This is a genomic window from Pseudomonas helmanticensis (genome assembly GCF_900182985.1).
GTDB classification, from domain to species: domain Bacteria; phylum Pseudomonadota; class Gammaproteobacteria; order Pseudomonadales; family Pseudomonadaceae; genus Aquipseudomonas; species Aquipseudomonas helmanticensis.
Map to the genome: position 1 here is coordinate 1,375,473 of NZ_FXUY01000001.1, position 230,686 is coordinate 1,606,158.

Sequence of the window (230,686 nt, forward strand, 5' to 3'; positions counted from 1 at the left end):
TCCAGCGCCGCGCGCTCTGCGAGGGATTTGTCGGCCAGATTGAAACTCATGGGGAATTATCCTGCTGCGTAAAATGGCGACATCTTACACGCTCGACGGAAATCTCCTGCGCAGGTTTTTATTCCTGACCTAAATTCAGTGCAACTTTTTACGCAGCGCCACACTCCATTGATCACTGTCCATTCACCTGCAAGGAGTCACCCAATGGCCCGGAAATCCGCCGTTCAAGCCGCCGAAGACCAAATCAAGGATCAGGCCTTCAGCGAACTTCAGGCTCTGATCGAAGAGTCGGACAAACTGCTCAAGAGCAGCGCATCGCTGGTCGGTGAAGAAGCGGAAACCCTGCGCGGGCAAATCGCCCTGAAACTGCAGCAAGCGCTGGATTCGGTCTCCAGCGTACGCGATCGCACCAAGCCGGCCGTCGACGCAACCGAGAGCTACATTGGCGGTCATCCATGGCAAACCGTGGCAATTTCCGCAGGCTTCGGCCTCGTGGTCGGGTTGTTGCTCGGTCGTCGTTGAAACATCGCGAGCATGTAACAGACAAGAAAAAGGCGAGCCCTGTGGCTCGCCTTTTTCATGCCTGCAATGCGTTCAATCCCCCGCCAGTTCGCGCAGCTGCGCCAAGGTTTGCTCATCCAGCGCAATGCCTTCGGCCAGCGAGCGCGCGCGCTGCCAATGGCGACGGTCGCCCGGCAAACGCTTCAAACCGACGCCGTGCATCTGTCGCACCAGTTCCTGACTGCGCGCGGCGAAGTCCTGCCCGGCGGCTTTGCTCGGATCGATGACAATCAGCAACTGACCAGTCCATGGCGTCCGTGCGCCCGGATGGTTCGACCAGTCGAACTCGAAGGAAAAATTGCCCCCGGTCAACGCCGCGGCGAGCAATTCCACCATCATCGACAGCGCCGAGCCCTTGTGGCCGCCGAACGGCAGCAACGCCCCGCCCTCAAGAATGGCTTTCGGATCGCAGCTTGGCTGGCCGAGGCCGTCCACGCCCATACCCGGAGGCAAGCGCTCGCCCTTGCGCGCGGCGATCTGCACATCACCATGCGCAATGGCGCTGGTTGCCAGGTCGAAGACGATCGGTGCGCCGCCGGCTCGTGGGGCAGCGAATGCGATCGGATTGGTGCCGAACAGCGGCCGGTCGGCGCCGTGCGGCACCACGCAGGTCATGCTGTTGACCACGCTGAGCGCCACCAGGCCTTCTTCGGCAAAAGGTTCGACGTCCGGCCACAGCGCGGCAAAGTGATGGGAATTACGAATCGCCAACACCGCGATCCCGGCGTTGCGTGCCTTTTCCACTAATAGCGGGCGGGCCGCCGCAAGCGCCGGTTGCGCAAAGCCGTTGCCGGCATCGACCCGCACGAAACCGGACGCCACATCCTCGACCAGTGGCACGGCCTGACCGTTGACCCAACCGCTCTTGAGTGTCGAGACATAACCGGGGATGCGAAATACGCCATGACTGTGGGCGCCGTCACGTTCAGCCCCGGCGCAGTTGGCCGCCAGCGAACGTGCGACAGGCGCGGACGTTCCGTGGCGCAGGAAAACCTTTTCGAGCAACTGCGTCAGCGCTTCGAGCGACAACGCGGGCGAGACAGCAGAAGACACAGCATCGTGTGGCGCAGACATCTGAAGCTCCAGACTAATTATTGGAGGGAACAACAGCGTACTAATGGCTTGCCCTGCGATTAACCACGTCAGGCCCGGGTGCTGTCAACCGTTCAGAAGCGCCCATGCACATCTGCACCCCTTGTGTGCGGTAACTATGTACCACCTTCTCTGACCGCAGGGCTTTTAGGCTGGCAGTTCAATTTACCGGCGCACTGAAAGCCGCCTGACCGAGACCCGACAATGTCCGCTTCCGTTCCACCGCTGCTGTTTGCCTTTTTTCTTGACTCTCCTGGCCTATGGGCCGAACTCGGTGTTGCACACAATCTGTCCACCCAGGACTTCAAATGGCTGCAGCATGTACAACTGGCTACCCAGGCCCTGCGCAGTCAGCAAACGCCGCCCATGCTTGCTCATCGTTTGCTGCTCAATACCGAGGATCCACCCGCCCTGCCGCTGGCCGGCTGTTTCATCCTCAGTAGCACTCCCGAAGACGGCGCTTACCTGCTTTACACGCCGTTTGCAGGATTGAAGAAGTTCGACAGCCTCAAGGCCTTGACCGGACACCTCGAACAACGCCTCAACGAAGCTGACGAAAAGGACCGGTTGCTGGCGTTCCTCGCCCTGTCGCAACGCAAATACCTGCTGGAAAAGCGCGGTATGACCGTGACCTGCCAACTCATCGACGGCGACATATTCGATGATCAGCGCGCCGCGCTCGAACACTGCCAGAGCCTCAACGCCCAGGCTTTGCTCAACGAGACGTTGCACCTGCCCGCGCTCGGCGCCCTGCTTGAGACCATCCTTGCCCAATTGCTGGCTTTGACGATGCCGGGTGTGAACCAGGCCCAGACTCGTCTGAGTTTTCACGCGGGCACTGATACTGCCGATGATACGGGGCCGAGACGCTGGCTCGATACAATGACACTGACTGATGCCGTGCTGCTTTATTACCGCCATGGCGGATGGCCTGCCGATCAGACCCATGTATTTTCCCATCCGCACAGGCCGGCTCAGACTGACGACCAAAAGCACTGGGAAAGCGCGGTCAAAAACGCCTCCGCCAACCTCCTGACCCGGCTTTACAAACAGATGGAAGTTTACTGGAACGGAGCAAGCGCCGACGGCAGCACACGGCGCGCGTTCTTCACCCAGGCCATCCGCCAACAGGCGCTCACCGACTTCGTACTCAAGCGCGAGGCGGGCATCATCGATGCAAAAAAATGCACAGACCTGCTGGCATGGATAGAACTCGATAGCGTTTCCCGGCGCATTGCCACACTGGAAACCGTACGTTTGTGGGAATACCAGGCCAACTTCGTCGAGCTGGCAGGTTCGCTGATGTTCAGCCACACCGACGCCTGCCTGTACACCCCCTCTCAAGGGTTGCAGGTGCTCAAGGATTATCAGGATCTGAAAAATACACTGCTGAGCAAGTTCAGCAGTGCTGGCCACGAAGAGGAACTCTATGGCTTGCTGAGCCTGGAGGAACGCCAGCAGTTTCTTGGCTTCGACAAACCCCACGTCTCGGGTGAAATGATCGCTGGCGACATCTTTGCCGTGCTGCTGTCCGGCATTATCACCAAGCAACGCCAGAACATCGAATATGCCTTGCAGGTATTTCGTCACAGCGAAGGTGCGATAGACATCCGCGCCCTGTTCGATAAAGCGCTGGATGTCCGCTCGATGCTCCACGATCGCCTGCTGACGCTCGACACCGCAGGGCGCTGGAGTACCCGCCCGGCACTCAGCGGCGGCGTTCTGCCGTCTTTGTTGAGCGCAGATGCGGCGGCGGCTGAAACGAAGAAATTTGCCAGTGTGCTGGACGCCATCAGCGGCGACTTTTTCGCGCAACCGATCACAACGCCAGCGTTGCAAAGCCTGTACCTGGACAACATGAAAAACAAACTCGCGCATGCGCTGTTTGTCGGCATGACCGGTGAAGCCAGAATTCGCGTGCTCAACGGTACATTGCGCCGTGATGAACAAGCGATTGTCGATACGGTATTCAACCCCGAAAAGCCTGAGCGCGCTCGGCGCAAGGGCCTCAACGGCTTCCGTCCCGACGCCTTTTCGCTCAGCTTGCAGGCTACCGGCCAGAGCGAAATTTCACCGCTGGCGAACTGCGTCATGCTGACCGAACGTGGAGGCCTCGATAATCAGCATTCAGGGCGCGCGCTGTTGTGGACACCTGCCTTGGGCCTTGAAGTATTCGATGGCGTCGACGCGGTGCGGTCAGTTCTGAACCAGCGATTGCTCGACTCGGAAAAAAGACCCTTGCTGCTGGAGAACCTTTCACCGCTCAGCAATGGCTTTCACCAGAAATACACGATGGCAGAGTTCCACCTGATCGGCGAAAGCGTGCCAGAGAACCGCGTGCAATCGGCCATCGAGCAGTTTCTCCAGCGCTGCAAACGCGTGCGGGATCTGAATGTGCCGAAACTCGCCAAGAATAACGCGCTCAAAAACCTGAGCCAGCAGGTAATCGACAGCAACCTGCATCAGGCCAGCGCACTGGCCAAAGCCCTCGGCAAGCAACAGTCACTACCGGCATGGCTGGGCATGGCCGCGCTCGGTGATCAGCAACTGCACCTCGAAATACTCGAGCAATGGCGCAACAGCGTCACGGATGACAAAGACTATCTGCACGGGCTGCCGACCCTGCATGACTATGTTCAGCAGACCCTGAAGTCATTGTTGTCCAGCCGTTTCTAGGCACCGGACCTTGATCCCCGGCAAATCGCGATCACCCCGGCGCTGGCCTTGGCCGGTCCTGCCATGAGCCTCACCGATTTCGCCCTGAATCATAGCCACACCGCCCAGCAAACCAGCTTCAAGGTGACGTCAGGTACGAACGCCGTGCTGCCGAAGAATATCGACCAGCAAGCAATCCGAAGCCTGCTGCTATCGCTGGATATAGGCTCGACGTTCGCCAACAAGCTCACCAGCGCACTCTCAGCCAAAAATAGCGATGCACAAGCATGCCAACAGCGCTATGTCCGTCAGTTGCCCTGGCAACTCCTGCAACACGCTCATCAATTGAAACTGCAACAGCGGTTGAGCGCTATGGCCTTCGACCTGATCACTCAGGTACTCGACATGCCGGATGCCACCGCGCGCGCAAGGGTGCCGGGGGCCGATGCGCTGTTGCGTCCACTGGCGCTGATCAAAACCGCCGGAGCAAAAGCCGTCACCGCTCTTGGTATGTACCTGATCGGCCCCGCATCCGGCAAACCCGGGCCACAAGTGCTGTATACGCCGTACCACGGTGAACAAGCGTTCAGCGAATTTGCCGATGAAGCTGCTGTCATCTCCGCCCTCAACATTCCGGGGGCACTACAGAACCTGCTGCTGCGACGGTTGCCCGCCAGCGAACAATCGATCTTCGGCGCGCTGTTCAAGAGCAGTACCGGACAAACCAGCGAAATAACCCTCGCGTCAAAATCTGTCGACGGCAATGCGCTGATGCAACTGTTCAGTGACAACCTTGCGTTGTTGCCACGCTTGCTGAGCAGTCATTCGTTGCCGTCGGCACAAGAGGACTGGGAAGTGGCGAAAAACCTCTTCAGTTCCGGCATCAAACTGGTTCGCGGACTGCTGCCGGGCAAACTCGCCTATGTGCAGTTTCTCTGGCAAGCCTTCAAGGACGCCATGAACTCCGCCGAGGCGCTACAGGATCATCACTGGAAGCGTGCGCTGGAAACGTTTATTGCCGGCGCCGCAGAAATGATCACCCTCGGTCGGCTTTCACTGGAGTCGAAATTGACTACAAAAGAAGCATCGATTCAGCAGGTGCCCGTCGCAACAACGCCCAGCGCGCCTCAATGGCAGGAGATTCGCCCCACTGCGGCGTCTCGCACTAATCTGCAAACGTTCGAAACACCCACGATTGCGTTAAAAGACCTGACGCATAAAGTGGCGGATGGCACCTATGAGGATCTGCCGACGAAAACCCTCTATGCGCCGATCGCCGGCAAGGTCTATCCAGTGGAGAAGCCTGGAGCGGTCTGGCAGATCAAGGGAGCCGAACAGGCAGGCCCGGTATTGCAACACACGGCATCCCGACAGCTGATTATCGATACCGACCGGCACACCGTGCATTTCGGCAAAGCCTTGTCAAAAATGTACAACCGCCACGCCAACGAGCGAGAAGCCAGAGTGTGGTTGAACATCGAAGCCCAGGGCATGGCAGAAATTCGCGCCAGGCACCCGGAAAAGGCACGGTTGCTGACGCAGGCCGTCGACATGGCCCGGTACTATGCGCTCAACAGCCTGCACAACATGGCGCAACTGAAAAACCATGCCCCTGGGACGCGACTGGACACGTTCCTCAAATCGTTCTTCGGCGTGCAACGCATCGATGCCGACATTCTCGCCAAGATCAAAAAGACCATCGTGCCGATCTGCAATGCCCTGGTCGACCCTACCGAAGACCTGATGAACACCGACCGCTTCGTCGTCGGCTCGAACAAATACCGCAACAGCGGGCTGATCGCCTTCGTGCTTGATGACGACGCACGGAAAATGGTGCATTTCACTGAAAAATTCTTCAATCAGGAACTCGACTGGTACAAGGTTGGCCTCACCCAGCCGTTCAACGTCGAGGGGCATGCCCAGGCATCCACGCTGATCCATGAATTCGCCCATCAGGCCAACAAGGCGGTGGACATCGCGTCCCTCGAAGCCCGGCGGCCGTTCAGTGACCTGATTGCCACCATTACCGGTTACGGCGCGGCGATGAAAGAGACCCAGACGCGATTCCAGCGCGAAGCACTGTCACTCGAAACACCGCGCGAGGAGCTGTTTGCACGCTGGAGCAATGAACTGCAGGAGTGGATCAGCTTCGATGAGATTCCAGGTATCGAGCATGTCGCCAAGGAAATTCTCAAAGTCACGCAGAGCCCAACCGTCGAGGACGCGCGAACGGCATTTCTGAGCACATCCAATCCACACCCGCGCATCGACACGATTTTGCGCAATGCCGATTCGATCGCTTTTCTGATCTGTGAAATGGGTCGGCAACTGGACCCGGTTACCAGCCCCAACGAAGCGCTGAGCTGACCGGCAAAAAAAATGCGCAGGCCATGGTGCCTGCGCATCGCTTGATTACGCGGCGAGGTCAGTCTTTCTGGTCGCGCAACACGTTGCCCGAGGCACCGTCGATGCGGAACTCATAGACCACGCCATCGGCTTTGCGCCCCTCGCCTTTCCAGTAGCCGTCGTTGTCGGCTTCGATCTCATACACTTCGACGTAACCGGCCTTGGTCTTGATAATCTCGATAGCCTTCTCGATGGTGATCCATCCCGCACCCGGGCGGTCGGCCATGGCCGCGCCGGCACTCAACAAGGCGGCGGTTGCCACGAAAGCTGCGAAGGTTCTTTTGATCATTTTTTCACTCCATTTATGGATGATGTTCGTCAGACGTCCTGTTTTTGGGTGTTGCCGAGGAAAATAAGTTCCAATTTGATGGGTAAATGCCATGACGGTTGTTCTCGACCAACGGCCCGGAAGGTTAGAATGCAGCAAACCAGGATGAGTCAATGACCGAAGACACCCTCTCGGAAGCCGAATACGATGCGATCACCGATGCCGCCGCGCATTGGTGCATGCGTCTGCACGCAGTCGACTGTTCCGCCGAGGAGCGTGTGGCATTCGAGCAATGGCGCGAGGCGCATCCGCTCCATGCCTTCGAATACGAAGCGATGCTGGAGATCTGGGACGTCGCCGAACATCTGCCGCGTCCGGATCCTGTCGTCGCGCTGCCGGCCAGCAATCCGGCCCCGGCCTGGCGTCAATATGCAATATCCGCCAGCATCTTCGCGCTGGGCCTGCCACTGGTCGCCTACACCGGGTGGAACATGGGCTGGCTACCCAACAGCTACCAGCATTTCGAAGCCAGCGACAATGTCCGCCAAGTCACTTTGAACGATGGCAGCCAGGTCGAGCTGAACCTGAACACCGAGCTGACCTACAGCAACTACAAGGACGAACGCCGGGTCACCCTGAAAAAGGGTGAAGCGTTTTTCAGCGTCAGTCACGACATCACTCACCCATTCATCGTCAAGGCTGCCGAAGGTCGCGTCCGCGTCACCGGCACTCGCTTCAACGTGTGGATGTATGAAGATCAGGTACGCGTCAATCTGGTCGAAGGCTCGGTGCTGGTCACCAGCAACACGGCATTGCCTGGCGACGGTTTGCGCCTCGGCCCGTCGATGCAGGCGCAGTACAGGCATGGCGACTACACGCCACAGATCAGCCAGACCTACGACAATGACAGTTCACTGGCGTGGCGCAACGGCAAACTGATCCTCGACAACCTTGCACTGAACGACGCGTTGCCGCTGATCAACCGTTACCTGAACAACCCGCTGATGCTCGCCGACACCAGCACCGGCGCGATCCGCGTGGGCGGCGTCTACAACATCAAAGAGATCAACGGCCTCGTCAACTCTCTGCCCAAAGTGCTGCCGGTCTACCTGACCCGCAATGCCGAAGGCAATCCGGTGATCAACTCGATCCCCAAGCACGCACCGAAGTCCTGACAACCCAGTGGCAAGGGGATTTATCCCCGTTGGGTTGCGCAGTAGCCCCTTCTCCATCTGACTTGCCCCCCATATCCTCCGCCAACTCGACACAATGTGCCGCACGCCAAAAAGTCCCGGCGCCTTAGACGATTGCAGGTGAAAAAAAACCGCCGCCCTCAATCAGAGGACAGCGGCTTTCTCATTGCGACGCAGACGTCTATTGCGCAGCCACCTTATCCGCCGCTTCGCTGATGCTCTGCACCTGATACTGCGGATCAGCCTTGATCTGCTGCTCGGTGAAGGGCAAGACGCTCCACTGCTTCTTCGAAAACGCTTCGGTCTGGTCGCGCGAGTATTTCGACGCCGGATCGCTGGACAGCGAGAACGCCAGCAGCCCCTGAGCGTGCGGTCCTTTATCGTCAAAGCTCACCACTTGCAGATAGCTGGTGCCGCTGACCACTTCGAGTTTGCCGTCTTCACGCGGAACGCTCTGAATGGCGTTGTAGATGCCGAGAGTACCTGGCCCGCCGTGAATCGCGGTTTGCTGACCACCACTGCTGACCACTTGGATATCGCCCCAGCGGGTATCAGGCTTGATGCCCATTTGGCTGCTCAGTTCGAGCGAGGCGAGCATCGCTTCGCGCACGGCTTTGCTGACGTCAGGCTGTTCGATGGCAAGCCCGCGCGGCGTGCTTTGCGCGGCCTTCGGGTCGAACGCGACACGCCAGACCTGCGGTGATTCCTGCAGGGTTTGCATGATGTTCTGGAAATGCACCAGGCCGCTGCCGGAATCCAGATTCGCGCGGCCATCCCAGGCTTTGAGGCTGGCGCAGACCGGCTTCAGTTTGCTCGCGTCCGCGCCAAGGTCCTTCGCGCAGAATTTCAGCAGGTCCGGTAACACCTGGCTCGCCAGATAGACGTTGTCGTCCATCACCATCCGTTGCAGATCCTGCACCGCCAACGGGCCTTGCTTGTCCAGCGACGCGAGACGATCCAGGGCGAAGCGCGAGCGCATACCCAGCGGTTGGCTGTCCTGACTGATCAGCGGTGAGAAACCGGTCAGCGGTTGCGCCGGGTTGGCCAGCCACGCGGAATCGTTGGAGTGCTGGACGAAGTCTTTACGCAGCAGTTGCGGTAACTGGCTGGAGGCATAAATACCCGGCTGCGCGGCTTGCGGATCGATATCCCAGGCACAGCCACTGCGGGCACCGTCGAGCACGATCATCTGCAAACCGGCGCGCGGATCACTGCACTTGGCGAGCTTGTCAGCGCTGACGTTCGGCACCACTGACAGATTCATGTACAGCGTCTGGCCCTTGTCATCGACCGCCAGGGTATTGACCCACGGAATGCCCTGAATCTTGTGCACCGAATCCTGCAGATCCTTGAGACTGTTGGCCTGGTTCATCGCGTACCACTGTTTGAGCACGCGATCATTTTCGAGGTTGGCATCGCGCAGGCTGAACGCATATTGGTGATCCCAGTCGAGCTTGCCCGGCCACTGCACGATCGGCCCGAACTGCGAGCTGTAGATCTCACGCGACACCGGCACGACCTGACCATCCGCCTGTTTGACCTGCACGGTCACCGTCTGCTTGTTCAGCGGCAGGGATTTGCCGTCGAGCAAATAGCGCGTCGAATCCCTTGGATCGAGTTGCAGGCGATACAGGGTGAAGTGCTTCGAAGAGTCGACCGTGTGGGTCCAGGCCAGATGCTGGTTGAAACCGATATTGATCATCGGCAACCCCGGCAGAGCGGCACCCATGACGTCGAGTTTGCCAGGTATGGTCAGGTGCATCTGATAGAAACGCATGCCGCCGACCCAAGGAAAATGCGGGTTGGCCAGCAACATCCCACGACCATTGAACGACCGCTCGCTGCCCACCGCCACGGCGTTGCTGCCGCGATCCAGGGCAAAGCGTTGCTGACGCGTGTCGGCCAGTTGCCAAGCGTGTGATGGCTGCTCGATTTGCGCGCTGGCTTGCGGCGGAGTGGCCCCGGCCAAGGCTTCGGCGAACTGCCCGACACCGCCTTCAACCAATAGCCGACGGGTCAGTTTGACCAGGTCTTCGGCGGCGATATCGCGTACCCACTCGCCTTGGCATTGCTGCGGCAGCCCTTGCTGACGGCGCTCGCCAAGATAGCGGTTATAGCCGGCGACATAACCCTGCATCAGGTCGCGCACCTCGGTCGGCTGCGCCTGCCAGAACGCCTGCACTGCCTCGGGCGTGTTCAACCAGGTGAAGAACACATCGCTGACACGATTTTCACGCTCCTCGACGGTGAACTGATCCGGGCCGAAATAACGCGAACGTTGGCCGTTGACCGTAACGATCTCGTTGGCCAGCAAACACAGATTGTCCTGCGCATAGGCGTAGCCAATGCCGAAACCCAGGCCACGCTCGTTTTCGGCGCGAATGTGCGGCACACCAAAAGCGGTGCGACGAATATCGGCACTGGCCTGGGTGGCGGGACTGAGCGCATGGGCTGACAGACTCAGCCCGAGAAACATGCCGGCAAGGGCCAACCCGGTTAACTGCCTGGAAATAATCACGCTCGCTCCTGATCGATAAGGCAAGGATCGGCCCGCGCAAGACGTAGAAAAACACCAATTGCGCCGGGTCCGATCTGAAAGTCATGCTCGCGCCTGGGCGCAATGCTGCTGTTCAGGAAACGAATCGGCGAAAAAAAATTTAGCCGGGTAGGCAGCTATCTGGAGCCGTGATTACGGGGAAACGACAAATCAGCGACAAATTTTCTACATATTGCCCTTCATGATTTGTCGTGCTGAAACGTCTTGTTTAGAGAGAGCACAAAAAACCCTTTCCTGATCAGGTCCTGAAAAGGAGTCACCGCATGTACAACTCGCAACTACCAACGGAAGGTAGCCAGGCGCCACAAGGAGCTTCCATGGGGCCGAGCGCCAGCGATTTCGGACAAAGGATCGAGCGCCACGGCAATGAACGAATCCGCCTGCTGCTAAAGAGTTTCGGCCTGCGCACCAGCCTGATTCGTCTGAAGGTCATCGACGCGCTGTTGAGCGCTGCGCATGGCAATCGTCGCCTTGGCGTGCGTGGCGTGCACAGCCAATTGCTCGATCTGGACATTCCGCTGTCGTTTCTCAGCGTGCGCGAAGTATTGAAGCGTTTGTGCGCCGAAGGCGTGATCACCATCAACGCCGACAAGAGCTACAGCCTGCACCCGCAGGCTGCTGCGATTCTCGACAACGAGTGATGCATCAAGCAGTCGCCGTCAGGGTTTGACCTTGCGGCGCATCACGGCGTTGATCACTACCACGACCACCGCCACACCGATGGCGATGTACTGGAACATTTTCTCACTGATCGCCCCGGTGTTTTGCAGCCAGGACAGGCCGAGCATGATTGCCAGCACCATGAGGGCGATCAGAATCGAGTATTTCAAGCGTTGCGACTGAGTCATTGCAGGTTCCTGAAGCGTTGGAATGTATCCGGTTTGTATCCGTTAACATGCCAGGCACATACCTTGTTTCGGGGATGCGCGGCAATTGCCGGAGTCTCATGTTACAGCCGCTGAAGAGTTTTGGCTTCATGGCGGCGTAACCATGAGGATTGTAGAAATGTTCCGTCGAATCGCCTGGCTGATTCCCCTGCTTGCCGTGCTGACCTTGAGTGGTTGCATCATATTTCCCCACGGCGGGTGGCACGATGACCACCATCGCTACTATGGCGGTGGCCCCGGCTACTACCATCGATAGAACAGGATTGTTCGCCCCGCTGGATGATGGCTGATCCCGTAGATTCAACAGCAAAAAATGCCCGCCTTCTGGTGGGCATTTTTTTTGCCTCAAGTTATCTCAAAGCCCCGCCAGCCAGCGCTCAGAGCGCATCGAAACAACCCGCTACTTTTTGAAATTTCCTGTCTACGCAGACCGTTAGCACGCCCAGCCAAGCCCCAATAGGCTATGCAGCAGGTTTTTGACAAAAGAGACAGGATGTCATGCAGAGAACACTCATCGCCCTTGGACCGGTAAAAATCATTGGATTTTGCTTGGCCATAACCCTCTTCGAACTTCTGACCTACATGGCCAGCGACATGATCATGCCGGCCATGCTCAGCGTGGTTAAGGAGTTCGAAGCAGACGCACGTCATGTGCCAAATGCATTCAATCTTTATCTGATCGGCGGGGTCTGTCTGCAATGGCTGATCGGGCCTTTATCCGATCGTTATGGACGACGACGTTTGTTGTTGATCGGCTGCGCACTGTTTGCTCTAGCCAGTTCGGCAGCCATAGCGACACGCTCGATCGAAGCATTCAATGTATTGCGCCTGATACAAGGCATGGGCCTGGGCTTTGTCGTCGCCGTCAGCTATCCGGCATTGCAGGAAGTTTTCCGCGAGGCCGATGCCGTACGCCTCATGGCGCTGCTCGGCAACGTTGCATTGCTGTCTCCGTTGCTTGCGCCACTGTTGGGCAGCCTGTTGCTGGAATGGCTGAGTTGGCGACAGCTGTTTCTCGGCCTCGGGTTTGCCGCAGCGCTGGCCTGGCTGCTATTGCTGATGTGCATGCCGGAAACCATCGGTGTACTGCGCAATGACGGCAAACATCTGCCGCCGACGCCGCTGTCTTTCAGGCAGATCTTGCGACGCTACGCAGCGCTACTGGGTAACCGCACCTTCCTTTGCGCAAGCCTTGCGCTGGGGTTCATGAGTTTGCCGCTGATCGCCTGGATCGGCCTTGCCCCCTTGTTGTTGATGCAATGGCAAGGCTTGTCTGCCGTGGAATATGGCCTGTGGCAGATACCGGTATTTGCCGCCGTGATTGTCGGCAACCTTCTCCTTGATCGACTGCTGCCCACCCACGCACTGCCGCGTTTGATTGGTCTGGCGCTGTGGCCTTACTGCCTTGGATTGCTGGCCCTGCTCTGTTCGATGCTGACCGATGAATCGGTGCCGATGCTGGTCGCAGCGCTGGCGATGTATGCGGTCGGCCTGGGTATGAGCAATGCGGTGCTGTATCGAATCGCCCTGTTTGCCAGCGAGGACAGCAAAGGTCTGGTGTCCGCCATGATCGGCATGCTTTCGATTGCTGTCATGGGCGCTGGCGGCTGGCTGATTGCGACGCTTGGAGGTGGCACCAGCCTCAAACTTTTTAGCTTGTGGGCCGCTTTCGGCGGCCTGTTGTGCCTGCCCCCCTTGCAGCGTGTTCTGCGCACCTGACCGGGTGCGTTCCCCCCTGTCCCCTCTCGATGATGGATATTGATGATTAATCACTTCCCCCTGGGCGATGCGCTTTGTGCGTTGCCGCAGCCCTATTGCGCCGATTCCGTGCCGGCCGGTCTGTTCGACCGGGCGATGGCCGAAATCAGTCACTTTCATTGTCAGCAGACACCGGGCTATCGGCATTGGCTGAATGCCAACGGTTTAAAGGAAAGCGACCTCGACAGTCTTGAAGACTGGTCGCGCTTGCCAGCGATCTTCGCCAACTTCTTCAAGCAACAATTGCTGCTCAGCTCAACGGGCGAAAACGCGCTGGAGCTGACGTCCTCCGGCACCAGCGGCCAGAAAAGCCGCATGCGCTATGACGAACGCAGCATTGCCGGTGCGCAATACATGGTTGAGCGAATTTTTCAGCATTACGGCTGGAACACACCGGACACGCCGTGCAACTACCTGCTGTTGAGCTATGAACCGCAGGGGCAAATCAGCCTGGGAACCTCATACACCGACCAGTTCCTGTGTCGCTTTGCCAAGGCCAACCGTGTCGCCTATGCCTTGCGCAACACTGGCGATGGTCATCAGTTCGACGTGTTCGGGGTGATCGCCGCTTTGCAGTCGTTCGCCGAAGAGGGTATGCCGGTGCGCATTTTCGGTTTCCCCGCATTCCTCTGGCAGTCCCTCGAGCACATGCAGGCAACCACCGTGAAAGACCTGCAATTGCCATCAGGCTCGCTGGCATTTTTTGGTGGCGGCTGGAAAACCCGCGCCCGCGAGGAAATCCCCAAGGCGCAGTTGTATGCACGCATCCACCAGCAATTGGGCATCGATACCACGGATTGCCGTGATGGCTATGGCGCTGTCGAGCATGCGGTGCCGTATGTCGAATGCAGTCACCACCACTTCCATGTGCCGGTATATGCCAAGGCCTATGTGCGCGATCCGGCGGACTTGCGCGTGCTGCCCTTTGGCCAACGTGGCCTGCTCGGATTCGTCTCGCCCTATATCTCGTCAAGCCCCGCCCATGCGGTGGTCATGAGCGATCTCGCCACCCTGCATACCGGTACAACCTGCGGATGCGGATTGAGCGCCGACTGGTTCGAACTGCATGGCCGTGCCGGCACCACTGCCAGCAGAAGTTGCGCAATGGCTGCGGCCGAATTGCTCGGAGAGCATTGATATGTATTTGATCAACGGACAACTGCACGCCGATTACCCTGTCGACACGGCCCTGGAACAATTGCACCAGGCGCTGCCACAACATCTGGCGAGCCCGCTGCACAGCCGCACAGTGATTCACGCGGCGGCGCGTTTTGCCGAACAATTGCGCAGCGGCGATAGCAACGTAGTGCTGGATGAAGATCAGCGCCAGGCTTTGATCGGGTTTTGCCAGCCGCAGGCGCTGCAAAGCAAACTTGAACGCGAGCTCGGCGATCAACCCGGTTCTCTGCGACGCCTCGATTACACGCAAGCGCGCTTCGAGAACTGGAGTCCGCTCGGACTGGTTGTGCACATCACCCCGGCGAATGCACCCATGCTGGCGTTCTGTGCAGTTGTGGAGAGCCTGCTGGCCGGCAACATCAACTGGCTACGCCCCAGCAGCAGCGATCAAGGCCTGACTGCCCGCTTGCTCAGCGCACTGCTGCAATGCGATCCAAGCGGTCAGTTGGGTCACTACCTCGCCGTGTTGCCGGTAGCAACCACGCAAATCGCTCAATTGTGCAAACGGGCCAATGGTGTTGCCGCGTGGGGTGGCGCTGCGGCGCTGCAGGCGATTCGTCAACACCTGCCTTCCGGGTGCCGCTGGATCGACTGGGGACATCGCATAAGTTTCGTCTACATGACCCCCGATTCGGTTTCCGCAGAAGCGCTGGATGCCATCGTCGACGAAGTCTGCCGCCTCGATCAGCAGGCGTGTTCGAGCCCCCAATGGTTATTGGTCGACAGTGACGAGCCGGGCGTTCTCAAGCAAATCGGTGCGGCGCTGGCAGATGCGTTCGGTCGTCGAGCCGAACGCTGGCCAGCGTTGCTGCCGACGCTGCAGGAAGCCTCGGAAATCACCAGCCGGGTGGCGATGACTCGACTCGGCCAGAGTTTTTCCGGATTGACCGCCGAGGTCTGGAGTGCTCCCGGCTGGCGCGTGATCTGGACTCACGATCAGGTGCTGACACCCTCCCCGCTGTTTCGCACGCTGCTGCTCAAACCGCTGCCGCGCGCTCGCCTCGCACACATTCTGCTCGATTGGCGCAACGTGCTGCAGAGTTGCGCGCTGGTGTGTCCTGCGGCACAGACCGGCGAACTGTCGCGCACCTTGATTGCGGCTGGCGTTACGCGCATCGCACCGATCGATGCGATTCATGACGGTTACGACGGTGAGCCCCATGACGGTGTATATGCGCTGCAACGCTTGAGCCGCCGCGTCTCGGTCAGCTTGCCGGCAACGCTGCTGCCGACTCACGCGACGCTCGATCCGCAGTCCCAGGCGATAGACGTCAGTGACCTGCCGATCATGGATAAACAAGCCTTTGTCGAACGGCCTGCCAACGCGGCTGCGCAGTTGTATTTCCGCTCGGGAGGCAGCAGCGGCACGCCGACCTTGTCCGGCTTCAGCCATCGCGACTTCCAGCGCCAAATGCGCGCGACTGCCGACGGCATGTTTGCCGCAGGGCTTGATCCGCGCCGCGACCGGGTGATGAACCTGTTTTTCAGCGGTGGGCTGTACGGCGGTTTTTTCAGTTTCGCCAAAGTGCTGGAATTGCTCGGCGCCACGCACCTGCCAATGGGCGCGCCGGCCGATGACGATTACAGCGAGATTGCACAACTGATCGTCGAACAACGCGTGAGCGTGTTGATTGGCATGCCGAGCACCCTGCACCGCTTGTTCCTCAACGAGCAGCAAACGTTACGCGATTACAACGGGATCGAAAAAGTCTTCCTTGGCGGTGAACACCTCAGTCAGCCCTGCCGTGAGCTGCTGCAAAGTTGCGGCGTCAAAAGCATTCGTTCGGCGGTGTATGGCAGCGTCGATGCCGGCCCGCTTGGGCATGCCTGCGCTGCGACAGGCGATAGCGTTTTCCATCTGCTGAGCGATATCCAATCGCTGGAAATTGTCGCGTTCGATGACGATGTGCCGGTTGCCGGCGACGAAGTTGGCCGACTGTTATTCACCTCGAAGGCGCGTGAAGGCCAGCCGATCCAGCGTTATGACGTGGGTGACAGCGGCCGCTGGCTATCCGGCCCATGTGATTGCGGCCTGACATCGCCGCGTTTCGAACTGTTGCAGCGACACGGTCGGCTGATGCGTATCGGCACCGATTTCATTTGCCTGAGCACGCTGGCCGAGCATCTGCAGACCGAATTTCAATTGCTGATGGCGCACGCGCCTGACGGCGTTGAAAGCCTGCTGTTTCGCAGTCCCCGCGAACCGGCAGATGTGCTCGAACGCCTGCAAGGCTATTCCCTCCTGGCAACCCTGGTGCGCAGCGGACTGCTGAAACTGGAGGTCGAGGTCTGCCCACCGGCGTCATTCCACCGCAACAAGCACAGCGGCAAAACCCCTTTATTGATCGATGCGCGCCGTTGAAGTGCAGCAACCGCACCCGGCCTGGCGCCATTACTTCGAGAGAACACCATGACAGCTGCAATTGAACTGAACCAGTTGGTCGGCTTTGCCCGAGCGCATTCGAATTACTATCGCGAACATTTGCACAACGTCGCGCCCTGTATAGCGAGCCTCGGTGAATTACCGCTGATTGATCCGCACACCTACTGGCAATCGAGCCATGACCTCGATCATTGGTCAGTACTCACAGGCAGCCTCGCCAATGCGCTGGTATTCAAGACCGGTGGCACCAGCAGCAACGGCAAACTGTCGGTATTCACCCGTGACGAATGGCAGACACTGGTCAGCGACTTTGGCGTCCAGCTCACCGCGCAACTGAATGACGGCGACCGCATTGCCAATCTGTTTTTCGTCGGCGACCTGTATGCCAGTTTCGTGTTCGTCCACGATGCCCTCGCGCATACGGGCAGTGCCGTCACCGAATTCCCGTTTACCGGTAACGTCGATTCTGCAGTGTTGGCCGATTCGATTGCTCAATATCGGATCAACGTTTTAGCCGGTGTACCGGCGCACCTGCTGACGTTTGCTGCATGGCTTGCGCGTCAGTCGCGCACGCTTGAAGGTATCGACACCCAGCTCTACGGCGGCGAAAGCCTGTTCGGCGGGCAATTGCTGCTGTTGCGCCGGGTCTTTCCCAACGCCCGGATCGCCTCGATCGGTTACGCCAGTGTCGACGCCGGGTTTATCGGTTTCAGTAGCCGTGACTGCGCCCTGAACGAACACCGCATGCTCGACCGCCACAGTGTGGTGGAAATCCTCGATGAACAGACCGGTGAGGTTATCGAGGATTGCGGGCGGACGGGACGTCTGGTCCTCACCAATTTCACCCGTCGCCTGATGCCGCTGATTCGCTATCCGGTGGGCGACCTCGCCTGCTGGAAAGAACCTTGTGGCGCACCGATGCGTAAATTCGCCTTGATGGGGCGCAGCATGGACAGCCAGCGTGTGCGGGTCGGCAGTTTGACCCTGCTGACCGCCGAAATCGGCGAGATCGTGCAACGCATTGCTGCCGGAGGTGAATGGCAACTGGTGCTCGATCATTCAAACAATCGCGATGACTTGCACCTTAAGTGGCGGCACGCCGCGCAGCGCCTCGACACGACGCAAGTCAGTGCAGAACTGCGCGCGGCGTTGATCGATCAGTACCCTTTGATCGAACAACTGACTGCCGATGGATTACTCAATCTGCAAGTGGCGAGCTGCGTCGGTGAGGATTTCGCCTGTCATCCCCGCTCGGGCAAACACCAGAAAGTTGTCGACCTGCGCCTCTATGGCAATGCTTCTGCGGAGCCGCACACATGGACATCGTGACCCTGAGAAACTACCGCAGCACCGATGCTGTGGCGGTCAGCCGCCTGTTCCGCGAAGTCTATGGCGACCACTACGTTCATCCCCACGTTTATCTGCCCTACATGATCAGTCAGAACCACGACGATGGCCGTTGGCATTCGCTGGTGGCCGTGAGCGGCAAAAAAATCCTCGGCCACGCGACACTGTTCAGAAATGCCGGCTCGCCGGTCGCCGAACTGGCGCTGACTGTGGTTCATCCAGCGACACGTGAGCAAAACATTGCCACGCGGCTGGGGCAACAGTTGCTGATCCATGCGCAAGCGCTGGGCTGCCGTGGCGTGACGATCAAACAAGTGACCCATCACGCCTACTCGCAAAAAATGGCCGACAGGCTCGGATTTCACAGCACGGGACTGTTACCCGACTACGCGCCTTCGCCATTTGGCGAGATATTGCCGGAGTCGATCGTCATGGGTTTCAGAGGCATCGACGACTACGAGCGGCCGCTGCCATCGCTTGACTGGCCAGCCAGCTGCGCCGATTTCATGCAGCAGATGTGCAACGAGTTTGGCACGCGCAAAAAACCCTCACCCTGGGTCGGGCAAGCAATGCATTTCGACCAGCATTCAGGGCGTTATGACATGGTGCTCAAACAACTGAGCAGTGCCGTGCTCCAGCAACTGCGGCAATTGCCGGCACACTGGATGGTTTCGATCAGGCTCAGGCTGGCAGAAGGTTTTGCCGGCGCAATGCACAATCTGTCGATGGCAGGGTTCACGTTCACCGGGATTGTCCCGGATGATCGCGGCGAAGGCTGGCTGGCACTGTTTCACCGCAACTACTTGCCGCGCCAGTTGCAATTGCACTGCGCGCGCATGCAACAGCTGCAGGATCAAATACAGCAACGCTTCGGCGATTACTGCAATACCGCACTGCAAGCTCGTTGAACCAAAGACTGGCAGGCCCGCCGAGAGATTGTGCGGGCCTTGTTCCGTGGTCTTTACGCTTTGGCTTTGACGCCGCTGTCGACAGGTTTCGGCATGTTGCCTTCACCGTAGGTTTTCAGGTTCTGCAGGACGTAAATCGCTTTTTTAAACTCGGGGATCAGGCTCTTGCCGTAAGCGTTGCCATTGAGGCCGTTGCTCTGGATGGCATCGAGTTGGGTCGCGAAGTACTCCAGCGCGTTGAATTTCGCATCAATATCTTTCGTCACGCCAAAACGATCGAACTTGTCGCCGGCGTTCTTCAGCGTAAAGGAAGTAATCTCGGAGATCAGCCCGCGGCTACGCAACGTTTCGCTCAGGTTGCCCAATTGTTTTACCGACACATTCGCCGGATCGAAACCCTTGATTGCCCGTCGCAAACCCTGCTTATCCATTTCGGCAGTATTCAACGCCATAGGATTGCTGCCGACCATGGTGAGCATCTGCTGCACCTTGACGCTCTGGGATACTTGTTTTTTGGCGCCGGTGTCGCGTACCAGAACCCCTGCCTTGGCCTGCCAGCCGCCGACAATACCGATCGTCATGAGAAGACTCCCTGAAAAATGACCATAAAAATGTCCGTGTTGAACGCAGTAATGGACGCGAGTATCAGCGGGGCGAACTGATGGCACCAACCTGTTTCTGCACTTTTTTACAATTCTTGTACATTCTCGATACAAATAACCCATAGCCCCACAAACCTTGGGTTAAAGCGCCTGCGACTGTCGGTAAACAACCAGCGCTTCACGCTGACAAGCAGGTAAGTCCGCTTGAATGTATCCAACCCGATACTGACCAGTCATCGGCGGCAATCTTTTTAGTACGCCAGTACCTCAAGCTTCTTGCCAGCGCGACGATACGCTGAGATACCCGCACTGTTTCACTCCCACCCCTCTAACAAGAATCGCAGTTCAAGGACCGGATCCCCATGCCCGCATTCCGTACCATTCAGGCTCGCTACACGCTGTTTCTGGTTCTGTTTATCCTGCTGTTGTCGGTGCTCACGGTGGTTGGCATCAGCCAACTGGTCGCGCCCAAGTTGCGCCACACCGAAGAACAGGTGGTGCTCAACCGCATCGCTGAAGTCGCCGAGCAGATTCAGGGCGAACTTTACAAAGTCCAGGCGCAGCAACGCAGCATCACCCAGACCATCCCGCTGCTCGACAGTGCCGCGATCGACACTGTGTTGCCGGGGTTGGTGGATCAATACGGCGAGCTGAAGGTTTTTGGCGGCGGCATCTGGCCGTTGCCGGGGCAGCGTGAAGCCGGGCGCAACAAGTTCAGCACCTTCTGGCACCGCGATGCTTCGGGCAAATTGGCGGTGAACACCTTCTGGAACAGCGACGCGGCACCCAACTATTACGACCAGAGCTGGTACAAGGGCGGCATGGCGACGCCGCGCGGCCAGTGCGCCTGGGCCGCAGCCTATAAAGACGACGCCAGCGCCGAGCCACGTACCAACTGCGCGATGGCCATTCAGAAGAATGGAGCCGCTTACGGCGTGTCGACCATCGACGTCACCCTCGGCTTCTTCAATGACCTGGTCGCAAGCAAGGAGAAAGACCTCAACGCGCAAATGCTGATCGTCGAAGCGGACGGCAAGATCATCAGCAACAGCTCGCGCATCAGCGGCCCGATCGTGCTGAAGAACATCAGCGAACTGGCCGGCGCCTCGACTTTCGCCAGCCAGGTCAAGGCCGGCCTGCAAAACCGCGATCAGGCGCAGCGCGTCGAGTTCGACAACAACGGCGAAGCCAGCACCTTCTTCATGCGTCCGATCGAGGGCACGCCGTGGTTCCTCGCCACGGCCCTGCCGACCAAAATGCTCACCGCGCAGCGTGACGATGTACTCAGCACCCTGAGCCTGCTGCAGATTCCGCTGGTGATCCTGCTCGTGCTGTTGCAGGTCTATGCGATCCGCCAGTTGGTTTCGCGCCTGAAAGCCTTGAAAGCCAACATCGATTCGCTGTCCAGCGGCGACGCCGACCTGACGCGACGGATCACCATTCGCGCCGAGGATGAACTGGGCGCGATCGGCCATTCGGTCAACACGTTTATCGCTTACCTGCAAAGCATGATTGGCGAAGTCACCCAGGCCACCGGCGCCATGGCGTCGGGCCTCGACAACCTGCAACGCACCTCGGCGCACACCAGCCAGATCCTGTTGCGTCACGCCTCGGAAACCGATCAGACCGTCACCGCTATCACCGAAATGAGTTCGACGGCGGAAAGCGTTGCACAAAACGCCGCCGAGACCGCTGCCTTCACCCAGCGCGCCAACGAAAACGCCGACCGTTCACGCGTGGTGGTCGGTGAAGCGACCAGCAGCGTGGTCGCGCTGATCGATGAGGTCGCCAGCGCTACACACAAGGTTGAAAACATGCAGCAAGACGCCCAGCGCATCACCGAGATTCTCGGGGTGATCGGCGCGATTGCCGGCCAGACCAACCTGCTGGCACTCAACGCGGCGATTGAAGCGGCGCGTGCCGGTGAGCAGGGTCGTGGCTTTGCGGTGGTGGCCGACGAGGTGCGCGCCCTCGCCGCCCGCACCCAGGCCAGCACGTCGGAAATCAACGAGATGTTGACCCGTCTGACCCAAGGCGTCAGTTCTTCGGTCAGCGCCATGGAAAACACCCAGGCCAGTTGCCAGTCGGCAGCGGATGCCACCGCGCGGGTCAACTCGGGTCTGGATGAAATGGCCGGTTCGGTCAGCCACATCAACAGCCTCAGCACGCAGATCGCCACCGCCGCCGAACAGCAAAGCGCGGTGACCGAAGAGATCAACCGCAGCATGGTGCAGATCCGCCACATGGTCGACGAACTGGTGCAGAGCGGCCAGGCCAGCGAACTTAACACCCGGCAACTGCTGGAAGCCAACAGCCGCGTGAGCGCGATCATGGGCCGCTTCAAGGTCCGCTAATCACCACAATGACACCTCTGCAGGAGCTGCCGCGGGCTGCGGTCTTTTGATCTTGATCTGGATAGACAAAGTCAAAAGATCGCAGCCTGCGGCAGCTCCTACAGGGGGTCGCAGGTTTTTGATCTACGATGATCGTGCCGGTTTGTCTTGTAGCAACTGGAAACACTCCGTTGATGCCAGGCAGGAAAAACCGGTCAAAATGCGTTCTTTTTTGACCGCCATCCGAGTCGAGATCTCATCATGCGAAACCACCTGCGTCTGGTCGCCCTGAGCGCCCTGTTTCTCTCTTCCCTGGCCCAGGCGGCCGACCTGATCCCGATCGAAGTGCATCGCGACGCCAATTGCGGTTGCTGCAAAAAATGGATCAGCCATCTCGAAGCCAACGGTTTCAAAGTCGAAGACCACGTCGAAAGCGACATGAGCAGCTTCAAGCAACAACACGGCGTGCCACCGCGCCTGGCGTCGTGTCACACCGCACTCATCAACGGCAAATTCGTCGAAGGCCACGTGCCGGCTGATCAAGTGCTGGCCCTGAGCAAGCGCGACGACCTGCTCGGTGTCGCCGCACCAGGCATGCCGATGGGCTCGCCTGGGATGGAAATGGACGGCATAAGCGATGCCTATCAAGTGATCGGCTTAAAGAAGAACGGCGCTGACGTGGTGGTGGCGGACTATCCGGCGCACTGATGGCAGCTGCCTATACCGGGCTGTTCTTTGCCGCATTCGGCGCGGCGACGTTGTTGCCGTTGCAGTCCGAGGCGGTGCTGGTCGGCTTGCTTGCCAGTGAGCGATATTGGCTGTGGGGGCTGCTTGCCGTGGCGACGCTGGGCAACGTGCTCGGCTCGCTGGTCAACTGGTGGCTGGGGCGGGGCATCGAACGGTTTCAGCAGCGGCGCTGGTTTCCGGTCAGCCCCAGGCACATGGCGCGGGCGCGCAAACACTATGAACGCTACGGCCATTGGTCATTGCTGCTCAGTTGGCTGCCGGTGATCGGCGACCCGCTGACATTGATCGCCGGGGTGATGCGCGAGCCGCTCGGGCGGTTCCTGTTGATCGTCAGCCTCGCCAAAGGCGCGCGTTATGCCGTGGTCGCAATGCTGACCCTCGGCTGGCTCGGTTGAACGATCAGACGTGCTGATTGCCTGTGTTTAACGTCGCCCTAATCCCACCGTTCCAGGATCGGCCGATTTCAATGGAGTTTGCCCTTATGTCCGTCACGCGTTTCCGCTGGCTGCCCGGTCTGTTGCTCAGTGCCGCGCTGCCGCTGTTTGCCCATGCTGCCACTGAGGCAACGTCTGCCGAAGGCCCGGCTTACGGGCCAGAGCTGCAAGGCTTTGAATACCCCTACACGCTGAAACACTTCGCCTTCCAGTCCCAGGGCAAATCGTTGCAGATGGGTTACATGGATGTCGCTGCCCACGGTAAGGCCAACGGTCGCACCGTGGTGCTGCTGCACGGCAAGAATTTTTGCGCGGCGACCTGGGACAGTTCGATCAAGGCTTTGAGTGAAGCCGGTTTTCGGGTGATTGCCCCGGACCAAATCGGTTTCTGCACCTCCAGCAAACCAGACAATTATCAATACAGCTTTCAGCAACTGGCGACCAACACCCAGCAATTGCTCAAGGCGCTGGGTATTCAGAAGGCTACCCTGCTCGGCCATTCCACCGGCGGCATGCTCGCCACCCGTTATGCGTTGCTGTTTCCCGAGCAGGTCGAGCAACTGGCGCTGGTCAACCCGATTGGCCTGGAAGACTGGAAAGCCCTCGGCGTGCCTTATCGCACCGTCGATCAGTGGTATCAGCGCGAGTTGAAAGTCAGCGCTCAAGGCATCCGTGATTACGAGCGCAGCACCTATTACGATGGTCGCTGGAAGCCCGAATTCGATCGCTGGGTCGACATGCTCGCCGGCCTCAGCAAGGGGCCGGGCAAGATCCAGGTCGCGTGGAACTCGGCGCTGATCTACGACATGATTTTCACCCAGCCGGTGTACTACGAGTTCAAGGACCTGAAGATGCCGACGCTGTTGCTGATCGGCACCTCCGACACCACGGCCATCGGCAAGGACCTCGCGCCACCTGAGGTGAAAGCCAGAATCGGTCACTACGAGGTGCTCGGCAAACAAGTGGCCAAGCTGATCCCGCAGTCGACGCTGGTAGAGTTTCCCGGCATGGGCCACGCGCCACAAATGGAAGAACCGGCGCAGTTCCACAAGGCGCTGCTCGGCTGGCTGAACACAACCAATCCCGTTCGTTGATGAGGTAAGGCTGATGGCGGTGCAGATTGCAGTAATCGATGACTGGCAGGACGTGGCCCGCGACGTTGTCGACTGGTCGCTACTCGACAGCATCGGTGAAGTGACGTTCGAGCATGACTACCCGGCGGACAACGCCACCCTGGCCGCGCGCCTGGGCAAATATCAGGTCATCTGTGTGATGCGCGAACGCACGCGCTTCGATGCCGATCTGTTGGCGCGTTTGCCTAATCTGAAACTGCTGGTGACCGGTGGCATGCGCAATGCTGCACTGGATCTGCCGGCGGCAGCAAAACTCGGCATCCAGGTCTGCGGCACCGACAGTTACAAGCATGCGGCGCCGGAACTGACCTGGGCGCTGATCATGGCGGCCACGCGCAATCTGCTTGCTGAAGCCAACGCTCTGCGCGCCGGGCAATGGCAACAAGGGCTGGGCGGCGACCTGCATGGCAAGACTCTGGCCATTCTCGGTTTGGGCAGTATTGGCCAGCGTGTCGCGCAGTTCGGCCAAGTGTTTGGCATGCGCGTGATTGCCTGGAGCGAAAACCTCACCGCCGAACGCGCGCAGCAGGTTGGCGTGACCTATGTCAGCAAGCAGCAACTGTTCGAGCAGGCTGATGTGCTTTCGGTGCATCTGGTGCTCAGCGAGCGCAGTCGCGGGCTGGTCGATGCACAGGCACTGGCCTCGATGAAAGCCACAGCATTGCTGGTGAACACGGCGCGCGGGCCGATTGTCGATGAACCGGCGCTGATCAAGGCGTTGCAGAAGCGGCAGATCGCCGGCGCGGCGCTGGATGTTTTCGCTGAAGAGCCGCTACCAGCGCTGCACCCTTTTCGCACACTGGATAACGTACTGGCGACACCGCACGTGGGGTATGTCAGCCGACAGAACTATCAACAGTTCTTTTCGCAAATGATCGAGGATATTCAAGCCTGGGCGACGGACAAGCCAATTCGCCTGTTGAATTAATTTGCCTGACACCGCACCTGTGTAGGAGCTGCCGAAGGCTGCGATCTTTTGATGTTGTTTTTAAGATCAAGATCAAAAGATCGCAGCCTTCGGCAGCTCCTACAGGGGTCACCTGATCAACAAACTGTTCGCACCACAACAGTGCACCCGCACTTCTCGCTAGCACAAAATCGTGACCGCCCAGTCACCGTTTTGGCCCCTCCCGCTAAAAAAACCTGCACTTCGTCGGTGCGTTTGCCCCTCCCGAGCACGGTTGTCGTTAACGGCAAACCGATTGTCGAACAATTTACCCATTTGCTCTGGCCCGCTCTAGGATCTGGCCTAGACTGGTTTTTTCGGGGTTCGACCTGCCGGTCATATTGCGGAAAAAAACTCGAAACTTTTGCACGAAGCGGCAGGTCATCTGAAAGGCAGGGCCAAAGCGACTGGTGCAATCCTTGCAACGGCCCGATCACCCATTCTGCTTGCGCGTGTTGGGTAGCGTTTGCTCACCGATGCCGGGCGTGATTGCGCTCGCGGTATGTAGGAGCTGCCGCAGGCTGCGATCTTTTGATCCTTGCAAAAGCCAAAGATCGCAGCCTTCGGTAGCTCCTACAGGGAATGAGAAGAATCAGATCAATAACACGGGAGATTCATATGATCAGTGCGGCATTGGATATTCAGGGAGAGCGTGCTCAACAGTCAGTTGGCGAAGCGAGCACCGTCAGCGTTCCCGGCAGCCGACAGATCAACGTCCCCGGCACCAAGACGCTGACTCCGGTTGCGAGTCAGAATCCCAACAAGAAGAAAGTGTTGTTCGTGACCTCGGAAATCGCCGATCTGGTCAAGACCGGCGGTCTGGGTGACGTGTCCGCCGCCCTGCCCCGCGCCATGGCGCACCTGCATGACGTGCGCGTGCTGATTCCCGGTTACCCGCAAGTGATGCACAGCGAGAACCCGATCCACATCATCGGCGAACTCGGCGGCCATGCTGCGCTGCCACCGTGCCAGATCGGTCGCATGGACATGCCGGACGGCCTGGTGATTTACGTGCTGATCTGCCCTGAACTCTACGAGCGTGAAGGTTCGCCCTACGGCGCCAACAACGGTCGCGACTGGCCGGACAACCACATTCGTTTCGCCCGCCTCGGTCTGGCCGCTGCCGACATTGCCGCCAACCTTGCGCAAATCCACTGGTGCCCGGATCTGGTGCACGCCCATGACTGGCCGGCCGGCCTGGCCCCGGCATATATGCACTGGCGAGGGCAGCGCACGCCAACACTGTTCACTATTCACAACCTTGCCTATCAAGGCGTGACCAGCCTCGGCTCTTGCCCTGAGCTGGGTATTCCCGCGCATGCCCTGCAACAGGAAGGGATGGAGTTCTACGGCAAGATGTCGTTCCTCAAGGCCGGCATGGCCTATTCGAGCCACATCACCACCGTCAGCGCGACTTATGCTCAGGAAATCACCACCCCGGATTTCGGCTGTGGCCTCGACGGTTTTCTGGCCGCCAAGACCCAGCAAGGCTTGCTCAGCGGTATTCCCAACGGCATCGATGAGAGCTGGGACGCGGCCACCGATCCACACCTGTTCGCACCGTTCGCCATTGGTGACTGGGAAGGCAAAGCCGTCAACGCCGCCCACGTCCGCGACCTGTTTGAACTGAATGACTCCGAAGGCCCGTTGTTCGCTGTGGTGTCACGCTTGGTCTATCAGAAAGGCCTCGACCTGACCCAGGCCGTTTCCGAGTACATCGTACAAAACGGCGGCCAGATCGCGATCATCGGTCGCGGCGAGCCGGAGGAAGAACAGGCCATGCGTGAACTGGCACTGCGCTTTCCCGGGCAGATCGGTGTGCGCATCGGCTTCAATGAAACCGACGCCCGACGCATGTTCGCCGGCAGCGATTTCCTGCTGATGCCATCGCGTTATGAACCTTGCGGCCTGAGCCAGATGTACGCCCAGCGCTTCGGCTCGTTGCCGGTGGCGCGCAATACCGGCGGGCTGGCCGACACCATTGAAAACGGTGTCACCGGGTTCCTTTTCGACGAATCCACCGCTGAAAGTTACCAAGAAGCCCTGAGCCGTGCGTTCAAGGTTTTCGCCTTTCCAGAGCTGCTCAATGCCATGCGTTGCCGCGCGATGGCGGCGCCGTTCAACTGGTGCAAAGCGGTTGAACCGTACGCCGAACTCTACGAACAACTGGTGGCCAAGGCCTTGGGCAAAGCGATTCACAAGTAACAGGGAGGTCAACGATGCCGTTACGGTCTACTGAAAACTGGCCCCACGGCGCGATCATGCTGGACGCCGAACACACGCAATTTGCGCTGTGGGCGCCGGATGCGTTTTACGTCAGTGTCGAGCTGGACAATGGCCAGTCGCTGCCGATGCTGCCGCAGGCAGACGGCTGGTTCGTGATCAAGACCCGCTGTCCGGCGGGTACGCGTTATCGCTACAACATCGACGGCGAACTGGAGGTGCCCGACCCGGCCTCCAGAGCGCAGGACGGCGACCTCGACCGCCATAGCGTGGTGGTCGATCCGCTGGCCTACGCATGGCGACACAGTGCCTGGCACGGTCGGCCGTGGAGCGAAGCGGTGATCTACGAATTGCACGTTGGTGCGCTCGGCGGTTTTGCCGAAGTCGAACAACATCTGGCGCGCCTCGCGGGGCTTGGCATCACCGCCATCGAACTGATGCCGCTGGCGCAGTTCCCCGGCGAACGCAACTGGGGTTACGACGGTGTCTTGCCCTACGCACCGCAAGCCTCCTACGGCACCCCGGAACAACTCAAACACCTGATCGACAGCGCTCACGGCCACGGCTTGGCGGTCATTCTCGATGTGGTTTACAACCACTTCGGCCCTGACGGCAATTACCTGCACCGATACGCCAAAGGCTTTTTTCGCGAGGATAAACATACGCCGTGGGGCGCAGCGATCGATTTTCGCCGCACCGAAGTGCGCGAATTCTTTATCGAAAACGCCCTGATGTGGTTGCTCGAATACCGCTTCGACGGACTGCGCCTGGATGCCGTGCATGCCATCGAAGACCCGGATTTCCTCACGGAGATGGCCCAGCGCATCCGCGCGCAGATCGACCCGAGCCGGCATGTGTGGCTGACCGTGGAAAACGAACTCAACCAGTCGAGCCTGCTCGAATACGATTACGACGCGCAGTGGAACGACGACGGCCATAACGCCCTGCACGTCTTGCTCACCGGCGAAACCGACGCCTATTACGCCGACTACGCCGCGCAACCGACCGAACAACTGGTGCGCTGCCTGAGCCAGGGTTTTGTATTCCAGGGTCATATCACCCGCCACGGCGAACCGCGCGGCGAGCCGAGCGAGCACCTGCCGTCGACGGCGTTCGTGCTGTTCCTGCAAAACCACGATCAGATCGGCAACCGCGCGTTCGGCGAGCGCCTGCATCAATTGGCCGACCCACGCGCAGTGCAGGCCGCGACAGTGCTGTTGCTGCTGTCGCCGATGATTCCGCTGATGTTCATGGGCGATGAATTTGCCGCCGAGCAACCGTTCCTGTTTTTCACCAGTCACCACGGTGAACTGGCCGAACGGGTGCGCGAGGGGCGACGCAGTGAATTCGCCGCGTTCAGCGCCTTCACCGATCCGCACAAGCGCGAGCAGATTCCCGACCCGAATGCCGAACAAACCTTCCACGCCTCGCAGCCAAGGTTGATCGGCACTGGCAGCGCAAAACAGCAGGAAACCTTCGCGCTGTACCAAAAGCTCCTGCAATTTCGCCATCAATACATCATTGCGCATCTGTCCGGTACGCAAGCGCTCGGCGCGCATATGCTCGGTTATGGCGCGGTCAGTGCGCGCTGGCGCCTGGGCGACGGCAGCGAGCTGCGAATTGACCTGAACCTCAGCGACACGCCAGTGGTCAACCCTCCACAGACCGACGCCGTGTGGCTGTTTCAACAGCCGCCCGTTGCGGCGCTGTCGGAGCCGGGCCAACTGCCGGCGTATTGCGCGCTTGTCAGCCTCACGGCCGCAACCCCTTTGCAACCTCTGGATGGAGAGCGCCTATGAGCGATGCGCAACTGGAAATTCTCGCCAGCCGAGCCGGCCTTGCCGTCGACTGGATCGACGCCAATGGTCGCCCGCAAAAAGTCGCCCCGGCGGTACTGCGCAACGTCCTCATCGGATTGGGCCACCCCGCCAGCACGGCGCAGGAAATCGACGCCAGCCTGCTCGAACTGCAAGCCGTGCAGCAAGACCGCCATCTACCGCCGCTGCTCACCAGCGATGTCGGCGTCGGCCTTGATCTGGCGCGTTACTTCGCACCGCAAACACCTTGTGAAATCCACCTCGAAGACGGTTCACGGCTGAACCTCAAACTTGACAGCGAAGCGGTCTTGCCCGGCCTGATCCCGGTCGGATATCAGCAAGTGCACATTGCCGATCAATATTTCACGCTGGCCGTGGCCCCGGAACGCTGCTTCAGCGTCGGTGATGCGGTCGACAATCCGATCCCGCGCGCCTGGGGCCTGAGCGTGCAACTGTATTCGTTGCGCCGCCCCGGCGACGGCGGCTTCGGTGACACTCAGGCGCTGGAAGAACTCGTCCGCGTTGCCGGTGAGCGCGGCGCCGAAGCGTTGGCGATCAGCCCGCTGCATGCGATGTTCAGCGCCGACACCGGCCGTTACAGCCCTTACTCGCCGTCCAGCCGCCTGTTCCTCAACTCACTTTACGCCGCCCCGGGGGCCATTCTCGGCGAGCGAGCCCTGCGCGATGCCATCGACGCCAGCGGTCTGGCCGAAACATTCGCGCAACTGGAAGATTTGAAACTGATCGACTGGCCCACCGCTGCCGAGGCCAAACAGCAACTTCTGCACGCCTTGTATGAAGGCTTTATTGCCGGCGATCACCCATTGCACCCGGACTTTGCCAGTTTCCGTCATAGCGGTGGCGAAGCCCTGGAAAACCACTGCCGCTTCGAAGCGATCCAGGAAATGCGCGCCGCCCGGGGTGAGAGCCTCGACTGGCGCCAATGGCCGGCGCACTGGCATGACCCGCGCGGCGCCGCGCTGGAAGCCTTCGCCGAAGAATACGCCGAACGCATCGGCTACTTTGCCTTTTGCCAATGGCTGATCCATCGCTGCCTGGAGCGTGCGCAAACCGCCGCCCGCAGCGCTGGCATGGGCATTGGCCTGATCGCGGATCTGGCGGTCGGGGCCGATGGCGCCGGCAGTCAGGCCTGGAGTTTTCAGGATGAGTTGCTCGCCTCGCTCACCGTCGGTGCTCCGCCGGATATCCTCAACCGTTCCGGTCAGGGCTGGGGGATTTCCGCGTTTTCCCCTGAGGGTCTGATCCGCAATGGTTTCCGCGCTTTCATCGACATGCTCCGGGCCAATTTCGCCCACGCGGGCGGTCTGCGCATCGACCACGTGATGGGCCTGCAACGCCTGTGGGTGATTCCCAACGGCGCGCTGCCCGCCGACGGCGCCTATCTGTATTACCCGGTCGATGACCTGCTGCGGCTGCTGACCCTCGAATCCCATCGCCATCAAGCGATCGTCCTCGGTGAAGACCTCGGCACCGTGCCCGATGGCCTGCGCGAGAAACTCATCGCCCGCTCGATGCTCGGCATGCGCGTGCTGTTGTTCGAACAGGACAACTGCCACTTCAAACCCATCCTCGACTGGCCGGACAACGCCCTCGCAACCACCAGCACCCACGACCTGCCGACAATCAATGGCTGGTGGCATGGCCGCGACATCGACTGGAACGCCCGACTGGGTTTTGTCGATGCCAACGGCGAAATCGAATGGCGTCATCATCGCCAGCGTGAGCGCGAAGGCCTGCGCAGTGCCTTGAGCCAGGACCCGCAAAACTTTCGCGAGGAATCCCACGAAGCCGATCAAGTGGTCGACGCTGCGGTGCGTTTCCTCGGCCATACCCGCGCGCCACTGGTGCTGCTGCCGCTGGAAGATGCGCTGGGTATCAACGAACAGGCGAACCTGCCCGGCACCGTCGACACGCACCCGAACTGGTCGCGGCGCCTGCCCGGCACCAGTGAAGCCTTGCTCGACGGTGCCGATGCAGCGCGGCGGCTTGAGTTGCTGGCGTGCGCACGCCTCCAGGCTGCCGAGCGTGACCAATGAATCAAACGCTCATACAGCCCCTGCGCGCGACGTTGCGCCTGCAATTTCATCAAGGTTTCACCCTCGAACAAGCGGTGCCACTGGTGCCGTATTTCGCCAGTCTTGGTATCAGCCATATCTACGCCTCGCCGCTACTCGCGGCGCGGTCCGGTTCGATGCATGGCTACGACGTGGTCGACCCGACCCAGGTCAACCCGGAACTCGGCGGCGAGCTGGCACTGCGGCGATTGGTCAGCACCCTGCGCGAACACAACATGGGGCTGATCCTCGACATCGTCTCTAACCACATGGCCGTCGGTGGTAGCGATAACCCGTGGTGGCTGGACCTGCTGGAATGGGGAAGACTAAGCCCCTACGGTGAATTCTTCGATATTCAATGGCACTCGCCCGACCCGTTGATGGAGGGCCAGTTGTTGCTGCCATTCCTTGGCAGCGATTACGGCGTGGCGTTGCAAGAAGGCACGCTGAAGCTGCATTTCGATGCAGACAAAGGCCGCTTTCATGTCGAGCATTACGACCATCATTTCCCGATTTGCCCGAACGATTACGGCGAATTGCTGAAATCCATAGAAGCGCTAAAACCTCTCGCGGATCGCTTCAGCACGCTGAGTTACCAGACCGATGCGCATGCGCTGGCGATCCCGCTGAAGGACGAGTTGCGGCAACTGGCGCGCGACCCACAGATCCTCGCCGCCATTCAGCGCAACCTTGAGCGTTACGACTCGACCACGGCCGAAGGCTTCCAGCAGTTGCATCAATTGCTCGAACGGCAAAGCTATCGCCTCGCCAGTTGGCGCACGGCGGCGGATGACATCAACTGGCGGCGTTTTTTCGACATCAACGAACTCGGCGGCCTGCGCGTCGAACGCCCCGCCGTGTTCGAAGCCACCCACGGCAAGATCTTCCAGCTGATCGCCGAAGGCCTGGTTGACGGTTTGCGCATCGACCACATCGACGGCCTCGCCGACCCGCGTGGTTACTGCCGCAAATTGCGTCGTCGTGTCGATCTGTTGGCACCGGGCCGGCACTTGCCGATCTACGTGGAAAAGATCCTCGGAGCCGGCGAAACCCTGCACCGCGACTGGGCGGTGGACGGCACCACCGGTTACGAGTTCATGAATCAGCTGTCGCTGTTGCAACACGATCCCGATGGTGAATACGTTCTCGGTGATCTGTGGCAGCGGCGCACCGAACGCCCGGCAGCGTTTATCGAAGAAGCGCAACTGGCGCGTCAGCAGATTCTCAACGGTTCGCTCGCCAGCGATTGCGAAAGCGTCGCCCAGGCCTTGCTGCAAGTGGCGCGCGACGACCTGATGACCCGCGACCTGACGCTTGGCGCGATCCGCCGAGTGCTACAGGCGTTGATCGTGCACTTCCCGGTTTATCGCACCTACATCAGTGCCATGGGTCGTTCCGCCGAGGACGAGGTGTTTTTCCAGCAGGCCATGGACGGTGCCCGGCAAACCCTCAGCGAAGCCGACTGGCCAGTGCTCGACTGCGTGGCGACCTGGCTCGGTGGCACGCCGTGGCGGCGCAAACCGCGCGGGCGCTCACGCAAGATCCTCAAGCATGCCTGCGTGCGCTTTCAGCAACTCACCTCACCGGCAGCGGCCAAAGCCGTCGAAGACACCGCGTTGTATCGCTCGGCAGTGCTGCTGTCGCGCAACGATGTCGGCTACAACACGGAACAATTCAGCGCGCCGGTCAGCGATTTCCATGCGGTCAATCAGCGTCGCCTGAGCGAGTTTGCCGACAACCTGCTGGCCACCGCGACGCACGATCACAAACGCGGCGAAGACACCCGCGCGCGTCTGGCCGTGCTCAGTGAGCGCAGCCATTGGTACGCCGAGCAGGTCGAACTGTGGCGCGCCCTCGCCCGCCCGGTTCGCGTCGATGATCAAGTACCGTCGGCCGGCGATGAGCTGATTCTCTATCAAGCCTTGCTCGGCAGTTGGCCGCTGGATTTGCGGGATGACGATCAACAGGGTTTCGCCGACTACGCCAAGCGTATCTGGCAGTGGCAACAGAAAGCCCTGCGTGAGGCGAAGCTGCAAAGCAGTTGGAGCGCGCCGAACGAAGCCTATGAAAATGCGACCCAGGCGTTTACCGAGCAACTGCTCACCGGTGATGACGGCGAACTGCTGCGCGCCGCACTGGCCAAGACCGCCAACAGCATCGCCGCTGCCGGCGCCCTCAACGGTTTGGCGCAAACCTTGCTGCGCATGACGGTGCCGGGCGTTCCGGATCTGTATCAGGGCAACGAGTTCTGGGATTTCAGCCTGGTCGATCCGGACAATCGCCGGCCGGTAGATTACGCCGCTCGCGCGCAGTCCCTGCAGGAGCCACTGGCGACTGTGGAGTTACTGACGAACTGGCGTGACGGGCGCATCAAGCAAGCCTTGATCGCCGAGGTGCTGAACCTGCGCGCCGAACATGCCGGGTTGTTTCGGCGTGGCACGTACCAGGCCCTGGAGGTGCTGGGCCGCCAGGCGCACAACGTGCTCGCGTTTGCCCGTGAACACGAGGGGAAATACGCCATCGTGATCGTACCGATCCGTTGCGCAACGTTGCTGGAAAACGGTGCTGTACCTCAGGTCGATGCGCTGCGCTGGGGCGATACACGGGTGGTTTTACCGTTCGCCGCCTCTGACACAAACCTGAAGGGACTTTTTTCAAGCAGCGCAGTCACAAAAAACAGGGAGCTGAATATCAGCGACGCGCTGGGGGATGTCCCGGTCAATCTCTTTATCCAACACTTAACGTAAGCACGAGTTCAGTTCAGGAGCATTGCGATGAGCACCGACGATAAACGCATCCGCGAATTCGCCTATCAGATCTGGGAATCCGAAGGGAAACCTGAAGGCCACGAAGAGCGCCACTGGGAGATGGCGCGCAAACTGGCCGAAGCTGAAGCGCTGGCACCGAAGAAGCCGCCAAAAGCCGCTGGCAGCAAAACTGCGGGCAAGACCGCTGCTGACGGCAAGAGCGCTGCTGACAAGCCCAAAGCGGCTGCCAAGGCCAAACCGGCGACCGCCGCCAAAGTTCTTCCCCCGGGCGAAAAACCTGCCGAGAAAAAGCCTAAAGCGCCGCGAAAGCCTTCGGCGATCTGACGCTTCCCGGATATTTGAACTAAACGACTGTGTGGCGGGTTTGCTCGCCACTGAGGGCCAACTCGCCCTGAAGAAACCCACAATTCCCCTATGGACCTGGGCATTTTGTGGCGAGGGGATTTATCCCCGTTGGGTTGCGAAGCAGCCCCAAATGCTGCACATGCGGTACATCAGATGCGCCGAGTGCAATGATTTTGCGACTGCTACGCAGCCGAACGGGGATAAATCCCCTCGCCACAAAAGCCCGCTGCCACAGGGGATCAGCGTCAACTGAACCATCCCCGTTTTTTTGCAGGAGCAATCATGACCCGTCCAAAGAAAGCCGAGCCCACCGCGCACGTCGAGCCGTCGAGAATTCGTGAAGGCCTGCCCTTCCCGCTCGGTGCGACCTGGGATGGGCTGGGGGTGAATTTTGCCCTGTTCTCCGCCAATGCCACCAAGGTCGAACTGTGCATCTTCGACGACGCCGGCGAGGTCGAACTCGAACGTATCGAGCTGCCGGAATACACCGACGAGATCTACCACGGCTACCTGCCCGATGCGCATCCGGGGCTGATCTACGGCTACCGCGTCTACGGCGCGTACGACCCGGCCAACGGTCATCGTTTCAACCACAACAAATTGCTCATCGACCCGTATGCCAAGCAACTGGTCGGCGAACTGAAATGGTCGGAAGCTTTGTTTGGCTACACCATCGGCCATCCCGACGCCGACCTCAGTTTCGATGAACGCGACAGCGCGCCTTTCGTGCCCAAGTGCAAGGTCATCGACCCGGCGCACACCTGGGGCAACGACCATCGGGTCAGCGTGCCGTGGGACAAGACCATCATTTATGAAACCCACGTACGCGGCATCAGCATGCGTCACCCGTCCGTGCCGGAGAATGTGCGCGGCACCTTTGCCGGGTTGATGGTCGATGACGTGCTCGAACACATCCGCAAACTCGGCGTGTCGACCGTCGAATTACTGCCGATTCATGCTTTCGTCAATGACCAGCATCTGCTGCACAAAGGCATGACCAATTACTGGGGCTACAACAGCATTGCGTTCTTCGCCCCCGACCCGCGTTACCTCGCCAGCGGCAAGATCGCCGAGTTCAAGGAGATGGTCGCGCACCTGCACGAAGCCAACCTCGAAGTGATTCTCGACGTGGTCTACAACCACACCGCCGAGGGCAACGAGCAAGGCCCGACCCTGTCGATGCGCGGCATCGACAACGCCTCGTACTACCGCTTGATGCCTGACGACAAGCGCTTCTACATCAACGATTCCGGCACCGGCAACACGCTGGACCTGAGCCACCCGTGCGTGCTGCAAATGGTCACTGACTCGCTGCGTTACTGGGCGAGCGAGATGCACGTCGACGGTTTCCGCTTCGACCTCGCGACCATTCTTGGCCGCTATCACGATGGTTTCGACGAGCGTCACAGCTTCCTCGTGGCCTGCCGTCAGGACCCGGTGCTGCGTCAGGTGAAGATGATCGCCGAGCCGTGGGACTGCGGCCCCGGCGGTTATCAGGTGGGCAACTTTCCGCCGGGCTGGGTCGAGTGGAACGACAAATTCCGCGACACCGTACGTGCCTTCTGGAAAGGCGACGACGGCCAGGTCGCTGATTTCGCCAGCCGCATGACCGCTTCCGGTGAGATGTTCAATCAGCGCGGACGGCGGCCGTACTCATCCGTGAACTTCATCACCGCCCACGACGGTTTTACCCTCAACGACCTGGTCTCGTACAACGACAAGCACAACGAAGCCAACGACGAGAACAATCAGGACGGCAGCAACAACAATCTGTCATGGAACCACGGTGTCGAAGGCCCGACCGACGACCCGGAAATCAATGCCCTGCGCCACCGGCAGATGCGCAATTTCTTCGCCACCCTGCTGCTCGCCCAAGGCACGCCGATGATCGTTGCCGGCGATGAATTCGCCCGCACCCAGGACGGCAACAACAACGCCTACTGTCAGGACAGCGAGATCGGCTGGGTCAGCTGGGACCTGAGCGAGGACGGCAAGGCGCTGCTGAAATTCGTCAAACGCCTGATCAAGTTGCGTCTGGCCTATCCGATCCTGCGGCGCGGGCGCTTCCTCGTCGGCGAATACAACGAGGACATCGGCGTCAAGGACGTCACCTGGCTGGCGCCGGACGCCACCGAGATGACCACCGAGCATTGGCATGACGCGCACAATCGTTGCCTTGGCATGTTGCTCGATGGTCGCGCGCAGGAAACCGGGATTCGCCGCAAAGGTGGCGACGCGACGCTGCTGCTGGTGGTCAACGCCCACCACGACATCGTCAATTTCACCTTGCCGGAAGTGCCTGACGGCGGTTTCTGGACGTGCATGATCGACACCAATCAACCAGCTATTCGCGGTCAGGAACGCTTCGATTTCGGTCACGAATATTCCGTCACCGGACGCTCATTGCTGCTGTTCGAACTGCAACACGAAGAAGAAGATTGATATGGACTTGCACAGCTACCTCGCCCGTCGTCCGCCGGACTACGCCAATACCGCCGCCCTCGGCAGTTGCCTGCGGGCGATGGTCGAGGCCGGGCATGACCGCTTGCCATTGCCGGGCAGCGGTCGCACTTTGGAACGCTTTCAGCACTTGGCCGATGTCGGCGGGCATGATCTGGGCTTGTGCAAACTCTTCGAGGGTCACACCGACGCACTGGCGATCATCGAACAACTGGGTGGTTCGCCGACGCCCGGCAGCACTTGGGGCATGTGGGCGGCGGAACCGCCGCAGGCCCGGGTCAAGGTCTCGCCAGCCGGGCACATGGTCGCGTTGCACGGTCGCAAGGCTTGGTGTTCCGGCGCGGCGGTGCTCAGCCATGCCCTGCTGACTGCATGGGATGCTGATGATCAGCAACAACTGGTCGCCGTCGCCCTCGATCAGCCGGGCGTGACCATCACCGATCAGGGCTGGCAAGCGGTGGGCATGGCCGCGACCGGCAGCGTCGAGGTGCTGTTCGAAGGTGCCGAAGCACAAGCCATCGGCAACCCCGGCGACTACCTGCAACGCCCGGGTTTCTGGCAAGGCGGCATCGGCATCGCCGCTTGCTGGTACGGCGCCGCGCGGCAGCTTGGCGAGAGTCTGCGCCAACACTGCGCACAACGCGAAGAAGCCCACGCTCTGGCCCATCTCGGCGCGGTCGACACGGCTTTGCAGGCTGGCGCAGACGTCCTGCGCTTCAGCGCTCTGCACATCGACGCACATCCCGAAGACGACGCGCAATTACTCGCGCGTCGGGCGCGCGCGGCGGTCGAGCAATCAGCCGAACAGGTGATGCGCGAAGTGGGCCGAGCCCTCGGTGCCGGACCGTTTTGCAAAGACCGGCATTTCGCCCGGTTGATCGCCGATCTGCCGGTGTTTCTGCGGCAAAGCCATGCCGAACGCGATCTCGCCGCCCTCGGTCAACTGATCGCCGCGCAACCGGATGAGGTATGGACGCTATGAGAACCAATCCAATCGTCGGCCAGGGAACCTCGCTGCATCAGTGGCAAGGCTCGCAACATCTGGCCGAGCTCGGCAGCATCGACATCCTCAGCCTGGTACCGCCCGGCTCACGCGCGGTGATTGTCGCGCCGCACCCGGACGACGAAGTGCTCGGTTGCGGCGGCCTGCTGCAACTGCTGGCTGCTGCCGGGCGACCGTTGCAACTGATCTCGGTCACCGACGGCAGTGCCAGCCATCCCGGCTCCGCGCGCTGGCCGGTGGCACGCCTGAGCGTGGTGCGTCCGCAGGAGTCCGCCGAAGCCTTGCGCCGTCTTGGCCTGCCGATGCATCGTTTGAAATGGCTGCGCGCAGGCTTTACCGACACCCAGGTCGCCGCCGAAGAACCAGCGTTGCGCGACTTCATCCAGCGCCACCTGCGCCCCACCGATGTGCTCTTCACCACCTGGAGCGAAGACGGCCATTGCGACCATGAAGCCGTCGGCCGCGCCAGTGCCGAAGCGGCGCGGCGTGTCGGCGCCACCTGTCACGAACTGCCAGTGTGGACCTGGCACTGGGCAACCCCGGAAGACGCTTTGGTGCCGTGGCAGCGGGCACGCAAGATTCTCCTGTCGCCCGAGCAGATCGCGCGCAAGCGTCACGCCGTGCACGCGTTCGCCAGCCAGTTGGAGGGCGACGCTGAAGCGGGGCTTGCGCCGGTGCTCGCGCCGTATGTGCTGGATCGGCTGCTGCAACCGTTCGAAGTGGTGTTTTTATGAGCGTCGAAGATCGCTACTTCGAAGGATTGTTCGCCGGCAACGACGACCCGTGGGCGTTTCGCCAGCGCTGGTACGAACAGCGCAAACGCGCGATCACCCTCGCCGCCCTGCCGCGTGCGCACTATCGGGCGATTTTCGAACCGGGCTGCGCCAATGGCGAATTGAGCGCCGAACTGGCCGGCCGCTGCGACCGTCTGCTGTGTTGCGACACGGCGAACGCGGCAGTGAGTCTGGCGCGCACTCGATTAAGCCTGTTCGATCACGCCGAAGTCCGGCAAAAGCGCTTGCCGGACGACTGGCCGGAGGAAAAATTCGACCTGATCGTATTTAGCGAAATCGGCTACTACCTCGACAGCAAGGATCTGACAGAAGTGATCCGTCGGATCAGTCAGAGCCTGACCGCAGACGGACAATTACTCGCTTGCCACTGGCGTCCGCCGATCGATAACTGCCCGCTCAACGCGCGTCAGGTCCATGACCTGATCCACGAGCAGTTAAAGCTGCCGCGACTGGCGCTGCATCAGGAAGCCGATTTCATTCTTGAGGTATGGAGCCGCGAACCGCGCTCGGTGGCGGCACTGGAGGGTTTGCGATGATCGGCATCCTGATTCCGGCGCACAACGAGGAGGACCTGCTCGACGATTGCCTGAGCGCAGCGATGCGCGCCAGCCGGCACGGGCTGCTCGCCGGTGAGCGCGTCGAAGTGCTGGTGGTGCTCGACAGTTGCACCGATCGCTCGGCGCAGATTGTCAGCCGCTACCCGGTGCAGAGCCTGCACATCGAGGCGCGCAACGTTGGCCAGGCGCGTGCCGCCGGGGCGCAGGTTCTGCTGGAGCGCGGCGCTCGCTGGATCTCCTGCTCGGATGCCGACAGCCGCGTCGCCGACGATTGGCTGGTGGCACAGCTGGGCTTGGGCGCGGACGCAGTATGTGGCACGGTGACGGTCGAACGCTGGCACGAGTCATTCAACGAAGCCGCGCAAATCCGTTATCACAGCCACTATCAGGCCCGCGATGGCCATCGACACATTCACGGCGCCAACCTCGGGATCAGCGCCGATGCCTATCGTTGGGCCGGAGGCTTTCCGCCGCTGGTGTGCGATGAGGATGTGCAGTTGGTCCGGCAACTGGAATTGTCCGGCGCCGACATCGCCTGGAGCCATCGGCCGAGAGTGCATACCAGCGCGCGACTGGACAGTCGCGCCCGTGGCGGATTTGGCGACTACTTGCGAAATCTGGCACAGCTTTGAGAAATAAATCCGGATCAGATTGATCTGTGACGCGACGAACTGTACTTCATGAGCAATACTCTGCTGCGCGGCAATCCAGGGTTCGGAGCGTCGCATGGCAATTACCCCGCCTTCACGGGTCGTTCGCGACAGCCTTCTAGGTTGTGAGCACGACTGAGGGCCTGACTCAACAAGGACGTCATCCCCCATGAAACCGTTATTCCTCAGTGAAAGCCCGAACGGGCAAATCTGGAACAGCGCTGCACAACTCGACAACATTCCGGTCATCGCCACGCAAAGCCTGGTGCCTCTCGGCGCGCGCGCCGTGGTCATCGCGCCGCATCCCGGCGATGAAGTGGTGACTTGCGGCGGCCTTCTGCAACTGCTCGCCAGCCTCGGCCACCCGTTGCAACTGCTGTCGATCACCGACGGCAGCGCCAGCCATCCCGGTTCACGCCAATGGTCGGAGAAGCGCCTGAGCGTGTTCCGCCCGCAGGAAAGCGTCGAAGCCCTGCGGCGCCTGGGCTTGCCGATGCACAGTTTGAAGTGGGTACGCGGCGGTTTCACCGATAACGCGCTGCAGGATCAGGAACGGCAACTGACCGACTTCATCGGCCGCTACCTGCGCCCCGGTGACGTGGTATTCAGCACCTGGCGCGAGGACAGTAACGACGACCATGAAGTGGTCGGCCGCGCCAGTGCCAAAGCCGCCGAACTCGCCGGCGCCAGTTTTCACGACGTACCGGTCTGGGCCTGGCACTGGCCGGAACGCGATCACACGCTGATCCCCTGGCAGCGTGCACGCAAACTGCGCCTCGACACCTGGACCGTCGCCCGCAAGAGCCACGCCACCCACGCCTACGCCAGCCAGCTCAAGGGCGAACCGGCCATCGGCATTGCGCCAATGTTGCCGCCGGTGATCCTCGAGCGCATGCGCCTGCCGTACGAAATTGTCTTCCTCTGAAACACCGCCCGCCGCACCACCATGGACGCTTTTGTAGGAGCTGCCGAAGGCTGCGATCTTTTGATCTTGTTTTTTAGAGGATGAAAGTCAAAAGATCGCAGCCTGCGGCAGCTCCTACACGGTGATCTGGAAGGAACTGTCGCCGCGTCGTGTCAGTCGCATGCATAGGCAGTCAGGATTCAGAGGAGTGAACGTGTCCAGCGATCCCAAGCGTCACGCGGTCGACGCGCCAGTGATTCATCGTCTGCGGGTGCTGACGGTCAACACCCACAAGGGTTTTACCGCGCTGAATCGGCGCTTCATTCTTCCAGAGTTGCGTGAAGCGGTGCGCAGCACCTCGGCCGATCTAGTGTTCTTGCAAGAAGTAGTGGGTGAACACGAGCGTCATTCCAGCCGCTACAACGAATGGCCGCAAACCTCGCAATACGAATTTCTCGCCGACAGCATGTGGAGCGACTTCGCCTACGGACGCAACGCCGTCTACCCCGACGGTCACCACGGCAACGCCCTGCTGTCGAAATACCCGATCCGCGAATACCGCAACCTCGATGTGTCGATCACCGGCCCCGAACGGCGTGGCCTGCTGCACTGCGTGCTCGACGTCCCGGGACATGCCGAAGTGCATGCGATCTGCGTGCATTTGAGTCTGCTCGAAAGTCATCGGCAATTGCAGTTGCAACTGCTCTGCCAGTTGCTCGAATCGCTGCCCGACGACGCCCCGGTGATCATCGCCGGCGACTTCAACGACTGGCAGCTTCAGGGCAACGCCGCCCTCGCCCGGCGCGATTACTTGCACGAAGCGTTCGAGCGCCATCACGGGCGACCGGCGAAGACGTACCCGGCGCGGTTTCCGTTGCTGCGGCTGGACCGCATCTACCTGCGCAATGCCAGCAGCCATGACCCGCAAATCCTCGGCAACAAGCCGTGGACGCATCTGTCCGATCACTTGCCGCTGGCGGTGGAAGTGCATTTGTAATGGCGATTATGACAAGACCGTTGGTCAGCCGTTGTTGATCCAGCGGTAAAACCAACTACACCTAAATCAGCTCAAGGAGTAGCGCATTCAGTTTGTTAGCGCAGCAACCTGACGTAGTGCCTCAGTTGCACGACCGGGTTTGATGCAGCGCTGACACAAGGACGGATTCCCGGAATCAGCCGTAGGGAATTACCATGACGCGCTACCGTCATCTGTGGGCTTTGCCGCACCTGCTGCTGCCCGCCTCGCTTCTGCTGCTCGGCAGCTCACCCGCCACGGCGGCCTGTACGCTAGTCGCTGGCCCCGGCAATGACAACTTTACCTGCGACAGCGGCAGCAGCGGCCCGCTGACCGACCTCGCGGGCAATAACAGCCTCACCTTGCCGGCCAATGGCACCGGGCAAATCAACGGCAATGTGACGTTCGGCGCCGGCACTGACCGGGTCGAGGTCAACTCAGGGGTGATCACGGGCGCCGTCAGCCAGGGCAACGGCATCGACGACTTTGTCATGAGCGGCGGTTCGATCGGCTCTCTGGCGCAGGGCGACAGCCGCGACACCTTCCTGATGACCGGCGGCACCATCGTTGGCGCTTTCGAGGATGGCGATGTTGCACGCATGACCGGTGGCACCATCGGCCGCGTCGACATGAAGCTCGATAACAATATTTTCGACATGTCCGGCGGGCAGATTCTCGGCAATCTGGTCACCGGATTCGGCACCGACACCATCATCGTTTCCGGCGGGCGCATCGGTGGCAACATCAGCGTCAGCGGCGGCAACGACAGCATCACCGTGACCGGCGGCGAAATCGTCGGCGAGATCCGCGCCAGCGTCGGCGATGACCGGTTTGTCTGGGACGGCGGCGGGGTCATTCGTTCGGCGGTTCTGCTCGATGTTGGCAATGACACCGCAACGCTGCGTAATCTCGACGACAGTCTTCTCACGCTGACGCCGAGCGTCGATGGCGGTGTCGGCAACGACGTACTGACCTTCGACAACACGCGCACGGCGCTTCCCGCGCGCTTCACCAACTGGGAAACGGTCAACCTGAGCAATGCCGCGCAACTCGACCTCGGTTCCGCCAGCCTGGTGCTGGGCGACGCCGGCACGGGCACGGGCGTGCTGAACATCGATGCAAGCAGTTCGCTGTATTCGACCCAGGGCGCAGTGTCCCCCGCCGTGGCCGGGCAGGCAGTGACCTTGAACAACGCAGGCGTCATCGATCTCACCCGTGGCAACAGCCGCGCCGATGACACGCTGACCGTGCAAGGCAACTATGTCGGCAACAATGGCCAGTTGTTGCTGCAGAGCGTCGTCGCTGGCGATGACTCACCGAGTGACAAACTGGTGGTCAACAATGGCAGCCTCAGCGGTGCGACGGTGATCAGCGTGAGCAATCTCGGCGGCGCGGGTGGGCTGACCCAGGCCAATGGCATTCAACTGGTGCAGGCCCAAGGCAGCACGGTCAGCAGCAATAACGCCTTTACCCTCAATGGCCCGATTTCCGCCGGCGCCTACGATTACTACCTGTTCAAGGGCGGCGTCACTGCCGGCACCGAGAACAGCTGGTACCTGCGCTCTGCCGTGGTCGCGCCGCAAGTGGTTGCCGTGCCAAACCCCGACCCGAGGCTGCCACCGATTCTGGTACCGGTGGTTGCCGTGCCGGTTGCGGCCATCGCCCCGGCTGGCAGCCCGCCGTTACCGGTGTTGCCTGCCGCCGTGGCTGGGGCCGAGCCGATTCCGTTGTACCGTCCGGAAGTGCCGACCTGGTCGGTGTTGCCCCCCGCCGCCGCGCAACTCACGCTGAATGCACTGGGCACGTTCCACGACCGTCAGGGCGACCAACGCCTGCTCAATGAGACCGGGGCGTTCGGCGCCGGATGGGGCCGGGTCTATGGGAAGAACTTCGATCAGCGTTGGGCCGGCACCGTCACGCCGCGCCTGGACGGCTCGCTCAATGGCTTTCAGGTCGGCAATGATCTGTACAGCTCGCTGACCGCCGGTGGGCAGACGCAACGCCTCGGTTTCTTCGTCGGCCACAGTCGTTTGCAAGGCGACGTCGATGGATTCAATGAAGGCTTCGAGAACAACAGCGCCGGCGAAATCAAACTCGAAGGCGACAGCTACGGCGTGTACTGGACCTTGGTCGATCCGTATGGCTGGTACATCGACACCGTAGTGATGGGCACCCGATTCGATGGCGACAACCGCTCCGACCGTGGCGTCAAACTGGACAACCGCGGGCATGCACTGACGCTGTCGGCAGAGGCCGGCTATCCGTTCCCCATCAACGACACGTGGGTAGTCGAACCGCAGACTCAGGTCATCCACCAGAAAATCTCCCTCGACAGCCAGGACGACGGCATCTCGCGGGTCTCGTTCGACTCCGACGGCGCCTGGACCGGACGCCTCGGCGCACGGCTCAAGGGTCGCTATCAGGTCAGTGGTCTACCAGTGGAACCGTATCTGCGGGCTAACCTGTGGCACACCTTTTCCGGTACCGACTCGGTGACATTCGGCGACACAGATGTCATCAGCAGCGAACAGAAATCTTCCACGGCCGATATCGGCCTCGGCGTCATAGTGACACTCGACCGTGCCGTGAGCGTGTACGCGAGTACCGATTACAGCCGCAATATTGACAGTAATGACCTGCGTGGCGTGGCCGGCACTCTCGGCGTGCGCATCAGTTGGTAGACCTTCCGTCGGACATAAAACCGCTCTAACACGAGGCCTGCAAAACGATTTTCCATACAAACAACCACTTAGTTATGTGCAGAAAAACAAACACTTGCCAATCCTCTTTGGCCACTACCGTTCATCGTCCAATTTCTTGACGCGCGCCTCGCACTCTTCTTATCTCTACCTTACTACCCCCGGAATCACTACCCGGAACGAGCCTTCGGACACTCGCGAAATCGAGCGGCCACGGTTTGTCCCGCTCCATTCGGTCGCCCCTCGTTCGGGGTAGGAGAGACGCCACATCGAGATGTCGCATGCGCTTGCAAGGTAGACCTCCATGAAAATTTCATTCACCCCACACGAGATCAAAATCACTTTCTGCACAGTGTCGAGTTCCATCTTGCTGTGCTCATCCATGGAGGCGCAGGCCGGCCCTGCGGCGGATGAAACCACGCCGTGGTATCGCGCGGACGTACCGGTGATGACCTTGCCCGCCACGGTCATCACCCCCGATCAGCAGCGCTTCAGCCCGCGGCCCGACCTGCGCGGCGCCAACCTGATCACTGAAGATCTCGCCCCCGGCGCCTGGGACCAGCTCTACGGCCGCAGCGCCCGGCAAGCGCAAACCGACGTGTTGTCTTCGGGTTTTGCCACACCCGGCAGCGGCGAGTTCAAAGGCCCCGCCGTCCTGACTCTGCAAAGCGGCAGCGGCCATACCCAGACCATCGGCCTGATCGGCGGCCTCAATCAGATTCAAGCCAACGGCAACGGCTTGCTCACCAGTCGCGCCCTCGACGACCCGACCACCGACACCCTCAACCTGCAAGGCCAGAGCCTCGGCGCCTATTACAGCCTGACCGGCGCCCAAGGCTGGCACGTCGATCTGTCGGCCAGCGGCGGCCGCGTCAGCGGTTTCAGTCGCAACGAACAAGGCGCGCGGCAAGCCACCGAAGGCAGCGCGATGACCTTCTCGGTCGAAGGCGGCTTCCCGATTGGCTTGAGTGAAAACTGGGTGGTCGAACCGCAGGCACAATTGATCAACCAGCGCATCACGCTCGACACGCCCTATGCCGGTTCCGGCAATGCCTCATCGACGGATCTCAGCGCCTGGAGCGGTCGCGTCGGCGCCCGTTTGAAAGGCAGTTACGATTTGAATGGCCTGCCGGTCGAACCCTATGTGCGCACCAACCTCTGGCACACGGTGTACACCGGCAACACGGTGACACTGGATCAGGTCGACAAGATCAGCAGCAGCCGCAAATCCTCGACAGTGGAGTTGGGCTTGGGCCTGGTGGCGCGGATGACGCCTTCAGTGAGTTTGTATGTCAGCGCCGATTACAGCAGCGATGTCGATGACAATGATTTGAATGGTCTGATCGGCAGCCTTGGCGTGCGGATGCGTTGGTAGCGTTTGGCTTGGCGGCGATAGTGTTTGTGCTGACGCCATCGCGAGCAGGCTCACTCCTACAAGGGGAACGCATTCCAAGTGTAGGAGTGAGCCTGCTCGCGATGGCAGCAACTCGGTACTGGATCAACCCTCTGGTTTGAGGATCAACACCGCCAGCGGTGGCAGATTCAGCTCCAGCGACAACGCCTGCCCATGGCTCGGCACTTCTTCGGTCTGCGCCCCGCCGCCGTTGCCATAATTCGACCCGGCATAAATCCCTGCATCGCTGTTGAGCAACTCGGTCCAGCGCCCGGCAAACGGCACACCGACGCGATACGACTGACGCGGCACCGGGGTAAAGTTGGCCACGACCACCACCGGTTTACCGTCCTTGCTCCAGCGCAGCCAGGCGTAAACGCTGTTGATCGCATCATCGCCAATCAACCACTGGAACCCCTGCGGCGCGTCATCCTGATCGTGCAGCGCTGGCTCCTCGCGGTACAGCCGGTTAAGGTCGCCAACCAGTTTCTGTACGCCCTTGTGCTCGGAATACTGCAGCAGATACCAATCCAGCTGCTGATCGTGATTCCACTCGCGCCACTGGCCAAACTCGCAGCCCATGAACAACAACTTCTTGCCCGGATGCGTCCACATGAAGCTCAGGTAAGCGCGCAGGTTGGCAAATTTCTGCCAGCGATCGCCGGGCATCTTGTCGATCAGCGAATGCTTGCCGTGCACCACTTCGTCGTGGGAGATCGGCAGGATAAAACGCTCGGACCAGGCGTAGACCAGGCCAAAACTCAGTTCATTGTGATGATGCGCGCGGTACACCGGATCCTGCTGAATGTAGTGCAGCGAATCGTGCATCCAGCCCATGTTCCACTTGTAGGCGAACCCCAGACCGCCCTGCTGAGTGCTTTGGCTGACACCCGGCCACGCGGTGGATTCTTCAGCGATGACCAGCGCACCCGGCGCTTCCAGCTCGACGACGTCGTTCAAGTGCCGCAAGAAATCGATGGCTTCGAGATTCTCGCGCCCACCATGACGGTTCGGCACCCACTCGCCAGCCTTGCGCGAATAGTCGCGATAGAGCATCGAAGCCACGGCATCGACGCGCAGGCCGTCGACGTGGAAATGCTTCAACCAGTGCAGCCCGGAAGCGAGCATGTAACCGTGCACTTCGGTGCGCCCGAGGTTATAGATCAGCGTGTCCCAGTCCTGATGAAAGCCTTCCAGCGGGTTGCCGTATTCGTACAACGCCGTGCCGTCGAATTGCGCCAGCCCGTGGGTGTCGGTGGGGAAATGCGCGGGTACCCAGTCGAGGATCACGCCGATTTCGGCCCGGTGGCAGGCGTCGACGAATTCGGCGAACTGCGCCGGCGAGCCATACCGCGCGCTCGGCGCGAATTGCGAAAGCAACTGATAACCCCAGGAACCACCGAACGGGTGTTCCATGATCGGCATCAGTTCGATGTGGGTGAAACCGAGTTCCTTCACATAGGGAATCAGCCGTTCCGCCAGTTCTGGCCAGCTGTACTGGCGCGCCACTTCGCCGAGATCATCCAGCTCGCATTGCCACGAACCGGCGTGCAATTCGTAGATCGACAGCGGTGCTGAATGCTTCTGGCGCTCGCGGCGACTGTTCATCCAGTCGTGATCCTGCCAGTCGATCTGCAGCGGCTCGGCGACTTTCGACGCGGTATCCGGCGGCAGGCTGGTGGCCAGCGCCATCGGGTCGGCCTTCAGCGGCAGAATCCCGTGGGCGCCGAGGATTTCGTATTTGTACAACTCGCCCGCTTGCAGCCGTGGAATGAACAACTCCCAGACCCCGGACGGATGCCGCAGGCGCATCGGATGGCGACGGCCGTCCCAGACGTTGAAATCCCCGACCACCGACACGCGCCGGGCATTCGGCGCCCACACGGCGAACCGCACGCCGTCGACGCCATCGACGGTTTTCAACTGCGCGCCGAGGCAAGCGCTGAGGTCGCGGTGATTGCCCTCGGCGAATAGATACAAATCCATTTCACCGAGCAACTGGCCGAAGCTATACGGGTCTTCTGCCACCTGCTCGCCACCGGCCCAGCGCGTGCGCAACTGATACGGTCGCGCCTGCTCGAAATGACCGACAAACAACCCCGGCGTTTCCGCCTGTTGCAGCGGACCGCGTTCTTCGCCGCTGTCTTTGTCCAGCACGACAACGCTCAACGCACCCGGAAGATAGGCGCGAATGAATTGCCCGCCAGCGCCATCGCCGTGCGGGCCAAGAATGGAAAAAGGGTCCTGGTGTTCAGCACGCACCAAGGCATCGATATCTTTCGCCGAGGGCAGCAATGCTTCTTTGACCTGTCCCTGTTCCTTGTTCGAGAAACTCATGACTACTCTCCACCAAGATCGGAAAAGGGTTTAAGCCCCGTCAATAACCCATACAAACCGTGCAACGGCACGGGCAGCCACGTGGGGCGATTTTCGGCTTCATAGGCCACTTCATAGGCCGCCTTCTCCAGACCGAACAATGCCAGCGCAGCGTCGGCCCCTTCAGGATCTTGCCAGGCATGCTCAAGACTAGCTGCCGCGCGGCGATATGCCTCGACAAATGCTTCTCGCGCTTCACGCAAATAGCGTTGCGCCACCCGACGACGCGCGTCTTCGGACTCGGCACCGTGATCGACGTTGTGCACGTTGATGGTCATCGCCGCCGCGTAATCGAACGAGCGCAGCACGCCACTGACATCCTTGTACGGACTGTGTTTGCCACGGCGCTCGCTCAATGGCCGCGCCGGCTCGCCCTCGAAGTCGATCAGGTAGGCATCGCCCTTGATCACCAGCACCTGCCCCAGATGCAGGTCGCCGTGAACGCGAATGCGCAAACCGCCGACGGCTTTTTTCGCCAGATCCTGCACGTGATCGAGGATGGTTTTTTTCTCGTCGAGCAGGCGTTTGACCAGTTTCTGATCCGCCGCACCGAGTTCGCTCTGATGCTGCTTGAGCAGCTTCAGCGCATGCTCGACTTGCGCGGCAACGTCCTTGCCGGAAGCCTGCATATCCTTAGCGGTCGACACTTGCGGGGCGAAGTCGGCGTTGTCCGTCGCTGTCGCCAGTACCTGATGCATTTCGCCCAGACGCTGGCCGAGCATGCCGGCAAAATCCTTCAATTCGCCCAAGGCGTTGTAATGCTGTTCCTGCTCGGACATGGCATCGGCGAGTTCATCGCGCAGCGCTCGTTCGAGGTTGTTCTGCGTCCATTCCCAGGCATCGCCCTGATTGCTCAGGTAACCCTGGGCGATCATCAGCAGATTGTCTTGGCCCTGAGCGTCACGGCGAATCACCGAACCGAGCAAGGGTGAAATATTGCCGAAGCCCGCCTCGGTCAGATACGCACTCATCTCCAGTTCCGGGTGAACGCCAGAGGCGACTTTGCGGATCAGTTTCAGCACCAGACTGTTGCCGATCACCACTGAACTGTTGGATTGCTCGGCGGACAGGTAACGCACTTGCGACTCGTCGCCGAGGCCGAGTTTTTCCAGCTGCGGCGTCGGTGCGAAACGGATTTCACCTTCGCTGGATTCCAGCACCGTGTGGTTCTGCATGCCTTGCAGCACCGCGCGAATAAACGCTTCGAGGCTGAACGCATCAGTGATCAAACCGACCTGACGCACGCGACGCACACGTGACAACGCCAGTTGCTGCGGCAACGCCGGGCCGACCTGATCTTCCGCAATGAAGCCGAACGGCAGTTGATAACGGCTGGTCTGGCCGCCACTGCTGACTTCGATTTCGCTGAGCAGCACTGGATGCTGGGCATCGCCGAAGCGCACGCCATAAGCCAGATGGACTTTATCGATGGCCGCGTCCTTGCCGGCAAACCAGCGGCGGTTTTGCAGCCAGCTCGGCAGGATGTGTTGCTCCAGCGTCGTGCAGGACGGCGCTTCGAGCAGCTCTTCCATGCGTTTTTTCAGTACCAGCGTGGTGAAGTCCGGCAGGCTCTGCGCCGGTTCGACGTGCCAGCTCGGCATCTGGTTTTCGCTGGCCAGCGCAAACCAATAGAAACCGTACGGCGCCAGGGTCAGGAGGAAATTCAACTGGCCAATCGGCGGGAAGGCATTACCGCCCAGCATCTCCACCGGCACCATGCCGACGTACGCCGACAGGTCCAGTTCCGCCGCTTGCGCGCTGCGCGAGACGTTAGCCACGCAGAGGATGATTTCGTGCTTGCCATCGGCGTCGGTGAATTCGCGGGTGTAGGCGAGAATCCGGCGATTGCTCGGCGAGAGCATTTTCAGCGTGCCGCGACCGAACGCCTTCGACTGCTTGCGCACGGCGAGCATGCGCCGCGTCCAGTTGAGCAGCGAATGCGGGTCACCGGCCTGGGTTTCGACGTTGACCGAGAGATAGCCGTATTGCGGGTCCATGATCGGCGGCAACACCAGGCTGGCCGGGTCGGCACGGGAGAAGCCGCCATTGCGGTCGATCGACCATTGCATCGGCGTGCGCACGCCATCGCGGTCGCCGAGGTAGATGTTGTCGCCCATGCCGATTTCATCGCCGTAATACAACGTCGGCGTGCCCGGCATCGACAGCAGCAGGCTGTTGAGCAACTCGACACGGCGACGGTCGCGTTCCATCAGCGGCGCCAGACGCCGGCGGATGCCGAGATTGATCCGCGCGCGACGGTCAGCGGCGTAGTAATTCCACAGGTAGTCACGCTCTTTGTCGGTGACCATTTCCAGGGTCAATTCATCGTGGTTACGGAGGAAAATCGCCCATTGGCAGTTGGCAGGAATTTCCGGGGTCTGGCGCAAGATATCGGTGATCGGAAAGCGGTCTTCCTGCGCCAGCGCCATGTACATGCGCGGCATCAGCGGAAAGTGGAACGCCATGTGGCATTCATCGCCATTCAGGCCTTTGGCATCGGTGTCGCCGAAATACAGCTGAGTGTCTTCAGGCCATTGGTTGGCCTCGGCGAGCAGCATGCGGTCGGGGTAATTGGCGTCGATCTCGGCGCGAATCTGCTTGAGGACGTCGTGGGTCTCGGGAAGGTTTTCGTTGTTGGTGCCGTCACGCTCGATCAGGTACGGAATGGCGTCGAGACGCAGGCCGTCGATGCCCATGTCGAGCCAGTAACGCATCACCGACAGCACCGCTTTCATCACTTGCGGATTGTCGAAATTCAGGTCGGGCTGGTGCGAATAAAAACGGTGCCAGAAGTACTGGCCCGCGACCGGGTCCCAGGTCCAGTTGGATTTCTCCGTGTCGAGAAAAATGATCCGCGTGCCGTCGTATTTCTGGTCGTCATCCGACCACACATAGAAGTCCCGCGCAGCCGAGCCGGGTTTGGCCTTGCGCGCACGCTGGAACCACGGATGCTGGTCAGAGGTGTGGTTGATCACCAGCTCAGTGATCACCCGCAAGCCGCGCTTGTGCGCCTCGGCGATGAAGCGCTTGGCATCGGCCATGGTTCCGTAATCGCTGTGCACGCCACGGTATTCGGCAATGTCGTAGCCGTCATCGCGGCGCGGCGATGGGTAGAACGGCAAGAGCCAGATGGTGTTGACGCCGAGTTCGGCGATGTAATCGAGTTTGGCGATCAGACCGGGAAAGTCGCCGATCCCGTCGTTGTTGGAGTCGAAAAACGATTTGACGTGAACTTGATAGATCACCGCGTCCTTGTACCAGAGCGGGTCTTTGATGAAGGTGGCTGCCTTGGGTTTCTTCGCCATGTGAAACTCCTGCTGAATTCTTTAGAAGCGTCCCACGATGATCGTTCCCACGCTCTGCGTGGGAATGCCGCCATGGACGCTCTGCGTCCGATTTTGGGACGCAGAGCGTCCCGGGATGCATTCCCACGCAGAGCGTGGGAACGATCATTACGTAGTGGTGATTCGCCAGATGCCGAACGGCTGGTACGCCGGGTCAATGCGCATGAATTGGTACTTGCCATGCCAGTCCCAGCGATGGCCGTTCATCAAGTCCTCGCCATGGGTCGTCGCATCGTCCGGCAAACCCATCTCCCACAACGGCAGTTCAAAATTCGCCTCCTGCACGTTATGCGGATCAAGGCTCACCGCGACCAGAATGAAATTGCTGCCGTCGGCACTGCGTTTGCCGAAGTAGAGAATGTTGTCGTTCCAGGCGTTGTAGACCTTCAGGCCCAAATGCGTGTGCAACGCCGGGTTCTGCCGACGAATACGATTGAGCTGGGCGATCTCGGCAATGATGTTGCCCGGTGCGGTGAAGTCGCGAATGCGAATCTCGTACTTCTCCGAATCGAGGTATTCCTCCTTGCCCGGCACCGGCGCCGCTTCACACAGCTCGAACCCGGAATACATGCCCCACAACCCTGATCCCATGGTCGCCAGCGCCGCACGGATGAGAAAACCCGGACGTCCCGACTCATGCAGGAACGCCGGGTTGATGTCGGGCGTGTTGACGAAGAAGTTCGGCCGGTAGCACTCGCGCCACGGCGATTCATTCAGTTCGGTCAGATACGTCGCCAGTTCGGCCTTGGTGTTGCGCCAGGTGAAATAGGTGTAGCTCTGCGTGTAACCGACCTTGCCGAGGCGCGCCATCATCGCCGGGGTGGTGAAGGCTTCTGCGAGGAAGATCACTTCCGGGTATAGCGCGCGCACATCGGCGATCAGCCATTGCCAGAACGGCAGTGGCTTGGTGTGCGGGTTGTCGACGCGAAAGATCTTCACGCCCTCTTCAACCCAGCCAATGACGATGTCACGCAGCTCGACCCAGAGACTCGGAATGGCGTCCGGCGCGTAGAAGTCGACATTGACGATGTCCTGATATTTCTTCGGCGGGTTTTCCGCGTATTTGATCGTGCCGTCCGGGCGCCAGTTGAACCAGCCCGGATGCTGCTTGAGCCACGGGTGATCCTGGGAACACTGAATGGCGAAATCGAGGGCGATCTCCAGTCCATGATCGGCAGCCGCCGCCACCAGCCGGCGAAAGTCTTCGCGAGTGCCGAGTTGCGAGTGAATCGCCTCGTGGCCGCCCTCCTCGCTACCAATCGCGTAGGGGCTGCCGGGATCGTCCGGGCCGGCGGTCAGGGAGTTGTTGCGGCCCTTGCGGTGTGCGCGGCCAATCGGGTGAATCGGCGTGAAATACAGCACGTCGAAACCCATGTCCTGAATCATCGGCAAGCGTGAATGCACGTCATTGAAGGTGCCGTGACGGCGCGGATCATCGGTGATCGAGCGGGGAAACAGCTCGTACCAACTGGCGAACTCGGCCAGTTCGCGCTCGACATCCATAGGGAATTCGGCGCTGACACTCAGATAGGCGCGGTGATCGGCCTCAGCCATCAATTGCGCACTGCGCGAGTGCAGAAACAGCGCCACCTGCTCGGTTTCGAGCAGGCCGGAGAGCTCATGGTGCAAAGCGGCCAAGTGCTCGCTGAGTTGACCTTCACTGCGCTCGGCGGCCTGTTGCACCATGCTGCGGCCTTCCTGCAGCTCCAGTGAAACCGGTACGGCAGCGTTGTGTTTCTTCTCCAGTTCATACTGGAAACTGGCGAAATGGTCGATCCACGCCTCGATGCAATAGAGGAAACGCCCCTGATGTTCAGGGCGGAATTGGCCTTGCCAGCCATTGTTGCCCTGATCGGACATGACCTCGCTCTGCCAGGTCTCTTCGCCTTCTTCGCGCCAACGAATGCGTACAGCCAGCTTGTCGTGACCGTCGGCGAACACCTTGCTGGTGACGATCACCGCACGCCCGGCAATCGACTTCACGGCAAACTGCCCGCCATCAAGGGTCGGCATGGTGTTTTCGATGGCGATACGCGGCAGCAGCAACGCCTGCGACAGCGGCATGTGTGGGTTGTAGCTCAGCTCTGAGGGTTTTTCAGCAGTCATTGAGCATCTCTCCTTAACGCCCCAAGGACGCTCTTGTGCCGGATCGGTATTCGCAACGAAGCGCCTGCCCCGCAATGAACTCACTTAGGTTCCGAGCGACCGCCGCCGGGAAAAGTTCAGATGAAATTGCCGTGACACAAAAGCGGATCGAATTACGCGCTGGGTGGTCAATCCACTTAAGCACTTCTCACGCCATGTGCCACACGGAGGTCATCAGATGAATATCCCGATCCCGGCGGAAACGCCCGATCCGAACATCGACAAACCCACCCTGCCGGAGACGGAACCGCAGCCGGTTCCCGAGCAGGAACCACCGGGCACCACGCCACCGCCCAAGGAAGAACCACCAACGACGATGCCACCAGTCATCGTCTAACTGATCGTTCCCACGCTCCGCGTGGGAATGCAGCCCGGGACGCTCCGCGTCCCAAAGCGGACGCGGAGCGTCCATTGAGGCATTCCCACGCAGAGCGTGGGAACGATCAACGTGGCAACGATCAGTCAGTGATCATCAGTCTTCTCCTCCTCTTTTTCGAAGAGTTTTACGATGCGCGGCATCACGCTGAAAATCCCCAGCGCCAGCAAGGTACTGAGCAACGCCGTGGCTTCCTTGCCCAATCCCGCCGCGACACCAATAGCCGCCGTCATCCACAGCCCGGCCGCCGTGGTCAGGCCTTTGACGTGACCTTCATCACCCTCATGATTTTTCAGAATCGTCCCGGCGCCAAGAAAACCGATCCCGGCGATCACCCCCTGCAGCACCCGACTCATCGCATCGGACTCCGCCCCTGACGTTTGCGGCACCAGCACAAACAACGCCGCGCCGAGCGCCACCAACATATGCGTGCGCACCCCGGCTGCCTTGCCCTTGTGCTCGCGTTCGAACCCGAGAATTCCGCCAAGCACCGCTGCCATCAACAGCCGCACGGTAATCCGCGTCAGTTGCGAAGCATCGCCAATGTCGGCGAATTCCACTTGCAGGGTTTCCCACACTTCATGCCACCACGCGTTCATCGTGCAGTCCTTGTTATTGGCTCGATAGATGATGGACAGCGGCGACCATTAATCAGTTGCGCAGAACGATCGGCGCAGCGTGTGCCCTAACCTTGCAGACCTCCCTGAAAAAAGGACTGCCCCATGCCCCTTCGAGTCGATGAAAGCAATCCCGAACAGAAAGTGTGTTTTTTCACTGTCGAAAATGGCGAGGAAATTCGCATCTGCGACACCCTGGAAGTCCGCACCGATAGCGAAAAATCCATGTCGTTCGTGGAAATAGAAGGTCGGCGCGTTTACGTCACCGAATCCGAAGCCGACGCCTTGACCGTTGCTGGCGCGAAGGACGGTCGCAAACACCTGAAGGCTGACGAGAGTGATTCGGTGATTTGACTGACCTTGGTCAACACCCCGCGCAAACGTCTGCGATAGGCGTTTGCGCCCGTGCCTGCGGGCTGCTTCAAGTTGTCGCAGGCGCTGTGAAAAAGCGCATCTGATACGCTTTTTATTGAAATACCTGAGTCTGTTATGCAAACAGATCGACGCTCATAGTGCTCTGGCCTGATGGAGGCTGATGAGCGAATAACCATGAGCGAACAAATCCCCGTCCGAACCGTAGAAGCATCTCCCACGATAAAAAGTGTGCCCGCACGCCCAATGAAGGCGACGGCCAAATCCAGCGACAATCAAATTCACACCCGCAGCTTCACCGGCCTGTTTCGCACGCTGCGCATGAGCGGTGCGGGATTTCTGTTTGTGCTGTTTTTCGGCACCGTGTGGCTGAACTGGGGTGGACGCCAGGCGGTGCTCTGGGACCTTTCCGAAAGCAAATTCCACATCTTCGGCGCGACCTTCTGGCCACAGGATTTCATTCTGCTCTCGGCCCTGCTGATCATTGCCGCGTTCGGCCTGTTCGCCATCACCGTGTTCGCCGGACGGGTCTGGTGCGGCTACACCTGCCCGCAGAGCTCGTGGACGTGGATTTTCATGTGGTGCGAGAAGATCACCGAGGGCGAGCGCAACCAGCGGATCAAACTGCAAGCGGCGCCGTGGGGCCTCAACAAACTGGCGCGGCGTGCGGCCAAGCACACGCTGTGGCTGGCGATCAGCGTACTGACCGGCCTGACCTTCGTCGGCTACTTCACACCGATCCGGCCACTGGCCGAAGAGCTGCTGACCTTGCAGATCGGCGGCGTCAGCCTGTTCTGGGTGCTGTTTTTCACCGCCGCCACTTACATCAACGCCGGCTGGCTACGCGAAGCGGTGTGCATGCACATGTGCCCGTATGCGCGCTTCCAGAGCGTGATGTTCGACAAGGACACCCTGGCGATTTCCTACGACGTCGCCCGGGGCGAAAATCGTGGCCCGCGCAAACGTGATGTAAAACCGCTCGAAGCCGGCCTCGGCGATTGCATCGATTGCCATTTGTGCGTGCAGGTCTGCCCGACCGGCATCGACATCCGCGACGGCTTGCAGATGGAATGCATCGGTTGCGCCGCGTGCATCGACGCCTGCGATTCGATCATGGACAAGATGAACTACCCGCGCGGCTTGATCCGCTACAGCTCCGAGCGCGAATTGCAGGGTGGCAAGACGCACCTGCTGCGGCCACGATTGATCGGCTACACCGTGGTGCTGCTGGCGATGATCGGTGCACTCGCGTTGGCGCTGGTTGAACGGCCAATGGTCTCGCTGGACGTGACCAAGGATCGCGGATTATTCCGTGAGAACGGTCAGGGCCAGATCGAGAACATCTATAGCCTGAAAGTCATCAACAAGACCCAACAACGCCAGGATTACAACTTGAGTCTGGTTGACGGTGAAGGCTTCCAGTTGCAAGGCAAGACCGAACTGAGCCTAGCGCCAGGCGAAATTGTCGACGTGCCGGTGTCGGTGGCAATGACCACCGAGCGCCCGAGCAGCAGTTCGCAGACCTTGAGCTTCAAGATCGCTGACAGCGATGAACCAGACATCTACAGCGTGGCGAAGAGCAGGTTTGTGGCGCCGATGAATCGTTGAGCCGTTAGAATCCTTTCCCCTCACCCCAGCCCTCTCCCAGGGGTAGAGGGGGCCGACCGAGGTGTCTGTCGCTATACATCGACCTGACAGACCGAGTTGATTATGGATTCGCCAAAGCACTTTCCGGCCGAATCGATTATGGATTCAGCAAAGTACTGTCAGGTCGGTGTAGTTCACAAGCATCCCGCAATCAGTCCCCTCTCCCTCCGGGAGAGGGCTAGGGTGAGGGGCTTTTTACCTGACACTCACAATCAACCAGCACCAAGGCTCCTCGATGAAACGCTACGAAAAATTCGCCGACGACATCGCTGAACTGATCCGCTCCGGCGTGCTGGGCCCCGGCCAGCGCGTGCCTTCGGTGCGCTACGCCAGCCAGACCTACGGCGTCAGCCCGTCCACGGTGTTCCAGGCCTATTACCTGCTCGAACGTCGCGGCCTGATCCGTGCGCGGCCGCGCTCCGGCTACTTCGTCAACACCCACGCGCCAAGCCCGTTCTCGGAGCCGGTGATCAGCAGCCACGTCAACGACTCCACTGAAGTCGACGTCAGCGAATTGGTGTTCTCTGTTCTTGAGTCGATCAAGGACCCAAACACCGTACCGTTCGGCTCGGCGTTCCCCAGCCCGACGCTGTTCCCGCTGCAACGCCTGTCGCGCTCGCTGGCCAGTGCCGCGCGGGAAATGGACCCACGCATGGTCGTCACCGACATGTCGCCGGGCAACCCGCAACTGCGCCGACAGATCGCCCTGCGCTACATGGTCGGCGGGCTGATGTTGCCGATGGAAGAACTGCTGATCACCAACGGCGCCCTCGAAGCACTGAACCTGTGCCTGCAAGCCGTGACCGAACCCGGCGACCTGGTGGCCATCGAAGCCCCAGCGTTCTACGCCAGCCTGCAAGTGCTCGAACGGCTGAAACTCAAAGCCGTGGAAATCCCCGTGCACCCGCGCGACGGCATCGACCTTGGCGTCCTCGCGCAAACCCTGGAACGCCACCCGATCAAGGCCTGCTGGTGCATGACCAGTTTCCAGAACCCGATGGGCGCAACCATGCCCGAGGCGAAGAAACAGGAACTGGTCGAACTGCTACGCCGCCATCAGGTGCCGCTGATCGAAGACGACGTCTACGCCGAACTCTATTACGGCCAACAGGCACCGAAACCGGCCAAGGCCTTCGACACTGAAGGCCTGGTGATGCATTGCGGCTCGTTCGCCAAAAGCCTCGCCCCCGGCTACCGCATCGGCTGGGTCGCCGCCGGGCGTTATGCGCAGAAAATCGAGCGCCTGAAACTGATGACCTCGCTGTGCGCCTCGATGCCGGCGCAAGCGGCGATTGCCGACTATCTGCAACATGGCGGCTATGACCGTCACCTGCGCAAACTGCGCTATGCGCTGGAAGAACAGCAAAGCGCGATGCTCGCCGCGATCGCGCGTTATTTCCCGGCACAGACGCGGGTCAGCCAACCGGCCGGCGGTTACTTCTTGTGGCTGGAATTACCGCCGCAGATGGATTCATTGAAGTTGTTTCAGATGGCACTGGCGCAAGGCATCAGCATTGCGCCGGGACCGATATTCTCGCCGACGCAGCGGTTCAGAAATTGTATTCGCCTGAATTACGGCAGCCCCTGGACCGAGGATTCGGAAAAGGCCATGGAGACGTTGGGGCGGATTGTGCGGTCGTTCTGACAGATTATTGCTGCCCCGTCAGAAGCTATCGCGAGCAGGCTCCCTCCTACAGGGGAACGCATTCCAATTGTAGGAGTGAGCCTGCTCGCGATGAGGTCCGAGCGGTCACCGCTGAATTAACGCCCGCCCCCCAAATCGACAAACGTCCCGGTCGCATACGAAGCCTTGTCCGACAGCAACCAGACAATCGCCTCCGCCACCTCATCCGGCCGCCCCCCACGGGCCATCGGAATCGCCGACTCAAGTTTGCTGACCCGATCCGGATCGCCGCTCAACGCGTGGAAATCGGTGTAGATGAACCCCGGGCGCACCGCGTTGACGCGAATGCCCTCGCCCGCGACTTCCTTGGACAGACCGATGGTGAAGGTGTCGAGCGCGCCTTTCGAAGCGGCGTAGTCGACGTACTCATTCGGTGAACCCAGACGTGAAGCCACCGACGACACATTGACGATACTGCCGCCCTGCCCGCCATGTTTGGGCGACATGCGCAGGATCGCGTGCTTGGCACAGAGAATCGGCGCGAGGACATTGGTCTTCATGATTTTGAGAATACGGAATTCGGACATTTCATCGACCCGCGATTTATGTCCGACGGTGCCGGCGTTGTTCACCAGTGCGGTGACGCGGCCCAGTTCGCTGTCGACCCGCTGGAACAGCGCAATCACTTCGTCTTCGATGCTGACATCGGCGCGTACGGCGATGGCTTGTGCCCCCAGCGCGCGGACTTGTTCGAGCACGCTTTGCGCGGCCTGTTCGTCTTGCTGGTAGTTGATGCAGATCCGATAGCCCTGCTCGGCAGCCAACAACGCCGTAGCGGCACCAATCCCGCGCCCGCCACCGGTGATCACAATGACTCTATCCATGCTGGCCTTTCCCCCGAATGCACACGTAACAGTCGGGGGGAAGAATAACCGCCATTGGCGGGTTTTGCATGGGCTCTGTCAAAGGCTCAACCGGCACCCTGAATTTTCAAGTTGTAGTGCATTTGTGACGAGGGAGCTTGCTCCCGATGGCCTGCACAGCAGGCCCAACCTTCAAAGGAGGGGCCGCTTCGCGTCCTGGCGGGGGCAAGCTCCCTCGCCACAATGTTTTTCCTGAACTTCGCTCAGCGGGAAGTCAGACCGCCGCCAGCTGCTCACCGCGCGCAATATCCTGCATGAATTTGTCCGCCGGCATCGGATGCCCGAGCAGATAACCCTGCAACGAATCACAGCCCAACTGCGTCAGGAATTGCTGCTGCACGCCGGTCTCTACGCCCTCGGCCACGATGCGCAAACCCAGCGCCTGACCCAACGCAACAATCGCCGAAACAATTGCGGCATCATCACTGTCATGCTCCAGATCGCGGACAAAACCCCGATCGATCTTCAGCTCGTTGGCCGGCAAGCGCTTGAGGTACATCAGGCTCGAATAACCGGTACCGAAGTCATCGATGGACAGGTCGACGCCCATGTCCGACAACTCCTGCAACACCGTCATGCTCGCATCGGCGTCGCTCATGGCGGTGGTTTCAGTGATTTCCAGGGTCAGGCTGTTGGCCGGCAGGTGATGCGTTGCCAGTGCCTTGGCGACGCTGCGCACCAGCCCGGTGTGGCAGAACTGCAACGCCGATAGATTCACCGCGATACGCCAGTCGGTATAGCCGAGCACGTACCACTCGCGCATCTGCCGGCAGGCTTCGTTGAGCACCCATTCGCCGATGGGAATGATCAGCCCGGTTTTCTCGGCCAGATCGATGAATTTGTCCGGCATCAACATGCCGTGCAGCGGATGCTCCCAACGCAGCAGCGCTTCGGCACCGACCGGTTGCCCATTGGCGGCGTCGAACTTGGGCTGGTAATGCAGGCTGAACTGGCTGTGTTCCAGCGCCGCACGCAAATCCTGCAGCAGTTGCAGTTGCTTGCGCGCGTTGTTGTTCATCGATGCGTCGAAGAAGCTGTAACCGTTTTTGCCGCCGCCCTTGGCGTGGTACATCGCCGCGTCAGCGTTCATCAGCAGCTCCTGAGCGTTGTGGCCATTGCCCGGGTACAGGGCAATGCCGACGCTGGCGGAAATCTGCAAGTCATGTTCCGCGACATGGAACGACTGCGCGATCAAGCCGACCTGGCGTGCCGCCAGCCCGAGGGCATCGTTCGGTTCGGTCAGGCGCACCAACAGCACGAACTCATCGCCACCGATGCGCGCCAACGTGTCCTGGCTGCGCAAATCTTCGCGCAGACGCAAGCCGACCTCACGCAACAACTGGTCGCCCATGTGATGGCCGAACGCATCGTTGACCGGTTTGAAGCCGTCGAGATCGATGAACATCAAGGCAAAGCAACCGCCCTGCTCATGGACCTTTTTGATCGCCTGATTGATCCGGTCGTCGAGCAGCATGCGGTTCGGCAGGCCGGTCAGCGGGTCATGCAGGGCCAGTTGGGTGAGTTCACGGTTGGCCACGGTCAGGGAATGCGCGAGGTCGGCGGTACGCGCTTCCAGCCGCGCGTCGAGGATCGACGTCAGCAAGGCAATCGACAACACCGCCAGCGTAGTGATCAGCACCAGGCTGTCGAGGCCGTTGCCTTTGAGGCCATTGAGCGTTGCGCCGCAGAAGCTGCCATCGGGAAATTGCGCAGCCGCCATGCCGGTGTAGTGCATGCCGACAATGGCGATGCCCATGATGATCGCGGCGCCACCACGGATCAGACGCACATACGGCGAATGCTGACGCAGGCGAAAGGCAATCCACAGCGCCGCTGCCGAGGCACCGACCGCGATCAGCAACGAGGCGCCGAACAGCGTCGGATCGTAGTCGATGCCGGGGGTCATGCGCAGTGCCGCCATGCCGGTGTAATGCATGGCACTGATGCCGGCGCCCATGATCAAGGCGCCGAATGCCAGTTGCAGGATCGGCAGTTTCGGCTGGCTGACCAGCCACAAGGCAAACCCGCAGGACAGCACCGCAATCAGCAATGACAGCGCCGTGATGGTGATGTCATAGCCCAGATCGATCGGCAGCTTGAAAGCGAGCATGCCGATGAAATGCATCGACCAGACGCCGACACCCATGGCCAGTGCGCCGCCCGCTGTCCAGAAATGCACGGCGCGGCCCTTGGCAGTGGCGATGCGCCCGGTCAGGTCGAGCGCGGTGTATGACGCGAGGATCGCCACACACAAAGAAATGAACACCAGGGTGAAGGAATAGCTACCGATGAGCATGGAAATTCTCGTGATTCCCAAACCGTACTGCGTCCGTTCTCGGTCGGGCAAATGCGGCGATTGTACTGATTGCACAGCAGAACGCACTGACAAAGTAAGCAAATTGCCATCAACCCGATGAAACGCTTGTCAAATCGTCCTACAAGGCTCTGGCCCGCCCCTCACAGCCCACACCAAAATTCAGATCAACCCCTGTAGGAGCTGCCGCAGGCTGCGATCTTATGATCTTGTTTTTAAACATCAAGATCAAAAGATCGTCCGATCGCGGCCCGAGCCTTCGGCAGCTCCTACCGGGGAATAGCGCAGTCCCGAGGCGTCACGGTATCCGGGGGTATGGGTCTAGTTGGAATCCGAGACGTCGAGCTGTCCATCCCAACCGCCGCCCAGCGCCGCAATCAACTGCACGCTGGCAATCAAACGGCTCTGCAATATGTTCAGCACCGTGCGCTCGTTGCTCAGTGCAGTGGCTTGCACCACCACCACATCGATGTAGGCAATCAAACCAGCCTTGTACTGGTTTTCGGTCAGGCGCAAGGAATCACGCGCGGCATCCAGCGCTTCCTGGCGCACCGCGGCTTCGTCCTCGTACACCTTGAGTTGCACCAGATAGTTTTCCACCTCGCGGAAGCCATCAAGCACGGTCTGACGATACTTGGCCACGGTCTGGTCATAGACCGCTTCGGTGCGATCGACCTCGGCCGAACGGATGCCGCCGTCGAACAGCGGCAAGTCCAGCTTCGGCCCGACCGACCAGAAACGGTTGGGCAAGCTGATCAGGTTTTGTGAAGTACTGCTGCTGTAGCCACCGCTGAGGCTCAGGGACAGATCCGGGTAGTAGGCGGCTTTCGCCACACCGATATTGGCGTTGGCGGCAATCACCGAACGCTCGGCCGAGGCGATGTCGGGGCGACGTTCGAGCAACTGCGACGGCAGGTTCAGCGGAATCTGCGGCAGGTTCGGAATGTTCTGGGTTTCGGCGATGCTGAACTCGGCGGGCGCCTGCCCGGTGAGTACGGCAATGGCGTTCTCGAACTGCGCCCGCTGCCAGATCAGATCGACCAGGTCGGCCTGGGTGCTTTTCAGCTGCGTCTGCGCCTGGGCCACCGCATCACGCCCGGAAACACCGGCGCGGTACTGGTTTTGCGTCATTTTCAGCGAACGCTCATAGGCGACGACGGTGGCTTCGAGCAGACGTTTCTGCTGATCGATCACGCGCAATTGCAGGTAGTTCTGCACCAGCTCCGACTGCTGGCTCAGGCGCATGGCTGCCAGATCGGCAAAACTCGCCTGCGCACTGGCTTTATCCGCTTCAAGTCCACGGCGCAATTTGCCCCAGATATCGGCTTCCCAACTGACGCCCAACTGCGCGTTGTACGTGTCACGAATACCGCTGGAAGAACTGCTCAGGCTCGAACTGCTGCTGCCGGTGCCCTGGCTGGAGCGGGTCTTGCCAACGCTGAGGTCGACATTCGGGTAAAACGCCCCGCGCGCACTGCGCACCAGAGCCTGGGCCTGGCGGAACTGGGCTTCCGATTGCGCAACGGTCTGGTTGGAACTGTTGAGTTTCTCGATCAACCCGTTGAGCTGCTGATCGCCATACAACTCCCACCAGGCGCCGCGGGCCAGCGAATCGCTGGGGTTGGCCTGGCGCCAGCCCTGAGCTTCCTTGTACTGAGCGATTTCGGCAGTCTGCGGGCGCTGGTAATCGGGGCCGACGGCGCAGGCACTGAGCATCGCTACGCACAGCGACAGACTCAACAGGCGCGAGCCACGCACAGTGGCCAGATGGATAAGCGAACGGTCAGTCATAGCGGAGTTTCCAGAGCGGCGTCAGTACGCACGCCACGCCATTTATTGAAACGATGGCGCAGCTTGTCGAGATAGAGGTAAACCACCGGCGTGGTGTAAAGGGTCAGCACCTGGCTGAAGATCAACCCGCCGATGATGGTCAGGCCCAGCGGCTGGCGCATTTCCGCGCCTTCGGCCCGGCTCAGCAGCAACGGCAAGGCACCGAGAATCGCCGCCAATGTGGTCATCAGGATCGGCCGCAGACGCTGCAGGCAAGCGCTGCGAATCGATTCCAGTGGCGTCATGCCCTGATGGCGCTCCAGTTGCAACGCGAGGTCGATCATCAGAATGGCGTTTTTCTTCACCACGCCGATCAGCAGGAACAGGCCGAGCAGGGAAATCAGGCTGAACTCGCCACCCAGCGCATAGATCGACAACAGCGCACCGACCCCGGCCGAAGGCAGGGTCGAGAGAATCGTCAGCGGGTGAATGTAGCTTTCATACAGCACACCCAGCACCAGGTACACCGCCAGCAACGCGCCGAGAATCATGAACGGCTGACTCTTCTGCGTGGCGGCAAACGCGTCGGCGGTGCCGGCCATTTTCGCAATGACATCTTCCGGCAAACCGAGCTTGGCAATCGCCCGTTCGATGGCGGCACTGCCCTGCTCCACGGTCACGCCTTCGGCCATGTCGAAGGAAATGTCTTCCGAGGCGAATTGCCCCTCGTGGCTGACGCGGTCGTCTTCCAGGCTGTTTTCGTAGTGAGCGAAGGTCGACAACGGCACGCGCGCGCCGTCCGCCGTGATCACTTGTACCTGCTTCAGCGTCACCGGGTCCTGGGCATATTTCGGGTCGACCTCCATCACCACCTGATACTGGTTGAGGCTGTCGTAGATCGTCGAAATCTGCCGCTGGCTGTAGGCGTTATTGAGCACGGCGGTGACCATGTCCATGTCGACGCCCAGGCGTTTCGCCTGATCGCGGTCGACAATCAGCGTCACCTGCTGCGCACCCTTGCCTTCGCGGGCGTCGATGGCGGTCAGCTCGGGCAGCGCACGCAACGCGGCGACCACTTTCGGATACCACTCGCGCAGCGAACCGAGGTCCGCGCTTTGCAGGATGTAGCTGTATTGCGACGTGGTCTGCTCGCGACCGCCGCCGAACTGCAGATCCTGATCCGCCATCAACATCAGTTGCGCACCGGCGACTTTGGGCATTTCCTTGCGCAGGCGTTCGATGACTTTCTGCGCCGACAACTGGCGATCCTTGATCGGTTTCAAACGTACGAGCATGAAGGCGTTGTTGGTGCCGTTGGTGCCGCCGATGAAGCCGGCGACGCTTTCCACCGCATCATCCTTGAGCACGGCGCGACGAAAGATCTCCATTTTCGGCTGCATCACGCTGAACGACAGACCGTCATCGCCGCGCACGAAACCGATCAACTGGCCGGTGTCCTGCTGCGGCATGAAGGTTTTCGGTACCACCACGTACAACGCGACGTTCACGCCCACGGTGATCAGCAGACTGAGCAATGTCAGGCGCCGGTGACGCAGAACCCAATCGAGGCTGGTCGCGTACTTGCCGACCATCCAGTCGTTGGTCCGCCGGCTCCAGCGTTGCAGACGGTTTTCCTGCCCCGGCGTGTGCGGCTTGAGCCAGCGCGCGCACAGCATCGGTGTCAGCGTCAGCGAGACCACCAGCGACACCACAATCGCCGCCGCCAACGTAATCGAGAATTCACGGAACAGGCTTTCGACGATCCCGCCCATGAACAGGATCGACAGGAACACGGCCACCAGCGATACGTTCATCGACAGCAAGGTAAACCCGACTTCCTTGGCCCCGAGGTACGCGGCCTGCATCGGTTTGACGCCTTCGTCGATGTGCCGGGAAATGTTCTCCAGCACCACGATGGCGTCGTCGACCACCAGTCCGGTGGCCAGAATCAGTGCCATCAACGACAGATTGTTCAGCGAGAACCCGTAGAGGTACATCACCGCAAAGGTGCCGACCAGCGATACCGGCACCGCCAGCGTCGGAATCAGCGAGGCGCGGAAGTTACCGAGGAACAGGAACACCACGAGGATCACCAGCGCCACGGCAATCAGCAGGGTCATCTCGGCTTCATGCAACGTGGCTTTGATCACCGGCGAGCGGTCCATCGCCAGGTTGAGTTTGACGCTGGCTGGCAACACGGCCTGCAGTGCCGGCAGTTGCGCCTTGATATCGTTGACCGTCTCGATGATGTTGGCCCCGGCCTGGCGGTTGATCACCAGCAGCACCGCCGCGTCATCGTTGAAGAACCCACTGTTGTAGCGGTCTTCGACGCCATCGCTGACCTTGGCCACGTCCTTCAGGCGCAGCGCGGCACCGTCGGCGTAGTGGATGATCAACGATTCGTAATCCTTGGCTTTTTCCAGTTGATCGTTGGCCTGAATCTGCCACAGACGCTGACCGTCCTCGACCGAGCCTTTGGGCCGGCGTACGTTGGCATCGGCGATGGTCTTGCGCACGTCATCGAGTGCCACGCCGTACTGGTTGAGTGCCTGCGGTTCGAGTTCGATGCGCACCGCCGGCAGCGAACTGCCGCCGATCTGCACTTCACCGACACCCTGCACCTGCGACAGGCTCTGCGACAGAATGGTCGAGGCCAAATCGTAGAGCTGGCCTTTTTCCAGCACGTCCGATGTCAGCGACAACACCATGATCGGTGCCTGCGACGGGTTGACCTTCTTGTAGGTCGGCATGCTGCGCATGCCGCTCGGCAACAAGTTGCGCGAGGCGTTGATCGCCGCCTGTACTTCGCGCGCCGCGCCATTGATGTCGCGATCGAGGTCGAATTGCAGAATGACCCGGGTCGAGCCCTGGCTGGAACGGCTGCTCATGGTGTTGACGCCGGCAATCGCGCCGAACGAGCGCTCCAGCGGCGTCGCCACGGTAGACGCCATGACCTCGGGGCTGGCACCGGGCAGGCTCGCCTGCACGACGATCACCGGGAAGTCCATTTGCGGCAGTGGCGCCACTGGCAACAAGCCGAAGCTGACACCGCCCAGCAGCATGATCGCCAGGCTCAGCAGCATCGTTGCGACCGGACGCTTGATGAAAGGACCGGACAGGTTCATCGAACGCAATCCCCAACGTCACACCACACTCCTGTGGGAGCGGGCTTGCTCGCGATAGCGGTGTGTCTGTCTATTTTGATGTTGCAGGTGCGGGCCTCATCGCGAGCAGGCTCACTCCTGCAGGGGTTATTTCTACGGACCGTCATACCGAGACCTCTTTGGCGTCGGCATTGGTTTTGCCGAAGCGTCGGCCGAGACGGTCGAAATACAGGTAGATCACCGGCGTGGTGAACAGCGTCAGCACCTGGCTCACCAGCAAGCCGCCGACCATCACCAGACCCAACGGTTGACGCAATTCGGCGCCGGAACCGGTGGCCAGCATCAACGGCACCGCGCCGAACAACGCGGCCAGCGTGGTCATCAGGATCGGCCGGAAACGCAGCAGCGCCGCCTGATAGATCGCCTGCTCCGGCGCCATGCCTTGCGTGCGCTCGGCGTCGAGGGCGAAGTCGATCATCATGATCGCGTTCTTCTTGACGATACCGATCAGCAGAATGATGCCGATGATCGCGATCATCCCCAGATCGTTGCCACTGAGCAGCAACGCCAGCAAGGCACCGACCGCCGCCGACGGCAACGTCGAGAGAATGGTGATCGGATGGATGTAGCTCTCGTACAGCACGCCCAGCACGATGTACATGGTCACCACTGCCGCGAGAATCAGCAGCAAGGTGCTCGACAGCGAGGCCTGGAACGCTTCGGCTGCACCCTGGAACTGGGTTTGCACGCCCACCGGCATGCCGATGTCCTTCTGCACCTGCTCGATGATGTCCACCGCGTGCCCCAGCGCGACGCCGGGCGCAAGGTTGAACGACATCATCACTGCCGGGAACTGGTCGATGTGAGTGATGGCCAGTTGCGCCTGACGCTCCTCGACATGGGCCAGGCTCGACAGGCGCACCTGTGCGCCGTCAGTGGTCTTCACATGAATCTGATCCAGCGCCTGCGGACCGATCTTCTCCCCGGCCTGCGCTTGCAACACCACGCGGTACTGGCTGGCCTGGGTGTAAATGGTCGAAATCTGCCGCTGACCGAAGGCGTCGTACAGCGCATCGGTGATGTTCGCCACCGACACGCCGAGGCGTGAGGCGGCATCGCGATCGATCACCAGATAAACCTGCAAGCCCTTGTCCTGCAAATCGCTGGCAACGTCGGTCAGTTCCGGACGCTGCGCCAGTGCCTCGACCAGACGCCCGCTCCACTGGCTGAGCAGCTCGGAATCCGGTGACGACATGCTGAACTGGTACTGGGTGCGGCTGACCCGATCCTCGATGGTCAGGTCCTGTACCGGCTGCATGAACAGGCGGATGCCGACCAGTTTGTCCACTTGCGGTTGCAAGCGCGCGATTACCTCGGTAGCGGTCAGGTCACGCTGGCCATGCGGCTTGAGATTGATCAGCAAACGGCCGCTGTTGAGCGTGGCGTTGTCGCCGTCGACACCGATGTAGGACGACAGGCTTTGCACGGCCGGGTCTTCGAGAATGATCTTCGCCAGTTCCTGCTGTCGGTCGCCCATCGCCGCGAAGGAAATCGACTGCGGCGCTTCGGAAATGCCCTGGATCACCCCGGTGTCCTGCACCGGAAAGAAACCCTTCGGCACCACCATATAAAGGACAACCGTCAGTGCGAGTGTGCCGATGGCCACCAGCAATGTCAGCGGCTGATGCTTGAGCACCCACTGCAACTTGCGCCCGTAAGCAGCGATCATCCAGTCGATGACCGCACCGCTGGCGCGGTAGAAACGGCCCTGTTCATGAACCTCCGGCTCACGCTTGAGCAGACGCGCGCACATCATCGGCGTCAGGGTCAGCGAGACCACCAGCGAAATCAGGATTGCCACGGCCAGGGTGATGGCGAATTCGCGAAACAACCGCCCGACCACATCCGCCATGAACAGCAGCGGAATCAGCACCGCGATCAGCGACAGGGTCAGGGAAATCAGGGTGAAGCCAATCTGTTTCGCGCCCTTGAGCGCGGCCTGCATCGGGCTGTCGCCTTCTTCGATGAAGCGCGCGATGTTTTCCAGCATCACGATCGCATCGTCGACGACAAAACCGGTGGCGATGGTCAGCGCCATCAAGGTCAGGTTGTTGACCGAGAACCCCGCCAGGTACATCACCCCGAAGGTACCGATCAACGACAGCGGCACAGCCACCGACGGAATGATCGTCGCACTGGCGCGGCGCAGAAACAGGAACGTCACCATCACCACCAGTGCGATGGCGATCAGCAATTCATGCTGCACATCGGTGACCGAGGCGCGGATGGTCTGGGTGCGGTCAGTCAGCACCGTGACATCGAGGCCGGCCGGCAAGTTATCGGTGATGCTCGGCAGCAGCGCCTTGATGCGGTCGACCACTTCGATGACGTTGGCGCCCGGCTGACGCTGGATATTCAGCAACACCGCCTGATTCTGGTTGGCCCACGCGGCGAGGCGTTCGTTTTCAGCGCCGTCGACGATTTCCGCAACGTCCTTGAGCCGCAACGGCGCGCCGTTCTTGTAGGCAAGGATCAGGTTGGCGTAATCCTTGGGCGAGGTCAGCTGGTCGTTGGCATCGAGCATCGACACCCGGGTCGGGCCGTCAAAGTTGCCTTTTGGCTGGTTGACGTTGGAGGCACTGATCAGCGTGCGCACATCCGACAGGTTGAGGCTGTTGGCCGCCAGTGCCTCTGGGTTGACCTTGATCCGCACCGCCTGGCGTTGGCCGCCGGCAATGCTGACCATGCCGACGCCGCTGATCTGGGCGATCTTCTGCGCCATGCGCGTATCGACCAGGTCGTTGAGCTTGGGCAGCAACATGGTTTTCGAAGTGATGGCCAATGTCAGCACCGGGGTGTCCGCCGGGTTGACCTTGTTGTACACCGGTGGCGCCGGCAGGTCGGTGGGCAGCAGATTGGTCGCCGCGTTGATCGCCGCTTGCACCTGTTGCTCGGCGACATCCATGTTGATGTCGAGGCTGAAACGCAGGGTCAGCACCGAAGCGCCGCCGGAGCTGGTCGAGGCCATTTGCGTCAGGCCGGGCATCTGGCCGAACTGGCGCTCAAGCGGCGCCGTGACCGCGCTGGTCATCACATCCGGGCTGGCGCCGGGGTACAGCGTCATGACGCGGATGGTCGGGTAATCGACCTGAGGCAAGGCCGACACCGGCAACAGGCGATAAGCGATCAGACCGGCCAGCACAATGGCCAGCATGCTCAGGGTAGTGGCTACCGGACGGAGAATGAACAGCCGCGAAATGTTCATGCGCCCTTCTTGGCCTTGTCAGTGACAGCAGCGTCCGGGGCGTTGGCGGCGGATTTGCCTTGCAGATGTTCGGTCGGCGTGGTCGGCACCTGATTGCTGTCGTTGACCACTTCCACTTCGCTGCCTTCCTTCAGGCGGTCGGTACCTTCGAGGACTACGCGGTCGCCTGCGGACAGGCCTTCGGTGACCACAGTATTTGAACCGTCGCTCGCGCCAATCTTCAACTGGCGGATAGTGACCTTCTTGTCGCCGTCCATCGCATAGACAAAGGTGCCATTGGTGCCGAACTGGATGGCTGCCGACGGTGCCAGCACCACGCCCTTGAGGGTGTCGGCGAGCAAGTGCACGTTGACGAACTGGTTGGGGAACAGCGACTGGTCACGATTTTCGTAACGCGCCTTGAATTTCAGGGTGCCGGTGGCGACGTCGATCTGGTTGTCGAGGCTTTGCAGCACGCCAGTGGCTTGCAGTTTGCTATCGCCGCGATCCCACGCTTCGGCCGGCAGTTTGGCGCCGCTGCGATAGCGGGCGAGCACGGTTTCGAGGCTGTTTTCCGGCAGGGTGAACGCGACGCTGATCGGTTGCGTCTGGGTGATCACCGCGAGGAACGTGGTGTCGTTGGCCGCCACCAGGTTGCCGACATCAAGCTGACGCAGGCCGACGCGACCGGCAATCGGCGCGCGGATTTTGGTGAATTCGAGATTGAGCTTGGCGTCGTTGACCGCCGCCTGATTGGTCTTGACCGTGCCCAGATACTGGCCGACCAGCGCTTCGGCGGTGTCCAGCGTCTGCTTGGCGATGCTGTCTTCCTTGAACAGGCCGCGATACCGCTCGACATCGACCTGAGCGTTTTTCAGTTGCGCCTGATTCTGCAACAGCGTGCCTTCAGCCTGCAGCAAGGCATTCTGGTAAGGACGCGGGTCGATCTCTGCCAGCAGGTCGCCGGCCTTGACCATCTGCCCTTCTTCGAAATTGATTTTCATCAATTCGCCGCCAACCCGGCTGCGCACGTTGATGGTATTGAGCGCCGTAACCGTGCCCAACGCCTTGTAATACAGCGGGAAGTCACCGGTGACTGCCGGCGCCACGCGCACCGGAATCGGCCCGGTGCCGCCGCCGAAGCCCGGCCGCATCATCCCCGAACGCCCGGCGTGCCCAGCGGCCGCTTTCTCGGCGCCCTCCTTGTGGGCCGAGCCGGCAGGCCAGAATTTCCAGCACAGCACGGCGATAACCAACAAGACAAGCAGGCTGATCAGCCAGCGACGGGAGTTGCGGGGGGACGATTGCATGGAGTGATTAACCATTGGGCGCGTGGGCTTCTTTTACGGGAGGCTGAACGATAAGCACTGGTGACGATTAAGCAAAGCAGCTTTACCGGCAATTTACCTTCAACTTACGTTTCAAGGTGTGAGGCAAAACACTGATACACAAATGAAAACGGCCTGGACAGGGCCAGGCCGTTAACAATTGTAAAGCGTTTGTTTCAGAACACTTATTTCAACACAGCGAGGGCTGCATCGTAGTTTGGTTCTTCAGCGATTTCCTTGACCAGTTCGCTGTGCAGGACGTTGTCATTTTCGTCCAGAACCACTACCGCGCGGGCGGTCAGGCCTTTCAGGGGGCCGTCAGCAATGGCCACGCCGTAGTTTTCGATGAACTCGGCGCCGCGCAGGGTCGACAGGTTCTGCACGTTTTCAAGGCCTTCTGCGCCGCAGAAGCGTGCCTGGGCGAATGGCAGGTCAGCCGAAATGCACAGCACTACCGTGTTGGCCACTTCGTTGGCCTGGGCGTTGAACTTGCGCACGGAAGTGGCGCAGGTCGGGGTGTCGACGCTTGGGAAGATGTTCAGCACTTTGCGCTTGCCGGCAAAGTCTTTCAGGGTGACGTCGGACAGATTGCCGGCAACCAGAGAAAAGGCTGGCGCCTTGGAACCGGCTTGTGGCAGTTGGCCGTTGACTTGAACCGGATTGCCTTTAAGGGTGACTTGAGCCATGACTTGAGTCCTTCTGATGTTTTGATTGGAAAGCATGCAAGAGGCCGAAGTTAACCACGAAATTGTCCGACGACCTATGCCCCGCTTGAAAATTGTCGGGGTACGCAACAAAAAATTGTATACAACCCGACACCCCTGTAGGAGCTGCCGCAGGCTGCGATCTTTTGATCTTGCCCTTTAAAAACCAACATCAAAAGATCGTCCGATCGCGGCCCGAGCCTTCGGCAGCTCCTACAGTAGTCGTTGCAGCGTGTCCGTTGCGTTGCGTTGCGTTGCGTTGCGTTGCGTTGCGTTGCGTTCGGGACAATGGTTGTTAAAGCGCAGGTTTGCATCTTTATTCAGGCACCTTGTCGATTCAAGTCCGGCCCGTTCGACTAACCATTGAATCCACCACATTCCACGGAGTCACCGCCATGCGATTCATGATCCTTGTCAAAGCCAGCGTCGATTCGGAAGCCGGCATCATGCCCAGCGAAGAACTGATCACCGCGATGGGCAACTTCAACGAAGAACTGGTCAAGGCCGGCATTCTCATCGACGCCGACGGCCTGCACCCGAGCAGTAAAGGTGCGCGCGTGCATTTCTCCGGTGACAAACGCACGGTCATCGACGGGCCGTTCATCGAGACCAAAGAACTGGTGGCGGGATACTGGATCTGGGAAGTGAAATCCAAAGAAGAAGCCATCGAATGGGTCAAACGCTGCCCCAATCCGATGCCGGGCGAGTCTGATATTGAAATCCGCCAGATATTCTCCGCCGAAGACTTCGGCGCCGAATTCACCCCCGAAGCCCGCGCCCAAGAAGAACGCGTCCGCGACCAGGCCAAGAAAAACACCTGAACAATGGCCCTGTAGGAGCTGCCGCAGGCTGCGATCTTTTGATCTTCAAAACACAGGAAAACGATCGCAGCCTCATTTCACTCGACAGCTGTGGAACCGGTCAGTCGGGCATAGATCGGATGATGTCGGCCAGATCATCCTTGGTTATTCCATTAGCCTTTATAGCAGCGGCGACATCTGTTTTGGAAAGCGGAAAACGTTTGAAAATTTCTTTCAAAGTTTCCTCATCAACATTGGCCAACCAGAGCGGATCGATAAATGAACCGCCATACTCAGGCTTCATCGGTACTTCTTCGTGTGCAATTGAACCTTTATGGTTGAGATACACCACATAACGGTCATGCCCTTCGGGGAAACTTTTATCGTGATATAGCGTAGTACCTAAAGGCAGAACATAGTAGTTCTCGTCGCCACTTGGCCCTTCAATCAGCAACGGTTCTTTAGTTTTGATCATTTTCATATTGTGCCCCTTCGCAATATCGCCAAAAATCAGAAAAGCCAAAAAAATTGCATTGACAGATAAGACTGCCACCAGCCATAGGCCGAGTCGCCTATTTGTAAACATTTTTCTTATCATAGGGGGCCTCGGTATTCGCTTCGAGCATGGCTTGTAAATCCGCTGGAATGAAAACTCCATCCTTCGGACTACTTTGCGTACGCGCAGCCTGTCTCTCGATGAAAGAGAGACCTCGCATCTCATTAAATTTCGCCGGGTTCTGCACAATTGACTTACCCGAAACCTTTGCTCCTGCAATTGTCACGGTTGTGCAGTTATTCGTAGTCGGATGATAGTTGGATGGCAAAACATACCGTGCGGATGACAACGTCTTTTTTCGCTGTTCTTTTTGCTGGGCAACAATACCGTCGAAATGAGCGATCACAGCCTCAGCTTTTGCATTTTCCAGAAAATAAACAAAACCTGTTGTTGTACGCCCCAAACTGTTTTCACCAGAGATATACGCTTTAAAGGACGTCCAGACGTTCAGCACGCCTTCGCCCTCGCTATCGAACGTGCCCCAAGTCTTCCCATAGCGGCCAAAGTCATAGGTAATGTCTTTGCTACCGACTACCACATGTAAAGCCGCGCGCCCGAAAGGGTGCTCTTCCTTATCGCGGGTATAGGGGCCACCCACCAGCACTTCCACATAGGCACCAGATACTACTACCTGGTTGGTTTTTGTGGTTTTTCCTGATGCGCCAGTATTTTTAGCTACCTGGGTTGTGCTGGTAGTTTTAGTAGACTGAACCCCGCTAGCTTCTTCTCGCAGTTTTTGAAAGAAAAGACTTTTGTCGAGTTTCAGTTGCTTAACGAGAGTTAACAAAAATAGGGCTTGATCCAGTGGTGATATTTCCACCATGACTCCCTGGATCTCCGAGCCTTGCGACTGGCTTTCCTGCCATCGTTGCTCTCCATTGAATATCACGACCTGCGGATGTTACCTGATCTTGTTGTGGAAAACAGGGTATCCATGGCGCCCCCGGACTGGATAAAAAAATGCGAACGGCTTGAGTCTTTTTAGTTGTTCGTTAACCGTTCCAACGCATGGCAAAGAAATGTCACAAGAGACGCTCCGCGATCCAACTCGCGAATTTGACGCAGAGCTTCAAGGGCTGCATTCCTTTGCTGCGCGTGAAAGGATCAAGGCGACCCGGACGACCAGAAGCCCCCCCCCGCGCACAGCCGTCATAACGGAGTGCACACATTCGAAGTGCGCAAGGATACGTTATGAAAGGCGTGTACGCGCCACTAATACCCGTCGGGGTTTCCAGTCCCGGTCGTTGATTTGGCAGCGACGAACACAGGCTAGAGACCTGACGTCCCACGGACAACCTGAAAATCTTGTGGGAACGTTCCGCAAAATCGAACCAACGTTTAAACATTCCGAACTGAAAAAAACGGATAGGAGCTGCCGAAGGCCCGGAGCGCGATCAGCTGATCTTTTATGTTGATCTACAAAAACAAGATCAAAAGATCGCAGCCTGCGGCAGCTCCTACATGGGTATTTTTGTGAACACAACTTGGTTGTGATCCCGTACACAAAACCAAAGAATTAATCCATTCGACTGGCTAACCCCCGATTAGCTGCTAGCTTCAAACAGACGTGTCCTACAGGCTTGATAAGAAAGGGATTAGCCGTAACGGCCGACAAGTGCCGAGTTGTCCATAAGCCACCAGGGAATCGGGGATGATGTTCAATCGAGTGGGGAAAACTCTGTTTCTGGCGAGTTCGCTGGCGGCTGCGTGCAGCGCTCAAGCGGATAACGCCGAGGATTCGAACAAAAGCAACAATCCGTTGAACGTCGCTCCGGGTGCCAACCTGCAGGATTACTACACGCCCAGGCTTTACGACAGCAACGCGCATACCAATGACGTGTTGCTGCGCGGCACCTTGCCGATCGCGCCGAATGACTTCATCGGCGTACCGCAACTGGTTCGCGCCACCCTGCCGATCAGCACCCGACCCGATCCGCACAACGGTTACAGCACCGGCATCGGCGATCTGAACCTGTTCGACATCTTCATTCTGAAAACCGAGGGCGTGCAGTTGGGCATAGGCCCGCTGATTACTGCGCCGACGGCTGAACAGGACGAACTCGGCACTGGCAAATGGCAGGGTGGCCTCGCCGCAGTGGCTATCGACGCTTCGCCGCGCGGCTTGCTCGGCGCACTGGTGCAATACCAAAGTTCGTTTGCCGGCGACAGCGATCGCGCGCACGTCGAGAGCGCAACGATGCAGCCATTCATCATCCATAACCTGGAAAAAGGCTGGTACTTGCGCTCCACCGGCACCTGGACTTTCGACCTGAAAAACGACACCCACTACATCCCCATCGGCCTCGGTGTGGGCAAAGCCTGGAAGTCCGGCAGCAACATCCTCAACGCCTTCGTCGAGCCGCAGTGGACAGTCGACCGCAAAGGCGACGGACTGCCGCAGTTCGTCGTGTACACAGGCATTAACGTGACATTCGGCAAGTAAGGAAAACGCCATGCAAGGAGCCATCAAAGCCGCCGGATATAGCCTGATGACGATGTTCGTCAGTTGCGGCGTCGGTGCCCAGGGTTTCACCGCCAGCCCCGAAGAGGCACGCGCAATTGCCAAGGAAGCTTACCTCTATGGCTTCCCGGTCGTGGAGATGTACAAGACCCTCTACACCCAGGCCATCGACAGCAAAAGCCCGAACTACAAGGCACCGTTCAACCGGATCGGCAACACGGCGGAGGCTTTTACCGCCAAGGACACCGCATTCGTCACACCCAACGCCGACACGCCTTACTCGTTCGTCTGGATGGACCTGCGCAGTGAGCCGCTGATCCTGTCCTTGCCGCCCATCGAGGAGCACCGCTATTACTCGGTGCAGCTGATCGACGCCTATACACAAAACTTCGCCTACCTGGGCACCCGCAGTACCGGCAACAACGGCGGTCACTTCATGATTGCCGGCCCCGAATGGCAAGGTCAGCAACCGGTGAATATCGACCGTCTGCTGCGCAGCGAAAGCAATATCACCTACGCGCTGTATCGCACCCAACTGTTCGACGAAAAGGACCTGACCAAGGTCAAGCAGATCCAGCAAGGCTACAAGGTCGAAACCCTCAGCCATTACCTCAAGCAGAAAGCCCCGGCGCCTGCACCAAAAGTCAGTTGGCCGAAACCGACGCCGACCATGAGTGAAACGCCGGATCTGTTCCGTTACCTGAACTTCATGCTGGCCTTCGCCCCGCCGCAGGACGTCGAGAAAGACCTGATGGCGCGTTTCGCCAAAATCGGTATCGGCTCCGGCGCGCCGTTCGACGTGAAGAAGCTCAGCACCGAACAGCGCCAGGCGCTGGAGGACGGCATCAGCGACGCCAAAGCCGAATTCGCCGGGTTCAAGAAGGACAAGGTCGATAGCCATCAGGTCAGCAGCGGCGATTTCTTCGGCACCCGCGACCACCTCAAGGGCAATTACCTGTATCGCTATGCCGGGGCCAACATGGGCATCTTCGGCAACTCCGCGGAGGAAGCCAATTACATCGGTTACTTCGTCGACAAGGACGGTCAACCCGCCGATGCGTCGAAACACGATTACACCCTGCATTTCGACAAGGGCGCCCTGCCCCCGGCCGATGCGTTTTGGTCGCTGACAATGTACGACGGCAAAAACAAATTGCTCGTGGCCAACCCGCTCAATCGGTACCTGATCAACTCGCGAATGCTGCCGGATCTTGCGCTCGACGCCGACGGCGGGCTGACCCTGTACGTGCAGCACGCCAACCCTGGCAAGGACAAGCAGACCAATTGGCTGCCGGCACCCAACGGACCGTTCTACGGGATTTTGCGTCTTTACCTGCCGAAACCGGAGGTGGCCAGTGGCGAATGGAAAATGCCCCTGCTCGATCCGGTCAATTCAAAACAATAAGCGGAGCTTTTGATGGTCAAGCCTTACGTTGTGCGTCCGCTGTTGGCGCTGTGCATGATCGGCAGTCCTCTGCTTTACGCGGCAGAGGGCGGCGTGGGCCGGCCGATTACCGGCCAGCAAGTGTTCTCCAACGCCGGGGTCGTGCCGCCTGAGCCCGGCTGGATCATGTCGCTGACCAGCATCTGGTACGACGGCTCGCTCAAGGGCAGTTCCGGAGCGCCGATCTCCGGCGCTGTCAGTGGCGGGATCGACATGAAAGTCTCCTACACCATGGGCAATTTCACCCACGTCTGGGATACCGGCAAAGGTCGCTGGAATTACGCCTCGGCGATCGGCGTGCCGGTGCAGTACACCGACATCAAAGCCAGCATCACCGGCCCGCGCGGACGGACGCTGGGCGACAGCGATTCCGGCACGCAATTCGCCGACGCGCTGATCACCCCGATTGCCGCCGGTTACCACTTCGATGAGTTCAACCACATCTCGTTTTCGCTGCCGATCTACGTGCCTACGGGTGCCTATAACAAAGATCGTCTGGCCAACCCGGGTCAGAACAATTACACGTTCATGCCGACCGTGGCGTTTACTCATCTGGACGGCAAGGGTGGTGAGTTCAGCCTGATGAGCGCGTTCGAGCGCTACACCGAAAACGACGCGACCGATTACCGCAACGGCAACATCTTCCGCCTCGATGCGCTGTGGACCCACGGCTTCGGCGAAGGCTGGAACGCCGGTGTCGCCGCCGGTTATATCCAGCAACTGACTGACGACAAAGGCCAGACTGCCAATACCTTCAACGGCTATCGCGGACGTTCGGTCGGTGCCGGGCCGGTGATCGGCTGGGCCGGTAAATTCGCCGACGCCCAGGCCAACATCAGCGCCCGCTGGGTGCCGGAGTTCGACACCAAGAATCGTCCCGAAGGCAACGGCTTCAGCGTCAACCTGACCCTCGCGTTTTTCTAGACCGGACACAAAGGACTGCTGCCATGACTGCTCTTACCGACCTCAACGCCCTGCAAGCCAGCATCGCCGAAGCGGTGCTCGGCCAGGATCAAGTCATTCGGCAGATCCTCCTCGGTCTGTTGGCCAATGGGCATTTGCTTCTGGAAAGTTTGCCGGGGCTGGCCAAGACCCGCACGGTCAAGGCACTGGCCAAGCACCTCGATGCGAAGATGAGCCGCATCCAGTTCACCCCCGACCTGTTGCCCTCGGACATCACCGGGGCCGAGGTGCTGCATCAGGTCGAAGGCAAGAACGAAATCCGCTTTCAGCCTGGCCCGCTGTTCGGCAATCTGATTCTTGCCGACGAGATCAACCGCGCGCCGGCGAAGGTCCAGGCAGCGTTGCTCGAAGCCATGGAAGAGCGGCAGATCACCGTCGCCGGCAACAGCCATGCGCTACCGGAGCTGTTTATCGTGGTGGCGACGCAAAATCCGATTGAACAGGAAGGCACCTATCCGTTGCCGGAAGCGCAGATGGACCGGTTCCTGATGAAGGTTCTGCTCGATTACCCGAGCGCCGAGAACGAGAGTCAGGTGTTGCGTTTGCTGCGCAACGAAGAATTCGCCCAGGGTGCCAGCACCACGCCGGCGAAGGGCTTCAGCCTGTCGCAGGAAGTGATCTTCGCGGCGCGCAAAGAGGTCAGCGCGGTGCATGTATCGCCGGCCATCGACAGCTATCTGATTGATCTGATCAACGCCACCCGCCACCCGGCTGACTACGACGAAGACCTCGCGCGCTGGATCAGCATCGGCGCCAGTCCGCGTGGCGGCATCGGTCTGGATCGTTGCGCGCGCGCCGATGCGTGGTTGCAAGGCCAGGATTTCGTTTCGCCGGACAACGTCCGCGCGGTGGTGCATCCGGTGTTGCGTCATCGCCTGCAACTGAGCTACGACGCGGTGGCCGATGGCGTCAGCGCCGATCAGGTGCTCGACCGGATTCTCGACAAAGTGGCGATTCCGGCATGAACGACGAAGGGCTGGTCTACGTCTCTCTCGCGCAATTGATGGCGTTGGAGTTCAAGGCCCGCGACCTGAGTTTTCTTGCCCGCCAGCCGCAGGGCAGCATTCTTGCCGGCAATCATGCTTCGCGCCTGCGTGGCCGTGGCTTGAACTTCGATGAACTGCGCCGTTATCAGCCCGGCGATGATTTACGCCACCTCGACTGGCGCGCCTCGCTGCGCACCGGCAAACCGGTGGTGCGTACCTTCACCGAAGAGCGCGACCGCCCGGCGTTGATCGTGGTTGATCAACGCATGTCGATGTTCTTCGGCTCGCAACGCAGCTTCAAATCCGCCGTGGCCGCCGAGCTCGCGGCACTTGCAGCGTGGATGGTGTTCCATGCCGGCGACCGGGTCGGCGGTCTGGTATTCAATGACCAGCGTATCGACAGCATCGCGCCGCTGCGCAGTCGCAAGCGAGTCGAGGCGTTGCTCAGTCGCGTGGCCGAACAGAACCGCGCCTTGAACGCCGGCAACCGCGATGCCGAGGACGAGGATCAACTGGACAAGGCCTTGCAGCGTTGCCTCGCCGTGGCCGGGCACGATCATCTGATCTGCATCGTCAGCGATTTCGCCGGCGCCGGTGAACGCACACTGCAACTGATGCGGCAACTGTCGGCGCATAACGATGTGATCGCCCTGCAAGTCTACGATCCACTGGCGCTGAAGCTGCCGAGCAACGGCCGCTTGCTGGTCACCCAGGGTGAATTGCAGGTGGAGCTGGCCATCGAAAAACGCAACGTGCATCAGCCGCTGGGGGATTTTCTCAGCGGTCGTCTCAAGGACGTCGCCACCTTGCTGCGGCGCAGTCAGGTGCCGCTGATGATGATCAGTACCGCCGAAGAAGCCCATGAACAACTGCGCGCCGAACTGGGCAAGAAAGCGGGAGCGCGACGGTGAATCCGAACATCCCCAGCATCGACCAGCTCAAGGAGTTGGGCCTGCCCGCGCCGGTCAGTTATGCGCCGCAGACGTGGGGTTGGTGGGTGTTGCTGGGGGTTTTGCTGGTGCTCACGTTGATTATCGCTGTCCGCCGTTATCGGCAATGGCAGCGTGATCAGTACCGGCGTGAAGCCCTGGCGCGACTGGAGCAGTTGCGCAGCCGTAGCGACGACCTCAATGCCTTGCGCGAATTGCCGGAGTTGCTCAAACGCGTGGCCCTGTCGATGCCCACACAATCCCCGAGCTGGAACCCGATCTCTGTAGGAGTGAGCCTGCTCGCGATAGCGTCATCACGTTCAACACATTCATCGACTGACCGGACGCCATCGCGAGCAGGCTCACTCCTACAGGGTTCTGCGGCGCTTGGGCGCGAGGATTGGCAAGTCTTTTTGCAGCAACACTGTAGGAAACCGCTGCCGGCAAACTTCAGCGCGCAACTGGCACAACTCGCCTACGCGCCGGACGAGGTCTTGCGCGCCCTCCCCGCGCCGCAGCGACAGAGCCTGTTCGAGACCTGCCAGGACTGGGTGGAGCATCATCATGTGGCAGCTTGATTATCCGTGGCTGTTGTTGCTGCTGCCGCTGCCTTGGTTGGCCTACCGGTACCTGCCCGCCTACAACGAAGCACGCAGCGCGGTGCGTGTGCCGTTTTTCAGCGCGATGAGCCGCGCAGTCGGCGAAGCACCGAGTAACGTCGGCAGTCGACGCAATGCCTGGCAGTTACTGCTCAATGTACTGGTATGGGCACTGATCCTGCTGGCAGTTGCACGGCCGGTGTTCGTCGAAAAACCCATCGAACGCCAGCAACCGGTGCGCGACCTGATGCTCGCCATCGACATTTCGCAGTCGATGGAAACCGAAGACTTCACCAACGCCAACGGGGAAAAGATCAATCGCCTCGCTGCCGTCAAAGAAGTCGTGCAAGGCTTTATCGACAAGCGCAAGGACGACCGCCTCGGCCTGATCGTCTTCGGCAGCGGTGCTTATCCGCAGGCGCCATTGACCCTCGATCACGCCAGCCTGTCGCTATTGCTGGCCGACACCGGCATCGGCATGGCCGGCCCCAACACCGCGATCGGCGACGCTATCGGCCTCAGTCTGAAGTTGCTCGACCAGGCCCACGAACAGGAAAAAGTCCTCATCCTGCTCACCGATGGCAACGACACCAGCAGCGCCATCACCCCGGATCATGCCGCCGAAATGGCCGCCAACAAAGGCGTGATCATTCACACCATCGGTATTGGCGACCCGAGCGCCGCCGGTGAGGCCAAGGTCAATCTGGCGGGGCTTGAACAGATCGCCCGCACCACCGGCGGCCAGTTCTTTCGCGCCGAAGACCGCAGCGCGCTGGATCGGGTCTACAGCACCCTCGATCAACTGACGCCGCATCAGGTGAAAACCTTCCGCCACCAGCCACAGCGCGAATTTTTTTATTGGCCGCTGGGCGCGGCGCTGCTGTTGCTCGCGGTGTATCAGCTTGGCGCGCTGTTGCGCCCGCGCCTGGCGAGCGCACGGCAAAGGCAGGAGGCCTGAGATGGACATCAATCTCAGCGACTTGCATTTCCTCCGGCCGCTATGGCTGCTGCTCGCGGTGTTCGGCGCGCTGTTGCCGCTGATCTGGCGCCGCAGCCGTGACCTGCAACGACGGCTACGCGGCAACATCGCCGAACATCTGCTGCCGCACCTGTTGGTCACCCCGCAGGATCATCAACGGCTGCGTCCGGTACATCTGCTCTGCGCGCTGTTGATCCTCGGTGCACTCGCGGCGGCCGGGCCGACCTGGGAGCAGGATCGCCCGGACTTTCTCGAGAATCGCGCGCCGTTGATTGTCGCGGTGGATCTGTCGCCGTCGATGGACGCCAGCGATCTCCAGCCGACGCGCCTGGAAGCGGCCAAACACAAGCTTCACGACCTGATCCAGCGTCGTGCCGGCGCACGCACCGCACTGATCGCCTATGCCGGCAGCGCCCATCTGGTGTTGCCGCCAACTGACGACCCGGCGCTGCTCGACACCTTCATTCAGGCCTTGAGCACCGGTCTGATCGACAAACCGGGCAAGGATGTCGGCGCGGTGATTGATCAAGCCAAGCGCCTGCTCAGTGCCGAGAAAACTCCTGGCAGCCTGCTGCTGATCACCGACGGTGCCGATACCGCGCAACTCGACAGCCTCGACAAACGCCTCAGCGGCAGTCAACTGCAAGTGCTGGTATTGGCGGTGGGCAGTGAGGACGGCGGGATCGTTAACGGTGCCAACGGCCAACCGAAAATCGATAGCAACGGGCGACCGATACTCGGCAGTTTCGATCAAGCGGCAATCAAGCAGTTGGCTTCGGCTGTCGATGCACCGCTCGGCAGCCTGACCCTCAACGACGATGACCTGGACTGGATCGAGTTGCATGCGCAAGCGCACTTTCAGAGTGCCAGCGCCGAACAGCGTGATCTGCACTGGAAAGATGCCGGTTACTGGCTGTGCTGGCCGCTGTTGCTGCTGGCGTTGTTCAGCGTGCGCAAGGGCTGGAGCGTCAACTGGATGCCGGCGTTAATACTGGCCGCAGGCCTTGGCTGGCCATCGGCACCGGCGCAGGCCAATGCCTTGACCGATGCGTTTTTCACCCGTGACCAGCAAGGTCGCTGGGCCTTCGAGCACGAACACTGGCCGCAGGCTGCGGCTCTGTTTGTCGACCCGTACTGGAAAGGTGTCGCCGCCTATCACGCCGCGGACTACGACCTCGCACTCGCGACATTTGCGCGACTGGACACGCCGCAGGCGTACTTCTATCTGGGCAATATCTACGTGCGCCGCTTCAAGTTCGATGAGGCGATAGCCGCCTATACGCAAGCCTTGAAACTGCAACCGCAGTTCGCCGAAGCGACGGCCAATCTGGCGCTGGCGCAGGCTTTGTTGAAAGACACCGAAAGCGCCGAGAAGAATGCACCGCAGACCAAGCCCGACGAGGTGAAATTCGACAAGGCACCGGGCAAGGGCCAGAGCAAAAAAGTTGCGACCGAGCAGGCCGCGTCCGATGCGCTGTGGTTGCAGAACCTGACCACCTCACCGGCGAAGTTTCTCAAGCAGAAGTTCAGCTTGCAGGATCAGCAGGGAGCGAAGCCATGAATCGTCTAAACCCGGCTACTGCCATCGCTGGCAAGCCAGCTCCCACAGGGATTTGCGATGGTTTCACTGGTTTTGTTCACACTGCATCCCCGTGTGGGAGCTGGCTTGCCAGCGATGGGGCCCGGGCAATCACCACAAGATTCGGCGCTTTGCTGCTGACTGGCCTGTTCAGCCTCAACGCCTTCGCCGCCGATCCGCAACTCAAAGTCCAGGCCCACCTGCAACCCGCCGACGGCGCCATGGTCGGCGGTCTGGTCGAGTTGCAAGTCGATGTCCTCACCGACACCTGGTTCACCAGCGGTGCCACCCTGCCCGACCTCAAGCTCGATGGCGCATTGGTGATGCCACCAGACGGCCAGGCCCAACATCTCAATCAAACCATTGACGGCCAGTCCTTCAGCGGTCTGCGCTACAGCTACCTGATCACCCCGAACGTCGCGCAAGGCTTCGACATTCCGGCGCTGACCGTGCGCGCCACACCCGGCCAGGCCACGAAGGAAATCAGCGCACAGAGTCAGCCCGTGCATTTCAGCGCCGCCCAGCCGCCCGGTTTCAAACCCGGGGAAACGCCGCTGGTTGCGACCGGTCTGCGCTTCACGCAAAACATCGTCAACTCGGCGACCCCGCTGAAAGTCGGCGACAGCATTACCCGCCAGTTGACCCTGCAAGCCGACGGCACATTGGCGATGGCGCTCCCCGCACCGGTGCTGGGTGAAGTTGCCGGTTTGAGCCACTATGTGAAAACCCCGCAAGTCACCAGCCTCGATGACGGTCGCGGTGACATTCTGGGTGGGCAGCGCATCGACGCTGTCAGCTACCGCATCGACAAGGCCGGCGCCTACACCCTGCCGGCGATCGCGGTGAAGTGGTGGGATTCGGGCGCCAGACAGACGCGCACCACCCAGGTGCCGGCAGTGACGTTCGAAGCGGCAGCCAACAGCGCTTACAAACCAGTGTTCTCGATCGCCGAGGACCTCAAGCAAATCGGCCAGAATCGCCTGTACTTCTCTGCGCGCTGGCTGGTGTGGTTGACCCTGCTCGTCGTCCTTGTCGGTGCAAGTTATGTCTGCCGTCCGCGAATGACTCGCGCCTGGCAACAATGGCAGACGCGCAAACACGCCAGGCAGCTGGCCTGGGAGCAATCACCTGACTACGCCTGGCAGCACATCAACGGCGAACTTCAAGCCAAGCCGCCACAACTGACGGCGCTGTATCTATGGCTGCGGCGCAGTCGGCTGGGCCTGAAACTGGTCGACGCCGGCCCACGCCTGCAAGGACTGTTACGCGGGCTTTACGGTCGCCAGCCAACCGCCGAGCAAACACTCGTTCAACTGCGCGAATCCTTGACTACGCTTCACAGTCAGGTCCAACAGCAGCAGGTAAAACCGGCGTCAGCCCTGCGCCCGCTCAATCCCGTTCACGAGAAGGATTTCCCATGACGAACCCGATGCTGTACCGCCAACGTTTCGGACTCGCCCTGCTGTTCAGCCTGGCGTTGCCCCTGCTCGCGCAGGCCAGCGAGCCACTGCCATCGTGGAACGACGGGCCAGCCAAAAAGAGCATTATCGAGTTCGTCCAAACGGTCACTGACCAAAGCAGCAAGGACTTCGTCAAACCGGCCGAGCGCATCGCCGTGTTCGATAACGACGGCACCTTGTGGAGCGAGCAGCCGATGTATTTCGAGTTGCTGTTTGCGCTGGACGAGGTCAAACGCACGGCCGCACAGCACCCGGAATGGAAAACCACCCAGCCTTTCAAAGCGGTCCTTGAAAACGACCACAAGGCCCTCGCCGCGGCGGGCATGGATGGCTTATTGAAAATCGTCGGCGCAACCCACACCGGCATGACCACCGAGGCGTTCGACGACTACGCCAAGACCTGGCTCAGTCAGGCACGCCATCCGAAAACCGGCAAGCCCTACACCGAGATGATCTTCCAGCCGATGCTGGAAATGCTCGACTACCTGCGTAAACAGGACTTCAAGACCTACATCGTCTCCGGCGGTGATACGGCGTTCATGCGTGCATTTGCCGAGAAGGTCTACGGCATCCCGCCGGAACAGGTAATCGGCACCACGTTCATCACTTCATTCCAATTCAAGGACGGCCGGGCGTCGATCCTGCGCACACCGAGACTCGCGCACAACGACGATGGCCCGGGCAAACCGGAAAGCATCGAAGCGGTCATCGGTCGGCGGCCGATCCTCGCCTTCGGCAACTCCGACGGTGACCTGCAAATGCTCCAGTGGACTGCCGCAGGTTCCGGCAAGCGTTTCATGGGCCTGGTGCATCACACCGACGCCAAGCGCGAGTGGGCCTATGACCGCAAATCCGATATCGGGCGGCTCGATAAGGCCCTCGACGAAGCAAATTCCCGTGGCTGGACCGTGGTCGACATGGCGTCCGAATGGCGCCGGATCTACCCGTTCGAGTCACCGGTCACCGAGCAGGTGCAATAAGAAAAGCGTGCTGCAGGACTGCAATAAACGTAAGTCGCAATAAACGACCCCCGCGAAAAGGAGCAAGTCAGATGACTCGCATACGCAAGTGGCTACCGAAATTCGCCCTGGTGGCAACCTCGGTGATGGCGCTGTCGGCAACTGCCACAGCGGCTGAAAAACCCAACATTCTGGTGATCTTCGGCGATGACATCGGCCAGACCAACATCAGCGCCTATTCGATGGGCGTTGTGGGCTACAAAACGCCGAACATCGACCGCATCGCCAAAGAAGGCATGATGTTCACCGATTACTATGCGGAGAACAGTTGCACGGCCGGGCGATCCTCGTTCATCACCGGGCAGACGCCACTGCGTACCGGCCTGTCGAAAGTCGGCATTCCGGGCGCCCCCGTGGGCCTGCAAAAGCGCGATATCACCATCGCCCAGGCACTCAAGTCCCAAGGCTACGCCACCGGTCAGTTCGGCAAGAACCACTTGGGCGACAAGGACGAGTACCTGCCGACCAACCACGGTTTCGACGAGTTTTTCGGCAACCTGTATCACCTCAACGCCGAAGAGGAGCCGGAGCGTCCGTACTGGCCCAAGGATGACCCCGACTTCGTCAAGGCAACCTCCCCGCGTGGTGTGATCCACAGTTTTGCCGACGGCAAGATTGAAGACACCGGCGCGTTGACCGCCAAACGCATGGAAACCATCGACGACGAAACCACTGCGGCTGCACAGGCATTCATCGAGAAACAGGCCAAGGCGGACAAACCGTTCTTCGTCTGGATGAACACCACGCGCATGCACTTGTTCACCCACGTGCGTGATTCGATGAAGGGCCAGAGCGGCATGCCCGGCAACGAATACGCGGACGGCATGGTCGAGCACGACGGCGACGTCGGCAAACTGCTGAAAACCCTCGATGACCTGAAAATCACCGACAACACCATCGTCGTCTACACCACCGACAACGGCCCGAACCAGTTCTCCTGGCCGGACGCGGCGACCACGCCGTTCCGCAACGAGAAGAACTCCAACTGGGAAGGCGCGTACCGGGTGCCGGCGATGGTTCGCTGGCCGGGTAAAATCAAACCGGGTGAAGTGTCCAACGAGCTGTTCTCCGGTCTCGACTGGTTCCCGACGCTGCTTGCGGCTGCCGGTGAAACCGATGTGGCGAACAAGTTGCTCAAGGGCTGGGCGCCGACTTCCGGCGGCACCAACTTCAAAGTGCATCTGGACGGCTACAACCAACTGCCTTACCTGACCGGCCAGAGCCCTAAGAGTGAGCGGAAGGAGTTCTACTACTTCAACGATGACGGCGTGCTGGTGTCGATGCGATTCGGCAACTGGAAAGCCGTATTCTGCGAACAGCGTGCACCGGGCGGTTTCAAAGTGTGGAGCGAGCCGTTCGTATGCCTGCGCGTACCGAAAATCTTCAACCTGCGCATGGACCCGTATGAACGTGCCGATATCGTTTCCGACCAGTATTACGACTGGACGACGAAAAACGTTTATCTGACCGAGATGGCCGTAGGCAAGTCCGCAGCGTTCCTGCAGACCTTTGTCGAATACCCGCCAAGCCAGAGACCGGCCAGCTTCAGTGTTGACCAGATCCGTGCTGCGGTAGACGCGAAAATCGCCGAAAAAATGAAATCACAACCTGCACAGTAAGACCGCAAGACTGCCGCCCGCCCTCACCGGCGGGCGGCTTCTATCCCAAACCGGCCGTAACCCTTGCAGGAGCTGCCGCAGGCTGCGATCTTTTGATCCTGATTCTAAAAAAACAAGATCAAAAGATCGCAGCCTTCGGCAGCTCCTACAGGGTGTGCGGTCGGTCATTTTGTATAAGGCAATTCGCATGTCTTCACGTATCGCCAGCAAGTCGTCGGCCGTACCCGTCCCGCACACCGCCACTGCGGCGCTGCTGATTCCCGCGCTGCTGCTGTGCATCTCCGGTGCGGCAGCATTGGTCTATCAGGTGCTGTGGATCAAGCAACTGTCGCTGGTGGTCGGCGTCGAGGTCTACGCGATCACCACCGGCATCAGCGCGTTTTTCGCAGGGCTGGCGATGGGTGGCTGGCTGTTCGGGCGTTGGGCCGATCGCTTGCAGCAGCCAGCGTTGCTGTATGCCGGGCTGGAAGTGCTGGTGGCGATTCTCGGCGTCGGTGCGACGTTTGCCATGAGCCTGGCGGCCAGTCCGTTTGCCTGGCTGCAAGGCCACGTCGGCATCCTCGCGTGGCTGCTGCCGTTTGCCCTGGTGGGCATTCCGGCGGTGTTGATGGGCGGTACGCTGCCGGTGCTGGTGCGTGCGCTGGCGACGGACCCGGGCAAGGCCGGCGGTCAGTTGTATGCGGCGAACACGCTGGGCGCGATTGTCGGCACGTTGCTCGCTGCGTTCGTGTTGATCGCCACCCTCGGTGTGCGCGGCAGTGCGCTGTTTGCAGCGATGCTCAACCTGCTGGCTGCCGTCGGCGCGTTATGGTTTGCCCGGCAACATCCGCTGTCAGTGACCACCCACGTCAAACATCACGCGGAAAAAGCCCCGGATCGCACTGCGCTCTGGTTGTACTCAATCGCCGGCGGCGTAGCGCTGGGCTACGAAGTGGTCTGGTCGCAGTCGATCGTGCAGTTCATGAGCACGCGCACCTATGCGTTTGCCGTGGTGCTGGCGACTTATCTGACCGGGTTATTTATCGGCAGCGCCCTGCTTGCGCGTCGCGTTGAGCGCATCCGCGACCCATGGGGCGTATTCGGTTTGCTGATTGCCGGCGCCGGGCTGATCGCACTGCTGGAGATCGCTGTGCTTGGGCGTTGGCTGGTGATCGCGCAAAGCCAGGCGGAAATGTGGTTGCTGGGTCTCGGCGCCAGTGAGCTGGCCGGCATGAGTGCACGCTTTGCCGTAGCGGCGCTGAGCATCGTATTTGTGCCGACGTTGCTGCTCGGTGCGGCATTCCCGCTGGCCCTGCGCCTGAGTGTTGGTCATGAGCGCGTCGGCCGTGATGTCGGCGCGGTGGTGGCGTTCAATACCCTCGGCGGGATTATCGGCGTGATGCTTTGCGGCTTCCTGTTGATTCCGCTGCTGGGATTGGTGCGTACGCTGGGACTGCTGGCGATTGTCGCGGCGGGCATCGGCTACTTCGCCGTGCGCAAGGGACACCACGTCAAGAAAGGCCGGCGCCAGGCCGTCGTTGCACTGGGACTGGTCTCGGTGGCACTGGCGCTGCTGACCCCGGTCGACAAACTGGCCAGCCTGTTGCCCGGCGCCCGCAACGGCACGTTGGCGTTTTATGAAGAAGGTCGCGGCGGCACCGTCGCGGTGGTTGCCCAAGGGCGCGGCGAAAACACCTTCCATCGTTTGTATATTCAAGGCGTGTCGAACACCGGCGACGCCATGCCATCGCTGCGCTACATGCGCGTCCAAGCCTTGCTGCCGTTGCTGATTCACAACGGTGAGCCGCGCTCGACGCTGGTGATCGGTTTCGGCACCGGTATAACCGCCGGTGCGATGTTGCGTTATCCCGGGCTGGAGCACCGCGTGGTCGCCGAATTGCTGCCGTCGGTGGTCAAGGCTGCGCCGCTGTTCAAAGGCAACTTCAACGCCGCCAGCGATCCCGGCGTCGAGGTACGCCTGCGCGATGGTCGGCAGGAACTGCTGCGCAGCACGCAAGCCTACGACCTGATCACCCTTGAACCACCACCGCCCTCCGCCGCCGGCGTGGTCAATCTGTATTCACGCGACTTCTACCAGTTAGCGGCGAGTCGTCTGGAGCAACAAGGCATCGTCGCGCAATGGCTGCCGCTGCCGACGCAGAACATCGACGACTCGCGTTCGCTGGTGCGCAGTTTCCTTGACGTGTTCCCGTACGCCTCGCTGTGGACCAGCGAGTTCCACGAGATGTTGCTGGTCGGCTCAATGCAGCCGATGCAACTCGACGCGGCGAAAATCACCGCACGATTCCAGCAGGACAGCGTACGGAGCACCTTGCAGGATGTCGGCATCGGTTCTGCGGCTGCCCTGCTCGCAACGTGGGTCACTGATCGCGCCGGGCTTGAACGCTTTGCCGCCGATGCCCTGGCGGTGACCGATGATCAGCCGCGCATCGAATACGCGCCGTGGGTGCGCAGCAAGGAGATCACGCGAGTGCTGCCAGCGTTGCTGGACCTGTATCAGGCGCCGCCGCTGGTGAATGCCGATGCCGGCTTCAACGAGCGCATGGAAACCCATCGCCAGCGTCTGATGCAATTTTACCGGGCGAGCCTGCATGCGTATGACGGCGATCGGGATGCGTGGGGACGGGACATGCGCGAGGTGATGCGCTGGGAGGGTGCGAATCCGTATTTCCGCTGGTTTACCGGGCAATGAATCAGCGCCTGATCCACCGATGAACCTGATAAACCAATCCTGTAGGAGCTGCCGCAGGCTGCGATCTTTTGATCTTTTGATCTTTTGATCTTTTGATCTTTTGATCTTTGGTCTGTTGAACAGCAAGATCAAAAGATCGCAGCCTGCGGCAGCTCCTACATGGGGGTGTGGTTATTTGGATTCGGACTTGAGCTTCAGATACATCTGGTGCATATCCACCGCCCAGCCGTCGATCACCGCTTTGACATCGCTGGCCTTCATCACCTGCGAGTCATTTTCCAGTGGCTTGCCGGTGCCTTTGCGCACCACCTGCGCCACGACCTTGTTGCTGCCGCCATCGAGGAATACCGCCTCGGTGGCCAGGGTGGTTTCCTGATCGCGGATGCCGCTGGCGGTACTGACGGCGGCAGCGACCAGCGCAATCGGGATCACTTCATAAGCATGCAGGCCTTCGGTCTTGCTGCTGACGGCGGTAATGGCCGGACGCACCACGATCACACCAGGACCGGGGCCGGTGGCCAGCGGCAACGATTTGCCGATTTCACGCTTGAGTGCCTGATCGTAGTAACTGGTGATGCCGTTGAGGGTCTGCTGCGGAATCTTCGCGGTCGGCTGCGGCTTGGGATAGAGCTGGCTTGGTTCGATGTAGACACTGGTGTACTTGTTGATGTCGAATTTAGGGTCCATCCAGCGCATCACCTCGGCACCGGACGGTGACTTGGCCTCCTTCAGTTGGCTGTAGTCCTTGAGGAAGCCCGAATACTCTTTCGGGTCGACGGTTTTGCTGGAGCAGCCCACTACGGCGAGGGTGGCAAAACACAGCGTGCCCATCATTACTGCTAGCTTCATGCTGTAACTCCTGTCAGAAGGCCGAAAACTTTGCCTGGGGGAGTTACAGGTATAGCTAAAACCTCAGCATTTGCGATTGCAAATTACAAAATTCACGCAAGCCTGAGCGACAGATCACAACCGTCATTTGACAGACGCCGGTCATCCGGCAAAGCTGCACCGAGCTTGAACGCACGCCAGTCGGCAAATGCACCTGGACTACGGAAGTCGCAATGCCCAAGCATAAAAATAAAGCAGCACAACCTGACCCTGATTCGACTCGATCTCCACTATCAAAGTATCTGTTCCCGATCACCATTGGCGTGCTGCTGGCCGCCGTGGCGGGGATCGGCTGGTTTCTGTTCAGCCCGGCTCCGGCGACAAAGCCGACCAAGGTGGCGCCGATCCGTGCGCCGGCACCAACGCCGCCCAAGCCGCAACCGGTCGCACTGCAACCGGCAACGATGGTCGACGAACAACAATGCCAGGGCTGCCACACCGAGCAGTTCAAAGACTGGCAAGGCTCGCATCACCAGTTGGCGATGCAGCCGGCGAACGCTGAAACGATGCTCGGCGATTTCAACAACATCACCTTCAAAGCCGAAAACGAGACCACACGTTTCTCGCGCAAGGGCGATCAGTTCTGGGTCAATACGCCAGGCATCGACGGCAAGAATGCCGACTTTAAAGTCGCCTACACCTTCGGCATTGCACCGTTGCAGCAATACTTGATCGAGGTCGGCGAAGGCCGCTTGCAGGCGCTCGGTGTGGCGTGGGATACCGAGAAGCATCGCTGGTTCCACCTCTATCCCGGCCAGGGCGTCAACTTCAAGAATCCGCTGCACTGGAGCAAGCCGAGCCAGAACGCCAACTTCATGTGCGTCGAGTGCCACACCACCGGCTTCAAGCGCCATTTCGATGCCGCGAGCAACACGTTCAACAGCCAGTGGAACAGTCTCGGTGTCGGCTGTCAGGCCTGTCACGGACCGGCGTCCAATCACCTCGAATGGACGGCGAAAAAAACCGACTTGATCCATCAGGGTTTCGACGTCGATCTCAAGGATAAAAACGCCACGGTCGAAATCGAAAGCTGCGCCCGCTGCCATGCGCGGCGCGCGCCGCTGGGCGATGGCTACACGGTCGGCAAGCGCTTGATGGACGATTACCTGCCAAGCACCCTCACCCGCGAACTGTATGCGCTGGACGGCAAGATCAAGGATGAAGTGTTCGAACACGGCTCGTTCCTGCAAAGCAAAATGTTCGACAAGGGGGTGCGTTGCAGCAATTGCCACAACCCGCACAGCAGCGAACTGAAAGCACCGGGCAACGCGGTGTGTCTGCAATGTCACAACACGGCCGGCAAGACTTCGGTCGAAGGCGTTGACGGTAAAGGCCTGCAAGCGAAGAACTACGACTCCATCGAACACACCCGTCACACCATGGGCCAACCCGGTTCGCAGTGCGTCGATTGTCACATGCCCGGCAAGTTCTATATGGGCAACGACTTCCGGCATGACCACAGCTTCAGCATTCCCAACCCGGAACGCGCGCAGAAGCTCGGCACGCCGGACGCCTGCCTGACCTGTCACCAGGGTAAGGCCGGCGACAAGGTCACCGCGCAATTCAAGCTGTGGAGCGCCTCCACCGCGGCGCAGGCGCCGCGCTACGACGAAAGCCTGTGGCTGATCCGTAATGGCCAGCCCGGCGCTGCCGACGCGCTATATCAGCAGTTACAACGCAGCGATCTGCCGGCAATCCAGCGCGCAACGTTGCTCGCGGAACTGCCGCTGTATCCAAGTGAGCAGGCTTTGAAACTGGCGACACAGGACCTGAAAAATCCGCAGCCACAGGTTCGCGAAAGTGCGGTGCGGGCGATCAGTGCCTTCCTTCCGCCACCGGAACGCGCGCCGCTGCTGACACCGCTGTTGGCCGACCCGGTGAAAGCCGTGCGCATTGTTGCCGCGCGGGATCTGCTCAGTGTCGCGCGTAATGGCCTGGGCACTGCGCAAGCCAATTGGCAAGCGGCAATTGGCGAATACGAGGCGGTACAGAAAAGCCTGCTGGAACGCGCCGAAGCCAATCTGAACCTGGCAATGCTCTATCAGGCCAGTGGCCGCAGTGGCGAGGTTGAAGGCTTGCTGCGCTCGGCGCTCAAGCGCGATGCGGACTTCTACCCGGCGCTGGTGACTTTGGTGCAATGGCTGGAGAGCAATGGTCGCGGTGGTGAAGCGCAAAAACTGCTGGCTGACAGCCTCAAGGAACACCCGGACGCAGCGTTGTTGCAGCACACTCAAGGGTTATCGCTGATCCGCGCCGGCAAGGCTGGCGAGGCCATGGCACCGCTGCGCAAAGCCGCGCAACTGGAGCCGCAGAACGCCCAGTACGGGTATGTGCTGGCGGTGGCGCTGCATGAAAGTGGCAAGGTCGATGAGGCCTGCGCCATCCTCGAAGGCTTGCTCAAGGCGCAACCGGCGAACCGCAATGCACGGTTGTCGCTGATCCAGTGGTATCTCGACAGTGGGCAGGAACCCAAAGCACAAATACTGCTGCAGGGCTGGAAGAAAATGAACATGGGCGATCCCGCGCTGAAATAACCCACATCCCCCCTGTAGGAGCTGCCGCAGGCTGCGATCTGTTGATGTTGGTCTTTAAGATCAACAGATCGCAGCCTGCGGCAGCTCCTACAGGGGTATGGGTTTTACCAGGAGGATTCGCCGCTGCGCAGGGCGATTTCGCGGCGGCTGTGGATGCGCATCGCCTTGATCAGCGACACCGTGCCGACCATCAATATCGCCGCGCCAAACAGGAAATCGATGTTGTACAGCTGGAAGTCCTGCACCGGCCCGATCAACAGCCCGCGCACCACGGCAACGCCGACCAGTGTGGCAAGGAAGTCGATCCCTGGCGCGTCGCGATAGAACACCAGCATCAGCGGCAGGCACAGCACCAGCAGAAGCATCAGCACGACCATCTTGAACGAACCTTTGCGCTCGACGCTGAAGGCACATTCGTGCGGCCCGTAGGCCTTGTAATCTTCGTCGCGGATCATCGGGTTTTGCTCGTTGATGTAATCGACGCGGTTGTACTTCTGGATCGGCGTGAAAGTATTGGACATCTCCATCAGCGTGGTGATGTTCTTGAAACGCAGGTCGATGCGTTCGCTGCCCTTGAGGTAATAGAGCACCGGTTTGTAGCCGTAGCGATAAGTGTCGAACGGGAATTCGCTGACCTGGCCCTGAACGCCGATCGGGCGCGATTCGAGTTGCGTGTAGGCACTTTTGTTGGTCGCCGAGAGGTTGCGACTCAGTGGCTGGAGCTTCACTTGTTCGAGGAAGATCGGCGTGGCGCCGTAGGTCCACTGCAACGGTTCCAGACGCAGGCGCAGTTCGTTGCGGCTGAGGTCATAACGGTTGAAGGTGCGTTCGGAGACCACCAGCGAACCGCTGAGCATGAACTCGCCGCGCAGGTTGTTGGTGACGCGCAAGGTCAGTTGATCCTTGCCCAGCGACGCCGCTTCGTTGGACGGCGGCGTGCCGCACCACGCGGTACTTTCGCCGGCAGCGCCGAGCTGACCGTCGCGGCTTTCCTTGAACACATAAAAGTAACTGGCCCACAGCGTCACCATTAACAGCAATGCTGTGAGACCGAGGATTTTTTTGCCCGGACTCACTGATCAGACTCCCTTCTTCGGTTCCATCGTCCAGCCGAAAACCCGCTGGCGACGGCGACTCTACCAAAAGGCCATCACTGACCCAAGGGAAAATGCCCAATCCATGAGGTTTCTAAGGGTTTCCCCGGTGCGTAATAACGACATAAAACCTCTGTGGCGAGGGGGCTTGCCCCCGTTCGGCTGCGCAGCAGTCGCAAACCCGGTTGCTGTCAAATGACTGACACACCGCATGTACCGGGGACAGAGGCTACTTCGTAGCCTGACGGGGGCAAGCCCCCTCGCCACAAAAGCACGGCATGACCCCTGTAGGAGCTGCCGCAGGCTGCGATCTTTTAAAGCGTCAGCGTCTTCGGAACAGTGGGCGTGGTTCGATGACTGAGCGGCCGTAGAGTACGCTCATGCCAGCCAACCCCTTCAGTGCATCCTCGGCAGACTTGTCCTCACGCACGGCAAAACTGTCAAAACCGCACTGGCGCATGTGGCTGAGCTGATCGCGCAACACATCGCCAATCGCGCGCAACTCGCCGGTCCAGCCGAACCGACTGCGCAGCAGATAGGCCTGGCTATACGCCCGACCATCACGAAAACTCGGGAAATCCAGCGCGATCAGCGGCAACGAACCTAGCCACGGCACCAGACTTTCCACGTCATCGTCCGGGCCGAGCCACACGGCGTGGGTCGCGGGTGATTGCAGCCAATGCGCCAGGGGCAAAATCAGCAGCGCCGAAGGCCTGGCCGCCAAAGGATCACGCACCAGCGTCCACGGATCATCGTGCACCAGCCGCGCCACACCCTGCTCCAGCCGCAGCAAATTGTTCATGCCATTGCCTCCAGCGTCTTCGGGTAGACCCGTTCCTTGAACGGCTCGAGGCCAATCCGCGCGACGGTGTCGACAAACAATTCTTCGTGCTCGCGATAACGGACAAAGGTGCCGATGATCCGCTCGATCACCTGCGGCACCTCGGCGGCGCTGAACGACGGGCCGATCACTTTACCCAGCGCACTGTTTTTGCCCTGTGCGCCGCCCAGGGTGATCTGGTACCACTCGCTGCCATTCTTGTCGACGCCGAGGATGCCGATATTGCCGATGTGGTGATGCCCACAGGCGTTCATGCAACCGGAGATGTTCAGGCTGATATCGCCCAAGTCGTGCAGGTAATCGAGGTTATCGAAACGTGCCTGGATCGCCTGGGCAATCGGGATCGACTTGGCATTCGCCAAGGCGCAGAAATCGCCGCCGGGGCAGGCAATGATGTCGGTGAGCAAGCCGACGTTAGCGCTGCCCAGATCGTGTTTGCACGCCAATTGCCACAGGGCATGCAGTTCGGATTTCGGCACATCCGGCAGGACGATGTTCTGCTCGTGGGCAATACGAATCTCGCCGAAACCGAAACGCTGCGACCAGTCGGCCACCGCCAGCATCTGCGCACCGGTGACGTCCCCCGGCGGCGAAGCCATGCCCGGTTTGGTCGACAGCACCACACTGGTGTAACCCGCCACCTTGTGCGGCTGCACATTGCGCGCGACCCAACGCGCGAACGCCGGGCTCTCGGCCAGGCGCGTGCCGAAATCCAGATCGGTGTCGGCCAGCACGCGGTAAGTCGGCGGTACGAAGGCACTGGCTACCCGCTGGTATTCAGTCTCGGTCAACTGCGCCGGACCGTCCTTGAGGTGCTGCCATTCCTCTTCGACTTCCCTGGCGAACGCCTCGATGCCGAGTGCCTTGACCAGAATCTTGATTCGCGCCTTGTACTTGTTGTCGCGCCGACCATGGCGGTTGTACACGCGCAAAACGGCCTCGACGTACGACAGCAGATGCTGCCACGGCAAACCTTCGCGGATTTGCAAACCGAGGATCGGCGTACGCCCCAAACCACCGCCGACGATCACCCGCAGGAGCATTTGCCCGTCGCGAGCGGGGTAAAGATACAGGCCGATGTCGTGCATCATGATCGCCGCGCGATCCTGCTTCGCCGAGCAGATGGCGATCTTGAATTTACGCGGCAGAAACAGGAACTCCGGGTTGATCGTCGACCACTGCCGGAGGATCTCGGCCAGCGGTCGCGGGTCGATCAGCTCATCTGCCGCAACCCCGGCAAACGCTTCCGTGGTGATGTTGCGCACGCAGTTGCCGGAGGTCTGGATCGCGTGCATGTTGACCTGAGCAAGGCGTTCGAGGATGTCCGGCACCTCGGCCAGTTCGATCCAGTTGAACTGCATGTTCTGCCGCGTGGTGAAGTGGCCGTAACCGCGGTCGTAATCGCTGGCAATGCTCGCCAATGTGCGCATCTGCTCGGCGCTGAGTGTGCCGTAAGGAATCGCCACCCGCAGCATGTACGCGTGTTTTTGCAGGTACAGGCCGTTTTGCAGGCGCAGCGGCAGAAACTCCTCTTCGCTCAATTCCCCGGCCATGAAGCGCTCGACCTGATCGCGAAACTGCGCGACGCGCTCGAACACCAGCGCCCGGTCGTAATCATCGTATTGATACATGCACACCTCATCAGAATTGATCACGGATCAAAACTGTGGGAGCGAGCCTGCTCGCGAATGCGGAGTGTCAGGCAACGGATTTGTTGTCTGACACTCCGCATTCGCGAGCAGGCTCGCTCCCACAGAATTTTCCCAGACTATGGCCGAACGGCGCAGCACGTTACAGATTCACCTGAAGTCATAAAAACCATATCAGGCCGCGGCAGAACGCCGCAGCCAGCACTTCAATCTGATCCGCACAAATGAACAATTCCTGAGCCTGTTTTGTTTCCGGCGGGGTTTCTACAGTGCAGCTCATGCCAGACCGGGTGGCCTGGCAAGACTTTGCAACCGTGGATGAACTGACGATGAGCACAGCAACAATCGGACAGGCTTATAACTACAAGGTCGTCCGCCAATTCGTCATTGCGACGATTTTCTGGGGTGTGGTGGGCATGGCGATGGGCGTGTTGATCGCCTCGCAACTGGTGTGGCCGGAGATGAACCTGGACCTGCCATGGACCACTTTCGGCCGCTTGCGCCCTTTGCACACCAGCCTGGTGATTTTCGGCTTCGCCGGCAGCGCACAATTCGCTGCGAGTTACTACGCGGTGCAGCGCACCTGCCAGGTGCGGCTGTATTCGGACACCCTCGCCGCGTTCACCTTCTGGGGCTGGCAATCGGTGATCGTGATTATGCTGATCACCTTGCCGATGGGCTACACCACCACCAAGGAATACGCCGAGATCGAGTTCTCCGGCGCGGTGTGGATGGCCGTCGTTTGGGTCGCCTATGCCGTGGTGTTCTTCACCACCGTGGTGCAGCGCAAGACCAAACACATCTACGTCGGTAACTGGTTTTTCGGCGCGTTCATTCTGGTGATCGCCATGCTCCATGTGGTCAATCACCTGTCGATCCCGGTCGACTGGTTCAAGTCATATCCGGTGTATGCCGGCGCCACCGATGCGATGGTGCAGTGGTGGTATGGGCACAACGCGGTGGGCTTTTTCCTCACCACCGGGTTCCTCGGGATGATGTATTACTTCGTGCCGAAGCAGGTCAATCGGCCGGTGTATTCGTACCGGTTGTCGATCGTGCATTTCTGGGCGCTGATCACCCTGTACATCTGGGCCGGCCCGCACCATTTGCACTACACCGCGCTGCCGGACTGGGCGCAATCGCTGGGCATGGCCATGTCGCTGATCCTGCTGGCACCAAGCTGGGGCGGGATGATCAACGGCATGATGACCTTGTCCGGTGCCTGGCATAAGTTGCGCACTGACCCGATTTTGCGCTTCCTCGTGTTGTCGCTGGCGTTCTACGGCATGTCGACATTCGAAGGGCCGATGATGGCGATCAAGACCGTCAATGCCCTCTCCCACTACACCGACTGGACCATCGGCCACGTGCACGCCGGGGCCTTGGGCTGGGTGGCGATGATCACCTTCGGCGCGACCTATCACATGGTGCCGAAAGTCTTTGGCCGCGAGCAGATGTACAGCACGCCGCTGATCAACCTGCACTTCTGGCTGGCAACCATTGGCACCGTTTTGTACATTGCCTCGATGTGGGTCAACGGCATCACCCAGGGCCTGATGTGGCGGGCGATCAACGAAGACGGCACGCTGACCTATTCGTTTGTCGAAGCGCTGCAGGCCAGTCATCCGGGGTTCATCGTGCGCTTTGCCGGCGGGGTGTTCTTCCTCACCGGGATGTTGCTGATGGCTTACAACGTCTGGCGCACGGTGCGGGTTGCCGACGTGGCGCTGGCCCACCGTGAAGCGCAGATCGCCTGAGGCAGGGAGCCGGACGTGACGGATATTTTTTTCAATGTGCTGGGCGTGGTGTTTCTGTGGCTGGCGGTCGAGTACTGCTTGCGGCGCGAGACGGCGGACAGCCTCGATGAGGCGAGCATGGTGCCGTTTGCCGATGACCCGGAGGTGGCACGGCGGGTTGAGCTGGCCACGGGTAAACCGGTGAAAGCGGTGGCGCCGGAAGTGGCGAAGCCGGGCTGGATCAATCTGGAGATGTGAGGCGTGTCAGGTGGGCTGCCCTCACCCTAGCCCTCTCCCAGAGGGAGAGGGAACTGAGCGAGTTGATCATTCGAGTTACACCGACCTGAAATATCAAGTCGAACTCAGGTTTTGGCCATCCCCCAATCGGCTCCCTTTACCCCCTCTCCCCCTTGGGGGCGGTCCGACGTTTCGGGAGAGTTGGGGTGAGGGGGTAAGCTCTTGATCTTAACCGCGCTCGCGCGGAATCAAACTCTGCAACTGCTGCGCCAGAAAGTTCGCATCAAAGGCAAATGTATCCGGATCCTTCAGGCCATTGGTCTTGCGCCACTGCCACTCGCCATTTGGCAGGCCGACCAGTGAAATGCTGCCATAACGCGCCGCCGTCAGCCCCATCACCGCAAGCGAGATCTGCCCTGCACTGCCCATCACATCCGGCACGAACTCCACCGGTTTGCCGGCAATCACAATGCTCAGCTTTTCTGTTTTGAAGGTCGAAGTTTCCACCGGCGTACTCGGCCCGAACGCAACATACGCCTCGCGGCTCACCTCCAGCAGATTCGGTGCCTGCACCGGTTCCAGCCATTGCTGAATCTCCCCGAACAGCGCGGTAATCCGTGTGGCCCATGCCGCGGATTGCGTTTCGAACAGTTGCTTCTTGTGCGCTTCACTTTCGGCATAGTGACGAAGCATCTCGCCCAGTTGCTGTACGTCGTTCATTGCGGTGTTCCTCGTAAAGGACCTGCGAAGCGTAATAGTGGCAGATCCCGGTCACGGCGTACGTTTAAGCTGCGAATCGCGCTGAAGCAGCACACCTGAGTGAAAGATCGACGGTACAGTCAGTGGCCGCTGGCATCGCACCGCGAACAGAAGGAAACTGCGGGCAGAGCTGAACGTTCGACACCGACATTTGCCAGAGGAAATCCAATGCGCACCATCGGCCTTATCGGCGGCATGAGCTGGGAGTCCAGCGCCGAATATTATCGCCTGATCAACCAACAGGTCCGGGATCGTCTCGGCCCGCTGCGCTCAGCGCAGATGCTCATGTACAACGTCGACTTCGGCCCGGTCGAACAGGCTCAGCACGCCGGGCGTTGGGATGATGCGGCGGCGATTCTGGTGAAGGCCGCGCGCAGCCTTGAAGCCGGCGGTGCGGAGTGTGTGGTGCTGTGTACCAACACCATGCACAAGGTGGCGGAGCAGATTCAGGCGGCGATCAGTATCCCATTCCTGCACATTGCCGAACCGGCTGCACACGCCGCGCTGGCCATTGACGCGCGCACCGTAGGCCTGCTTGGCACGGCGTTCACCATGGAGCAGGATTTCCTCAAGCAACGCCTGATCGCTCAGGGTTTGACGGTACTGGTGCCGGACGAAGCCGAGCGCAAAGAGGTGCACCGGATCATCTACGACGAACTCTGTGTCGGTGTGATCAGTGAACCGTCGCGGCAAATCTATCAGCGGGTGATCGAATCGCTGACCGCGCGTGGCGCCCAGGCAATCATCCTCGGCTGCACCGAAATCGGCATGCTGATCAAACCTGAACACAGCGCCCTGCCCCTGCTCGACACCACCGAGCTGCATGCGCAGTCGGCGGTGGCGTTCGCGCTCGGCGACTGACTCAGGTTTTCGCACGAGTGCGCAGGCGGGCCATGCTCAGGGTGTCGACCCAGTGCCCGTCGCGCACGGCGTAGTCGCGGAACAGGCCTTCGGTTTCGAAGCCGAATTTCTGATAGAGACCGATCGCCGCTTCGTTATCGGCATAGACCGTGAGTTCGACACGGTGCAGATTCATCCAGTTGTCGGCGACGTCGAGGGCGGCGGCCAGCAACGTCGAACCGACACCCTTGCCCTGCCACGCCACCGCGACCGCCATGCCGAAACTGCCGGCGTGCGCCCGGCGCATCCGCGAGTGGGCTTCGAGGCCGAGATTGCCGATCACCACGCCCTGATGCAGCGCCACCAGTTTCACCGCGCGTTCATTGTCTGCCAGCAGGCGTTGCCGCCAGACCTCGGTGGACTGGAACGGCATCTGCAACACCTGCCGTGCCACGGCCGGATCGTTGTAGAGCGCGGTGATGCCCTCGATGTGCGATTCGTTGAAGCGTTCGAGGTGAATGGCGGGATTGTGCTCAGGCATGGCTGATCCTTCCTGGATCGATGTGTGACCGTCCACTCTAAACCGCCCACCTCAACACATACAAACGGTAGGAGCTGCCGCAGGCTGCGATCTTTTGATCTTGATCTTGATCTTGATTTTTAATTTTAGAAAAAACAGATCAAAAGATCGCAGCCTGCGGTAGCTCCTACAGGGGTGGTTATTCGAACCATTCGTGGCGTTCGTTGAAGGTGTGGTGGATGAGGTCCAGCAGGGTTTGCACTTCGGTGATCTCTTGCGATTCGGCATTCACCGCCAGCCAGGCCTGCAATTGCATCGGTTCAGCGAACAGCCCCGGCAGCGCGATCAGGCCCCGATCGAAGCGGCTCATGTAGGCCGGCAACAACCCGATGCAGGCGCTGCAGCGGATCATCTCCAGCATCAATTCGTAGGACTGCATCTGCACCACCCCGGCCAGACGCTGTTCGACCAGTTCATTCCACGGCCGGAAGCTGTCGATCTGCCGATCATGTTGCCATTGCACGAGCATGAAGTCAGCGAGGTCGTCGGGGGTGTCCGGGCGTGCGGTGACGCGGGAGTAGCGCTTGGCAATGTGAGGCAGGTAATCAAGCTTCGCCAGGCGTTGCGGTTTGCCAATGGCGAACGTCGGCCCGGGGTAAGGCGTATCGCCGTGGGCCAGCCACAGGACGATGTCGGCACTCACTGCACGCAGCGACAGTTCGCTGTCCAGCGCGATGATTTCCAGGCGCACGCTGGCGTTGCGGCGCAGCAGTGCGATGAGGTCGCGGCCGAGGATGTCGTGCAGGATCGACTCGGCGACGGCGAGGCGAATCAAGGGTTGTTCGATCACCGGCAGTTTGCGTTCGTTGGCCAGCGCGACGAGTTTGGCCTGCAGTTGTTGGCCTTCACGGGTAAGGCTCAAGGCGCTGCCTTGAAAGCTGAACAGTGAATGCTCGAGTTCCTGCTCAAGTTGCGCCAGCTGTTTGCGCAGCAGGGTCGAACGCACATTGAGGCTACGCGCCGCCTGCATGAAACAGCCACAGCGGGCGCTGACCAGAAAATACTGCGCAATATCGCCATCGATCGCGGCAGCCTGTATCAGCCAGGAATCGCCCTTGTCCTGCGCCCAGCGATACTCGGCGCTGCCCTGTCGTCCTGCGGGTTCGGTGAATGACATCGATGACTCCCTGTCGATCTTTGTATTTGTCGTTACGCAGCTCCCCTGTAGGAGTGAGCCTGCTCGCGATAGCGGTGGGTCAGGTAAGTCAATGTCAATTGACAGGCCGCTATCGCGAGCAGGCTCACTCCTACAGGGGGCAATGTGTGTCAGTTGCCGAGGACTTTGTTCAGTTCAGCACCATCAATGCTCAGCGTCGCGGTGTTGAGCATGCCGTCCAGGTAGGCCTGGGCGATTTGCTCCTGACGTTGCGCACGCAAGGCCTGGGTCAGTTGATCGCGCAGTTCATCGAGGGTCGCAGTGCGCGCCGGTTGTTGCTCGGTGAGTTTGATCACGTGGAAACCGGCAGCACTTTGCAGCGGATCGGAAACCGCACCGACCTTGAGTCGTGCCACGGCGCCACGCACTTCCGGCACCAATTGCTGCAAAGGTTGCAGCCCACTATCACCGCCGCGCTCAGCAGTGACGCGATCCTGCGAATATTGAGTCGCCAGTGCAGCAAATTCCACCGGCGTCGCCTGAGCTTTTTTGCTCAATTCGGCAGCCTGTTTGCGCACCGCTTCAACAGCCTGAGGATCACTCACGCCGAGGAAAATCTGACTGACCCGATACAGCGCCGGGGTCTGCCAGTTCGCTTTGCCGGCGTCATACGCCTGCTGCAACTCGGCGGCACTCGGATACTCCGCCGGCACCTCGCTGACCGAACGCAAATAATCGCGAAAGACGATCTGCTCGCTCGCGGCACGCGTTTGCCGCGCCACGTCCGGGCGCTGCGCCCAGCCTTGCGCATCGGCCTGCTCCAGCACCGCTTTCTCGGCCAGACGGGTACGGATCCAGCGCTCCAGCGCTTGGCGATTACCGCGCAATTGTTCGCGGGTCTCGGCTGGAACCGATGCGAGCAACGCCTGCAACTCCTCCGGCGTCACCTGCTGATTGCCCAACCGTGCCAGCGCCGGCCCGCCGGCAATCGCCGCCAGCGGCGACGATTGCTGGGCGGCGACCGGGTCATTGCCCGGTCGCACCACCAGCGCCACGGCCACCACCAACAGCGCCACCGCAGCGGCGCTGATCACCATGGCAGGCTTTTTCACAGCGCGACTTCCTCTTCTTCGGCCACCGCGACTTTCGCGGTTTGCGCTGCACCGGCCTGGGTGAAATCACGCAGATAAACGATGAATTCCTGCAACAGGCGATCCCACAATTCCAGATTGCCGCGCAGGTGATCGTTGCTCACACCGGCGGCCACCACCACGTCCATTTCCATCACCAGAAACTCGCCCTGCAACGACAACCGCGCGAAACGCCGCGTGGCGTTCCACTGCTCGGCCACACCCTGCGGCAACTCACCCTGCACGCGCAGCGCACAGCTGAAGGTGAAGTCGACGTAGCTGCCCTGCTCCACCGCCGCATTGCCGAAACGCACGGCGTAACCAATGCCCTGGCTGGCGCTGAGCAGCTGGACGATGCCGTTCTGCTCGGTTTCGTTAACGCGATAACCGGCGGCTTGCAGGACTTCGGTCAGGGATTTTGGCGATACGTGGGAGATCAATTGAGTCATCGTTTCTTCCTTGTTTATCCGTCTTTTAAATCAGTGCGAGAGCGCGGCTTGCGGCGCGTCGAATTGAGTCTTGTAAAGGTCATCGCCGAACCCCTGGGCCAGTTCATCGAACTTGACCCGGGCGCTGCCCGCGAAGGGCTGGCGGATCTTCATCACCTCGGCCACATCGATGTTTTCGTAGGCGGTGAGGATCTGTTTGGCGACGCCGTACATCTGCTGATTCTTGACTGAACATTGCTGCACTTGTGTGTCACGTTCAGTCAATTGCGCTTGAAGCTTAGACCGTTCTGCTTCTTTGGCACGGGCCATCACCAGCAAGTCGTCATAGGCTTTCTTGAACTTGCCGGTCTGCTCGGCGCTGGCCGCCACTTGCGCCTGAGCCTGGCTGTGCAGGCTCTGTTGCTGCCCGGAAAGCTGCTCGGCGAGGCCTTTGGCCTTGGCCAGTTCAGCGCTCAATTGCTTGATTTGCGCCTGCGCCGCCTTGACCTCGTTCTGCGCCGCCAGTTGTGCAGCGCTGGCCTGGGCCTGCTGGCTTTGCAGTGCCTGCAACTGCTGGGCGGTGCTGCGCAACTGGGTGCGCAAGCGCTCTTCCATGCCTTCGGCATTCGCCCCGGTGGCGATCAACAATCCAAGCCCAAGCGATAACAAACGCGTTTTCATAACCCTCTCCCGGCGCCTTAGAAGCGCGTGTTGAGCTCAAGCTGCAAGACGTCGATGTCGAACGGCGCGCCGTACACCGCTTCGGTACTCATCCAGCGACCCGTCGCATAAACGTTCTTCGCCAGACCGTAGTTGCCGCCGATGAAATAGCCCTTGGCGTTGGTGCCGCCGAGGTGGAACGAGGAGTCGTTGAAGCCGTCCGGCAAGGCATCCGGCTGGATGTATTTGTAGCCGGCGAACAGGTTCCAGTCGCCCTGCTTCTTCAGCTCCAGCGCGCTGCCGAGGGTGAACTGCACCATCCATGCATTGGCACCGCTTTCGATGTTGCCGTTGCTGTCGAGGTTGTTGACGATCTGCCCGGCAGAACGCTTGCGCATCTCGCCTTCGTCGTAGCTGAGGTTGTGGATGTAGTTGCCCTGGCTGCGCAACTTGAAATCTTCCGGCAAGTCGGCGTCCCACACCACGTTCAGATCCAGCAGGTTGAACTCGGAGGCCAGGCCAACGAATTGCGGCTGTGGCGTGGTGCTCGGGTTGAGCGGGTTCGGGGTGATGTCGCGCAGCAGGAACACGCTGTTGCCCTTCTGCATGAACGCCGCGCGGGTGCCGTCGCTGTCGCAACCCGGTGCGCCGGCCCACGGTTCGCAAGGGCTGGAACGTTCGCCCTGGATGTCGTCGAAACGGTAGTAAGCCAGTGCGCCCTTCAAGCGGTTGTTGCTGTTGATCGCCCACTTGGCGCCGACCTGTGCGCCGTACAACCACTTGTTGTCGCTCTCTTCCTTGTCGAAGCCGTTGCTGCTGGTGGTGTCGTTGGTGTAATCCACCGGGAACGCGCCGACAGTACCGAACACACCCCAATCGCGGTTGAGCTTGTGGTCGAAGATCGCCGCCACGCCGTCGAAATTCAAGTCGTTGGAATAGAGCATGTCGGTGGACATGAACGGGTTGGCGAAGCGCCCGCCAGTCAGGGTCAGTTCATCCGTCGGCTTCCAGTTCAGGTAACCCTGATCGAGCCAGATGTCCTTCTTGGCGAAACCGCCGCCGAGGCTTTGCGTGGTCGACACCGGGTTGTTGTCCGAGCCGGTGCCGATGCGAATACCGGCGGTCCATTCCGGCGAGATCACCGCTTTCATGCCCAGCCGTGCGCGGATACGGAACTGATTGGTGCGGTCTTCGCGGGTGTTGAGCAGCGGCGGCAGACTGGTGCTGCTGTTCGGATTGACGTCGTACGGGCCGTTGTTGTTGAGCTTGGCGAAGTCGACGATTTCGTTGCTGTTGGTATCCGAGTAGTAGCGCGATTCATCACGCAGACGAATGTCGCCATCAAAACTGATGCGCGAAGCCCAGTCCGGGAAGGTGTTGGGCGCGGCCCAGTTTTCCTGTTTGGCGGTGGCCATGACTTCGGCTTTGACCTGATCGCGGATCTGGTCGCGCACCGCTGCCGGCACGTATTGCACTCGCACATCACCCGGCGCCGCCACTGGCCCGGCCGCAACAGCGGTGGACGCCGCAGCCTGCTTGGCTTGGGCGGCTTCATTTTGTGCCTGGGCAATCAATGCGTCGGCCTTGTCCTGTTTCAAAATGCCCTGCTCGACCAGCAAGCGGATCAGATTGATCGTGGCGTTCTCCGAAGGCGCGGGCGCAGGCGCTGCCACGGCCTGACCGACCAGGGTCGCAACGACCATGCCGACCGCCAGGGACAATCGATTCACGTTGGAAATCATCTGCACACAACTCCTTTTGGCAAAGCTTGAAGGCTTGGCAATAAATATTCGGTTAACCCGGACGCCGCCCTTGCAGGGACAGGCGCACAGGCAAAGTGATAGAGGCCGGAGGCCGTTCGCTGAGGGCCGGCGCACCGCGCAGCGCGGCCAACACTTGCGTATCGATGTCGGGGTTGCCGCTGGACTTGATCAGCTCGACCCGGGTGATTTCGCCGACGCTGCTCAGCCAGACATCGGCCTGCAACGAGAACGCGAGGTTGCGCAGCTCAGGGTTCTCACGCAGCAAGCGCTGGAAGGTGAACGCCAGAAACTGGCTGTACGTCCCCGTGCCCAAACGTCCGCCGCCAGTGCCAGCCATACCGCCGCCCTTACCCGCGCCGATGTTGAAAGCGTCGCTGCCAGACTGTGCGTCACCGTCCATTTGCATCGGGTTGGCCAGATCGTCCGCCGGTGATGGCGGTGCTTCTTCCTCGGGCTTGACCTCTTGCGGCTCCGGCGTTGGCTCCGGCTCGACGACTTTTTCTTCCACCGGGGTCTCAGGTTCCGGCGGTTTCTCCGGCGGCGGAGGTGGCGGTGGCGGCAACGGAATGATCGTCGGCACCTTCGGCGCTTCGCGGCGGATGCCGCTCATGTCGTTGGCCCACTGCCACAGAAACCACGCGGCGAGCGCGCCGATCAGTAATCCGGCGCCCCACTTGGCATAACGCAGCGCGGGCTTTTTCACCGGCAACGGCTCGATCGGGAGTTGTGCGGTCATGACTCAGCCCTGACTCGGTTTGCCGGTGACGAGACCGACCTGGGACAGTTCGAGCCGGCGCAACAGATCCAGCACTTCGATGACTTTCTGGTATTGCACCGTCGCGTCGCCGCGCACGATCACCGGGAAGTCCGGACTCTGCGCCTTCTCGATGCGCAGGCGTTCTTCCAGCTCGGCCAGGGTCACCGGATAAGCGTCGAGGAACACCTGGCCGCCATCGTTGACCGAGATCGCCTTGGTCTTGGCTTCCGACAGCGATACGGCGGCGCTGGCCTTGGGCAGGTTGATCTGGATCCCGGAGACCTGCGCGGTCGCGGTGAGGATGAACATCACCAGCACCACCATCAGCACGTCGACCAGCGGGGTGATGTTGATGCTGTCCACCGCTGCATCTTCGTCATCGTCGTGGGAGGCATTTACAGACGCCATGTCAATGCTCCTCAGGCCGGTACGGAGTGGTTGGCGTGATGGCCGCGATGCGACGCCTCACTGAACTGGCTCTCGCCGTGCATCTCCGCCAGACGGGTGATGAACTCGTCGACGAACACGCGCATGTCGGCGCTGACTTCCTTGTTGCGGGTGATCAGGCGGTTGTAGCCAAACAGCGCCGGGATCGCGACGAACAGACCCATCGCGGTAGCGAGCAAAGCGGCGGCCATACCGGGTGCGATGGCATTGATGTTGACGTCGCCGGCCATTGCGGTGCCGAGGAACACCACCATGATCCCCAACACGGTGCCGAGCAGGCCGATGTATGGGCCGCCGGCGATGGCGTTGGACAGGGTCGAGAGCTTCGAGCTGAGCTGCTGGTTTTCGCGGGTGCGCACGCCGTCCATCGAGCAGCGGATCGCTTCGATAGTCGCTGCGGAAACCGACGAGGTATCGGCGCCCTGCTCACGCCGGGTGCGGATCTCTTTGACCGCCACCAGATACAGACGCCACAGCGACGAATGCTGCAGGCGCTGGGCGAGTTGCGCGTCGTCGGCGAACATCTCCAGACGCGTGCCGACCTTGGCGAACTGCACGCGGAAGTCTTCGTTGGCGGCAGACACGCGGCTGAGGGTGCGGTTCTTGCGCAGCATGATGATCCACGACTGAAACATCATCAGCACCAGCACGGCGATGATCACCCAGGCGTCGATGGGTACGGCGTTGAGCAGGAAGCCGAGGCTGCCGAAACCGAACCCGGACTGTTCTTCATCGACACCGTAAGCCACCAGCTTCGACTCGGCGCCCTGCGAGGTCGCGTCGGCCAGCAACAGCGGCGCCGGACGGGCGACTTTCGACAGGCGCAGTTCATCGATGGCGCCTACGAACGGCTGGAATGGACCTTCGTGCAGGTCGGCGCCGATAGCCATCACCGAGTTGAAAGCCGGCATCGCCTGAGCGAGAGTCGCGCCTTCACGGCCATTGATGTAAAGGGTGACTTTCGCGCCTTCAGCGGTCAGTGCGACGTGTTGCCATTGGCCCGGATTCAGCGCTTGCGTGGCGACGGCGCGTTGACCATCGATCTCCACAAACGGCACGCCTTGGTTGGCACCGATCAGCAGGCTGTTGGCGCCTTCACGACGGGTGAGAATCAGTTGCTCGCCATTGGCCTGGTCCAGACGCAACCAGGCACTGAAGGTGAACGCACTGCCGGCGTTGTGCTGCAACGAAGGACTGGCTGGCAGCAACAACGGCTGGCCGCTGAACTGCAACGCACGCCCTACTACACCGTCAATCGCCGCGCCGGTCGCACTTTGCGCGGTGTTGCCGTAGGCGGTGGTGTCTTTGGCCGGGGTGCCGGTGGCGCCCTCGAAGTGATACAGCACGGTGTAATTCGGGTCGAAGGTCAGTTGGCCGTTGCCGGTCGCCGGGGCCTTTTGATTGCCGTAATACATCCAGATGTCCTGGCGCTGACCGCCCTCGACATTCGGCACATCGACCCAGATCAGCGCCATGCCCATCAGCGCGTCAAAGCTTTCGATCTGATGATTGAGCACGGTCTTGTCATCGGCGGCGACAAAGCGCAGATCCGAACCATCCTCCTTCACCCCGTCAAAGGTGAAGTTGCCGGTGTGCAGGCGCACCAGCAGCGCGGTGCGGCCGAGGGCCTGATTGATCGCCGCGCCTTGTGGCGTGGTGTCGACGGCAATCTGTTTGCGGTAGTGCCAGTCGTCCTGCCACCAGGCCTGAGCCGTGGCCGGGAGCACGAAGCCCAGGCAGATCAACAACGAAAGGAAGAGGCGCTGCATGAACGTGCTCCTTGTCAGAAAGTGGCTTGAAGGTTGAAGTGCAGGCGCGATTCCTGTTTCGAGGTGTTCGGCCCTTCGAGTAGCGGGTAGCCCCAGTCGAGGCTGCCGGACAGCCATTTGCTCAGGCTGGCGCGGGTGCCGAGGCCGACGCTGGCCAAGGCATAACTGGCGTCCTGATCCGGCAGTTCGTCGCGCAGATACAACTGCGCGCCCTCGGCAAAGGCGTAGAAGCGCCAGTCCTGCATCCACGTGCCGGCGTACTTGGCCAGCGATGGCGTGCGTACTTCCTGGCTGAGCAACACGCCGTCATCACCGGTGCGTTCGGCAGCCAGGTAGCCGCGCACCGAGGTGGCGCCGCCGGCAGAGAATTGTTCGTTGGAAACCAGTGGCCCCGACGCCAACTGGAACGCGGCTTTGCTTGCGCTCTGCCAGTCGCTGTCGAAGGTCCAGGTGTAATTGCTGTCGCCCTTGACCACGGCAAAACTCGGCTTGGCGCGGTAGCGTTTGTAGTCGAAGTCTTCGTCGGAACTGCCGTAGCCGAAGATGCTGCGGGTGGCGGCGACCAGGCTCAGGCCGAGGCCGAGCTGGCTCTTTTCGGTGTAGCGATAGCCGTTGTAGGCGAAGGTGAACGGTGCGTATTGCAGCGGGACTTTGTCGCTCTCGCCGGACAGGGTCAGGCGTTCGTCGAAGTCCTTGAAGTCGATGCCGGCCGACAGCGAGTTCGACCAGTTGCCGCTGGAGGGCAACGTATAAATCGCCGAGAGGCCATAGGAGTGGCCCTTGCCGAGCACGTTGCTGCCGCCGATGGTGGCGACGTTGCTGTCGGACTGGTAACCGGAGAACTGCACACTCCAGCGATCGGTCAGCGGCGCGGTGTAGGAACCCGACCAGACCTTGGCGTTGTCGGTGTCCTGCGGCGCGGTGAAGAACGTCAGGTTGACGCTGTGGCCGAGCTGCCAAAGGTTGTTGTAGCCGAGGCTGGTGACGGTGCGCAGTTTTTCCGTGTCGGCGCTGTAATCGTTATTGAGGCCGACGCTGGCGGTCCACGGGTTCTGGTCTTCGACCTGCAAATCCACGTCCATGGTGCCGGGGCGCTGACCTTCGCGCACTAGCGGCATCACCTGACGGCCCGGGGTTTTATTGAGCTGCGCCAGTTCTCCCTGAACCTTGGCAAAGTCCGGCACCTCGCCTTCTTTCAGCGCCGGGACGTCGTCGCGAATGTCCAGCGGCGAATAGTGCTTGGCACCCACCACTCGCACCCGGCCGACCTTGGTTTCGCTGACTTGCAGGTAGACGATGCCGTCGGCAACCGCTTGCTCGGGCAACTCGACGAACACTGATTGATAGCCGCGCTCTTGATAAACTTTTTGCAACGCGTCGCGCGCCCCTTCGATATCCGTGAGGGCTTTCTGCGGGCCGAGGAACGGGTACACCGCTTCTTCAATGGCACGCGCATCGAGCACGGTGTTGCCGCGCACGAAGTATTCGTTGACATCGACCAGACGCTGAGCTGCCGCTTGCTCGGCGCCCTCTTCGGCCAACGCCGGCTGCGCGCCCGCCGTCACCAGCAGCCAGCCCCACAGCGCCAGCCGTGACTTGAAAATCGGTTCCACACTACCCCCTGAATTCGCGATGACCTGTTGGCGTTTCGAACGCCGCGTGTATGGCGTCAATTGCTGGCTGTCGAGGCACAGGCGTGCTTGCCCAGCCACGTGTGCAAGAGCGCGAAGTTCAGCGAGAACTCGGGCATTTGCAGCAACGCGCCGCAAAACACTTCGCCGATGATTTTTTGAATGAGCAGCACCGCACGCGGGTTGTTGAGCAGCGTGGCGATGTCGCGACTGAGGACGTTGAAGCTCCAGACTTTCTGGTTCAGACCGAGGCCGACGAACCAGCGGAACAGCAGGTTGTAGTTGAGCTGTTCGTAAAGCTGCTGTTCGCTTGGCACCGAATACAGCAGTTGCAGGAGCAGGATGTGCATGACCGTTTGCGCGGGAATGAGCATGCCGGGCTCGGCATTGAGGTCATGCATGAGGCCTTTGTGCGCGTCGAGCAAATCATCGATCTGAGGGCGCAGCAGCACCAGCGAATGGCCTGGCGGAATGTAGCTGGAAACCTCTTTCAAGGCGCCCTGCCAATCATCCTGCGAGACGATCCAGACCCACGGCGCGCCGTAGCGATACACCGAAACCGGCTTCTTGCGCGCGGCTTCGACGATCTTCGACAGGCGTTGATCGAGTTCCTGCATGCCCACTTTCGAGTAGCGTTCCATAGTCCCCATTGCCTCACTCCCGGCGTCCCGCCTCGGCTTGTGAAAAGCGCCCCGTTGGGCCCCTCAAGCGCGTTACATAGGCATGACCGGACTGGCGATGTGCTACCGAACTTTTGTCATAAAAGCTTCATTACGGAGGGTAGGGTTGGTGCATAGCGACAGGTGTACACAAATCAAATGTAGGAGTGAGCCTGCTCGCGATAGCGTCCTGTCAGTTGATATTTATTTTGCTGACACACCGCTATCGCGAGCAGGCTCACTCCTACAGGGGATTTGTGGGGATTTTGGGTCAGGTGTAGACGGGCCAGGTGTCGACGATTTTGCCGCCGCGCACCGCCAGCAGGTCGCCGAATTGCAACAACACCGCTTCGGTCTGGGTAGGGCGCAGGAACACTTGATCCTCAACGGTCAGGCCCACGGCATTCGAGCCGTTGACCATCTCCTGATTGGAGCTGCGGCCATACACGCTATTGCTCTGCAAACCGGACGGCGATTCGAACTCGGCCATCCAGTTGCCGCCATAGATGAAAAAGGTCTGGCGCTGGTTGGTGTCCCACCACGAAAACAGCCTGGACTTGTCGTCCAGCGCCGGGATGTTCACCGCACCGGTGCTTTTCAGCACTGGCGTGGCGATGTAAACCGCCGGTTCGTGCTCGACCAGCGACGGCAAATCATAGTGCGTCGGCTTGAGCATCGCCGTGCCCACCGACACCTCGGTGCTGAGCTTTTCATTTTCATGAATGCGGTAACTCGGGCTGCCGGCGGTGTTCAGGCACAAGCCGTCGTGCCACAACCCCGGAAACTGCTGCCGGGTGAAATCCACGCAGCGCTGATAAATCAGCATGACCTTGGCGAACAGCTCTTCAGGCGAACCGAGAATCCCCGGCACGCCCATGCCCACGAACGGGTCGTAGCCCATGAACCCGGCAAACTCCAGATGCTGCGCATTGGCGCTGATCAGCGTGAGCATCTGCCCCAGCACATTCAAATCACTGACGCCGCCGCGATGCAGGCCGACATCCAGTTCGATGTTGATGCGCATCCGCGTACCCAGGCCCTGCGCGAGTTGCAGGTATTGCTGCAAACGTTCGGGGCCGTCGAGCAACCATTGCAGTTGCTTCGCGGGATCGAACGGGCCTTTGTGGGATTGATAAAACAGCTCTGCCGAACGCACCGGCAACGGCTTGCCGAGCAGAATGTCAGACTGGGGGAACGTGACAGCATCGTGATTGAGAAACGGCTGATGGAACGACATCAATTTTTGCGTCCCGGCACGTTGGGCGATGTAGCTCAACAGTCCCGGTGACGGCAGCGACTTCTCCACCAGGCGCAGTTGCTTGCCGCCGCGCTTGACCGACTGCATCACCACATCGATGTTGTGATCGAGACGATTCAGATCGATCAACAGTACCGGGCGCATCGGGCCTTTGTCCTTCAGCTCCTTGTTCAAAGCACGGAAATACTCGGTATACGGCCCGCCACGATCACCCGGCCGCAGCCACGCCCCGGCACCCACCAGCAACACGCCTGCACCGAATGTACCGAGGAGGAAATTACGTCGATTGACCGCCATCAGCTCACCCCCAGAATCGACGACAGATGCGCGTTGAGAAAGCGCCCGCTCGGATCAAGCGCCTGGCGCACCTCGACAAACTCGCGCCAGCGCGGGTACAGCGGCTGCAGACTCTTCGCGTTGAGCGTGTGCAACTTGCCCCAGTGCGGCCGGCCGTTGTACTTCCAGAAGATCGGCTCGACGGCGGCAAAGAAGTTGTGATGGTCCATCTGGTAATGCTGGTGCACCGAGATCGAACAGCTGTCGCGCCCCTCGAACATGCTCAATGGAATGTCATCGGCTTTGACGTAGCGGTACTCGATGGGAAACCAGGTGCGCAGGTCCTTGTCCTGAATCAGCTTGAGAATCTCGCGCAGGCAGGCCGGGCCGTGTTCGGCCGGCACTGAATATTCCATCTCGTTGAAGCGCACGGTGCGCACGTTGGCGTAGATGTCGAACGAGTCGCCGACGCGGTCATCGAAATTCGCCAGATGGCGCAGGCTGTTGAGCATCGTGCGGCGCAGCTCGGGGAAGTCGCTGCCGTACTTGTCGATCTTTTCGATGAGGGTGACGAACTCGTTGCCGCCCTCCTCTTCGGGCGGGATCGGCGGCGTGGCCGGGTCGTCGGTTTCGTTGAGGGCGATGGACAAGGCGTAGTCGGAATGGGTGACGACGAGCATTTCCCAGTGCTGGTTTTCAGCGGTGTTCTTGTCGACGTCTTCGAGCAATTCTTCAGTCTTGGCGATCCATTGACGCTCGCGCAGGCGATAGGCCGGGCGATTTTGCAGGCGGATTTTCGTCGCCACGCCAAGGGCGCCGAGGGATACGCGAGCAGCGCTGAACACGTCCGCATGGCGCTGACTGTCGCAGTCGAGCACCTCGCCACTGGCGGTCACCAGTTGCATGCCGCAGACGTGCGCCGAGTAGGACTGGAAGGTTTTACCGGTGCCGTGAGTGGACGTCGAGATCGCCCCGGCGAGGGTCTGGTAATCGATGTCGGCCATGTTTTGCAGGGCCTGGCCGATGTCTTTCAACGGCGTGCCCATGCGTGACATCGGTGTGCCGGCGGCGAATTCGGCTTGCAGGGTTTTCGCGTCGTGGTCGAGCAGACCGTTGAAGTAGCTCAGCGACAACAGCGTGCCGTCGGTAGGCACCAGTGCGCTGAAGGAATGCGCCGAACCGACTGGGCGGATGTTGCCTTGTGCCTGCTTTATCACAGTTGTCAGTTCATCGAGATTCTTCGGTGCCAGCCGCGCTGCTGGCAGGCAACTCTGTGCGCCCGACCAGTTGCGCCATGGGATCAGCCGTGGCGCGCGCATCAATTGGCCCAATGCCGGATTGCTCGCCAACGCGCTGAATGCGCCGACGATGCTTGCCCGTTGCAACAACTGACGCCGTGTCAGATCCATGGTCATGCCAGGCACCTTATTGAGGGAGAGGCTGGTCGGCCATGAAGCCGATCAATTGCAGGAACTGCTCTTGCGAGCACTCGACGCATTGGCCCATCGGCGGCATGCCGTTATAGCCGTTGATGGCATGGTCGAGCAGTGTGTCGCTGCCCTGCTGGATGCGCGGCTCCCAGGCTTTGCGGTCACCGGTGAGCGGCGCGTTGGCGGCCGGGTTGGCGTGGCAGAGCTGGCAGCTGTTGGCGTAGATCTGCGCCAGGGCCGGGTCTTTGGGCATGGCGTTGCTGTTGGCGCTGGCCGGGGGTTTGGGGTCTTCGCCGCAGCCGAACAGCGCCGTGGACAGTGCCAGCAGTAAAGTGAGTGGGAGTACCCGCATAACGATCCTCAAGGGTGGCATCGCTTATTGTTGTGAGCACACCATAAAACAGCGGCTTCAGCGGGTTGAGGGCATTGCGGGACAACGAGGGGGGCAAACGGGGCCAGCCCTCTCTCCGATGATCGTTCCCACGCTCTGCGTGGGAACGCCTCAAGGGACGCTCCGCGTTCCAATGGGACGCAGAGCGTCCCGGGCTACATTCCCACGCGGAGCGTGGGAACGATCAACGCTCTGCGTGGGAGCGATCAAGATCGCAGCCTGCGGCAGCTCCTACACAGGGGTTCGGTGTATAGGCCCGCTCTGCTTTGCGCCTTTGCGTGACATTCGGGTGACATTTGCGGGTTTAAATTTCGGCGTATTCAGGCGTATAACCTGTAGAGACTTTTTGATCTGCATGCGGACATCAACACGGGGTAGCGACATGACCACAGCAAACATCCTTGGCAATCTGTTCCCTTCTGTCAGCGACATCCCGGAAAAATACCGCCTCGACGCTCAGGTCGAGCAACGCGAATATCTGGTCGACGGCCAGTTGCGCCGCTGGGACGGCCCGCTCGCTACCGTGCGCAGTCCGGTGTATCTCACGGGCGCCAACGGCGACGAACAAGTGATTCTCGGCAGCACGCCGCTGCTCGATGCCGACACTGCCCTCACTGCCCTCGACGCCGCCGTGCGCGCCTACGACCGGGGCCAGGGCCTGTGGCCGACCATGCGCGTGGCCGAACGCATCCAGCACGTCGAAGCCTTCCTCGGGCGCATGCGCCAGCAGCGCGATGCCGTGGTCAAGCTGTTGATGTGGGAAATCGGCAAGAACCTCAAGGACTCGGAAAAAGAGTTCGACCGCACCTGCGATTACATCGTCGACACCATCAATGCGCTCAAGGAACTCGACCGTCGCTCCAGCCGTTTCGAGCTGGAACAGGACACCCTCGGGCAGATCCGTCGCGTGCCTTTGGGTGTGGCGCTGTGCATGGGCCCTTACAACTATCCGCTGAACGAGACTTTCACCACGCTGATCCCGGCGCTGATCATGGGCAACACCGTGGTGTTCAAACCGGCCAAGCTCGGCGTGCTGCTGATTCGTCCGTTGCTGGAAGCGTTCCGCGACAGCTTCCCCACCGGTGTGATCAACGTGATCTACGGTAGCGGCCGCGAAACCGTCAGCGCGCTGATGGCCAGCGGCAAGATCGATATCTTCGCCTTCATCGGCACCAACAAAGCTGCCAGCGACCTGAAGAAGCTGCACCCGAAACCGCACCGTTTGCGCGCCGCGCTCGGTCTGGACGCGAAAAACCCCGGCATCGTCCTGCCGGAAGTCGACCTCGACAACGCCGTCAGCGAGGCCGTGACCGGTTCGCTGTCGTTCAACGGTCAGCGCTGCACCGCACTGAAAATTCTCTTCGTGCATGAAGACGTCGTCGACAGCTTCATCGAGAAATTCAACGCTCGACTGGCCACACTGAAACCGGGCATGCCGTGGGACAGCGGCGTTTCGCTGACGCCGTTGCCCGAGTCGGGCAAGGTCGATTACCTGCATGGTCTGGTAGCAGACGCGCAAAGCAAAGGCGCACAAGTGGTCAATCCGAATGGCGGCGAATCCCGCGAATCGTTCTTCTATCCGGCAGTGCTGTACCCGGTGAACCCGCAGATGCGCGTCTATCAGGAAGAGCAGTTCGGCCCGGTGGTGCCGATCGTGCCGTACCGTCATCTGGATACGGTGATCGACTACGTGCTGGAGTCGGACTTCGGCCAGCAGTTGAGCATTTTCGGCACCAATCCGGTGGCGGTCGGCCGTCTGGTCGACACCTTTGCCAACCAGGTCGGGCGGATCAATCTCAACGCGCAGTGCCAGCGCGGGCCGGACACTTACCCGTTCAACGGCCGCAAAAATTCCGCCGAAGGGACGCTGTCGGTGCACGATGCGCTGCGGGTGTTTTCGATCCGTACGCTGGTGGCGACCAAGTTCCAGGACAGCAACAAGGAGCTGATCAGCGAGATCATTCGCGGCCGCGATTCGAGCTTCCTGACCACCGATTACATTTTCTGACCTGTGCGCAGAGCGCTTGGCGATAAACGCAGGAGAAGTCATCAGCTTCGGGTCTAAGGCCACGACCCTCCCGGCCATTCAGTGTCTACACTGTTCCCAGCGCTGCGCTGGATGCCGGGAGGTGAATCATGCTTGATTACTTCGCGTTGGGACTGTTGGTGTTCGTCGGTCTCGTGCTGTTCTACGGGATCATCGTGTTGCATGACATACCGTATGAGATTGCCGTTCATCGCAACCACCCGCATCAGGATGCGATCCACGCCACCGGCTGGGTCAGTCTGTTTACCCTGCACGCGCTCTGGCCATTCCTGTGGATCTGGGCGATGGCGTACCGAGAGGATCGCGGCTGGGGATTCGGCGATGGCAAATCGGTGCAAAGCCATGTCACCCGCCTCGAACAACAAGTGATCCAGTTGCAAACCCGCCTCGAACAACTCGAAGCCCGCACGCCCAGCGCTGCGCCGCCCTCCAGTCATCCTGGCGAGGGCATTTGAGCAATGGATCTTCTCCTCGTTCTGACTTATGCCGCCATCTGCGTTGCGATCTTCAAGATCTTCCGCATTCCATTGAACAAATGGACAGTGCCCACGGCAGTTCTCGGCGGGATCGCGCTGGTCGGCGCGCTGATTTTCACCATGAATTACAACCATCCCTACTCTGAAGTGGCGCGTTCCTATTTCGTCTCGGTACCGGTGATTCCGATTGTCAGTGGCCAGGTCATCGAGGTGCCGGTACACGGCAACGAACCGCTGGAAAAAGGCGATGTGCTGTTTCGCATTGATCCCACGCCTTTCGAAAACCGCTTGAAATCGCTCAAGGCGCAACTGGTTGCCGCCAAGGGTGATCGCTATCGCATCACCGAACTGATCCGCCGCAATTTCGGCACCCAACGCGAACTAGATGCGGCAATTGCCCGCACCGATGACCTGCAGGCACAACTGGATAACGCCCAGTTCGAACTGGACAACACCACCGTTCGCGCACCGAGCAAAGGCTTCGTGACCCACGTTTCGTTGCGCCCGGGGATGATGGCGAGCAAGTTGCCGTTGCGCCCTTCCATGGTGTTCATTCCCGAAGAGGGCCAGTATTTTGCCGCGTGGATGCGCCAGAACAGCCTGTTGCGGCTGACTGTCGGCGATGAGGCGGAAGTGGCGTTCGACGGCATCCCGGGCAAGGTATTCGAAGGTCGGGTGAAGAACGTCATCGGGGTGATTGCCGAAGGCCAGGTACAACCGTCCGGCACACTGATCGGCTATACCGGTTCGCCGCCGGCCGGACGGGTGCCGGTGATCATCGAAATCACCGATCCCGACTTCGCCCAGTACAGCAAGCTGATGCCCGGCGGCGCTTACGGTCAGGCGGCGTTGTACAGCCAGCACTTCCATCACATCGGCGCGATGCGCAAAATCCTTCTGCGCATGTCAGCGTGGATGAATTACATTTTTCCTTTCCACTAGGAATTGATTACGAGAGGCCCGCACTGAGTACTTACAGCACCCATCGACTTCCGCCCTTGCTGCGCCGTGTCTTGCGTCCGTTGCTTGATCCCTATCGACGTTACCGGCATGCGCGGCTGATCCATGCGGTACGCGTTGCCCTCGGATTGTTGGCGACCATCCTGCTGACCACCGGCATCAACCTGCCTCACGGTGAATGGGCTTCGGTGACCATGCTGGTGGTGATCGGCGGTTTGCAGCATCACGGCAACATCGGCAAGAAAGCCGCCGAACGCGCCACCGGCACGCTGATCGGCGCCGGCGTCGGTTTGTTATTGGTGGCACAGCAGGCCTGGCTCGGCATGCCATGGCTGACCTATTTTGCGATGGCGGTGGTCTGCGGATTTTTCTCCTATCACGCCATCGGCAAGGGCGGCTACACCGCCCTGCTCTCGGCCATCACCGTGTTCATCGTCGCCGGGCATGGCGACAATCCGATCACCGACGGCTTGTGGCGCGGTGTCGACATTCTGATCGGCATCGCCCTCGCCCTGGCCTTCTCGTTCGCCCTGCCGCTGTACGCCGTGTACTCGTGGCGCTACAACCTGGCCGACGCCTTGCGCGATTGCGCCACGGTGTACGGGCGCATCATCAGCGGCCAGGCGGTGAGCGCCGATGAGCACCTGAAACTGATGAGCCGCCTCGGTGCGGTGATGGTGCAACTGCGTTCGCTGATGCCATCGGTGTCCAAGGAAGTGAAGATTTCCATGACCGAACTCGATGCCATCCAGCGCAACCTGCGAATGTGCATCAGCACCCTGGAGATCCTCGGCAATACCCGGCCGGACAGCAACGATCCGCAGGCCATGGCCCATCTGCAAACCGCACTGAAGGCTGAACACCGGCAGATTCGTGTGCAACTGATCGGCATGGCGCGGGCCTTGAAAACCGGCGCTTCGCAACGACTGGAGCGACCGCTGGAGTTGCCGGACGCCAGCCTCGACACAGCGGTCTACAGCGCACTGGACGGCTATCGCCTGTTGACCCGGCAACTGGCCGCGAACATCGGCGAGATGCGCCAGCGCCTGGCGAAGACCGCACCGCGCTGGAACATCTGAACAGCGCCGGAGAATTTACATGTAACAAAACCGACAGGATCATTACAATGCGCCATCACAGTGGACGTGTCATGGGCGCATAAATGCAATTCAGGAAGAATATCAATGCTTTACGAGCGCTAGCCGTCCTCGCGGTGGTGCTTTTTCACTTCCGGATTCCGGGCTTTGACGGCGGTTTTGTCGGCGTTGACATATTCTTCGTGATCTCCGGCTTTCTGATGACCGGGATCATTGTCAGCGGTCTGCAGCAACAAAAGTTCTCCCTTCTCGGCTTCTATGCCTCCCGTGCCCGACGGATCATTCCGGCGCTACTGACCCTGTGTGTGGCGCTGCTGATCTTCGGCTACGTGTACCTGCCGCTGGATGATTTCCGCGAGGCGATCCGCACGATCAAAAGCAGCCTGCTGTTCAGCTCCAATTTCCTCTTTGCCAAAGACGGCAATTACTTCGACGCGCCGCTGCACGAAAACTGGTTGCTGCACACCTGGTCGCTGTCGGTGGAATGGCAGTTCTACCTGCTTTACCCCTTGCTGCTGATGGGCCTGTTCAAATATCTCGGCGCCCGCGCAAGCAAAATCGCCCTGATCGTGCTGGCGGCAATCTCGCTCGGTGCTTCGGTTTACTTGAGCATAACCCAGCCGGTTTTCGCCTTTTACATGCTGCCCACACGCGCCTGGGAGATGATCGCCGGCGGCCTGGCCTTTGTCTTCCCGTTGGCACTCAGCCGACGCAACAGTGCGCTGTTTGAGGGTGCCGGACTGCTGGCGATCGCACTCAGCGTGGCGTTTTTCTCGGAGGAAGACCTCTGGCCGGGTTATCTCGCTTTGCTACCGGTGATCGGTACTCTGCTGGTGATCTACAGCAATCGTCAGTCGCTCTTTAGCCGCAATGAAATCCTGCAGTTTACCGGCAGCATTTCCTACTCCGTCTATCTCTGGCACTGGCCGCTGGTGGTACTGCTGTATCTCTGCGGCCTGTTGACTAGTTGGCCGCACGTGCTGGGTGCAATCGCTTTTTCGTTGTTGCTGGGAGCGGTCTCCTACTACTGCGTCGAATCGAAAGTCAGCAGGGTAACCACCGCGCCACGCACGCTGTTCAAGTTTGCCGCGCTGGTGGTTGGTGTCATCGGTCTGTCAGCCGCAACCTCCTCGCTGGTGAAGAAATACCCCGACGCCCGCCTGGCTTTTGTCGATCTCGGGCAGCCTGAATACACCAGCAAACTCTATCCGCAAGAGTGCTACCCCAATCGTTTCGCAGCGGCTGACTGCAAACTGGGCACCGGCAAGATCTCGGTAATTTTGTTCGGTGACAGTCACGCGCAATCCACCGCTGCTGCCGTGCAGATGAGTAATCCACAAGCCGCATTGTCCTGGTCGCGCGGCGGTTGCCCGCCGTTGCTGAACTTCGAAATGCGCGACAAGGATCTGCAAGACAAATGTCGCGCTTTCAACGAGGAAAAACTGCAAGTACTGAAGACTGACTTCCCCGGCGTTCCCGTAGTGCTGTTCAGCCGCGCCGCGCTGTACGCCGATCCCGGCAGAAGCAACAATTACCGCATTCACTTTCCGGGCAGCCCACATGCTGGCGACGCGGCATTTGTCGATGCTTACATCGCCGAATACAGCAAAACCGTTTGCTCGATTGCCGAAAACCACCCGGTGTACATCGTCCGGCCGATCCCGGAAATGCCGTTCAGCGTCTATAAGGGCCTGAATCTGAATCAACGCCTGTTCCAGCAGACCGCCGATATATCGATCCCGTTGAGCGAGTATGAAAAGCGCAACCGGATTGCCAACTACACGATTGAAGCGGCCGCCAAACGCTGCCATGCGACGGTTATCGATCCGACGCCGTACCTTTGCCCGGCGGGTACTTGCATGGGTTCCAAGGACGGCGTGGCGTTGTACTTCGATGACAACCATCTGGTCGATGCCGGTAACCAGCGGTTGAAAGACCTGTTCAAGGATCTGCTCAAGCCAATCTAGGGCCGCGCCGCCACGCCGGCCCTGGATTTCACCCCCCAACCCTGTTGCATGCCGGCGGCCGCCAGCAGGATCGCTGCCACCCCGAGCCATTGCAGGATTTGCAGACGATGGCCAAAGGCAAACCAGTCGACGAAGATCGCCGCGATCGGGTAGATAAACGACAGCGCGCCGGTCAATGCCGTCGGCAGTTTCTGGATCGCTCCATACAGCAGCACATACATCAGGCCGGTGTGGACGATGCCCAGTGTCACCAGGCTGGCCCAGGCACCGGGTGCTTGCGGCAGCGCCGAAAAGTGCGCGAACGGTGCCAGCAACAGTACACCGGTGCACACCTGAATCAGTGCGATCAAATGCGGTGGCGTGCCGGACAGGCGCTTGATGATCAGCGCCGCAATCGCATAGAGAAACGCCGCGCCCAAGGCCAGGCCGATGCCCAGCAAGTAGTCGTTGCCGCCCTCGCCTTGCGTACCGTGAGCACTGACAATCGCCAGCATGCCGATGAACGAAACCGCCAGCCAGAGCAGCTTCTGCAGGGTGATTTTCTCGCCAAGAAACAGCGCCGCCAGACCGACCAGCATGAACGGCTGCACGTTGTACACGGCCGTGCCGATGGCAATCGAAGCCCGCGAGTAAGAGGCAAACAACAGCAGCCAATTGCCGACAATCGCGACCCCGCTGAGCACCGCCAGCAGGAACGTCGTGCGCGTGAGAATGCCCGGACGCAAGAAGCCGAAGGCCGCGCAGATCAGCAGCAAGGTGCCGGCGCCGAACACACAGCGCCAGAACACTACATCGAGTACCGGTTGCCCGGACATCAGTACGAACCAGCCGATCGTCCCGGAAATCAGCATGGCCGCGGTCATTTCAAATGAGCCGCGCCGGATTGGGTTGTCCATCATCAATCTCCTGAGCAGTTGGCGAAAACCTGACAAAAGTATGCCAATCCCGGCCGGGTGTTCTCCATAGTAAAAAGCAGGCTAAACTCGATTTACGCCTTTTTTATCGCGGGTTATTTCCCTCGATTGCCTAATCCCGGAGTGAGCTCATGACCGACGATATCGACCAGATTCTCATCAGTGCCTTGATGGAAGATTCGCGGCGCTCGCTGAAGGCGCTGGCACAGCTCAGCGGGCTGTCGTCGCCGAGCGTGGCCGAACGTTTGCGCCGGCTGGAGGAGCGCGGTGTGCTTCAGGGTTATACCGTCGAAATCGACCCGAAATGCTTCGGTTACCAGTTGCAGGCCATCGTGCGCGTACGGCCGCTGCCGGGGCAGTTGCAGGAAGTGGAGCGGCAGATTATGGCGATTCCCGAGTTTACCGAGTGTGACAAGGTCACCGGCGAAGACTGCTTTATCGCCCGTCTGCACGTGCGCTCGATGGAGCAACTGGACACCCTCCTCGACCGCCTCAACACCCTGGCGGAAACCAATACCGCGATCGTCAAGAAGACCCCGGTCAAGCGCCGACTGCCGCCAATGGCGTGAGTGCTTTTTTTGCGCGCTCGGCGTAGATTGAGGTTTTTCCGGCGAAGGATTGGCGGTAATGAGAATTCAGGCAATAGTGCTCGCGGCGGTGATACTCGGCGGTTGCGGGACAGTACAGACCGTGGTTCGCGATGATCAGGTCGCGGTGGACGGCCTCAAGAAGCAGAAGAGTTATTGCGGGGCGGTGCCAAGAATCTACAGCGGCCTCGCCTACGACTTTTGCAGTTTGCATGCTCCTCTGGGCGAAGGCGTGGATGCCGACGACTACAAAAACGCCGCAATTCCTGTGGTGTTGATCGATGCCGTGGTGTCCGGGGCACTCGATACGCTTTTGCTGCCCTACACCGTCTACAAACAGCAGACTGACGGCAGCATCGTGATCAACTAGCCGCGAGCATGGCTTCAACACTTTCACACAGACAACAAAAAACCCGCCTAGGCGGGTTTTTCGTTATTTCACAGACTGTGATCAGTCGTCGCGGCTCATGATGCCGAAGATCTGCAACAAGCTGATGAACAGGTTGTAGATCGATACATACAGGCTGATGGTCGCCATGATGTAGTTACGCTCGCCGCCCTGGATGATGGCGCTGGTCTGGAACAGGATGCACACCGACGAGAACAGCACGAAACCTGCGCTGATCGCCAATTGCAGGCCGCTGATCTGGAAGAAGAAGCTCGCCAGCGTTGCACCCAGCAGGACGAAGAAACCGGCGGTGATGAAACCACCGAGGAAGCTCATGTCCTTGCGGGTAATCAGCACGTAAGCCGACAGACCACCAAACACCAGTGCGGTCATGGCGAAAGCCGAGCTGACCACTTCAGCGCCGCCCTGCATGCCCAGGTAACGGTTGAGGATCGGGCCAAGCAGGAACCCCATGAAACCGGTCAGCGCAAAAGCGGACACCAGGCCCCACGCGGAATCACGCAGCTTGTTGGTAAGGAAGAACAACCCGTAGAAGCCGATCAGCACCACGAAAATATTCGGGTAGCCAACACGCATCTGCTGGGCAACGAAAGCCATCACGCCGCTGAATGCAAGGGTGAGAGCCAGTAGGCCGTAAGTGTTGCGCAGGACGCGGCTAACCTCTAGCTGCTCAGCCTGCACGCCGTTATTAACTGCGTAATCCTGTTCGCGCATGGCGACACTCCTGTTGGTTTGAAACGTTCAGTCGCAAAGATCATAACAGACGCTCTGTAACAAGCCATGCAGAGAGTTTGACAGTGTGTTTCATTCAGGTATTATGGCGCCCGCAACGCAACGGAGGTGTGGCCGAGTGGTTTAAGGCAACGGTCTTGAAAACCGTCGACTGTAACAGGTCCATGAGTTCGAATCCCATCGCCTCCGCCATCTTATGTACGACAAAGCCCTGATTATTCAGGGCTTTGTCGTTTCTGGGGTTCGCGGAAATACCAGCCCTCACGAATGTGTTCCATGACTTTTATGGACGCGTTCCATGACTCGACCTGTTTGCACCCTTCCCCGGCGTCCTGCCGAACCTGAAACACTCTTCATGTAACACGGTGCCACGCCGGGTTCTTCCACGCAGAAAACCCGATGCAGAACTCAGATCTGCTCCCGTCCCTCAGGGCCAGCAGAATCGTTTTTCGAACCACGTAACATCCTATTGAATGGTCGCATTCATGCCAGCGTTTGGCGCAGATCAGTACCAGCAAAAAGGCAGTGACGCCGTATCAGCCACGAAAGTGAATGGTAAGTCGATGATCACAAGCGGACCGAGAAATTGCGCGAGTACATATTCACCCTTGACGCCGTCATAGCAATCATAGGGAGGGTTCGTTACGGCCCCAAGCCAAGCACAACCACCGAGTTGAGCTATGGCCAAAATCAAGATGAGCTTCCGTAGCACGTAACTTCCTTATTTTTTCCATTGTGCGATCTGTAGACGCTGTCGCGAAGAGTTAGTTACTTTTCCGACACAACCCGAATGCACTCCCCTCCGCGCCCAAGGGCAACCAGCGGCGCGGAGGGGTGAAGATCTGTGGTGGAACTGCCAGGGTTGAATCCACCCCCTAAGGTGGACACGATGATGGCAATTGGATAGTGTCCGGCGTTCTGCCTGCGACATCAGCGAACAGCAGATTCCGCCTTCGTCCGTGCAGCGATTTTCCCAAAACAACACCGCGTTCGTCGCAATCACCTTTGAGCCAACGGCGAGCCAGGACAACAGATAACGTTGCACGACACAACATCACATAACATCCAATATCAGTTAGAACTCAGGAGATCTCCTTGAACAAGGTTGTTTACGTACCAGCAAAATTCAAACCAGTCGGAAAAGAAGTCACTGTGAAAGTCCCAACAGGAGAAACCAAAAAGGGTTTTTTTGGTGGCTTGAAGGACGTGACCGTCAAAGAAAAGGAATGGCAACAAACCGGTTGGTCTGACTGTGAAATTGATGGGGAAGTTCTTTCTCAGGATATAGCGTCAGCCGTTGCGGAGCTTAATGCTGAAGGTTACGAAGTCGTTGCCATCCAACCCATCACTTCCGGGGCATATGATTACAAATGGGATAAATACAGCTCGGCTGACACCGGAGCCTCTACCTGCTACAGCTATGGATATGGCTACAGCTATACGGAAGGCACAACCATCATTGCAAAAAAAACCAGCAGCAACTAAGCGTGGTTGCAATGGGACCTGACAGACGGTCCAAGGTTGCTGCGGATGGGCGATGCGAAACCTGATACCAAATCTGCGCGCACCTCGCCGCCATCACTTCACCTACAAAAAAGCCCCGATCACTCGGGGCTTTGTTCTATCCAGGATTTGCAAATACACTCAACAACCTCAACCCTCTGAACAAGGACAGGTTCATGAAGAAGATTTTCCTGCTGTTCACGCTCATCAGCGTGCTGGCCGGCTGCAACACCTACTCTGACGGACACCCGCGCAGCTCCGAAGATCCCGGCTGCAAAACCGCTCAGAAGCAGGCGGGATGCCTTTGAATCAGCGTTCGTCGATGGGCGCGATAAAATTTTGCCTGGGCATTCTGTTGCTGTTTTGCAATGCCGACTTTAGCTACCGAAAGCCTCGGAGGGTCTTCACTACGGGTTTCGTCTGTTTCTGCATGGTAGTCGCCGTGACTGAGCTGTTGATCCTGACCATGATTTATTACCCACCCCGGTGAAGCCTCGACCAACAACGGCAGCGAACGCGGCTTTTCTTCTATTGGGCCACGATCGCCGCTGATTCCAGTGAACAGTTTGCTAGTCGCCGCAGTATCCGCCCGGCGTACATGCAAGGCGCAAAAATTCTTTCGCCTGACTCAACATCGGAAGATGCCTAGTTCTGCAACGCAACCTGTTTGGCCTCGATTTTCAGTTCACTGAGGCGCTTGAGCATCGCGATGATGTTGACGCGAGCAGAGCCTTCATTAGCCAGGCGCAGGCGCTTGACGCCAATCACGGAGTCACCGAAACCCGCGGTAAAAGGCGTACGGATGACTTCACGCAGAACGACCTTGTTGGTCTTGGCTTCCACCAGCGTGTATTCCACTTCGCTGGTGACCTCGAAATTCAGTCCGAACAGAGGCTGGTCAACGCGCAGCAAATTCGCCCGCAGAGCATAAGTGGCTGATTTTTCGTCGCCAAGCAAATCAGCGTTAGCGAGCGATTGCTTGAGTGCTGCGCCGAAGTCAGGGCTGTCGATTTCCGAAGTCCACAGAGGGTTGGTTGTATCCCCGCCATTCACTTCGGAAACTCGTACATTTTTCTTCAGCTGTGCGTCGTAAGAGCTTGCCTTGTCTTGATCGGCCGCGACGGTCATGCCGGAAACTTGTGCGGAGGAGGCACAGCCAGTGCAGAGAGCGATGAAGGCAGAAGCTAAAAGCAGGCGCAGATAGATCATTTGAAAATCCTTGAGAGTGTAAATTCCAACGAGATTGCAAATGCTAGCACTTGGCCACTTTTTCAACCACCCAGCAATTCGCCCCGACAACTCAGTGGGTCCCTCCGCCGCCATTCTCGTGTTCTTTCAAGGACTGCACGACTGGCTTCGGCAGGTTGCAACACGCTCAGGAACAGTTGTGTCTTTTCCCAGAAAAATTGAATTAGCCAGTCATCCACCCGGTCAAGAATCATGAACGCAGTAAATCTGACGAGGTAACAGCGATGACTATCGAAGCAGAGACACTCGTAGAATTGACCGAAGCGCTGCAAGAGCGCGGCATGACCTTGGGTGCCGATGTAGCTTTCACACGGGCGCCGTACCGGCACAACCACCGCTGGATCTGTACATTGGAATAACCCTGCGCTATGCCGACGGCGCGACGTTAACGCCCGCCGCCGGCTCCATCCTGCCGCGCCACGCGTGTTCGCGCTCGACAGCAACCAGCCAAAGCCGCCGATAAATGGCAGAATCCCCTCATCCTGATCATTTCGGAGACCACAATGCTTCGCGTGTTTGAACAACGGCTCGACCCATTCCCGCCCGACGAGGCGCCGCCTCCGCCAGTCGGTCTGATGCGGTTTCTGTGGGCCTGCATGCGCGGTGCGCGCGGTTATGTGCTGGTGCTGGCGCTGCTCAGCGCCAGCGTGTCGATCTATGAAGCGTGGCTGTTTTCGTTTCTCGGCCAGGTCGTCGATCTGCTGTCGACATGGCAGGCCGGCGGCGAGGCGAATGGCCAGGAAACCCGAGTGCTTTGGGGGATCGGCATCGTGTTGCTCACCAGCATTGGCCTGGTGGCGCTGCGAACCATGGTCCAGCACCAGATATTGGCGATCAATTTGCCGCTGCGCCTGCGCTGGGATTTCCACCGACTGATGTTGCGCCAAAGCCTTTCATTCTTCTCCGACGAGTTTTCCGGGCGGGTCACGACCAAGGTCATGCAGACCGCATTGGCGGTGCGCGAAGTGCTGTTTACCCTGATCGAGATCCTCCCCGGCATCGGCGTTTATTTCATCGCCATCATTGCCTTGGCCGGCGGTTTCGCGCTGAAACTGATGCTGCCTTTCATTATCTGGGTCGCATTGTTCGCAGTAGCGATGCTGTACTTTGTCCCGCGCCTGGGTGAGGTCGGGCAGGAGCAGGCGCATGCGCGCTCGTCGATGACCGGGCGGATTTCCGACGCCTATACCAACATCACCACGGTGAAACTGTTCTCCCACTCCAAACGTGAAGCGCATTTCGCCCGTGCGGCGATGGAGGACTTCAAGCAGACCGGTTTTCGCCAGATGCGTCTGGTCAGCCAGTTCGAGATCGTCAATCAGGCGCTGGTGGTCGCGTTGATCATGGGCGCCGGCGGCTATGCGTTGTGGCTATGGCACCAGGGCGAAGTCGGCACGGGCGCCGTCGCGGCGATTACCGCCATGGCGTTGCGCATCAACGGCATGTCGCACTGGATCATGTGGCAAATGACCTCGCTGTTCGAAAACATCGGCACCGTTCAGGACGGCATGGCCACCCTCACCCGTGGCCCCAAGGTGCAGGACGCGCCGAACGCCACCGCGCTGGTGCCATCGGGCGGCGCGGTGAGTTTCGACAACGTCAGTTTCAACTACAACGGTGAACGCCAGGTGCTCGACAGCTTGAGCCTGAACATTCGTCCGGGTGAGAAAATCGGTCTGGTGGGCCGCTCCGGCGCGGGCAAATCGACGCTGATCAACCTGCTGCTGCGCTTCTATGACGTAGAAAGCGGCGAGATTCGCATCGACGGGCAAAACATCGCGAAGGTGACACAAGACAGCCTGCGCAGCACGATTGGCATGGTCACTCAGGATACGTCCCTGCTGCACCGCTCGATTCGCGACAACATCGCCTATGGCCGGCCGGACGCAACCGACGCGCAAATCCATCGCGCCGCAGCCAATGCTCAGGCCGACGGTTTCATCAGCCAACTGAGCGACAAACAAGGTCACAACGGCTACGACACGCTGGTCGGCGAGCGCGGCATCAAGCTGTCGGGCGGCCAGCGCCAACGCATCGCCATCGCTCGGGTGATGCTCAAGAACGCGCCGATCCTGTTGCTTGACGAAGCGACAAGCGCTCTGGATTCGGAAGTCGAAGTGGCGATCCAGGAAAGCCTCGATGAAATGATGAAGGGCAAGACCGTCATCGCCATCGCTCATCGGCTGTCGACGATTGCCGCGATGGATCGGCTTATCGTCATGGATGAGGGGCGCATCGTCGAACAAGGCACTCACGCCGAACTGCTGGAGAAAAACGGCATCTACGCGCGACTCTGGCAGCATCAGAGTGGTGGATTTCTGGGTGAGGATCAGGGCGTGAGTGCGGCGCTGGATCAGGCGTAAACGCGTGCCCAAGGACCGTCGCTCGCCGTCGTGCGGTCCTTGTCCCACAGCGCCAGCGGCCCGCCAAACGGGCCAAACCGATCAATGCAGGAATGATCTTCGTATGCCGAAAAAACCGCCCGTTAGCCAACCAGCCGCCAGCGCCGCCGACATCGAGCGCTCGATCCAGGCCCTGAATAAAATGGCCGAGCGCCTTTGGGGCGAGGGTCGCGAAGCGGAAGCCAAAGCCCTGCTCGATGCCCTCGACGCGTTGAACCGGGCGCTCGATCGAATCCGCATTGGCGAGAGCCGCAGGGCCGCGACCCTGCATTGAGCCTCGCGCTTACGGCTTGAGAATCAGCAAGGGCTCAGCTTTCCTGACGATGTAGGTTGCCAGCTCCGAACCCTTGTCCGCGCCGACATTCCTGGCGATATGCGCCACGCCCTCAGGAATGAACAGCGAATCCCCCGCCTGCAACGTCACTGGCGCCCTGCCCTCCAGTTGATATTCAAAAGTGCCGCTGATCACGTATGCCACCTCGACACCGGGGTGCGCATGTTTCGGTGACGTCACGCCGGGGGCGAAATCGACCCGTGCCTGAATCACTTCGCGATCCGCCGCTCCGAGATCCTCGCGGACCAGATCGGTACGGCTCAAGCCTTGTTGCCAGCTCTTCGGTTGAGCGTCTGCCGCGTGGGCGATACCGATCATTGAGACGAGTACTGCAGCGGTGGTCAGAAACAGGGGACGGCGCATGGTGTTGCCCTCTCAAACGTAGTGGTGTGGAGGGCTTTACTCTGAATGCGGCATGTCGGCGGAATGTGTCGCCAGCCTGGGGTTTGTTATGCGCGTGTGTACGCGCACGGGATGGATACACGCTTATACAAAGGAGGCTTCTTTTTGCAGCAGCGCCAACAGCCAGGTTCGGAAAGCGACGATCTTTTTCGAGTCAGCCGTTTCGTGCGGCGTGACCAGATAGAAGCCCAGATCATCTTTCAGGCGCAGATCAAAGGGCGCCACCAGCCGCCCCGCGCGCAAATCATCGTCGACATAACTTGAGCGCCCGATGCACACGCCCTGCCCGTCAATCGCCGCCTGCACCGCCATCATCGCCAGGTCAAAGGTCAACCGTGAACCTTTGGCCAATGCTTGCGGCTGACCGGCAGCATCGAGCCAGGTGTTCCAGTCGTTGGCGGTCATGCCGCTGACCTGCAGCATCGTCTGTCCGGCCAGATCGGCCGGCGTCCGCAAGGCCTGCGTTCCGGCAAGCAACGCCGGGCTGCACACCGGAAAAATTTCGTCGGACATCAGCCAGTCCGCGCGCAAACCCTTCCATTCGCCGCGTCCATAACGGATCGCCGCATCGATACCACCGTGGCGAAAATCCACCAGTTCGGTCGAAGCACTGACCCGCACATCGATATCGGCAAATGCCTGCTGGAAGACCGGCAAACGCGGCAGCAACCACTTCGACGCCAGCGAGACCAAGGTGCTGATGGTCAACACGCTGTGGCTGCCTGATTCGAGCAGTCTTTGCGTCGAGTAGCGCAGTTCATGAAACGCCGCGCGCACACCGGGCAGATACTCTTGCCCTGCTTCGCTCAGCGTCAGGCCGTCCTTGCGCCGCAGAAACAGGACAACGCCAAGTTCTTCTTCAAGCCTGCGAATCTGATGACTGATAGCGGTTTGCGTGACATTCAACTCAGCGCCCGCCTGGGTAAAATTCATGTGCCGCGCGGCGCATTCGAAAGCGCGCAAGCCATTTAGCGAAGGGAGTCTGGCGACCATATGACAATTCATACCCATGAGATTTTGTCATACGCTAGCATCCAAAATGACCTTTGCGAAAGCCTTGTTGAAAGTCGATTCTGACGCCCTTTCACCGTCAGGAAAATGCCATGAAACTGTACTTCGCCCCGATGACCTGTTCGCTCTCCCCGCACATCGTACTGCGAGAATTGGGTCTGCCTTTCGAACTGATTCGCGTCAATAACCAGACCAAGCGCACTGCCGACGGCCGTGATTTTCTCGAGATAAATCCCAAGGGTTATGTCGCCGCGCTGGTGCTGGATAACGCTGAAGTGCTGACGGAAGGCCCGGCGATCCTGCAATACCTTGTCGACCTCGTACCGGGCCATCGACTGGCGCCCGCACCTGCAACCTGGGCGCGCACGCGCTTGCAGGAACAGCTGAATTTCATCAGCACGGAAATCCATGGCGGCAGCGCGCCGCTGTTCAGCGCGGACATTCCCGAATCGGTCAAAAATATCTTCAAGAAGAAGCTGTGCAAGCGCCTGGACTATCTGAACCAAACAATCGCCAATCAGGACTGGCTGATCGGCGACAACTTCAGTGTCGCCGATGCCTATCTGTTTACCGTGCTCAGATGGCTGCCGACCTTCAACATCGACATCGCCGACTGGCCAGCCCTCGGTGCTTACATGCGCCGCATCGGCGCGCGTCCCTGCGTGCTGGCGGCTATCGCCGCAGAAGCGGCGACGCAACCAGTCTGATCAGGGCGTGACGGCAGCCGTCGCGGCCTCATCGATGAACGCCGCCACCTCGTTAGCCCGGGAGGCCAGCGAGGCATGGCTGGCGTCCAGCGTGATGATCTTTTTCGCGCCCAGCCTTGCCGACATCTGCCGCTGGTTATCCGGGTGAATCATGTGATCTTCAGTGGAGATCTGATACCAGGACGGTTTGTTCTTCCAGGCCGGATTGCTGATCGTGTCGCCGAACGTGCTGGCCACCGGCGCCTTCTGAGTGACGGCCATGACCAGAGCCTCATCCGCCGTCAGGTCCTGACAAAAGCTTTGGTGGAATTTGTCTGCCTTGAGCCACAGAAAACCATCGCTGTCTGGCGCAAGGTTCGGCGCTGCGGCCGGCAGATGTTGTTGCGTCAGACCGCCGGGACTTTCCCCGGCGTCCGGCGCAAACGCAGCGATATACACCAGCCCGACGACATTCGGTTGGTTGCCCGCCTCGGTAATCACCGCGCCGCCGTAGGAGTGCCCGACCAACAACACCGGGCCGCTCTGTTGCGCGATCATTTTGCGCGTGCGCTCGGCGTCGTCGGCCAGCGACGTCAGCGGCATCTCCACGGCGTGAATATTCGTGTAGCCCTTGCGCGTCAGTTCGACAATGACTTTGCCCCAATGCGCGGCGCCGCCCCAGAACCCGTGTACCAGCACAATCGTTGGTTTGTTGCTCATGGCCCTGCTCCCGTGTGTGAAGAGAAGATGGTTTGCCAATTACGCGCAGAAGTATGGTGCCGATCGCCCGAACGGGCCATGTCGACAACGAATCTGTAAACTGGCGCGATGTTCACTCGCTCAAACAAGAGAACCCCATGGCCAATCAAGACATCATCTTCACCCCCGATCCGGACGCCGATTCGATTTCCTCTGACGTCACCACGTTCAACGGCATCATGGTCTCCACGCAGATCCCGACCCGGGCCGATGGCAGCCTGGAACTGGGTGGCATCACCGAGCAGAGCGAATGCACGCTGCAAGCGCTGAAAGTCGCACTGGAACGCGCCGGCAGTTCGATGGATCGCGTCATGCACCTGACCATCTACCTCACCGACATGGCTGATCGCGCCGCGTTCAACGAAGTCTACCAACGCTTCTTCGCCAAACCGTGGCCGGTGCGTGCGGCGGTGGGCGTGGCGTCGCTGGCGGTTGCAGGGATGCGCGTGGAAGTTACGGCGATGGCGGCCAAGGCCTGATTCAAGATTGCTCGCGATGGCGTTTGATCTGCGCGCATTGAAATTGAATGTGCCGACGCTTTTGCGAGCAGGCTCGCCCACTCAGGGTTGTGTATCGCAGTGTGTACGAAGCTGCTGGCGATACAGCGACTTGCAACTGCAGCCTTCTTCGACACAGACCGGATACGTCTGCACGCTCCAATGCACTCAAGGTTTCAGGGGTTCATTCAGCACCCTTGGCCAACAGGCTCGCACAGGAGACGTCAGCATGAAGAAGGCCCTGCTCACCCGCACAAGCGCATTTGGTTTGTCGATTCTGGCGTTGGCATTGTCCGGCACGCTTGCCACCGCTCAAGCGCAAACGGCTGAACCTGCCGCTGTCAGTTACTCCGCGCCCTCGCCTTTTGGCCCACTCAAGCATGTAAAGGCCGGTGTACTCGACGTGGCCTACGCCGAAACCGGTCCGGCCGATGGCCCGGTGGTGATCCTGCTGCACGGCTGGCCCTACGACATTCACAGCTATGACGAAGTCGCACCATTGCTCGCGGCCAAGGGCTATCGGGTGTTGATGCCGTATGCGCGCGGTTATGGCGATACGCAGTTCCTCGCCAAAGACACATTGCGCAACGGCCAGCCAGCGGCACTGGCCAGCGACGTCATAGATTTCATGGATGCGCTGAAGATCAAGCAAGCAGTGCTCGGCGGCTATGACTGGGGCGCGCGCTCGGCGGACATTGTTTCGGCGCTGTGGCCGGAACGCGTGAAGGCGCTGGTGTCGGTCAGCGGCTACCTGATCGGCAATCAGGCGGCCGGGCAAAACCCGCTGCCACCCAAGGCGGAATTGCAATGGTGGTATCAGTTCTACTTCGCCACCGAGCGTGGTCGCGCCGGTTACGAGAAAAACACCCATGACTTCGCCAAGCTGATCTGGCAGACCGCCTCGCCACAGTGGAAGTTTGACGACGCCACCTTCGAGCGCAGTGCCAAAGCGCTGGAGAACCCCGATCACGTCGCCATCACCGTGTTCAACTACCGCTGGCGTCTAGGTCTGGTGCAGGGCGAAGCGCGCTACGCTGCGCTGGAACAGAAACTCGCCATCGCGCCGTCGATCAGCGTGCCGACCATCACCCTTGAAGGCGACGCCAACGGTGCCCCGCACCCGGCGCCGGAGGATTACGCCAAGCGCTTCAGCGGCAAGTATCAGTTCCGTTTGATCAACGGTGGCATCGGCCACAACCTGCCGCAGGAAGACCCGCAGGCGTTTGCCAAAGCGCTGATCGATGCTGATCACCTCTGAGCAAACCTGAAAAAAACGGCTGGTGCTATTTGACCAGCCGTTTTTCTTTCGACGGCCGATAGCCGAAATACGCGCTGTAGCATTTGCTGAAGTGGCTCGGCGAAACGAAACCGCACGCCACCAGCACTTCCACTTGCGACAGCTCGGTGTGCTGCAACAACCGTCGCGCTTCGGTGATGCGCAGCTCCAGGTAATAGCGCTGCGGCGTGGTGCCCAGTTGTTCCTTGAAAAGACGTTCCAACTGTCGACGCGAGCGCCCGGCGTACACCGCCAGTTGTTCCAGCTCCAGCGGCTCTTCCAGGTTGGCGTCCATCAGTTTCACCACTTCCCGCAGCGGCGCACTGACGCAGATGTTCTCGTCCGGTTTGATGCGCCGGTAGCGCGACTCTTCGAAAGCCAGAATATCTTCGATGCCCTCGACCAGCGCTTTGCCGTGCAGGCTTTTGATCCAGTCCAGCGCCATGTGGAAAGCCCCGGACGGACTTGAGGCCGTGAGCCGGTCGCGATCAATCACGTAGGGTTCGCTGCTGACGTGGGTGTTCTTGGCGATTTCGGTCAGCGCCGGACGATGTTCCGGGTGGATCGCGCAGCGGTAGCCATCGAGCAATCCGGCGCGGCCGAGAAACCACGAGCCGTTCCACAATCCGGCGAGGCTGATACCGCGCTCTGCGGCAGCCTTGAGCAAATGAATGAACTCGTCACTGGCGCGCAGCTCGGTGCGGTAACCGCCGCACACCACCAGCAGATCCAGTTCCTGCAACGCGGCTGAATCAATACGCGCATCAGGCCGGATCACCAGGCCCAGATCACTGATCACCTCGCCATCTCCCAAACCGAACGTGCGTGAAGAAAACAGCCCCGGCCGCAACAGGTTGGTGGTGACCACCGTATCCAGTGCCTGGGTGAAGGCCGGCAGTGAAAAGTGCTCGAGCAGCAAGAAACCGGTGCGAGTCACGCGCGTGCTGTCAGCAGATTGCTCATTCAGATAGCGGAGGTTTTTGCCTTTCATGCCTCCGCTGAATTGGCGTCGTTCGATCAAGTTGTGGTCCATCGGTCATGTTGTTATGCGCCGATAGTTGGCTTGATCCGCGTCAGAGTCAATCACGCCTGTGGTTGATGGCTCGTCACACAGTGAATCCCGCCGCCACCGGCAGCAACCGCATCGATGTCGAGCTGGACGATTTCACGATCCGGGTACAGCTGCGACAACAGGTCAAAGGCCTTCTGGTCGGCGGCTTTATCGCCGAACTGCGGGGCGATGATCGCGCCGTTGATCACGAAGTAGTTGATGTAGCCGGCGGCGAAGTCCGGGTTGTTCTTGTTGAACTTGCTCTTGCGTGGATTCAGCGGCGGCGAAATCGTGTGGACCTGCAATTTGCGGCCATCGGCATCGGTGGCGTTCTTGAGGATTTCCAGGTGTGCCAAAGTGACCTTGTGATCGTAGGATTCAGGGTCGGTGTCGAGGTTGGCAATCACCACACCGGGTTTGATGAAGCGCGCGTAGAAATCGACATGGGCGTCGGTGATGTCCTTGTTCTTGATTCCCGGCAGCCAGATGATTTTGCGCAGGCCGAGGCGCTCTTTCAGTTCGGCTTCGACGTCAGCTTTGCTCCAGTCCGGATTGCGATTGCTGTTGATCCAGCTGCTCTCGGTCATGATCCCGGTGCCGTGGCCGTCGACCTCGATGCCCCCGCCCTCGCCCACCAGATCGGTGCGGATGTATGTGGCTTGTGCGTCGTCGGCGACCAGTTCAGCGATCTTCGAGTCTTTACTGTGCTGCTGTTTGCCACCCCAACCGTTGAAGTTGAAGTCCACCGCGCCGAGACCACCCTTGTCGTCGATGACGAAATTGGCGCCGATGTCGCGCATCCAGATGTCATCCAGCCCGGCAGTGACGTAAGTGATATTGCGCGTGCCGCAGAATTCTTCGGCGATGCTGCGCTCGTTCTTGCGGCAGAATACGGTGACGGGTTCAAACCGGGCGATGGCGCGGGCAATGCGGCCTAGAGCTTCCTGGACGTCTTCGGTGAAGTCTTCCCAGATCGCATCCTGCGCGCCGAAAGCGATGTAGGCGCGCTCATGTTTATCGCCCTCGTCGGGCATGAACCAGCGGCCTTGCGCAGCAGCCAGGACTTTGCCCGGCGAAAGGCCCAGGCCTGTCACCGCAGCGCTGACAGCGGCGACCACCGAGGCTTGTTTGATGAAATCGCGACGAGTCGTCATGTTGCTTTTCCTGTAGAAAAAAGGGCCGGCGCAATACGCCGGCCGTGGATCATTTGCCAGTGGCGGTCTTGAACTTGGTCCAGGTACGCATGCGTGCGCGCATGTCCGCCTGGGGAATATCCTTGCCCGGGATCAAACGAGCATAGGTCGCTTCGTCGAGGTAGATGTCCGGGTTGTCACGCATGCTCGCATCGACACTCGCCCGCGCCTTGGCGTTGGAGGTCGGGTAACCGGTGAAATTGCTGATCGCCGCCATGTTCTGCGGGCGCATGACGAAGTTGATGAACGCATAGGCGTATTCCGGGTGTTTGGCGTCGACCGCAATGGCCATGGTGTCCATCCATACCGTGGTGCCTTCACGCGGCACGCGATATTCGAAGCGTGTGTGTTTGCCGGCGCTGTCGGAGGTGCGTTGCGCCTGGGTCATGTCGCCGCTGTAACCGAGCGAAAGGCACAGGTTGCCGTTGACCAGATCGGTCACCGGTTGCGACTGGAACTTGCGGATGTACGGCCGCAGCTTCATCAGCAAATCACTCGCCGCCGCCAGATCCGCAGGCTTGGCGCTGCGCGGATCGCGACCGAGATAATTGAGCACCACCGCCAGCACTTCGTCCGGTGAGTCGATCATCGAGATCCCGCAGTCGGCGAATTTCGCCGCCAGTTCCGGCTTGAACAGCATGTCCAGGCTGTTGACCGGTGCGTCGGCCATGCGCTTTTTGATCTGTTCTTCGTTGTAAGTCAGGCCGATGGTGCCCCAGGTGTAGGGCACCGTGGCTTTGTTGGAGTGCTCGTAATGGCTGCGCAGTTTCTGTAACCCGGGTTCGATGTCCGCTGTTTCAGTCAGCTTCGCCTGGTCCAGTGGCATCAGGCTGCCGGCGCGCATCAGCCGTTCGGCCACGGTGTCGCCGGGGAAGATCAAGTCATAGCCGCTGCCGCCGGAGAGCATCTTCGCTTCAAGGGTTTCGCTGCCATCCATGACGTCGTAGATCACCTTGATCCCGGTTTCGGCAGTGAAGCGGCTCAGGGTGTCTTCGGCAAAATAATCGGCCCAGTTGTACAGGCGCAGGGTTTTGTCCTCGGCATGCAATGACGGGATAACGCAGGTCAGCGCCAGGCCCATCGCGCCGAGCAACCGCTTGTGGTTCATAGCCATGTCAGACCCCTTGAGTGTTCCAGCGTGCATGAAGGTGGCGGCCATCCTGGCTGAGCAGTGCGCCGTACATCTCCGGACGGCGATCGCGGTAGATGCCCCAGATCAAACGTTCTTCGCGCATCGCCGCCAGATCGAGGCTTTGCAGGAGCACGCCAGTGCTGTCGCGGTCGGCTGTGGCGAGCAACTGGCCCTTGTGATCGCTGATGAACGATGAACCGTAGAAGCTCATTTGCAGCGCTGGATCGGTGGTCGCCACTTCGCGCCCGACACGGTTCGAGGCCACCACCGGCAGCAGATTGGCCGCGGCGTGACCGCGCATGGTCATCTGCCAGTGATCGCGAGAATCCAGCGCCGCGCAGCCCGGCTCCGAACCGATGGCGGTCGGGTACAGCAGCACTTCGGCGCCCATCAAGGCCAGGCAGCGCGCGGTTTCCGGGAACCACTGATCCCAGCAGATACCCACGCCGAGACGGCCGAACGCGGTGTCCCAGACTTTGAAACCGGTGTCGCCGGGGCTGAAATATTCCTTTTCCTGATAGCCGATGGCATTGGGGATGTGAGTCTTGCGATACACCCCCAGCAGGCGCCCGTCGGCATCGGCCACGGCCAACGAATTGAAGTAGGCGTTGCCGGCCTTCTCGAACCAGCTCAACGGCAACACCACGCCCAACTCGCGGGCCAATGCGGCGAAGCGTTCCAGCACACGGCTGTCGCGATATTCTTCGGCCAGGGCCATGTGCTTATGGCTTTGTTCGATGCAGAAATATGGCGTGGCGAACAGCTCCTGCAACAGGATCACTTGCGCGCCCTGCTGCGCCGCATCGCGGACGAGTTGCTCGGCACGATCGAGGTTGCCCGACAGATCCCAGGTGCACGGCATCTGGGTGGTAGCGATGGTCAGCGTTGTCATGATTTCAACCCTTCACCGGCCAGGCTGGCTGCTGCTGGGTGATGCAGTGCACCCCGCCGCCGCCATGCGCCAGATGATTGATGCGCACCGGCACCACTTCGCGTCCGGGGAAGGCTTGCGCCAATACCTTGGCTGCAACGTCGTCGGCCTCGATGCCATACGCCGGCATGATGATCGCGCCGTTGGCAATATAGAAATTGGTGTACGAGGCGCAAAACACTTCGGCTTCGGTATCGACCGCGTCGCTGGCTTCGAACAGTTCGATCAGCTCGAATTTGCGCCCCTGTGCATCGGTGGCGAGTTCCAGCGCTCGACGGTTTTCGCGTGCCACTTCGGCGTACACCGACGATTGCTCGTGAGTCGCATCCACCAGTAAAACGCCGGGCCGGGCAAATGCGCAGACGCCATCGACGTGGCCGTCAGTCATGTCGCCGGTGACGTAATCCGGATCGCCCGGCAGCCAGATGGTCTTCTTCACGCCGAGCAAACGGCTGAAGATCTCTTCCATCTCGGCCTTGCTCATGCCCGGGTTGCGGTTCGGGTTGAGCAGCACCGATTCGGTGGTGATCAGTGTGCCTTCGCCGTCAACGTGAATCGCCCCGCCCTCGTTGCTCAGCGGTGTGCCGAAACATTCCAGGCCGAGATGATTGAGCGCACGGCGCGCCAAGCTTTCGTCGAGATCGTGGGCCGACTTGCCACCCCACGCATTGAAGCGCCAGCTCACGCCAGCCAGCCCTTGTTGCGGGTGGCAGACAAACGTCGGGCCGGAGTCGCGACACCAGCTGTCGTTGACCGTCAATGGAATCAATTCAACGTTGGCGCCGCACAGTGCTTTCGCGCTGGCAATGGCCGAAGGATCGACCACCAGTTTCACCGGTTCGAACCGGGCGATGGCGTTGGCCACACGGGCGAAATCTTCCTGCACCTGCGCCAGGGTCACGCCCCAACCTGACTCCCACAAAGCCTTGTTGTGCGGCCAGACCATCCACGTCGCAGCATGCGTGACCCATTCTGCCGGCATCATCCAGGCGCTGTTTTTATTGTCGTTGTGCTGCATGATATGCCTCGTTAGTTAAGCCAATGTGTTCACGACGCCAATGCTACGTAGGCGCAAACAGGCAAACAAACGATGGATTTTGCGGATAACTGATTAGAGGAACTTATCGATATGCTCAAGCACTGGCCACCGCTCAGCTCGCTGCGCGGCTTTGAAGCGGCTGCCCGACTTGGCAGTTTTCACAAGGCGGCTGAAGAGCTGAGCCTCACTCAATCAGCGATCAGCCAGCAGATCCGCAGCCTTGAGGCGTATCTGGAACAGCCGCTGTTTTTCCGCAGCGGGCGCAGCGTCGCGCTCACCGATGCCGGGCATGATTTGCTCAGCACCACGCAGGCGATGCTGCAGCAATTGTCAGTCGGCATTCGTCGCCTGGGGCAATATCAGAAACCCAATCAATTGGTGCTCAACACCACGCCGGCGTTCGCCCGACATTGGTTGCTGCCGCGTCTGGCGGACTTTCGCGCGCAACATCCAGAGGTCGATCTGTGGATCTACAGCACCGATGAAGTGCCGGACATGGCCACGCAAACCATCGACATCGCGGTGCGCGACGACATCAGCTCGCAGGCCGAATGCAGTTTCAAGGTGCTGCACGCCGACCGACTCTATCCCGCCTGCCATCCGAGCCTGTTGACCCAGCCAGCAGCCGGACGCACCACGTTGCATGGTGAGCGGGAAATGGACTGGAGTCATTGGGCAGTCGAAGCCGGGATCGACGTCGGCCAGCAGGATCAGGGGCTGAACTTTTCCGATCCGGGATTGCTGCTCGACGCCGCCTGTGCGGGGCTTGGCATCGCTCTGGTCAGTCAGTTGCTCAGCCGTCAGGCGCAAGCTGACGGCTTGTTGCAAGCGCTGGTCGAGGACACCATTCGCGGACCGAACTGGGCCTTGTTGACCCATCGCGACAGTGAGCATGACCCGCTGGCGAAAAGCTTCATCGCCTGGTTGTCAGCCAATCTCAGCGCTGATCAGATCACCGAGAAAACACCGGCGCCGAGTCTTCCTTCCAAGCGGCCATAAAGCACATAGTGCTGATAGCCATTCTTCAATTCACCGGTAGACACTGCGCGCCTGACGTCTTCGTTCAATTGCAGATACTGGGCCTCATCGAAATTTTCCGCACTGACTTCGCCAGCACGTCCCAGCATCTCGCTGTCCACCGGAAGTCCCATGCTGGCGAGATTCTCGAAATCAATGATGCGACTGACCGCGTGTCGCTCCAGTACCCCTTGGTTGGGGAACATCGAGTAGACATGCATGCCCTTTTTCGCGCAGCGGCTGCACATGTCGACGCAGTTTTTTTGCGTGTTTTTGCGCTGCATCAGTTCCGCCACCGGCATGTCGAGGTACTTGCCGACCTGATATTCGTTCTGATTGAAGATCGTGCAGCACAAAATCGTATTGCCATTGCAGTCGATCACCAGCCAGTCATCCTTGAGCAGGCAGTCTTGCTGATGATGCTGCTGGGCTACATTGACAATATCGTCGTAGGGCGGCAGCGCCAGTCTTTTCAGGGTTTCGTAATCGGTATCGGTGACTGAAGGATCGCGGTCGATAATGGCCAGCGTTTTCTCCAGCGGCATCATCACTGTATACCCGGTAGTGAAATTGAAGCCAAGGCGCTCGCTGAATTCACGCATCAGCGCTTCCTCCTCGATGTTATCGAGGTAGCGGTGATAGTAGACGTCGGTCCGGGTTCTCAAACCCAAGCGCTGCTTGATCTCGTGCAGCGCAATCATGTTCTGTTTTACAACTTCGATATCACCACCTACATGGCCCTTTTTGTAGGTTTCCTGATAAAAGCCTGACAGCGAAATACGGAAGTAACCCGGTTCGGCCAACAAGGCTTTTTCCATGTTCTTGGCAAGATTGAGGTTGGTGCTGATACCGCTGCCCATACCGGCGGCATTGATGACTTCGATGAATTCACCAATTTTTTGATGAACCAGAGGCTCGGTCCAGTTGTACAGATAGATCGCCTTGACGCCTTCAGTTTGGGCTTTCTCGACGATCTGCTTGAACATGTCGAGTTGCCCAATTTGCCTACGCCATCAAGGCCACAACCCAGTCGATGAAGACCCGCAACTTCAGGCTGACATGCCGGTTTGGCGGGTACGCCACGTAGAGCGGCATGGGCTCGAGTTGCCAGTCTTCAAACAAGGGCACCAGTTCACCTCGGGCAACGTGGGCATCGGACATATACTTCGGTAACCAGAGCACGCCCATTCCGGCGAGTCCGGCAGCCAGATAGGCATTACCGTCATCGACCGCCAACACATGCCGCCCCTTGATTTGCAGGTGTTCATCGGCGTTGTGCAAGGCATACGGCAGCGGTTTTCCGGTGCGCGCCCAGAGAAAACCGACCACCCGATGCCGGGAATCTTCCAGTTCCCTTGGGTGCCTGGGCGTGCCTTCGCGAGCCAGATACGCGGGTGCGGCGAATACGCCCAATTGCAGATCAGCGATCCGCCGCGCCATCAGCGATTGATCGAGCAGCTCACCGCCGCGCACCACGCAATCGACGTTCTCATCGATGATGTCGACCATGCGATCGCTGACGCCCATGTCGATCTGGATGTCGGGGTAGCGTCGGTGAAAGTCCGGCAGCGCCGGCATCAGAATGTGCCGGGCGAAAGGACTCGGCACATCGACCCGCAATCGGCCCGAGGGCACTGCGGCAACCCCGGGCAGGCTGGTTTCGGCGTCTTCCATGTCGGCCAGCAATTTGATCACGCGCTCGTAGTAAGCGGCGCCATCAGCGGTGACGTTGACCTTGCGCGTGGTGCGATTGAGCAGTTTGACTCGCAAGCGTGCCTCCAACTGCTGAACCAGTTGCGTCACCGTGGTTTTGCTCATGTGCAGGGTTTCTGCCGCCTTGGTGAAACTCCCCGCCTCGACCACCCGCGCGAAAGCCTGCATTGCATCGAAACGGTCCAAGATTCGCCCCTTGATTGTTTGGGATTCACAAACAGTGAAGGCCAAGCTTGCGCGTTTATCGCTGCCCTGCAAATACCTAAAGTGGCGTCATCCACTCAACTGCAGGAGACACCCCATGACGCAGCGCGATGTAGTTTTTCCGCCGGCACGCCGCACGCTTTACGAGCGCAACCGCTACTCCCCGGCGCTTCGCTCGAACGGTTTTCTGTTTGTCTCGGGGCAAGTTGGCAGCGGCGAAGACGGCAAGCCTGAAGCGGATCTGCAGAACCAGGTGCGCCAGGCGTTCCACAACCTCAATGCGATTCTCGACGAGGCCGGTTGCAGCTTCGACGACGTGGTCGACGTCACGGTGTTCATCGTCGATCCGCAGATGAAGTTCGAGACGATCTGGAATGTTGTGCTGACAGAGTTCTGGGGCGATGCGCCGCATCCGACCGTGACGGCGGTTGGCGTGACCTGGCTGTACGGTTTCGATTTCGAGATCAAGGTGATTGCCAGGCTGCCCGAAGCAGCCTGATCGTCAGATCGATTTGCAGCATGGGTCGCCAGTCTTCAGACTGTCGACCCTTTCGACTTTTCCACCATCACTCATGTCAGTTTCATTGCTCAAACCTGCCCTCCCCGGCATCGCCATGCGTCGTTGGCGCTTGTTGCATCGCGTCAAGCAAAGCCACGCCGCGCAGATGTTCAATGTCACCCAATCGACTATTTCCCGCTGGGAAAGCGGCGTGCTGGCGATGGATCCGGCGGCACACTTACAGCTTGAGCAACTGTTGGCCGCGCGTCTCGACACGGCTGCCGACCAGGCCCTCGCCCGGCTGGTCTGCGAAAGCGCACGCCCGGTGCACCTGGTCTGCGACCTGACCCACCGTTTGCTGGCCTGCTCTGCGTCCCGCGCCGCACAGTTCGCCAGTCCGCTGAGCGAATTGCTCGGGCAATCGCTGTGGCGTTTCGTCACGCCAGAAATCGCCAGCAACGAACTGGCGCTCGACGCGCTGGGCTGGCGCGAACTGCAGGCACCACCGGCGCTGCAATTCATCACCGGCAGCAACGACTCCGACCTCGTGCCAATTCGCCAGAGCCTGTGCCGCTGGACACGCATTCCCCTGTCTGACGGTACGGCGGCGCGGCTGGTCGAGACACTCTGAACGCATATTTTATGCGTGGACGCTCACCACCATCGGCTCTAGGCTTGCTTCTCGGCTCCACCACCGGGCAAGCTCATGAACCTCGAAAAACTCAGTGGACGCCTCGAGTTCCTGCGTGAAGCGGAAAAACTCAAGGATGTCCTCAGAAGCGCACACACTTCCAGCGGTCGCACCGAAAGCACCGCCGAACACAGCTGGCGCCTGTGCCTGATGGCGATCGTCTTCGCCGATGAACTGGCCGGTCTCGACCTGCTTAAAGTGCTCAAGATGTGTGTCATTCACGACTTGGGCGAGGCGATCAACGGCGACATCCCGGCGGTCGATCAAGCCGCATTCCCCGCCAAGGCCGAGCAGGAGCGTAACGACCTCCTGCTACTGACTCGCTCACTCGACGAGACGGTGAGAAACGAAATCCTCGCGTTGTGGGACGACTACGAAAATGCCCTGTCTGCCGAGGCCAAAGCAGTCAAGGCGCTGGACAAACTCGAGACCCTGCTGCAACACACTCAAGGGCAGAACCCGGCCGATTTCGACTACCGCTTCAATCTGACTTACGGCATCAAACACACCAGTACCGAACCGGTGTTCGCAGCGCTGCGAGCGCTTATCGACCAGAACACCCGAAAAAGGATGAACATGAACCTGACTATTCGCAACGAACAACCCGACGACATCGACACCATCGCCCAGCTGACTGCAGCGGCATTTCAGAACGAAGAACACTCAAGCCACACCGAACAGCTCATCGTCAAAGCATTGCGCGAGGCCGACCAACTGAGCGTTTCGCAGGTTGCCGTGGAGAATGGCAAGATCATCGGCCATGTGGCGATCTCACCGGTGACAATTTCGTCTGGCGCCACCGGTTGGTACGGTCTTGGTCCGATCTCGGTATGGCCTGAACGTCAGCATCAGGGCATCGGTTCGGCATTGATGAAAGCCGCATTGGCGCAATTGCAAAATCGGCACGGCGCTGGCTGCGTGGTCTTGGGCAATCCAGGTTATTACGGGCGTTTCGGCTTCAAGAATCATCCTGAGCTGACGTTGCCCGGTGTGCCGCAGGAATACTTTCAAGTGCTGTCATTCGGCGCTGAGCTGCCTGTCGGAGAAGTGAAATACCACGATGCATTTGAGGCTACCGAATAAGTCTCTGGCTGGCGCGAACCACCCGTAAATATTCGGACACACCCATTCGTTTGCCATTTCAGAGGTCGTCTGTTTGCATGCCATCCCACATCAGCAGGCAGATCAGCGAGGCGCGGGATGACCCACTACGCACTCCAGCACTTATGGCGCTGGCCTTTGCGCGCGGGAATACGTATAACCTCGCCGTTTCGTCTACCCTGAGCTTGCGCCTTACCTCGCCACTTCAGCTTTTTTGACGCTCACGAAACGGAGAATTCCATGCTCAAACGAACCCTGGCACTGACCGCCGGCCTGGCCCTGTCCTTCAATGCGCTGGTGGCGCAGGCCGCTGACGTTTTGCGGGTCAGCGCGATTCCTGATGAAGCCCCGACTGAACTGCTGCGCAAATTCGAGCCGCTGGGTGCTTATCTGGAGCAGCAGTTGGGCATGAAGGTGCAGTTCGTGCCGGTGGCCGATTATCCGGCAGTGGTTGAAGCCCTGGCGACCGACCGTCTCGACATGGCCTGGCTGGGCGGTTTCACCTTTGTGCAGGCGCGTCTGAAGACCGATGCCACGACGCCGGTGATCCCGTTGGTGCAGCGTGAACAGGATGCGCAATTCACCAGCAAATTCATCACCGCCGACCCGAATGTGCACAGCCTTGCCGACCTCAAGGGCAAGACCTTCGCCTTCGGTTCGGTGTCGTCCACTTCCGGCAGCCTGATGCCGCGCTATTTCATGCTGAAAAACGACGGCATCAAGCCCGAAGCCTATTTCAGCCGAGTCGCCTACTCCGGCGCGCACGACGCCACTGTCGCCTGGGTTCAGGCCGGCAAGGTCGATGCCGGCGTGTTGAACGCCAGCGTCTGGCAAAAACTGGTCGACAGCGGCAAGGTCGACACCAACAAGGTCAAAGTCTTCGCCACCACCCCGACTTACTTCGATTACAACTGGACCGTGCGCGGCACGCTTGATCCGGCACTCGCGGCGAAGATCAAAAAAGCCTTCCTCGACCTCGACCCGGCCAACCCCGAGCAGAAGAAGATTCTTGATCTGCAGGCAGCCAGCCGCTTCATCGACACCAAGCCCGAGAACTACAAGGGCATCGAGGAAGCCGCCCGCGCCGCCGAACTGCTGAAATGACCCTGAGCCTCAACCAGGGCAGCCTGCGCCACGCCAACGGAGTCGAGGCCCTGCGCGGCATCGATTTGCACATTGGTGTTGGCGAACAGGTGGCGATCATCGGTCCGTCCGGGGCCGGCAAATCGAGTTTGCTCAATCTGCTGGCCACCGCGTTGCGACCGAGCAGCGGCGAGATCGAAGTGCTTGGCGAACGCGCCTGGCACTTGTCCGCCGGCCAACGCCAACGTCTGCGTGCGCGTATCGGCCTGGTGCATCAGGCGCCGCCGCTGCCGCCGCGCCAGCGTGTGGTGACCGCCGTGCTCGCCGGTAAACTCGGCCAGTGGAGCCTGGGCAAAAGCCTGCTGAACCTGATGCATCCGCTGGACGTCGCCGGTGCTCGCGCGGTATTGGCGCGACTGGATCTCGGCGACAAACTGTTCGCCCATTGCCAGCAACTGTCCGGCGGCCAATTGCAGCGCGTCGGCATCGCCCGGGTGCTGTATCAGGCCCCACAAATCCTGCTCGCCGATGAACCAGTGTCGGCGATGGACCCGGTGATGGCCGGGCACACCCTGTCGATCCTGTCGCGGCATGCCCGCGAGCACAACGTCACGCTGGTGGCGAGCCTGCATGCTGTCGATCTGGCGTTGTCGCACTTTCCACGCATCATCGGTTTGCGCGACGGCCAGATCTTTTTCGACAGCCCTTCCGGGCAAGTCAGCGCGGACATGCTCGACGCCTTGTACGCCAACGAAAAACTGCAGTCGCCGACCGCTGCGGTCGCGCCGCTGACTGTGCAGATTCCACGATGCTGAGCGCCGATTCACGCGATCCCGCCGCATGGCCGCGACTGTTGCTGAGCGTTTTGGCGATCGCCTTGTTGTGGCCGGGGATCCAGCTCAGTGAACTGAACCTCGGCGTGTTGCTGCAAGATGACAGCCGCAGCGAGATGGGCCGCTTCGTGTCGGCGTTCTGGCCACCGGCGCACGATCAAGCGTTCTTGCAACTGTTGCTCAAAGCCACGTTGCAAACCCTCGCCATCGCCACTGCCGGCATGGCCTTGGCCCTGCTGCTGGCGGTGCCGGCCGGGCTGCTGGCGAGTCGCGCGCTGTCGTTGTCCGCCGCCTCGCGCGGTGGCGTGCCGAGCGCCATGGGCCGGTTGTTGCGCTGGCCGATTCGCGGCTTGCTGATCTTCCTGCGCAGCGTGCCGGAGATTGTCTGGGCGCTGTTGTTTGTCCGCGCGGTCGGTCTTGGTCCGGCGGCGGGCGTGCTAGCCATCGCCATCACCTACAGCGGCATGCTCGGCAAGGTCTACGCGGAGATTTTCGAATCCACCGATCAGCGCCCGGCCCACGCCTTGCTGCAATCGGGCAGCGGCCGGCTGGCGAGTTTTGCCTACGGCATCGTGCCCAATGTCGCGGCGGAATTGCTCTCGTACACGGTCTATCGCTGGGAATGCGCAATCCGCGCTTCCGTGGTGATGGGTTTTGTCGGTGCGGGTGGGCTCGGCCAGCAGATCGATCTGTCGATCCGCATGTTTGCCGGCGGTGAAGTCGCCAGCATGCTGCTGACCTTCCTGGTATTGGTGTTGGCCGCCGACCAGCTCAGTCGCTTGTTGCGCTGGAGGCTGGCATGAACCGGCTGATCAATCTGGCGCTGATCATCGGCATCGTCGCGGCGGTGATTGCCTCGTTCAGCTATCTGGGCCTCGATCTCGGCGAGCTGAGCAGCGCCAACAGCCTGAAGCAGATGGGCGCTTACGTGCAGCGCTTTCTCAGCCCGGACTTGAGCGGCGGTTACCTGCAAGCGATTGTTCACGGCTCGCTGGAAACCCTCGCCATGTCGGCCCTCGGCACCCTGCTCGCGGCAGTGTTGGGGATCATCCTCGCCCTGCCCGCTGCCGGCCGTTTCGGCTGGCCGCTGCAAAGCGTTTCGCGGCTGTTGCTCAATGGTTTGCGGGCGATTCCGGAACTGGTCTGGGCGGCATTAATGGTGCTCGCTGCCGGGCTCGGGCCGAATGCCGGCACCCTCGCTCTCGCCCTGCACACCACGGGCGTGCTCGGCCGTCTGTTTGCCGAGGCACTGGAAAACACCCCGCCGCAACCTGCCGAAGCAATCCGTTTGCAAGGCGGCAATCCGCTTCTGGCGTTCTGCTACGGCACCTTGCCGAACCTGACGCCACAACTGCTCGCCTACATTCTGTACCGCTGGGAAAACAACATCCGCATGGCCAGCGTGCTGGGTTTTGTCGGCGCAGGCGGATTGGGGCAGATGCTCTATGTGAGCCTCAGCCTGTTTCAGGAGGCGCAAGCCAGCACGGTGATCCTGGCGATGCTGTTGCTGGTATTGGCAGTGGATTCGCTGAGTGCCTGGAGCCGGCAACGCTGGGTCAAGGCGTAAAACACCCCGCCTCGATCATTCGTGCAATCCGCTTAACGTCGGCAAGCGCGCTACCCGGGCAGCGCGCTTGCCGGTCGCTTAGTGCGGTGCGCGCGGGATGGTTTTCATCAGGTCTTCAGGGCTGATGTGGCCGACCACGCTACCCGGTTGCGGCAGGTTGAGGATGTGCCCCTTCATTTTGCCGATGATGTGCATCTCGCACGGTTTGCAGTCGAATTTCAGCGTCAGCACTTCATCGCCGTGAATCAACTGCATCGGCGCGACTTTGGTGCGCACGCCGGTCACGCCTTTGGCCTGTTTCGGGCACAGGTTGAAGGAGAAGCGCAGACAATGCTTGGTGATCATCACCGGCACTTCGCCCGCCTCTTCGTGAGCTTCGTAAGCAGCGTCGATCAGCTTCACGCCGTGACGGTGATAGAAGTCGCGAGCCTTCTGGTTGTAGACGTTGGCAAGGAACGTCAGGTGCGAATCCGGGTACACCGGCGGCGGGCTGGTTTCGGCTTTGCGGCTGCCACGCGGGTGAGCGGCAACACGGGCAGCGGTGAGGTTCTCGATCACTTCACGGCGCAGGGCTTTGAGCTGCGAGTTGGGGATGAAGAACGCCTCTGGCGCATCCAGCTTGATGTCGGTGGCGTGGTACTGCGTGGTGCCGAGCTGGCCGAGCAGATCGCGCAGCTGTTCCAGCGCCTGTTCAGGCTTGTTGGCTACACCGAACGGCCCGTCGAGGGTGACGCTGGCGCTGATGCCTTCCTCGCTGGTGGCGGTCACTTCCAGCTGTTGTTCACGCAGACGCGCAACCCAGCTGAGGGCCACGCGACGCTCCGAAGAAGTCTTTTGCAGCGCCTGTTGCCAGTTGTGATCGAGGTTGCGATTCAACGGGTGATTCGGGCGCAGCTTGTACAGGCCTTCGGGCATTTCGTTCGGCTCGACGCGGTAGCGGTAACGCTTCTCGCCGTCTTCCTCGAACTCGCCTTTGGCCTCGGCGATGTTGGCGCGGAAACCGACCACTTCGCGTTTGACCAAGACGTTCAGGCCATCACCGTTGGACAGCGGCTCGTGGGTCACCACCTGCATGTCACGCTTGGCGACTTTCTCGACGATGCCGACCGGCAGCCCGGTGAAGGTCGGCGAATCGAAGGCGCCGATGTCGATCTTGCGGTCGGTGACGAAGTAATCGGTGCTGCCACGGTGGAAGGTCTTTTCCGGGTCGGGCAGGAAGAAATGCGCGGTGCGGCCGCTGGAAGCGCGGGCCAGATCCGGACGGTCTTCAAGGACGTCGTCGAGGCGCTGGCGGTAATAGGCGGTGATGTTCTTCACATAGCCCATGTCCTTGTAGCGACCTTCGATCTTGAACGAACGCACACCGGCTTCGACCAGCGCGCGGATGTTGGCGCTCTGGTTGTTGTCCTTCATCGACAGCAGGTGTTTTTCGTAGGCGATTACCCCGCCCTTTTCGTCTTTCAGGGTGTACGGCAAGCGGCAGGCCTGCGAGCAGTCGCCACGGTTGGCGCTGCGCCCGGTCTGCGCGTGGGAAATGTTGCACTGGCCGGAGAAGGCCACGCACAACGCGCCGTGGATGAAGAACTCGACGGCGGCATCGGTTTCATCGGCGATCGCGCGGATTTCCTGCAGGTTCAGCTCACGGGCCAACACCAATTGCGAGAAACCGGCCTGATCGAGGAACTTCGCCCGCTCAAGGGTGCGAATGTCGGTCTGGGTCGAGGCATGCAGCTCGATCGGCGGAATGTCCAGTTCCATCACGCCCAGATCCTGGACGATCAACGCATCGACACCGGCGTCGTACAGCTGGTGGATCAGCTTGCGGGCCGGCTCCAGTTCGTTGTCGTGCAGGATCGTGTTGATCGTGGTGAAGATGCGCGCGTGGTAACGGCGGGCGAATTCGACCAGTTCGGCGATCTCGCCGACTTCGTTGCAGGCGTTGTGGCGTGCACCGAAGCTCGGGCCGCCGATGTACACGGCGTCGGCGCCGTGGAGGATCGCCTCGCGGGCGATGGCGACATCGCGTGCAGGGCTGAGCAATTCCAGATGATGCTTGGGCAAGGACATAGTTTTTTTAGTCAGGCTGTCACGGTAGGCGCGCATTCTACCCCTGAAACGCGCGCCCGGCACGCCTCTGCTGCCCGATGGCTGGCGTCGCGCCACAGATGCCCGCCCACTATCGACGATGACGCGCCGGCGAAGCTGCACTTACAATGCGCGGACCTTTTGCCTCGGCCCGCCCATGGACATCGACCTCGCTCGCACCTTCCTCGAAATCGTCCGCCACGGCAGCCTCGCCGCCGCCGCGCAGAAGCTCTTCGTCACGCAAACGGCGATCACCGCGCGGGTACAGAAACTCGAAAGCCAGTTGGGCAGCACGTTGTTCGTGCGCAACCGCGCCGGGGCGAAACTGACGCCCAATGGCGAGGCTTTCGTCGTCTACGCCAATCAACTGGTGCAGACCTGGGAAGCGGCGCGCCGCGATCTGCCGCTGCCCGAGGGCTATCACAACGTGCTGCACATCGGCGGCGAAGTCAGCCTGTGCAACCCGCTGATGCTCAGTTGGGCTGCCGAACTGCGCGAGAAAATCCCCGGGCATGCCCTGCGCATGGAAATCCGCGACGGCGAAAACCTCCTGCGCCAGCTCGAACTCGGCGTACTCGATGCGGCGCTGGTCTATCAGCCGGAATACTGGCCGGGCCTGCAGGTCGAGCAAGTGCTGGAGGAAAAACTGATTCTGGTGCGTGCGCCCGAGCGCCCGGATCCTTACGTCTATATCGATTGGGGCCCGGATTTCCGTCGTCAGCACGACGCCGCCCTGCCGGAAAAAGCCAAGGCTGCGCTGAGTTTCAACCTCGGCCCGCTGGCCCTGCAATACATTCTCGAACACGGCGGCAGCGGCTATTTCCGCACCCGCGTCGTGCGCACCTACCTGGAGAGCGGCGCCCTCGAAGCCGTGACCAAAGCCCCGGAATTCAGCTATCCGACTTACCTGGTGTACTCACGCGACCGCGACTCGGCGATCCTGCAACAAGCCTTTGACCTGCTGCGCGAAGTGATCAAGGCCGATGACGACTGGTCGCAGCGCTGGAACCCGTTGAGTTGAGGCGGCTGCTTTACACCGGAACATGGCGTATGTGACCTCAAGGTCCGGCCTGCACAAACGGCCGGATCGGCTAATCTGCCGGGTATAACCACAATACCGACAGGTGATTGCAGTGAGGCAGACCACCGAGGCATTTCGCAGCCGCTACCGCGCGGCCATTCATCCGCTGTACAACCCGTGGCTGCATGGCGCTTTTGTGCTGCTGTTCGGTGTGTTGGCCATCGGCGCGTTCTGGAGCAGCGTGCACCAGGTCAACTGGCTGGAATGGCTGACAGTGCCGCTGACGCTGTTGTTCTTCAACTTCGGCGTGTACACGGTGCATCGCCATCTCGGCCATCACAAAAAAGCCTTTGCCAAACTGTTCTACGCACGCCACGCCGGCGACCATCACAGCTTTTTCACCCCCGGCCACATGACTTACGACAGCGCTCGCGACTGGCGGGTGATTTTGTTTCCGGCATGGCTGATCGTCGTCCACACGCTGCTGATCACTTTGCCGTTGTGGTGGCTGTTCGCGCAGTTCAACGGCAACGTCGCCGGGCTGTTTGGCGGTTGCATGGTGCTCGGTTACCTGACTTATGAAGTGTTTCATGCCGGCGAACACCTGCCGCCGAGCAACCCGCTGACGCGCCTGCCGTGGATCCGTCAGATGCGCCGCCTGCACGAACTGCATCACCGTCGCGAGCGCATGCAGGAGCGCAATTTCAATATCGTCCTGCCGTTGATGGACTACCTGTTCGGCACCCTGTACTGGGAACCGGAGCCCGCCCCTTTGAGCTATTCGAGAATGCCCATGACCCGCATGCAGCACCAGATCGATATCGCCGGCGAACCGGTTGCCGTGCTCGCCTACGCGGCCAGCGTCAGTCGCTGGCCGGAATGGCACCCGTCGTCCTTGCGAATCGTCGGCGCACAAGGTCCGCTGCACGCCGGAGCGCATTTCGAAGAGGACATCAATGCTGGCGGACGCGAAGGTCATTTGCGCTGGGAAGTCACGGAGTACCTGCCCGGCCGACGCTGGTGCGCGCGGGCTCAGGGCGATCATGGTTTGTCGTTGCTGCTGACTTACGAGTGCGCGGCCGAGGCTGGCGGTACGCGGTTTGTGCGCACGCTGGATTACCGCTTTGACGGCCTCGGCATGCGCATTGCCAATCAGTTGTTGCTGAAGCGGCGCATCGATCGCGAATCGGCCGCCTCGATGCTGGCGCTGCGCGACATGGCCACGCAATACCTGGCTGCGGCGAGGGCCAGCGCGTGAGGCTGCGGCATGTTTTTTTGCTGCTGATCATTATCGTCATCGCGTTTTTACTGTTGATGCCGACCAGAGTCGAACCGGTGGCCTGGACGCCGCAGCCGGCACCTTCGTTGACGGCGGGTGTCTACGCCGAAAACCAGCGCCTCAAAGCCGTGGCGCAGGTCGGGCCGGGCGATATCGAAGGCCCGGAAGCGTTGTTGCTGGAAGAGGACTTCCTGATCACCGGCCTGCATGACGGCCGACTGATTCGCACCAGCCTCGACGGCACGCAGCGCAAGGTGCTGGCCGATACCGGCGGGCGGCCGCTCGGTCTCGCGCGCCATCCCAACGGGTTGCTGGTGATTGCCGATGGCGTCAAAGGTTTGCTGTCTCTGGATGCTCAGGGACAGTTGATAGCGCTGACCAAGAGTGCCAATGGCGTCGACTTCGGTTTTACCGATGACGTCGCCATCGATAAATCCGGGCATTACGCCTATTTCAGCGATGCTTCCAGCCGCTGGGGCTACGGTCATGACGGCGAGGCCATCATCGAGCATGGCGGCGACGGGCGCCTGCTGCGCTATGACTTTCAGAGCGGTAAAACCAGCGTGTTGCTGGACAAGCTGGAGTTCGCCAACGGCGTGACCCTCGGCCCGGATGACGCCTATGTGCTGGTCAATGAAACCGGCGCCTATCGCATCAGCCGTTACTGGCTGAGCGGGCCGAAAGCCGGCACCCATGATCTGTTTATCGACAACCTGCCCGGGTTGCCGGACAACCTCGCGTTCAATGGCAGCAACCGTTTTTGGGTGGCGTTGTATGCGCCGCGCAACGCCCTGCTCGATGCCACTGCCGGGCACCCCTTCGTGCGCAAGATGATTGTGCGGGCGTTGAGCGTGCTGCCGAAACCGGTGGAGAAGCGCGGGTTTGCGCTGGGGCTGGATCTGAACGGCAAGGTGATTGCCAATCTGCAGGATGCGAGCAGCGGCAATTACTCGCCGATTACCACGGTGCGCGAGTATGGGCAGTGGTTGTATTTCGGCTCGCTGAAGGCGACGCATATGGCGCGGATGCCGTTGGATGCGGCCCTTGAGTGAGCCAACGGATTTTATGTTGCATGGGCGGATGCCATCGCGAGCAGGCTCACTCCTACAATTGAAATGCGATCCCCTGTAGGAGTGAGCCTGCTCGCGATAGCGGTCTGTCAGTTGCTGGACTTGTCAAACTTGTCCGGATCTTCGTCTTCCGGCAATTCCTCATCCCGCTCTTCAGGATTGGCCGTGGTATGCGCCGGGCTGTTGGGTTCGGAATGGGTGGGAACCGGGTCGAATGCGCCCTGCTCTTCACTGGGGAATTTGGGATCGTTCATGAGGCACCTCGCAAAGAGCCAGTATAGGAAGACTCTGTACATTCGAGGTGCCGGTCGTGGGCGTCGTTCCAGTCAATTCACCACCGGGAGTCGGTGGCGCGACTGGCGGTCAGGTACGGGCCTGCAGTTGCTCGACGATCTTGTCTTTGACTTGCAAGCGCTTCTCTTTGAGTTTTTTCAGCGTGTCGTCGCTGGGCGCATCCGAAGTCGCCGTCTCGGCCTTGACGACGTCGGCGTCTGCCTGGGAATACTTGTTGATCAGTGCGTCCAGATGTGGATCCGCGGTGCGTTTTTGCTGGATCTCTTCCTTCGTCAGTTTCAAATCCTGTAACAAATCATGGGTCACCGGCATGGAACACCTCCGTCAGTTGATCGGCAGCCAACGCGACCGATGCGCTGGCCAGTTATCAGAATGGCCTCGGTTGCCCGGTTCTGTCGACCACCTGTCAGACCAGCGGTGTCCGTTCGTCGCCCTGTCGCAAATGCGATAAAACCTTTGTTCGCGCAATTCCCTCCATTGCATAACACCCATAAAAACCTGCGTGGAGATACACCAATGGACGGATTCAAACTGCGTCATCTGGTTCTGGCTGTCGCTTTGAGCAGCGGCATGGGCAGTGCTTTCGCCGCCACTGACAACGATTTTGTCGATAACGCCGCCGCCGGCGGGATTGCCGAGATCGAAGCGAGCCGTCTGGCCCTGGAAAAAAGTTCGTCAGCCGACATCAAGGCTTTCGCCAACATGATGATCACCGACCATGGCAAGGCCAACGACGAGCTGGCCAGCATTGCCAAGGCCAACGACATCGAAGTCCCGGACAGCACGACGCTGGTCAAGCAGGCCAAGGAAAAGATCCTCGACATGCGCGATGAATCCTTCGATGCGGCCTACGCCAACAACCAGGTCAAGGCCCACGAAGAAACCATCGAGTTGTTCAAGAAACAAGCCAACACCGTGACCGACGACAAGGTCAAAGGCGCCACCGAACTCAAGGGCTTCGCGCAGAAAATGCTCCCGGGGCTGGAAAAACACCTGGCGGCAGCGAAAGAGCTGCAAGCCAAACATCCGAGCAAATAATCCCTCTGTTTCGTCACAAAAAAGGCCGCATCCTCGGATGCGGCCTTTGTTTATCTGCGCAAATCAACCGCCATCGGTATCGATATCCGCATCCGTCTCCTCATCCGGGCTGGCCCGGTCAGGCTGCGGCTTGAAGCCCGGACTGAACTCGTTGTCGTTGTCCGTGTGCCGGTTCTTCTGATCCACCGCCGGATCGGCGCTTTGCACCTGATCGTCTTCGCCCTGTGGCAGGGTCGGCGCGGGTTGCCCCGGAACCTGCGGGTCAATCGCCGGATCATTGCGATTGATCGGCTCGGCGGATTGATTTTGCGGATTTTTCGATTGCTCGTTCATGGCCACCTCGTTCGTCAAAGCCAGCGCGACTGCAACCAGCCGGGCCTTGAAGATTCGAAGCCTGTATCGCGCCAACGTTCAAAACATCGCCGCTCGCCTTCTCGCCGACTAGAGTTAGCAAAGTCTTTCTTGCGCCAAATCAAAAATATCCGCGCCGGAAGGAACAACTATTTCAAACGGCAAATGTCATTGAATTCGCGCCGCTCATATTTTATCGATCGGCCCCCCATTCGCTACGGAGCAACAAGCACATGGCAGCACTGCAGAACAGCACCCTCGACGCGCTGAAAAAACAACAAACGCAACTGCTGAACGAATGGATCAGCGGCCTCGAAGCCAGCGGCGCCACGCGCAACCTCAAGGATCACGACATCCAGCAACAGACTACCGAGTTCCTGCAGCTGGTGGTCAGTGGCATCGAGAACGACAATGGCACCAACATCGGCGCACCGGGATGGGAAAGCACCCGCCAGTTTCTCGAAAAGCTCTCGCACAGTCGCGCCCTGCTCGGCCAGGACTCGCAACAGACCGCGAGCTTCATCTTTGCCCTCAAAGGCCCGCTGTTCAATCTGCTGCAAGCGCACTACAAAGAACAACCGGCGTTGCTCGCTGAACAACTCTGGGAAGTCTCGGAGCTGCTCGATGCATTCGGCCTGCACACCATCCGTACTTTCCAGAAATCCCGCGAGGCGGTGATCAAGCGTCAGCAGGAAGAACTGCTGGAACTGTCGACCCCGGTGGTCAAACTGTGGGACGGCGTGCTGGCGCTGCCGATGATCGGCACCCTCGACTCACAACGCACGCAAGTGGTGATGGAGTCGTTGCTGCAACGTATCGTCGACACCGGTTCGGAAATCGCCATCATCGATATCACCGGCGTGCCGACCGTTGATACCCTCGTCGCCCAGCACCTGCTGAAAACCGTCACCGCGATCCGCCTGATGGGCGCTGACTGCATCATCAGCGGCGTGCGCCCGCAAATCGCGCAGACCATCGTCCACCTCGGCCTCGACCTGCAAGGCGTGGTGACCAAGGCCAATCTGGCCGACGCGCTGAAACTGGCGTTGACCCGCCTGGGTATCAGCCTCGTCAAGACGGTTTAAGCATGGAACGTATCCCGATTCTTCAAATGGGCGACTTCCTGCTGGTGACCATCCAGGTCGACATGCATGACCAACTCGCCCTGACCCTGCAGGACGACTTGTCCGAACGCATCAGCAAAACCTCGGCGCGCGGGGTGTTGATCGACATCTCGGCGCTGGACATGGTCGACTCGTTCATCGGCCGGATGATCGGCACGATTTCCGGCCTGTCGAAAATCATGGACGCCGAGACTGTATTGGTCGGTATGCAACCAGCGGTCGCGATCACCCTGGTTGAACTCGGTATGACCCTGCCCGGCGTCAGCACCGCCCTTAACGTCGAGCGCGGGATGAAACTGCTGCGGGAACGAGTATTGCAACAATGACCGTGCGCAGTAGCGGTACTCAACCCATTCATATCGAGCAAGACGTGGTGCTGGCGCGCCAGACTGCGCGCAAGCTGGCCACCGAATGCGGCATGCGCCTGATCGACTTGACCAAAATGGTCACGGCCGTCAGCGAACTGGCGCGCAACACCATGGTTTACGGTGGTGGCGGCGACATGGACTGGCAAATTCTCGATGAGGACCACAAAGTCGGTCTGCGCCTGACGTTTCGCGATGAAGGCCCGGGCATTGCCGATATCAAACTGGCGATGACCGACGGCTGGACGTCCGGCAGCGGCATGGGGCTGGGCCTGACCGGTGCGAAACGGCTGGTCGAAGAGTTCGAACTCGACACCGAGCCCGGCAAAGGCACGCGCATAACGATCACCCGATGGACATGAATATCGTTGGGTCGCTGACCCAGGTTCTGCCGATCGAAGACAGCAGCCAGATCGGTCATGCCCGCCGCACCGCGCAGCAACTCGCCGAACAGCATGGCTTTGATGAGCGTGATGCCGGGCGTGTCGCTTTGGTCGCCACTGAACTGGCGAGCAACGTGCTCAAACACGCCACGCACGGCGAACTGCATCTACGCGCATTACCTCGGCCCGCCGGTTTCGGCATCGAAATGCTCGCAGTCGATCGTGCGCAGGGTTTTGATCTGCAGGCGTGCCTGGCCGACGGGTTTTCCACCGGCGGCACACAAGGCATCGGCCTCGGCGCGATATCGCGGCTGACCGAGGTGTTCGATGTCTACGCCGATGCCCGTGGCGCGGTGTTGTTGGCACGCCTTTACCCGCGCACCGACCGCGAACCGGACATCCGCTATGGCGTCAGTCAGCATTCGTTGCACGACGATCCGGCGTGCGGTGACGTCTGGTACCTGGCGTATGAAGGCGCCAGCATCAGCGCCCTGGTGATCGACGGCCTCGGTCATGGCGAGGAAGCCGAGCGCGCCGGTCGCGCCGGGGCGAAAGCCTTTGCCCTGACGCCGTTTGCCGATCCGGTGATGTTGATGGAAGACATGCACCGCGACATGATCGGCACCCGTGGCGGCGCCGTTGCGTTCACCCAGTTCGACGGCCGGCGCGATAGCCTGACGTTCGCCGGTGTCGGCAACATTGGCGCCAGCCTGATTGCCGCCGACAAATCGCGCGGGCTGGCCTCGCATCCAGGTATCGTCGGCGTGCAATACCGAAAAGCCCGGCCCTTTGACTATGCTCACGTGAACGGACATCTATTGATCATGTACAGCGACGGCTTGCAGTCCCGTTGGAATCTACAAGACTACCCCGGCCTGGTGCACCGCCATCCCGCCGTGATAGCCAGCGTCCTGCACCGCGATTTCAGTCGCGGGCGTGACGATGCAACGGTGCTGGTCGTTGCCCTGGAGGCCGCCCATGGCTGAGTCGCCCATTTTGAGCAGCGCTGAACAGACCGCGCTGATTGCGCAGTTGCAGAGCGAAACTGCGGCCCTGCGCGAAGAACTCGATGAGACCAATCAGGGCGTGCTGGCCCTGTACGCCGAACTCGACATACAGGCCGAAGAGCTGCGCCAGGCTTCGGACTTGAAGAGCCGTTTCCTGTCGTACATGAGCCATGAATTCCGCACGCCACTGGGTTCGATCCTGAGCATCAACAGCCTGCTCGCCGATGAACTCGACGGCCCGCTCAGCCCGGAACAGCACAAGCAGGTGGCGTTCGTCAGCACGGCGGCGCGCGAGCTCAGCGACATGGTCGATGACTTGCTCGATCTGGCCAAGATCGAGGCCGGGCGCATCACCATCTCACCGGCATGGTTCGACATGTTCGACCTGTTTTCCGCGTTGCGCGGGATGTTCCGGCCGATTGTCGATGCGAGCGCCGTCGACCTGATTTTCGAAGAGCCGATCGGCCTGCCGCGTCTGTACACCGACGACAAGAAACTCGCGCAGATCCTGCGTAATTTCATTTCCAACTCGCTGAAGTTCACCACCCGTGGCGAAGTGCGGGTCTCCGCACAGCTTGAAGGTGCGGATAAAGTGCGCTTTGCCGTCAGCGACACAGGAATCGGTATCGCGCCGGAGCTGCATGGCGCATTGTTCGAAGACTTTTCCCAGGTCGACTCGCCGTTGCAGAAACGTCTGCGCGGCACCGGCCTGGGCTTGTCCCTGTGTAAACGCTTTGCCGCCCTGCTCGGTGGTGAAGTCGGGCTGGAAAGCACGCCGGGGGTCGGTTCGACCTTTTTCGTGATCATTCCGCTGGCGATCGCTCTGGAGAACGTCGATGAAACGTGACATCCGCCTGTTGATCGTCGATGACAACGTCGCCACCCGCTACGCCCTGCGCCGTCGTCTGGAACGCCACGACTATGAAGTACTCGAAGCCGGTACCGGCAGCGAGGGCCTGGCGCTGATCGAGAGCGAGCCGCTCGACGCGCTGATCCTCGACGTCAATCTGCCGGACATGAGCGGTTTCGACATCGTCCGTATCCTCCGTGCTGATATCCGTACCGCCCTGCTGCCAGTGATTCACGTTTCCGCCGCATCGATCCAGACCGGCGATATCATCACTGGCCTCGACGCCGGCGCCGACGCGTACCTGATTCACCCGGTCGACGCCGACGTGCTGCTGGCGACCCTGCGCACCTTGTTGCGCGTGCGCGACACGGAAAACGCCCTGCGCGAGAGCGAGGCGCGCTTCCGGGAGATTTTCGCCAATGTCTCTGCGCCGATTGCGGTGCTCGATGCCAGTCTGAAAGTGCATGAATGCAACCATGCCTTCGCGCAATTGATACTGGACAACAGTGATCCGCAGATCCTCCGTGAATGCTTCGCCGACGAGCAAAGCGCAATCCTCAACGAACTGCGCCTGCGGCTGGTCGATGGCGAGCGCTGGAAAGGCACGCTGAACATGCGCCTGCAGGGCGAGATTCGCGAGACTGAATGGCAGATCTCACCGTATCGCACGCCGGAGCTGAGCCTGGTGTTCGTCGAGGATGTCACCGAACACCGCCACCGTGAGCGCTTGCATCTGGCCCGCCTCGACGACACCACCACGCAACTGGCCAAGGAAACCGCCGAGCGTGTGCGTGCCGAGGCGCAATTGCTGCAAGTGCAGAAGATGGACGCGCTGGGCAAGTTGACGGGCGGCATCGCGCACGACTTCAACAACCTGCTGACCGGGATCATCACCAGCCTCGAACTGATCCAGAAACGCATCGCCGATCAGCGCCTGGACAAAGTGCAGTTCTATACCGAGGCGGCGCTGAATTCGGCCATGAGTGCGGCGTCCCTCACCCATCGTCTGCTGGCGTTTGCCCGCCAGCAGCCGCTGGACACGCGACCGGTGGACATCAACGAACAGGTGCGCTCGCTGGAAGAATTGCTGATGCGCACCATCGGCGAACGCATCACTCTCAAACTCGAGCTGACCAGCAAACCGGCGATTGCGCTGGTTGACCCGGTGCAACTGGAAAGCGCGGTGTTGAACCTGGTGATCAACGCCCGCGATGCGCTGCCTGCGGGCGGCAATATCTGGGTCAATACCTACGCGGCTTACTCGCATGGCGATCCGAATCTGGCCGATGGCGCGTATGTGGCGCTGTCGGTGCGCGATGACGGCACGGGGATTGAACACAGCGTGATCGACAAGGTCTTCGACCCGTTTTTCACCACCAAACCGCTGGGCCAGGGCACTGGCCTGGGTTTGTCGACGATTTATGGTTTTGCCCGGCAGTCCGGCGGCGATGCGCATATTCGCAGCGTCGCGCGACGCGGTACCGAGGTGACCATCATGTTGCCGGCGACCAGCGATCCAACCGGCGCCGACATTCCGGCAGCGGCTATCGATCCGCAAGGCACCGGTGAGCATGTGTTGATTGTCGAGGACATGGCCTCGGTGCGCATGTTCGTCACCGAAGTGCTGGAGGACGCCGGTTATCGCTGCACCCAGGCGGCAGATATCGAAACGGCGCTGGAGCGCTTGCAGAACGATGCTTCGATCAATCTGCTGCTGACCGACGTTGGTCTACCGCGCATGAGCGGGCGCGAATTGGCGGATGTGGCGCGGGGCTGGCGTGAAGGCTTGCCGATCCTGTTCATGACCGGTTACGCGGAAACCGCGATCAATCGCCAGGTGTTTCTCGGCAGCGGCATGGACATGCTGGTCAAACCGTTCCAGATCAGCGAACTGCTCGACAAGGTCCGCCGCAGCCTCGACGGTAGTTAAAAGCCAAAGATCGCAGCCTGCGGCAGCGCCTACAGGTACTCATTCATCCCTGAGCTGCCGCAGGCTGCGATCTTTTTGCTGCTACCGTAACGCACGGGCCAGAAACGGCGCGGTCTTGCTCTTCTTGCTCGCCGCGACTTTCTGCGGTGTTCCCGCCACGACTATCCTGCCACCCTGATCCCCCGCACCCGGGCCGATGTCGATCACCCAGTCACTCTGTGCGACCACGCGCATTTCGTGTTCGACGACGATCACCGTATGCCCCGCCGTCACCAGCGTATCCAGCTGTTCGAGCAACCGGTCGACATCGCGCGGATGCAGCCCGGTGGTCGGTTCATCCAGCACATACAGCGTCGCGCCGCGCTGGTTGCGCTGCAACTCGGTGGCCAGTTTGATGCGTTGCGCTTCGCCGCCGGAAAGCTCCGTGGCCGGTTGCCCGAGGCGCAGATAACCCAGGCCGATATCGCGCAGCACCTCCAGCGAGCGACGAATCCCCGCCTGCTCGGCGAACACCGGCACCGCTTCATCGACGGTCAGTTGCAGCACCTGCGCGATGCTCAAGCCGTCCCAGAGGATCGCCAGGGTCTGCGGGTTGTAGCGCGCGCCATGGCAGGTCGGGCATGGCGCATACACGCTGGGCATGAACAACAATTCAACGCTGACGAACCCTTCGCCCTCGCACGTGGCGCAACGACCCTTGGCGACGTTGAAGGAAAACTGCCCGGCGTCATAGCCTGCCGCCCGTGCTTCGGGCGTCGCGGCGAACAGCTTGCGCACGTTATCGAACAACCCGGTGTAAGTCGCCAGATTGGAGCGTGGCGTGCGGCCGATGGGTTTCTGATCGACCTGCACCAGACGCTTGATCGACTCCAGCCCCGCCGTGACCTGGCCGCTGCTGACCTGCGGCGCATCGTCCTCAAGGCTGAGTTCTTCCGGTTCCGCCTCAACGGTCGGACGCCCCAATTGCGCACCGACCAGCTCCAGCAACGCCTGGCTGACCAGACTCGACTTGCCCGATCCGGAAACGCCCGTCACCGAGGTGAAACAGCCCAAGGGAAACTCGGCGCTGAGGTTATTCAGGTTATTGCGCGTGATGCCGTCGAGTTTCAGCCACGCCGTCGGTTGACGCGCTGTGCGCTTTTGCCGTGAGGTTTCGGCGAACAGATAGGCGCGGGTCTGCGATGCGTCGATCCCGGCCAGTCCCGCTGGCGGGCCGCTATACAAGACCTGACCGCCCTTCTCGCCCGCCGCCGGGCCGACGTCGATCAACCAGTCGGCACGGCGCATGGTTTCCAGATCATGCTCGACCACGAACAGCGTATTGCCGTCAGCCTTGAGCCGTTGCAACGCCTCGAACAGCGCCTCGCCATCGGCTGGATGCAAACCGGCGGAAGGTTCGTCGAGTACATAGATCACGCCAAACAGTTGCGAACCCAATTGCGTGGCCAGCCGCAGCCGTTGCAACTCACCGGACGACAGCGTCGGCGTGCTGCGCTCCAGCGCCAGATAGCCGAGGCCGAGATCGGTCAGCGTGCTGACGCGCTCGAGCAGATCCTCGGCAATGCGCTGCGCCGCCAGGCGTTTTTCCAGCGACAGGTTGGGCGTGTGCCGCACGTCCGGGGCACTGGCGTGGCCACTGGCGCCATGGGCCAAGCGCTGCTGGCGGGCTTCGCGGGTTTGCGCGTGGCTCAGGGTTTCCCCGCTTTCTTCGGCATGCTCCAGGTAACTTTGCGCCGCTACCGGTTTCAACACTTCAGCCACTTGCAGCAACGGCATCTGCGACAACTCGCCAATGTCGTAGCCGGCGAACGTCACTGACAACGCTTCGGGCTTCAGGCGCTTGCCATCGCACAACGGGCACGGGCTGCCGAGCATGAACTGCGAGACGCGCTTCTTCATCAGCGCACTTTGCGAATGGCTGAAGGTGTGCAGGATGTAGCGCCGGGCGCCGCTGAAGGTGCCCTGATAGCTCGGCTCCAGCTTGCGTTTGAGCGCCTCGCGGGTTTCTTCCGGGGTCAGCCCGGCATACACCGGCACGGTCGGGGTTTCTTCGGTGAAGAGAATCCAGTCGCGCTGCTTTTTCGGCAGTTTCTTCCACGGGATGTCGACGTCAATGCCCATGGTCACGAGGATGTCGCGCAGGTTCTGGCCCTGCCAGGCCAGCGGCCAGGAGGCGACGGCGCGCTGACGGATGGTCAGGTTCGGATCCGGCACCATCAGCGCTTCGGTGACTTCGTAAACCCGACCCAGGCCATGACATTGCGGGCAGGCGCCTTGTGGCGTGTTCGGCGAAAAGTCCTCGGCGTACAGCATCGGCTGCCCCGGCGGGTAACTGCCGGCGCGGGAATAGAGCATGCGGATCAGGCTCGACAAGGTAGTAACGCTGCCTACTGATGAGCGCGTGCTCGGCGTGCCACGCTGTTGTTGCAGGGCCACGGCGGGTGGCAAGCCTTCAATGGAGTCGACATCCGGCACTCCGACCTGATCGATCAGGCGCCTGGCATACGGCGCTACTGATTCGAAATAACGCCTTTGCGCTTCGGCATACAAGGTGGAAAACGCCAGCGAGGATTTGCCCGAACCGGACACCCCGGTGAACACCACCAGCGCATCGCGGGGGATGTCGACGTCGACATTCTTCAGGTTGTGTTCACGCGCGCCCCGGACCCGGACCATGCCGGCGGGCGCTTTGGAATTACGCTTGGAAGTCATTGGCGGGCCTTGATCAAAAAACTGAAATCGAGCACCAAACCTGTGGCGAGGGAGCTTGCTCCCGCTGGGCTGCGAAGCGGCCCCAGACTTGACTGTTGGAGTGAGGTGTCGGGTTTTACGACCGCTGCGCAGCCGAGCGGGAGCAAGCTCCCTCGCCACAGGGGATTGAGGTGCACCCAGTCATGCACTGAGCACCGCACGAATCATCTGCAACATCGCCTCTGGGCTGTACGGTTTGCCCAGCAGATGCGTGTCGGGACTCAACTGGTGATTGCGCGAAATGATGTCGCGGGTATGCCCGGAGGTGAACAGCACCGGCACCGGCGGCGTTTGTACTTTGGCCCAGGCAGCCAGATCGGAGCTTTTGATCAGGCCGGGCATGACCACGTCAGTGAAGATCAGATCCACCGCAACGCCTTCCAGCAACATCTGCATCGCCATGTCGCCATTGGCGGCGGTCAACACCTGATAACCCTCTTCGCGCAGCAACTCGACTGCCGAGGCGCGCACCGCTTCGTTGTCCTCGACCACCAGAATGCTTTCGTGGCCGCCGTTCTGCTGCCTCTGCAGGTGGGGCGATTCATCCAGAACCGGGCGCAAACTGCGCGGGAAGTACAACTGCACCCGCGTGCCCTCACCAACCGTGCTGTCAATCTCGACGTGGCCGCCGCTCTGTTTGACGAAGCCGAAAACCATGCTCAAGCCCAGCCCGGTGCCCTGGCCGTCGGCCTTGGTGGTGAAGAAGGGTTCGAACACCTGCTCGAGAATCTGTGGCGCAATACCACCGCCGGTATCACTCACCGCGACCCGGACAAACTCGCCGGGGACGATGCCTTTGCCGCTGCAAAACTCGCGGTCGAGCGGCACGTTGGCGGCGCTGAGACCAATGGTGCCCTCGCCTTGCATGGCGTCGCGGGCGTTGATCGCCAGGTTGAGAATGGCGTTTTCCAGTTGATTGCGGTCAACGTTGATGTGCCACGGCACCGGCGGCAGCTGCACATCGATCTGAATGGTTTCGCCCAGCGCGCGCTGGAGCAATTCGCCGACGCCTTCGAAAATCTGCTGCGGATTGCACACCGCCGGCGACAGCGGTTGCCGACGGGCGAACGCAAGCAGTTGCGAAGACAGCTTGGCGCCACGCTCGACCGCCGCCAGCGAGGCGCTGACGCGGCGCTGCACATTGGCATTTTCCGGCTCATGCCGGGCCAGTAAATGCAGATTGCCGGCAATCACTTGCAGCAGGTTATTGAAGTCGTGCGCGACGCCTCCGGTGAGACCGCCAATGGCTTCGAGCTTCTGCGACTGGCGCAGTTGCTCTTCCGCTGCCAGCCGCGCCTCGACTTCTTCGGCGACGCGCTGTTCGAGGTTGCGGGTAAATCTGAGCAGGGATTCTTCAGCGTTCTTGCGCTCATGGATGTCGATCAGCACGCCGGGAAAACGCAGCGGCTCGCCGTGCTCGTTGAATTCGCAACCGCCGCTGGCCAGCACCCACAGATAACTGCCATCGCTGCGCCGGACGCGGTATTCGGCGTTGTACGGCTCGCCGGTCTGCACCGAATGGGCAACGCGCTCCTGCACCCAGGCGGAGTCGTCGGGATGAATGCGCGACTCGGCGATATCTTGCCGCAGATTGCTCAAGTCCTGGTCGGGCGGATAGGAGAACGTGCGGGCGAAACGCTCGTCGGCCGACAGCGTATTGTTCTTCACGTCCCAGACGAACGAACCGAGCAAAGCCCCGGCATTCAAGGCCAGGCGCACCCGTTCGTTGTCGGCGCGATAAGCATGTTCGGCGGCTTGGCGCAGGCGTTCGGAATGCATGAATTCGGTGGTTTCGACCACCATCGCCATGACCCCGGCGGGCATCCCGTCATCATTCGCCACCGGGCTGTAATACAGATCCATCCAGACGTCTTCAGGCACGCCATCGCGCAGCAGCACCAGCTCTTTATTGCGAAACGACAACGTGCCGCCGGCCAGACAGGTATCAACCACATGCCGGTTGAACTCGGCGACTTCCGGCCAGCCCAGTTCTACCGGTGAACCGAGCAGATACGGATGCCGACCACCGGCAAATATCGAGTAGGCGTCGTTGTAGATCATGTAGCCGGAGCGACCCCAGAGCATGACCATCGGCAGCGGCGACGCGAGCATCAATTGCACCGCACTGCACAGGCTGGCCGGCCAGCTATTGAGCGGACCGAGTTCGGTAGGACTCCAGTCGAACGCACAAATACGCCCGGCCATCTCGCCTTTCCAGCCGTCACAACCGTGGCTATCGGATAAAAACTGCATCGTCTGACTCAGTGTCCTGTGCTGATTGCCCGGTAATTTACGACGCCAATACAACACGACGCCCGTCTGTTTCGAGCGTCTTGCGTCGTATTGGTTTCATATGAGGTATAGCCGATTTCATCCCCGTCCGGGGACTAGACCCCGATCAGGTGCTTGAGCGGGTGGTAGCCAGTTTTCATCTTCGCGGCGACGTCGAGAATGGCCTTCTCGATACCGTTCAGGTGCATGCAGGTCAGTTCGATGGCAGCGCTCTGATTGCCGGCCTCGATGTACTCGATCAGGCGTAAATGTTCATCGTCGCGGCAGGCTTCGTGACTGTCGTCATCCAGCGCGGCGGCATACAGCGAGGCGCGCGAAATCAGTTTCTGGAACCAGTCGAGCAACACCGGATTGTTCAGGCTGCGCGCCAGTTTGATGTGGAACTCGCCGAGCAGATGGATCAGCCGTTCGTGGTCACCGGCAGCATGCGCTTCGTCTTCGAGCAGCAGGTGTTCACGCAGATCCTGCATCGCGGCAGTGTCCTTGCGGCGACACAGTTCGGTGACGATGCCGATCTCGATCAGCCGGCGGGTTTCGAACAGCGAACGAATCTCTTCGTTGCTCGGCAACGACACCGATGCACCTTTATTGGGCTCGGTGGTGACCAGCCCATCGGCCTCCAATTGCTTCAATGCAGCACGCACCGACGTGCGGCTGACATTAAATAATTCGGCCAACGAGGCCTCGCCCAGTTTCATTCCCGGGCGCAACGAACGCTTGCTGATCGCCTCGTAAACCCCTTGGTAGACGCGGTCGACCGTGGTTTCCAGTTTCTTCTCGGTCATTCAAACACTCCTTTGGCGTCAGGCAACCTGCCCCTGGCGATGCACGGCCATGGAAAAAGGGGGTTGCACACGCAGATTAATCCGGGTATTTCTAAATTGCATTCAGATATTGCATACAATAAATAGAGGATTGCACCATTATGGGTCAACCAATAGCAATTGAAGTGCGCAACGTCTCAAAACGCTACTCCGAGGATCCTGGCCTCGCGCCGGCCCTCGACAATGTCTCGGTAAACATCGCCGACAATGAATTCTTCACCCTGCTCGGCCCCTCGGGCTGCGGCAAAACCACCTTGCTGCGGACCATCGCCGGCTTCGAACACGTCAGTGAAGGCGAGATTCGCCTGGCCGGCGAACCGGTCAACGATCTGCCGCCGTTCAAGCGTCGGGTCAACACGGTGTTCCAGAGTTACGCGCTGTTTCCGCACATGAGTGTTGCGCAGAATATCGCCTTCGGGCTCGAGATGCAGGGTCTTGATCGCAAGTTGATCCCCGAGCGCGTCAACGAGATGCTCGCGCTGGTGCAAATGGAGCACCTGGCCGCGCGCAAACCGGCCGAACTATCGGGTGGCCAACAACAGCGCGTGGCTCTGGCTCGGGCCTTGGCGCCGAAACCGAAAGTGCTGTTGCTCGACGAACCGCTGTCAGCACTCGACTTGAAGCTGCGCAAGGAAATGCAGGTCGAACTCAAGCGTGTGCAGAAAGAAGCCGGAATCACGTTTATCTTCGTCACCCACGATCAGGAAGAAGCGCTGACCCTGTCCGACCGCATCGCCGTGATGTCGGCCGGCAAGATCCTGCAGATCGGTACGCCGACCGATATCTACGAGCAGCCGAAACACCGCTTTGTCGCGCAGTTCATCGGCGACATCAACTTCCTCCCCGGCCAGCTCAAGCACGGCGAACACAACGAAAAACTCTTCGTGCCAAACGGCATGCCGATCGAAATCCCTTGTCAGCAACAGAGCTTCGCCGGCAGCAGCGTGCAACTGGCGTTTCGCCCGGAGCGTTCGCAACTGGTCGATGCCAGCCAGCCGCATCACCTGCGCGGGGTGATCGAAGCGGTGCTCTATGTCGGCACCGCGACGCTGTACCAGTGCCGGTTGAACAACGACATCAAGGTCATGCTGCGCGAAAACAACGAAGGCCTGAACCGTGGTCGCGCCGTCGGTGAACGCGTCGCCGTGCACCTGCCGCCGCACGCCTGTCTGTTGATGGAGGCCTGAGATGAGCGTCAGCAGCACTTCCCCCGCTCTCAACCGCGCGCTGTTGCTCAGCCCGGTGGTGTTGACCCTGCTCGCCCTGATCGCCATTCCGCTGGGGATCATGGGCTACATCAGCTTGCTGCCGCGCAACACCTATGGCGGCGTCGACTGGCAAGCGCAATGGCAATTGCAGAGTTACGTGCAGCTGTTTTTCCAGGAAGGTTTCGATGGCGAACTGGAGCTGAATTGGGTCTACGCCCAGGCGCTGTTGCGCTCGGTGCTACAGGCCGGCGGCACCACCGTATTGTGCTTTCTGCTCGGTTTTCCGGTGGCGTTGTGGATGTCGAGCCTGACCCCGCGCCGGCGCAACCTGATGGTCTTGCTCATCACCATTCCGTTCTGGACCAACCTGCTGATCCGCAACTACGCGTGGCTGATCATCCTGCGCGAACACGGCTGGGTCGCGCAAAGCCTCAACGCGCTGTTCCCGAGTGCCGGCGGCATCACCCTGCTCTACAACGATTTTGCGGTGAGTGTCGGTCTGGTCTACAGCTTCCTGCCGTTCATGATTCTGCCGATCTATTCGACGCTGGAGAAACTCGACTGGCGTCTGGTCGAAGCCGCTTACGACCTCGGCGCCAATCGCTGGCACGCGTTGCGGCGGATCATCCTGCCGCTGTCGATGCCCGGCGTAATTGCCGGCGCGTTGCTGGTGTTTGTGCCGAGCCTCGGCGCCTTCATCACCCCGGCGATTCTCGGCGGCGGCAAGACACTGATGATCGGCAACCTGATTCAGCAACAGTTCGGCACGGCGCGTAACTGGCCGCTGGGCAGTTCGCTGTCGTTCCTGTTGCTGGCGATTCTGCTGGTGTCGCTGGTGCTTTACGCGCTGTACAGCCGCCGTGCGGCGAAGACTATCCATCGGGGGGCGAAAGCATGATTTCCCTGCACCTGAAAAAACTCCCGGCAACCCGCGAAATCAGCCTGCTGATCCTCGCTTATCTGTACCTGCCGATTTTCGTGTTGATCGCCTACAGCTTCAACGCCAACCGTTCGGCGACGGTGTGGACCGAGTTCTCGTTTGCCTGGTACGGGCGGATTCTGGCCAATCCGTCGATTCAGACGGCGGCGCTGAATTCGATCATCGTCGCGACCCTCGCCATGGCCTGCGCCACAGCGATTGCGCTGCTCGCGGCGCTGGCCACTTACCGGCCGTTCTACGGGCAGAAAATGGTCGAGGGCGGGATCAACCTGCCGCTGATCCTGCCGGAGATCGTCACCGCTGTGGCCACTCTGCTGCTGTTCATGGCGCTGGGCATCAAGCTCGGTTTGCTCACGGTGATCGTCGCGCATATCGGCTTCTGCATTCCTTTTGCCTACTTGCCGATTCGCGCGCGCCTCAACGATCTCGACAAGAGCCTGCTGGAAGCGGCGAACGATCTCTATGCCAATCCATGGCAGGTGTTCCGTCGCGTGACCTTGCCGCTGTTGTGGCCGGCGGTGCTGTCCGGTGCGGTGCTGGCGTTCGTGGTCAGCCTCGACGATTTCATCATGACCTTCTTCGTCGCCGGCCCCGGTTCGACAACGTTGCCGGTGTACATCTTCTCGGCGATCAAGGCTGGCGTGACCCCGGAAATCAACGCGATCTCGACGTTGATGCTGGTGATCTCGATTGTTCTGGTGGTGCTGGCCTTCTGGCTGGGCCAACGCGGTAAACAACCATAAATCTGGAGCGCTCTCATGAAAGTCAAAAGCCTGCGTTTGGCAGTATCCGGTCTGGCCCTGAGTTGTTTCACCGCGTTCGGCGCTTACGCCGTCGAGCCGAAAGAGCTGTTTTTCTACAACTGGACCGACTACTACCCGGTCGATCTGCTGGCCAAGTTCGAGAAGGAAACCGGGATCAAGGTGACCATGGACGGCTACGACAGCAACGAAACCCTGCTCGCCAAATTGCAGGCCGGCGGCGCCGCGTATGACGTGATCGTGCCGTCGCAATCGATCATGCAGACGCTGATCAAGCAGGACTTGCTGATGGAAATCGACACGCCGACCCTGAGCAATTTCCAGTACGTGAAGGGACCGTTCCGTGATCCGAGTTTCGACCCTGGCCGCAAGTTCTCGGCGCCGTATCTGTGGGGCACCACCGGGTTTTCCTACGACAGCGCGCGGGTGCCGGGCGGCAAACTGGATGACTCGTGGAAGGAGTTCTTCGAACCGCGCAAGGAGCTGCAAGGCCAGCTCGCCGCGCTGGATACGTCGAGCAGCGTGATCAACGCCGCCAGCCATTACCTGAACGTCGACGAATGCAGCGAAAACCCGCAGGACGCCAAGCGCATTCTGGAGTTGCTGCAAAAGCAGAAGCCGTTTTTGAAGATGTACAGCTCCGACAACACCGTCGACCGCATGGCCTCGGGCGAGGTGATCATGATGCAGAACTGGAACGGCTCGACGGCGCGGGCGACGTTGCAGAAGAGCACGATCAAGTATGTCTATCCGCGTGAAGGCCTGGCGATGTTCCAGGACAACTTTGCCGTGCCGAAAAGCGCGCCGCATCCGGGCAACGCGAAGATCTTTATCGACTGGATGATGAAGCCGGAGAACGCCGCAGCGGTGTCCAACGCGATTGCTTACGCCAACGGGATTCAGAGCGATTCGTTGCTTGATCCGAAGTGGAAAGTGATGGACGCAATCAACATGCCCGACGAATACGCCTCGCGTTTGCGGCCGGAGAAGGAGTGCAGCAACAAGGCGCGGGAGCTGCAGGACCGGATCTGGTCGAAGCTCAAGGGTTGATCCGAGTCCGCTGCCCTCACCCTAGGTAGAGGGGACTGACCGAGGTGTCTTGCGACTTACGCCGACCTGATGAACCGAGTCGATTATGGATTCACAACTGAGCTTGCAAACCAGTCAGTTTTGGATTCACAGCCGGACGTTCAGGTCGGCGTACATCTTCAATATCCCCCATTCAGCCCCCTCTCCCTCCGGGCGGTCCGACGTTTCGGGAGGGCTAGGGTGAGGGTGAGGGAAAAAATTCAAAGAACACAGAGGTTGATATGACCCAGCCACACTGGCTCCGCAACGTGCGCCCCTACAGCGCCGCCGCCGAAGATCTGCTGATCGAAAACGGTCGGTTCACTCAACGCCGACCCGCTACCAACACGCCGCTGGCCGCCAGCGATATCGATGGCCAACATCAACTGCTTACCGCAGCCTTGGTCGAAAGCCACGTCCACCTCGACAAAACTCTCTACGGCCAACCCTGGCGCCCCAACAGCGCCGGGCCGACGCTCAAGGACTACATCAGTAACGAACGGCGCATCCTCCGTGAAGTCACCGCCCCCATCGCCGAACGCGCCGGCGCCCTGCTGGAAAACTGCATCGCCCGAGGCTCGCTGACCCTGCGTTGCCACGTCGACATCGACCCGGAATTCGGTCTGCGTCACGTCGAAGCCATGCAGCTACTGCGCGAACGCTACAAAGACCTGATCGACCTGCAACTGGTGGTCTTCCCGCAAACCGGGCTGATCAGCCGCCCCGGCACCGCCGAATTGATGCGCGAGGCGATGGCGCTGGGAGTGGAAAACGTCGGCGGGCTCGACCCGTGCGGCATCGACAACGACCCGATCGCGCAGCTGGATTTCGTCTTCAAACTCGCGGCGGAATTTGGCCGTGGCGTTGATATTCACCTGCACGACAAAGGTGAGCTGGGCCTGTGGCAGATCGCGCTGATCGCCGACTACACCGAGCGTTTCAGCCTGCAAAACCGGGTAATGATCAGCCACGCCTACTGCCTCGGCATGTTGCCGTGGAGCCAGGTCAAACCGGTCGCCGAGCGCTTGGCGGCGTTAGGCATTTCACTGATGAGTTCAGCGCCGGCCGACACGGCAGTGCCACCGTTTCTGGCGTTGCGCGAAACTGGCGTGAATGTCTGCCTGGGTTCCGACGGCATCCGTGATGCGTGGTCGCCGATGGGCAATGGCGACATGCTTGAACGGGCGATGTTGCTGGCGTTCCGCTTTGACCTGGGCAAGGACGATGAACTCGCGGCGGCGTTCGAGGCGGCCACGGTGAATGGTGCGCGGGCGCTGGGTATTGAGGATTACGGATTCGCACTCGGCCAGCGTGCAGACTTCTTGCTGATGCCGGTCGAAACCCTTGGCGAAGCCGTCGTCGCGCGGCCATTGCGGCAGGTCTATCGCGCAGGTGTTTTGATCGCCGAAGGTGGCCGCTTGCTGAGCAGCCGTCTGTGAAACGCATCGGTCTGCGCGCCAGCTGCGTGGTTGGCTTCGACGGCACGCAACATGTGCTGTGGCGCGACGGCGAAGTGGTCTTTGCCGGGGCGCGCATCGAGTTCGTCGGACGCGGTTACACCGGGCCGGTGGATCAGTGGATCGACTACGGCAACGCGTTGATCGGTCCCGGTTTCATCGACCTCGATGCACTCGGCGATCTCGACTCCACGGTACTGACGCTGGATAACGGCGACGAACGCGCCATGGGCCGCATGTGGTCTGCCGAGTACCTGGCGGCCGGCCCGCGCGAGACTTACAGCAGCGAAGAAGAAGTCTTCAAATACCGCTACGCCTTCACCCAGTTGATCCGCAACGGCATTACCACGGCAATGCCGATCACCTCGATGTATTACCGCGAGTGGGCGCAAACCTACGACGAATTTGCCGCCGTTGCCGAGGTGGCCGGCGAGCTCGGTTTACGCAGCTACCTCGGCCCCTGCTACATGAGCGGCATGAGTTATTGGCGCGCCGACGGCAGCCTCGGCCATCACTGGAACGAGGCGCGCGGGCTGGCCGGACTGGATGCCGCTGAACGCTTTTTCAAGGATTTCGACGGCGCACACCACGGCTTGATTCGCGGCGCACTGTTGCCTGATCGCATCCAGACCTGCACCCCGGCGCTGCTGCAACGCACCTCGGCGCTGAGCCGCGAACTGAACGCGCCGATGCGTCTGCATTGCTGCCAGGCACTCAGCGAAGTGGCGATGGTCGAGCAGTTGCGCGGGACTTCGCCGCTGGGCTGGTTGCAGCAACTGGATTTGCTCACCCCGCGCAGCTTGCTGCCGCACGGCATCTACACCACTGGCGATGATGACTTGCAGCGGGTGATCGACGGCGGCGCGAGCCTGGTGCATTGCCCGTTGGTGTTCGCCCGCGATGGCGAGGCGCTGAATTCATTTGGTCGCTACCGCGCCAAGGGCGTCAACTTTGCCTTGGGCACCGACACCTGGCCGGCGGACTTGCTGGAAAACATGCGCCACGGTCTGAACATTGCGCGGTTGATGGAGGGCGGATCTGCGCTGACCAGCAGTCTCGATCTGTACAACGCCGCCACTCTCGGCGGTGCGCGGGCGCTGGGGCGCGATGACCTCGGCCGCCTGGCCCCCGGCGCCAAAGCCGACATCACCGTGTTCAGCTTGCGCGGCCTGCATCTGGGGCCGCTGTTCGATCCTTTGAAAAACCTGCTGCTGGCCGGGCGCGGCGACGATTGCATCGCCAGTTACATCGACGGTCGTTGCGTGATGCACGACGGTCAGGTCAGCGGCGTCGACTACCCCGCCCTGCAACGCCAGGCACAACGCCAATACGAAAAACTGATGCGCAGCCACAGCGAACGAGCCTTTGCCCGACCGGACTGGAAAAGCCTGTTCCAGCCGGCCATTCCGTTCGCCGACGACTACAGCGCCGAAGCGCCGTTGAGCGCGATTGATCCACTTTCCTAGAGAGTTCTGCCATGCACAGTTTCGATTTCAGCCAGCTCAGCCCACGGGAAAAATACAAGATCCTCATCGGCAGCGTCGTGCCCCGGCCGATTGCGCTGGTGACCACCATCGATGGCGAGGGCCGGGTCAATGCCGCGCCGTTCAGTTTCTTCAATGCGCTGTCGGCGGATCCACCGATTCTGGCGCTGGGCGTCGAGAACTACGGCGACCAAAGCCCGAAAGACACCACGCGCAATATCCAGCTCAATCAGGAGTTCACCGTGAATATCGTCAGCGATGCGCTGGTGGAGGCGATGAATGTGTGTGCCGTGCCGTTCGCGCCGGGTTTCGATGAGCTGACCGCAGCAGGGCTGACGGCGATTGCCGGCACCACGGTGAAATGCCCACGCATCGGCGAAGCCCCGGTGGCGCTGGAGTGCCGACGGATGATGGCGCTGAACATCGGTCAGTCGCGCGAGATCATTTTTGGCGAGGTGCTGATGGCGCATGTGCGCGATGAGTTGATCGATCCGAAGACGCTGTACATCGATCAATTGGCGCTGGATGCGATCGGGCGCATGGGCGGCCATGGTTACGCGCGAACCCGCGATTACTTCGATTTGCCGACCCGTTCGTTGCAAGCGTGGACGGACGCACCGGGCGGTGGCGAACGCTTTTGGCCAACCCCCAAATAAACGGCAACAGCAAAAGATCGCAGCCTGCGGCAGCTCCTACTGATCGTTCCCACGCTCCGCGTGGGAATGCCGCCATGGACGCTCTGCGTCCACTGTGACGCGGAGCGTCACGGGATGCGTTCCCACGCAGAGCGTGGGAACGATCATTACCGGGTTTAGTCAGTGCCGTATTTCGGCGAACGCGGGCCGTATAGCAGGCCCGCCGGGTGTCCGGCCGAGAGCAGGCGATTGCTCGCCACACCGGCAATCGGATAACCGGCATCGGTGGAACTGTTGATGATCTGCTTCACTGCCGCTGTGATCAGCATGCCAACCAGACCGCCACCACCGTTATTGCCGCCCTCTTCGCTCGACGCCCGCGCCGCACCGGTCCACAGCGTGGTGCCGGTTTTCAGGTCAACCAGTTTCGCCGTCGCGGTCACTGCGGTTTCGCTGCTGATCACCATGTAACGCGTACCGTATTCGGAAACGGTGATGTACAGCGCCGCGTCCGCACCGAAGATTTCCTTCAGTTTGTTCGGCGGTGCCTGATGAATGTCATCCGGTGTGGTCAGGCCGTTCTGGCGGAAGGTCTCGTCGACCAGCGCAATCGGCAACACGTAGTAACCGGCTTCGGCCAGCGGGAACGTCACTTGCGACAACAGGCTGTACGACGCCTTCACATCCGGCGAAGTGTTCAGCGGTGGCAGCACCAGAATGGTCTTCGGCCGCGCCTGTTTGTACGCCGAATAGTCGACGGTTTTCGGCGCGACACAGCCACCGAGTACGGTCAGGGCCAACGCGCCGGCCAGCAGTTTCAATGCGCGCGAAATCATTGCACGACTCCGGCCTTGGCGTTTTTAAGGAGAAAATCCATGTACGTGCCGGACTCGGGGAACAGCGCTTTCTCGGTGTTGAACTGCTGCACCATCTGATCGTCCTTGCCCATGCTCAGGTACAACAGGCCCAGGTGCGCGTGGTAACCCGGCGGTACGGCTTTGCCGGTGGAACGGATCTTTTGCAAATCACGTTCAAGCGCTTCGGCCTGGGCTTCTTTCGGCTCTTCGCCTTTGAAGTATTCGTAGACCTGCGGCTCGTAGCCTTCCCACTGGTACAGGGTTTTCGGGCTGCTGCAACCGGCCAGCAAGGCGCTGGCGGCCAGCGTCAGCACCAACAATGTGCGCGACATAGTCAAATTCATGGGGTGTTGCTCCTTGCAATGGGCGTCGATCAGTTGCCCGGTTTCCAGGCACCGGCGTTCATGCCGTCCACCAGACGATTGATTGCCTCACGCATGGCCAGGTCGAGGACTTTGCCGTTGAGGGTGGAGTCGTAGGCAGCGGTGCCGCCGAAGCCGATGATTTCGCGGTTGGACAAGGCGTATTCGCCCGCGCCCTGTGTCGAATAGACCACTTCGGAAGTACTGATGTTGACGATGTTCAGGTTGACCTTGGCGTAGGCGACCTGGGTCTTGCCACGGCCGAGAATGCCGAACAACTGGTGATCGCCGGTCTCTTTGCGGCCGAACTCGGTAACGTCACCGGTGACCACATAATCAGCGCCTTTCAAGCGTTGGGCCTGGCCCTTGATCGCCGCTTCCTGCTGGATTTCACCCATGTTGTCGCGATCCAGCACGCTGAAGCGGTTGGTCTGCTGCAAGTGGGTGATGAGAATAGTCTTGGCCTGGCCACCGAGACGGTCGACGCCATCGGAGAAGATCCCGCGCATGTAGCTGGAGCGGTTGTCGAACTTGCCCACGGCCATTGGCACGCGAACGCCGGTCCAGATCTGCGAAGCGCTTTCAACCTTGGCCACCGGCAATGCGCGGGAGCTTTCAGTGGCGCAACCGGCGAGCGAGCCGGCCAGCGTGCCCAGCACCGCAATCGCCACGCCTGAGACCAACATCCGGGAGATCATTCTCACTGAGTATTCCTTTTTGAAAAACAGGGGTGTCCCGGCACGGCAAAGCGTTGAGGCTCGGGAAAGGGCCGGCATTATGCCAAAGTGCCATCACCGCGAACAGATTTTTTTGACGCCACCAATTTGACCCGCTTGCCACCTGTAGGAGCTGCCGCAGGCTGCGATCTTGATCGTTCCCACGCTCTGCGTGGGAATGCAGCCACGGACGCTCCGCGTCCACTGTGACGCAGAGCGTCACGGCGGGCGTTACCACGCAGAGCGTGGGAACGATCAGGGTGCGCTAATGGAAATCGCGGCTCTGCACGCGGATGCCATTGAGCAACGGGCTGAGATCGCTCAGGCGGCCGGCGATCAGGTGGCGCACTTCGCCTTCGCGTTCCCAGCGGCCGTCGACCTTGAGCAATTGCGAGCCGACCAGCACCTGGCGTTGACGCTCGGCCAGATCGCGCCAGACCACCACGTTGACGTTACCGAACTCGTCTTCGAGGGTGACGAAGGTCACGCCGCTGGCGGTGCCCGGACGTTGCCGGCCGGTAACCAACCCGGCAACACTCACCGGCCTGCCATGCTCGACGTCGAGCAACTCCTGCGAACTGCGGCAGCGCCGGGCCTTGAGTTCGCCGCGCAACAACGCCAGCGGATGCGGCCCCAATGTGGTGCCGAGCGTGGCGTAGTCAGTGTGCAAATCCTCGCCGACGCTGGGTTTTGGCAGCACCACGTCGGGTTCTTCCTGGCTCGGCAACCCGGCAAACAAGCCAAGCTGTTTCTGCACCCCGGCCACCTCCCAGCGCGCCCGATGACGATGCCCGGCCAAACCGCGCAACGCCCCGGAATCCGCCAATAACGCCTGCGCGCGGCTGTCGAGCGCCGCCCGCTCGCCGAGATCAGCAACATCGGCAAACGCCCCGCGCGCCCGAGCCGCTTCGATGCGCCGGGCATCGTCCTCGCGAAAGCCCTTGATCATCCGCAGGCCCATGCGGATCGCCGGTTGCGCCGCCGTGGTGGTTTCCAGGCTGCAATCCCAGTCACTGGCGCGCACGTCCACCGGACGGATCTGCAATTGATGCCGGCGCGCATCCTGGAGAATCTGGTCGGGACTGTAGAAACCCATCGGCCAGCTGTTGATCAGCGCACAGGCGAACGCCGCCGGTTCGTGGCACTTGAGCCAGCAACTGGCGTAGGTCAGCAAGGCGAAACTGGCGGCGTGGGATTCGGGGAACCCATAGCTGCCGAAGCCCTTGATCTGCTCGAAAATCTGCGCGGCGAACTCGGGCGTGTAGCCGTTTTTCTTCATGCCGGCAGCGAGGCGTTCCTTGTGCGGCTCCAGCCCGCCGTGACGTTTCCATGCGGCCATCGAGCGGCGCAACTGATCGGCCTCGCCGGGGCTGTAGTCGGCGGCGACGATGGCGATCTGCATGACCTGTTCCTGAAACAGCGGCACGCCGAGGGTACGTTTGAGCACCACTTCCAGCTCCGGTGACGGGTAGGTTTCCTCTTCTTCCTTGTTCCGCCGGCGCAGGTACGGATGGACCATCCCGCCCTGAATCGGCCCCGGGCGGACGATGGCCACCTCAATCACCAGGTCATAGAACTTCGCCGGTTTCAGGCGCGGCAGCATCGACATCTGCGCCCGCGACTCGATCTGGAACACGCCGATGGTGTCGGCGCGGCTGATCATTTCGTAAGTCGGTTTGTCCTCGGCCGGAATCGTCGCCAGGCTCAAGTCCTGATTACGATGCCGGCGCAGCAGATCGAAGCAACGGCGGATCGCGCTGAGCATGCCGAGGGCGAGGATATCCACCTTGAGCAAGCCGACTGCGTCGAGATCGTCCTTGTCCCACTGGATGATCGTGCGCTCGGCCATCGCCGCGTTCTCGACCGGCACCAGGGTGTCCAGCGGCTGCTCGGAAATCACGAAGCCGCCAGGATGCTGGGACAGGTGCCGGGGAAAGCCGATCAGTTGCCCGGTCAGGCTCAGCACCCGGCGCAACACCGGACTGTCCGGGTCGAAGCCGCCCTCGAGCAGGCGCTCCAGCGGCGGTGTTTCATCGCTCCAGTGGCCGCAGCAATCGGCCAGTGCATTGATCTGATCCGGCGGCAGGCCCAAGGCCTTGGCCACATCGCGTACCGCACCGGCGGCGTGGTAGGTGCTGACCACCGCAGTCAACGCTGCGCGGCCACGGCCGTAACGGCGAAACACGTATTGCAGGACTTCTTCGCGGCGTTCGTGCTCGAAGTCGACATCGATGTCCGGTGGCTCGTTACGCTCCTTGGACATGAAACGCTCGAACAGCAGCGTGGTGCGATCCGGGTCGATCTCGGTGATACCCAAGGCAAAACACACCGCCGAGTTGGCCGCCGAGCCACGGCCCTGACAGAGGATGTGTTGCGTACGAGCGAAGCGCACCACGTCGTGTACGGTGAGGAAGTAGCTTTCGTAGCCGAGTTCGGCGATCAGTTGCAGTTCGTCGTCGATCTGCTTGAGCACTTTGGCTTGCGGGCCTTTGGGCCAGCGCCAGGCGATGCCCTCTTCGGTCAGATGGCGCAGCCAGGAACTGGCGCTATGGCCCTCGGGCACCAGCTCCTTGGGATATTGATAACGCAACTCGCCGAGGTCGAAGGTGCAGCGTCGGGCCAGATTTACCGAGGCGTCCAGCAAGGCCTGCGGATACAACTCGCGCAACACCTCGACAGTGCGTAAATGCCGCTCGCCATTGGGGTGCAAACGCAACCCCGCCTCGGCCACCGGCAGGTGATGACGAATCGCCGTCATGGTGTCCTGCAAGGCGCGCCGGCCACGGGCGTGCATGTGCACATCGCCGCTGGCCACGGACGGTACCTGCAACTCGGCGGCCAGACTCAACAATGCCGCCAGGCGCTGCTGATCGTTCTGTCCGCAATGCAACTGCACTGCCAGCCACAGCTGCTCGCCGAAGGTCTGCTTCAACCAGCGGCCTTCTTCGACCTCATCGACCGCGTCCGGTACCCACAACACCAACAGGCCCGCCAGCGGTTCATTGAAGTCCTCGCGCAGCACTTGATACTGGCCCTTTTGCGTACGCCGGCGGGCACGGGTAATCAAGCCGCACAGCGCCTGATAACCCGCCAGGTTCTCGACCAGCAGTACCAGTTTCGGGCCGTTGTCGATGCGGATTTCACTGCCGATGATCAGCGGCAGCTCCACCGATTTCGCCGCTTGCCACGCCCGCACAATCCCCGCCAGCGTGCATTCGTCGGTAATCGCCAGCGCTTGATAGCCGTGCTTTTTCGCCCGCTGAAACAACTCCAGCGCACTGGAAGCACCGCGCTGGAAGCTGAAGTTCGACAGGCAGTGCAGCTCGGCATAGCCATCGTTCATGCAAACCAGCCCTGCAGCCACAACGGACCGCCCTCACCCACCGCCCGATAAGCCCAGCCCTGCTGACCGGCGCGGTTCTGGATCAGGTAATAATCGCGGCGCACATCGGCGCCGTCCCACCAGCCCGATTCGATGCGCTCCGGGCCCATGAGAATCCGCGCCGAACCTTGCGGCACGCTTTGCGGTTCATCGAGCAACCAGCCCGGACGCTGCACCTTCGGCAACCCGCTGCAGCGCAGTTTGTCGACGCCGTTCTGCCACGCACACTCGGGCCGGTGATCGGCCTGAAAACGCAGCCCCTGCACCGCGTCATCGCCCAGACGTGCCCGCAGGCGTTCGCGCAATTGCTCCCAGGGCAAGGTCTGCTGCGGACGGTCGTCAAACAGCTCCTGAAACTGCGGGACGAAACTCGGCAGATCCTCGGCGCGCAAGCGAAAGCCACGCACCGGCGCCTCGACCTGCACTTGTTCCAGGCGTCCACGGGCCAGTTCGAAGAGCATCGCCGGATCACGTTCGGCGCTGAGCAGGCCGACCTTGATCACTGTGTCCGGCAGCCCGGCGTGTTCCAGATGCAGATCGAAACGCTGCACGCCGCTGTCGCGTCCGCAAAGGAACGCCGACAGGTCACCGGTCAAACGACGTAACGGGAACAGCAGCGCCTGATGCGATTGCACGTCGAAATTCAGCTCGATGCGCACATCGAAACGATCCGGCGGCAAGTAAAACTCCAGCGCCAATGGCCGCGCACCGAACAAGGTGTCGAGGTGTTTGAGCATCTGCGCCTCGAAGCGTCGGGCCAGCGCCTGCCGTGGCAGGCTCTGTACCTGACTGAGGTTGCGCAGGCCCATGCGCGACAGCGCCGTGGCCACATTCGGCTCCAGCCCGACACGGTCGACAGGCAACTGGCCGAGGTGATGTTGCAAGGCTTCGCCATCGGGCACCACCAGACCGTCATAAGCGTTGGCCAGCACCCGTGCTGCCACTGGATTTGGCGCGGCAACGATGCGGTGGCGAAAGCCCAGATCCGTCAGTTCCTTACGCAGCCGTGCTTCGAACTGCGCCCAGGAACCGAACAGACCCAGGCTCGATTCAATCTCGAAGACCACGGTACGCGGGTAATGCACACTGACCTGCGCGCTGAAACCGTAGGCCCAGGCGGCGAGAAACTGCTGCCAGTGCTCGACCTCGGCCGCTTCGTAATCGGCGGTGATAAAACCTTTGCTCATCGCCTGAGCGGCCGTCATCGACTGGCCGGGACGCAAGCCAAGCTTGCGCGCTGGCGGATTGACCGCTTGCAGCACCCGACGCTGGGCCGGACCGCTGAGCAGGACCAGCGGCTCATCGGGATCGGGGCGTTGGCGCAATACAGCGTCGAGGGCCAATTGCGGAAACAGGATACATACCCAGCGCATGGCGACCTCAATGACCCACGGCAAAGGCAATCGGCGCCGTGCGCGCCAATCCGCCACGGCACTTGAGGACGCGCAACTGCGCGGGTTTGGCGTCGATGGCAATGCGCAACGCCGCCGGTGACGGGTTGACCGCTTCGCTCAACGACCGCCAGGCAAATGCCAGGGTCTGGCCGGTTTCCGCCGCCACCTGCAAACGCCGCAACGCGCGGTCATCGGCCTTGTGCGGCCAGCACAGCACCGCGCCACAACTGCCGGAACGCAAACACTGTTCCGCCGCCCACAAGGCATCGCGTTCACTGGCCTGAATCACCGACAACTGGCGCAGATCGACGCCGGCGCTTTCCCACGCCTGCGGGTACGGCACGAACGGCGGCGCTATCAGCACAATGCGCTCGCCCGCTGCCGACAACCGCGCCAGCGTCGGCCAGACCAGTTGCAGTTCGCCGACACCAGGGGCGGCCAGGAGGATTTCGCTCAGCGCCGCTTCCGGCCAGCCACCGCTGGGCAGTGCCGCGTCCAGCGCGGCGTGCCCGGTCGGTTGCGGGCTGGCGGCCGGTGGCGCAGGTCGGCCCTTCCAGACCTGGCCGCCATTGAACAGCGTATCCAACGCAACGACGGCGCCCATCAGCCTTGCCTCACCAGGCCACAGAACACCCCTTCGATGGCCAGATCCTGATCGTCGCGCACGACAATCGGCTGGTACGCCGGATTGCGCGGCAACAGCCGCACTTCATCGCCGAGCCGTTCGAAGCGTTTGATGGTGACTTCACCGTCGAGCCGCGCCACGACGATCTGGCCGTTGAGCGCTTCGGGATTGCGCCGCACACCGACCAGATCACCGTCGAGGATGCCGTCCTCGATCATTGAATCACCCTGCACCCGCAACATGTAATCGGGTGTACGCGAGAACAGCGCCGGGTCGAGCAGCAAGCGGCTATGCACGTCGGCATCGGCGCCAATCGGCGCACCGGCAGCGACGCGGCCGAGCACGGGAATGTCGAGCAGCTCCGGACGCGGCGGTTGACCGAGCAAACGAATGCCCCGGGCCTGATTGGGGTTGACCTCGATAAACCCCGCTTCAGTCAGCGCGAGCACGTGCTTGCGCGCCACGCTGCGCGAGGCAAAACCAAAAGCCTCGCTGATTTCAGCGAGGCTTGGGGGCTGACCGTGTTCAGCGATTCGATCGCGGATAAAGGTCAGGATGGCGGTACGGCGGGGAGTGAGGTTCGTCATGGAGTACATTTGTACTCTTTTCGGATTTTCCTGACAACAGCCGCAGGTCGGCCCACCCCACGTTGATCGTTCCCACGCGCCGCGTGGGAATGCAGCCCGTGACGCTTCGCGTCACTGGACGCAGAGCGTCCCTAGAGGCATTCCCACGCAGAGCGTGGGAACGATCAGTGCGGTGAGTCAGCTCAGGCCGCGTTCGGCGAGGAATGCGGCGATGTAATCGATAAAGGCGACGACCTTGGCCGTGGCCCGTCGATGGCTCGGGTACACCGCCAGAATGTGCGGGCCAAAGGTGTCCGGGTCGATCTCATAGTCGGCCATGACCCGCACCAGTCGCCCGTCGGCAATGTACGGCGCGGCGCTCCACAGCGGCGTGTGCAGCAGACCGCGCCCGGCCAAAGCACTGGCCAGCAACAAATCGTAATTATCGCTGCGCAATAGCGGCGCGGTGGGTTGCGCCAGACTCAAACGCTGCCCGTCACGCTCGGCCCACCAGAATTCGCGACTGAGCAACGGATGCTGATACAGCAGCCATTCATGCTGCTCAAGGGTTTGCGGATTCACCGGCAAGCCCTTGCGCGCCAGGTACTCCGGACTGCCGCACAACGCCAGGCGATTACTGCCCACCACCCGCGCAATCAGTCCCGGCAAATCATCATGCCCCTCGCGCAACGCCAGGTCATAACCACTTTCCAGCAGATTGACGAACGCATCGCACAGGTCCACTTGCAGGCTGATCTGCGGGTATTGCTGCAAAAAGCCGTCACACACCTGATCGAGAAACGCCCGGCCATAGGCCAGCGGCGCGGTGATTTTCAGGCTGCCGCGCAAACCGTGCTGCAACTGCTCGATTTCCTCACTGGCCTCGTCCAGCCGCTGCAACACCAGCCGCGCGGTTTCCAGGTACACCCGGCCAATTTCCGTGAGCAGAATCCGCCGCGTACTGCGCTCGAACAGCCGCGCGCCCAGCTCGGATTCCAGATGATTGACCGCTTTGGTCAGCGCCGACGGGGTCTTGCCCAATTGCTCGGCGGCGCGGCTGAAACTGCCGAGCTGCGCGGTGACCACGAACATTTTCAATGCACCCAACTTGTCCATGCTTTTTCCATTCAGGCAAAAACGTTTTTCGTGAGGGAGGCGTTCTGTCAGCCGTTGCCAGCCACTAATCTGGCCATCAGACGCAATAACAAGGAAATCTTCAATGAAAAGATTCATCCCGCGATTCATTCCAAACCTATTGGTAGCTGCCATAAGTTTTGCCTCGATGGAAGCCATGGCTGCCCCTGATCTGATCCTGCTCAACGGCAAGATTTTCACTGCCGACCACTCTCAACCCAAGGTGCAAGCGCTGGCCGTGGAGAACGGCAAAGTGCTGAAAGTCGGCACCGATGCGCAAATCAAAGCCCTGATCGAACCCGGCACCCAAGTGATCGACCTCAAGGGCAAAGCGTTGATGCCCGGCCTGATCGACAGCCATTCCCATGCGATTTTCGGTGGCTTGGAGATGACTTCGGCGAACATGGAAGACGAAGTCGTCGGCCTCGACGAACTGCAAAAGCGTCTGCGTGACTGGCGTGCGGACGGTAAGGCAAAGCATGGTGATGTGCTGAGCATTGCCGGCATGAGTTCGGCTTACTGGGCGCAAGCCGAGGCGTTGGGCAAAACCTTCAACAGCGGCGAATGGGCCAATGCGCCGGTGGTATTTATCGGCAGCGACCACCACACAGCGTGGGCCAACAACGTCATGCTCAAGCGCGCCGGGATTGACGCGGCGCTGCTGAAAACCCTGCCCGACGCGGAAAAAGACACCATCGGCAAACTGGCCAGCGGCGAGCCGAACGGCTTTGTGGTCGACGCCGGTTGGGATCGGGTCGCCTCGAAAATGCCGGTGCCAAGCCCCGCCGACATGTTGAACGCGGCCAAATCAGCGGTGCGCTACAACAACAGCCTCGGCATCACCGCGTGGATGGACCCGGCCGCCAACGCCGCCCCGGGCGAAGCGGTGTTCGCCCTCAAGCCCACCGAGAAAACCGTCGGCGTGCTGCCGGCCTATAAAGCCTTGTCGGAAAGTGGCGACATGAGCGTGCACGTCGCCGCACTGCTGGTGGCCAATCCGAAAAGCGTGCCCGCCGACCTCGATACACTGGACAAGGTGCGCCAGCAATTTCAGGGCATTCCCAACCTGACCCTGCCCGGGATCAAGATCTTCGCCGACGGCGTGATCGAATTCCCGGCGCAGAGCGCGGCGATGATCGACCCGTACAGCAACTCGCACAAACAGGGCGAATTGCTGATCGATCCGCAGCATTTCGGCGAACTGGTCAGCGCCATCGACCAGCGCGGCTGGCTGGTGCATATCCACGCGATCGGCGACCGCGCGGTGCGTGAATCACTGAACGGCATTGCTCAGGCGCGCAAGGATCGCCAGAGCGGCGTGACTCATTCGATCACTCACCTGCAAATGGTCAACCCGAAAGAGTTCGCCCGTTTCAAACCGCTCAACGTCATCGCCTCGATGCAATTGCTCTGGGCCAGCGCCGACGACTACACCACCGACATGATCAAGCCCTACGTCAGCGCCCTCGCCTTCCGCTACCAGTACCCGGCGCACTCGCTGCTCAAACAAGGCGCGACGATTGCCGGTGCGAGTGACTGGCCGGTGTCGTCGCCGAACCCGTTCAACGCCATGGCGCAGGCGATCACTCGCGTCGGGCCGTTGGGCGTGCTCAATGCCGATGAGCGTCTGGACCGCGACACCATGTTCTATGCCTACACGGTCAATGCGGCGCGGACGATTGGCCTGGAGAAACAGATCGGCTCGCTGACGCCGGGCAAGCAGGCTGACTTTATCGTGCTCGATCGTGACGTGTTCAGCGTCGACAACAAGGCCCTGCATGACACCAAAGTCCTGCAGACCTGGTTCGGCGGTCGTCAGGTCTACACCGCCGAAAAATAACAACACTGATCCCCCCTGTAGGAGCTGCCGCAGGCTGCGATCTTTTGACTTTGATTTTAAAAAACCAAGATCAAAAGATCGCAGCCTGCGGCAGCTCCTACAGGTTTCTCTATCTGCCCAAAAATAATCACAATATCGGGATTTCACATGAAAGCCTTGCCCCTGCTCGCCCTGAGTTTCTTGAGCGCGCTGCCCTTGAGCAGCCAAGCGATCCCTTTGAACGATGACTTTGCGCTGGTGGTGGATCTGAATTTAGCCAGCGATTACCGCACTCGCGGCATCTCGCAAACGCAGAACGATCCCGCCGTACAGGCCGGCCTGACCCTGGCTCACAGCAGCGGTGCGTACCTCGGCGCCTGGAGCTCCAACGTCGATTTCGGCGGCGGTCTGAAAACCCGCCAGGAAGTCGATTACTACGGCGGCTGGCTGTGGCAGGCGACCGAGGATGTCAGCCTCGATCTGGGTTACATCAAGTACGCCTACCCCAAGGAAAGCCAGTTCAACCAGAGCGAGGTCTACGGGATTCTCGGCGTCTACGGGGTGAAGCTGGCGGCGTATTACTCCAGCGATGCGCCGGGGATCGATAGCAAACAGAGTTCGCTGTACACCTACATCGGTTATGAAACTGAACTGCCGTACGACTCGGGGCTGAAGCTGCGCTACGGCAACATGGATTTCAAGGATGCGCATTTGTACTCGGCGTCTGGCAACGCTGAAGAGTCGTACCGCGAATGGGAGGTCAAAGTCACTCACAACCTCGCCGGCGTGGTGTTGGGCCTGAGCTACATCGACACCGATCTCTCACAAACCCAATGCCTGAGCAACTGGGGCTTCAAGGATGTCTGCACCGCCACCGTCGCCGCCAGCCTCAGCAAATCCTTCTGACCCCCCTGACCCCCTGCCCCCCTGTAGGAGATGCCGAAGGTTCGGGCCGCGATCGGACGATCTTTTGATCTTGATCTTTAAAAACAAGATCAAAAGATCGCAGCCTGCGGCAGCTCCTACAGGGTTTTCTTTCGACTTGTTACAGGATGTTTACGGAATTTTTACTATTGCTCTTCTACAGTTACACGCGCAACCGTGTGTGTTTTCTATTTGAGTAGAGGAAAAATGCGAATGGCTTTGGGCAACGGACTGCGTTTACCGTCCATCTCTGCGACCCGATTGGTGCTGCTGTTTTCCCTGGCGCTGGTGGCGCTATACAACCTGGCGACCTGGAAGGCGCTGGGCACACTGATCACCCTGCAAGGCGCGCACAAACTGGGGTTTTTCGTCTCGTTCGGGCTGTTCTTGTGGGCGGCAATTACCTTGCTGCTGACCCTGGTGTCATTCCGCTGGACGCTGAAACCGGTGCTCACCGTGGTCGCCCTGCTCTCGGCGTGCGCCGCGTATTTCATGAACGAATACGGCATCACCATCGACACGGTGATGATCCAGAACGTCTTCGAAACCAACCCCGCCGAAGCCACCGCGCTATTCAACGGCAAGCTGCTGACCTACCTGTTGCTGCTCGGCGTGCTGCCGGCGGTTTTGATCTGGCGTTGGCCGGTGAGTTATCGGCCGTTCTTTCGCGGGCTGCTCAACAAGATCCTGGTGATCGTCGCCTGTGTGCTGGTGATCGCTGCGTCGGTGGGCGCGTTCTATGCGACCTACGCGCCAATCTTTCGCGAAGAAGACAAACTCACCCACTTCATCAACCCGACCAACTACATCTACGCGATCAGCAAATACACCAAACAACGCCTGGGCATCAAAAAGCACTTCGTGGTGCAGGCCATCGGCGAAGACGCGGTGATGAGTGCTAAAGCGGCGAGTCGCGAGAAGAAATCGCTGATGGTGTTTGTGGTCGGTGAAACCGCGCGCGCCGATCACTTCTCGCTGAACGGCTATGAGCGCGAGACCAACCCCGAACTGAGCAAACTCGACATCCTCAATTTCACTCAGGTGCATTCCTGCGGCACCTCGACAGCGGTCTCGGTGCCGTGCATGTTCTCGATGTTCCCGCGTGAGGATTACAGCGACAAGAAAGGCAAAACCTACGAAGGCCTGCTCGACATCCTCCAGCGCGCCGGCGTACAGGTGTTGTGGCTGGACAACAACAGCGACTGCAAAGGCACCTGCCTGCGCGTACCGCATCGGGACATTTCGAAGAACCAGCCGGGGCCGTTCTGCGACGGCAACAACTGTCTCGATGAAGCGCTGCTGGCCGATCTGCAAAGCTACATCGACAGCCTCAAGGGCCACGCAATCATCGTCCTGCATGCGGACGGCAGCCACGGCCCCGAGTATTACGAGCGCTACCCGAAAGAGATGGAGCGCTTCAAACCGATCTGTCACACCAACCAGTTGGGCAGTTGCAGCCGCGATGAACTGGTGAACGTGTACGACAACACGATTTTGTACACCGACCACTTTCTGGCCAAGGTCATCGAGTTACTCAAGCGCAATCAGCAGACACTGGATACGTCGATGGTGTACGTCTCCGATCACGGTGAGTCGCTGGGTGAAAACGGCTTGTATCTGCATGCGGCGCCGTACGCGCTGGCGCCGCAAGCGCAAACGCATGTGCCGATGGTGATGTGGTTTGGCGACGGCACGCTGGCCAGTGAAGGGATTGATCGCGGGTGCCTGCAAGGCAAGACCGGGCAGGCGGATCTGAGCCACGACAACCTGTTTCACTCGGTGCTGGGGTTGTTTGAGGTGAAGACCTCGCTGTATCAGCCGGGGCTGGATATTTTCCATGACTGCCGGCCATCGATGACAGCAGCGCAATAACCCTTCTTGCTGATTGCTGATTGCTGATTGCTGATTGGCAATGTAGGAGCTGCCGAAGGCTGCGATCTTTTGATGTTGATTGTTAAAAACAGGATCAAAAGATCGCAGCCTTCGGCAGCTCCTACAGGGATTGTCATAGGTTTGCCAGATAGGGCCACGGGTAGATCCCGCGCTGGTGGCCGTCGCTGAAGATCAATTGCACGCCGTAACCCTGGGGGTTGAGTTCGATCAGGCGTACGCGTTCATCGACCAGCGGCGTCAGGCCTTTCAGGCGAAAGGCGCGGCATTGCGAGCATGGGCACTGGCGGCGCAGTTCGGCGTGGTTGAACTGTTGTTCGCGACCGTCAGGCCAGCTTAACCGCAGGATCTGTTCGCTCTGCGAATTCCCTACCGACAGCGGGTTCATTGCAACTGGCTCAAGGCAATCCGCACGGCTTTGCGCACTTCCGGGTCGCCGTCATCCTGCGCAGCCTGCAATGCCGCGACGGCGCCGCGATCATTCAACTCACCCAAGGCCAGCGCGGCTTCCTTGCGCAGGTTGCTGATGCGATGGCCGAGAGTGTCGATCAACGCGTCCAGCGCCGGGGCGAAACGCAGACGGCCGAGACTGCGAGTGGCGCGCAGGCGCACTTGCCAATAGTCGTCGCTCAGCGCTTCGACCAATGCCGGGCCAGCGTCAATGTGGCCGACTTTACCCAAGGTCGTCGCGGCTTCTTCGCGCACTTGCCAGGCGTGGTCCTGCAAGGCCTGGCGCAGGGCTGGCAACACTTCGGCGCTGGAGGCCAACCCCAAAGCACCGGTAGCGGCGCGGCGCACTTCGGTGTCCGGGTCGTCGCTGGCCAATCGTGCCAGGGCGGGCAGTGCATCGAGCTGCTTGAGCCAGCCGAGCACGCCCACCGCTTCACGGCGAACACTGGCATCCGCATCGTTCAACGCAGAGACCGCAGCCGGTGCGGCATCGACGAAACGCAGCTCACGCAAGGCGCGATACGCGGCAATACGCACGCTGACGTCGGCGTGAGCGGTCCACGGCAAAATCACTTGCCCCGCCGCTGCCGTTTTCAACAGGCTCAGGCTCTGCGCGGCAGCGGATTGCACGGCGGGCGCCGGATCGGTCAGCGCCACGCACAACGCTTGCACGACTTCTTCATCCTCCCAGGCCTCGAGCAATCGCGCAGCTTCAGCGCGGACTTCTTCGGCGGGATCCTCGCCGAGGCGATCGACCAGCCAGAGCAAGCCATCCGGTTCTTCGAGATCGGCCAGATCAATCAGGGCAATACGGCGCACGCCAGCGTCTTCGGCGGTCAGGCGCGGTTGCAGGGCGAGGATGTCTTCGTTGTCGGTCACAGCAAAAATAGAGGTCATAGGGCAAATCGCGGCAAAGGGTTTTCGGGAGGCAAGCCGAGCGGATTAAGGCGCGGCAGCGGTCGGTCGTCGTCATGGCGCAGCAGATCGAGGCAGTGACGTTTGAGGCGGGAAAATTCGGCGCTGGTCACCAGTTCGCTGGTGCGCGGGCGGGCAAAATCCAGGCGCAAGTCTTCGATGATTCGCCCCGGCCTGGCGCTCATCACCAGCAAGCGATCGGCGAGGAACAGCGCCTCGTCGATGTCGTGGGTGACGAACACTACGGTGGTGCGGATGCGCGTCCAGATGTCCAGCAGCAGCTCTTGCATGTTCAGCCGGGTCAGCGCATCCAGCGCACCGAACGGCTCGTCCATCAGCAACAGCCGTGGGCGATTGACCAGCACTCGGGCGATTTCCACGCGTTGCTGCATGCCGCCGGACAGCTGATCGGGCCAGCGCTCGGCGAAGCCTTCGAGGCCGACCAGTTTGAGAATGTCATCGGCGGCGCGATGCCGTTCAGTCTTGCCGATGCCACGCATTTTCAGGCCGAAGGCAACGTTGTCGCGCACCGTGCGCCACGGAAACAGCGTGTGATGCTGGAACACCATGCCGCGCTGCGGCGATGGCCCGGACACTTCGCCGCCATCGACTTTGAGGCTGCCGGCATGCGCGTGCAGATGCCCGGCCAAGGCGCCAAGCAAGGTCGATTTGCCGCAACCGGACGGGCCGAGAATGCACACAAACTGGCCTGGTTCGATCTGGCAATCGAGGCCCTGCACCGCTTCGAACGCCTCCGGCCCTGCGCCAAGCACGATGGATAACTGGCGGATATCGATCCGCCCTTCCGGCGTTTGCATCACGCTCATCAGGCTTTTCCTCGCGGTCGATGCCAAGGCGTGAACAACCCGCCCAGGCGTTTGATCAGCAGACTGCTGCCCATGCCCAACACGCCGATCAGAAGCATGCCGACGACGATGTCGGCGTAGTTCTGAATGGTGTAGGACTCCCAGGTGTAATAGCCGATGCCGAACTGGCCGGAGATCATTTCAGCCGTCACCAGGCAGAACCACGAAGTGCCCATGCCAATCGCCAGACCGGTGATGATGCTCGGCGCGGCACCGGGCAGGATCACTTCCAACAGGATTGCGCGGCGCCCTGCCCCGAGGCTTTTCGCTGAGGCGATCAAACGTGGATCGACGCCTTCCACACCGTGCACGGTGTTGAGCAGGATCGGGAACAGCGCGCCGGTAAAGGTGATGAAGACCATCGACAGTTCCGAGGACGGGAACATCAGGATCGCCAGCGGAATCCACGCAACGGCGGGGATTGGGCGCAGGACTTCCAGCGGCGGCAGCAGCAGGTCTTCGGCCCATTTCGAGCGGCCGATGGCCAGGCCCAATGCGATGCCGATCAGCAGCGCCGCGAGGTAACCGGCGAAGACGCGGCTGAGGCTGGCGGTCAGGTGTTGCAGGAGCTTGCCGGAGTCGCCGAGGCCCAACGCCGCGTCGATCACCGCGATGGGGGTCGGCACGTTGGCGAAGGTGACGAGGCCGAGGTTCCAGTGGTGACTGGCGGCGAGTTGCCAGAATAGCAGGCAGAGCAGCAGTGAAGCGGCTCTGGATGTCCAGCGTAGGGTGGGTGTTTTCATGGAGCGGGTTTCCGGTTGTGGAACTGTGATGTGGCTGATATTTACCCCCTCACCCCAGCCCTCTCCCCCAGGGGGGCGAGGGGGAAAGGGAGCCGATCTTCAAGCTTTTCAAAACTTGAGTTCGACTCGATAGAGTCTTTTCAAAACCTGAGTTCGGCTCGATTTTTCAGGTCGGCGTAGCTAGTCCAAACACCACGGTCAGTCCCCTCTCCCCCTGGGAGAGGGCTAGGGTGAGGGGCTTTTGATCTTCATCAACGGGCAGCGACGGCTTGGGTAGTGGCATCGGTGAAATCGAGGACCTTGCCGCCCTGCGCTGAGGCATATTGCTGGGCCTGGCCTTTGAGCAGGAAGGCGCTCAGGCGGCCCTTGGCATCGCTGGCGAACCACGCCTGTTCGGCGAGCAATTTGATCCCGCTGTCACTGGCTTGCGTGTACACCGCACGGACGTTTTTACCTTGCTGTTTCAACGCGGCCAGCGCGGTGAACGCCTCTTCCGCTGACGCGTATTGGCGTACTTTGTCCTCACCGCGCACCCAGATCTCAGCGACATGGCTGAAGTCAGTGATGGCTTTACCGGTCGTGGCATCCGTGGCTTTCAGCGGCGTCTGCGCGTAATTGGCCAATTGCGCCGTGTAATCCAGATTCGACGCCTTGAACGCCGCGCGAATGTATTGATCGTCGATGAAGGTGTTGAGATCGAGCCCGCGATCAGCCTTCTTCAACAGCTTCAAGGTGTCGATGGCGGTGCCGACGGTTTGACGATATTCCGGCTTCCAGCTCAGGTCGCGGGTCTGCACGCCGAGCGGGCCGTGGAACAGGTAATTGACCTCGGCATCGACGCCAGTGACTTTGGCGATCAGCTCGCTGTACTTCTCCGGTTCCGCCGCGAGCAGTTGATTGGCTTCGATGCTGGCCCGCAGATAAGCGACGACGATCTCCGGATACTTTTTCGCATACGCCTGATCCACCAGCGCACCGTGGAACGTCGGCGCGTTGGCCTGGGCACCGTCATAAATCTTGCGAGCGAAACCACGGCTCGGGAACAGTTCGGCGAACGGCACGAAATCGGCGTGAGCGTCGACCTTGCCGGCCTGCAACGCGGAGCCGGCGACCTCTGGCGGCTGAGCGATGATGTTCACATCTTTCAGCGGATCCCAGCCCTGCGCCGCCACGGCGCGCAACAACATGCCGTGGGCAGTGGAAGCGAACGGCACGGAAATCGTCTTGCCCTTGAGTTCGCTCAGCGACTGCACGCCCGACGCGCTCGGCACGACAATGCCGTTGCCGCTGCCCTTGATGCTGCCCGAAAGCACGCTGATGAACAGGCTGTGCTTGCCGGCGGTTTCAAACGCGACGCCGTTGAACGCACCGGGGAAATCGGCCATGGCGCCGAAATCGAGTTTGCCGGCGACCATCTCGTTGGTCAGCGGCGCGCCGCTGGTGAAGTTTTTCCACTGCACGTCGTACTGGGCGTCTTTATAGGCGCCGTCGTGGGGCAGGTATTTGTCGAGCAGGCCGAGTTCACGAATCAACAACCCGCCGGCGGCGCAGTTGATGGTGGTGTCCTGGGTGCCGATGGCGATGCGGATGGTTTCGGCCGAGGCCGACAAGGTGAACGAAGCCAGTACCAGACCGGCGATTGCTGCACGCAACATGGTTGTTTCCCCTCGAATCATTTATTTGAGTTCGTCTCCGCCGCGATCAGGGCGCGGTGGGAAACGAGGGGTTTTTGGTCATTCCAGCGTCCGGTGTTTCCGGATGGCTTTGGGTTGTCGTAGATCTACTGTAGGAGTGAGCCTGCTCGCGATAGCGGTGTGTCAGCCAGCACATCTACATCTGACCCACCGCTATCGCGAGCAGGCGAAGGCCTACAGAGATCGGGTTTCAACGCAGGAGATAGGGGATGTCGACTTTCACGGCACCCGTCGGGCAATCCTTCTCGCACGGCATGCAGTACCAGCATTCGTCAAACGCCATGTAGGCCTTCTGCGTCGCCGGATTGATCGCCAGCAAATCCATCGGGCAGACATCCACGCACACTGTGCAGCCCTTTTCGGCGATGCATTTGTCCTCGTCGACGGTGACGGGGGCATTGGAGCGAAAGAAAATTTCCTGAGCTTGATAGGCCATGGTGCGGACTCTCTTTTTAGTAGTGCATCAAGCAGCGCAAGCGCCGACCCGCAAGCGGTCGTAGGCCTGCATTTCTTCGGCATCGAGCGGGATGATGTAGGGCTCGACGGCTTTCTTGAAACTGGTCATCTGGCCGTCATCGCCCTTCTTCAGATGGCAATGGCAGAACCACTCGCTGTCGTTACGTTGCGGGTGATCGACGCGATAGTGGTACAGGCCCCAACGGCTTTCGGCGCGGAATAGCGAGGCGCGGGCGGCCATTTCGGCGCAGTCGCGGATCACGCTGGTTTCCATCGCGCGCATCAGTTCGTGGGCGTTGTTGGCCTTCATCTGCTCGAGATCGCGTTCGATGTCGCTGAAGCGTTGCAGGCCGATCTGCATTTTCTTGGTCACTTTCGGCGGTTGCAGGTAGTCGTTAACGAAGCGCCGCAGTTTGTATTCGACCTGCGCCGGCGGCAGACCGTGTTCGCGATCCAGCGGCGCGTAGACCCGGGCCTTTTCCTTCTCGATCTGCTCGGCATCCAGTGCAGAAAACTCCCGTCCGGCGACAAAATCGGCAGCGTTGTGCCCGGCAAACCAGCCGTAAGTAAACGCGCCGAGCATGTAGTTGTGCGGCACGGCGGCCATGTCGCCCGCCGAGTACAAGCCTTTCACCGAGGTTTCCGCGCGCTCGTTGACCCACACGCCGGACGCCGAGTGGCCGCTGCAAAAGCCGATTTCGGAGATGTGCATTTCGACCATTTGCGTGCGGTAGTCGGTGCCACGATTGGCGTGGAACTGGCCACGGCTCGGGCGTTCGTTGCTGTGCAGGATCTCCTCGATGTTCTGGATGGTTTCTTCGGCCAGGTGATCGAGTTTGAGGAACACCGGGCCGTTGCCGCTTTCCAGCTCCTGGTGAAACTCCCACATCATCTGCCCGCTCCAGTAGTCGCACTCGATGAAGCGTTCGCCCTTGTTGTTGGCGGTGTAGCCACCCAACGGGCCGGTGACGTAGGCGCAGGCCGGGCCGTTGTAATCCTTGATCAGCGGGTTGATCTGGAAGCACTCGAGGTTCGCCAGTTCGGCGCCGGCGTGATAGGCCATCGCGTAGCCGTCGCCGGCGTTGGTCGGGTTTTCGTAGGTGCCCATCAGGTAGCCCGACGACGGTAGACCGAGACGCCCGGCAGCACCGCAGGCGAGAATCACCGCTTTGGCCTTGATCACGTGGAAATCAGCGGTGCGGCAATCGAAACCCATCACGCCATTGACGGTGCCCTCCTCGTCGGTCAGCAACCGCGTGCAGACGAGGCGATTGGTGATGCTCACCCGTGCGCGTTTCAACTGCCGGTAGAGGACTTTTTTGATGTCGTGCCCTTCCGGCATCGGCAGCACGTAAGCGCCCATGTGGTGGACTTTTTTCACCGCGTAATCGCCGGTTTCGTCCTTCTCGAACTTCACCCCCCAGCGATCAAGCTGTTCGATGGTTTCGAAGCTGTGCGTCGCGTAGGCATACACGGCGGCCTGATTGACGATGCCGTCGTTGGCGATGGTGATTTCCTTGGTGTACTGCTCCGGCGTCGAGTGGCCGGGGATGATCGCGTTGTTCAGACCGTCCATGCCCATGCTGATCGCGCCGCTGCGTTTGACGTTGGCCTTGTCGACCAGCAACACGCGCAAATCGCGATTCTTTTCCTTGGCCTTGATCGCCGCCATCGGGCCTGCGGTGCCACCGCCGATGACGACGATGTCGTATTCCTGTTCGAGAACGTTGCGGGTCATGCCTGCTCCCCTTTTTGCCGGTCGATCCGCAGGCGGTACTGGAACGCATCGCCACGGTAGTAAAGGTGTTCGAAGTCCAGCGGCTGGCCCTGTGCGTCGTGGGTCAGGCGCTCGATGCGCATGATCGGCGAGCCAGCCTCGACGTTCAGCGCCTGGGTCAAGTCGCTGTCGGCGAGCACCGCGTCGATGGCCAGATCGGCATGGCCGAGGGCAATGCCGCAGTCGTTTTCGAGGATCAGGAAGATGTCGCGGGTGACCAGATCGGCCTTCTCCAGGCGCTCGCCGACGGCTTTGGGCAGGTAGGTGATTTCCAGCGAGATCGGCTCGCGATTGATCAGGCGCACGCGTTTGATCTGCGCGACGATCTCGCCTTCGGCTACCTGCAAGCGCTCGGCGACACGCTTGTCGGCAGGGATGAATTTGAAGCTGCGCAGGCGGTTGATCACCTCGTAGCCACGGCCGGTCATGGACTCGGCGAGGCCTTGCAGGCTGCTGACGTTTTGAAAGGTTTTCGGCTTGGCGACGAAGGTGCCTTTGCCGTGGATCTTGAAGATCAGCCCTTCTTTTTGCAGATCGCCGAGCGCTTGGCGCACGGTGATGCGGCTGACTTTGAACAATGCACCGAGTTCGCTTTCGGAGGGCATCTGGCTGTCTTGCGGGTATTCGCCGTCAAGAATGCGCGCACGGAGGACATCGCGCAGCTGGGTGTGCAGAGGAACGCTACTGAGAGAAAGAACGTTATCGGTCATCATGGGATCACTTGTTATAACGAGTTATGACGTGATCTTAGAGTTGTTATGACAAGGTTGAGAAATACCGAATGGGCATAACCTTAGATGCTTAACACGATCGCTTTCTGTAGGAGTGAGCCTGCTCGCGATAACGGTGTATCAGATACGAATCCGGTGTCTGACACTCCGCTATCGCGAGCAGGCTCACTCCTACAGGGGAATTGTGTGCTAGTAGCGTTTGAGGATCTGATCCATGACCCAGTCGGTTTTCAGGGCCTGTTCGGCAACGGCGGGATGTTGTGAACCACCACGAATGTGCGCATTCATGCCCAGCACGTGATGCCACTGAATATGTTCGTGATGCGGGATTTCCAGGCTGATGATTTCATCGGCATGCAATTGCACGGGATGCTCATCAAACACCGAAAAACTGATTCGCCCACGGCTGCCGATGATCTCGACCCGATCCTCGCGCCGATCCGCGACAAAGCTCCAGCAACCCATGCCCAGCGCCCCGCAGGCGAACCGCCAACTGGCGCTGACGGCATCTTCGGCGGCATACAACCCGGCCTGACGCGCGGTGAATCCGGCCACTTCGACAATGTCGCCAAGCAGATACTGGAACAGGTCAAAACCATGACTGGCCAGATCGGCGAAGTACCCGCCGCCAGCCACTGCCGGGTCAGTGCGCCAGTTGTCGCGACCGTCCAGATCCGTCGGTGAAGGTGCTTTGGTCAACGTCCAGCTCAGATGCCGAACCTCACCGATGCGCCCCTCCGCCAACCATTGCCGCACCTGCGCAAAACGCGGCAATGAACGGCGGTAATAGGACACGAACAGATGCAAACCGGCCTCGGCAAATGCCTGCTGCATCTCGCGACTTTGCCCGGCACTCAGCGCCATGGGTTTTTCCACGCAGCAATGTTTGCCGGCGGCAGCGACTTTCAGGCTATAGGCGTGGTGGCTGTCGGGGGGCGTGGCGATGTACACCGCGTCGACCTCGGGATCGTTGATCAGCGCATCGACGTCGGTGTAGACCCGCGCGATGCCGTGGCGCGCGGCGTAGTCAGTCACCGCCTCAAGCCGTCGGCCCATCACCGCCACCAGCGCCGAACCGGGCGCCTTGTAGAAGGCCGGCCCGCTCTTGCGCTCGGCGACGCTGCCACAACCGATCATGCCCCAGCGCACCACGTCCATGTCTGTTCCTTTAGCCGATGCGCAAGGCGCGCAGGTCGAGGTGGCCGTCCTTCAGCGGCGGGCACCAGTAGTAGCCGCCAGTGATCGGTCGGCTGATGCGATACAAACCGTCGGTGATGCCGTCTTCCAGACCGCTCATGCGCCGCAATTGCGCTTCGAAAGCATCCAGCGAGAAACCAAAGGCAAGGAACATCAGGCCGGCGCGATCACCTTCTATCCACGGCATCGAGCGGCGCACGACGAACGCTTCCGGGGCGAAGCTTTCCTGCGCGGTGCGTTTGACGTGGGCGGAAACTGGCGCGTCGTCGATCTCTTCGTTATCGCTGAGGCGCCGGCCCATGATGTTGTCTTTGTCATCGGCGGAAAGTTTGTGGAAACCCTTGAGGTCGTGCTGCCACTGCTGGATCGCGGCGAAACTGCCGCCGACCATGCCGTCGGTGCCTGCACTTTGCAGGGCGGCAGCGATGGCGGCTTCGTCGTGCGGGTTTTCCGTGCCGTCTTCGTAACCGGTGAGGTCGTGGCCGTCCTTGTGGCGGAAGGCTTCCTGCATTTCGACCAGGCGCAGGGCCGGCGCCAGTGCGGCTTCGATAGCATTGCAGCGATTGAGCAATTCACCACGGTCGACGCCGTGCAGCCAGACCCACAGCGCGTGTTGGGTCGACGGGTTTTCGACGCCGACGCCGGTCAGCGCCGGGAAGCTGCGCAGGCCGTCGATCTGTACGTCGAGGGCCTTGGCCAGGGATTCGCCGAAACCGACCACTGCCGACTTGCCGTCCACCTGATTCATCAGGTTGTCGATCGCCTGCGGCAGTGCTGCTACCGACTCGAGGGCGAAAAACAGGTGGCGTGCTTGCGCAGGAACGGGGGTGGCGAGAATGCCCGGCTGGTAGTAACTCATGTGAACTCCTTGGAAAAGTGCGCGGAGTTTACCTGTGGCCGGAGGTTTTGTGTGGGTTTGGATGGCGCCAAAAGCCCCTCACCCTAGCCCTCTCCCGGGGGGAGAGGGAACTGATTCGGGGATATTAAAGATCTACACCGACTTGAACGTGCATCGGTGAATCCATAATTTCGGGTCGGTGCATGACTCAAGACACCTCGGTCAGCCTCAATCTCTCAAGTCCATAATCGACACAATCTTTCAGGTCGATGTAACTCGCAAGACACTGCGGTCGGCTCCCTCTCCCTCTGGGAGAGGGCTGGGGTGAGGGTTGGCGTCATTACGCCAGGCGCTGGGGCTCAACCCCGTCCACCGTTTGAACGCCCGGCGAAAACTGCGCACATCGCTGTAGCCGACTTCTTCAGTGATCCGCTCGATCGGCATATCAGGATTGGCCAGCAAACTCATCGTCCGCGCCTGGCGCACCTGCTCCAGCAACGCCTCAAACGTCAGCGCATGCTCGGTCAAGCGCCGACGCAACGTGCGACTGCTCATGTTCAAATCACCGGCAATCTTTTCGATATGGCTGCCGCGACTCAGATCCCGCGCAATCGCCCGCTCCACCGCCTGAATCAGATCAAGCTTCTGATGCACCTGCGCCGCTTCCAGCTCCAGCAAGGCGACGGCCTGACGCAGCGCCAGCGAATGATGATTGGGCAGGTTGACGTCCAGCCATTGCACATCGATCAGCATGCGATTGTGCAAGCAACCAAAACGCACCTCCGGTCCCAGCAGACGATGGTATTCGCTGAGGTAATCCGGCGCGGCGTGCACAAACTCGACGGCAATCGGCTTGAAATCAGCGCCCGCCAAGGCTCGGCCGTACACCAGCAAACTGGCGAAAAACTCTTCCACCGCGAACACCTGAACATCGGCAAACGGCAAGCGACATTCAGCATCGAGATGCACCTGAGCGCCGACCACATCGACACTGGACACCACAATCCCGCCCGAGGTGTGCTGATGACGAATCCCGAGGGCAAAGGCATCGCGCAAAGTCTTGCACAGCGACAACACATGCCCAAGCAAACCCAGCGTACCCAGCACGTTCTGCGCGCCGACCCACAGCCCCAAACCTTGATTGGGCAGCACTTTGAGTGCGCGTTGAATCATTGCCACGGCCTGGCGATAGGAAATTCGCTGCGCCGGGTCTTGCAGATCTTCAAGGGTGAAGCCCAGGCCACGGCACAGGCTTTCAGGGTCGACGCCCTTGTTCTGCGCGACTTCGGCGAGGGTTTGCAGGAGGAACGGCGAGACCAGCGCCAGTTCGAAAGTCGGGTCTTGGACTTTTACATTCATGGGGATGACATTCCGGATCACGCTTGATTGTTATTTTTGTAACCGGTTATGTCGATGGAAGTTAGCACAGGGTTTGCCAGCTGTCCGCAGAAGTCCCCTCAATGTCCGCCAATACCCTGCCCTGCCGGGCGCCAAGCGCTTATTTCTAGAGTGCCGGGCGTACTGCGTGCCGGCGTTGCGCCCAAAACACAATAATAATGAGGACGGATATGCACCCGAACCGCGCGACATTCCCCCTGCGCCTGGCCCTTTGCTTGCTGGGCGGCGCCGTGACCCTACCGGCGTTGGCGACCGAAGCCGGCGTCGACAACATCGGCACCGGCACCGACGGTTTCTTCATGTTGCCGCTGGAAGTCGACAGCCTTCCGGAAAACATGGTCGCGTTCAACCTCTACTACAACCATTACAAGGCGACCAAACTCAACATCAGCTCGTTCGGCGGCAAGGTGCCCAACGTCGAAATCGAATCCACTGCGGTGATTCCGCGCCTCGACTATCTGAGCCCCGTGCGGATCTTCGGCGGGCGCCTGGCCGGCTACATCGCCCAGCCGTGGCTGAAACAGGAAGTCTCGGTATTCGGCTTGAGCGACACCCGCGAAGGCATGGGCGATACCACCATTGCGCCGATCATTCTGTGGGACATGGGCAAGAACCTGACGCTCGGCGCGGCCATTGAAGTCACCGTGCCGACCGGCGAATACAGCGTCGATCGGCTGGCCAACACCAGCAACAATTTCTACACCTACAAACCGTTGTTCTCCTTCACCTGGCTGCCGACCGACAAGACCGAAGTGTCGATGAAGACCACCTACAGCTTCAACGAGAAGAACAAGGACACCGACTACAAGTCCGGGCAGATCTTCCACTTCGATTATTCGGCCAGCTACAAGATCACTGATGATTTGATGCTCGGCCTCAACGGCTACTACCTCAAGCAGACCACCGACGACAAACAGTTCGGCCATACCGTGCAGTTTGCCGGGCAGGACGTCGATGACGGCGTGCGTGGCGAAGTGTTCGCCATCGGCCCGGCGCTGCATTTCACCTTTCTCAAATACGCCAGCGCGGAGATTCGCTGGGCCAAGGAATTTGATGTGGAGAACCGGCCAGAGGGTGAAATGTTGTGGGCGAAGGTGAGTATCCCCTATGCGTTCTGAGTGCATTTGTAGGACAGCGCACTTTGACTTGTAGCCTGAAAACCTGACAAACGCATGAGTGGAATATGCCTACAGCGGCGGTCGAGATTACCGGACAACAGGAGGAAACGTCTGGCAGATTTAAAGGGGGCGCTTGCAGATACTGGGCTACGTTATCCCATGGTTCTTCAAGGGCTCATGGGGTGCATCGTCAGCCAGTGACGACAACGGGCCGTTCCCCCTTAGACTGCTTGACATTGATCACGGAGGTCATATGAGCATATTGCTTTCCCCGTTTTATTCTGAGTTCGAATCCGAAGAAGAGGCCGAGAGCTACGATCGCTGGTTTCGTGCCAAGGTGCAGGCTGCACTGGATGATCCTCGCCCAGGCATTCCCCATGAGGAAGCCATGGTGCGGCTCGACCAATTATTAGAAGAGAAACGCAAGAATCGACGCGCTGCCGCTTGAATGGAGCGATCAAGCTCTGGACGATCTGGCTGACATTATCGATTACATTGAACAATACAATTCCAACGCTTCAGCGGCTCTGCAGCGCAAGGTGGGTGCAGCAACGCAAAGGCTTTCATCAATTCTCTATGGTTACAGATCCGGTCGGGTACCGGGCACTCGGGAAATGGTGGTCAATCCAAACTATCTACTGGTCTATCGAGTGAACGGGCACATCAGAATACTGACGTTAGTCCACACTCGACAACAATACCCACTAATCTCATCAACATAAAAAAAGGGCGACCAACCGGCCGCCCAAACGTACTGCACGAGAGTCTTTTACAACGTCAGTTGCCCGCGCTCCTCCTCGGTCAACTGCTGTTTCGCCTGCTCATCCAGCGCCCCTGCCCCCAGCACCTGCACCGGGCTGTTCGGGTTGTAGCCCGGCGCCGGGGCACGGCTTGCACCATCGCGAGACGGCGCAAGTTGTTCGTTGCCGAAGCTCAGCACCTGCACGGTAAACACCGACGCCTGGTTCTGCCGCGCAGCTGCTTGCTGCTGACGGGCGACGTCTTCCGCCGCTTGCGTGGCCGAGGATGCAGCGGAACTGGCTGATGTGATCGCGCCGGTGTTCACTGCCGACACCACCGGTACACCCGACGCCTTGCCCTGCACCGAAATGTTGGCGGCGTTGACCACCGTCAGTGCGGCAATGTTGACTTTGCCCGACACACGAATCCCCGCCTCGCCGGCATCGATGGTGCCGAGCGGCGCGATCAGGTCGATGTCACCCGGCGCCACTTCGGCGATCGGGTTGAGCGTGGCGATACCGGCGCCGGTGCTCGGTACCGATGGCGACAGCGTTACGTTGCCCCAGGTGTCGTAAACACGTTTCGGCGGGGTGTAGACCACCGTGGTTTTCGAGCCGCGACCGGCGTTGATGTCGCCCTCGGCCGACCAGCCGAGAATCGAGCCGCCGAAGGTAGTCATGATCCGGCTCTGCCCCAGCAGAATGCTGCCCTGCGAATAGAGCTGAATGTTGCCCGAGCCTTGGGTGATGATCCCCGCCGTCGACGGTGGCGCGGCGCCTTCGATGCCGAACACCTGACCGCCGCCCGGCGTGAGCATCTGGATGTCGCCGCCGAACAGGGTCTTGACCCCAGCGCCGCCGTACAGCGTGATATCGCCGTCGTAGCGGATCGGATTGCCCGCCACATCAGTAGTCGGGAACAACGCGGCGATAGCGTTGCGACCACGCAGATAACTGCCTTGGCGTGGGCCGTCGACATCGTTGTATTCCAGACCGCCGGCACGCAGTTCAGCGAAGTACACCTGACGCGCGAAGATTGCCTGTTCGGCGCTCGGTATCGCGGCGTAGAACGCTTGTGCCTGTTCGGCATTGCCGCTGAAGCCATAGCCGAGGGTCAGCCAGCTCTGCAACTCGTCCAGGTAGGTCTTGACCACTTTGCCTGGCTGGCCGTTGAGAGAGGCCTGCGGATCAGCGAGGTTCTGCGGGTTCAGGTAACGCGCGATGAACCGTGAGTAATCCAGCCCTTGCGCGCCTGTGCCCGCCTGCAGCACAACACTGGCGCCAGGCCGCTGATCCCCGGCCACCAACGAACCCAGGCTGGTGATACTGGCGCGGTTCTCCATGAGGATGTTGCGCCCGGCGTTAATGTCCAGCGTGCCTGGGCCGGCAATATCGAAGCTGCTGTAAAGAATGTCGCGTCCGGCCGACACCCGCGATACATCTCGCGGGTCGTTATGAACGAACAGGTTGCCGGTCGAGGTGATGCCTTCCCGACCCACGCCCATCTCATCGGGCCGCACGGCTGTCGGTTGGCCCAGGTTGGTCCCGGATGCCACGATGTCACGTCCGGCAACCATCCAGACCGGGCCTGCGGCTTCGTACCAAGTGCGTTTCGAGTTATCGAATCTCAACGTCTCACCACTGCGTATCCCCACCAGATCGCCGGTCAAGGCATAAAACCTTGCGGGTCCCTGCACGTCATTCAATCCGGAATAGCTGTTGGGACCAAAAGCGAACAACGGATAACGCGAATTGGCGTCAGGCTTAACACCGTCGCTGGCGTAGTTGCTGTTGAGGGGCTTCTGGACCCTACTGCTGGAGAAGGCTTGGAATGCCGGTTTGAAAGGCGTTGCAATGGCCAGTGGGCTAGCGCCGGATTGATTGATCGCATAGCCACCGGCATAGATGGAATCGCCGGCCAACAGTTCGAGTTGTCCGGCTGTCGAAGGTGCCAACAACAGTGAATACGCGGTAGTCGGCGCTGCGTTGCCCTCGCCGTATGCCGCCGATGGACCGGCATAAATCGACCCCTGAGCCGCCACAGCCCGAAGAATCGACGGATAGACAAAGCGCCCATCGGTGGGCGAGGTATTGGCGCCGCTCACAGGGTCGAGACGCCCATCGACCTCCGCCAATTGAGTACTCGGCGTAAGATTGCCACCGGCAGAAAACAGATCGATGGCGGTGTGATCGGTCCAGAGCGAGAAGCCGCTCAGGATGCCCCCGATACCCATATTGCCGCTGCTATCGAGCAGTGGCGAGGCGTTGAACAGACGCACCCGACCTGGATCGGCCGCACCGCCCAGCACCAGGTCGCCACGAGTACTCAGGCTCATGCCCGAGTCACCAGGAATCAGCACCAGACCACCGGACGCGTTGCTGGTGGTCGAGGTGAAAGGATCCAGCGGTCGGGTTTCACGGACATCATGCGACTGTGAAATGGCACCGTATTGCAGGTTGATGCCGCCCAGTGCCCCGCCCGTCAATTGCGCCGCCCCGCGCAAATTGATCAGCGCGCCTTGCAGGTCGTGCCTCGGCGCCCTCGTCCCATTGTCTCCGGCCCGCGCTTGCAGCGATGGGTTCAGCGCGCCGCCGATGCGAATGTCCATATCGCCGCCGCCGGTCATCTGCACGCTGCCATCGCTGGCGATACGACCTGTGCTGCCCACGGCAACGATAAGCCCTTGGCTGCGCGGATAATTGATGGCATCGCCCAACGGTTTGAGCATACCGGCGTCACCTCCGGCACGCAGGCTGATATTACCGCCGCCCAAGGTGCCGAAACCGGTAAAGCCCATCAGATACGGTTCGGTATTGCCGTCGGCTGTCATCAACTGAGTGGCGTAACTGCCGAAGTTGATCCACCAGGCGGTGGGCACATCCGGATTGCCTGTGCCTTGGCGCCACAGCCAGTTACCCACTGACGCGCTGGCAATCTGCTCACGGAAACCGCCACCCGACGATAGCGCCTTCTTGCCTACTGAATCGGCGGAAACCGAGCCCCCGGCGTTGATCGTCAGGTTGCCGCCCAACTGCGGATACCAGGCTTGATACAAGCTGTCCGCGCCACCGTTGACCCATTTCTCATAGTCGACACCCGCCGTGCCCAGCACCGAATCGCTGTCCGAGAGATGCCCGCGTTTCTGGTTATAGAGCGGGTCAACGCTGGCTGACTGAGTGCCTGCGGTATACACGCCGAACGGCGAGTCCATGCTCAGATTGCCGGCGGCGATCAGGTCGAGATCGCCAGTGCCGGTGCGTAATACGCTGAACATCTGCGTATGGGCATTGGCGGATTTCCCCGGATTGTTGCCGATGCACAGATCAGGTTGTACTTCACAGATAATCTGGAAGTCTTCCGGGACCGGCTCATAATCGGCTCCCATTCCGCTGCCTGGTGCCCAGACCCAGCGCGCCATGGGTGCGCAACTACCCACCTGTACATCGCAAAGGGGAAGATACTCATCTGGCACAGGCTCAAACTCGGCAAAACCAAACGGGTTGTCAGCAGTCCAGACCAGTTTCCCCGCAGACGTTGTCACTTTCACCCCGTAGTGAGTATCCGCCAGGTGCAGATTGCCCTCAGTGGTCAGCGGCCGCACCGCCCGACTGTCAGCGGCGCCAAGATCTGCACCCGCCACCACGCGCATCGACCACGACGCACTGCCCGACGGCAACATGCTCGCCACTGCCCAGTTCTTGCCTTGCTGGTCGCCGGTAAACGGACGCAGTTCGATCAATGAAGTGCCGTCGGCCAGTTTCACGTCGGTCATGGAAGGAATCAGCGATCCGCGCAGCAATGCCAGCGAACCACTCAGCCTGACCCCGGAAACGCTTTGCAGGTCGGCGTTGTAAACCCCCGGCAACGGCACGCCTTTGGGCCAGTTCATGGCTTGCAGGCTGGTCGCCTTGTTCAGACGGATACCGGCACCCAAACGGCTGTTCGCCGGCACCGTCACACTGTCACTGAACAACGTCCCGGTCGCATACAGCAAGCTGCCGCTGGCATCATGGATAGCCCCGGCCAACACGGTGCCGGCGCTAAAGGTATACGCCTCAGCCAACACCGCCTGAGTCGGCAGCAACGTGCCGCTGGCCAACACCGCGCCCTGAATTGTCACGTCGTAATTGAGCGTGGCGCCGATCGGGAACTGTGTCCCCTCAGCCAGCGAAACACCGCTGCCCGGCACGATCAGATCAGCGCCGAACGGCTGCACACCGGCAATCAATTTCCAGCCGGCATCATCCTGAGTTTCCGGCGGCGGCGCGAAACCGTCGTTGATGCTGCCGTAAATATCGAGGTTGCCACCCGCGCGGATCACCAGGTTGCCGGCCTCACCGGAACCGTACACCGCCGGGTTCAAGCGCGTGTGCGGATTGAGGCTGGCATAGCGATAACCGGACAAGTCCAGATCGCCCTCCACCACCAGGTCGCCGTCGGCGGTTTTGCTGGCGATTTCCACGCCCGGACGCAAATGGAATGCATCGGCGTAGGCAGCGTTGTTCAGACCGGCGAGTTTGCGTTGCAGCAGATCGTTGTTGCCCAGCGCCGCATTGATGAAGGTGTTGCTGTCGCCATGGATGCTATCAAGCATGGCCTGATCGATGACTTGATACGGTCGGCCACTGACCGCTTGATCGACGCCATCGCGGGCATCGGTGTAGCGGCGTGTAGCGTTGAGGCCAATGGAGCGAGCGCCCTGAATGGTCAACGCACCGCTGGCGTCGATGGCGATGTCATTGCTGCCCAGACGCGGCGCGTTCAATTCCAGGGTGCCGCGCAGCATTCCGTCGTGTTGACCGGCGAGGAAACCGGGCAGCGCATCGGTGCCGTGACGCAGGTCGATGCGCGCGCCGGATGCCAGCGTGAGCACGCCCTCGCCGGAATTGAGCTCCACCGTGGCGCGGTTCGGCGCATCGATGATCTTGCCGTAGCTGTCGACGCGCAAGACTCGACCGTGGGCGTCGAGCACGCTGTTGCCGGCCAGCGTCATACCGTTTTTCGCCGCCAGACGAATGTTGCCGACGCGCTCGCCACTGGCGTCGATCAGACCGGCCACCGTCAGGCTGCCGTTGTCCACCGAGACATTGATGTCACCGGCCTTGAGGCCATCGCCGATCACAAGATTGCCTTGCTTGAGCTGCAAACTGCGGCTGCCGAACACCTGCCCGGCGTTCAGGCGTTGATTGAGCGCGGCGAACTGCGCCGTGGCATCCCCGCCGAGGTTTTGCGCGCGGATGTCCACGCTCCCGGCCTTGTACGGCACCAGCGTGCCGCCGGCATCGTAATAACCGCTGCTGCCGCCGAGGATTTCACCCTGCAAATCGACTGTCCCGGCAGCGTCGCCCAGCGCGGTGGCCGTGAGGTTGCCGGCCTGATGATTCTTCGCCGACAGATCAATCCGCGAGCCCGCCGCCTGCCGGATATCGCCGTTGGCGCTGTACAGCGACACGTCGCCGCCCCAACTGTACTTGTTCACATCGTTGAACGGCAACGTACGCCCGGCCATGTCCAGCACCGCAGCATTGCCGAGGGTCAAATCGCCTTCGGACTTGACCGTCAGCTTGCCGCTGGCCAGGGCGATACGGCTATCGAGCACGATGTTGCGAGCCTCAAGGTTCAACTCGGCACCCAGCGCGTCCGCCACCCCGGCAGCCCCGCCACCGCTGAGCGTCAGATTGTTGCCAGCCTTGAGCACACTGACCGACGCCGCTTCACCGGTAAGCAACGGCGTACGCAGATTCAGGTTGCCGCCGCTGTAGCGGTAACCCTTGACCGGGTCGTAAGTGCCCTGCTCCTGATACACCGCGAGGCTGCCCTTGTGGTTGGCGGTGATGCGGTCGCTGGCGGTCAGGTTGACGTTGGCAAAACCCAGCGCCAGACGATTGTTCTGATCCAGGCCGCTCGCTTGCGGCATCGAGTCGTAACCCAACTCGATACGTTGCGCCTGAATGTCCAGCGTGCCGCTGCCCGTACCGGCGCCAGCGGTGATCACGCCGCCAGGGCTTTGCGTGGCGCCGTTCCAGATCAAATTGGCAGTGCGGATGCTCGCCACATCACTGGCGTCGCCCCAGCCATAAATCGCCGGGGTGACCAGCAGCAGATTCTGCAGTTTACTCTGGCCGGTCTGGGGATCGAGAGTGTCGAGGCTCACGCTGCCGTAGAAATTGAAGGCATCGCGAGTGGTCAGGCTCAGGGTTTCCAGCGCCGGTGCGCCGTACTGCGTATCGCCACGCAGCAGTCGATTGAGCACGTTCTGGTTGAGCATCAACCCCGCCGGTACGCGACTGCCTGCCGCTGTCAGTGCTTCGGCGCTGCCGGCATTGACCGAGCCGACCGAAAGCGCCAGGTGGCGCGTGCCGAAACGCACCGCTTCGTCGAGTTCGAATTGATTATCCGTGGCGGCCGTCAGACTGCCGTCCGAATAAAGGATCGCCGGGTTGCTGCACACAGTCGTGGTGCAGACACCGATGCGGATGCTGCCACCGCCGGAAATGCCGCTGGCCGCTTTCGGCGCCAGAACATGGGTCCAGCCGTTGGAAGCGAGCAACAGACTGGATTGGTCAGGCTGATAGAAATAGCCGGCCGTTGAGTCGTAGGCCACATCGCCGCGTCCCAGTGTATTGATCCCGGCCCCCGCCTCGACCGTGATGCCACCAAGGGTCGACGTGGTGCGCAACAAGACTTCCGGCGCCGACAGGATCGCCCCTTCACGCAGAACAATGTCTTTGCTGGTGCCAAGGAATCCGATGATGTTGGCCGAGTTGCCGTACATGACATTCGGCATCGCTCCGATGCTCAGGCGTCCGGCGTTGAGGTTGTTGAGCGTGTCCGCGTAGACCGAGACGCCATCGAAGTCAGCGGTTGGCGCATGCCCTGCACCAAGGATTTCAAAGTTCGCGCCGGCATTGCCCCCGCGCAATACGGCGGTGCCGGTAAAGCCACCCTCGGCGGCCTTGAACAGCGCCTGCCCGTTGAACTGCAAAGCAATGTCTTGTTCGCCACCGGCGTTCAGACGCAAGTCCAGCGTCTTGCCGTCCATGGGTGCCAGCGCACGCGGCACGCCCCGTCGCGCGGCATCGCTGTAGATGAACTGGGTCAAGCTGGTTTCGTTGTATTGCGAGTAGCGGCGCAACACATCGGCAGACGTCAGGATCACTTGACTGGCGAGGCTGTCACGCAAAGCGGTATTGGCAATCGACATCTGCCCGCTGCTGGTCCAGGAACCGTTGCGCAGTTGTAGCGCAGGCGTCGTCCCGCTCGGCGTCGCCTGAGCATTCACTTCAACGCGGAACGCCCCCGGCAACAGGGCAAAGCTGGAGGGCAACAAGGTATAGGTGCCGGCTGCCAGACCGGGTACGCCGGCGCCAAGGGTGATCTGCTGGCCGACCCGCGGATCTACCGCAGCGGCCTCTGCCACCACCGGCGCATACACGCTCTGATTGCCCGGCACGATGGCGTACACCGGATTGCTCGCAAGCCCTGGCAAGCTGAAGGTGCCGTCAGCGGCATTGCGCACCAACGGATTGAGACGGGCATCGGTGGAGCCGCCGCGCCCTGAAACGAAACCGGCGCCGCGAAGATCACCGCCACCGGACAGATCAAGAGTCGCACCGCCCTGTACATCGATGTATTGCGAGTTGACAACCACGCCATTGGTTTGGCCAGTGATGCCATTCAAGATGACCGACTTGTCGTTGTAGCGATAGTCGATGCCGTCGGTGGTGCCACCGTAAGGCATGACCAGCCCGGCGGCGCTGACCGACGTCATGCTGCCCGGCAACAGGCGCACCTCACGTGTGGCGGTCAGAACATCGTCACCCAGGGTAATCAGGCCCAACGGTGCACGGATCACCCCGCCCTGCTCGATGGTGCCTGCGGTCAGGCTCAAACTGCCGAATACAGAATAAGGCACCGCCGCAGGTGCCGCGCCGCGACCGCTGATCCGCAGGGTGTGTTCGTTCGCCCGGTCGGCGCCCTGATAGCCGGCGCGGACATCAGCCTGCACGCCCGTGGCGGGGTAGATTTGCGCCGCACCGAGATTCAAGTCTCCCGGGGTCCACAGGCGGGTTTTTTCGGCACGGTCATTGGGCGCGAGGAAACGCAGGTCACCGCTGCTGTCGAGCGACACCAGGCCGAATGCCCGGCGGCTGTATGCAACGGCAGGTCCTTGCTGTTGCAAGATCGCACCCTGCGTACCGAACGACAGTCCGTTGCCCACATCCAGCAGATTCGCCGAGGCATTGAACGTGGCCTGCGACAATCGGTTCGTGGGATTGAGGGTCACCCGTGGCCGCGTCATGGTGGGCGCTTCAAAGTAAGTACCGACACCGGACAGGCGCAGGTACGGCGCGCGCAAATCGATACGTGCCGCATCAGTGGAATTTTCTGCCAGCGAGAGCGCCCCGGCATACAGATTGAGGCTCTGATTCATGTGCAAATTGACGTCACCGTCAAACGACAGCAAGCCGTTGCTCAGCAGACTCAGGTTGTCGAAACCGCCGGCCATCAACTCATCCGCACTCAGGCGCGTCTGCCCGTAGCGCAAACTATCGTCGCCATTGCCCGGCCGCAGGTTGGCGGACAGCTTCTGGTCCCCAGAGCCTTGGCCGATAATGATTTCCCTCGGCGCGCGCACCGCATTGCCTGCCGAATCCAAGTACAACGGGACCTCAAGCGCCAGCTCCAGACGCCCACCGGCAGCGCCGACACCTCCGGCCGCCGCACGCAAGCTGCCCTCCATGAACAAGCCGTTGTAGGAGCTCAGGCTGATGCGCCCGCCATCGGTTGCAACGCGGGTCGGCCCCTGATCGGCGATATCGAGAACAGCTTCGGTGCCGGACGCATCGATTCGAGCCCCTTGACGAACGATGACATAGGCATCGGCCGCTGTGGCCGTCGCCAGTTTCGGGTCAATTTCGCCACCAATGATGATGCTGCCGCCCTTGCCGACCTGACCGTACGTGCGCCCCAGAACATCAATGGCCGTATTGGCGCGTCCGGCGACATCCAGTACGGCCTGCTCGCCGATCCAGATCGAACGGTTGTGCGCAGTCGAATCCGCCACTTGATTGGAGGTGCCCGGGTTGATCGCGCCAAACTGTTGCTGACGAATATCAATCGTCCCGCCCCAGGCATTCAGTTCACCTTCGACCGTTATCTGCCCTGCCCCTCGCAGCTTGATGCTCTGCCCCGGATCGACACTGACGCGCGAACCGCGGCCCAGGGTCAACGGGCTGTTGGCGGCATCAATCAAGCCGATCAGGCTGGCGCCGCCCTGCAGCGTCAGGCTGGCGCCGGCGCGCTGGGTCAGCAGGCCCTTGGTCGGATTTTCCTGGAACAGCGTCGGCGTCCACAACTCAAGCGCCGTTTGCGGATCGACACCACTGACCTGATTCGGCGCGGCATCACCGAATCGGAACACCGGCAGGGTGACGTCAATCGCGGTGTCTTCGGCAACATCCAGCCCGCTCAGGCCGATCAGGTTGTAGGCGGAAAACCCCTTGCTGAACAGATCGCCGGACAGTTGCAGGGTGTTGTCGGTCAATGCCTGGTCGGTCTGGCCAACGAGGATCTTGTTGGCCTGCACCGTCAGCGTGCCGCCGCCCGTAACGCCGTAGCCACGCAACTCACCCGCAAGGTCGAGATGGGTTTTACCGGGCGCCGAAATCGCACTGGATTCCAGCGTCAAGTCGCCGCCCTTGCCACCCCGGGTCTTGCCGTTGGCCAGCACAGCGCCGCCGGAGGACACATCGAGCAGACTGCCCGCGCCGATATCGATATCGCCACTGCTGCGGACCGATACCAGGCCGCCATTCAAGTACGCGAGGTTCGCGCCATCGTCCGGGTTTGTGCGCAAATTGCTCCACACGCCACGCGTATCGAGTCGTACACCGTCGGCCACATTGACCTGCGTCGCCTTGTCGGCCTTGGCCGTGAGCCGAGTGTCGGCGATATCGCTGGAGAGGAATTGATTGAGCACGTTGCCCAGGCGCAGGCTACCGCCACGCGCAGTCAGGTCAGCGCCGATCTGCACATCCGGGGCATACAGGGTGATGTCGCCACCGTTATCGACCGTCAGTGCGCCGTCGACGACGACCTGATCCTTAGCCGCCACTTTGAGCGCACCGAGGCGCAAGCCATTGAGTTGATCGTTATCGAGAAACAACTTGCCCTTGCGTGCATCGGACACCGCCCCGGCCAGGTCCAGATCACTGCCGGCAAGCGGACGTTCGCTGCCCATTTGAACCTGGTCCAGCGTCGGATTGAGCGTATACAACAAGCCACTCGCCGCCGCGACGTAGGTCGGGTCGTAACTGCCGACGATCAATTGCGCTCGCCGCGCCAGTGCTGTCTGACTTTGTTCATAGCCGTCGAGCACCGGTTTCGGCGCCTGATTCTGCCGTTCGCCCTGATACACCTCGCCGATCATTTGCCCGTCGAGTACCGCATTGGCAGTGGCGATCACCAGTTGCCCGGCGTCGCGGCCGACGGTGTAACCCGACTCGAACCGTGAGCGCGGCGCGATCAGCGGGTTGTAGAAGTAACTGGTCTGGCCCCAGCGTTCGCTGCTGTCCTCATAGCCTTTGTACAACCCGGTGTAGAGCAGATCGCCCGGCGCGCGCGAGACTTCGTAAAGTTTGCCATCGGCCCCCCGCAGCCAGCTCTGACGAATCTGGCCGCTCTGCACATCCAGCGTGCCGCCAGACAGATTGATCAGCGACCCCTTCTCGGTGACCACGTCGTTACCGGCGAAACTCACCGTACCGCCCTGGGCCATCCATTCGCCGATGCTGTGGCCTTGGGTGCCGAGGTAGCCGCCCACTTCGAGCAAGCCACCCGCCGTGTACCAGCGATCCGTGGCATAGCCGTTGGTGCCGGCCGGCACGTAGACCAATTCGCGGACATCGACCCAGACGTCGTTGCTGTTGAGCGCGCCCTTCTCGCGGTTGATCGACGCGTCGCGCTGTTCGTTGCCCTGCACGTTGATCTTGATGTTGTTGTTTTCCATCGCGACCTTGACGCCGAGGGCGCCGGACACATCGATCATCGCGCCATCACGGACCACACTGCGTCGTTGCGCACTGACCGCGACCTGGCCGCCGGTCGCCAAGGTAATCGAGCCGTTCTGGAACTCGACGCTGCCGCCGCTCTGGATCTCGATGCGCGATTGATCGCCACGGATGCGGTTGTTGGCGTTGACGCCGGTCAGCGCGGCGTCGCGTTGACTGTCGAGCGCCGTGAGGTCGCTGCTGTCGAGCATGATTGCCGTGGCGCTGCCCTGCCCCAGCGTGACGCTGCCGGTGCTGTCAGTGCTCGGGTTGAGCAAATGAATCGTGCCGCGCGTGGACACCGAAGTGCTGGCGAGCAAAACACCGTTCTGCACCACTTCATGACCGGCCAGGGTGATGTCGCCGGTGGCGGACTGAATCAGCCCGTTGTTGGTGACTTTGCCGGCAACGGCCCCGGCCTTGAAGCCCGGCGTGACCTCACTGCCAAACGTCGTCGAAAAGGTATTACCCTCAGTGCCCGAGCCTTTGCGAATGTAAAAGCGATCACCAGCAGCCAACACCGCCTGCCCTTTGGCGGTACTGATGCTGCCGTCGTTCTGCACTTCGTTGCCCAGCAGTAACGCATAGCCACCGGCATCGGTGGACACCGCCGGTTTGTGCGTCTCGATGGACGCGCCGCGCTCCACCAACACCTTGCCAGCCGCGTCGGTGAACGTCGGCTGAGTGCCGGTGCTGTCGAAATACAGCCCACGGTCGCGGAACTGGATATCGGTGATATTGGCCGCCGCCGCCACCAGGTTGCGCACGTTGACCTGGCTGCTGCCGCTGAAAACGATGCCGTTGCGGTTGACCAGCATCACCGTGCCAGCGCCCTTGATCTGCCCCTGAATCTGACTGGCCCGTGCACTCGGGTCGTTGACCCGGTTGAGCACCGCCCAGTTCGCTTGCTGAGCGAATTCGACCGTGGTGTTGCGCCCGACGTTGAAGGTTTCCCAGTTGAGGATCGCCTTGTCGGCGGTCTGCTCGATCTTCACCGTGGTCTTGCCATCGGCCTGAGTCTGTTGCGGGCCCTTGGCGTTCTGCCAACCCTGGGCGAGGCTGTTATCGACTTTCAAACCGCCCTCACCCAGACCGTCCGGCACAAACTGCACCGTGCCCAAGGCGGCAGCACGCCCGGCCGCCTGCGCCGCTTGTTGTGCGGCAATCGCGGCAACGGTGTTGTTCAAGGTCTGGATCGAACGCTGCAATTGCTGATTGGCTTTTTGTTGTTGAGCCAGCGGTGGCGTCATGCCCGGCAAACCGCCCATGCTCGGCCGTGCCGCCGCGGCTTGCTGCGCTGCGCCCTTGGCAGCAAACCAGCTCGAACTGAACGCCGTCTGCGCCTGCGCACTGCCCGCCACCAGACACAACGCCACGGCGTGCGCCAACGGCTTGAGCAGCCACAGCGTCGGCTCCACAGCTTCACGCCTGGAGGACAGAACACGGGTACGACGACGGGATGGGCGAGCGAGCATCACTACGAGATCCTTTTTTGATTGCCACACTTGGGTGGCCAAAGCTGCCGCAGGCCTGCAAAAACCTGCTGTTACGACATAGGCCGTTGGCGAGGGCCGCGACCGAACGGATGTCACACAAACTTCATGTTCGAGGAGTAGTCGGGCAAAAAAAATGACGGCAACCCGAAGGTTGCCGTCATTTGTGTTACGGCAGTCTGAGCTTAAGGACGACCGATAGCGTTGCAGACGCTGGCGTTGTTGATGTCCAGGTTGTTGCCCGACGAGTTGGTGATGAAGTTGGCGGTTACAGCGGTTTTCCAGGCGGTAGGCACAGCGACGAATTTGTGAGCCTGAGTCGCGGCGTTATTGCCCGGGTTGCTGTAGTGGGTGGTCAGGAACGCTTTAACGTCAGCGGCCACGGCTGCATCCTTGTAGCACTGGCCGAAGATGAAGTTGGTGTAAGCAGCCAGTTTGTAACCGGAAGTCGGGTTAGGCACCACTGGCGACCAGTTGGCAGGGTTTGCGGCCTGGGCTGCAGTCGAAGGCGCGGACGCCGACAATAGTGCCAGCGTGACGTTGGCCGACGTTGGCTGAACGCCGTTTACGCGAGCAACGACAGCGTTGCTGGTAGCGTCGACACCGTCCGGACCGACATAACCGATGGAGCCATCAACCGCGTTAACGGCAGTGGCAACATCAGAAGTGTTGGCAACGCCGACCCAGCCAGTAGGCAGAGCGCCGCCACCGACGCGAGCGGCAGTGAAGGTCGAGTTGGTCACGAACTGACTCGAGCAAACCGAGTTCAGGTGACGGGTGAGGATTTCCGTAGTACCGCTGGAAACGTTGCGATAAACCACGCGGATCGGGGTGGTGTCAGCCGTGCCCAGCAGAGCGCCCCAAGTGGTTTTAGCGCCGGAGAAAGCATCGCACAGCTGAGCGCTGGTCAGGTTCAGAGCAGTCTGGCCGGCCTTTTTGTACGGGATGGCAACCGAAGTGGCCACCGAAGGCAGTTGGATCAGCGGGCCGTACGAACCACCGAATTCGGTGGTGTAGGTGCTGAGTTCCGAAGCGCTGAGGATCGAGTCGCTACCGGCGAAGTGCACGGTGCCGGTAGTGCCGAAGCCCGCCGGGTTGTTCTTCAGGAAAGCAGTCTTGCCACCGCCGCTACCGATGGCGGCGTAGCTGAAGTTGGCTGGCAGGATGCTGTCGGCAGAACCTTTGTACAGAGACGCTGGCAGGGTTGCACCACCACCGGTAACGGCCATGGCTTGAGCGGAAGCCAGAGCGGCGACGGTCAGAGAGGCGGCGATCAGAGTGCGCTTGAACATGAAGAATCTCCTTTTCAACTGGTTTGTGAACACAGGCTTTCGGGGTTGCTTGCATGACACTGGGAAGACTCACCGGGCCCTCGCTGGCGTTGGCCGTGGTGAAGTCGCACTGAGAAATTCGCAGGTTCCGGTGACAGATAAAGGAAAAAACCTCGGGAGCTGCGAGGTGTTTCTGAAGGGATTTTCTCGGGTGTTTGCGCTGGCCGGCGGCGCGTCTGGATTGGGGGTTTGGCGGAATCGGGCTGGAGCCGTTGGCGGGTGGTTGCAAATGACAGAAAGGAGAACCCGAGGATGGTTCTTTTGAGGGTCGGGTGATGCTGAAGCCCTGGAAAAAATCTGGATTATTTATTGCCCTGACTGGCCCCTTCGCGAGCAGGCTCACTCCTACATTTGAAATGCGTACCCCTGTAGGAGTGAGCCTGCTCGCGATGAGGCCCTGTGCAACAACACCACTACTGGACCAGTTGATTGATCTCGATGATCGGCAACAACACCGCCATCACAATCACCAACACCACCCCGCCCATGACCACAATCATCAGCGGCTCCAGCAATGCAGTCATGCCCATTGCCCGCCGCTCGATATCGCGCGACAGGGTTTGCGCCGCGCGCTCAAGCATGGGTGGTAGTGACCCGGTTTTCTCGCCGCTGGCGATCAGGTGAATCAACACCGGCGGGAAGACGTTCTCCACCCGCAACGCAGCGGCCAGATTGACCCCTTCGCGCACCTTGGCCGTAGCATCGCTGACGCTCAGGCTCAGGCGATCGTTGGACAGCGTCTGCCGTGCCGCCTCCAGTGCGCGCAACAACGGCACCCCGGCGCCGCCGAGAATCGCCAGCGTCGAGGCGAAACGCGCGGTATTCAGACCGAGGATAAACCGCCCGAATAACGGCAGTTTCAGCACCCGATGATGCCAACTCAAGCGTGCCGCTGGATTGCGCAGATACAGGCGCCAGCTCCAGAACGCGCCTGCGATGATCGCCGCACACAACCAGCCCCACGCCCTTATGAAATCACTGGCGTTTAGCATCGCCAAGGTCAGCCCCGGCAAATCCTGCCGCGCCTGGGAAAACGCACTGACCACCTGCGGCACCACGTAACTGAGCAAGAAAATCACGATGCCGATCGACACCAGCCCGACCACGCCCGGATAGATAAACGCGGTGAGAATCTTGCCGCGCAGGTTGTTGCGCTCCTCGATGTAATCCGCGAGCCGCTCCATGACTTGCGCCAGATCGCCGGACTCTTCCCCGGCCGCGATCAGTGCGCGGTAGATCTCGGGAAAGTCCCGTGGCCGCGCCGCCAGTGATTCCGCCAGACGCATGCCGCTGCGCACATCGGCGCGCACAGCGCTGAGGGTGTGGGCGATGTGCTTTTTCTCGGCCTGCTCGACCGTGGCGCTGAGCGCCGCTTCCAACGGCAGACTCGCACCGAGCAGGCTCGCGAGTTGGCGTGTCGCCCAGGCCAGATCGTTGTCCGAGAGTTTGGCGCTGAACAATCCGCCGCCGTGTTGGGCGACATTGCTCTCCTTGTGCACCGACAATGCGGTCAACCCGCGCCCGCGTAATGTTGTGAAAGCGGCGCTCTGGCTGTCCGCCTCAAGGTGCCCGGATTCGATCTTGCCAGTGGCATCAGCAGCTTCAAAACGATAGCGATTCATCAGGCGTCCCGTGTCACACGAAGGATTTCTTCAGGGGCGGTGGCGCCGCTGCGGATCCAGCGCTCACCGTCCTCGCGCAGGCTGAACATCCCGGCTTTCGCGGCGGATGCGCGCAAGGCCTGCTCCCCTGCCCCTTGGTGAATCAGGGTGCGGATGTCGTCGTCGATGCAGAACAATTCGTGGATACCGGTGCGACCGCTGTAGCCGGTTTGGTTACACGCCGCGCAACCGACCGGGCGCCAGGTGCCGGGGGTTGCCGGGTCTTGCTGTTTGCATTGATTGCACAGGCGGCGCACCAGCCGCTGCGCCAGTACGCCGAGCATCGATGAGGCCAGCAGGAACGGCTCGACACCCATGTCGATCAGGCGGTTGACCGCTGACACGGCGTCGTTGGTGTGCAAGGTCGCCAACACCAGGTGACCGGTCAGCGAGGCTTGCACAGCGATTTGTGCGGTTTCGAGGTCGCGGATCTCGCCGATCATGATGATGTCCGGGTCTTGGCGCAGAATTGCCCGCAGTGCGAGGGCGAAGGTCATGTCGATCTTGGCGTTGACCTGAATCTGGCTGATGCCTGGCAGGTCGTATTCAACGGGATCTTCAACGGTGAGGATGTTGCTGGTACTCGCATCGAGCCGCGCCAGTGCCGCGTAGAGACTGGTGGTCTTGCCGCTACCAGTGGGACCGGTGACCAGGACGATGCCGTGGGGCTGGCGGATCAGGTGATCGAGTTTGGCCAGCACTTGCGCGTCCATGCCCAGGGTTTCCAGGTGCAGGCGTCCGGCCTGTTTGTCGAGCAGGCGCATCACCACGCGTTCGCCATGGCCTGTCGGTACGGTGGACACGCGTATGTCGATCGGCCGACCGGCCACGCGCAGAGCGATGCGACCGTCCTGCGGCAGGCGTTTTTCGGCGATGTCGAGTTGCGCCATGATCTTGATCCGCGAGACCAGCGCGCCGTGCAGAGCCTTGCGCGGCGAGACCACGTCACGCAGGGTTCCGTCGACGCGATAGCGCACCACCGAATGGGTTTCGAAGGGTTCGATGTGGATGTCGCTGGCCTCATCACGCGCGGCTTGCGTGAGCAGTGCGTTGATCATGCGGATCACCGGCGCGCCGTCCTGGGTGTCGAGCAGGTCGGTGATTTCCGGCATGTCCTGCATCAGCCGATCGAGATCGACCTCGTTTTCCGCCGCGCCGACCACCGCCGCTGCGCTGCCTGTGTCGGCGTAAGCGGCCGCGAGCAAACCGTCGAGTTCGTCATCACGCACCCGCTCCAGCCGCGCCGCACCGAACTGACGGCGCACTTCACTGATCGACCAACCCGGCGTCGACGGACACACCGTCAACACCCCATCACACAACAAAACCCGCTGCGCCTTGGCCCAGGCATAGGGCAAAACACTCATCTAAAACCCTCCCGATCCCCTGTAGGAGCTGCCGCAGGCTGCGATCTTCTGATCTGTGCCCGGTTGAGTCCGTCGAAGAGCAAAGTCAAAAGATCGCAGCCTTCGGCAGCTCCTACAGGTCCGGAATCTGTGGCGAGGGGGCTTGCCCCCGCTGGGCTGCGCAGCGGCCCCAAAATCCGCAATCCAGTTTCGTCAGGCATACCGGGTACACCGCACTTGCGGGTGCTTCGCCCCCGAACGGGGGCAAGCCCCCTCGCCACAGTTGGCATTCCACTCATGGTGGTAGGCGTCATTGAATCGGCACCATCTTCGACTGCAAACCAACCCCGATCCCCTGTAGGAGCTGCCGCAGGCTGCGATCTTTTGATCTGTGCCCGGTTGAGTTCGCCGAAGAGCAAAGTCAAAAGATCGCAGCCTTCGGCAGCTCCTACAGGTCCGGAATCTGTGGCGAGGGGGCTTGACCCCGCTGGGCTGCGCAGCAGCCCCAAAATCCGCAATCCAGTTCCCACAGACATACCGGGTACACCGTGCTTGCGGGGGCTTCGTCCCCGAACGGGGGCAAGCCCCCTCGCCACAGTTGGCATTCCACTCATGGATGTGGGGGTCATTGGATGGGTACTGCTTTGATGGTGGCGCGGGGGCCGGTGGTGGGTAATGCCGCTGGTACACCCTGCGCGGCCGTTGGCAATTGCGGCGCTTGCATGTCCGGCATTGCCCAGCTGCGTTCCGGCTGCAAACCGCTTTGGGCGCGGCGCATGAAGTCGTAGCGGTTCAGAGTGATGCTGCGCCCCGCTTCGCTGTCGCGAATGATGTACGGGCGCAAGAACACCATCAGGTTGGTCTTGGTGATCGCCCGGCGCTCGTTGCGAAACAATGCGCCGATTCCCGGAATGCTGCTCAGCCATGGCACCGCATCATTACTCTGGCTGTAGCCGTCCTGGAGCAAACCGCCAAGCACCATGATCTGCCCGTCATCAAGCAGAATGCTGGTATCGATCGCGCGTTTATTGGTAACGATGCCCGCCGACGCCGCACTGTTCGAAGCGCGCTCGTCAATGCTGCTGACCTCCTGATAGATATCGAGCTTCACCGTACCGCCCTCGGATATCTGCGGACGCACGTTGAGCTTCAGCCCCACCTCTTCACGAGTCACCGTCTGGAACGGGTTATTACTCGTACCCCCGCCGCCAGTCACGTAGCTACCGCTGACAAACGGAATGGTCTGGCCGACAAAAATGCTCGCCGCTTCGTTGTCGAGGGTCAGCAGATTCGGCGTCGACAACACGTTGGTGCCGCCCTTGCTCTTCAACGCCCGCGCCAGCACTTTCAAATCAAGAATCTTGCCGATCCCGGGGATATCGACGGTGCCGTTGACGTAACCCAGATTCAGCCCCTGGGGCAACACATCAATGCTGGTCTTGCCGTTGAGATTGATCCCCGAGCCACCCAGATTCGCCCCACCGATCACGCCATTGCCGCCGAGATTGCCAGTCTGCCACTGCACGCCAAACTCACTGGCATCGTCCTCGCCGACCTCGACGATCAAGCTCTCAATCACCACCTGCGCACGGCGTTGATCAAGCAAATCAATCACCTCACGGAGATTGCGATACACCGGCTCCGGCGCGGAAATCAGCAACGTGTTGGTAGTCGCATCCGCCTGAATCGTCACCCCGCCAGCACTGAACGCAACGTTCTGCTCACTGTTCTGCGCGCCGCCACTGCCGCTGCCGGTCGAACCGCTACTGCCCTGCGCATAACTGCCGCCCGTGCTGCCGCTGTTGGTCGTGGATGTCGTGCCGCTGCTGGTCTGGCTGCCAGTCTGGCCGCTCTGCCCATTGGAATTGCTGTTGCTGCCCATCGCACTCAGCACCGATCGCGCACTGTCGCTGCTGCCGCTATCGCTCTCACCCGTGAGCAACCCACGCAACGCCTGCGCCAGTTTCGCCGCCTGCGCGTTGCGCAAATACACCACATGCAGATTGCTCGGATTGCTCTGCGCATTGTCGAGTTTGTAGATCAGGTTGCGCGCCAGCTCCGTGCGCTCCGGGCTGCCAGAGCGAATGATGATGGTGTTGGAACGCGGATCACCAATCACCGCGATTTTCTGCGTCGGATCATTGCCCGGCGCATCGAGCAACTCGGCGACCATTGGCGCGATATCGGCGGCGATGCCGTTCTGGATCTGCACCACATCGGTGTCGATTGCACTCTGGGTATCGATGCCGGCGATCAACTGCGCCACACGGTTGAGGTTCTCGGCGTAGTCGGTGACGACGATGGTGTTGTTGCCCGGATAGGCGTTGATCGGATTGTTCGGCGAAACGATCGGGCGCAGCACCGGAATCAGGTTCACCGCGTTCTCGTATTGCAAACGAAAGGTGCGCGTGAGCATGCCGTTGCCGGCGGGTTTGCCGGGACTGTAGACCGGCCCGCCAAGCAACTTCGCATCAGCCTCCGGCACCACATGCGCGACACCGCCGACATCGACCACACTGAAACCCTGCATGCGCAACGACGCCAGCAACATGTCGTAGGCTTGGTTCGCCGGAATTTGACCTTCCGACACCAGCGTCAAAGTGCCCTTGACCCGTGGATCGACCAGAAACTGCTGACCACTGGAACGCGACAACGAGCGCACCACCGCCTGAATATCGGCATCGACAAAATTCAGCGTCACCGGCTGATTGCCCAACGGATTGCTCGCCACCGGACTGCTCGGCGCAACGGCGCCGGTGCGCGCGGTTTTACTGATGTTGTGCAGTTGCTTGGGCACCGGCCGCGCCTGGGCCTGCGCCCGCTCGCGATCAGCCACCGCATCGCCGCTGCGCTGGGTGTTGGCCAAAGGTCGACCGAGTTCGCTGTCGACCAGCAACGGCGCTTGGTGTTGTGGCGCGTTGGTGTTGCTGCACGCGCTCAGCGCCATCAGCAACATCGGCAATGCCAGACGTGCCGGTTTGGATCCTGACCCCTTCATGAAGCTTCCTTAGCGCCCAGCGCCTGATCCATGCGAACGGTGCCCGACAAAGTGCCGGCAGTGACTTCGGTCGAAGCGTTGTCGGCGCGTTGCAACCGGGCCTCGACCACTTGCAGAGAAAGTTGCGACGGTTGGCTCAACAGCCAGTCGAGCAGCGCATCGGCCGGCGCGGCGTCGAAACTCAACTGCCATGCGCCGCCATCCGCAGCCTGTAATTGGTAATGCCCGCCGAGGCCGCTGGCCTGCAACGTTTGTTCGAGTGACGCGCCGACGCCTTGCCCGTCCGGCCGTACAACCACGTCACGCAGCAGCACTTCCAGCGCTTCGGTCTGCGCCCGCAACTTGGGCGATTCAGCCTGCCAATAAGCGATTTTTTTCAGTGGTGGCTGGATCAAAGCAACCCAGACCAGCAGGCTCAACAGCGCGATCGCCATCACGGCGATCATGCGTTTCTCGCGCAGCGCCAAGGGCTGCCAGCGCGCCTGCAACTGAGCGTTGAAGCGCTGCCACCGGGCGCGATAAACCGCCAGCGATGCCTTATTCATCTTCTGCTCCGCTGCTGTCATCGTTTTCGGTTGCGCTGGTTTCGCCGGACGGCCGCAAGGTCCAGCCGTCGTCATCGGCGGTAACGCTGATGCCGGCCTGGGCCAGCGCGCTTTGCCATTCCTTGTCGCTGCCCATGCGCCGGGCTTCGCTGAGCAGGCGCAACTGCAAGGTGTCGTCGACAAACGACAATTGCTCAACGCTGCCGGCCATGGACGGCATGCCGCTGCCAGCCTGCAACACCAGGCGATTGAAGGTCTGCGCCGGATCATCCGCCGCACCTTTTTGCCGCGCGGCCAATTGCTGGCGGGCCTGTTGCAGCGGATTGAGGATCACCGGCAACTCGGGAAAAGCCTGTTTTACCCGCAGGTTCATTTGCGTTTTCAGCTGCTGGCCCTGACTGGCTTCGCGAGCGGCATACAGGTTCAAACCAATCACCCACACCGCCACGGCCAACACGCAAAGACCGATCGCCCGTCCCCAACCGCGATGCTCGCCGCGCGGCTGTTGAACCGCGCCGTGCAAACCCCAGCCCGGCAATGGCCCGGTCCAGCGCTGGGCATCGGCCATCGGCACTTCCTCGGTTGACGGCGCTTGATCACCGATCCAGTGCAACGTAGTCCCCGGCTGCCACAGAACGCTATCGACACCGTCCTCGAACAGCGGCTGAACCCGCGCGGTCTGCACACTTTCGCGCAGCAACAGATGATCGTCCTGCACGCAGGCAACCGTCCCCGGCAACACCGGCAAACCATACGGCGCCGGATACAGACCGCGCAGGTTCTGCGCGCTGTGCTTGAGCATCTGCCCGAGCAGTTGCAAGCGCTCACGCGGCGCCCAGGCAATCTGCACCTGCCCCGCTTCGTCACGCGGACCGTGGGCGATATGCATCGCGTTGCTGTCGCCAAGCATCAACGCCTGCGCAGCACATTGCACGGCGGCGGCGATCTTGTTGGCCGGTAATGGCGGCAAATCGATGCTCGCCAACAGACTGTCCAGCGGATGCAGAAAACACACCAGCGGCGGCAATTTCGGCGTCTGCGCCAATTGGCTGAGGCTGAGCCGATCCTCGCGACTAACCTGCCCTTGGCGGTCCAGCCAGGCGCAACGCAGTTCACTGTGCAGATCGAGTTCGGCCAATGGCGGCAGCGCAATTCTGAGCTGGCTCATACGCCCACCCGCGACCAGATCACTTGCGGCAACCGATCTTGACTGCGATGCAGCAAGGCCTCCAGACTGACCCGGCGCTGATCGCGCCGCGCTTCGCCACGCAGGCGAAACCAGTCGCTGGTGATGCCGACTTTGACGCTGGTGATTTCCAGTTGCGGCATGCGCAAGCGGTTGACGAAATCACCGCGATTGATAAACCAGCGACCGGCATCGCGCTCATTGATCATGGCCTGCGCGCGCTCCAGCGAGAGCCCCGGCACATAAGCGGCCAACACCGGCGCGGTGGCCGTGTTGCCATTGAGCCAAGTGGTTGCCGGAATCACCGTCAGGTACGGCGCGAGTTTGCCGATGACCGCGTCATTCACACCGTCGACGCTGCGCAAATCATCGAGGCTGCGCAACATCGGTAGCGTCGGATTCTGCGGCTTGCGCGAAGCATTCGGCGACGTCGCCCGACCGCTGTCGAACCCGGGTTTACTGCTCTCGGCAATCTGCGGATTCGACAATCGCGGATAAGAGGCGATGACCCGCTGGCTGATGCGCTGACTCAATCCGGCGTTGACCCCGATCAACTCGCACAAGCGCTGAAACGTCTGCACCTGCGCCTCATCGACCCGCTCGTTGGCGACCAGATTGCGCAGGTTGAACTTACCCTGCTCATCCTCCAGCCGCCCTTCAAAACCCTGCGCGTTCAAGCGCTGCGCCCACGGCTGATCGAGACGCGTCAACGGATCACGCTGGCGCGCGTCCCACAATAATTGCCGGCTGATTTCCAACCCGCCCTGCACCACCCAACGCCCCTGCACGCGCTGCTGATCGGCCTCAAGACTGCGCGTCGAAATGCTCTGGCGCGTAAGCATGCCAGCGGCAATCACCGCCACCACAGCGGCGATGAGCAACGCGCTGATAATCGCCATGCCTTGTTCCTTCGCCCGGTGCGGCGAACGGCTGTTCATGGCCGGCCTTACAACTGCCAGGAACCGATATCGGCATTCACGCCGTCGCCGTCAGGCTGACCATCGGCACCGAGACTGAAGATGTCGATCTCGCCGTTGGCACCCGGATTGAGATATTGATAAGGACGGCCCCACGGATCGTTCGGCAAACGCTCCAGATACGAACGCCAGTTACTGTTCTTCGCATCCGCCGGACGCTCGACCAACACTTTCAAACCCTGATTCATCGACGGATAAGTACCGTGATCGAGGCGATACAACTTCAACGCCTGCATCAACCCACCAATGTCCTGCTTCGCCGCCGTCGCCCGCGCCTGATCCGGGCGGTCGAGCACCTTCGGCACCACCATCGCCGCCAAAATCCCCAGAATCACCACGACCACCATGATCTCGATCAGGGTAAAACCCCGTTGACCCCGGGGCTTGCGCGGCAATGGTTGAAGCGGTGTGCACGGTGCGATATCCATCTCGACATTCCCTGGCTAGATTCGATTCGACGCGCAGTGTTGCAAGAAGATATGTCAGGGATGTTGAAAATCCTCGGGAGTTTTCGTCGTCAAGCCGTCAAGCACGCGGGTTAGCGTCGGGGGCTGTGCTTTGGCTTTGGGCCACTTATGCGTGCGCGTTCCCGAGAAGCAGGTTTCACCCTGATTGAAGTGCTGGTGGCGCTGGCGATTATTGCCGTGGCCATGTCGGCGGCCGTGCGCGTGGCGGGGTTGATGACGCAGAGCAGCGGGGTTTTAAGGGATCGGTCGGTGGCGATGATTGCGGCGCAGAGTCGGATGGCGGAGTTGCGGTTGGAAGGCAAACTACCGTTAGGAATGAAAGCTATCGATTGCGACCAAGGCCGACTATCGCTGCGCTGCGAACAGCAAATCGGCCCAGCCGAAAATGGCCGCCTACTCAAAATCGCCATCCAGGTATTCGACCGCAACCAAGACGCCCCGCCACTGGCCAAACTAGAAACCCTGCTAACCCGCCCCCTGTAGGAGCTGCCGAAGGCTCGGGCCGCGATCGGACGATCTTTTGATTTTGTTTTTTGAAGGGCAGGGTCAAAAGATCGTCCGATCGCGGCCCGAGCCTTCGGCAGCTCCTACAGGTCTCAAACCCCTGCTGGCGATAGCGGTGTGCCAGACAGCAAACACGTCCCACATGTCATCGCCTATCTCTTAAAAAGGCCAGAAGCCATCATTGCCTGACAATGGTATCTTCCTCTCCTTTTTCAAACTTCTGACAGATCATGAATAGCGCCAAAACCTCAATCCGGGCCATTGCTCCCGCACCAGGCATCCCTGAATCAATGGATACCTGACATGCCCAACACATCGCAGAACGCGAGATTAAACAGATTGCTGGTTGACAGCGAAGCCAGTCTTGCCACGGCTGAATCCAATGCCGACCTATTGAAGACGATCCAAGCGTTCGTCTCGTACAACGGCCCGCTCAAATTCAACTACACACGCGCATGGTGGTTTTTCGGCACCGGCCTGTTATTGATTGCGGGCACTGTCGCCCTTTGTTGGTTTGCGAACACCTACACCGTCGCGGTTTTTTTCTACCAGCTGGAAATTGATCCCGTCATGTTCGGCATGGCCATTGGTTTTCTTGGCCTCGTGATTGTCGTTGGCAGTTTGATACGGATGAAATCCCAATCTAATCGCCTGCCTTCACTCAGCAACAAAATTGCTCGACTGTCCTCCTACTTCCACAACGGATTGACCGGACTGGAAGAAGACAAGCGCGTGACCCTGAACAAGCTGGACGCGCAGTTTGGCGATTACAAACGGGGCAATTACAGCCGTGAGGTGGTCACGTCAATTCGGGGGGTATTTACCGGCACGCTGCGCAAGCTCCCTTATACGTACCACCAACTGCACTACGTCAACAGACGGACGGTGCACACCACGGTGACCGATAAAGACGGAAAAACCAAAACGGTAACTCGCGTGGTTTATGACCACTACGACCGCTACAGTCTGGTCATCGACTTTCCATGGGTTGCCGGCATATCGGTCAGATCTGATGATCACAAACAGAACGACTATCCGAGCCCCATGGACACAGCATCTCCGGATTTTAATAAAGCGTTCTGTTTGACGGGTAGCAGCGAGATTATCTGTGCGAAGTTCATCAAACCTTCGACAGTGCTGCACTTGCTGAAGGTATTCAACGTACTTCAGGTTCCGAACCTGGAGTTCGCCGACAGTGGCAAGCTCTGCCTCAGCTTCGCCAGCAGCGACCTGCTCACGTACGGTACTCAATATTCGCTGTCTTCACCCAACGAGTTCTACGCAGAAGTAGATGCGGGTGTTGAACTGCCGCGCTTGATGTCTGCGCTCCAATGGAGCCATGCCCTCAGTGAACTGCACGATGACAACTTTAGCGCCTCACCTCAAAAAAACCTCCAGGAGAAGTAAGCCATGGACATTATCCTCATCCTCTGCGCTGTGACTGCTGTCGTCATAATCATCGCGGGCATCAGCATCTACAACGGCATTATTGGCGGACACAACCGAGTACAACGTGCCTGGTCGGACGTCCTCGTTTACGAACGCCAGAAGTCCAAAGTGCTCGATCAGCTGCAAAAGGTACTCGCCGACTTCATGGTCTTTGAGACCAGCCTCCTCGAAAAAATCACCGGCCTTCGCAGCGCGGTCCACGCCCTTCCTGCCGGAGCGGACGGCAATGCCCTCGGAAAAGTTGAACTCGCCTCGAAGGAACTGATGGGTGGCCTGCGCGTCGCTTTTGAAGCTTACCCTGACCTGAAAGCATCCGAAGCCGCGAACAACATGATGCGTGAAATCGCCGAACAACAAGAAAACGTCGGCGCGGCCATCACCATCTACAACCGCAACGTCGAACTGTTCAACAACTCCATCGAAATGTTCCCAGGCTCGGTGGTCAACGGCCTGTTCAACCAGAAAGCGCCGGTAATACCGTTCTCCGATATCGAAGCCTCGCAAGGTTTCTCTTACACGCCGAATTTCTAACCTGCGTGATCCGTCGCACCCATCACCCTTGCGGGTGATGGTCGACCCCTCCCTCTTAAAATAAATCCGCCACTGACTCTCCCGGGCGAACCAACCTTACGCCGAGCACCCAGAATCTTTGTCGAGCCTCAAAACCGGCTGGAGGAACTGTCAATTGAAGGCTTCAACCCTCGTACTTGTCGCACTTTATTGCACGGGAATCGGCGCAGCGTTTGCCAATGGCTCACAGGCGCCAAACGACAAGAGCGGGCCAGCAGGCATCGTCGTCGGTGAGCGTTTGGTTGCCGCCAAGTCCAGGCTAGTCAAACAAGGCTGGAAGCCAACGCCGATGCATACCACCGACGGCTATGAATACAGCGGCGCGGAGAAAGAGCTGGCTGCACGCAAGTTCATCGAACTGGATACCTGCTCGTTTGATAGCTCGCGCTGCATCTTGTACTACTCGAAGAAAGGCACGTGCCTACGCGTCGATACCATCGGAGAGCAGTTCAATGACATGACGGTGACGCGATGGACCCGCGAATGTCCTGAAGCGCCTCAATAACCACACGAAAACGGCGCAGGACAGTAGCTCACCAGCCCCCACAGGTTTCAGCGCCGAACACGATTCCCGTGACCAACACAAAACCCTGTGGGAGCGGGCTAGCCCGCGAAGGCGCCAGAACGGATACCCCATCAATCAGCAGGTCATCCCGATACGCGCATCACCCCGGCAATTGCAGATTATCCAACGCCCGATTCACCGCCAGTTCCCCCAGCATGATCAACTGCGCAATCCCCGCCAGCGCCTGGCGCTGCGATGCCGGCAACAGACTGGCAACGTTCTGCGCGAGGGTTTTGGCCGAAGCGAGCGTTTCACTGGCATCGATCAGCAGTTCTTCGGTTTTGTTGTCCGCCGTCACGGCATACATCCCACGGTTTTTACGTGGCGGTGGTGTGGAACCGGGCGGACAGAGGTAATGGTCGAGGGCGCGGTCGGCGGCTTCGTGGAGTTTGTTTGAGTCGAGGGATTCGTAGGGGGAAACTGAGTCGGTTTCGGGCGGATTGGGTGTTGGTTTGATCATGGTGAAGCTCCTTGATGACTGGAGCCGCCACCGTTCGCGGTCAAACAAACAGGGTGGCAGCTGTGCGCGGGTTGACCGACCGGACATCAAGGAATCCGGCACACCCGAAGGTGTCCCACGCACAGCCACCGCGACATGATTTCAGACAATGCCTGAACACGTGCAGAACGCTGGCGCGCCTTGATATTGGGCGGACGGTCAAATCCGATCGCTGATTCGTCAGCGACCGCACCACAATAGAACCCGCCCCCAAGGCGCACAAGCCGGCGGATTCTGGCGTAGCTGTAGGCAAAGGCGCAAGGGTGTGTAGCCTGAGCGAGTGTATGGAGATGTCTTTTTAAACGTTGGTGTTTATCGCGTCTCATCGCGTCCTGCCGTCTAAAATCGATCCCATCACCTGTTGCCAAGGATTCCCCCTGCTCGCCCCGCTTCGCAACCATATCAAGCAGTCAACCAATAATTTGTAAGTAGATATTGAGCGCGCCGCCTGCCTCGGGCATGCTGCGCGCAGCACATTTACATGGACAGTAAAACTTTATGCGCCCCTCCAAGGACACGCCCTTTTCTTCGCGCTTAAACGCTGGACACCCCGCATTATTTTGGCGGCCGATACCCCTCGTTCCCATATCGACTCCATTCCGGTCAAGGAAAACTGAAACTTTGAAAAGGAACAATTCATGAGTGGAAAACCTGCTGCGCGAGTTACAGATCCAACCAATTGCCCGCTCCCCGGGCATGGCACAAACCCTATTGTCAGCGGCTCTCCCAATGTGAATTTCGACGGACTTGCCGCCGCTCGAATGACCGATAAATCCGCGTGCGGTAGCCCGATCACCGGAGCGGTCAGCTCGACGGTTTTTATCAATGGGCTGAATGCTGCGACCAAAGACAGTACCGGTGGCCACGGCAACGTAGTTGTAGGTGGCTCCGGCACGGTCATCATTGGCGACACCGTCGTATCAGCGCCTTTCAGCGGTCTGACGTCGATGCCCGTGCACTTCAGCGACAAGTTCAGGCTTATTGACGATGAGTCAGGGGAGCCGTTAGCTAATCTTGATTACGCCATTCAGCGAGCTGACGGCAGCATTGAGCACGGTGTCAGCGATTCAATGGGGTATACGCACGTAATTAGCTCGCACCTCGCGGAAACGATCCAACTGTTTTTGGAGGATTGAAAATGGATGTAGATGCAACTCAAAAAAACTACCGTGTACAAGGCTCCATGGCCAAAACCATAAACTTCTTTATTTTCACTCTCCAAAACAGCCACCAGCAGAGCGTCAAAGAGAATAACGGAAGTTTTCCTCATGGCTGAAGTCATTAGCAAAAACGGCCGAAAAATGTCATCTGTAGCCACCAGAACGGTGACGCCTGTCAAAGACTCCAGCCCTAAAGCTGTATCCGTAGACGCAAAGCAACAAAAGAGGCGTGCCGAGAATGCGGAGTTCTTAAAGAATAAAAATGTGAAGGCCTTTCTGGATACGTTGGCAAAAGTCGAGGGTGGCGACTATCACGCGAAATTTGGATATGGTTGGGCAGCTGGCTGGAAATCCGGGAAGTGGACATTCAGTGATGAGTCTACTCACCCAGGACCAGGTTATGGTGGTTCAACCACAGCTTCTGGAAGGTACCAAATCACGAAAGTCACATGGTCGGAACTCTCCATCAAAGCGATGGGGCTATCTGACTTTAGCCCCGGAACGCAGGACTTGATTGCCGTTGAACTCCTGCGGAACGTGAGTGCCATCGAACCGCTGATCGGTGGCGACTTAAAAACTGCAGTTGGAAAAGCATCAAAAAAATGGGAAGCGTTGCCTATGGGGCCGGGGTTGGCAAATCGACCAGTCAATGGAAAGCCTTCCGGCCAACCTTATACTGAGTACGACGAAGTAGAAAAAATATATAGAGGCTTTGGCGGTACTGTTAAATGAAACTAAAAATATTAGTTATCAGCCTTTTATGTTGCGTCAGTTTATTTTCAAGCGCAGCAGACGTTCCTATCAAAGAGGGAATGCCCTTTTCTAAAGCCCGAAAAGCTTTGATCAAAAATGGCTGGAAGCCGAATCCGTCTTACTCAGGTGAGTTCGGGGTTGAAAACGTCATCCAAAGAAAAGGCTTCACTGAAATCGAGTCTTGCACGGAGGGCGTCCGTTTCTGCAGCTTCAACTACATCAAGAACGGAGATTGTTTAGGTGTAGGAACTGTCGGCGAAGAAGTCAAAGACATGAAAGTTTATTCCTGGAACTTCAAATGCCCTGAAAAGGATTGAAACCAGAAATCAACAACAAAGTGATAACAAAGGGGACTGATTTATTTTATGGAATAAATCAGTCCCGTTTTTTTGATGGACCCGAGAGTGCCCCGACGCGCCTCAATAACCAGTCCCCCCAGGTTTCAGCGCCGAACACGATTCCCGTGACCAACACAAAACCCTGTGGGAGCGGGCTTGCCCGCTAAGGCGCCAGAACGGCCACCCCATCAATCAGCAGGTGACCCCGCCCCGCGCATCAACCCAGCAATTGCAAATTATCCAACGCCCGATTCACCGCCAACTCCCCGAGCATGATCAACTGCGCAATCCCCGCCAGCGCCTGGCGCTGCGACACCGGCAACAGACTGGCGACGTTCTGCGCGAGGGTTTTCGCCGAAGCGAGTGTTTCACTGGCATCGACCAGCAGCTCTTCGGTTTTGTTGTCCGCCGTAACGGCATACATCCCACGGTATTTACGTGGCGGTGGTGTGGAACCGGGCGGACAGAGGTAATGGTCGAGGGCGCGGTCGGCGGCTTCGTGGAGTTTGTTTGAGTCGAGGGATTCGTAGGGGGAAACCGAGTCGGTTTCTGGCGGGTTGGGTGTTGGTTTGATCATGGTGAAGCTCCATATTTATACCTGGTGGAACCACCAGCACCTGTCGCTAAACAAGTGAGGGTGGCAGCTGTACGCGGGTTAGCGAACCGAGAGGTATAAGACCCGGCAGACCCGAAGGTCTCCCAC

Annotated in this window: 190 protein-coding genes, 1 tRNA gene and 2 pseudogenes (1 of these 193 running past the window's edge); 104 read left to right on the forward strand and 89 right to left on the reverse strand. The window is 60.3% G+C overall.

Annotated elements, in window-relative coordinates; genetic code table 11:
• Window positions 1–50, reverse strand: partial view of a hypothetical protein gene (locus tag QOL84_RS06205; RefSeq protein WP_007917411.1) — the 5' portion only. It extends 205 nt beyond the left edge of the window; only the first 50 of its 255 coding nucleotides appear in the window; its start codon is at window positions 48–50; its stop codon lies beyond the left edge, outside the window.
• Window positions 51–204: 154 nt separating this feature from the next.
• On the opposite strand from QOL84_RS06205, the gene QOL84_RS06210 reads away from it, so the two are divergent.
• Window positions 205–522 (forward strand): ElaB/YgaM/YqjD family protein, encoded by a 318-nt coding sequence (locus tag QOL84_RS06210; RefSeq protein WP_016982860.1) that lies wholly within the window; start codon window positions 205–207, stop codon window positions 520–522.
• A 72-nt stretch (window positions 523–594) separates the two neighbouring features.
• Here QOL84_RS06210 and QOL84_RS06215 read toward each other — a convergent pair whose 3' ends face one another.
• A complete protein-coding gene (locus tag QOL84_RS06215) occupies window positions 595–1,635 on the reverse strand; it encodes an Ldh family oxidoreductase (protein ID WP_283436588.1) in 1,041 nt (346 codons plus the stop codon).
• A gap of 222 nt (window positions 1,636–1,857) precedes the next feature.
• Here QOL84_RS06215 and QOL84_RS29420 point away from each other — a divergent pair, with 222 nt between their 5' ends.
• Complete coding sequence (locus tag QOL84_RS29420; protein WP_346772238.1) at window positions 1,858–4,329, forward strand: dermonecrotic toxin domain-containing protein; 2,472 nt, start codon at window positions 1,858–1,860, stop codon at window positions 4,327–4,329.
• A 63-nt stretch (window positions 4,330–4,392) separates the two neighbouring features.
• Window positions 4,393–6,675 (forward strand): dermonecrotic toxin domain-containing protein, encoded by a 2,283-nt coding sequence (locus tag QOL84_RS29425; protein ID WP_346772239.1) that lies wholly within the window; start codon window positions 4,393–4,395, stop codon window positions 6,673–6,675.
• Window positions 6,676–6,733: 58 nt separating this feature from the next.
• Here the strand turns inward: QOL84_RS29425 and QOL84_RS06225 are convergent, their stop codons facing one another.
• Window positions 6,734–7,003 carry a PepSY domain-containing protein gene (locus QOL84_RS06225; protein WP_122855145.1) on the reverse strand — a complete coding sequence of 90 codons (270 nt, stop codon included), beginning with the start codon at window positions 7,001–7,003 and terminating at the stop codon, window positions 6,734–6,736.
• A 152-nt stretch (window positions 7,004–7,155) separates the two neighbouring features.
• Here QOL84_RS06225 and QOL84_RS06230 point away from each other — a divergent pair, with 152 nt between their 5' ends.
• Window positions 7,156–8,157, forward strand: coding sequence for a FecR family protein (locus QOL84_RS06230; RefSeq protein WP_283436589.1), 1,002 nt, complete (start codon window positions 7,156–7,158; stop codon window positions 8,155–8,157).
• 199 nt (window positions 8,158–8,356) lie between these two features.
• On the opposite strand, the gene pvdQ is transcribed toward QOL84_RS06230, so the two are convergent.
• Entirely contained in the window at window positions 8,357–10,693 is a 2,337-nt protein-coding gene (gene pvdQ / locus QOL84_RS06235) for a bifunctional acylase PvdQ (protein ID WP_283436590.1), read from the reverse strand.
• A 302-nt stretch (window positions 10,694–10,995) separates the two neighbouring features.
• On the opposite strand from pvdQ, the gene QOL84_RS06240 reads away from it, so the two are divergent.
• Complete coding sequence (locus QOL84_RS06240) at window positions 10,996–11,373, forward strand: fe2+ zn2+ uptake regulation protein (RefSeq protein WP_129393542.1); 378 nt, start codon at window positions 10,996–10,998, stop codon at window positions 11,371–11,373.
• 18 nt (window positions 11,374–11,391) lie between these two features.
• On the opposite strand, the gene QOL84_RS06245 is transcribed toward QOL84_RS06240, so the two are convergent.
• Complete coding sequence (locus tag QOL84_RS06245) at window positions 11,392–11,580, reverse strand: hypothetical protein (protein WP_283436591.1); 189 nt, start codon at window positions 11,578–11,580, stop codon at window positions 11,392–11,394.
• A 537-nt stretch (window positions 11,581–12,117) separates the two neighbouring features.
• Here QOL84_RS06245 and QOL84_RS06250 point away from each other — a divergent pair.
• From QOL84_RS06250 to QOL84_RS06270, 5 genes are read left to right on the forward strand one after another with little or no spacing between them, the layout of a single operon-like run.
• Entirely contained in the window at window positions 12,118–13,338 is a 1,221-nt protein-coding gene (locus tag QOL84_RS06250) for an MFS transporter (RefSeq protein WP_283436592.1), read from the forward strand.
• Window positions 13,339–13,383: 45 nt separating this feature from the next.
• On the forward strand, window positions 13,384–14,514 hold the full coding sequence (locus QOL84_RS06255; protein WP_283438628.1) for a LuxE/PaaK family acyltransferase: 1,131 nt from the start codon (window positions 13,384–13,386) through the stop codon (window positions 14,512–14,514).
• 1 nt (window position 14,515) lies between these two features.
• On the forward strand, window positions 14,516–16,918 hold the full coding sequence (locus QOL84_RS06260) for an acyl-CoA reductase (RefSeq protein WP_283436593.1): 2,403 nt from the start codon (window positions 14,516–14,518) through the stop codon (window positions 16,916–16,918).
• Between the two features lie 48 nt (window positions 16,919–16,966).
• The gene (locus QOL84_RS06265) at window positions 16,967–18,268 is read left to right on the forward strand and encodes a phenylacetate--CoA ligase family protein (protein ID WP_283436594.1); all 1,302 of its coding nucleotides are present in this window, start codon (window positions 16,967–16,969) and stop codon (window positions 18,266–18,268) included.
• On the forward strand, window positions 18,256–19,194 hold the full coding sequence (locus QOL84_RS06270) for a GNAT family N-acetyltransferase (protein ID WP_283436595.1): 939 nt from the start codon (window positions 18,256–18,258) through the stop codon (window positions 19,192–19,194). The genes QOL84_RS06265 and QOL84_RS06270 overlap by 13 nt, the downstream gene beginning before the upstream one ends.
• 53 nt (window positions 19,195–19,247) lie before the next feature.
• On the opposite strand, the gene QOL84_RS06275 is transcribed toward QOL84_RS06270, so the two are convergent.
• Complete coding sequence (locus tag QOL84_RS06275; RefSeq protein WP_283436596.1) at window positions 19,248–19,775, reverse strand: hypothetical protein; 528 nt, start codon at window positions 19,773–19,775, stop codon at window positions 19,248–19,250.
• Window positions 19,776–20,158: 383 nt separating this feature from the next.
• Between QOL84_RS06275 and QOL84_RS06280 the strand changes: the two genes are divergently transcribed.
• The 19 genes from QOL84_RS06280 (at window position 20,159) to QOL84_RS06370 (ending at window position 46,074) form a co-directional block, all read left to right on the forward strand.
• Window positions 20,159–22,150, forward strand: a complete 1,992-nt coding sequence (locus QOL84_RS06280; protein ID WP_283436597.1) for a methyl-accepting chemotaxis protein — start codon at window positions 20,159–20,161, stop codon at window positions 22,148–22,150.
• Between the two features lie 240 nt (window positions 22,151–22,390).
• On the forward strand, window positions 22,391–22,837 hold the full coding sequence (locus tag QOL84_RS06285) for a DUF411 domain-containing protein (protein ID WP_283436598.1): 447 nt from the start codon (window positions 22,391–22,393) through the stop codon (window positions 22,835–22,837).
• Window positions 22,837–23,271, forward strand: coding sequence for a YqaA family protein (locus tag QOL84_RS06290; RefSeq protein WP_129393512.1), 435 nt, complete (start codon window positions 22,837–22,839; stop codon window positions 23,269–23,271). The genes QOL84_RS06285 and QOL84_RS06290 overlap by 1 nt, the downstream gene beginning before the upstream one ends.
• 86 nt (window positions 23,272–23,357) lie before the next feature.
• Window positions 23,358–24,404, forward strand: a complete 1,047-nt coding sequence (locus QOL84_RS06295) for an alpha/beta fold hydrolase (protein ID WP_283436599.1) — start codon at window positions 23,358–23,360, stop codon at window positions 24,402–24,404.
• Between the two features lie 13 nt (window positions 24,405–24,417).
• On the forward strand, window positions 24,418–25,371 hold the full coding sequence (locus QOL84_RS06300; RefSeq protein WP_283436600.1) for a D-2-hydroxyacid dehydrogenase family protein: 954 nt from the start codon (window positions 24,418–24,420) through the stop codon (window positions 25,369–25,371).
• A 636-nt stretch (window positions 25,372–26,007) separates the two neighbouring features.
• The gene (glgA, locus tag QOL84_RS06305) at window positions 26,008–27,594 is read left to right on the forward strand and encodes a glycogen synthase GlgA (protein WP_129393503.1); all 1,587 of its coding nucleotides are present in this window, start codon (window positions 26,008–26,010) and stop codon (window positions 27,592–27,594) included.
• A 14-nt stretch (window positions 27,595–27,608) separates the two neighbouring features.
• Window positions 27,609–29,411 (forward strand): malto-oligosyltrehalose trehalohydrolase, encoded by a 1,803-nt coding sequence (gene treZ, locus QOL84_RS06310; protein WP_283436601.1) that lies wholly within the window; start codon window positions 27,609–27,611, stop codon window positions 29,409–29,411.
• Window positions 29,408–31,486: a 4-alpha-glucanotransferase gene (malQ, locus tag QOL84_RS06315; RefSeq protein ID WP_283436602.1), complete on the forward strand. Its 2,079-nt coding sequence runs from the start codon at window positions 29,408–29,410 to the stop codon at window positions 31,484–31,486. Before treZ ends, malQ begins: the two co-directional genes overlap by 4 nt.
• Window positions 31,483–34,251 (forward strand): malto-oligosyltrehalose synthase, encoded by a 2,769-nt coding sequence (locus tag QOL84_RS06320; protein ID WP_283436603.1) that lies wholly within the window; start codon window positions 31,483–31,485, stop codon window positions 34,249–34,251. Before malQ ends, QOL84_RS06320 begins: the two co-directional genes overlap by 4 nt.
• Window positions 34,252–34,278: 27 nt before the next feature.
• Entirely contained in the window at window positions 34,279–34,596 is a 318-nt protein-coding gene (locus QOL84_RS06325; RefSeq protein ID WP_283436604.1) for a DUF2934 domain-containing protein, read from the forward strand.
• Between the two features lie 303 nt (window positions 34,597–34,899).
• Window positions 34,900–37,059 (forward strand): glycogen debranching protein GlgX, encoded by a 2,160-nt coding sequence (gene glgX, locus QOL84_RS06330; protein ID WP_283436605.1) that lies wholly within the window; start codon window positions 34,900–34,902, stop codon window positions 37,057–37,059.
• Between the two features lies 1 nt (window position 37,060).
• On the forward strand, window positions 37,061–38,059 hold the full coding sequence (locus QOL84_RS06335; RefSeq protein WP_283436606.1) for an acyl-CoA dehydrogenase family protein: 999 nt from the start codon (window positions 37,061–37,063) through the stop codon (window positions 38,057–38,059).
• Window positions 38,056–38,814, forward strand: a complete 759-nt coding sequence (locus QOL84_RS06340) for a PIG-L deacetylase family protein (RefSeq protein WP_283436607.1) — start codon at window positions 38,056–38,058, stop codon at window positions 38,812–38,814. The genes QOL84_RS06335 and QOL84_RS06340 overlap by 4 nt, the downstream gene beginning before the upstream one ends.
• Window positions 38,811–39,410 (forward strand): SAM-dependent methyltransferase, encoded by a 600-nt coding sequence (locus tag QOL84_RS06345; protein ID WP_283436608.1) that lies wholly within the window; start codon window positions 38,811–38,813, stop codon window positions 39,408–39,410. Before QOL84_RS06340 ends, QOL84_RS06345 begins: the two co-directional genes overlap by 4 nt.
• The gene (locus tag QOL84_RS06350) at window positions 39,407–40,063 is read left to right on the forward strand and encodes a glycosyltransferase family 2 protein (protein WP_283436609.1); all 657 of its coding nucleotides are present in this window, start codon (window positions 39,407–39,409) and stop codon (window positions 40,061–40,063) included. Before QOL84_RS06345 ends, QOL84_RS06350 begins: the two co-directional genes overlap by 4 nt.
• Before the next feature lie 187 nt (window positions 40,064–40,250).
• A complete protein-coding gene (locus tag QOL84_RS06355; protein ID WP_129393474.1) occupies window positions 40,251–41,006 on the forward strand; it encodes a PIG-L deacetylase family protein in 756 nt (251 codons plus the stop codon).
• Between the two features lie 193 nt (window positions 41,007–41,199).
• Complete coding sequence (locus QOL84_RS06360) at window positions 41,200–41,982, forward strand: endonuclease/exonuclease/phosphatase family protein (RefSeq protein WP_129393471.1); 783 nt, start codon at window positions 41,200–41,202, stop codon at window positions 41,980–41,982.
• Between the two features lie 194 nt (window positions 41,983–42,176).
• On the forward strand, window positions 42,177–44,681 hold the full coding sequence (locus QOL84_RS06365) for an autotransporter family protein (RefSeq protein WP_283436610.1): 2,505 nt from the start codon (window positions 42,177–42,179) through the stop codon (window positions 44,679–44,681).
• A 322-nt stretch (window positions 44,682–45,003) separates the two neighbouring features.
• The gene (locus QOL84_RS06370; protein WP_283436611.1) at window positions 45,004–46,074 is read left to right on the forward strand and encodes an autotransporter domain-containing protein; all 1,071 of its coding nucleotides are present in this window, start codon (window positions 45,004–45,006) and stop codon (window positions 46,072–46,074) included.
• Between the two features lie 123 nt (window positions 46,075–46,197).
• Here the strand turns inward: QOL84_RS06370 and glgB are convergent, their stop codons facing one another.
• From glgB to QOL84_RS06385, 3 genes are all read right to left on the reverse strand, one after another.
• Window positions 46,198–48,429, reverse strand: coding sequence for a 1,4-alpha-glucan branching protein GlgB (gene glgB, locus QOL84_RS06375; RefSeq protein WP_283436612.1), 2,232 nt, complete (start codon window positions 48,427–48,429; stop codon window positions 46,198–46,200).
• 2 nt (window positions 48,430–48,431) lie between these two features.
• On the reverse strand, window positions 48,432–51,773 hold the full coding sequence (treS, locus tag QOL84_RS06380) for a maltose alpha-D-glucosyltransferase (protein WP_283436613.1): 3,342 nt from the start codon (window positions 51,771–51,773) through the stop codon (window positions 48,432–48,434).
• Between the two features lie 147 nt (window positions 51,774–51,920).
• Window positions 51,921–53,918: an alpha-1,4-glucan--maltose-1-phosphate maltosyltransferase gene (locus QOL84_RS06385; RefSeq protein ID WP_283436614.1), complete on the reverse strand. Its 1,998-nt coding sequence runs from the start codon at window positions 53,916–53,918 to the stop codon at window positions 51,921–51,923.
• A gap of 217 nt (window positions 53,919–54,135) precedes the next feature.
• Between QOL84_RS06385 and QOL84_RS06390 the strand changes: the two genes are divergently transcribed.
• Window positions 54,136–54,294 carry a hypothetical protein gene (locus QOL84_RS06390; RefSeq protein WP_007966757.1) on the forward strand — a complete coding sequence of 53 codons (159 nt, stop codon included), beginning with the start codon at window positions 54,136–54,138 and terminating at the stop codon, window positions 54,292–54,294.
• A 125-nt stretch (window positions 54,295–54,419) separates the two neighbouring features.
• On the opposite strand, the gene QOL84_RS06395 is transcribed toward QOL84_RS06390, so the two are convergent.
• On the reverse strand, window positions 54,420–54,932 hold the full coding sequence (locus QOL84_RS06395; protein WP_283436615.1) for an MgtC/SapB family protein: 513 nt from the start codon (window positions 54,930–54,932) through the stop codon (window positions 54,420–54,422).
• Between the two features lie 123 nt (window positions 54,933–55,055).
• Here QOL84_RS06395 and QOL84_RS06400 point away from each other — a divergent pair, with 123 nt between their 5' ends.
• The 3 genes from QOL84_RS06400 to mapR all read left to right on the forward strand — a co-directional run bounded on the left by QOL84_RS06400 (window position 55,056) and on the right by mapR (window position 58,614).
• Window positions 55,056–55,304 (forward strand): DUF3203 family protein, encoded by a 249-nt coding sequence (locus QOL84_RS06400; RefSeq protein WP_283436616.1) that lies wholly within the window; start codon window positions 55,056–55,058, stop codon window positions 55,302–55,304.
• Window positions 55,305–55,499: 195 nt separating this feature from the next.
• Entirely contained in the window at window positions 55,500–56,930 is a 1,431-nt protein-coding gene (gene ccoG / locus QOL84_RS06405; RefSeq protein ID WP_283436617.1) for a cytochrome c oxidase accessory protein CcoG, read from the forward strand.
• A 274-nt stretch (window positions 56,931–57,204) separates the two neighbouring features.
• Entirely contained in the window at window positions 57,205–58,614 is a 1,410-nt protein-coding gene (gene mapR / locus QOL84_RS06410; protein ID WP_129393444.1) for a GntR family transcriptional regulator MpaR, read from the forward strand.
• 116 nt (window positions 58,615–58,730) lie between these two features.
• On the opposite strand, the gene QOL84_RS06415 is transcribed toward mapR, so the two are convergent.
• From QOL84_RS06415 to tpx, 7 genes are all read right to left on the reverse strand, one after another.
• Window positions 58,731–59,477, reverse strand: coding sequence for an SDR family oxidoreductase (locus QOL84_RS06415; protein ID WP_283436618.1), 747 nt, complete (start codon window positions 59,475–59,477; stop codon window positions 58,731–58,733).
• A 253-nt stretch (window positions 59,478–59,730) separates the two neighbouring features.
• On the reverse strand, window positions 59,731–61,812 hold the full coding sequence (locus tag QOL84_RS06420; protein ID WP_283436619.1) for a putative bifunctional diguanylate cyclase/phosphodiesterase: 2,082 nt from the start codon (window positions 61,810–61,812) through the stop codon (window positions 59,731–59,733).
• 339 nt (window positions 61,813–62,151) lie between these two features.
• Window positions 62,152–63,621: an efflux transporter outer membrane subunit gene (locus QOL84_RS06425; protein ID WP_129393435.1), complete on the reverse strand. Its 1,470-nt coding sequence runs from the start codon at window positions 63,619–63,621 to the stop codon at window positions 62,152–62,154.
• The gene (locus QOL84_RS06430; protein WP_283436620.1) at window positions 63,618–66,725 is read right to left on the reverse strand and encodes an efflux RND transporter permease subunit; all 3,108 of its coding nucleotides are present in this window, start codon (window positions 66,723–66,725) and stop codon (window positions 63,618–63,620) included. The genes QOL84_RS06425 and QOL84_RS06430 overlap by 4 nt, the downstream gene beginning before the upstream one ends.
• A 142-nt stretch (window positions 66,726–66,867) precedes the next feature.
• Window positions 66,868–69,969 (reverse strand): MdtB/MuxB family multidrug efflux RND transporter permease subunit, encoded by a 3,102-nt coding sequence (locus QOL84_RS06435; RefSeq protein WP_283436621.1) that lies wholly within the window; start codon window positions 69,967–69,969, stop codon window positions 66,868–66,870.
• Window positions 69,966–71,273, reverse strand: coding sequence for an MdtA/MuxA family multidrug efflux RND transporter periplasmic adaptor subunit (locus QOL84_RS06440; RefSeq protein WP_129393426.1), 1,308 nt, complete (start codon window positions 71,271–71,273; stop codon window positions 69,966–69,968). Before QOL84_RS06440 ends, QOL84_RS06435 begins: the two co-directional genes overlap by 4 nt.
• Window positions 71,274–71,461: 188 nt before the next feature.
• Window positions 71,462–71,962, reverse strand: coding sequence for a thiol peroxidase (gene tpx / locus QOL84_RS06445; protein WP_008086450.1), 501 nt, complete (start codon window positions 71,960–71,962; stop codon window positions 71,462–71,464).
• Between the two features lie 413 nt (window positions 71,963–72,375).
• On the opposite strand from tpx, the gene QOL84_RS06450 reads away from it, so the two are divergent.
• Entirely contained in the window at window positions 72,376–72,801 is a 426-nt protein-coding gene (locus QOL84_RS06450; RefSeq protein ID WP_283436622.1) for a YciI family protein, read from the forward strand.
• Between the two features lie 100 nt (window positions 72,802–72,901).
• Here the strand turns inward: QOL84_RS06450 and QOL84_RS06455 are convergent, their stop codons facing one another.
• Both QOL84_RS06455 and QOL84_RS06460 read right to left on the reverse strand, forming a co-directional pair.
• Entirely contained in the window at window positions 72,902–73,261 is a 360-nt protein-coding gene (locus tag QOL84_RS06455) for a hypothetical protein (RefSeq protein WP_283436623.1), read from the reverse strand.
• 91 nt (window positions 73,262–73,352) lie between these two features.
• Window positions 73,353–74,156, reverse strand: coding sequence for a hypothetical protein (locus tag QOL84_RS06460; protein WP_283436624.1), 804 nt, complete (start codon window positions 74,154–74,156; stop codon window positions 73,353–73,355).
• Window positions 74,157–74,990: 834 nt separating this feature from the next.
• On the opposite strand from QOL84_RS06460, the gene QOL84_RS06465 reads away from it, so the two are divergent.
• The 12 genes from QOL84_RS06465 (at window position 74,991) to QOL84_RS06520 (ending at window position 90,066) form a co-directional block, all read left to right on the forward strand.
• Complete coding sequence (locus QOL84_RS06465) at window positions 74,991–75,779, forward strand: hypothetical protein (protein ID WP_283438629.1); 789 nt, start codon at window positions 74,991–74,993, stop codon at window positions 75,777–75,779.
• Window positions 75,780–75,789: 10 nt separating this feature from the next.
• Window positions 75,790–77,202: a DUF1254 domain-containing protein gene (locus tag QOL84_RS06470; protein WP_283436625.1), complete on the forward strand. Its 1,413-nt coding sequence runs from the start codon at window positions 75,790–75,792 to the stop codon at window positions 77,200–77,202.
• Between the two features lie 12 nt (window positions 77,203–77,214).
• Window positions 77,215–78,165, forward strand: a complete 951-nt coding sequence (locus QOL84_RS06475) for a SphA family protein (protein WP_129393414.1) — start codon at window positions 77,215–77,217, stop codon at window positions 78,163–78,165.
• 23 nt (window positions 78,166–78,188) lie between these two features.
• Window positions 78,189–79,169 (forward strand): AAA family ATPase, encoded by a 981-nt coding sequence (locus QOL84_RS06480; protein WP_283436626.1) that lies wholly within the window; start codon window positions 78,189–78,191, stop codon window positions 79,167–79,169.
• The gene (locus QOL84_RS06485) at window positions 79,166–80,101 is read left to right on the forward strand and encodes a DUF58 domain-containing protein (protein WP_283436627.1); all 936 of its coding nucleotides are present in this window, start codon (window positions 79,166–79,168) and stop codon (window positions 80,099–80,101) included. Before QOL84_RS06480 ends, QOL84_RS06485 begins: the two co-directional genes overlap by 4 nt.
• Window positions 80,098–80,697, forward strand: coding sequence for a DUF4381 domain-containing protein (locus QOL84_RS06490; protein ID WP_283436628.1), 600 nt, complete (start codon window positions 80,098–80,100; stop codon window positions 80,695–80,697). Before QOL84_RS06485 ends, QOL84_RS06490 begins: the two co-directional genes overlap by 4 nt.
• Window positions 80,684–81,676 (forward strand): vWA domain-containing protein, encoded by a 993-nt coding sequence (locus tag QOL84_RS06495; RefSeq protein ID WP_283436629.1) that lies wholly within the window; start codon window positions 80,684–80,686, stop codon window positions 81,674–81,676. Before QOL84_RS06490 ends, QOL84_RS06495 begins: the two co-directional genes overlap by 14 nt.
• 1 nt (window position 81,677) lies before the next feature.
• On the forward strand, window positions 81,678–83,258 hold the full coding sequence (locus QOL84_RS06500) for a VWA domain-containing protein (protein WP_283436630.1): 1,581 nt from the start codon (window positions 81,678–81,680) through the stop codon (window positions 83,256–83,258).
• Window positions 83,255–84,697 (forward strand): hypothetical protein, encoded by a 1,443-nt coding sequence (locus QOL84_RS06505; RefSeq protein ID WP_283436631.1) that lies wholly within the window; start codon window positions 83,255–83,257, stop codon window positions 84,695–84,697. The genes QOL84_RS06500 and QOL84_RS06505 overlap by 4 nt, the downstream gene beginning before the upstream one ends.
• Window positions 84,694–85,716, forward strand: a complete 1,023-nt coding sequence (locus tag QOL84_RS06510) for an HAD family hydrolase (RefSeq protein WP_283436632.1) — start codon at window positions 84,694–84,696, stop codon at window positions 85,714–85,716. Before QOL84_RS06505 ends, QOL84_RS06510 begins: the two co-directional genes overlap by 4 nt.
• Window positions 85,717–85,787: 71 nt before the next feature.
• A complete protein-coding gene (locus tag QOL84_RS06515) occupies window positions 85,788–87,374 on the forward strand; it encodes an arylsulfatase (RefSeq protein WP_283436633.1) in 1,587 nt (528 codons plus the stop codon).
• A 187-nt stretch (window positions 87,375–87,561) separates the two neighbouring features.
• The gene (locus QOL84_RS06520; RefSeq protein ID WP_283436634.1) at window positions 87,562–90,066 is read left to right on the forward strand and encodes a fused MFS/spermidine synthase; all 2,505 of its coding nucleotides are present in this window, start codon (window positions 87,562–87,564) and stop codon (window positions 90,064–90,066) included.
• 171 nt (window positions 90,067–90,237) lie between these two features.
• On the opposite strand, the gene QOL84_RS06525 is transcribed toward QOL84_RS06520, so the two are convergent.
• Window positions 90,238–90,915 carry a DUF3313 domain-containing protein gene (locus QOL84_RS06525; protein WP_283436635.1) on the reverse strand — a complete coding sequence of 226 codons (678 nt, stop codon included), beginning with the start codon at window positions 90,913–90,915 and terminating at the stop codon, window positions 90,238–90,240.
• 212 nt (window positions 90,916–91,127) lie between these two features.
• Between QOL84_RS06525 and QOL84_RS06530 the strand changes: the two genes are divergently transcribed.
• Window positions 91,128–93,488: a tetratricopeptide repeat protein gene (locus QOL84_RS06530; protein ID WP_283436636.1), complete on the forward strand. Its 2,361-nt coding sequence runs from the start codon at window positions 91,128–91,130 to the stop codon at window positions 93,486–93,488.
• A gap of 104 nt (window positions 93,489–93,592) precedes the next feature.
• On the opposite strand, the gene QOL84_RS06535 is transcribed toward QOL84_RS06530, so the two are convergent.
• The 3 genes from QOL84_RS06535 to QOL84_RS06545 all read right to left on the reverse strand — a co-directional run bounded on the left by QOL84_RS06535 (window position 93,593) and on the right by QOL84_RS06545 (window position 97,054).
• A complete protein-coding gene (locus tag QOL84_RS06535) occupies window positions 93,593–94,564 on the reverse strand; it encodes a hypothetical protein (protein ID WP_283436637.1) in 972 nt (323 codons plus the stop codon).
• Window positions 94,565–94,904: 340 nt separating this feature from the next.
• Window positions 94,905–95,384: a DUF934 domain-containing protein gene (locus QOL84_RS06540; protein WP_283436638.1), complete on the reverse strand. Its 480-nt coding sequence runs from the start codon at window positions 95,382–95,384 to the stop codon at window positions 94,905–94,907.
• On the reverse strand, window positions 95,381–97,054 hold the full coding sequence (locus tag QOL84_RS06545; RefSeq protein WP_283436639.1) for a nitrite/sulfite reductase: 1,674 nt from the start codon (window positions 97,052–97,054) through the stop codon (window positions 95,381–95,383). Before QOL84_RS06545 ends, QOL84_RS06540 begins: the two co-directional genes overlap by 4 nt.
• A gap of 347 nt (window positions 97,055–97,401) precedes the next feature.
• Here QOL84_RS06545 and ccoN point away from each other — a divergent pair, with 347 nt between their 5' ends.
• On the forward strand, window positions 97,402–98,829 hold the full coding sequence (gene ccoN, locus QOL84_RS06550; protein ID WP_129393361.1) for a cytochrome-c oxidase, cbb3-type subunit I: 1,428 nt from the start codon (window positions 97,402–97,404) through the stop codon (window positions 98,827–98,829).
• A gap of 15 nt (window positions 98,830–98,844) precedes the next feature.
• Entirely contained in the window at window positions 98,845–99,066 is a 222-nt protein-coding gene (locus QOL84_RS06555; RefSeq protein WP_283436640.1) for a cbb3-type cytochrome c oxidase subunit 3, read from the forward strand.
• Between the two features lie 207 nt (window positions 99,067–99,273).
• Here the strand turns inward: QOL84_RS06555 and QOL84_RS06560 are convergent, their stop codons facing one another.
• On the reverse strand, window positions 99,274–99,765 hold the full coding sequence (locus QOL84_RS06560; protein WP_283436641.1) for a hypothetical protein: 492 nt from the start codon (window positions 99,763–99,765) through the stop codon (window positions 99,274–99,276).
• Window positions 99,766–99,972: 207 nt separating this feature from the next.
• On the opposite strand from QOL84_RS06560, the gene QOL84_RS06565 reads away from it, so the two are divergent.
• Window positions 99,973–100,665 carry an aspartate/glutamate racemase family protein gene (locus QOL84_RS06565; protein WP_283436642.1) on the forward strand — a complete coding sequence of 231 codons (693 nt, stop codon included), beginning with the start codon at window positions 99,973–99,975 and terminating at the stop codon, window positions 100,663–100,665.
• A gap of 1 nt (window position 100,666) precedes the next feature.
• Here the strand turns inward: QOL84_RS06565 and QOL84_RS06570 are convergent, their stop codons facing one another.
• From QOL84_RS06570 to QOL84_RS06635, 14 genes are all read right to left on the reverse strand, one after another.
• The gene (locus tag QOL84_RS06570) at window positions 100,667–101,185 is read right to left on the reverse strand and encodes a GNAT family N-acetyltransferase (RefSeq protein WP_283436643.1); all 519 of its coding nucleotides are present in this window, start codon (window positions 101,183–101,185) and stop codon (window positions 100,667–100,669) included.
• A 178-nt stretch (window positions 101,186–101,363) separates the two neighbouring features.
• Window positions 101,364–102,341 (reverse strand): LysR family transcriptional regulator, encoded by a 978-nt coding sequence (locus tag QOL84_RS06575; RefSeq protein ID WP_283436644.1) that lies wholly within the window; start codon window positions 102,339–102,341, stop codon window positions 101,364–101,366.
• Between the two features lie 149 nt (window positions 102,342–102,490).
• On the reverse strand, window positions 102,491–103,432 hold the full coding sequence (locus QOL84_RS06580) for a peptidylprolyl isomerase (RefSeq protein ID WP_283436645.1): 942 nt from the start codon (window positions 103,430–103,432) through the stop codon (window positions 102,491–102,493).
• Entirely contained in the window at window positions 103,429–103,899 is a 471-nt protein-coding gene (locus QOL84_RS06585; protein WP_283436646.1) for a YbjN domain-containing protein, read from the reverse strand. The genes QOL84_RS06580 and QOL84_RS06585 overlap by 4 nt, the downstream gene beginning before the upstream one ends.
• A gap of 30 nt (window positions 103,900–103,929) precedes the next feature.
• Window positions 103,930–104,559 carry a DNA repair protein gene (locus QOL84_RS06590; RefSeq protein ID WP_283436647.1) on the reverse strand — a complete coding sequence of 210 codons (630 nt, stop codon included), beginning with the start codon at window positions 104,557–104,559 and terminating at the stop codon, window positions 103,930–103,932.
• Window positions 104,560–104,576: 17 nt separating this feature from the next.
• Window positions 104,577–106,280, reverse strand: a complete 1,704-nt coding sequence (locus tag QOL84_RS06595) for a putative porin (RefSeq protein WP_283436648.1) — start codon at window positions 106,278–106,280, stop codon at window positions 104,577–104,579.
• A 52-nt stretch (window positions 106,281–106,332) separates the two neighbouring features.
• Window positions 106,333–107,037 (reverse strand): energy transducer TonB family protein, encoded by a 705-nt coding sequence (locus tag QOL84_RS06600; protein ID WP_129393330.1) that lies wholly within the window; start codon window positions 107,035–107,037, stop codon window positions 106,333–106,335.
• A gap of 3 nt (window positions 107,038–107,040) precedes the next feature.
• On the reverse strand, window positions 107,041–107,466 hold the full coding sequence (locus QOL84_RS06605; protein ID WP_283436649.1) for an ExbD/TolR family protein: 426 nt from the start codon (window positions 107,464–107,466) through the stop codon (window positions 107,041–107,043).
• An 11-nt stretch (window positions 107,467–107,477) separates the two neighbouring features.
• Window positions 107,478–109,274, reverse strand: a complete 1,797-nt coding sequence (locus QOL84_RS06610) for a DUF2341 domain-containing protein (protein ID WP_283436650.1) — start codon at window positions 109,272–109,274, stop codon at window positions 107,478–107,480.
• Between the two features lie 14 nt (window positions 109,275–109,288).
• Complete coding sequence (locus QOL84_RS06615; protein WP_283436651.1) at window positions 109,289–110,887, reverse strand: ShlB/FhaC/HecB family hemolysin secretion/activation protein; 1,599 nt, start codon at window positions 110,885–110,887, stop codon at window positions 109,289–109,291.
• A gap of 56 nt (window positions 110,888–110,943) precedes the next feature.
• Window positions 110,944–111,555, reverse strand: coding sequence for a transposase (locus tag QOL84_RS06620; protein ID WP_129393318.1), 612 nt, complete (start codon window positions 111,553–111,555; stop codon window positions 110,944–110,946).
• 280 nt (window positions 111,556–111,835) lie between these two features.
• Entirely contained in the window at window positions 111,836–113,044 is a 1,209-nt protein-coding gene (locus QOL84_RS06625) for a DSD1 family PLP-dependent enzyme (protein WP_283438630.1), read from the reverse strand.
• Between the two features lie 74 nt (window positions 113,045–113,118).
• Window positions 113,119–114,447 carry a D-arabinono-1,4-lactone oxidase gene (locus QOL84_RS06630; RefSeq protein ID WP_283438631.1) on the reverse strand — a complete coding sequence of 443 codons (1,329 nt, stop codon included), beginning with the start codon at window positions 114,445–114,447 and terminating at the stop codon, window positions 113,119–113,121.
• A 76-nt stretch (window positions 114,448–114,523) separates the two neighbouring features.
• Entirely contained in the window at window positions 114,524–114,880 is a 357-nt protein-coding gene (locus tag QOL84_RS06635; RefSeq protein ID WP_283436652.1) for a c-type cytochrome, read from the reverse strand.
• Window positions 114,881–115,301: 421 nt separating this feature from the next.
• On the opposite strand from QOL84_RS06635, the gene QOL84_RS06640 reads away from it, so the two are divergent.
• The 5 genes from QOL84_RS06640 (at window position 115,302) to QOL84_RS06660 (ending at window position 121,466) form a co-directional block, all read left to right on the forward strand.
• Complete coding sequence (locus tag QOL84_RS06640; protein ID WP_283436653.1) at window positions 115,302–116,927, forward strand: NADP-dependent glyceraldehyde-3-phosphate dehydrogenase; 1,626 nt, start codon at window positions 115,302–115,304, stop codon at window positions 116,925–116,927.
• Window positions 116,928–117,055: 128 nt separating this feature from the next.
• Window positions 117,056–117,421: a DUF3302 domain-containing protein gene (locus tag QOL84_RS06645; protein WP_283436654.1), complete on the forward strand. Its 366-nt coding sequence runs from the start codon at window positions 117,056–117,058 to the stop codon at window positions 117,419–117,421.
• Window positions 117,422–117,424: 3 nt separating this feature from the next.
• Complete coding sequence (locus QOL84_RS06650) at window positions 117,425–118,384, forward strand: HlyD family secretion protein (RefSeq protein ID WP_129393299.1); 960 nt, start codon at window positions 117,425–117,427, stop codon at window positions 118,382–118,384.
• A 56-nt stretch (window positions 118,385–118,440) separates the two neighbouring features.
• Window positions 118,441–119,481 carry an FUSC family protein gene (locus QOL84_RS06655; protein ID WP_174823934.1) on the forward strand — a complete coding sequence of 347 codons (1,041 nt, stop codon included), beginning with the start codon at window positions 118,441–118,443 and terminating at the stop codon, window positions 119,479–119,481.
• A gap of 83 nt (window positions 119,482–119,564) precedes the next feature.
• The gene (locus QOL84_RS06660; protein ID WP_283436655.1) at window positions 119,565–121,466 is read left to right on the forward strand and encodes an acyltransferase family protein; all 1,902 of its coding nucleotides are present in this window, start codon (window positions 119,565–119,567) and stop codon (window positions 121,464–121,466) included.
• Here QOL84_RS06660 and QOL84_RS06665 read toward each other — a convergent pair.
• Window positions 121,453–122,362 (reverse strand): annotated as a pseudogene (locus QOL84_RS06665) (DMT family transporter). The gene QOL84_RS06660 and the pseudogene QOL84_RS06665 overlap by 14 nt on opposite strands.
• A gap of 149 nt (window positions 122,363–122,511) precedes the next feature.
• On the opposite strand from QOL84_RS06665, the gene QOL84_RS06670 reads away from it, so the two are divergent.
• The gene (locus QOL84_RS06670) at window positions 122,512–122,949 is read left to right on the forward strand and encodes an Lrp/AsnC family transcriptional regulator (RefSeq protein ID WP_129393293.1); all 438 of its coding nucleotides are present in this window, start codon (window positions 122,512–122,514) and stop codon (window positions 122,947–122,949) included.
• Window positions 122,950–123,007: 58 nt separating this feature from the next.
• The gene (locus QOL84_RS06675; protein ID WP_129393290.1) at window positions 123,008–123,337 is read left to right on the forward strand and encodes a YceK/YidQ family lipoprotein; all 330 of its coding nucleotides are present in this window, start codon (window positions 123,008–123,010) and stop codon (window positions 123,335–123,337) included.
• Window positions 123,338–123,418: 81 nt separating this feature from the next.
• Here QOL84_RS06675 and QOL84_RS06680 read toward each other — a convergent pair whose 3' ends face one another.
• Complete coding sequence (locus tag QOL84_RS06680) at window positions 123,419–124,090, reverse strand: Bax inhibitor-1/YccA family protein (RefSeq protein ID WP_129393287.1); 672 nt, start codon at window positions 124,088–124,090, stop codon at window positions 123,419–123,421.
• A gap of 122 nt (window positions 124,091–124,212) precedes the next feature.
• On the opposite strand from QOL84_RS06680, the gene QOL84_RS06685 reads away from it, so the two are divergent.
• A tRNA-Ser gene (locus tag QOL84_RS06685) sits at window positions 124,213–124,300 on the forward strand.
• 313 nt (window positions 124,301–124,613) lie between these two features.
• Here QOL84_RS06685 and QOL84_RS29455 read toward each other — a convergent pair.
• Window positions 124,614–124,820: a YceK/YidQ family lipoprotein gene (locus QOL84_RS29455; protein WP_283436656.1), complete on the reverse strand. Its 207-nt coding sequence runs from the start codon at window positions 124,818–124,820 to the stop codon at window positions 124,614–124,616.
• A gap of 383 nt (window positions 124,821–125,203) precedes the next feature.
• Between QOL84_RS29455 and QOL84_RS06695 the strand changes: the two genes are divergently transcribed.
• Entirely contained in the window at window positions 125,204–125,593 is a 390-nt protein-coding gene (locus QOL84_RS06695; RefSeq protein WP_283436657.1) for a hypothetical protein, read from the forward strand.
• A gap of 194 nt (window positions 125,594–125,787) precedes the next feature.
• Window positions 125,788–125,919, forward strand: coding sequence for a lipoprotein (locus QOL84_RS06700; RefSeq protein WP_283436658.1), 132 nt, complete (start codon window positions 125,788–125,790; stop codon window positions 125,917–125,919).
• A 337-nt stretch (window positions 125,920–126,256) separates the two neighbouring features.
• Here the strand turns inward: QOL84_RS06700 and QOL84_RS06705 are convergent, their stop codons facing one another.
• The gene (locus QOL84_RS06705) at window positions 126,257–126,820 is read right to left on the reverse strand and encodes a hypothetical protein (RefSeq protein WP_283436659.1); all 564 of its coding nucleotides are present in this window, start codon (window positions 126,818–126,820) and stop codon (window positions 126,257–126,259) included.
• A gap of 542 nt (window positions 126,821–127,362) precedes the next feature.
• Here QOL84_RS06705 and QOL84_RS06710 point away from each other — a divergent pair.
• Complete coding sequence (locus QOL84_RS06710; RefSeq protein ID WP_283436660.1) at window positions 127,363–129,222, forward strand: ABC transporter ATP-binding protein; 1,860 nt, start codon at window positions 127,363–127,365, stop codon at window positions 129,220–129,222.
• Between the two features lie 103 nt (window positions 129,223–129,325).
• Window positions 129,326–129,535 carry a hypothetical protein gene (locus QOL84_RS06715; RefSeq protein ID WP_129393268.1) on the forward strand — a complete coding sequence of 70 codons (210 nt, stop codon included), beginning with the start codon at window positions 129,326–129,328 and terminating at the stop codon, window positions 129,533–129,535.
• 9 nt (window positions 129,536–129,544) lie between these two features.
• Here the strand turns inward: QOL84_RS06715 and QOL84_RS06720 are convergent, their stop codons facing one another.
• Entirely contained in the window at window positions 129,545–129,958 is a 414-nt protein-coding gene (locus QOL84_RS06720; RefSeq protein WP_283436661.1) for a cupin domain-containing protein, read from the reverse strand.
• Window positions 129,959–130,081: 123 nt separating this feature from the next.
• Window positions 130,082–130,990 (reverse strand): transcriptional regulator GcvA, encoded by a 909-nt coding sequence (locus tag QOL84_RS06725; RefSeq protein WP_283436662.1) that lies wholly within the window; start codon window positions 130,988–130,990, stop codon window positions 130,082–130,084.
• A gap of 110 nt (window positions 130,991–131,100) precedes the next feature.
• Between QOL84_RS06725 and gstA the strand changes: the two genes are divergently transcribed.
• On the forward strand, window positions 131,101–131,715 hold the full coding sequence (gene gstA, locus QOL84_RS06730; RefSeq protein WP_283436663.1) for a glutathione transferase GstA: 615 nt from the start codon (window positions 131,101–131,103) through the stop codon (window positions 131,713–131,715).
• Here gstA and QOL84_RS06735 read toward each other — a convergent pair whose 3' ends face one another.
• Window positions 131,716–132,414, reverse strand: a complete 699-nt coding sequence (locus QOL84_RS06735) for an alpha/beta hydrolase (RefSeq protein ID WP_283436664.1) — start codon at window positions 132,412–132,414, stop codon at window positions 131,716–131,718. It lies immediately after the preceding gene.
• A gap of 137 nt (window positions 132,415–132,551) precedes the next feature.
• Between QOL84_RS06735 and QOL84_RS06740 the strand changes: the two genes are divergently transcribed.
• On the forward strand, window positions 132,552–132,932 hold the full coding sequence (locus QOL84_RS06740; RefSeq protein WP_129393259.1) for a RidA family protein: 381 nt from the start codon (window positions 132,552–132,554) through the stop codon (window positions 132,930–132,932).
• Window positions 132,933–133,179: 247 nt separating this feature from the next.
• The gene (locus QOL84_RS06745; protein ID WP_283436665.1) at window positions 133,180–134,208 is read left to right on the forward strand and encodes an alpha/beta fold hydrolase; all 1,029 of its coding nucleotides are present in this window, start codon (window positions 133,180–133,182) and stop codon (window positions 134,206–134,208) included.
• Between the two features lie 25 nt (window positions 134,209–134,233).
• On the opposite strand, the gene QOL84_RS06750 is transcribed toward QOL84_RS06745, so the two are convergent.
• Genes QOL84_RS06750 through QOL84_RS06770 form a run of 5 tightly spaced genes read right to left on the reverse strand, consistent with a single transcriptional unit; the run spans window position 134,234 to window position 139,551 of the window.
• Window positions 134,234–135,259, reverse strand: a complete 1,026-nt coding sequence (locus QOL84_RS06750) for a GlxA family transcriptional regulator (RefSeq protein WP_283436666.1) — start codon at window positions 135,257–135,259, stop codon at window positions 134,234–134,236.
• Window positions 135,260–135,309: 50 nt separating this feature from the next.
• A complete protein-coding gene (locus tag QOL84_RS06755; RefSeq protein WP_283436667.1) occupies window positions 135,310–136,431 on the reverse strand; it encodes an agmatine deiminase family protein in 1,122 nt (373 codons plus the stop codon).
• A 49-nt stretch (window positions 136,432–136,480) separates the two neighbouring features.
• Window positions 136,481–137,584 (reverse strand): extracellular solute-binding protein, encoded by a 1,104-nt coding sequence (locus QOL84_RS06760; RefSeq protein ID WP_283436668.1) that lies wholly within the window; start codon window positions 137,582–137,584, stop codon window positions 136,481–136,483.
• A 1-nt stretch (window position 137,585) separates the two neighbouring features.
• Entirely contained in the window at window positions 137,586–138,494 is a 909-nt protein-coding gene (gene aguB, locus QOL84_RS06765) for an N-carbamoylputrescine amidase (protein WP_283436669.1), read from the reverse strand.
• Between the two features lie 4 nt (window positions 138,495–138,498).
• A complete protein-coding gene (locus QOL84_RS06770) occupies window positions 138,499–139,551 on the reverse strand; it encodes an agmatine deiminase family protein (protein WP_283436670.1) in 1,053 nt (350 codons plus the stop codon).
• Window positions 139,552–139,662: 111 nt separating this feature from the next.
• Between QOL84_RS06770 and QOL84_RS06775 the strand changes: the two genes are divergently transcribed.
• Entirely contained in the window at window positions 139,663–140,571 is a 909-nt protein-coding gene (locus QOL84_RS06775; protein ID WP_129393238.1) for a LysR substrate-binding domain-containing protein, read from the forward strand.
• Here the strand turns inward: QOL84_RS06775 and QOL84_RS06780 are convergent.
• Both QOL84_RS06780 and QOL84_RS06785 read right to left on the reverse strand, forming a co-directional pair.
• Window positions 140,520–141,575, reverse strand: a complete 1,056-nt coding sequence (locus QOL84_RS06780) for a radical SAM/SPASM domain-containing protein (protein WP_283436671.1) — start codon at window positions 141,573–141,575, stop codon at window positions 140,520–140,522. The two genes, QOL84_RS06775 and QOL84_RS06780, sit on opposite strands and share 52 nt — an antisense overlap.
• A gap of 19 nt (window positions 141,576–141,594) precedes the next feature.
• Window positions 141,595–142,488, reverse strand: coding sequence for a LysR family transcriptional regulator (locus QOL84_RS06785; protein WP_283436672.1), 894 nt, complete (start codon window positions 142,486–142,488; stop codon window positions 141,595–141,597).
• A gap of 115 nt (window positions 142,489–142,603) precedes the next feature.
• Between QOL84_RS06785 and QOL84_RS06790 the strand changes: the two genes are divergently transcribed.
• From QOL84_RS06790 to phnE, 8 genes and pseudogenes are all read left to right on the forward strand, one after another.
• Window positions 142,604–143,005, forward strand: a complete 402-nt coding sequence (locus tag QOL84_RS06790; protein WP_283436673.1) for a RidA family protein — start codon at window positions 142,604–142,606, stop codon at window positions 143,003–143,005.
• A gap of 73 nt (window positions 143,006–143,078) precedes the next feature.
• The gene (locus QOL84_RS06795; protein WP_283436674.1) at window positions 143,079–143,636 is read left to right on the forward strand and encodes a helix-turn-helix domain-containing protein; all 558 of its coding nucleotides are present in this window, start codon (window positions 143,079–143,081) and stop codon (window positions 143,634–143,636) included.
• A 75-nt stretch (window positions 143,637–143,711) separates the two neighbouring features.
• A pseudogene (locus tag QOL84_RS06800) lies at window positions 143,712–144,269 on the forward strand (HD domain-containing protein); the annotation flags it as partial.
• A 3-nt stretch (window positions 144,270–144,272) separates the two neighbouring features.
• Complete coding sequence (locus QOL84_RS06805) at window positions 144,273–144,779, forward strand: GNAT family N-acetyltransferase (RefSeq protein WP_283438632.1); 507 nt, start codon at window positions 144,273–144,275, stop codon at window positions 144,777–144,779.
• A gap of 258 nt (window positions 144,780–145,037) precedes the next feature.
• Entirely contained in the window at window positions 145,038–145,901 is an 864-nt protein-coding gene (locus QOL84_RS06810; protein ID WP_129393220.1) for a putative selenate ABC transporter substrate-binding protein, read from the forward strand.
• The gene (locus QOL84_RS06815) at window positions 145,898–146,695 is read left to right on the forward strand and encodes a phosphonate ABC transporter ATP-binding protein (protein WP_283436675.1); all 798 of its coding nucleotides are present in this window, start codon (window positions 145,898–145,900) and stop codon (window positions 146,693–146,695) included. Before QOL84_RS06810 ends, QOL84_RS06815 begins: the two co-directional genes overlap by 4 nt.
• A complete protein-coding gene (locus QOL84_RS06820) occupies window positions 146,689–147,516 on the forward strand; it encodes a PhnE/PtxC family ABC transporter permease (protein ID WP_129393214.1) in 828 nt (275 codons plus the stop codon). The genes QOL84_RS06815 and QOL84_RS06820 overlap by 7 nt, the downstream gene beginning before the upstream one ends.
• On the forward strand, window positions 147,513–148,280 hold the full coding sequence (gene phnE, locus QOL84_RS06825) for a phosphonate ABC transporter, permease protein PhnE (RefSeq protein ID WP_283436676.1): 768 nt from the start codon (window positions 147,513–147,515) through the stop codon (window positions 148,278–148,280). The genes QOL84_RS06820 and phnE overlap by 4 nt, the downstream gene beginning before the upstream one ends.
• Window positions 148,281–148,358: 78 nt before the next feature.
• On the opposite strand, the gene QOL84_RS06830 is transcribed toward phnE, so the two are convergent.
• On the reverse strand, window positions 148,359–150,347 hold the full coding sequence (locus QOL84_RS06830; RefSeq protein WP_283436677.1) for a peptidase U32 family protein: 1,989 nt from the start codon (window positions 150,345–150,347) through the stop codon (window positions 148,359–148,361).
• A 175-nt stretch (window positions 150,348–150,522) separates the two neighbouring features.
• Between QOL84_RS06830 and QOL84_RS06835 the strand changes: the two genes are divergently transcribed.
• The 3 genes from QOL84_RS06835 to QOL84_RS06845 all read left to right on the forward strand — a co-directional run bounded on the left by QOL84_RS06835 (window position 150,523) and on the right by QOL84_RS06845 (window position 153,717).
• On the forward strand, window positions 150,523–151,386 hold the full coding sequence (locus QOL84_RS06835; RefSeq protein WP_283436678.1) for a LysR family transcriptional regulator: 864 nt from the start codon (window positions 150,523–150,525) through the stop codon (window positions 151,384–151,386).
• Window positions 151,387–151,498: 112 nt separating this feature from the next.
• Window positions 151,499–152,644, forward strand: a complete 1,146-nt coding sequence (locus QOL84_RS06840; protein WP_283436679.1) for a sterol desaturase/SRPBCC family protein — start codon at window positions 151,499–151,501, stop codon at window positions 152,642–152,644.
• A gap of 56 nt (window positions 152,645–152,700) precedes the next feature.
• Window positions 152,701–153,717, forward strand: coding sequence for an SMP-30/gluconolactonase/LRE family protein (locus QOL84_RS06845; protein ID WP_400772624.1), 1,017 nt, complete (start codon window positions 152,701–152,703; stop codon window positions 153,715–153,717).
• Window positions 153,718–153,824: 107 nt separating this feature from the next.
• On the opposite strand, the gene QOL84_RS06850 is transcribed toward QOL84_RS06845, so the two are convergent.
• Complete coding sequence (locus tag QOL84_RS06850; RefSeq protein WP_283436681.1) at window positions 153,825–153,989, reverse strand: hypothetical protein; 165 nt, start codon at window positions 153,987–153,989, stop codon at window positions 153,825–153,827.
• A gap of 109 nt (window positions 153,990–154,098) precedes the next feature.
• On the reverse strand, window positions 154,099–154,341 hold the full coding sequence (locus QOL84_RS06855; RefSeq protein ID WP_129393195.1) for an HP1242/YdcH family protein: 243 nt from the start codon (window positions 154,339–154,341) through the stop codon (window positions 154,099–154,101).
• 204 nt (window positions 154,342–154,545) lie between these two features.
• Between QOL84_RS06855 and QOL84_RS06860 the strand changes: the two genes are divergently transcribed.
• On the forward strand, window positions 154,546–155,067 hold the full coding sequence (locus tag QOL84_RS06860) for a DUF4142 domain-containing protein (protein WP_129393192.1): 522 nt from the start codon (window positions 154,546–154,548) through the stop codon (window positions 155,065–155,067).
• Between the two features lie 63 nt (window positions 155,068–155,130).
• Here the strand turns inward: QOL84_RS06860 and QOL84_RS06865 are convergent, their stop codons facing one another.
• Window positions 155,131–155,400 carry a hypothetical protein gene (locus QOL84_RS06865; protein WP_129393189.1) on the reverse strand — a complete coding sequence of 90 codons (270 nt, stop codon included), beginning with the start codon at window positions 155,398–155,400 and terminating at the stop codon, window positions 155,131–155,133.
• A gap of 251 nt (window positions 155,401–155,651) precedes the next feature.
• Between QOL84_RS06865 and QOL84_RS06870 the strand changes: the two genes are divergently transcribed.
• From QOL84_RS06870 to QOL84_RS06895, 6 genes are read left to right on the forward strand one after another with little or no spacing between them, the layout of a single operon-like run.
• Window positions 155,652–156,503 (forward strand): STAS domain-containing protein, encoded by an 852-nt coding sequence (locus QOL84_RS06870; protein WP_283436682.1) that lies wholly within the window; start codon window positions 155,652–155,654, stop codon window positions 156,501–156,503.
• Between the two features lie 2 nt (window positions 156,504–156,505).
• Window positions 156,506–156,868 carry an STAS domain-containing protein gene (locus tag QOL84_RS06875; protein WP_034155679.1) on the forward strand — a complete coding sequence of 121 codons (363 nt, stop codon included), beginning with the start codon at window positions 156,506–156,508 and terminating at the stop codon, window positions 156,866–156,868.
• Window positions 156,865–157,269 (forward strand): anti-sigma regulatory factor, encoded by a 405-nt coding sequence (locus QOL84_RS06880; RefSeq protein WP_003225570.1) that lies wholly within the window; start codon window positions 156,865–156,867, stop codon window positions 157,267–157,269. The genes QOL84_RS06875 and QOL84_RS06880 overlap by 4 nt, the downstream gene beginning before the upstream one ends.
• Complete coding sequence (locus QOL84_RS06885) at window positions 157,266–158,276, forward strand: ATP-binding protein (protein ID WP_283438633.1); 1,011 nt, start codon at window positions 157,266–157,268, stop codon at window positions 158,274–158,276. The genes QOL84_RS06880 and QOL84_RS06885 overlap by 4 nt, the downstream gene beginning before the upstream one ends.
• Window positions 158,269–159,144 carry a sensor histidine kinase gene (locus QOL84_RS06890; RefSeq protein ID WP_129393183.1) on the forward strand — a complete coding sequence of 292 codons (876 nt, stop codon included), beginning with the start codon at window positions 158,269–158,271 and terminating at the stop codon, window positions 159,142–159,144. The genes QOL84_RS06885 and QOL84_RS06890 overlap by 8 nt, the downstream gene beginning before the upstream one ends.
• Window positions 159,134–161,077, forward strand: a complete 1,944-nt coding sequence (locus QOL84_RS06895; protein ID WP_283436683.1) for a response regulator — start codon at window positions 159,134–159,136, stop codon at window positions 161,075–161,077. The genes QOL84_RS06890 and QOL84_RS06895 overlap by 11 nt, the downstream gene beginning before the upstream one ends.
• Window positions 161,078–161,158: 81 nt before the next feature.
• Here QOL84_RS06895 and QOL84_RS06900 read toward each other — a convergent pair whose 3' ends face one another.
• The 3 genes from QOL84_RS06900 to QOL84_RS06910 all read right to left on the reverse strand — a co-directional run bounded on the left by QOL84_RS06900 (window position 161,159) and on the right by QOL84_RS06910 (window position 166,905).
• Window positions 161,159–163,789 carry an excinuclease ABC subunit UvrA gene (locus QOL84_RS06900; RefSeq protein ID WP_283436684.1) on the reverse strand — a complete coding sequence of 877 codons (2,631 nt, stop codon included), beginning with the start codon at window positions 163,787–163,789 and terminating at the stop codon, window positions 161,159–161,161.
• Window positions 163,790–163,969: 180 nt separating this feature from the next.
• Window positions 163,970–166,081, reverse strand: coding sequence for a hybrid sensor histidine kinase/response regulator (locus QOL84_RS06905; RefSeq protein WP_283436685.1), 2,112 nt, complete (start codon window positions 166,079–166,081; stop codon window positions 163,970–163,972).
• 134 nt (window positions 166,082–166,215) lie between these two features.
• Window positions 166,216–166,905, reverse strand: a complete 690-nt coding sequence (locus QOL84_RS06910) for a GntR family transcriptional regulator (RefSeq protein WP_007969663.1) — start codon at window positions 166,903–166,905, stop codon at window positions 166,216–166,218.
• 140 nt (window positions 166,906–167,045) lie between these two features.
• Here QOL84_RS06910 and QOL84_RS06915 point away from each other — a divergent pair, with 140 nt between their 5' ends.
• The 7 genes from QOL84_RS06915 (at window position 167,046) to QOL84_RS06945 (ending at window position 174,518) form a co-directional block, all read left to right on the forward strand.
• Entirely contained in the window at window positions 167,046–168,131 is a 1,086-nt protein-coding gene (locus tag QOL84_RS06915) for an ABC transporter ATP-binding protein (RefSeq protein WP_283436686.1), read from the forward strand.
• A gap of 1 nt (window position 168,132) precedes the next feature.
• Window positions 168,133–169,050: an ABC transporter permease gene (locus QOL84_RS06920; RefSeq protein ID WP_129393168.1), complete on the forward strand. Its 918-nt coding sequence runs from the start codon at window positions 168,133–168,135 to the stop codon at window positions 169,048–169,050.
• Window positions 169,047–169,835, forward strand: a complete 789-nt coding sequence (locus tag QOL84_RS06925; protein WP_283436687.1) for an ABC transporter permease — start codon at window positions 169,047–169,049, stop codon at window positions 169,833–169,835. Before QOL84_RS06920 ends, QOL84_RS06925 begins: the two co-directional genes overlap by 4 nt.
• 15 nt (window positions 169,836–169,850) lie before the next feature.
• Window positions 169,851–170,903: an extracellular solute-binding protein gene (locus tag QOL84_RS06930; RefSeq protein WP_283436688.1), complete on the forward strand. Its 1,053-nt coding sequence runs from the start codon at window positions 169,851–169,853 to the stop codon at window positions 170,901–170,903.
• A 260-nt stretch (window positions 170,904–171,163) separates the two neighbouring features.
• Window positions 171,164–172,360: an amidohydrolase family protein gene (locus tag QOL84_RS06935; protein ID WP_283436689.1), complete on the forward strand. Its 1,197-nt coding sequence runs from the start codon at window positions 171,164–171,166 to the stop codon at window positions 172,358–172,360.
• On the forward strand, window positions 172,357–173,844 hold the full coding sequence (locus QOL84_RS06940; RefSeq protein ID WP_283436690.1) for an amidohydrolase family protein: 1,488 nt from the start codon (window positions 172,357–172,359) through the stop codon (window positions 173,842–173,844). The genes QOL84_RS06935 and QOL84_RS06940 overlap by 4 nt, the downstream gene beginning before the upstream one ends.
• 11 nt (window positions 173,845–173,855) lie before the next feature.
• Window positions 173,856–174,518 (forward strand): flavin reductase family protein, encoded by a 663-nt coding sequence (locus QOL84_RS06945; RefSeq protein WP_283436691.1) that lies wholly within the window; start codon window positions 173,856–173,858, stop codon window positions 174,516–174,518.
• Window positions 174,519–174,673: 155 nt separating this feature from the next.
• On the opposite strand, the gene QOL84_RS06950 is transcribed toward QOL84_RS06945, so the two are convergent.
• The 8 genes from QOL84_RS06950 to QOL84_RS06985 all read right to left on the reverse strand — a co-directional run bounded on the left by QOL84_RS06950 (window position 174,674) and on the right by QOL84_RS06985 (window position 183,515).
• Window positions 174,674–175,333 carry a DUF799 domain-containing protein gene (locus QOL84_RS06950; protein ID WP_129393149.1) on the reverse strand — a complete coding sequence of 220 codons (660 nt, stop codon included), beginning with the start codon at window positions 175,331–175,333 and terminating at the stop codon, window positions 174,674–174,676.
• Window positions 175,330–175,686 carry a DUF4810 domain-containing protein gene (locus QOL84_RS06955; protein ID WP_283438634.1) on the reverse strand — a complete coding sequence of 119 codons (357 nt, stop codon included), beginning with the start codon at window positions 175,684–175,686 and terminating at the stop codon, window positions 175,330–175,332. Before QOL84_RS06955 ends, QOL84_RS06950 begins: the two co-directional genes overlap by 4 nt.
• Before the next feature lie 41 nt (window positions 175,687–175,727).
• Window positions 175,728–176,414, reverse strand: a complete 687-nt coding sequence (locus QOL84_RS06960; RefSeq protein WP_164979470.1) for a CsgG/HfaB family protein — start codon at window positions 176,412–176,414, stop codon at window positions 175,728–175,730.
• A gap of 283 nt (window positions 176,415–176,697) precedes the next feature.
• Entirely contained in the window at window positions 176,698–179,775 is a 3,078-nt protein-coding gene (locus QOL84_RS06965) for an error-prone DNA polymerase (RefSeq protein ID WP_283436692.1), read from the reverse strand.
• Window positions 179,772–181,187 (reverse strand): Y-family DNA polymerase, encoded by a 1,416-nt coding sequence (locus QOL84_RS06970; protein ID WP_283436693.1) that lies wholly within the window; start codon window positions 181,185–181,187, stop codon window positions 179,772–179,774. Before QOL84_RS06970 ends, QOL84_RS06965 begins: the two co-directional genes overlap by 4 nt.
• Window positions 181,188–181,194: 7 nt before the next feature.
• Complete coding sequence (imuA, locus tag QOL84_RS06975; protein WP_283436694.1) at window positions 181,195–181,812, reverse strand: translesion DNA synthesis-associated protein ImuA; 618 nt, start codon at window positions 181,810–181,812, stop codon at window positions 181,195–181,197.
• Entirely contained in the window at window positions 181,812–182,429 is a 618-nt protein-coding gene (gene lexA, locus QOL84_RS06980; RefSeq protein WP_008085871.1) for a transcriptional repressor LexA, read from the reverse strand. The genes imuA and lexA overlap by 1 nt, the downstream gene beginning before the upstream one ends.
• 168 nt (window positions 182,430–182,597) lie before the next feature.
• Window positions 182,598–183,515: a LysR family transcriptional regulator gene (locus QOL84_RS06985; protein WP_283436695.1), complete on the reverse strand. Its 918-nt coding sequence runs from the start codon at window positions 183,513–183,515 to the stop codon at window positions 182,598–182,600.
• Window positions 183,516–183,618: 103 nt separating this feature from the next.
• Between QOL84_RS06985 and QOL84_RS06990 the strand changes: the two genes are divergently transcribed.
• The 3 genes from QOL84_RS06990 to QOL84_RS07000 all read left to right on the forward strand — a co-directional run bounded on the left by QOL84_RS06990 (window position 183,619) and on the right by QOL84_RS07000 (window position 188,148).
• Window positions 183,619–185,373, forward strand: coding sequence for an amidohydrolase (locus QOL84_RS06990; protein ID WP_430458706.1), 1,755 nt, complete (start codon window positions 183,619–183,621; stop codon window positions 185,371–185,373).
• A gap of 147 nt (window positions 185,374–185,520) precedes the next feature.
• On the forward strand, window positions 185,521–186,258 hold the full coding sequence (locus QOL84_RS06995) for a TorF family putative porin (RefSeq protein ID WP_283436696.1): 738 nt from the start codon (window positions 185,521–185,523) through the stop codon (window positions 186,256–186,258).
• Between the two features lie 231 nt (window positions 186,259–186,489).
• The gene (locus QOL84_RS07000; protein ID WP_283436697.1) at window positions 186,490–188,148 is read left to right on the forward strand and encodes a phosphoethanolamine transferase; all 1,659 of its coding nucleotides are present in this window, start codon (window positions 186,490–186,492) and stop codon (window positions 188,146–188,148) included.
• Between the two features lie 133 nt (window positions 188,149–188,281).
• On the opposite strand, the gene QOL84_RS07005 is transcribed toward QOL84_RS07000, so the two are convergent.
• From QOL84_RS07005 to QOL84_RS07055, 11 genes are all read right to left on the reverse strand, one after another.
• On the reverse strand, window positions 188,282–188,554 hold the full coding sequence (locus QOL84_RS07005; RefSeq protein ID WP_283436698.1) for a DUF971 domain-containing protein: 273 nt from the start codon (window positions 188,552–188,554) through the stop codon (window positions 188,282–188,284).
• The gene (locus QOL84_RS07010) at window positions 188,551–189,513 is read right to left on the reverse strand and encodes a HEAT repeat domain-containing protein (protein ID WP_283436699.1); all 963 of its coding nucleotides are present in this window, start codon (window positions 189,511–189,513) and stop codon (window positions 188,551–188,553) included. Before QOL84_RS07010 ends, QOL84_RS07005 begins: the two co-directional genes overlap by 4 nt.
• Window positions 189,510–190,358: an ABC transporter ATP-binding protein gene (locus QOL84_RS07015; protein WP_283436700.1), complete on the reverse strand. Its 849-nt coding sequence runs from the start codon at window positions 190,356–190,358 to the stop codon at window positions 189,510–189,512. The genes QOL84_RS07010 and QOL84_RS07015 overlap by 4 nt, the downstream gene beginning before the upstream one ends.
• On the reverse strand, window positions 190,358–191,140 hold the full coding sequence (locus QOL84_RS07020) for an ABC transporter permease (protein ID WP_283436701.1): 783 nt from the start codon (window positions 191,138–191,140) through the stop codon (window positions 190,358–190,360). Before QOL84_RS07020 ends, QOL84_RS07015 begins: the two co-directional genes overlap by 1 nt.
• Before the next feature lie 251 nt (window positions 191,141–191,391).
• Window positions 191,392–192,795 carry an ABC transporter substrate-binding protein gene (locus QOL84_RS07025; protein WP_283436702.1) on the reverse strand — a complete coding sequence of 468 codons (1,404 nt, stop codon included), beginning with the start codon at window positions 192,793–192,795 and terminating at the stop codon, window positions 191,392–191,394.
• A 229-nt stretch (window positions 192,796–193,024) separates the two neighbouring features.
• On the reverse strand, window positions 193,025–193,270 hold the full coding sequence (locus tag QOL84_RS07030) for a 4Fe-4S dicluster domain-containing protein (RefSeq protein ID WP_003225615.1): 246 nt from the start codon (window positions 193,268–193,270) through the stop codon (window positions 193,025–193,027).
• A 27-nt stretch (window positions 193,271–193,297) separates the two neighbouring features.
• Window positions 193,298–195,028: a fumarate reductase/succinate dehydrogenase flavoprotein subunit gene (locus tag QOL84_RS07035; RefSeq protein WP_129393104.1), complete on the reverse strand. Its 1,731-nt coding sequence runs from the start codon at window positions 195,026–195,028 to the stop codon at window positions 193,298–193,300.
• Window positions 195,025–195,777, reverse strand: coding sequence for a GntR family transcriptional regulator (locus QOL84_RS07040; protein ID WP_016774450.1), 753 nt, complete (start codon window positions 195,775–195,777; stop codon window positions 195,025–195,027). Before QOL84_RS07040 ends, QOL84_RS07035 begins: the two co-directional genes overlap by 4 nt.
• Before the next feature lie 210 nt (window positions 195,778–195,987).
• Window positions 195,988–196,956 (reverse strand): Gfo/Idh/MocA family protein, encoded by a 969-nt coding sequence (locus tag QOL84_RS07045; protein ID WP_283436703.1) that lies wholly within the window; start codon window positions 196,954–196,956, stop codon window positions 195,988–195,990.
• Window positions 196,957–196,966: 10 nt separating this feature from the next.
• On the reverse strand, window positions 196,967–197,854 hold the full coding sequence (locus QOL84_RS07050; protein ID WP_283436704.1) for a Dyp-type peroxidase: 888 nt from the start codon (window positions 197,852–197,854) through the stop codon (window positions 196,967–196,969).
• Between the two features lie 240 nt (window positions 197,855–198,094).
• The gene (locus tag QOL84_RS07055; RefSeq protein ID WP_283436705.1) at window positions 198,095–199,192 is read right to left on the reverse strand and encodes an AraC family transcriptional regulator; all 1,098 of its coding nucleotides are present in this window, start codon (window positions 199,190–199,192) and stop codon (window positions 198,095–198,097) included.
• A gap of 209 nt (window positions 199,193–199,401) precedes the next feature.
• Here QOL84_RS07055 and QOL84_RS07060 point away from each other — a divergent pair, with 209 nt between their 5' ends.
• The 3 genes from QOL84_RS07060 to QOL84_RS07070 all read left to right on the forward strand — a co-directional run bounded on the left by QOL84_RS07060 (window position 199,402) and on the right by QOL84_RS07070 (window position 201,071).
• Window positions 199,402–200,349 (forward strand): SphA family protein, encoded by a 948-nt coding sequence (locus QOL84_RS07060; RefSeq protein WP_283436706.1) that lies wholly within the window; start codon window positions 199,402–199,404, stop codon window positions 200,347–200,349.
• A gap of 253 nt (window positions 200,350–200,602) precedes the next feature.
• Window positions 200,603–200,797, forward strand: a complete 195-nt coding sequence (gene relB, locus QOL84_RS07065) for a type II toxin-antitoxin system RelB family antitoxin (protein WP_128614194.1) — start codon at window positions 200,603–200,605, stop codon at window positions 200,795–200,797.
• 46 nt (window positions 200,798–200,843) lie between these two features.
• Window positions 200,844–201,071 carry a type II toxin-antitoxin system RelE/ParE family toxin gene (locus QOL84_RS07070; RefSeq protein WP_283438636.1) on the forward strand — a complete coding sequence of 76 codons (228 nt, stop codon included), beginning with the start codon at window positions 200,844–200,846 and terminating at the stop codon, window positions 201,069–201,071.
• 47 nt (window positions 201,072–201,118) lie between these two features.
• Here QOL84_RS07070 and QOL84_RS07075 read toward each other — a convergent pair whose 3' ends face one another.
• From QOL84_RS07075 to gspG, 9 genes are all read right to left on the reverse strand, one after another.
• On the reverse strand, window positions 201,119–213,616 hold the full coding sequence (locus tag QOL84_RS07075; RefSeq protein ID WP_283436707.1) for a filamentous haemagglutinin family protein: 12,498 nt from the start codon (window positions 213,614–213,616) through the stop codon (window positions 201,119–201,121).
• A gap of 203 nt (window positions 213,617–213,819) precedes the next feature.
• Window positions 213,820–214,926 carry a substrate-binding domain-containing protein gene (locus QOL84_RS07080; protein WP_283436708.1) on the reverse strand — a complete coding sequence of 369 codons (1,107 nt, stop codon included), beginning with the start codon at window positions 214,924–214,926 and terminating at the stop codon, window positions 213,820–213,822.
• Window positions 214,927–215,378: 452 nt separating this feature from the next.
• Window positions 215,379–216,587: a type II secretion system inner membrane protein GspF gene (gspF, locus tag QOL84_RS07085; RefSeq protein ID WP_283436709.1), complete on the reverse strand. Its 1,209-nt coding sequence runs from the start codon at window positions 216,585–216,587 to the stop codon at window positions 215,379–215,381.
• Window positions 216,587–217,993: a type II secretion system ATPase GspE gene (gene gspE / locus QOL84_RS07090; RefSeq protein WP_283436710.1), complete on the reverse strand. Its 1,407-nt coding sequence runs from the start codon at window positions 217,991–217,993 to the stop codon at window positions 216,587–216,589. Before gspE ends, gspF begins: the two co-directional genes overlap by 1 nt.
• A 604-nt stretch (window positions 217,994–218,597) precedes the next feature.
• Window positions 218,598–220,970, reverse strand: a complete 2,373-nt coding sequence (gspD, locus tag QOL84_RS07095) for a type II secretion system secretin GspD (RefSeq protein ID WP_283436711.1) — start codon at window positions 220,968–220,970, stop codon at window positions 218,598–218,600.
• Window positions 220,967–221,515, reverse strand: a complete 549-nt coding sequence (gspM, locus tag QOL84_RS07100; protein WP_283436712.1) for a type II secretion system protein GspM — start codon at window positions 221,513–221,515, stop codon at window positions 220,967–220,969. The genes gspD and gspM overlap by 4 nt, the downstream gene beginning before the upstream one ends.
• Window positions 221,508–222,683 (reverse strand): type II secretion system protein GspL, encoded by a 1,176-nt coding sequence (gene gspL / locus QOL84_RS07105; protein ID WP_283436713.1) that lies wholly within the window; start codon window positions 222,681–222,683, stop codon window positions 221,508–221,510. Before gspL ends, gspM begins: the two co-directional genes overlap by 8 nt.
• Entirely contained in the window at window positions 222,680–223,639 is a 960-nt protein-coding gene (gene gspK / locus QOL84_RS07110) for a type II secretion system minor pseudopilin GspK (protein WP_283436714.1), read from the reverse strand. Before gspK ends, gspL begins: the two co-directional genes overlap by 4 nt.
• 8 nt (window positions 223,640–223,647) lie before the next feature.
• Window positions 223,648–224,106, reverse strand: a complete 459-nt coding sequence (gene gspG / locus QOL84_RS07115; protein WP_122590699.1) for a type II secretion system major pseudopilin GspG — start codon at window positions 224,104–224,106, stop codon at window positions 223,648–223,650.
• Window positions 224,107–224,253: 147 nt separating this feature from the next.
• Here gspG and gspI point away from each other — a divergent pair, with 147 nt between their 5' ends.
• The 4 genes from gspI (at window position 224,254) to QOL84_RS07135 (ending at window position 227,173) form a co-directional block, all read left to right on the forward strand.
• Window positions 224,254–224,628: a type II secretion system minor pseudopilin GspI gene (gene gspI, locus QOL84_RS07120; RefSeq protein WP_283436715.1), complete on the forward strand. Its 375-nt coding sequence runs from the start codon at window positions 224,254–224,256 to the stop codon at window positions 224,626–224,628.
• A gap of 324 nt (window positions 224,629–224,952) precedes the next feature.
• The gene (locus tag QOL84_RS07125) at window positions 224,953–226,056 is read left to right on the forward strand and encodes a hypothetical protein (RefSeq protein ID WP_283436716.1); all 1,104 of its coding nucleotides are present in this window, start codon (window positions 224,953–224,955) and stop codon (window positions 226,054–226,056) included.
• A gap of 3 nt (window positions 226,057–226,059) precedes the next feature.
• Window positions 226,060–226,629 carry a LemA family protein gene (locus QOL84_RS07130; RefSeq protein ID WP_283436717.1) on the forward strand — a complete coding sequence of 190 codons (570 nt, stop codon included), beginning with the start codon at window positions 226,060–226,062 and terminating at the stop codon, window positions 226,627–226,629.
• A 154-nt stretch (window positions 226,630–226,783) separates the two neighbouring features.
• Window positions 226,784–227,173, forward strand: a complete 390-nt coding sequence (locus QOL84_RS07135) for a hypothetical protein (protein WP_283436718.1) — start codon at window positions 226,784–226,786, stop codon at window positions 227,171–227,173.
• Between the two features lie 160 nt (window positions 227,174–227,333).
• On the opposite strand, the gene QOL84_RS07140 is transcribed toward QOL84_RS07135, so the two are convergent.
• A complete protein-coding gene (locus QOL84_RS07140; RefSeq protein ID WP_283436719.1) occupies window positions 227,334–227,693 on the reverse strand; it encodes a DUF6124 family protein in 360 nt (119 codons plus the stop codon).
• A 677-nt stretch (window positions 227,694–228,370) separates the two neighbouring features.
• On the opposite strand from QOL84_RS07140, the gene QOL84_RS07145 reads away from it, so the two are divergent.
• The 3 genes from QOL84_RS07145 to QOL84_RS07155 all read left to right on the forward strand — a co-directional run bounded on the left by QOL84_RS07145 (window position 228,371) and on the right by QOL84_RS07155 (window position 229,962).
• Entirely contained in the window at window positions 228,371–228,868 is a 498-nt protein-coding gene (locus tag QOL84_RS07145; protein WP_283436720.1) for a PAAR domain-containing protein, read from the forward strand.
• Window positions 228,869–229,000: 132 nt separating this feature from the next.
• Window positions 229,001–229,624: a lysozyme family protein gene (locus tag QOL84_RS07150; RefSeq protein WP_283436721.1), complete on the forward strand. Its 624-nt coding sequence runs from the start codon at window positions 229,001–229,003 to the stop codon at window positions 229,622–229,624.
• Entirely contained in the window at window positions 229,621–229,962 is a 342-nt protein-coding gene (locus QOL84_RS07155; protein WP_283436722.1) for a hypothetical protein, read from the forward strand. Before QOL84_RS07150 ends, QOL84_RS07155 begins: the two co-directional genes overlap by 4 nt.
• Window positions 229,963–230,200: 238 nt before the next feature.
• Here the strand turns inward: QOL84_RS07155 and QOL84_RS07160 are convergent, their stop codons facing one another.
• A complete protein-coding gene (locus QOL84_RS07160; protein WP_283436723.1) occupies window positions 230,201–230,560 on the reverse strand; it encodes a DUF6124 family protein in 360 nt (119 codons plus the stop codon).
• Window positions 230,561–230,686 lie beyond the last annotated feature (126 nt).

Excerpts from the sequence above, each read along its gene's own strand:
- QOL84_RS06855 (WP_129393195.1), bottom strand. The coding sequence starts at position 154,341 with ATGCCGGTGACCCATGATTTGTTACAGGATTTGAAACTGACGAAGGAA.
- QOL84_RS07025 (WP_283436702.1), bottom strand. The coding sequence starts at position 192,795 with ATGTTGCGTGCAGCAATCGCCGGTCTGGTACTGGCTTCGTTCACCTTG.
- QOL84_RS07045 (WP_283436703.1), bottom strand. The coding sequence starts at position 196,956 with ATGGACGTGGTGCGCTGGGGCATGATCGGTTGTGGCAGCGTCGCCGAG.
- QOL84_RS06590 (WP_283436647.1), bottom strand. The coding sequence starts at position 104,559 with ATGAAAACGCGTTTGTTATCGCTTGGGCTTGGATTGTTGATCGCCACC.
- QOL84_RS06870 (WP_283436682.1), top strand. The coding sequence starts at position 155,652 with ATGGCAGCACTGCAGAACAGCACCCTCGACGCGCTGAAAAAACAACAA.
- QOL84_RS07155 (WP_283436722.1), top strand. The coding sequence starts at position 229,621 with ATGAAACTAAAAATATTAGTTATCAGCCTTTTATGTTGCGTCAGTTTA.
- QOL84_RS06850 (WP_283436681.1), bottom strand. The coding sequence starts at position 153,989 with ATGAACGATCCCAAATTCCCCAGTGAAGAGCAGGGCGCATTCGACCCG.
- QOL84_RS06675 (WP_129393290.1), top strand. The coding sequence starts at position 123,008 with ATGAGAATTCAGGCAATAGTGCTCGCGGCGGTGATACTCGGCGGTTGC.
- QOL84_RS29425 (WP_346772239.1), top strand. The coding sequence starts at position 4,393 with ATGAGCCTCACCGATTTCGCCCTGAATCATAGCCACACCGCCCAGCAA.
- QOL84_RS06830 (WP_283436677.1), bottom strand. The coding sequence starts at position 150,347 with ATGTCCTTGCCCAAGCATCATCTGGAATTGCTCAGCCCTGCACGCGAT.
- glgA (WP_129393503.1), top strand. The coding sequence starts at position 26,008 with ATGATCAGTGCGGCATTGGATATTCAGGGAGAGCGTGCTCAACAGTCA.
- QOL84_RS06570 (WP_283436643.1), bottom strand. The coding sequence starts at position 101,185 with ATGCCTGAGCACAATCCCGCCATTCACCTCGAACGCTTCAACGAATCG.
- glgB (WP_283436612.1), bottom strand. The coding sequence starts at position 48,429 with ATGAGTTTCTCGAACAAGGAACAGGGACAGGTCAAAGAAGCATTGCTG.
- QOL84_RS06890 (WP_129393183.1), top strand. The coding sequence starts at position 158,269 with ATGGCTGAGTCGCCCATTTTGAGCAGCGCTGAACAGACCGCGCTGATT.
- QOL84_RS06390 (WP_007966757.1), top strand. The coding sequence starts at position 54,136 with ATGAATATCCCGATCCCGGCGGAAACGCCCGATCCGAACATCGACAAA.
- QOL84_RS06790 (WP_283436673.1), top strand. The coding sequence starts at position 142,604 with ATGACGCAGCGCGATGTAGTTTTTCCGCCGGCACGCCGCACGCTTTAC.
- QOL84_RS06295 (WP_283436599.1), top strand. The coding sequence starts at position 23,358 with ATGTCCGTCACGCGTTTCCGCTGGCTGCCCGGTCTGTTGCTCAGTGCC.
- QOL84_RS06835 (WP_283436678.1), top strand. The coding sequence starts at position 150,523 with ATGGACATCGACCTCGCTCGCACCTTCCTCGAAATCGTCCGCCACGGC.
- QOL84_RS07080 (WP_283436708.1), bottom strand. The coding sequence starts at position 214,926 with ATGTTCAAGCGCACTCTGATCGCCGCCTCTCTGACCGTCGCCGCTCTG.
- QOL84_RS06865 (WP_129393189.1), bottom strand. The coding sequence starts at position 155,400 with ATGAACGAGCAATCGAAAAATCCGCAAAATCAATCCGCCGAGCCGATC.
- QOL84_RS06880 (WP_003225570.1), top strand. The coding sequence starts at position 156,865 with ATGACCGTGCGCAGTAGCGGTACTCAACCCATTCATATCGAGCAAGAC.
- QOL84_RS06260 (WP_283436593.1), top strand. The coding sequence starts at position 14,516 with ATGTATTTGATCAACGGACAACTGCACGCCGATTACCCTGTCGACACG.
- QOL84_RS06740 (WP_129393259.1), top strand. The coding sequence starts at position 132,552 with ATGGCCAATCAAGACATCATCTTCACCCCCGATCCGGACGCCGATTCG.
- QOL84_RS06845 (WP_400772624.1), top strand. The coding sequence starts at position 152,701 with ATGCCGACCAGAGTCGAACCGGTGGCCTGGACGCCGCAGCCGGCACCT.
- QOL84_RS06240 (WP_129393542.1), top strand. The coding sequence starts at position 10,996 with ATGTACAACTCGCAACTACCAACGGAAGGTAGCCAGGCGCCACAAGGA.
- QOL84_RS06965 (WP_283436692.1), bottom strand. The coding sequence starts at position 179,775 with ATGAACGATGGCTATGCCGAGCTGCACTGCCTGTCGAACTTCAGCTTC.
- QOL84_RS06545 (WP_283436639.1), bottom strand. The coding sequence starts at position 97,054 with ATGTATCAATACGATGATTACGACCGGGCGCTGGTGTTCGAGCGCGTC.
- QOL84_RS06635 (WP_283436652.1), bottom strand. The coding sequence starts at position 114,880 with ATGCGGGTACTCCCACTCACTTTACTGCTGGCACTGTCCACGGCGCTG.
- QOL84_RS06560 (WP_283436641.1), bottom strand. The coding sequence starts at position 99,765 with ATGAACGACGTACAGCAACTGGGCGAGATGCTTCGTCACTATGCCGAA.
- QOL84_RS06540 (WP_283436638.1), bottom strand. The coding sequence starts at position 95,384 with ATGAACAATTTGCTGCGGCTGGAGCAGGGTGTGGCGCGGCTGGTGCAC.
- QOL84_RS06945 (WP_283436691.1), top strand. The coding sequence starts at position 173,856 with ATGCACAGTTTCGATTTCAGCCAGCTCAGCCCACGGGAAAAATACAAG.
- QOL84_RS06715 (WP_129393268.1), top strand. The coding sequence starts at position 129,326 with ATGCCGAAAAAACCGCCCGTTAGCCAACCAGCCGCCAGCGCCGCCGAC.
- QOL84_RS06215 (WP_283436588.1), bottom strand. The coding sequence starts at position 1,635 with ATGTCTGCGCCACACGATGCTGTGTCTTCTGCTGTCTCGCCCGCGTTG.
- QOL84_RS06345 (WP_283436608.1), top strand. The coding sequence starts at position 38,811 with ATGAGCGTCGAAGATCGCTACTTCGAAGGATTGTTCGCCGGCAACGAC.
- QOL84_RS06705 (WP_283436659.1), bottom strand. The coding sequence starts at position 126,820 with ATGATCTATCTGCGCCTGCTTTTAGCTTCTGCCTTCATCGCTCTCTGC.
- QOL84_RS06700 (WP_283436658.1), top strand. The coding sequence starts at position 125,788 with ATGAAGAAGATTTTCCTGCTGTTCACGCTCATCAGCGTGCTGGCCGGC.
- QOL84_RS06355 (WP_129393474.1), top strand. The coding sequence starts at position 40,251 with ATGAAACCGTTATTCCTCAGTGAAAGCCCGAACGGGCAAATCTGGAAC.
- glgX (WP_283436605.1), top strand. The coding sequence starts at position 34,900 with ATGACCCGTCCAAAGAAAGCCGAGCCCACCGCGCACGTCGAGCCGTCG.
- gspL (WP_283436713.1), bottom strand. The coding sequence starts at position 222,683 with ATGAGCCAGCTCAGAATTGCGCTGCCGCCATTGGCCGAACTCGATCTG.
- QOL84_RS07130 (WP_283436717.1), top strand. The coding sequence starts at position 226,060 with ATGGACATTATCCTCATCCTCTGCGCTGTGACTGCTGTCGTCATAATC.
- QOL84_RS06735 (WP_283436664.1), bottom strand. The coding sequence starts at position 132,414 with ATGAGCAACAAACCAACGATTGTGCTGGTACACGGGTTCTGGGGCGGC.
- QOL84_RS06500 (WP_283436630.1), top strand. The coding sequence starts at position 81,678 with ATGGACATCAATCTCAGCGACTTGCATTTCCTCCGGCCGCTATGGCTG.
- treZ (WP_283436601.1), top strand. The coding sequence starts at position 27,609 with ATGCCGTTACGGTCTACTGAAAACTGGCCCCACGGCGCGATCATGCTG.
- QOL84_RS29420 (WP_346772238.1), top strand. The coding sequence starts at position 1,858 with ATGTCCGCTTCCGTTCCACCGCTGCTGTTTGCCTTTTTTCTTGACTCT.
- QOL84_RS06605 (WP_283436649.1), bottom strand. The coding sequence starts at position 107,466 with ATGGCGTCTGTAAATGCCTCCCACGACGATGACGAAGATGCAGCGGTG.
- gspE (WP_283436710.1), bottom strand. The coding sequence starts at position 217,993 with ATGAGTGTTTTGCCCTATGCCTGGGCCAAGGCGCAGCGGGTTTTGTTG.
- QOL84_RS06510 (WP_283436632.1), top strand. The coding sequence starts at position 84,694 with ATGACGAACCCGATGCTGTACCGCCAACGTTTCGGACTCGCCCTGCTG.
- QOL84_RS06815 (WP_283436675.1), top strand. The coding sequence starts at position 145,898 with ATGACCCTGAGCCTCAACCAGGGCAGCCTGCGCCACGCCAACGGAGTC.
- QOL84_RS06950 (WP_129393149.1), bottom strand. The coding sequence starts at position 175,333 with ATGATTTCGCGCGCATTGAAACTGCTGGCCGGCGCGTTGGCCCTGACC.
- QOL84_RS06795 (WP_283436674.1), top strand. The coding sequence starts at position 143,079 with ATGTCAGTTTCATTGCTCAAACCTGCCCTCCCCGGCATCGCCATGCGT.
- QOL84_RS06595 (WP_283436648.1), bottom strand. The coding sequence starts at position 106,280 with ATGATTTCCAACGTGAATCGATTGTCCCTGGCGGTCGGCATGGTCGTT.
- QOL84_RS06775 (WP_129393238.1), top strand. The coding sequence starts at position 139,663 with ATGCTCAAGCACTGGCCACCGCTCAGCTCGCTGCGCGGCTTTGAAGCG.
- QOL84_RS07035 (WP_129393104.1), bottom strand. The coding sequence starts at position 195,028 with ATGACCCGCAACGTTCTCGAACAGGAATACGACATCGTCGTCATCGGC.
- QOL84_RS06340 (WP_283436607.1), top strand. The coding sequence starts at position 38,056 with ATGAGAACCAATCCAATCGTCGGCCAGGGAACCTCGCTGCATCAGTGG.
- QOL84_RS06265 (WP_283436594.1), top strand. The coding sequence starts at position 16,967 with ATGACAGCTGCAATTGAACTGAACCAGTTGGTCGGCTTTGCCCGAGCG.
- QOL84_RS06720 (WP_283436661.1), bottom strand. The coding sequence starts at position 129,958 with ATGCGCCGTCCCCTGTTTCTGACCACCGCTGCAGTACTCGTCTCAATG.
- QOL84_RS06325 (WP_283436604.1), top strand. The coding sequence starts at position 34,279 with ATGAGCACCGACGATAAACGCATCCGCGAATTCGCCTATCAGATCTGG.
- QOL84_RS06290 (WP_129393512.1), top strand. The coding sequence starts at position 22,837 with ATGGCAGCTGCCTATACCGGGCTGTTCTTTGCCGCATTCGGCGCGGCG.
- QOL84_RS06280 (WP_283436597.1), top strand. The coding sequence starts at position 20,159 with ATGCCCGCATTCCGTACCATTCAGGCTCGCTACACGCTGTTTCTGGTT.
- QOL84_RS06900 (WP_283436684.1), bottom strand. The coding sequence starts at position 163,789 with ATGACTTCCAAGCGTAATTCCAAAGCGCCCGCCGGCATGGTCCGGGTC.
- QOL84_RS07075 (WP_283436707.1), bottom strand. The coding sequence starts at position 213,616 with ATGCTCGCTCGCCCATCCCGTCGTCGTACCCGTGTTCTGTCCTCCAGG.
- gspM (WP_283436712.1), bottom strand. The coding sequence starts at position 221,515 with ATGAATAAGGCATCGCTGGCGGTTTATCGCGCCCGGTGGCAGCGCTTC.
- QOL84_RS06270 (WP_283436595.1), top strand. The coding sequence starts at position 18,256 with ATGGACATCGTGACCCTGAGAAACTACCGCAGCACCGATGCTGTGGCG.
- QOL84_RS06650 (WP_129393299.1), top strand. The coding sequence starts at position 117,425 with ATGGATCTTCTCCTCGTTCTGACTTATGCCGCCATCTGCGTTGCGATC.
- tpx (WP_008086450.1), bottom strand. The coding sequence starts at position 71,962 with ATGGCTCAAGTCACCCTTAAAGGCAATCCGGTTCAAGTCAACGGCCAA.
- QOL84_RS06210 (WP_016982860.1), top strand. The coding sequence starts at position 205 with ATGGCCCGGAAATCCGCCGTTCAAGCCGCCGAAGACCAAATCAAGGAT.
- QOL84_RS06745 (WP_283436665.1), top strand. The coding sequence starts at position 133,180 with ATGAAGAAGGCCCTGCTCACCCGCACAAGCGCATTTGGTTTGTCGATT.
- QOL84_RS07125 (WP_283436716.1), top strand. The coding sequence starts at position 224,953 with ATGCCCAACACATCGCAGAACGCGAGATTAAACAGATTGCTGGTTGAC.
- QOL84_RS06425 (WP_129393435.1), bottom strand. The coding sequence starts at position 63,621 with ATGACTGACCGTTCGCTTATCCATCTGGCCACTGTGCGTGGCTCGCGC.
- QOL84_RS06710 (WP_283436660.1), top strand. The coding sequence starts at position 127,363 with ATGCTTCGCGTGTTTGAACAACGGCTCGACCCATTCCCGCCCGACGAG.
- QOL84_RS06960 (WP_164979470.1), bottom strand. The coding sequence starts at position 176,414 with ATGATCTCCCGGATGTTGGTCTCAGGCGTGGCGATTGCGGTGCTGGGC.
- QOL84_RS06385 (WP_283436614.1), bottom strand. The coding sequence starts at position 53,918 with ATGACTGCTGAAAAACCCTCAGAGCTGAGCTACAACCCACACATGCCG.
- QOL84_RS07050 (WP_283436704.1), bottom strand. The coding sequence starts at position 197,854 with ATGAGTTACTACCAGCCGGGCATTCTCGCCACCCCCGTTCCTGCGCAA.
- QOL84_RS06750 (WP_283436666.1), bottom strand. The coding sequence starts at position 135,259 with ATGGACCACAACTTGATCGAACGACGCCAATTCAGCGGAGGCATGAAA.
- gstA (WP_283436663.1), top strand. The coding sequence starts at position 131,101 with ATGAAACTGTACTTCGCCCCGATGACCTGTTCGCTCTCCCCGCACATC.
- QOL84_RS06370 (WP_283436611.1), top strand. The coding sequence starts at position 45,004 with ATGAAAATTTCATTCACCCCACACGAGATCAAAATCACTTTCTGCACA.
- QOL84_RS06275 (WP_283436596.1), bottom strand. The coding sequence starts at position 19,775 with ATGACGATCGGTATTGTCGGCGGCTGGCAGGCCAAGGCAGGGGTTCTG.
- QOL84_RS06495 (WP_283436629.1), top strand. The coding sequence starts at position 80,684 with ATGTGGCAGCTTGATTATCCGTGGCTGTTGTTGCTGCTGCCGCTGCCT.
- QOL84_RS06285 (WP_283436598.1), top strand. The coding sequence starts at position 22,391 with ATGCGAAACCACCTGCGTCTGGTCGCCCTGAGCGCCCTGTTTCTCTCT.
- QOL84_RS06335 (WP_283436606.1), top strand. The coding sequence starts at position 37,061 with ATGGACTTGCACAGCTACCTCGCCCGTCGTCCGCCGGACTACGCCAAT.
- QOL84_RS06600 (WP_129393330.1), bottom strand. The coding sequence starts at position 107,037 with ATGACCGCACAACTCCCGATCGAGCCGTTGCCGGTGAAAAAGCCCGCG.
- QOL84_RS06780 (WP_283436671.1), bottom strand. The coding sequence starts at position 141,575 with ATGTTCAAGCAGATCGTCGAGAAAGCCCAAACTGAAGGCGTCAAGGCG.
- QOL84_RS07060 (WP_283436706.1), top strand. The coding sequence starts at position 199,402 with ATGCACCCGAACCGCGCGACATTCCCCCTGCGCCTGGCCCTTTGCTTG.
- QOL84_RS06885 (WP_283438633.1), top strand. The coding sequence starts at position 157,266 with ATGAATATCGTTGGGTCGCTGACCCAGGTTCTGCCGATCGAAGACAGC.
- QOL84_RS06415 (WP_283436618.1), bottom strand. The coding sequence starts at position 59,477 with ATGGATAGAGTCATTGTGATCACCGGTGGCGGGCGCGGGATTGGTGCC.
- QOL84_RS06225 (WP_122855145.1), bottom strand. The coding sequence starts at position 7,003 with ATGATCAAAAGAACCTTCGCAGCTTTCGTGGCAACCGCCGCCTTGTTG.
- gspF (WP_283436709.1), bottom strand. The coding sequence starts at position 216,587 with ATGAATCGCTATCGTTTTGAAGCTGCTGATGCCACTGGCAAGATCGAA.
- ccoN (WP_129393361.1), top strand. The coding sequence starts at position 97,402 with ATGAGCACAGCAACAATCGGACAGGCTTATAACTACAAGGTCGTCCGC.
- QOL84_RS06565 (WP_283436642.1), top strand. The coding sequence starts at position 99,973 with ATGCGCACCATCGGCCTTATCGGCGGCATGAGCTGGGAGTCCAGCGCC.
- QOL84_RS06680 (WP_129393287.1), bottom strand. The coding sequence starts at position 124,090 with ATGCGCGAACAGGATTACGCAGTTAATAACGGCGTGCAGGCTGAGCAG.
- QOL84_RS06995 (WP_283436696.1), top strand. The coding sequence starts at position 185,521 with ATGAAAGCCTTGCCCCTGCTCGCCCTGAGTTTCTTGAGCGCGCTGCCC.
- treS (WP_283436613.1), bottom strand. The coding sequence starts at position 51,773 with ATGGCGAAGAAACCCAAGGCAGCCACCTTCATCAAAGACCCGCTCTGG.
- QOL84_RS06985 (WP_283436695.1), bottom strand. The coding sequence starts at position 183,515 with ATGGACAAGTTGGGTGCATTGAAAATGTTCGTGGTCACCGCGCAGCTC.
- QOL84_RS06575 (WP_283436644.1), bottom strand. The coding sequence starts at position 102,341 with ATGTCATTCACCGAACCCGCAGGACGACAGGGCAGCGCCGAGTATCGC.
- QOL84_RS07010 (WP_283436699.1), bottom strand. The coding sequence starts at position 189,513 with ATGACCTCTATTTTTGCTGTGACCGACAACGAAGACATCCTCGCCCTG.
- QOL84_RS06525 (WP_283436635.1), bottom strand. The coding sequence starts at position 90,915 with ATGAAGCTAGCAGTAATGATGGGCACGCTGTGTTTTGCCACCCTCGCC.
- QOL84_RS07005 (WP_283436698.1), bottom strand. The coding sequence starts at position 188,554 with ATGAACCCGCTGTCGGTAGGGAATTCGCAGAGCGAACAGATCCTGCGG.
- QOL84_RS06860 (WP_129393192.1), top strand. The coding sequence starts at position 154,546 with ATGGACGGATTCAAACTGCGTCATCTGGTTCTGGCTGTCGCTTTGAGC.
- QOL84_RS07150 (WP_283436721.1), top strand. The coding sequence starts at position 229,001 with ATGGCTGAAGTCATTAGCAAAAACGGCCGAAAAATGTCATCTGTAGCC.
- QOL84_RS06245 (WP_283436591.1), bottom strand. The coding sequence starts at position 11,580 with ATGACTCAGTCGCAACGCTTGAAATACTCGATTCTGATCGCCCTCATG.
- QOL84_RS06475 (WP_129393414.1), top strand. The coding sequence starts at position 77,215 with ATGGTCAAGCCTTACGTTGTGCGTCCGCTGTTGGCGCTGTGCATGATC.
- QOL84_RS06395 (WP_283436615.1), bottom strand. The coding sequence starts at position 54,932 with ATGAACGCGTGGTGGCATGAAGTGTGGGAAACCCTGCAAGTGGAATTC.
- QOL84_RS06400 (WP_283436616.1), top strand. The coding sequence starts at position 55,056 with ATGCCCCTTCGAGTCGATGAAAGCAATCCCGAACAGAAAGTGTGTTTT.
- ccoG (WP_283436617.1), top strand. The coding sequence starts at position 55,500 with ATGAGCGAACAAATCCCCGTCCGAACCGTAGAAGCATCTCCCACGATA.
- QOL84_RS06955 (WP_283438634.1), bottom strand. The coding sequence starts at position 175,686 with ATGTCGCGCACATTGTTGGTGCTGACGCTGGCCGCCAGCGCCTTGCTG.
- QOL84_RS07015 (WP_283436700.1), bottom strand. The coding sequence starts at position 190,358 with ATGAGCGTGATGCAAACGCCGGAAGGGCGGATCGATATCCGCCAGTTA.
- QOL84_RS06930 (WP_283436688.1), top strand. The coding sequence starts at position 169,851 with ATGAAAGTCAAAAGCCTGCGTTTGGCAGTATCCGGTCTGGCCCTGAGT.
- QOL84_RS06450 (WP_283436622.1), top strand. The coding sequence starts at position 72,376 with ATGCGATTCATGATCCTTGTCAAAGCCAGCGTCGATTCGGAAGCCGGC.
- QOL84_RS06465 (WP_283438629.1), top strand. The coding sequence starts at position 74,991 with ATGTTCAATCGAGTGGGGAAAACTCTGTTTCTGGCGAGTTCGCTGGCG.
- QOL84_RS07140 (WP_283436719.1), bottom strand. The coding sequence starts at position 227,693 with ATGATCAAACCAACACCCAATCCGCCCGAAACCGACTCAGTTTCCCCC.
- lexA (WP_008085871.1), bottom strand. The coding sequence starts at position 182,429 with ATGTACTCCATGACGAACCTCACTCCCCGCCGTACCGCCATCCTGACC.
- imuA (WP_283436694.1), bottom strand. The coding sequence starts at position 181,812 with ATGGGCGCCGTCGTTGCGTTGGATACGCTGTTCAATGGCGGCCAGGTC.
- QOL84_RS06620 (WP_129393318.1), bottom strand. The coding sequence starts at position 111,555 with ATGGGGACTATGGAACGCTACTCGAAAGTGGGCATGCAGGAACTCGAT.
- QOL84_RS06320 (WP_283436603.1), top strand. The coding sequence starts at position 31,483 with ATGAATCAAACGCTCATACAGCCCCTGCGCGCGACGTTGCGCCTGCAA.
- QOL84_RS06725 (WP_283436662.1), bottom strand. The coding sequence starts at position 130,990 with ATGGTCGCCAGACTCCCTTCGCTAAATGGCTTGCGCGCTTTCGAATGC.
- QOL84_RS06915 (WP_283436686.1), top strand. The coding sequence starts at position 167,046 with ATGGGTCAACCAATAGCAATTGAAGTGCGCAACGTCTCAAAACGCTAC.
- QOL84_RS06645 (WP_283436654.1), top strand. The coding sequence starts at position 117,056 with ATGCTTGATTACTTCGCGTTGGGACTGTTGGTGTTCGTCGGTCTCGTG.
- QOL84_RS06805 (WP_283438632.1), top strand. The coding sequence starts at position 144,273 with ATGAACCTGACTATTCGCAACGAACAACCCGACGACATCGACACCATC.
- aguB (WP_283436669.1), bottom strand. The coding sequence starts at position 138,494 with ATGACAACGCTGACCATCGCTACCACCCAGATGCCGTGCACCTGGGAT.
- QOL84_RS06875 (WP_034155679.1), top strand. The coding sequence starts at position 156,506 with ATGGAACGTATCCCGATTCTTCAAATGGGCGACTTCCTGCTGGTGACC.
- QOL84_RS06660 (WP_283436655.1), top strand. The coding sequence starts at position 119,565 with ATGCAATTCAGGAAGAATATCAATGCTTTACGAGCGCTAGCCGTCCTC.
- QOL84_RS06760 (WP_283436668.1), bottom strand. The coding sequence starts at position 137,584 with ATGGCTATGAACCACAAGCGGTTGCTCGGCGCGATGGGCCTGGCGCTG.
- malQ (WP_283436602.1), top strand. The coding sequence starts at position 29,408 with ATGAGCGATGCGCAACTGGAAATTCTCGCCAGCCGAGCCGGCCTTGCC.
- QOL84_RS06435 (WP_283436621.1), bottom strand. The coding sequence starts at position 69,969 with ATGAACATTTCGCGGCTGTTCATTCTCCGTCCGGTAGCCACTACCCTG.
- gspG (WP_122590699.1), bottom strand. The coding sequence starts at position 224,106 with ATGGATATCGCACCGTGCACACCGCTTCAACCATTGCCGCGCAAGCCC.
- QOL84_RS06925 (WP_283436687.1), top strand. The coding sequence starts at position 169,047 with ATGATTTCCCTGCACCTGAAAAAACTCCCGGCAACCCGCGAAATCAGC.
- QOL84_RS06300 (WP_283436600.1), top strand. The coding sequence starts at position 24,418 with ATGGCGGTGCAGATTGCAGTAATCGATGACTGGCAGGACGTGGCCCGC.
- QOL84_RS06920 (WP_129393168.1), top strand. The coding sequence starts at position 168,133 with ATGAGCGTCAGCAGCACTTCCCCCGCTCTCAACCGCGCGCTGTTGCTC.
- QOL84_RS06770 (WP_283436670.1), bottom strand. The coding sequence starts at position 139,551 with ATGCAGCACAACGACAATAAAAACAGCGCCTGGATGATGCCGGCAGAA.
- QOL84_RS06505 (WP_283436631.1), top strand. The coding sequence starts at position 83,255 with ATGAATCGTCTAAACCCGGCTACTGCCATCGCTGGCAAGCCAGCTCCC.
- QOL84_RS06440 (WP_129393426.1), bottom strand. The coding sequence starts at position 71,273 with ATGGTTAATCACTCCATGCAATCGTCCCCCCGCAACTCCCGTCGCTGG.
- gspK (WP_283436714.1), bottom strand. The coding sequence starts at position 223,639 with ATGAACAGCCGTTCGCCGCACCGGGCGAAGGAACAAGGCATGGCGATT.
- QOL84_RS06230 (WP_283436589.1), top strand. The coding sequence starts at position 7,156 with ATGACCGAAGACACCCTCTCGGAAGCCGAATACGATGCGATCACCGAT.
- QOL84_RS06585 (WP_283436646.1), bottom strand. The coding sequence starts at position 103,899 with ATGACTCAATTGATCTCCCACGTATCGCCAAAATCCCTGACCGAAGTC.
- QOL84_RS06520 (WP_283436634.1), top strand. The coding sequence starts at position 87,562 with ATGTCTTCACGTATCGCCAGCAAGTCGTCGGCCGTACCCGTCCCGCAC.
- QOL84_RS06365 (WP_283436610.1), top strand. The coding sequence starts at position 42,177 with ATGACGCGCTACCGTCATCTGTGGGCTTTGCCGCACCTGCTGCTGCCC.
- QOL84_RS07145 (WP_283436720.1), top strand. The coding sequence starts at position 228,371 with ATGAGTGGAAAACCTGCTGCGCGAGTTACAGATCCAACCAATTGCCCG.
- QOL84_RS06905 (WP_283436685.1), bottom strand. The coding sequence starts at position 166,081 with ATGCAGTTTTTATCCGATAGCCACGGTTGTGACGGCTGGAAAGGCGAG.
- QOL84_RS06455 (WP_283436623.1), bottom strand. The coding sequence starts at position 73,261 with ATGAAAATGATCAAAACTAAAGAACCGTTGCTGATTGAAGGGCCAAGT.
- QOL84_RS07040 (WP_016774450.1), bottom strand. The coding sequence starts at position 195,777 with ATGACCGATAACGTTCTTTCTCTCAGTAGCGTTCCTCTGCACACCCAG.
- QOL84_RS06640 (WP_283436653.1), top strand. The coding sequence starts at position 115,302 with ATGACCACAGCAAACATCCTTGGCAATCTGTTCCCTTCTGTCAGCGAC.
- QOL84_RS06820 (WP_129393214.1), top strand. The coding sequence starts at position 146,689 with ATGCTGAGCGCCGATTCACGCGATCCCGCCGCATGGCCGCGACTGTTG.
- QOL84_RS06910 (WP_007969663.1), bottom strand. The coding sequence starts at position 166,905 with ATGACCGAGAAGAAACTGGAAACCACGGTCGACCGCGTCTACCAAGGG.
- phnE (WP_283436676.1), top strand. The coding sequence starts at position 147,513 with ATGAACCGGCTGATCAATCTGGCGCTGATCATCGGCATCGTCGCGGCG.
- QOL84_RS06935 (WP_283436689.1), top strand. The coding sequence starts at position 171,164 with ATGACCCAGCCACACTGGCTCCGCAACGTGCGCCCCTACAGCGCCGCC.
- QOL84_RS06610 (WP_283436650.1), bottom strand. The coding sequence starts at position 109,274 with ATGCAGCGCCTCTTCCTTTCGTTGTTGATCTGCCTGGGCTTCGTGCTC.
- QOL84_RS06480 (WP_283436626.1), top strand. The coding sequence starts at position 78,189 with ATGACTGCTCTTACCGACCTCAACGCCCTGCAAGCCAGCATCGCCGAA.
- QOL84_RS06250 (WP_283436592.1), top strand. The coding sequence starts at position 12,118 with ATGCAGAGAACACTCATCGCCCTTGGACCGGTAAAAATCATTGGATTT.
- QOL84_RS06990 (WP_430458706.1), top strand. The coding sequence starts at position 183,619 with ATGAAAAGATTCATCCCGCGATTCATTCCAAACCTATTGGTAGCTGCC.
- QOL84_RS06810 (WP_129393220.1), top strand. The coding sequence starts at position 145,038 with ATGCTCAAACGAACCCTGGCACTGACCGCCGGCCTGGCCCTGTCCTTC.
- QOL84_RS07160 (WP_283436723.1), bottom strand. The coding sequence starts at position 230,560 with ATGATCAAACCAACACCCAACCCGCCAGAAACCGACTCGGTTTCCCCC.
- QOL84_RS07030 (WP_003225615.1), bottom strand. The coding sequence starts at position 193,270 with ATGGCCTATCAAGCTCAGGAAATTTTCTTTCGCTCCAATGCCCCCGTC.
- QOL84_RS06530 (WP_283436636.1), top strand. The coding sequence starts at position 91,128 with ATGCCCAAGCATAAAAATAAAGCAGCACAACCTGACCCTGATTCGACT.
- QOL84_RS06485 (WP_283436627.1), top strand. The coding sequence starts at position 79,166 with ATGAACGACGAAGGGCTGGTCTACGTCTCTCTCGCGCAATTGATGGCG.
- relB (WP_128614194.1), top strand. The coding sequence starts at position 200,603 with ATGAGCATATTGCTTTCCCCGTTTTATTCTGAGTTCGAATCCGAAGAA.
- gspI (WP_283436715.1), top strand. The coding sequence starts at position 224,254 with ATGCGTGCGCGTTCCCGAGAAGCAGGTTTCACCCTGATTGAAGTGCTG.
- QOL84_RS06515 (WP_283436633.1), top strand. The coding sequence starts at position 85,788 with ATGACTCGCATACGCAAGTGGCTACCGAAATTCGCCCTGGTGGCAACC.
- QOL84_RS06970 (WP_283436693.1), bottom strand. The coding sequence starts at position 181,187 with ATGCGCTGGGTATGTATCCTGTTTCCGCAATTGGCCCTCGACGCTGTA.
- QOL84_RS06670 (WP_129393293.1), top strand. The coding sequence starts at position 122,512 with ATGACCGACGATATCGACCAGATTCTCATCAGTGCCTTGATGGAAGAT.
- QOL84_RS06430 (WP_283436620.1), bottom strand. The coding sequence starts at position 66,725 with ATGAACCTGTCCGGTCCTTTCATCAAGCGTCCGGTCGCAACGATGCTG.
- QOL84_RS06420 (WP_283436619.1), bottom strand. The coding sequence starts at position 61,812 with ATGCTCATCGGTAGCTATTCCTTCACCCTGGTGTTCATTTCTTTGTGT.
- QOL84_RS07000 (WP_283436697.1), top strand. The coding sequence starts at position 186,490 with ATGGCTTTGGGCAACGGACTGCGTTTACCGTCCATCTCTGCGACCCGA.
- QOL84_RS06350 (WP_283436609.1), top strand. The coding sequence starts at position 39,407 with ATGATCGGCATCCTGATTCCGGCGCACAACGAGGAGGACCTGCTCGAC.
- QOL84_RS07020 (WP_283436701.1), bottom strand. The coding sequence starts at position 191,140 with ATGAAAACACCCACCCTACGCTGGACATCCAGAGCCGCTTCACTGCTG.
- QOL84_RS06895 (WP_283436683.1), top strand. The coding sequence starts at position 159,134 with ATGAAACGTGACATCCGCCTGTTGATCGTCGATGACAACGTCGCCACC.
- QOL84_RS06755 (WP_283436667.1), bottom strand. The coding sequence starts at position 136,431 with ATGACGACTCGTCGCGATTTCATCAAACAAGCCTCGGTGGTCGCCGCT.
- mapR (WP_129393444.1), top strand. The coding sequence starts at position 57,205 with ATGAAACGCTACGAAAAATTCGCCGACGACATCGCTGAACTGATCCGC.
- gspD (WP_283436711.1), bottom strand. The coding sequence starts at position 220,970 with ATGAAGGGGTCAGGATCCAAACCGGCACGTCTGGCATTGCCGATGTTG.
- QOL84_RS06470 (WP_283436625.1), top strand. The coding sequence starts at position 75,790 with ATGCAAGGAGCCATCAAAGCCGCCGGATATAGCCTGATGACGATGTTC.
- QOL84_RS07055 (WP_283436705.1), bottom strand. The coding sequence starts at position 199,192 with ATGAATGTAAAAGTCCAAGACCCGACTTTCGAACTGGCGCTGGTCTCG.